Annotated in this window: 168 protein-coding genes and 3 tRNA genes (2 of these 171 cut by a window edge); 105 read left to right on the top strand and 66 right to left on the bottom strand. The window is 71.2% G+C overall.

Going from position 1 to position 230,686, the window contains the following annotated elements; all coding sequences use genetic code 11:
* The 12 genes from TBR22_RS20255 to TBR22_RS20200 form a co-directional block, all read left to right on the top strand.
* Positions 1-249 carry the 3' portion of a PAS domain-containing protein gene (locus TBR22_RS20255; RefSeq protein ID WP_239489647.1) on the top strand. The gene continues 1,035 nt to the left of window position 1, outside the view, so only the last 249 of its 1,284 coding nucleotides appear in the window; its start codon lies off the left edge, out of view; it ends in the stop codon at positions 247-249.
* Positions 207-884, top strand: coding sequence for a sensor histidine kinase (locus TBR22_RS20250; RefSeq protein ID WP_239489646.1), 678 nt, complete (start codon positions 207-209; stop codon positions 882-884). Before TBR22_RS20255 ends, TBR22_RS20250 begins: the two co-directional genes overlap by 43 nt.
* Positions 881-1,534 (top strand): response regulator transcription factor, encoded by a 654-nt coding sequence (locus TBR22_RS20245; RefSeq protein WP_239489645.1) that lies wholly within the window; start codon positions 881-883, stop codon positions 1,532-1,534. The genes TBR22_RS20250 and TBR22_RS20245 overlap by 4 nt, the downstream gene beginning before the upstream one ends.
* 173 nt (positions 1,535-1,707) lie before the next feature.
* Positions 1,708-4,038 carry a hybrid sensor histidine kinase/response regulator gene (locus TBR22_RS20240; protein ID WP_239489644.1) on the top strand — a complete coding sequence of 777 codons (2,331 nt, stop codon included), beginning with the start codon at positions 1,708-1,710 and terminating at the stop codon, positions 4,036-4,038.
* Entirely contained in the window at positions 4,035-5,783 is a 1,749-nt protein-coding gene (gene kaiC / locus TBR22_RS20235) for a circadian clock protein KaiC (protein WP_239489643.1), read from the top strand. The genes TBR22_RS20240 and kaiC overlap by 4 nt, the downstream gene beginning before the upstream one ends.
* A complete protein-coding gene (locus TBR22_RS20230; protein ID WP_239489642.1) occupies positions 5,780-6,151 on the top strand; it encodes a circadian clock KaiB family protein in 372 nt (123 codons plus the stop codon). The genes kaiC and TBR22_RS20230 overlap by 4 nt, the downstream gene beginning before the upstream one ends.
* Entirely contained in the window at positions 6,144-6,479 is a 336-nt protein-coding gene (locus tag TBR22_RS20225; RefSeq protein WP_239489641.1) for a circadian clock KaiB family protein, read from the top strand. Before TBR22_RS20230 ends, TBR22_RS20225 begins: the two co-directional genes overlap by 8 nt.
* Complete coding sequence (locus tag TBR22_RS20220) at positions 6,476-7,843, top strand: ATP-binding protein (RefSeq protein ID WP_239489640.1); 1,368 nt, start codon at positions 6,476-6,478, stop codon at positions 7,841-7,843. The genes TBR22_RS20225 and TBR22_RS20220 overlap by 4 nt, the downstream gene beginning before the upstream one ends.
* Positions 7,844-7,870: 27 nt before the next feature.
* Complete coding sequence (locus TBR22_RS20215; protein ID WP_239489639.1) at positions 7,871-11,038, top strand: hypothetical protein; 3,168 nt, start codon at positions 7,871-7,873, stop codon at positions 11,036-11,038.
* Positions 11,038-17,769: an Ig-like domain-containing protein gene (locus tag TBR22_RS20210; RefSeq protein ID WP_239489638.1), complete on the top strand. Its 6,732-nt coding sequence runs from the start codon at positions 11,038-11,040 to the stop codon at positions 17,767-17,769. The genes TBR22_RS20215 and TBR22_RS20210 overlap by 1 nt, the downstream gene beginning before the upstream one ends.
* Before the next feature lie 3 nt (positions 17,770-17,772).
* On the top strand, positions 17,773-18,189 hold the full coding sequence (locus TBR22_RS20205) for a hypothetical protein (RefSeq protein ID WP_239489637.1): 417 nt from the start codon (positions 17,773-17,775) through the stop codon (positions 18,187-18,189).
* Positions 18,190-18,220: 31 nt separating this feature from the next.
* Entirely contained in the window at positions 18,221-18,625 is a 405-nt protein-coding gene (locus TBR22_RS20200; protein ID WP_239489636.1) for a hypothetical protein, read from the top strand.
* 166 nt (positions 18,626-18,791) lie between these two features.
* Here TBR22_RS20200 and TBR22_RS20195 read toward each other — a convergent pair whose 3' ends face one another.
* Positions 18,792-21,857 carry a TonB-dependent receptor gene (locus TBR22_RS20195; RefSeq protein WP_239489635.1) on the bottom strand — a complete coding sequence of 1,022 codons (3,066 nt, stop codon included), beginning with the start codon at positions 21,855-21,857 and terminating at the stop codon, positions 18,792-18,794.
* 473 nt (positions 21,858-22,330) lie between these two features.
* Positions 22,331-24,619, bottom strand: coding sequence for a VWA domain-containing protein (locus TBR22_RS20190; protein WP_239489634.1), 2,289 nt, complete (start codon positions 24,617-24,619; stop codon positions 22,331-22,333).
* Positions 24,620-24,796: 177 nt separating this feature from the next.
* Here TBR22_RS20190 and TBR22_RS20185 point away from each other — a divergent pair, with 177 nt between their 5' ends.
* From TBR22_RS20185 to TBR22_RS20140, 10 genes are all read left to right on the top strand, one after another.
* On the top strand, positions 24,797-25,423 hold the full coding sequence (locus TBR22_RS20185; protein ID WP_239489633.1) for an RNA polymerase sigma factor: 627 nt from the start codon (positions 24,797-24,799) through the stop codon (positions 25,421-25,423).
* Positions 25,420-28,341 carry a CHAT domain-containing tetratricopeptide repeat protein gene (locus TBR22_RS20180; protein WP_239489632.1) on the top strand — a complete coding sequence of 974 codons (2,922 nt, stop codon included), beginning with the start codon at positions 25,420-25,422 and terminating at the stop codon, positions 28,339-28,341. Before TBR22_RS20185 ends, TBR22_RS20180 begins: the two co-directional genes overlap by 4 nt.
* 26 nt (positions 28,342-28,367) lie before the next feature.
* Positions 28,368-29,003: a zf-HC2 domain-containing protein gene (locus tag TBR22_RS20175; protein WP_239489631.1), complete on the top strand. Its 636-nt coding sequence runs from the start codon at positions 28,368-28,370 to the stop codon at positions 29,001-29,003.
* On the top strand, positions 29,000-31,876 hold the full coding sequence (locus TBR22_RS20170; protein ID WP_239489630.1) for a S8 family serine peptidase: 2,877 nt from the start codon (positions 29,000-29,002) through the stop codon (positions 31,874-31,876). The genes TBR22_RS20175 and TBR22_RS20170 overlap by 4 nt, the downstream gene beginning before the upstream one ends.
* Before the next feature lie 82 nt (positions 31,877-31,958).
* Positions 31,959-33,224, top strand: coding sequence for a glycosyltransferase family protein (locus TBR22_RS20165; protein WP_239489629.1), 1,266 nt, complete (start codon positions 31,959-31,961; stop codon positions 33,222-33,224).
* Complete coding sequence (locus TBR22_RS20160; RefSeq protein ID WP_239489628.1) at positions 33,211-34,455, top strand: glycosyltransferase family 4 protein; 1,245 nt, start codon at positions 33,211-33,213, stop codon at positions 34,453-34,455. Before TBR22_RS20165 ends, TBR22_RS20160 begins: the two co-directional genes overlap by 14 nt.
* Positions 34,452-35,744 carry a glycosyltransferase family 4 protein gene (locus tag TBR22_RS20155; protein WP_239489627.1) on the top strand — a complete coding sequence of 431 codons (1,293 nt, stop codon included), beginning with the start codon at positions 34,452-34,454 and terminating at the stop codon, positions 35,742-35,744. Before TBR22_RS20160 ends, TBR22_RS20155 begins: the two co-directional genes overlap by 4 nt.
* Positions 35,722-37,560, top strand: coding sequence for an ABC transporter ATP-binding protein (locus TBR22_RS20150; protein ID WP_239489626.1), 1,839 nt, complete (start codon positions 35,722-35,724; stop codon positions 37,558-37,560). The genes TBR22_RS20155 and TBR22_RS20150 overlap by 23 nt, the downstream gene beginning before the upstream one ends.
* Positions 37,544-39,853, top strand: coding sequence for an aminoglycoside phosphotransferase family protein (locus tag TBR22_RS20145; RefSeq protein ID WP_239489625.1), 2,310 nt, complete (start codon positions 37,544-37,546; stop codon positions 39,851-39,853). Before TBR22_RS20150 ends, TBR22_RS20145 begins: the two co-directional genes overlap by 17 nt.
* Positions 39,850-40,833 carry a hypothetical protein gene (locus TBR22_RS20140; protein WP_239489624.1) on the top strand — a complete coding sequence of 328 codons (984 nt, stop codon included), beginning with the start codon at positions 39,850-39,852 and terminating at the stop codon, positions 40,831-40,833. The genes TBR22_RS20145 and TBR22_RS20140 overlap by 4 nt, the downstream gene beginning before the upstream one ends.
* A 109-nt stretch (positions 40,834-40,942) precedes the next feature.
* Here the strand turns inward: TBR22_RS20140 and TBR22_RS20135 are convergent, their stop codons facing one another.
* Genes TBR22_RS20135 through TBR22_RS20125 form a run of 3 tightly spaced genes read right to left on the bottom strand, consistent with a single transcriptional unit; the run spans position 40,943 to position 44,714 of the window.
* Complete coding sequence (locus TBR22_RS20135; protein WP_239489623.1) at positions 40,943-42,694, bottom strand: ABC transporter substrate-binding protein; 1,752 nt, start codon at positions 42,692-42,694, stop codon at positions 40,943-40,945.
* A 2-nt stretch (positions 42,695-42,696) separates the two neighbouring features.
* The gene (locus tag TBR22_RS20130; RefSeq protein WP_239489622.1) at positions 42,697-43,713 is read right to left on the bottom strand and encodes an ABC transporter permease; all 1,017 of its coding nucleotides are present in this window, start codon (positions 43,711-43,713) and stop codon (positions 42,697-42,699) included.
* On the bottom strand, positions 43,713-44,714 hold the full coding sequence (locus tag TBR22_RS20125; RefSeq protein ID WP_239489621.1) for an ABC transporter permease: 1,002 nt from the start codon (positions 44,712-44,714) through the stop codon (positions 43,713-43,715). Before TBR22_RS20125 ends, TBR22_RS20130 begins: the two co-directional genes overlap by 1 nt.
* Positions 44,715-44,795: 81 nt before the next feature.
* On the opposite strand from TBR22_RS20125, the gene bla reads away from it, so the two are divergent.
* On the top strand, positions 44,796-45,662 hold the full coding sequence (gene bla / locus TBR22_RS20120; RefSeq protein ID WP_239489620.1) for a subclass B3 metallo-beta-lactamase: 867 nt from the start codon (positions 44,796-44,798) through the stop codon (positions 45,660-45,662).
* Positions 45,663-45,772: 110 nt separating this feature from the next.
* Here the strand turns inward: bla and TBR22_RS20115 are convergent, their stop codons facing one another.
* The 3 genes from TBR22_RS20115 to TBR22_RS20105 form a co-directional block, all read right to left on the bottom strand.
* Positions 45,773-47,251 (bottom strand): DegQ family serine endoprotease, encoded by a 1,479-nt coding sequence (locus tag TBR22_RS20115; RefSeq protein WP_239489619.1) that lies wholly within the window; start codon positions 47,249-47,251, stop codon positions 45,773-45,775.
* 169 nt (positions 47,252-47,420) lie between these two features.
* Positions 47,421-48,839 (bottom strand): HAMP domain-containing sensor histidine kinase, encoded by a 1,419-nt coding sequence (locus TBR22_RS20110; protein WP_239489618.1) that lies wholly within the window; start codon positions 48,837-48,839, stop codon positions 47,421-47,423.
* Entirely contained in the window at positions 48,820-49,494 is a 675-nt protein-coding gene (locus TBR22_RS20105; protein ID WP_239489617.1) for a response regulator transcription factor, read from the bottom strand. The genes TBR22_RS20110 and TBR22_RS20105 overlap by 20 nt, the downstream gene beginning before the upstream one ends.
* Before the next feature lie 215 nt (positions 49,495-49,709).
* On the opposite strand from TBR22_RS20105, the gene TBR22_RS20100 reads away from it, so the two are divergent.
* Together TBR22_RS20100 and TBR22_RS20095 are read left to right on the top strand one after the other, a co-directional pair.
* Complete coding sequence (locus tag TBR22_RS20100) at positions 49,710-51,155, top strand: serine hydrolase (protein ID WP_239489616.1); 1,446 nt, start codon at positions 49,710-49,712, stop codon at positions 51,153-51,155.
* A 27-nt stretch (positions 51,156-51,182) separates the two neighbouring features.
* Positions 51,183-52,610 (top strand): M20/M25/M40 family metallo-hydrolase, encoded by a 1,428-nt coding sequence (locus TBR22_RS20095; protein WP_239489615.1) that lies wholly within the window; start codon positions 51,183-51,185, stop codon positions 52,608-52,610.
* Positions 52,611-52,779: 169 nt separating this feature from the next.
* Here TBR22_RS20095 and TBR22_RS20090 read toward each other — a convergent pair whose 3' ends face one another.
* The gene (locus tag TBR22_RS20090) at positions 52,780-55,236 is read right to left on the bottom strand and encodes a glycoside hydrolase family 127 protein (RefSeq protein WP_239489614.1); all 2,457 of its coding nucleotides are present in this window, start codon (positions 55,234-55,236) and stop codon (positions 52,780-52,782) included.
* Between the two features lie 84 nt (positions 55,237-55,320).
* Between TBR22_RS20090 and TBR22_RS20085 the strand changes: the two genes are divergently transcribed.
* The 7 genes from TBR22_RS20085 (at position 55,321) to TBR22_RS20055 (ending at position 64,395) form a co-directional block, all read left to right on the top strand.
* Entirely contained in the window at positions 55,321-57,609 is a 2,289-nt protein-coding gene (locus TBR22_RS20085) for an alpha-amylase family protein (RefSeq protein WP_239489613.1), read from the top strand.
* Positions 57,606-57,902 carry a DUF167 domain-containing protein gene (locus TBR22_RS20080; protein ID WP_239489612.1) on the top strand — a complete coding sequence of 99 codons (297 nt, stop codon included), beginning with the start codon at positions 57,606-57,608 and terminating at the stop codon, positions 57,900-57,902. Before TBR22_RS20085 ends, TBR22_RS20080 begins: the two co-directional genes overlap by 4 nt.
* A 7-nt stretch (positions 57,903-57,909) precedes the next feature.
* Positions 57,910-59,400 carry an enolase C-terminal domain-like protein gene (locus TBR22_RS20075; protein ID WP_239489611.1) on the top strand — a complete coding sequence of 497 codons (1,491 nt, stop codon included), beginning with the start codon at positions 57,910-57,912 and terminating at the stop codon, positions 59,398-59,400.
* Between the two features lie 131 nt (positions 59,401-59,531).
* On the top strand, positions 59,532-61,553 hold the full coding sequence (locus TBR22_RS20070; protein WP_239489610.1) for a TonB-dependent siderophore receptor: 2,022 nt from the start codon (positions 59,532-59,534) through the stop codon (positions 61,551-61,553).
* A gap of 120 nt (positions 61,554-61,673) precedes the next feature.
* Positions 61,674-62,210 carry an RNA polymerase sigma factor gene (locus TBR22_RS20065; protein WP_239489609.1) on the top strand — a complete coding sequence of 179 codons (537 nt, stop codon included), beginning with the start codon at positions 61,674-61,676 and terminating at the stop codon, positions 62,208-62,210.
* Entirely contained in the window at positions 62,207-62,647 is a 441-nt protein-coding gene (locus tag TBR22_RS20060) for a hypothetical protein (protein ID WP_239489608.1), read from the top strand. The genes TBR22_RS20065 and TBR22_RS20060 overlap by 4 nt, the downstream gene beginning before the upstream one ends.
* Entirely contained in the window at positions 62,644-64,395 is a 1,752-nt protein-coding gene (locus TBR22_RS20055) for an RDD family protein (RefSeq protein ID WP_239489607.1), read from the top strand. Before TBR22_RS20060 ends, TBR22_RS20055 begins: the two co-directional genes overlap by 4 nt.
* Before the next feature lie 6 nt (positions 64,396-64,401).
* Here the strand turns inward: TBR22_RS20055 and TBR22_RS20050 are convergent, their stop codons facing one another.
* Positions 64,402-67,170, bottom strand: coding sequence for a CHASE domain-containing protein (locus TBR22_RS20050; RefSeq protein WP_239489606.1), 2,769 nt, complete (start codon positions 67,168-67,170; stop codon positions 64,402-64,404).
* A gap of 99 nt (positions 67,171-67,269) precedes the next feature.
* Between TBR22_RS20050 and TBR22_RS20045 the strand changes: the two genes are divergently transcribed.
* The 6 genes from TBR22_RS20045 to TBR22_RS20020 all read left to right on the top strand — a co-directional run bounded on the left by TBR22_RS20045 (position 67,270) and on the right by TBR22_RS20020 (position 75,343).
* Positions 67,270-67,791: a hypothetical protein gene (locus tag TBR22_RS20045; protein ID WP_239489605.1), complete on the top strand. Its 522-nt coding sequence runs from the start codon at positions 67,270-67,272 to the stop codon at positions 67,789-67,791.
* Entirely contained in the window at positions 67,788-68,543 is a 756-nt protein-coding gene (locus tag TBR22_RS20040) for an endonuclease/exonuclease/phosphatase family protein (RefSeq protein WP_239489604.1), read from the top strand. The genes TBR22_RS20045 and TBR22_RS20040 overlap by 4 nt, the downstream gene beginning before the upstream one ends.
* A 73-nt stretch (positions 68,544-68,616) precedes the next feature.
* Entirely contained in the window at positions 68,617-71,997 is a 3,381-nt protein-coding gene (locus tag TBR22_RS20035; RefSeq protein ID WP_239489603.1) for a M20/M25/M40 family metallo-hydrolase, read from the top strand.
* 82 nt (positions 71,998-72,079) lie between these two features.
* Positions 72,080-73,438 (top strand): sigma-54 dependent transcriptional regulator, encoded by a 1,359-nt coding sequence (locus TBR22_RS20030; protein ID WP_239489602.1) that lies wholly within the window; start codon positions 72,080-72,082, stop codon positions 73,436-73,438.
* 131 nt (positions 73,439-73,569) lie between these two features.
* Entirely contained in the window at positions 73,570-73,776 is a 207-nt protein-coding gene (locus TBR22_RS20025) for a hypothetical protein (RefSeq protein ID WP_239489601.1), read from the top strand.
* Positions 73,777-73,906: 130 nt separating this feature from the next.
* A complete protein-coding gene (locus TBR22_RS20020; protein ID WP_239489600.1) occupies positions 73,907-75,343 on the top strand; it encodes a nitrogen regulation protein NR(II) in 1,437 nt (478 codons plus the stop codon).
* Between the two features lie 96 nt (positions 75,344-75,439).
* Here the strand turns inward: TBR22_RS20020 and TBR22_RS20015 are convergent, their stop codons facing one another.
* Positions 75,440-76,057 (bottom strand): YceI family protein, encoded by a 618-nt coding sequence (locus tag TBR22_RS20015; RefSeq protein ID WP_239489599.1) that lies wholly within the window; start codon positions 76,055-76,057, stop codon positions 75,440-75,442.
* Positions 76,058-76,304: 247 nt separating this feature from the next.
* Between TBR22_RS20015 and TBR22_RS20010 the strand changes: the two genes are divergently transcribed.
* The 4 genes from TBR22_RS20010 (at position 76,305) to TBR22_RS19995 (ending at position 81,366) form a co-directional block, all read left to right on the top strand.
* Positions 76,305-76,934: a DUF4410 domain-containing protein gene (locus tag TBR22_RS20010; protein ID WP_239489598.1), complete on the top strand. Its 630-nt coding sequence runs from the start codon at positions 76,305-76,307 to the stop codon at positions 76,932-76,934.
* Positions 76,935-77,073: 139 nt separating this feature from the next.
* The gene (locus tag TBR22_RS20005; RefSeq protein WP_239489597.1) at positions 77,074-77,796 is read left to right on the top strand and encodes an ABC transporter ATP-binding protein; all 723 of its coding nucleotides are present in this window, start codon (positions 77,074-77,076) and stop codon (positions 77,794-77,796) included.
* A 6-nt stretch (positions 77,797-77,802) separates the two neighbouring features.
* A complete protein-coding gene (locus TBR22_RS20000; protein ID WP_239489596.1) occupies positions 77,803-80,169 on the top strand; it encodes an ABC transporter permease in 2,367 nt (788 codons plus the stop codon).
* A 9-nt stretch (positions 80,170-80,178) separates the two neighbouring features.
* Positions 80,179-81,366 (top strand): efflux RND transporter periplasmic adaptor subunit, encoded by a 1,188-nt coding sequence (locus tag TBR22_RS19995; protein WP_239489595.1) that lies wholly within the window; start codon positions 80,179-80,181, stop codon positions 81,364-81,366.
* A 93-nt stretch (positions 81,367-81,459) separates the two neighbouring features.
* Here TBR22_RS19995 and TBR22_RS19990 read toward each other — a convergent pair whose 3' ends face one another.
* Positions 81,460-81,972, bottom strand: coding sequence for a GNAT family N-acetyltransferase (locus TBR22_RS19990; protein ID WP_239489594.1), 513 nt, complete (start codon positions 81,970-81,972; stop codon positions 81,460-81,462).
* Positions 81,969-84,017: an alkaline phosphatase gene (locus TBR22_RS19985; RefSeq protein ID WP_239489593.1), complete on the bottom strand. Its 2,049-nt coding sequence runs from the start codon at positions 84,015-84,017 to the stop codon at positions 81,969-81,971. Before TBR22_RS19985 ends, TBR22_RS19990 begins: the two co-directional genes overlap by 4 nt.
* 145 nt (positions 84,018-84,162) lie before the next feature.
* On the opposite strand from TBR22_RS19985, the gene TBR22_RS19980 reads away from it, so the two are divergent.
* From TBR22_RS19980 to TBR22_RS19955, 6 genes are all read left to right on the top strand, one after another.
* Positions 84,163-85,299, top strand: a complete 1,137-nt coding sequence (locus tag TBR22_RS19980; RefSeq protein WP_239489592.1) for an alkaline phosphatase — start codon at positions 84,163-84,165, stop codon at positions 85,297-85,299.
* Between the two features lie 43 nt (positions 85,300-85,342).
* Positions 85,343-86,491, top strand: a complete 1,149-nt coding sequence (locus tag TBR22_RS19975) for a D-2-hydroxyacid dehydrogenase (protein WP_239493511.1) — start codon at positions 85,343-85,345, stop codon at positions 86,489-86,491.
* 156 nt (positions 86,492-86,647) lie between these two features.
* Positions 86,648-87,607 carry a sugar phosphate isomerase/epimerase gene (locus tag TBR22_RS19970; RefSeq protein ID WP_239489591.1) on the top strand — a complete coding sequence of 320 codons (960 nt, stop codon included), beginning with the start codon at positions 86,648-86,650 and terminating at the stop codon, positions 87,605-87,607.
* Positions 87,608-87,621: 14 nt separating this feature from the next.
* Positions 87,622-88,779, top strand: a complete 1,158-nt coding sequence (locus tag TBR22_RS19965) for a Gfo/Idh/MocA family protein (RefSeq protein ID WP_239489590.1) — start codon at positions 87,622-87,624, stop codon at positions 88,777-88,779.
* Positions 88,776-89,732, top strand: coding sequence for a sugar phosphate isomerase/epimerase (locus TBR22_RS19960; RefSeq protein WP_239489589.1), 957 nt, complete (start codon positions 88,776-88,778; stop codon positions 89,730-89,732). Before TBR22_RS19965 ends, TBR22_RS19960 begins: the two co-directional genes overlap by 4 nt.
* 352 nt (positions 89,733-90,084) lie before the next feature.
* Positions 90,085-90,645, top strand: coding sequence for a PEP-CTERM sorting domain-containing protein (locus TBR22_RS19955; protein ID WP_239489588.1), 561 nt, complete (start codon positions 90,085-90,087; stop codon positions 90,643-90,645).
* A gap of 53 nt (positions 90,646-90,698) precedes the next feature.
* Here TBR22_RS19955 and TBR22_RS19950 read toward each other — a convergent pair whose 3' ends face one another.
* The 5 genes from TBR22_RS19950 to TBR22_RS19930 form a co-directional block, all read right to left on the bottom strand.
* Positions 90,699-91,949, bottom strand: a complete 1,251-nt coding sequence (locus TBR22_RS19950) for a M14 family zinc carboxypeptidase (RefSeq protein WP_239489587.1) — start codon at positions 91,947-91,949, stop codon at positions 90,699-90,701.
* A gap of 106 nt (positions 91,950-92,055) precedes the next feature.
* On the bottom strand, positions 92,056-94,935 hold the full coding sequence (locus TBR22_RS19945; RefSeq protein WP_239489586.1) for a choice-of-anchor tandem repeat GloVer-containing protein: 2,880 nt from the start codon (positions 94,933-94,935) through the stop codon (positions 92,056-92,058).
* 250 nt (positions 94,936-95,185) lie between these two features.
* Positions 95,186-96,424 (bottom strand): selenium-binding family protein, encoded by a 1,239-nt coding sequence (locus TBR22_RS19940; RefSeq protein ID WP_239489585.1) that lies wholly within the window; start codon positions 96,422-96,424, stop codon positions 95,186-95,188.
* A 57-nt stretch (positions 96,425-96,481) separates the two neighbouring features.
* A complete protein-coding gene (locus tag TBR22_RS19935) occupies positions 96,482-97,504 on the bottom strand; it encodes a TrkA family potassium uptake protein (protein ID WP_239489584.1) in 1,023 nt (340 codons plus the stop codon).
* A 22-nt stretch (positions 97,505-97,526) separates the two neighbouring features.
* Positions 97,527-98,447, bottom strand: coding sequence for an ankyrin repeat domain-containing protein (locus TBR22_RS19930; RefSeq protein ID WP_239489583.1), 921 nt, complete (start codon positions 98,445-98,447; stop codon positions 97,527-97,529).
* A gap of 56 nt (positions 98,448-98,503) precedes the next feature.
* Between TBR22_RS19930 and TBR22_RS19925 the strand changes: the two genes are divergently transcribed.
* The gene (locus tag TBR22_RS19925) at positions 98,504-100,009 is read left to right on the top strand and encodes an arylsulfatase (RefSeq protein WP_239489582.1); all 1,506 of its coding nucleotides are present in this window, start codon (positions 98,504-98,506) and stop codon (positions 100,007-100,009) included.
* Positions 100,010-100,021: 12 nt separating this feature from the next.
* Here TBR22_RS19925 and TBR22_RS19920 read toward each other — a convergent pair whose 3' ends face one another.
* The 3 genes from TBR22_RS19920 to TBR22_RS19910 form a co-directional block, all read right to left on the bottom strand.
* Complete coding sequence (locus TBR22_RS19920; RefSeq protein WP_239489581.1) at positions 100,022-100,417, bottom strand: iron chaperone; 396 nt, start codon at positions 100,415-100,417, stop codon at positions 100,022-100,024.
* Between the two features lie 8 nt (positions 100,418-100,425).
* Positions 100,426-101,847 carry a cation:proton antiporter gene (locus TBR22_RS19915; protein ID WP_239489580.1) on the bottom strand — a complete coding sequence of 474 codons (1,422 nt, stop codon included), beginning with the start codon at positions 101,845-101,847 and terminating at the stop codon, positions 100,426-100,428.
* A gap of 108 nt (positions 101,848-101,955) precedes the next feature.
* Positions 101,956-102,606 carry an NAD(P)-dependent oxidoreductase gene (locus tag TBR22_RS19910; RefSeq protein ID WP_239489579.1) on the bottom strand — a complete coding sequence of 217 codons (651 nt, stop codon included), beginning with the start codon at positions 102,604-102,606 and terminating at the stop codon, positions 101,956-101,958.
* 174 nt (positions 102,607-102,780) lie between these two features.
* Here TBR22_RS19910 and TBR22_RS19905 point away from each other — a divergent pair, with 174 nt between their 5' ends.
* On the top strand, positions 102,781-103,740 hold the full coding sequence (locus tag TBR22_RS19905) for an AraC family transcriptional regulator (RefSeq protein WP_239489578.1): 960 nt from the start codon (positions 102,781-102,783) through the stop codon (positions 103,738-103,740).
* 446 nt (positions 103,741-104,186) lie between these two features.
* On the opposite strand, the gene TBR22_RS19900 is transcribed toward TBR22_RS19905, so the two are convergent.
* The 5 genes from TBR22_RS19900 to gap all read right to left on the bottom strand — a co-directional run bounded on the left by TBR22_RS19900 (position 104,187) and on the right by gap (position 108,084).
* Positions 104,187-104,273: transfer RNA gene (locus TBR22_RS19900), tRNA-Leu, on the bottom strand.
* A 103-nt stretch (positions 104,274-104,376) separates the two neighbouring features.
* Positions 104,377-104,841 carry a preprotein translocase subunit SecG gene (gene secG / locus TBR22_RS19895; RefSeq protein WP_239489577.1) on the bottom strand — a complete coding sequence of 155 codons (465 nt, stop codon included), beginning with the start codon at positions 104,839-104,841 and terminating at the stop codon, positions 104,377-104,379.
* A 69-nt stretch (positions 104,842-104,910) separates the two neighbouring features.
* Complete coding sequence (gene tpiA, locus TBR22_RS19890) at positions 104,911-105,666, bottom strand: triose-phosphate isomerase (protein WP_239489576.1); 756 nt, start codon at positions 105,664-105,666, stop codon at positions 104,911-104,913.
* 117 nt (positions 105,667-105,783) lie between these two features.
* Entirely contained in the window at positions 105,784-106,974 is a 1,191-nt protein-coding gene (pgk, locus tag TBR22_RS19885; protein ID WP_239489575.1) for a phosphoglycerate kinase, read from the bottom strand.
* 102 nt (positions 106,975-107,076) lie between these two features.
* Positions 107,077-108,084, bottom strand: a complete 1,008-nt coding sequence (gene gap, locus TBR22_RS19880) for a type I glyceraldehyde-3-phosphate dehydrogenase (RefSeq protein WP_239489574.1) — start codon at positions 108,082-108,084, stop codon at positions 107,077-107,079.
* Between the two features lie 193 nt (positions 108,085-108,277).
* Here gap and TBR22_RS19875 point away from each other — a divergent pair, with 193 nt between their 5' ends.
* From TBR22_RS19875 to TBR22_RS19855, 5 genes are all read left to right on the top strand, one after another.
* Entirely contained in the window at positions 108,278-109,585 is a 1,308-nt protein-coding gene (locus tag TBR22_RS19875) for a 3-deoxy-D-manno-octulosonic acid transferase (RefSeq protein WP_239489573.1), read from the top strand.
* Positions 109,582-110,616, top strand: coding sequence for a tetraacyldisaccharide 4'-kinase (gene lpxK / locus TBR22_RS19870; RefSeq protein ID WP_239489572.1), 1,035 nt, complete (start codon positions 109,582-109,584; stop codon positions 110,614-110,616). The genes TBR22_RS19875 and lpxK overlap by 4 nt, the downstream gene beginning before the upstream one ends.
* Positions 110,613-111,563, top strand: a complete 951-nt coding sequence (locus TBR22_RS19865) for a lysophospholipid acyltransferase family protein (RefSeq protein ID WP_239489571.1) — start codon at positions 110,613-110,615, stop codon at positions 111,561-111,563. Before lpxK ends, TBR22_RS19865 begins: the two co-directional genes overlap by 4 nt.
* Positions 111,560-112,585 (top strand): lipopolysaccharide heptosyltransferase II, encoded by a 1,026-nt coding sequence (gene waaF / locus TBR22_RS19860; RefSeq protein ID WP_239489570.1) that lies wholly within the window; start codon positions 111,560-111,562, stop codon positions 112,583-112,585. The genes TBR22_RS19865 and waaF overlap by 4 nt, the downstream gene beginning before the upstream one ends.
* Positions 112,586-112,739: 154 nt before the next feature.
* Positions 112,740-113,198, top strand: a complete 459-nt coding sequence (locus tag TBR22_RS19855; protein WP_239489569.1) for a transposase — start codon at positions 112,740-112,742, stop codon at positions 113,196-113,198.
* A 190-nt stretch (positions 113,199-113,388) separates the two neighbouring features.
* Here the strand turns inward: TBR22_RS19855 and TBR22_RS19850 are convergent, their stop codons facing one another.
* The gene (locus TBR22_RS19850) at positions 113,389-114,831 is read right to left on the bottom strand and encodes a sodium:solute symporter (RefSeq protein ID WP_239489568.1); all 1,443 of its coding nucleotides are present in this window, start codon (positions 114,829-114,831) and stop codon (positions 113,389-113,391) included.
* Between the two features lie 162 nt (positions 114,832-114,993).
* Here TBR22_RS19850 and TBR22_RS19845 point away from each other — a divergent pair, with 162 nt between their 5' ends.
* The 7 genes from TBR22_RS19845 to TBR22_RS19815 all read left to right on the top strand — a co-directional run bounded on the left by TBR22_RS19845 (position 114,994) and on the right by TBR22_RS19815 (position 123,247).
* Positions 114,994-115,572, top strand: a complete 579-nt coding sequence (locus TBR22_RS19845) for an HAD-IIIA family hydrolase (protein ID WP_239489567.1) — start codon at positions 114,994-114,996, stop codon at positions 115,570-115,572.
* Entirely contained in the window at positions 115,569-116,582 is a 1,014-nt protein-coding gene (locus TBR22_RS19840) for a bifunctional heptose 7-phosphate kinase/heptose 1-phosphate adenyltransferase (protein WP_239489566.1), read from the top strand. The genes TBR22_RS19845 and TBR22_RS19840 overlap by 4 nt, the downstream gene beginning before the upstream one ends.
* A complete protein-coding gene (locus TBR22_RS19835) occupies positions 116,579-117,037 on the top strand; it encodes an adenylyltransferase/cytidyltransferase family protein (protein WP_239489565.1) in 459 nt (152 codons plus the stop codon). Before TBR22_RS19840 ends, TBR22_RS19835 begins: the two co-directional genes overlap by 4 nt.
* On the top strand, positions 117,034-118,029 hold the full coding sequence (locus tag TBR22_RS19830; protein WP_239489564.1) for a glycosyltransferase family 9 protein: 996 nt from the start codon (positions 117,034-117,036) through the stop codon (positions 118,027-118,029). Before TBR22_RS19835 ends, TBR22_RS19830 begins: the two co-directional genes overlap by 4 nt.
* Positions 118,026-118,565: an isoprenylcysteine carboxylmethyltransferase family protein gene (locus TBR22_RS19825; RefSeq protein WP_239489563.1), complete on the top strand. Its 540-nt coding sequence runs from the start codon at positions 118,026-118,028 to the stop codon at positions 118,563-118,565. The genes TBR22_RS19830 and TBR22_RS19825 overlap by 4 nt, the downstream gene beginning before the upstream one ends.
* Before the next feature lie 278 nt (positions 118,566-118,843).
* The gene (locus TBR22_RS19820; RefSeq protein WP_239489562.1) at positions 118,844-122,611 is read left to right on the top strand and encodes a carboxypeptidase-like regulatory domain-containing protein; all 3,768 of its coding nucleotides are present in this window, start codon (positions 118,844-118,846) and stop codon (positions 122,609-122,611) included.
* A gap of 261 nt (positions 122,612-122,872) precedes the next feature.
* Positions 122,873-123,247 (top strand): hypothetical protein, encoded by a 375-nt coding sequence (locus TBR22_RS19815; protein ID WP_239489561.1) that lies wholly within the window; start codon positions 122,873-122,875, stop codon positions 123,245-123,247.
* Positions 123,248-123,508: 261 nt separating this feature from the next.
* Here the strand turns inward: TBR22_RS19815 and TBR22_RS19810 are convergent.
* The 3 genes from TBR22_RS19810 to TBR22_RS19800 all read right to left on the bottom strand — a co-directional run bounded on the left by TBR22_RS19810 (position 123,509) and on the right by TBR22_RS19800 (position 125,010).
* Positions 123,509-123,585, bottom strand: a tRNA-Asp gene (locus TBR22_RS19810).
* Between the two features lie 99 nt (positions 123,586-123,684).
* A tRNA-Val gene (locus TBR22_RS19805) sits at positions 123,685-123,760 on the bottom strand.
* A 98-nt stretch (positions 123,761-123,858) separates the two neighbouring features.
* Positions 123,859-125,010 (bottom strand): PepSY domain-containing protein, encoded by a 1,152-nt coding sequence (locus TBR22_RS19800; protein WP_239489560.1) that lies wholly within the window; start codon positions 125,008-125,010, stop codon positions 123,859-123,861.
* A 244-nt stretch (positions 125,011-125,254) separates the two neighbouring features.
* Between TBR22_RS19800 and TBR22_RS19795 the strand changes: the two genes are divergently transcribed.
* A complete protein-coding gene (locus TBR22_RS19795) occupies positions 125,255-126,718 on the top strand; it encodes a nitronate monooxygenase (protein ID WP_239489559.1) in 1,464 nt (487 codons plus the stop codon).
* Positions 126,719-126,721: 3 nt separating this feature from the next.
* Here the strand turns inward: TBR22_RS19795 and TBR22_RS19790 are convergent, their stop codons facing one another.
* On the bottom strand, positions 126,722-127,261 hold the full coding sequence (locus tag TBR22_RS19790) for a DUF1697 domain-containing protein (RefSeq protein ID WP_239489558.1): 540 nt from the start codon (positions 127,259-127,261) through the stop codon (positions 126,722-126,724).
* Positions 127,258-130,551 carry a PAS domain-containing protein gene (locus tag TBR22_RS19785; protein ID WP_239489557.1) on the bottom strand — a complete coding sequence of 1,098 codons (3,294 nt, stop codon included), beginning with the start codon at positions 130,549-130,551 and terminating at the stop codon, positions 127,258-127,260. Before TBR22_RS19785 ends, TBR22_RS19790 begins: the two co-directional genes overlap by 4 nt.
* 142 nt (positions 130,552-130,693) lie before the next feature.
* On the opposite strand from TBR22_RS19785, the gene TBR22_RS19780 reads away from it, so the two are divergent.
* The 4 genes from TBR22_RS19780 to TBR22_RS19765 are packed head-to-tail and all read left to right on the top strand — an operon-like array spanning position 130,694 to position 136,235.
* A complete protein-coding gene (locus TBR22_RS19780) occupies positions 130,694-131,170 on the top strand; it encodes a hypothetical protein (RefSeq protein ID WP_239489556.1) in 477 nt (158 codons plus the stop codon).
* A 1-nt stretch (position 131,171) separates the two neighbouring features.
* Entirely contained in the window at positions 131,172-131,696 is a 525-nt protein-coding gene (locus TBR22_RS19775) for an N-acetyltransferase (RefSeq protein WP_239489555.1), read from the top strand.
* 10 nt (positions 131,697-131,706) lie between these two features.
* A complete protein-coding gene (locus TBR22_RS19770) occupies positions 131,707-133,188 on the top strand; it encodes a neutral/alkaline non-lysosomal ceramidase N-terminal domain-containing protein (protein WP_239489554.1) in 1,482 nt (493 codons plus the stop codon).
* Between the two features lie 2 nt (positions 133,189-133,190).
* The gene (locus tag TBR22_RS19765; protein ID WP_239489553.1) at positions 133,191-136,235 is read left to right on the top strand and encodes a PVC-type heme-binding CxxCH protein; all 3,045 of its coding nucleotides are present in this window, start codon (positions 133,191-133,193) and stop codon (positions 136,233-136,235) included.
* Between the two features lie 115 nt (positions 136,236-136,350).
* Here TBR22_RS19765 and TBR22_RS19760 read toward each other — a convergent pair whose 3' ends face one another.
* A complete protein-coding gene (locus TBR22_RS19760) occupies positions 136,351-138,339 on the bottom strand; it encodes a glycoside hydrolase family 127 protein (protein ID WP_239489552.1) in 1,989 nt (662 codons plus the stop codon).
* Between the two features lie 356 nt (positions 138,340-138,695).
* Between TBR22_RS19760 and glgX the strand changes: the two genes are divergently transcribed.
* The 6 genes from glgX to smpB all read left to right on the top strand — a co-directional run bounded on the left by glgX (position 138,696) and on the right by smpB (position 146,846).
* Positions 138,696-140,792, top strand: a complete 2,097-nt coding sequence (gene glgX / locus TBR22_RS19755) for a glycogen debranching protein GlgX (protein WP_239489551.1) — start codon at positions 138,696-138,698, stop codon at positions 140,790-140,792.
* A 130-nt stretch (positions 140,793-140,922) separates the two neighbouring features.
* Complete coding sequence (locus tag TBR22_RS19750; protein ID WP_239489550.1) at positions 140,923-143,334, top strand: penicillin-binding protein 1A; 2,412 nt, start codon at positions 140,923-140,925, stop codon at positions 143,332-143,334.
* A 76-nt stretch (positions 143,335-143,410) separates the two neighbouring features.
* The gene (gene holB, locus TBR22_RS19745) at positions 143,411-144,424 is read left to right on the top strand and encodes a DNA polymerase III subunit delta' (RefSeq protein WP_239489549.1); all 1,014 of its coding nucleotides are present in this window, start codon (positions 143,411-143,413) and stop codon (positions 144,422-144,424) included.
* 3 nt (positions 144,425-144,427) lie between these two features.
* On the top strand, positions 144,428-145,213 hold the full coding sequence (locus TBR22_RS19740) for a regulatory iron-sulfur-containing complex subunit RicT (protein ID WP_305068746.1): 786 nt from the start codon (positions 144,428-144,430) through the stop codon (positions 145,211-145,213).
* Between the two features lie 10 nt (positions 145,214-145,223).
* Positions 145,224-146,195, top strand: a complete 972-nt coding sequence (gene pdxA / locus TBR22_RS19735; protein WP_239489548.1) for a 4-hydroxythreonine-4-phosphate dehydrogenase PdxA — start codon at positions 145,224-145,226, stop codon at positions 146,193-146,195.
* A gap of 138 nt (positions 146,196-146,333) precedes the next feature.
* Positions 146,334-146,846, top strand: a complete 513-nt coding sequence (gene smpB, locus TBR22_RS19730) for an SsrA-binding protein SmpB (protein WP_239489547.1) — start codon at positions 146,334-146,336, stop codon at positions 146,844-146,846.
* 125 nt (positions 146,847-146,971) lie between these two features.
* On the opposite strand, the gene TBR22_RS19725 is transcribed toward smpB, so the two are convergent.
* From TBR22_RS19725 to TBR22_RS19675, 11 genes are all read right to left on the bottom strand, one after another.
* Positions 146,972-148,081: a glycosyltransferase gene (locus tag TBR22_RS19725; protein WP_239489546.1), complete on the bottom strand. Its 1,110-nt coding sequence runs from the start codon at positions 148,079-148,081 to the stop codon at positions 146,972-146,974.
* The gene (locus tag TBR22_RS19720) at positions 148,078-148,797 is read right to left on the bottom strand and encodes a class I SAM-dependent methyltransferase (RefSeq protein ID WP_239489545.1); all 720 of its coding nucleotides are present in this window, start codon (positions 148,795-148,797) and stop codon (positions 148,078-148,080) included. The genes TBR22_RS19725 and TBR22_RS19720 overlap by 4 nt, the downstream gene beginning before the upstream one ends.
* Positions 148,798-150,225, bottom strand: coding sequence for a sugar transferase (locus TBR22_RS19715; protein WP_239489544.1), 1,428 nt, complete (start codon positions 150,223-150,225; stop codon positions 148,798-148,800). It abuts the gene before it with no gap.
* Between the two features lie 99 nt (positions 150,226-150,324).
* A complete protein-coding gene (locus tag TBR22_RS19710) occupies positions 150,325-151,335 on the bottom strand; it encodes a glycosyltransferase family 2 protein (RefSeq protein ID WP_239489543.1) in 1,011 nt (336 codons plus the stop codon).
* Positions 151,336-151,427: 92 nt separating this feature from the next.
* The gene (locus TBR22_RS19705; RefSeq protein ID WP_239489542.1) at positions 151,428-154,937 is read right to left on the bottom strand and encodes a hypothetical protein; all 3,510 of its coding nucleotides are present in this window, start codon (positions 154,935-154,937) and stop codon (positions 151,428-151,430) included.
* 146 nt (positions 154,938-155,083) lie between these two features.
* Positions 155,084-158,233 (bottom strand): YfhO family protein, encoded by a 3,150-nt coding sequence (locus TBR22_RS19700; RefSeq protein ID WP_239489541.1) that lies wholly within the window; start codon positions 158,231-158,233, stop codon positions 155,084-155,086.
* A complete protein-coding gene (locus TBR22_RS19695; protein ID WP_239489540.1) occupies positions 158,230-159,000 on the bottom strand; it encodes a bifunctional 2-polyprenyl-6-hydroxyphenol methylase/3-demethylubiquinol 3-O-methyltransferase UbiG in 771 nt (256 codons plus the stop codon). The genes TBR22_RS19700 and TBR22_RS19695 overlap by 4 nt, the downstream gene beginning before the upstream one ends.
* Complete coding sequence (locus tag TBR22_RS19690) at positions 158,997-159,938, bottom strand: glycosyltransferase family 2 protein (protein WP_239489539.1); 942 nt, start codon at positions 159,936-159,938, stop codon at positions 158,997-158,999. The genes TBR22_RS19695 and TBR22_RS19690 overlap by 4 nt, the downstream gene beginning before the upstream one ends.
* Entirely contained in the window at positions 159,935-163,507 is a 3,573-nt protein-coding gene (locus TBR22_RS19685) for a glycosyltransferase (RefSeq protein WP_239489538.1), read from the bottom strand. Before TBR22_RS19685 ends, TBR22_RS19690 begins: the two co-directional genes overlap by 4 nt.
* Positions 163,504-164,727, bottom strand: a complete 1,224-nt coding sequence (locus tag TBR22_RS19680; protein WP_239489537.1) for an ABC transporter ATP-binding protein — start codon at positions 164,725-164,727, stop codon at positions 163,504-163,506. The genes TBR22_RS19685 and TBR22_RS19680 overlap by 4 nt, the downstream gene beginning before the upstream one ends.
* Positions 164,728-164,780: 53 nt before the next feature.
* Positions 164,781-165,854, bottom strand: a complete 1,074-nt coding sequence (locus TBR22_RS19675; protein ID WP_239489536.1) for an exo-alpha-sialidase — start codon at positions 165,852-165,854, stop codon at positions 164,781-164,783.
* Between the two features lie 74 nt (positions 165,855-165,928).
* Between TBR22_RS19675 and TBR22_RS19670 the strand changes: the two genes are divergently transcribed.
* Complete coding sequence (locus TBR22_RS19670; RefSeq protein WP_239489535.1) at positions 165,929-166,747, top strand: IclR family transcriptional regulator; 819 nt, start codon at positions 165,929-165,931, stop codon at positions 166,745-166,747.
* Positions 166,748-166,833: 86 nt separating this feature from the next.
* Here the strand turns inward: TBR22_RS19670 and TBR22_RS19665 are convergent, their stop codons facing one another.
* Positions 166,834-167,517: an RraA family protein gene (locus TBR22_RS19665; protein ID WP_239489534.1), complete on the bottom strand. Its 684-nt coding sequence runs from the start codon at positions 167,515-167,517 to the stop codon at positions 166,834-166,836.
* 190 nt (positions 167,518-167,707) lie between these two features.
* Between TBR22_RS19665 and TBR22_RS19660 the strand changes: the two genes are divergently transcribed.
* The 5 genes from TBR22_RS19660 (at position 167,708) to TBR22_RS19640 (ending at position 173,933) form a co-directional block, all read left to right on the top strand.
* Positions 167,708-170,137: a hypothetical protein gene (locus TBR22_RS19660; RefSeq protein ID WP_239489533.1), complete on the top strand. Its 2,430-nt coding sequence runs from the start codon at positions 167,708-167,710 to the stop codon at positions 170,135-170,137.
* On the top strand, positions 170,134-170,946 hold the full coding sequence (locus TBR22_RS19655) for an HpcH/HpaI aldolase/citrate lyase family protein (protein WP_239489532.1): 813 nt from the start codon (positions 170,134-170,136) through the stop codon (positions 170,944-170,946). The genes TBR22_RS19660 and TBR22_RS19655 overlap by 4 nt, the downstream gene beginning before the upstream one ends.
* 70 nt (positions 170,947-171,016) lie before the next feature.
* Positions 171,017-172,000 carry a tripartite tricarboxylate transporter substrate binding protein gene (locus tag TBR22_RS19650; protein ID WP_239489531.1) on the top strand — a complete coding sequence of 328 codons (984 nt, stop codon included), beginning with the start codon at positions 171,017-171,019 and terminating at the stop codon, positions 171,998-172,000.
* A complete protein-coding gene (locus tag TBR22_RS19645) occupies positions 172,000-172,413 on the top strand; it encodes a tripartite tricarboxylate transporter TctB family protein (RefSeq protein ID WP_239489530.1) in 414 nt (137 codons plus the stop codon). The genes TBR22_RS19650 and TBR22_RS19645 overlap by 1 nt, the downstream gene beginning before the upstream one ends.
* 2 nt (positions 172,414-172,415) lie before the next feature.
* Positions 172,416-173,933 (top strand): tripartite tricarboxylate transporter permease, encoded by a 1,518-nt coding sequence (locus TBR22_RS19640; protein ID WP_239489529.1) that lies wholly within the window; start codon positions 172,416-172,418, stop codon positions 173,931-173,933.
* A 124-nt stretch (positions 173,934-174,057) separates the two neighbouring features.
* On the opposite strand, the gene TBR22_RS19635 is transcribed toward TBR22_RS19640, so the two are convergent.
* The 4 genes from TBR22_RS19635 to TBR22_RS19620 all read right to left on the bottom strand — a co-directional run bounded on the left by TBR22_RS19635 (position 174,058) and on the right by TBR22_RS19620 (position 180,403).
* The gene (locus TBR22_RS19635) at positions 174,058-174,780 is read right to left on the bottom strand and encodes a PEP-CTERM sorting domain-containing protein (RefSeq protein ID WP_239489528.1); all 723 of its coding nucleotides are present in this window, start codon (positions 174,778-174,780) and stop codon (positions 174,058-174,060) included.
* Positions 174,781-174,926: 146 nt separating this feature from the next.
* A complete protein-coding gene (locus TBR22_RS19630) occupies positions 174,927-176,066 on the bottom strand; it encodes a sialidase family protein (protein ID WP_239489527.1) in 1,140 nt (379 codons plus the stop codon).
* A gap of 152 nt (positions 176,067-176,218) precedes the next feature.
* Entirely contained in the window at positions 176,219-177,175 is a 957-nt protein-coding gene (locus TBR22_RS19625; RefSeq protein ID WP_239489526.1) for a dihydrodipicolinate synthase family protein, read from the bottom strand.
* Positions 177,176-177,184: 9 nt separating this feature from the next.
* Positions 177,185-180,403, bottom strand: a complete 3,219-nt coding sequence (locus tag TBR22_RS19620; RefSeq protein WP_239489525.1) for a TonB-dependent receptor — start codon at positions 180,401-180,403, stop codon at positions 177,185-177,187.
* Between the two features lie 306 nt (positions 180,404-180,709).
* Between TBR22_RS19620 and TBR22_RS19615 the strand changes: the two genes are divergently transcribed.
* The 4 genes from TBR22_RS19615 to TBR22_RS19600 all read left to right on the top strand — a co-directional run bounded on the left by TBR22_RS19615 (position 180,710) and on the right by TBR22_RS19600 (position 186,611).
* Entirely contained in the window at positions 180,710-181,975 is a 1,266-nt protein-coding gene (locus tag TBR22_RS19615) for an exo-alpha-sialidase (RefSeq protein WP_239489524.1), read from the top strand.
* Positions 181,976-182,074: 99 nt separating this feature from the next.
* A complete protein-coding gene (locus TBR22_RS19610; RefSeq protein WP_239489523.1) occupies positions 182,075-183,526 on the top strand; it encodes an L-fucose/L-arabinose isomerase family protein in 1,452 nt (483 codons plus the stop codon).
* A 91-nt stretch (positions 183,527-183,617) separates the two neighbouring features.
* Positions 183,618-185,267 (top strand): ribulokinase, encoded by a 1,650-nt coding sequence (locus tag TBR22_RS19605; RefSeq protein ID WP_239489522.1) that lies wholly within the window; start codon positions 183,618-183,620, stop codon positions 185,265-185,267.
* A 27-nt stretch (positions 185,268-185,294) separates the two neighbouring features.
* The gene (locus TBR22_RS19600; protein WP_239489521.1) at positions 185,295-186,611 is read left to right on the top strand and encodes a hypothetical protein; all 1,317 of its coding nucleotides are present in this window, start codon (positions 185,295-185,297) and stop codon (positions 186,609-186,611) included.
* Between the two features lie 157 nt (positions 186,612-186,768).
* Here TBR22_RS19600 and TBR22_RS19595 read toward each other — a convergent pair whose 3' ends face one another.
* A complete protein-coding gene (locus tag TBR22_RS19595) occupies positions 186,769-187,548 on the bottom strand; it encodes an ABC transporter permease (protein ID WP_239489520.1) in 780 nt (259 codons plus the stop codon).
* 17 nt (positions 187,549-187,565) lie between these two features.
* On the opposite strand from TBR22_RS19595, the gene TBR22_RS19590 reads away from it, so the two are divergent.
* The 15 genes from TBR22_RS19590 (at position 187,566) to TBR22_RS19520 (ending at position 204,524) form a co-directional block, all read left to right on the top strand.
* Complete coding sequence (locus TBR22_RS19590) at positions 187,566-188,696, top strand: DegT/DnrJ/EryC1/StrS aminotransferase family protein (protein WP_239489519.1); 1,131 nt, start codon at positions 187,566-187,568, stop codon at positions 188,694-188,696.
* 15 nt (positions 188,697-188,711) lie between these two features.
* Positions 188,712-189,989, top strand: a complete 1,278-nt coding sequence (locus TBR22_RS19585) for a dicarboxylate/amino acid:cation symporter (RefSeq protein ID WP_239489518.1) — start codon at positions 188,712-188,714, stop codon at positions 189,987-189,989.
* Positions 189,986-190,822: a dTDP-4-dehydrorhamnose reductase gene (gene rfbD / locus TBR22_RS19580; protein ID WP_239489517.1), complete on the top strand. Its 837-nt coding sequence runs from the start codon at positions 189,986-189,988 to the stop codon at positions 190,820-190,822. Before TBR22_RS19585 ends, rfbD begins: the two co-directional genes overlap by 4 nt.
* A 319-nt stretch (positions 190,823-191,141) precedes the next feature.
* Positions 191,142-192,131 carry a GDP-mannose 4,6-dehydratase gene (gmd, locus tag TBR22_RS19575; RefSeq protein ID WP_239489516.1) on the top strand — a complete coding sequence of 330 codons (990 nt, stop codon included), beginning with the start codon at positions 191,142-191,144 and terminating at the stop codon, positions 192,129-192,131.
* Between the two features lie 40 nt (positions 192,132-192,171).
* Positions 192,172-193,335: a glycosyltransferase gene (locus TBR22_RS19570; protein ID WP_239489515.1), complete on the top strand. Its 1,164-nt coding sequence runs from the start codon at positions 192,172-192,174 to the stop codon at positions 193,333-193,335.
* Positions 193,336-193,340: 5 nt separating this feature from the next.
* Positions 193,341-195,098, top strand: coding sequence for a hypothetical protein (locus TBR22_RS19565; protein ID WP_239489514.1), 1,758 nt, complete (start codon positions 193,341-193,343; stop codon positions 195,096-195,098).
* A 243-nt stretch (positions 195,099-195,341) separates the two neighbouring features.
* Entirely contained in the window at positions 195,342-196,103 is a 762-nt protein-coding gene (locus TBR22_RS19560; RefSeq protein WP_370651540.1) for a transketolase, read from the top strand.
* Positions 196,096-196,971 carry a transketolase family protein gene (locus TBR22_RS19555; RefSeq protein WP_239489512.1) on the top strand — a complete coding sequence of 292 codons (876 nt, stop codon included), beginning with the start codon at positions 196,096-196,098 and terminating at the stop codon, positions 196,969-196,971. Before TBR22_RS19560 ends, TBR22_RS19555 begins: the two co-directional genes overlap by 8 nt.
* Positions 196,968-198,338 (top strand): lipopolysaccharide biosynthesis protein, encoded by a 1,371-nt coding sequence (locus tag TBR22_RS19550; RefSeq protein WP_239489511.1) that lies wholly within the window; start codon positions 196,968-196,970, stop codon positions 198,336-198,338. Before TBR22_RS19555 ends, TBR22_RS19550 begins: the two co-directional genes overlap by 4 nt.
* Positions 198,331-199,404: a glycosyltransferase family 2 protein gene (locus TBR22_RS19545; RefSeq protein ID WP_239489510.1), complete on the top strand. Its 1,074-nt coding sequence runs from the start codon at positions 198,331-198,333 to the stop codon at positions 199,402-199,404. The genes TBR22_RS19550 and TBR22_RS19545 overlap by 8 nt, the downstream gene beginning before the upstream one ends.
* 33 nt (positions 199,405-199,437) lie before the next feature.
* A complete protein-coding gene (gene rfbF, locus TBR22_RS19540; RefSeq protein WP_239489509.1) occupies positions 199,438-200,205 on the top strand; it encodes a glucose-1-phosphate cytidylyltransferase in 768 nt (255 codons plus the stop codon).
* A complete protein-coding gene (rfbG, locus tag TBR22_RS19535; protein ID WP_239489508.1) occupies positions 200,193-201,275 on the top strand; it encodes a CDP-glucose 4,6-dehydratase in 1,083 nt (360 codons plus the stop codon). The genes rfbF and rfbG overlap by 13 nt, the downstream gene beginning before the upstream one ends.
* Positions 201,272-202,201, top strand: coding sequence for an NAD(P)-dependent oxidoreductase (locus TBR22_RS19530; RefSeq protein ID WP_239489507.1), 930 nt, complete (start codon positions 201,272-201,274; stop codon positions 202,199-202,201). The genes rfbG and TBR22_RS19530 overlap by 4 nt, the downstream gene beginning before the upstream one ends.
* Positions 202,198-203,376: a class I SAM-dependent methyltransferase gene (locus TBR22_RS19525; RefSeq protein ID WP_239489506.1), complete on the top strand. Its 1,179-nt coding sequence runs from the start codon at positions 202,198-202,200 to the stop codon at positions 203,374-203,376. Before TBR22_RS19530 ends, TBR22_RS19525 begins: the two co-directional genes overlap by 4 nt.
* 8 nt (positions 203,377-203,384) lie before the next feature.
* Positions 203,385-204,524: a class I SAM-dependent methyltransferase gene (locus tag TBR22_RS19520; RefSeq protein WP_239489505.1), complete on the top strand. Its 1,140-nt coding sequence runs from the start codon at positions 203,385-203,387 to the stop codon at positions 204,522-204,524.
* On the opposite strand, the gene TBR22_RS19515 is transcribed toward TBR22_RS19520, so the two are convergent.
* A complete protein-coding gene (locus tag TBR22_RS19515; RefSeq protein ID WP_239489504.1) occupies positions 204,521-205,669 on the bottom strand; it encodes a glycosyltransferase in 1,149 nt (382 codons plus the stop codon). The two genes, TBR22_RS19520 and TBR22_RS19515, sit on opposite strands and share 4 nt — an antisense overlap.
* A gap of 40 nt (positions 205,670-205,709) precedes the next feature.
* Between TBR22_RS19515 and TBR22_RS19510 the strand changes: the two genes are divergently transcribed.
* From TBR22_RS19510 to asnB, 3 genes are all read left to right on the top strand, one after another.
* On the top strand, positions 205,710-206,969 hold the full coding sequence (locus TBR22_RS19510) for a glycosyltransferase (RefSeq protein WP_239489503.1): 1,260 nt from the start codon (positions 205,710-205,712) through the stop codon (positions 206,967-206,969).
* A 26-nt stretch (positions 206,970-206,995) separates the two neighbouring features.
* On the top strand, positions 206,996-208,639 hold the full coding sequence (locus TBR22_RS19505; protein ID WP_239489502.1) for a hypothetical protein: 1,644 nt from the start codon (positions 206,996-206,998) through the stop codon (positions 208,637-208,639).
* Positions 208,640-208,704: 65 nt separating this feature from the next.
* A complete protein-coding gene (gene asnB, locus TBR22_RS19500; protein ID WP_239489501.1) occupies positions 208,705-210,615 on the top strand; it encodes an asparagine synthase (glutamine-hydrolyzing) in 1,911 nt (636 codons plus the stop codon).
* A 7-nt stretch (positions 210,616-210,622) separates the two neighbouring features.
* On the opposite strand, the gene TBR22_RS19495 is transcribed toward asnB, so the two are convergent.
* The 4 genes from TBR22_RS19495 to TBR22_RS19480 are packed head-to-tail and all read right to left on the bottom strand — an operon-like array spanning position 210,623 to position 215,745.
* On the bottom strand, positions 210,623-211,594 hold the full coding sequence (locus tag TBR22_RS19495) for a GDP-L-fucose synthase (RefSeq protein WP_239489500.1): 972 nt from the start codon (positions 211,592-211,594) through the stop codon (positions 210,623-210,625).
* Entirely contained in the window at positions 211,591-212,415 is an 825-nt protein-coding gene (locus TBR22_RS19490; protein WP_239489499.1) for a class I SAM-dependent methyltransferase, read from the bottom strand. Before TBR22_RS19490 ends, TBR22_RS19495 begins: the two co-directional genes overlap by 4 nt.
* Positions 212,416-212,422: 7 nt before the next feature.
* A complete protein-coding gene (locus tag TBR22_RS19485; RefSeq protein ID WP_239489498.1) occupies positions 212,423-213,925 on the bottom strand; it encodes a glycosyltransferase in 1,503 nt (500 codons plus the stop codon).
* A complete protein-coding gene (locus TBR22_RS19480) occupies positions 213,922-215,745 on the bottom strand; it encodes a hypothetical protein (protein WP_239489497.1) in 1,824 nt (607 codons plus the stop codon). The genes TBR22_RS19485 and TBR22_RS19480 overlap by 4 nt, the downstream gene beginning before the upstream one ends.
* A 228-nt stretch (positions 215,746-215,973) precedes the next feature.
* Here TBR22_RS19480 and TBR22_RS19475 point away from each other — a divergent pair, with 228 nt between their 5' ends.
* On the top strand, positions 215,974-217,434 hold the full coding sequence (locus tag TBR22_RS19475; RefSeq protein WP_239489496.1) for a nucleoside-diphosphate sugar epimerase/dehydratase: 1,461 nt from the start codon (positions 215,974-215,976) through the stop codon (positions 217,432-217,434).
* Here the strand turns inward: TBR22_RS19475 and TBR22_RS19470 are convergent.
* From TBR22_RS19470 to thiS, 10 genes are all read right to left on the bottom strand, one after another.
* A complete protein-coding gene (locus tag TBR22_RS19470) occupies positions 217,412-218,371 on the bottom strand; it encodes a GDP-mannose 4,6-dehydratase (protein ID WP_239489495.1) in 960 nt (319 codons plus the stop codon). The genes TBR22_RS19475 and TBR22_RS19470 overlap by 23 nt on opposite strands.
* A gap of 17 nt (positions 218,372-218,388) precedes the next feature.
* On the bottom strand, positions 218,389-219,156 hold the full coding sequence (locus TBR22_RS19465) for a glycosyltransferase family 2 protein (protein WP_239489494.1): 768 nt from the start codon (positions 219,154-219,156) through the stop codon (positions 218,389-218,391).
* Entirely contained in the window at positions 219,149-219,838 is a 690-nt protein-coding gene (locus tag TBR22_RS19460; protein WP_239489493.1) for a class I SAM-dependent methyltransferase, read from the bottom strand. The genes TBR22_RS19465 and TBR22_RS19460 overlap by 8 nt, the downstream gene beginning before the upstream one ends.
* Positions 219,817-220,893 carry an NAD-dependent epimerase/dehydratase family protein gene (locus TBR22_RS19455; protein ID WP_239489492.1) on the bottom strand — a complete coding sequence of 359 codons (1,077 nt, stop codon included), beginning with the start codon at positions 220,891-220,893 and terminating at the stop codon, positions 219,817-219,819. The genes TBR22_RS19460 and TBR22_RS19455 overlap by 22 nt, the downstream gene beginning before the upstream one ends.
* A gap of 31 nt (positions 220,894-220,924) precedes the next feature.
* Positions 220,925-221,998, bottom strand: coding sequence for an NAD-dependent epimerase/dehydratase family protein (locus tag TBR22_RS19450; RefSeq protein WP_239489491.1), 1,074 nt, complete (start codon positions 221,996-221,998; stop codon positions 220,925-220,927).
* Positions 221,995-222,873: a DUF3108 domain-containing protein gene (locus TBR22_RS19445; RefSeq protein WP_239489490.1), complete on the bottom strand. Its 879-nt coding sequence runs from the start codon at positions 222,871-222,873 to the stop codon at positions 221,995-221,997. Before TBR22_RS19445 ends, TBR22_RS19450 begins: the two co-directional genes overlap by 4 nt.
* 216 nt (positions 222,874-223,089) lie before the next feature.
* Positions 223,090-224,619, bottom strand: a complete 1,530-nt coding sequence (locus TBR22_RS19440; RefSeq protein WP_239489489.1) for a bifunctional 2-polyprenyl-6-hydroxyphenol methylase/3-demethylubiquinol 3-O-methyltransferase UbiG — start codon at positions 224,617-224,619, stop codon at positions 223,090-223,092.
* Between the two features lie 11 nt (positions 224,620-224,630).
* Positions 224,631-225,416, bottom strand: a complete 786-nt coding sequence (locus tag TBR22_RS19435; RefSeq protein ID WP_239489488.1) for a thiazole synthase — start codon at positions 225,414-225,416, stop codon at positions 224,631-224,633.
* Positions 225,391-226,857, bottom strand: a complete 1,467-nt coding sequence (locus TBR22_RS19430; RefSeq protein WP_239489487.1) for a hypothetical protein — start codon at positions 226,855-226,857, stop codon at positions 225,391-225,393. Before TBR22_RS19430 ends, TBR22_RS19435 begins: the two co-directional genes overlap by 26 nt.
* Position 226,858: 1 nt before the next feature.
* Positions 226,859-227,059, bottom strand: coding sequence for a sulfur carrier protein ThiS (gene thiS, locus TBR22_RS19425; protein ID WP_239489486.1), 201 nt, complete (start codon positions 227,057-227,059; stop codon positions 226,859-226,861).
* Positions 227,060-227,207: 148 nt separating this feature from the next.
* Here thiS and TBR22_RS19420 point away from each other — a divergent pair, with 148 nt between their 5' ends.
* Complete coding sequence (locus tag TBR22_RS19420) at positions 227,208-227,819, top strand: cupin domain-containing protein (protein WP_239489485.1); 612 nt, start codon at positions 227,208-227,210, stop codon at positions 227,817-227,819.
* A gap of 47 nt (positions 227,820-227,866) precedes the next feature.
* Here the strand turns inward: TBR22_RS19420 and TBR22_RS19415 are convergent, their stop codons facing one another.
* Complete coding sequence (locus TBR22_RS19415; RefSeq protein WP_239489484.1) at positions 227,867-229,444, bottom strand: glycosyltransferase; 1,578 nt, start codon at positions 229,442-229,444, stop codon at positions 227,867-227,869.
* Positions 229,445-229,935: 491 nt separating this feature from the next.
* Between TBR22_RS19415 and TBR22_RS19410 the strand changes: the two genes are divergently transcribed.
* Both TBR22_RS19410 and TBR22_RS19405 read left to right on the top strand, forming a co-directional pair.
* Positions 229,936-230,298 carry an NADH-quinone oxidoreductase subunit A gene (locus tag TBR22_RS19410; protein ID WP_239489483.1) on the top strand — a complete coding sequence of 121 codons (363 nt, stop codon included), beginning with the start codon at positions 229,936-229,938 and terminating at the stop codon, positions 230,296-230,298.
* Between the two features lie 44 nt (positions 230,299-230,342).
* A protein-coding gene (locus TBR22_RS19405) for an NADH-quinone oxidoreductase subunit B (protein ID WP_239489482.1) crosses the window boundary here: on the top strand, positions 230,343-230,686 show its 5' portion. It continues 133 nt past the right edge of the window; the window shows 344 of its 477 coding nt (coding positions 1-344); it begins with the start codon at positions 230,343-230,345; the stop codon falls past the right edge of the window.

The following is a 230,686-nucleotide window of genomic DNA, read 5'->3' as shown; positions in this document are numbered from 1 at the left end:
CGGGCCCGGATGGAGAGCCGACTCGACGAGGTGCGGTCGACGCCCCACGCCGTCGTCACGTGGTCGCACCGCCTGCGGCACAGGAGCGGGGAGTACCGCTGGGTCGAGGTCACCGCCACCAACCTGCTCGACGACCCGGCCGTCAACGGCATCGTCAGCAACTTCCGCGACGTCACCGAGCGCCGACAGGCGACGACGACCTGCGGGTGGCGCATGCCACGCTGCAGTCGCTCTCGCGCCGGCTGTTGACCGTGCAGGAGACCGAGCGCCGCAGCCTTGCGCGTGAACTGCACGACGAGATTGCCCAGGCCCTCACGGCCGCCAAGATCGCCCTGCAGGCACTCGAGCGATTCCCGGACCCTGCCGTGCTCGCCGACCGGCTGCGCGATGCCACCCGTGTTGTCGACGACGCGCTCGGCCAGGTGCGCGCCCTGCTGCTGCAGTTGCGTCCCCCGATGCTCGACGACCTCGGCCTCGAGCCGGCGCTGCGCTGGCTGGCCGACCAGTGCGGCCTCCGCTCCGGATTGCGTGTGGTATTCGAGTGCCGGACCCCGATCGATCGCCTTCCTCCCGCCATCGAGACGGCCTGCTTCCGGGTGGCTCAGGAGGCGCTCACCAACGTGATCAAGCATGCCGACGCCAGCACCGTCACGCTCGAACTCGAACGCGGCCCCGAGGCCCTGCAACTCCACGTCGCCGACGATGGCCGCGGCTTCGACGTCCAGGGGGCGCGCTCCGCGGCGCGGCGTGGCGCGAGCCTCGGGCTGCTCGGGATGGAGGAGCGGGCCATCCTCGCCGGCGGCATGATCGAGTGGGTCTCCTCGCCGCGGCGCGGTACCGCCGTCCACGTCATGTTCCCGATCGCCGCCGAGGGCCCCGCATGACGCCGCTTCGCGTTGTCGTGACCGACGACCATGCGCTGGTCCGCGCCGGCATCCGGGCCCTGCTCGATCGGATGCCCGAGGTGGAGGTCGTCGCCGAGGGTGGCACGGGCGAAGAGGCGCTCGCACTCGTGGAGGCACTGGAGCCGGACGTCCTGCTCATCGACGTGGCGCTGCCGGGTCTCAGCGGCCTGGAGGTCGCGGCGCGCGTGCGGGCAACCCACCCCCGCGTCAAGGTGATCGTGCTCTCGATCCACGACAACGAGGAGTACGTGATGCAGGCGCTGTCGGCTGGCGCCGTGGGATACCTCCTCAAGGATGCGGCGGCCTCGCAGCTGGACCTCGCGTTGGCTGCGGTCGCCCGCAACGAGACGTACCTGAGCCCCGCCATCTCTCGCCGCGTGATCGACGAGTACGTGTCGCGGGTGGGCGGCCGTGAGCCGTCGTCGGAGGGACTGACACCGCGGCAGCGCGAGGTCGTCCGCTTCATCGCCCAGGGCAAGAGCGTCAAGGAGATCGCCTTCCTGCTCGACCTCAGCGTCAAGACGGTCGAGACCCATCGCGCCCAGGCGATGGAGCGGCTCGGCATCCACGACGTCGCCGGTCTCGTGCGGTATGCCATGCGCACGGGGCTGATCCCTCCGATCCCTTAGCGCGCCTCAGGCATTGCGCCGATCGCCTCAGGAACCGCCCGATTGCGCCGCCCAAGCCCATCAGCGATGGTGGAGGCACGCCGGCGCCACGCCGTCGCGCCCGTTCGGCCCGGGGGGTTAACCCGGTCCCCGCTGCCTCGAGACCCCCTCTGGAAGCGACTGGACCGTCAATCATGGGGAGAGCACTTCGCGTCCTGATTCTCGAGGACGAACCGGCCGACGCGGAACTCATGGTCCACGCCCTGCGCCGCGGCGAGTTCCTGCCCGAGTGGTCGCGCGTCGACACCCCGGAGACGTTCCTCGACGCGCTGTCGCCCGACCTCGACGTCATCCTCGCCGACTACTCGTTGCCCCGGTTCGACGGGATGGCCGCGCTCGCGATGGTCAGGGCGCGCGGTCTCGTCGTGCCGTTCATCGTCGTCTCCGGATCGCTCGGGGATGAACGTGCCGTCGAGTGCGTCAAGGCCGGCGCCACCGACTACGTGCTCAAGGATCGCCTCGCGCGGCTCGGCCAGGTGGTGGCGCGCGCCCTCGACGATGCCGCCAGGGACGCAGCGCTGCGGGAGAGCCAACTGCGCCTCCGCCTCGCCACCTCGGTGGCCGGCATCGGCACGTGGGACTGGAACCTGCAGACCGACGAGGTGATCTACTCGCCGGAATGGCAATCACAGCTCGGCCTTCTCGACGAGCAGGTGGGTACGACGCCCGCGGAATGGGAATCGAGGCTTCACCCCGAAGACCGCGAGCGCATGCGCGCAGCCATTCGCCGTGCGTCGCTTGCCGAGGGCGCGTCGATCGACGAGGAGTACCGCCTGAAGCACAAGGACGGCACGTATCGCTGGATCCAGACGCGGGGCGCCTCGCTTCGTGAGGGCTCGGCGGGGCAGCCGCGCCTCCTGTGCTGCCACGTCGACGTCACGGCACGCAAGCAGGAGTTCCTCGAGCATCAGCGACTCGCGAGGACGATGCAGGTGCTGCTGGACTCGGTCGGCGAGGGCGTGATCGGCCTCGACCCGCACGGGCGCTGCACGTTCATCAACCAATCGGGCGCCCGTACGCTCGGGTGGTCCTTCGACGAGGCCATCGGCCAGGACGTCCACGCGCTCATGCACCATGCGCCGGCCGATGGCGCGTCACATGCCGCCGAGCAGTGCCCGATCATCGCGACGGCCGCGTCGGGGACCCCGTGCCGCTCCGACGACGACGTGATCTGGAAGCGAGACGGGACCGCCTTTCCCGCCCGCTACGCGTCCAACCCCATCGTCGACGGCGGGACGGCGCGCGGCGCCGTGGTGACCTTCGAGGACGACACGCAACGCCGCCTGATCGAGGCCAGAGTACGACAGAGCCAGAAGCTGGAGTCCATGGGGCGCCTGACCGGCGGCGTGGCGCACGACTTCAACAACCTGCTCACCGCGATCCTCGGCTACTGCGAACTGCTCATGGCCAAGTTCGCGCCCGACGACGCGCGGCGGTCCGACGTCGCCGAGATTCGACGTGCCGGCGAGATTGCGGCCGGTCTCACCCGACAGTTGCTGGCCTTCAGCCGCCGCCAGGTGCTCCGGCCCGAAGTGCTGGATCTCAATGCGATCGTCAGCGCCACCGAGCGGTTGCTGGGGCGCGTCATCGGCGAGAACGTCAGGCTGCACCTGCGCCTCGACCCGGAGGCTGGGGCCATCAAGGCCGATGCCCACCAGATCGAGCAGGTGCTGCTGAACCTGGCCGTCAACGCACGCGATGCCATGCCCCACGGGGGCGTGCTGACCCTGGAGACCGCCGTGGAGGCCTGGCCGACCGACGAGGCGAATCCTCCGGAAGCCCTGGGCGGGACGTGCGCCGTGTTGAAGGTCTCGGACACCGGCAGGGGCATGAGCGACGACGTGCTGTCGCACGCCTTCGAGCCCTTCTTCACCACCAAGGGCCCAGGGCACGGCACGGGGCTCGGCCTGGCCACGGTGCTCGGGATCGTCGAGCAGAGCGGCGGGCGCATCGAGGTCGAGAGCCACGTCGACCGCGGGACGTCGTTCACGATACGCCTGCCGCGCGTGGCCCCCGCTCTGCGCCGCGATGAACCGCCGGTGTCGACGACCGTGCCCTCCGGTCACGAGACCATCCTCGTGGTCGAGGACGATGAGGCCATCCGGCTGCTGGTCCGCACGGCGCTCGAGGGCGCCGGCTATCGGGTGCAGGCCGTCGCGTCAGCCGAGGCCGCGCTCCTGCTTGACGAAACCCGGGCCGACCTGCTCATCACCGACCTGCTGCTGCCGGGGCTGGACGGCCGTCAGCTCGGTGAGCGGCTGTCCCGGCGGTCTCCCGGCCTGCGAGTGCTGTACATGTCCGGCTACTCCGGGAGCACCCTGCTCGACGACCAGGGGTTGTCTCCGAGCGAGGCGTTCCTCGGCAAGCCGTTCACCCTGCGCCAACTCACCGAGACGGTGCGCCGGGTCCTCGATGGGCCGTCGGCCGCGCCCGCTGGACCCCATTCCTTCGGAGACATCGCATGAGTCCCGCTCCTCGCCGCGGACGTGTCCGCGCACTGCCCAAGACGCCGACCGGCATCGTCGGCCTCGACGAGATCACGGCAGGCGGCCTTCCCAGGGGGCGGCCGACGCTGGTCTGCGGCGGACCCGGGTGCGGCAAGACGCTGCTGGCGATGGAGTTCGTCGTGCGCGGCGCGATGCAGTTCGGCGAGCCGGGCGTGTTCGTCACGTTCGAGGAGAAGGCCGACGAACTGGAGGCCAACGTCCGGTCGCTCGGCTTCGACCTCGATCGACTGGTGGCGCAGAAGAAGCTGGTCGTGGACCACGTCTTCGTCGAGCGCAGCGAGATCGAGGAGACCGGCGTCTACGACCTCGAGGGGCTCTTCATCAGGATCGGGTATGCCATCGACAGGATCGGCGCCAAGCGAGTAGCGCTCGACACGATCGAGGTGCTGTTTGCCGGGCTGCTCGATCACACCGTCGTCCGGGCGGAGTTGCGTCGGCTGTTCCGCTGGCTGAAGGACCGCGGCGTGACGGCCGTGATCACCGCCGAGCGCGGCGGCACCATGATGACGCGCCACGGCATGGAGGAGTACGTCTCTGACTGCGTGCTCCTGCTCGATCATCGCGTGACCGACCAGGTCGCGACACGGCGGTTGCGCATCGTGAAGTACCGGGGCTCGACGCACGGCCCCAACGAGTACCCGTTCCTGATCGACGAAGGCGGCATCTCGCTGTGGGCGATCAGCTCCATGCGCCTCGAGCACGCCGCGCCGTCCTCCCGCATCTCGTCAGGGGTCGCCGCCCTGGACCAGATGCTGGGCAAGGGGTTCTATCGCGGCAGCACGGTGCTGATCTCGGGCACGGCGGGCACCGGCAAGACGAGCCTGGCGTCGGCATTCGCCGACGGGACGTGCCGCCGGGGCGAGCGCTGTCTGTATTTTGCGTTCGAGGAGTCTCCCGCGCAGGTCTGCCGCAACATGCGGTCGATCGGCATCGACCTCCAGCACTGGCTCGACGTCGGCCTCCTGCACTACGTGGCGGTCAGGCCGAGCTATTGGGGCCTCGAGATGCACGTGGTGCAGATGGTCAGGGCCATCACGGAGTTCAAGCCACATGCCGTCGTCATCGACCCGATCTCCAGTCTCGAATTCGGGACGCCGCTCGGCGACCTCAAGGCGGCGCTGCTGCGCATCGTCGACCTGCTCAAGACCCGCGGCATCACGGCGATCCTGACGAGCCTGACCAGCGGCGGCGGCGACCTCGAACAGACCGACGTCGGGCTGTCGTCGCTCGTCGACACGTGGATCGTGTTGCGCGACTACGAGACGCGCGGGGAGCGCAATCGGCTGGTCCACATCCTCAAGTCCAGGGGAAGCGCGCACTCCAATCAGCTCAGGGAGTTCACCCTCTCGGCTCGCGGCTTCCAGCTGGCCGACCCCTACGTCGGGCCAGAGGGCCTCCTCACCGGCACGGCGCGGCTTGCCCAGGCCAGTCGCGATGCCGACGAGCGGGTGAGCCGCACCGCGCGCCTCGAGCGCGAGCGCCTGGCCTCCGAGATCCGGAGGCGGGCGCTCGAAGGGCAGATCGCCGCGCTGCAGGCAGGACTGGCGTCGGAGCAACAGCAGTTCGACCTGCTGGTCGCGGGCGAGACCGAGCGCCACGAGCGCGAGGTGCACGCCGCCGAGGCCATCGCGCGCGGGCGCCACTCCGACACGCCAGTGCCCGCGTCTCGACGGGACAGCGCCCCTCGTGGAGCGAGGCGATGACACGGCCCCAGGCTCGTCGCCCGACCCGAGTCCAGACGGCAGGCGAGGCCGATCCGCCCTGGGTGCTGCGCCTGTACGTGGCTGGCGCCACGCCCAGGTCGGCGGCCGCCTTCAGGAACCTGACCCAGGTGTGCGAGGAGTACCTGAAGGGGCAGTACCGTATCGACGTGATCGATCTGCTGGCGCATCCCCAGCTGGCCCAGGGCGATCAGATCCTCGCGGTGCCGACGCTCGTCCGTAAGCTGCCGGCGCCCATCAGACGCATCATCGGCGACCTCTCCAACACCGAGCGCGTGCTGGTGGGGCTCGACCTGCGACCGGGCGCATCGCCCCCCGCCAGGACCGCGCGGCGGCCAGCCGATGTCTGAAATCATCAGGGAACTCGAGCGCCTGGTCGGCGGCGACTCCACGGCCACGTACGTCCTCCGCCTGTACGTCACCGGCAGCACGCCCCAGTCGAGTCGCGCCGTTGCCAACATCAAGGCCATCTGCGACGAGCACCTGCCCGGCCGCTACGAACTCGAGGTGATCGATCTCTACCAGCAGCCGGAACTGGCGCGGGAGGGCGACGTCGTGGTGGCGCCGACCCTGGTCCGGCAACTGCCGTCGCCCGTCGTCCGGCTGATCGGCGACCTGTCCAACACGCCGCGGGTCCTGCTGGCCCTCGGCCTCAAGTCCGACGGTGAGGGCCGATGACCTCCACCTCGCTCTCGTCCGCAGAAGTCGAAGTCCTGCAGGCGCGGCTGGCCGAAGCCGAGGAACTCCTCCTCGCGATCCGCAACGGCGACGTGGATGCCCTGCTCGTGCGTGGGCCTACCGGCGACCGCGTGTACAGCCTCACCGGCGCCACCGAGCCCTACCGCCTGCTGATCGAGAAGATGGGGCAGGGCGCCCTCACGCTGTCGCGCGACGGCCTGATCCTGTACTGCAACGGCAGCTTCGCCCGCCTCGTGCACGAGCGCCAGGAACGCGTCATCGGCGCTCACCTGCTCGACTTCGTCGACGAGCCCTGCCGCGCCGCCGTGGGGCGACTGATCGAGCACGGGCAGGACGAGCGTGCGAGCTCGGACGACGTCGCCCTGCGCGCCAGGGACGGCGGGCTGGTGATCGTACAGCTCGACGTCCATCCGCTTCCCGAGACTGCCGACGCGGTGCTGGGCGTGGTCGCCACCGACCTGACCGTGACGCGACGGCGGGAAGCGGAGCTGGTCGAGACGATGAGGCGACTCGACGTCCTGAATCGGCGCCTCTCGGAGGAAGTCGCCGAGCGTCGGCATGCGGAGGACGAGGTGCGGGCCCTGAACGCGAGCCTCGAGACGATGGTGGCCGAGCGCACGCGGCAACTCGAGGCGGCCAACCACGACCTGGAGTCCTTCGCCTACTCGGTGTCTCACGACCTGCGCGCGCCGCTCAGGCACCTGCACGGGTTCGTCGGGCTGCTGCGGGAGGCCTCGGCCGGCCAGTTGCCGCCCGAGAGTGCCCACTACCTGCAGGTCATCGCCGATGCCAGTGAGCAGATGGGGGGGCTCGTCGAGGCGCTGCTGCAGTTCTCACGCGCCAAACGCGCCCAGCTGAGCCTGCGTCCGGTGAACCTCACCGAGTTGGTCGACGAGTGTCGCGTCGCCCTGCAGCCGCTGACCGCCGGCCGCCGCGTGGTGTGGGACGTCGCGCCGATGCCGCCGGTGCTGGCCGATCCGGTCCTCATCAGGCAGGTGTTGATGAACCTGCTCGACAACGCCCTGAAGTACTCGCGCGAGCAGGAGGAGGCACGGATCGGCGTGGGCTGCGACGGACGCGAAGGCGACCAGCTCGTGTTCCACGTCAGTGACAACGGCGTCGGGTTCGATCCGGCGTACGCGCACAAGCTGTTCGGCGTGTTCCAGCGGCTCCATCGCGCCGAGGAGTTCGAGGGGACGGGGATCGGCCTGGCGATCGTCCACAACATCGTCAACCGCCACGGCGGGCGCGTCTGGGCCGACAGCGAGCCTTCCCGTGGGGCGACGTTCCGGTTCACGCTCAGGCCGGCCGCTTCGCCGGCCGTGCCGCAGGCCAGGGCGTGATGCCTTCCGCGCGTGTCCTGGTGGTCGATGACGACCCGCGTGACGTCGAGCTGCTGCTGTCGGCCATCCGCGAGCTGGGACCCGACCTCGATGTTCCTGGTCAAGCTGGCCTCACTGCCCGCACCGCTTCCTGGAGAGACCCCAGCGGGCAAGCAGGCGGCTACGGATCCCCTCGCGCAGTTCCTCCCGGCGCCGGGATGCAAGGACGTGATCACCCTGACCGAGATGCTGCTGGCGACCAAGCCTGATTACGGCAAGGTCGGCGGGGCGCTGACCTCGTTCCTGACGAGCGAGAAAGTGACGCGCTTCAACGCAGCCCGTGTGATGTCGACCTTCGACAATGACGCCTTCCAGGACACCTACAAGAAGGCGCGTGCCGAGGTGATGCAGCAGAGCCGCACGCTCGAGCAGGCCAAGAAGCTCCTGAACTTCACCTCCGGCCTCGTGGAGGCATCACTCTCGAAGTTCCAGGGGACGGCCGTCACCGCGATCTTCAAGCTGGAGGCCCAGCTGATCATCGACGCCCTCCGACCACGCGCCCCCTTCATCCGCAAGGTCGAGCAAGTGGTCGACAAGTCGACGAACCCGCCCGTGCCGAGCCGGCTCGTGACGGTGACCTTCGACCGCAGCCCGAACGATCACGGCAACGTCGAGAGCGTGTTGTGGAAGTACTACCTGATTCGCGGCGGCAGCGGCAACGAGAACCCGGTGGCGATGAAGGTCTTTCCGCCCGGTGTGCCCCTCGAGTTCAACGACGAAGTCCCCGGCGAGGGCACGTACTACTACCGCATTCGCGCGCTGCGTACCGTGGGCTCGGCGGTCATCCCGTCGCATCAGCAGAGCGGCATCGACGAGATCTACGCGTTCCTGTCGGGCATCGTGCCGTCGGCGGGCAGCAAGACACCCGCCGGAAGCCAGATGTTGAGCATCGATTTCGTCAAGACGCTGACCGATCCGCTGGCCGACATCTACAGGGGGGTACACGTGCAAGCGAGCGATGCCACGCCCCCCGCGCCCATCAACGTCGTCCTTCGCACGGTCACGCGACCGCCGGCCAACCTCGCCGTCGATGCCAACGCGCGGGTGGCGTACCTGAGCGTCCCGGCGCTCAACACGATCCTCCGCGTCGGTGCGGCCGGCGCCGAGACGTTCGCGGCCCACAATTTCGCGGCCCCTGGCGCCGCCGGTCTGGCGATCGACAGCCGCGGCTTCCTCTATACGGACAACTCCGCCTCCGATGCACGGTTCGGCGGCCGGCTGTTCAGTTTCGACAGAGAGACCGGTCAGCGGACGCACGTCGGCAACACGAACTACTACAGCTTCCTGTTGCAGAACGCCCACCCGGTGTCGGTGCAGAGCCTGCTCGTGGCGCCGTCACCGCGCGGCGAGGCCCTCTACATCGCCGACGCCACGTCGCAGCGCATCACGCTGCTCACGCTGCCCTGGCGCTGGGCGCCGGGCGTGACGGCGCCGCGCAACATCTCGCAGCCATACATCGCCAGCCCGCTGTTCAATTTCGGCGGGTCCACGACGATGGCCATGCGCGCCGACGACACACTGGCCATCACCCAGTACGACAACGTGCTGATGGTGGCGCCCGGTGGCCGGCGGGTCGACCCGATCTTCCGCGACGGCGAGTCGTCGTTCACCGATCTCACGGGCGTCACGTTCGACCGCTACCTGAACATGTACGTCACCGACGCCACGGCGGGCACGATCACCATGATCCCGCTGATGAACCAGTCACCGTACTTCGGGTTCTTCGGCATGGACGACGTGCAGAAGCGTCGGCTCACGGTGTTGCGCGGCGCCCGGCGCCCGTCCGACGTCAAGCTGCGGGTCGGTGGTGATGGCCTGGCCTTCTTCGACGGCGAGCGCGCGCTGGTGCAGGTCGCCTTCGGCATGTCGGGACGTCTGACGCGCGCGGATGGATCGGCCCTGGCCGGCGCCACGGTGCTGTTGCCCGAAGTGAACCGCGTCGCGGTGAGCGACGGCGACGGCGTCTTCGTGCTGAGCAACCTCCTGGACCGCGACCAGTCACCGATCTTCGATGTCGTCGTCCGCGCCGATGGCAAGACGCAGTCCTATGTGGCACCGCTCGACCCCTTCAAGCACAACCTGGTCGACTTCGTGTTCGACCCGCCGTCGGCGGTGCCACCGCCTCCACCGGGGGACAATCCCCCGCCGCCCCCGCCCCCGCCGGGCGATCGGACGCGCGTGACCGTGCAGCCTCCGGACATCACCACGCCGGAGACGGTGTCGACGCGAGTGGACGTCCAGCGCACGGGCGATCCGCCTGCGGACCCCGACGACGAGGACGACGCCTGTGCACGCGCGGTGTTCGTGCGCCCCGGGATGGGCGCCGGCCTGGCAACTGCCACGCCATTGGTGGCCGGCTGGTTCACCACGCCAGGCATCCCGGACCCCGTGCTCGTGGTCAACGGCGTGCCGCAGCCCATCGCGACGACCACCCAGGACTTCGCGCTGGCGCCGACGCTGCTGGTCGGGCAGAACACCCTGTACGTTGCGGTCCGTGGCGAGTGGCTCAAGAGCGAGGGGTGTGCCGCCCCGGACGTCGACGACGAGGCGTTGGTGAGCATCTCGACGACCCTCACCGTCTTCCACGACGTCGACCCGGCAGCCCTCGCGCAGTACCGCGCCGGTGCGAATTTCGACCTGTCGATTCGCGGCGTCATCCGCGACAACGGCAGGCCATTGGCGGGCATCGCGGTCGAGGTCCCCGGCACGAGCCACCTGTCGTGGACCGACGTCGACGGTGTGTTCCAGATCGACCTGTCCCGCACGGCGATGGCTGCCCGAGCGGCAGGCGTGGACGCGCTGTCGTCGGCGATGTACGCACGCGCCGGGGCCATCGTGGCCCTCATCGGCAACGACCAGCGCGCCGCCTCGATTGCCGCACTCGAAGCCCTGCTCGCCCAGGCCGCCGCGGTGAGTACGGCACCACCGGCGGCGGGGAGCGCCGCCGGGACCGTGGTCGATCTGGCGGTGCAGGTCGAGGCCGTCGCCAGTCGCCTCCTCCTCGCCCTGCAGAGTACGGAGGGCATTGCGGAGCAGGCCGACGTGGACGCCCTGGGCGCCCTGGGCCAGCAGCTGGCCGGAGCCACGAGCAATGGCGAGATCGTCGTCCGCGGCCGCGAGTACCCGACGCTGACGCTGAAGGTGAAGGTGCAGTGATGCCGCCAACCCTGAAGCGCCTCATTGTCGTCACTACCGCGTTGGCCGCGGCCACCGCGGCGCTGCCGCGCGACGGACACGCGCAGGCGCAGGCACCCACGACAGTCGTCGCGACTGGCGGCGCCCAGGCTGCATCGCAGCCGGTCGCGATCGGCCAGACGACCTTCACCCTCCGCGTGCCGCTGAAGCCCAACGCGGAGAACGTCATCTCCGTCACGGGCACCGACACGGAGGGGCGCACCGCGAAGGGCGACGACCTGCGCATCGCGCAGATCTCGCTCACCGAGATCGTGCGCGCCCGCGTGACGGCCCAGCGGCTGACCACCGAGGAGGTGCGTCAACTGGTGGCAGAGGGCACCATCAACCTCGCCGATCCGGCCAACTACAACGTGTCGCGATTCGTCGTCGCGCTCGTGGTCGGGGGGCGGCAGGTGCAGGTGCCCGTCCCGGTCGTGCGTCGCATCGAGGAGCCGATGGGCTTCGGTGAGTCCGTACAGATCGGCTGTGCTGCGCCCGGCAAGGGCATCAGCAGCACCGAGCGGGCCATCTTCATCCCCTGCGGCGACGGGGGCGGCAACTCCACGCCCCGGGACATCCCTCCCATCGAGGTCGTGCCTTTCGAGATCGTGCCTGCCCCAGGCATGCCAGGCACCCCCGGCGTCATCCTGATCGAAGGCCGTATCAAGACGCTCAAGGAGTTCTTCAGGATCAACCTGCTCCTGATGAACGTGAGCTCGATCTTCACGCTGCAGGACCTGACGGCGCGGCTCGAGGTGCCCGAGGGCGCGCTCACGGGCGTCGCCCCGGCTGGTGGCGCGATCGTGCTGCCGGACATCGGCCCCGAGAGCGACACGACGGGACAGTTCATCATCAGGGGCGATCTCAAGGGCATTCACAAGGTCACCGCGCACTTCGGGGGGGTGATCACCGGGGCCTTCCTGCCCGCGCCCGTGCCGTTCTCCGGCAGCGCCTCCACCGATCTCGAGGTCAAGGGGCCGCCGAAGCTCGACGTGAAGGTGACGCACCCCGATTACGTGACGGCCGGCGTGCCCTACGAGCTTCGAGTCGAGGTGACCAACACCGACCCGGAACTCGATGCGCTCTATACCTCGATGGAGATCGACGTCGGTGGCGGCGCAGACCTGATCGACGAGATCACGGGCGAGCCCAAACCCGGCGCCACGGTGCGGACCATCGGCGACATCCTGCGCGGCGGGTCGACGGTGCAGACCTACCGCGTCATGCCACGCCTGACAGGCCCGATCACGAGCTGCGTCGGCGCGGCCGATGCCAACATCCAGCTGTCGGTACTGTTCACCGGGCCCGGGCGGGATCCGCGATGCGCCATCGGGACGCTGCCGAGCGAACGGCTGACGACCGACGGGCGCCCGACGGTGACCGTGGTGCCCGCGCACAACACCGTCGGAGTGGCCGTGGATCCGCCGATCGTGGCGCTGTTCTCGCAGCGGATGATCGAGCCGACGATCACGTCCGGCTATCCGGAGGCGACCCTGGTGGTCCAGGACGCGGACGGGCGCATCGTGGCTGGCACGCTCGAGTTCACCGAGTTGTTCGAGGCCACGGCCGCGATCTTCCGGCCGGCCCAGCCGCTGGCGTTCGGTCAGACCTACACGGTCATCGTCAACCCCACGGCCTTCAATCTCGACGGGCTGTCGCTCGCTTCTGGCATGGTCGCGCGCTTCTCCACGGAGGGCGCCCCATACGTGCCAGACACCACCGAGCCGACCCTGAGCCTGACGCTCGAGGCGCCATTCGATGCGCAGTTGGTCGCCCGCGGCCAGAGCCCGGTCGTCGTGGTGGACTCCGCCGATGCCAACGGCGTCGTGCGCGTGGACCTTCTGCTCGACGGGGCGTTGGTGGACACGCGCCGGCCGAACTCGCCGGTGCGATTCCTGCTCGACACGGCTGGCCTCGAGCCAGGGACGTCGCACGTGCTGTCGGCCATGGCCCACGATGCCGCGGGCAACGTCGGCACGACCGCCCGCCCTCTCTCGATAGCGCCCGACGACGTGCCACCGACCGTGACGCTCAGCGCCGACGCCCAGGTGGCACCGGGCCGCTCCGTTGCGGCCGTCGCGTCAGCCAGCGACGACGGCCGGGTCGCGCGCGTCGACCTGTTCCTCGACAACGCGCCCGCTCCGATCGACAGCAAGTTGGTCGGCCCCTGGCACTTCTCGGTGCCCACGACGGGCCTGGCGGCGGGGGCGCATCGGCTGGTGAGTGTCGCGACCGACGGTGCCGGCAACGCGGCCTCGTCGCAGGCCACCTTCGTCCTCACGTCCGACACGACGGCCCCGCTCGTCACGGTGCTCAACCCGTTGACGCCCCGGGTGCGGCGGGGCAGCCCGCTCGCCGTCCTGGCTTCCGCAACCGACGACACCGGCGTCGCCTCGATCGCCTACCTGCTAGACGGCGCCGTGACGCCAATCGCCACGGGCACCGTCGGTTTCACGCTCGACACCGCGTTGCTCGCCGCAGGGCCGCACACCATCACGGTCGTCGCCAGCGATGCCTCCGGCAACAGCGCGTCGGCCGTGATTGCCCTCGACGTGTTCCTGCCCGACGCCGATCGCGACACGACCGCGCCGGCGCCGCTGGTCACATCGGCCCTGATCGTCACGACGCCGACAGGCGGGCTCGTGACCGTCACGGGGCTCGATGGCGCCGCGGAGCCTGGCGCGCGGGTCGTCGTGACCAACGTCACGACCCGCGTCGAGCGTTCGGCAGTGGCCTCGGCGTCGGGCGCGTTCGCGCTCCAGATGGAGGCTCGTGGCGATGAGCTGCTGCGTCTGCTCGTGATCGACGAGGCCGGCAACGTCAGTGCCCCCACGACGGTCCTCGTGCGGGCCGCGGCGACGTTGACGGCGATCAGCGTCGCGCCGGCCCACGTGGCGCTCTCGCGCAGCCGCACCTCCGAGGCGCTCCTGGTCACCGGGCAGTTCAGTGACGGCCGACGCGAGATCCTCACCTCGGGCCTCGTCTTCGCGTCGGACACGCCGGCGGTGGCGTCGGTGACCAGCGGCGGCCTGGTGATGCCTGGTCGGAACGGGTCGGCGATGGTCACCGTCTCTGTCGCGGATGCGGGCGGTGGGCAGAACGGCCCGGAGGACGACGAGCTCGGCGGGCTAAGCGTGGCGGCAGTCCGCGTGCCGGTCACGGTCGACTTCGCCAGCGTCACGTCGCTGGTGGCCTCGCCAAATCCGATCACGCTCGGTTCGCCTGGCCAGAGCCAGCGCATCAGCGTGCAGGGTCGATTCAGTGACGACACAATTGGGGCGTTCGGCGGTGTCGTGCGCTTCGCGACGAGCGATCCGGCCGTCGCCATCGTGGATGGCGCCGGGCTCGTGACGGGCACCGGGATTGGGACCGCCCGGGTCACGGTCTCCAGCGCCGGGCTGCCCACCGCGGAGGTGGTGGTCGTCGTCCGGGAGGTCGAGCAGACCGCACTGGTGCTCGAGCCGGCGACACTGGCGTTCACCGCGCTCGCCCAATCGCAGGCGCTGGCGGTGCGCGTTCGCTTCTCCAACGGCCAGGTCGGCTTCCCGCTGACCGCCGTGGCATTCCGCGTGCTGAACCCGCTCGTGGCGACCGTCACGGCGCAGGGCCTGGTCTCCGCCGCCGGTGAAGGGGCGACGTCCATCGTGGTCGAGAGCGGCGCTCTGGTCGCCAGCGTGCCCGTCACCGTGACGCTGCCAACGACCACACCTCCGCCGGAGATCACCCAGCTTGGCCGCCCGATTGCGGGTGAGACCGACACCGTCGTGATCGCGGGCCGCAACTTCAGCGGCGTGCCGCAGGGCAATGCGGTCTCGATTGGAGGCCTCCCGGCGGTCGTCGTGAGCGCGGCCGTCGATCGCCTGGTCGCCGTGGTGCCCCGCGGCGCCACGACGGGCCCGGTGCAGGTGACCGTCGGCGGTCAGCCGAGCAACACGGTCGACCTGGTGGTCTACCCGCGCCGCGCGCGCACCGTGCTCGAGAGCGCGCCCTTCGACGCACCCGCGCCAGGCACGACCCAGGTGGACCTGGGGAGTGTCGAGACCTACGTCCATGAAGGCGATCAGATGGTGATCGTCGCCGACCCGGACACGATCGGTGTGCAGGGGTGGTCGGGCCTGTTCGGCGCGACCTTCCAGGGCACGCTGGTGTTGGTCATCGATGGCGTGCGGCACGAGTTTGCCGCTTCACCCGCGCCCATCGACATCTCGAACCTCGTGGCGAGCGCCGGCCCGCCCCGAAGGGTGACCCTGCAGGCGCGGCTGGAGGATCGCGGCGCTGGCCTCGCCAGTCGTGGCGTGGCCGTGGTCAGCGGTCCGCCGGGCACGGGCGCGTACGTCGGCCAGCGGTTCCTGACCGGCGACTCGAACCCGGAAACCGTGACGCTGCGGTTCCGCGTGCAGGCGCCCGACGGTGCCCTCTTTGCCGCGACGGCCAAGCCGTGGTACCGCGCGTCGGATGGCGGCTACTCCAACGGGTCTGTCGGCGGTGCCATCCTCGGGGGCCTGCCGACCCCCAACGACGGCGACTTCCGCACGTTCGTCGCGTCTGGTGGGGAAGTGGCCGTGACCTACTCGGACCAGGGCGGCGTGCTCGCGATGGGTGAGCAGGCCACGGCCGTGGTCGCACTGCTGCCAGCCAACGCGTCGGGTCGCATCGGCACTCGGCCGGTGGTCGATGCCCCGGTGCGCATCGGCGGGCTCGATTCGGCCAGCGTCATCCCGGACCAGGTGACGGCGGTGGCCGACGGCGTGGCACGTCCGATGGATGTCCTCATCAACAGTGTGCGCGACGTCAACGGCCTGGCGGTGACCAGCGGCGCGCACGTCGCGATGGCGGTGCGGCCCTGGTATCGACGTGTCGACGGCGGCTACAGCAACAGGTCGGCCGGCGGCACCGTGTCCGGCGGTGTGCCGACGCCCAACGACGGCGACTTCCGCACGGCCCTGTTGGCCGGCGGCGAGGCACGACTCGCCTTCGCGTCGGCGCCTGTGGTGTTCGACGCGACCGATGTCGGTGATGCCGTCCTCGCGGTCCTCCCAGCCCAGGCGTCGGGTCACCGCGTCGGCACTCGGCCGTTTGCGGAGGGCCGGGTCGTGCTGTCGCCAGGCGGAGCGGGTGTCGGGTCGATCACGGCGTTGCCGTCCACGCTCGCTGCCGCCGGCCAGGACTCGAGGGCCGTGATCACCATCACGGGCATCTCGGACGCGACCGGACGTCTCGTGCCTGACGGCACCCGCGTCGCCGTGGCGACGCGGCCGTGGTATCGGCAGGGTGACGGTGGGTACTCGAACGAGTCGTTCGGCGGGACGATTCTCGGTGGCGACCCGGCGCCCAACGATGGCGATTTCCGGATGTTCACCGTGTCGGGTGGGCAGGTCACGTTCACGTACTCGAATGCCGGGCTCGTGCTGGGCGCCTTCGAGACGGCGACGACGGTGATCGCGATTCTACCGGGCAGCACGGGGGGGCGCGTCGGCACCCGTCCCTTCGCGGAGGTGAGGATTCCGCAGGGCGGCGTCACCTCGGCCGTCATCACGACAGATCCGTCGTCGGTGGTTGCCGACGGCGTGCGCCGGCCCGTGCGCGTGCGCGTCACCGGCATCCGCGACGCCCTCGGCAACTTCGTGCCCGACGGCACGCGCGTGGCGCTGACCGCCCGGCCCTGGTACCGCCGCTCGGACGGCGGCTACAGCAACGGCTCGAGCGGAGGCCTGCTGCTCGGCGGCCTCACGGCGCCAAACGATCTCGACTTCCAGGTGTACTCGACGATCGGCGCGGCCCTGGAAGCGACCTACTCGGCCGAGAGCGTGCCGCTGTTGGCCGCCACCGACGTGCGGACCGCAGTCATCGCGGCCACCGTCGCGTCGGCGACCAACGCCCGAGTCACCATCCGGCCGTTCGCGGAAGGGGCCGTGGCGGTGTCGAGCGTGACGACGGGCACGATCACGGCGAGCCCCGTGTCGCTGCTGGCCGATGGTCAGCCGCGCACGTCGCTCGTGACGATCGAGGGGCTGACCGATGCGCAAGGGCGGCCGGTGCCGGACGGCACACGCGTCGCGCTGGCCGCCCGGCCGTGGTATCGCCAGAGCGACGGCGGCTACAGCAACGGCTCTGCCGGCGGCAGCCTCGTCGGTGGCACACCCTCACCCAACGAGGCGTCCTTCTCGAGCTACGTCGTGAGCAGTGGCCGCGTCACCGCGACGTACTCGGCCGAAGGGCTGACCAATGCCGTGGGCGCCACCCGCCCGGCGGTGGTGTCGGTGCTACCGGCCACGGCCACCGGCGCGATCATCGGCTCGCGCCCGCTGCTGAGCACGGTCATCAGCCTCGTCGGGATGGACACGGCAACCGTGCTGGCACCGGGGACCGGCGGACCAGGAAGCACCGTGTCGGTGACCCTGTCCAACATCCGCGATGCGGCTGGCAACCTGGTGCCCGATGGCACCCGCGTCGCCGTCACTGCGGGCAACTGGTACACCCGGGCCGGGTCGTACGGCAACGGATCGGCTGGCGGCACGATCACGGGGGGCATCGCGACGCCCAACGACGGTTCCCTTCGTTCCTTCACCGTGAGCGGCGGCCAGGTGGCTTTCGATGTCGTCCTGCCAGGCGCGACCGGAAGGACGACCGTGGTCTCGGTGGTGCCGGCCGACGGCTCCGGCGCGCGCATCGGCGTGGCGCCATTCGTCACGACGAACATCCGGATCGAGTAGGCCATGACGCACAGCACACCGCTCCGCTCCTTCGCGCGCGCCTGCCTCCTGGGCCTGGCGGTCGGCCTCCTGGCCGTGGCACCCGGCACGGCCCAGGAGCGGCTCGTCCTGGCCTCGGCGCAGGTCGTCACGGCCATCGACGGGCCGCCAACGCTGCGGCTGGCGGCCAGCGGCCCGCTCGCCTTCACGCGCCTGCTCCCGGCAGAGGATGTCGGGGGCGCCCAGATTCTGGTACGACTGCACGGCGTCGCGCAGGTGGACCTCGCCACACGCGACGGCCTGGCGCCGTTCACGCTCTCGACCGCGGCCGGCGAGGGCTTCGTCGACCTGACCATCGTGCTGGGCATGACCGGCGTACGGCTCGATGTCCGGCCGGGGCGGCTGCCACACGAGATCGAGTTCGTCGTCGCGCAGCCCTGATCCACCCGGGCGTTCGGGGTACCCTGTCGGTGTGGAAGCGCATGACCCCGGGAGCGTGACCCGGCGCCTGGGTGACATTCGGGAGGCGCTGCTGCGCCTGCACCAGACCCTGCTCGATTGGCAGCGTCGCGGGCACGAGCGTCTGTACGGCCGCGTGTCGGCCAACGAGCTTCTCCAGGTGCTGCTGCACGACCCGGAGTTCGCGTGGCTGCGCCCGATCTCGGAGGCGATCGTCCGCCTCGACGAGATGATGGCCGACGAGGCACTCGCCGACGAGGATGCCGTCCTCGTGCAGGTGCGCGCCCTGGCGTCGCCAGACGCCGAGGGCACCCCCTATGCCCAGCGCTACCTGCAAGCCATCCAGGAGTCGCCCGACGCGGTGCTGGCGCATCGCGACCTGCTGGCCCTCCTGCGGCGCAGTCGCGACCCGCGCTGAGTCGGCTCCGGGCGGTCGTCGGCGGAGCTACCAGCCGAGCATGTTCAGTTCCCTGGCGACCGGGCAAGGGGGGGCGACCTGCGGACACCGCGGTCGATCACGCTGGCCACGCGCCGCGAGGCATGGGTCGGGCGGGGGCGCCCCGGTCGGAGCGCCCCCTGGCAGGTCAGAACAGGAACTTCACCGTGACGAAGCCCTGCGTGCCCGGGTCGAACAGGTCGGCCTTGCCGTACCGCGGGTCGTAGGCGTTGTTGCCGTCGGGCGAGGCCTGGATCAGCGCGTTGTAGTCGTAGCCCTTCGACAGGTCGACGTTGTGCAGATCGATCGCCGAGGACGCGCGGGCGGCGCCGGCGCCGCGGTTGAGGAAGTTGAACTCGTGGCGCGTCGCCTTCTGGTTGAAGACGTTGAGCACGTTGAGCTCGAGGCGCAGCCGTTTGTTGCCGCCCCCCATGCCGAACTCCTGCGACAGCAGCAGGTCGGTGCGTGAGAGGACGGGTGTCCGACCCATGTCGCCGCGGCCGTTGACGAACAACTGGGTCTGATTGGTCGAGACCACGTAGGTCGTCAGCGGGGTGCCGCTGCCAGCGTAGAAGAAGGCGCCGACCTGCGTCCCGAACGGCAGCAGGTAGCTGCCGTACAGCTTGACCACGTGCGGCCGGTCGGTCGGCAGCCGTCCGAGCACGTCGAGGTTACCGCGCGAGTCCCAGAAGATCTCGTCGATGTCCCAGGCGCGGTTGGCGTTGCCGCCGGGGCGCGCGATGCTGCCACCCTGCTGCTGCGCCGTCGCGGAGGTCACGTTGGTGGTGGGCGTGTTGACCTCTTCGCTGGCCGCCAGGCCCGAGTAGTTGCCGTACAGGCGGCTGTAGACGTAGCTGGCGCTCCAGAAGTAGTTGTTGGCAAACCGGCGGTTCACGGTCAGCTCGAGCGCGTCGTACTGTCGCTTGGGCACCGGCACGGGGTACCCGACCGGCGTGGCGCCCGACGGGAACTGCACGGTCGCGAGGCCGCGGCCCGGGTTGCCGATGACGTACGTCTCGTTGCCGCTGGCGTCGACGGCGCCGATGTCCTCGATCGTCTGCGACAGGTCGTTGTGGACGTAGTGCGCGCCCACCGAGATGTTGGCCCCGAACTGATACTCGGTGCCGATGCTCGTGCTGTCCTGGTACATCGGCTTGATGTCGGGATCGGTGGACTCGAAGTTCGGCACGCGGCGGTCGCGGAAGCTGCCGGGCACCACCCACAGGTCGGCGCCAGGCATGTTGGACAGGTTCAGGCTGCCGACGTCGGTCGTGTCGAGGCCGCGGTAGTACACCTGCCAGGTGTCGCCGCCGTAGCTGCCGCGCGACAGCTCGTACTTGGTCCAGTCGTAGTAGCGGCCCCAGCTGCCGTAGAGCTTGAAGCGACCATCGCCGCGCACGTCGTAGCTGGCGCCCAGTCGGGGCGCCAGCTTGTCGCCGAAGCCGAACTCCATGGCCGGCACGCCCTCACGGAACGACGGCACCGTCTCGTTCTCGGTGCGCAGCCCGAGGTTGAGCGTCAGCCGGTTGCCGACCGTCCACTGGTCCTGCACGTAGAACGAGTAGATGTCGGCGCCGGCCTGCCCCTGCACGCCACGGTTGTTCACCTCGTAGTAGCCGTAGATGCCGCGGCCGCGATTGCCCTGGAAGTTGAAGTCGCGGTCCCAGTAGATGTTCACGTACCCACCCGGGTACGCCTGGTTGGCGTCGTTGGTGGTCTTCTGCCAGCCGAAGCCGCCCTTGACCGAGTGCGCGCCGCCGGCGTTGAAGGCCACGTTGTAGTCGGCGTTGATGAACCCGCGCTTGGTCGTGTCGTTCTCCACGATCAGCGCGCGCGGCGTGTTCTGCGTGAGGATCGGCCCCTGGACGCTCGGCGGCACCCCCGCCAGGCCGACGCTCGACGTCTGGTACAGGTAGTTGGTCGTGTTCGGGATGCCCGTGTCCTCGTAGTTGTCGCGGAAGTAGCCGCCCCGCACCGAGAAGAACGACGTGCTGCTCAGCGCCACGTCGACGTTGCCCGTGGTGTTGAACTGCTGCGTCTTGAACCCGCGCGCCAGGTTGACCTCGTTGGCGGCCATCGACGACGTGATGACGTCACGCGCGGCGCCGTTGTAGGCCGGCAGCGTCCCTTCGGAGGTGGTCGGCGTGAACAGCGTCGAGCCCGACGCCGTCATCCGGCCGGCACGGAAGGTCACCTTCCCGAAGGCCTGCGTGTAGGTCTGCTTGCGCTGGATGCTGCCGTTCTCGGTGCCGTTGTTGAACAGGTACGTGTTGGTGCGATTGGCAAAGCGCGGCGAGTAGGACGCGAAGAAGAACAGACGGTCGCGCAGGATCGGCCCACCAAGCGACCCGCCGATCTCGTTGCGGTGGTCGGGCTGCTCGCTGTCCTGCACGTAGCTCACCGTCACGTCGTCGCTCGGGTCGAGCACGAGCCGCTTGACCGGGCCGGCGCCGAGGGGCGACCCCTCGTAGTAGTAGTGGCCCTCGCCGCGGAACGTGTTGCCGCCCGACTTGGTGACCGCGCTGATCACGCCGCCGAGCGCGCCGCCGTACTCCGCGCCGATGCCGGCCGTCTTGACCTGCACCTCCTGCAGGAACTCGAACACCGTGTTCTGGCGCGAGCGTCCGTCCACCAGGCTGTTGGTCACCACGCCGTCGACGGTGAACGAGTTCTCGGCGCCGCTGGCGCCGTTGACCTGGAAGCCGCCCTCGATCTCGCCGCTGTTGACCGACGGCGCCGTGAGCGCGATCGACTGGAAGCTCCGCCCCTTGGGCAGCCTGTCGATCTCCTCCTCGCGGACGTTGTGCGCCACCAGCGTGCTGCGGACGTCGATGTCCTGAGGCGCGCCCGAGACCTGCACGACCTCCGACAGATCGCCAACCTTGAGCTGGGCGTCGATCTTGATCGTCTTGCCGAGGGTGATGGCGACCTCGGCGAACTCCGCCTTGGCAAAGCCCGACAGCTCGACGACCAGGCCATAGCGGCCCGGCTCGAGGTCCGGCACCGTGTAGAGGCCCTCGCCGTTGGTGGTGGTGGCGCGCACGGCGCCGGTGCCCTTGTTGGTGATGGTGACGGTGGTGCCCGGGAGCACCGCGCCGCTGGTGTCGGTGATGACGCCGGTGAGGCCGCCGAACCGCTCCTGCGCGGCGACGGGCCGGGGAAGCAGCAGGAGCACCGCCGCCGCGACGGCCAGGAATCTGCCCGCGAAATGCATGTCGTCCCTTCCTGCGGCCGAGTGTCGGCCGCCAAAGCACCGCGGTCACACGCCGATGTGCCGGCGCGCGGGGGCCGCGGTCGACGCGTGCCCGAGCGCACGCGATGTCGACGGGAAGGAGCAAGCACGCTGCCCGATCAGGGGCGATCGGGACGACTCGTCACGCACTGGTGGCGGAGCGCCACTGGGCCGTGGTGAAGGGTGTGCGAGCGATGACGAGTGGGTTCAGGCAAGGCATCGGCGTGCCCTGCCGTGGGCGGAGTGGAGCGCGTACGGGTCCAACAAACCGGATGATGCGCGTCGTGGCGCACCAAATTGCTGGATCTCCCGAGGTGGCAATTTGAAATTCGAAATTGATGGGGCCGCGGCTTCGCCGCTGGCCCTCGGGATCTCTCGGGCGAGCAACGGCCGAAGGCCGAGCCGCCCAGAATTTCAAATTTCAAATTTCAAATTTCAAATTGCCAGCGTCAGCTTCAGGGCACGATCTTGAAGCCCGTGAACGTCCGCTGCTGCCCGTCCTGGTGCTCGACATCGACGCGGATCACGTAGTCGCCGGCCGAGAGCGGGGCGAGCGACACGTCGGCCGTCGCCCAGCCGATGCCGCTGTCGTCGGGAGCGACGAGCGCGGTGGTGACCGGGATGATGGCCATCACCTTGCCCGACTGATCGAGCAGCGCGCCGCTCGCCGCCGTCGCGCCGGGCGCCACGGGCACCTCGACGCGGACCTTCTCGTTGCGGCGGTACCGTGCGTCGGCGGTCGGTACGAACTTCTGTCGCGTTGCCGCGCTGGCGCGCGCCAGCCGAGGGGACGCCGTCGGCGCGTCGACCGCCGGCAGCGTGAGCCGTGCCGAGTCGGTGAGTGGCAACGAACTTCCCGCGGGCGTGAGGCGCAGGCGCACCAGCACGTCGCCGCCTGCCAGCGGCGCCGTCGTCGTCGGCAACTCGGCCGTCACGGTTCTGGCGCCAGCGGCCAGTGGCACTTCGGCCTGGCCGATCGTCGCGCCCGCGCTGGTGGTCATCGTGATCGCCAGCGTGCCGCCCTGGGCGACCGACCCATCCCGGATCGCCGACGGGTCGAGGTCGGCCGTGACCCACACGCGGCCCGTCCGCGTGGTCGCGCCGCCACCGGCGTGGAAGAAGTACGCGGCCCGACTGCGCCACGGCTGCCCGTCGCGGATGCCGGCCACCGCGCCCAGCGCGCCGGACAGCGCTGCACTCTCGGCCGTCGCCGCCGCATCGCCGGCGCCGCCCGCCGCCTCGGCCTTCGCGGCTGCCGTGGCGGTGGCCATGTCCTCGGCGCGCATCGCGCGGTAGCCCTTGCGCGCCCGCACCTGCACGCCCGGTCGCTTGACGCGCACCTTGATGGTCCGCCAGTTGCCGTCGAGCTTCTCGTTGTTGGAGTAGTAGCCGAGCAGGTAGTACGACGACAGGTCCTGCACGATGCGCTGCGCGCCGGCATCGAGGTTGTTGGTGTTGATGATGGCCAGGCCGTCGGTGTTGTCGGCCAGGAGGCGGAGGGAGTCGAGCCGGACGTTCAGGCTGGCGCGATCGCCCATCATCGTGCCCGGCCGCGTGCCCGTCTCCTTGTTGTACCACTCGCCCCGGTCGGCGACCATCCGCTCGTCCCGGTCGCCGAGGTTCTTGTCGAACGCCGCCAGGCCACGCGGATCGAACGGGTAGAAGGAGACGTTGTAGCGGTTGGCCTCCTGCGTCAGCGCAATGAAGCGCTGGCGATTGTTGAGCATGGCGTACTTCATCGCCGTGGTGGCGCACTCGATCGACGACATCGACCCGACAGGACCGTTCTGGACGCCGCGCAGGTTGTCGGTGATGCGCCCGTCGGGCCCGGTGCCGGTGCGACCCATCGACGGCGGCGTGGCGCAGTCCTCCCGGCGCAGCAGGTCCTGCTTCGGCTCGAACATCTGGTACCCGGTGGTCACGGTGATCAGCGCCTTGCGCTCCTCCCGCACGCCCCCGAGGTAGCGCACCAGGTTCTCGAGCGAGTCGAGCACCTCCTTCTCGCGGCGCCGGCGGATCAACTGCGCGGCGATGCCGTTGTTGGCGTTGCGGAGTGCGGCCTGCGATTGCGGAGACAGGTTGGCGCCCGAGCACCCCGGAGGCGGCATCCCTTCCGGATAGCACATCTCGAGCTGCTGCTCCTCGGGATGCAGCCGCACGAGGCTCTCCTTCATGCCCCACTGGGTCTGCTTCATGAGCATGTCGTCGATCGTCTCGGTGCGACGCGCGAACGTGATCTGCCGCGGGTCCATGTCGGGCGTCATCACCGCGAACAGGTCGTCGGGGCCGATCAGGCGCTCGAGCATGTTCACGAGCGGCTTGCGGGCCCGCACCGCGCCGGCGAAGTCGGTGTGCCACGTGTCCAGGAAGACGACGAACACGCGCCGCCGGGGATCGGCCGCCTGCTTCCGCCCATCGTCGGCGCTGACCGGATCGCGGCGCTCCTCGCGCGCAGTGGCGGTCGAGACGGCCACCCGCTCGAACTGCGTCACCTTCTGCGTCCTGTCGTCCTCGAGCAGCTCGAAGTCGTCGGCGGTGAGATCGGTGACCGGCTCGCCCTTGGCGTTGGTCGGGTAGACGTCCACGCGCACGAAGTTGGCCTCGACGCGGAACGTCGCCTGCCCGCCCTGCGATGGCGGCGGCTGCGCCGGCGGCGCGGCGGGCGCCTGCGCGTGCATCGGCGCCGACGACGGGGTGACGAGGGTCGCGGCGAGCGCGACGCCGAGCAGGATACGGGGGCGCATGGGCATGACTGTAACGCTTAAACGCGTGACGCTTGACGCCGAACGCCCAACGCCTGATGTCTCGGGCTACAGCCCCAAGCCCCCAGCCCCAGCCCTCGTTCATCTCGGTCTCATCCGCATGGCCCACCGTGGCGACATGCGTCGTCCGTGCAGCTCTGCCAGAATGGCGCTGGGGTCATGACCGAGTCCGGGACAGACGCAGCGGCGCCGGAGCGGCGGGGGCGCGTCAGCGGGCGCGCGGAAGACGGGTGGACGGACGCCCGTCTCGTCGAGGCGTGCCTGTCCGGGAACCAGGCGGCGTGGGCGGCGCTCGTGGAACGGTATGCCCGCCTGATCTACTCGGTGCCGCGGCGGTACCAGGCCACGCCCGAGGACGCCGAGGACATCTTCCAGACCGTGTGCCTCGAGTTGTACAACGCGCTGCCACGGCTGCGGAAGGTGGACAGCCTCCGCTCCTGGCTGATGACCGTCGCCTCGCATGCCTCGCTGGCGTGGAAGACCGCGCGCACCAGGCGCGGGCACGTCGTCGACGTGGACGATGCCGATCCGGTGCGGCTGTCGACGGTCGACCGAGACCTGCTCGAGGACGTCGAGCGCGATCAGCTGGTGCGCGACGCCGTCCGGAGCCTTCCCGAGCGGTGCCGCGAGCTGGTGGGCATCCTGTTCTTCGAGCAGCCCCCGCGCTCCTACAAGGAGGTGGCCGCCCACTTCGGGCTGGCCGTCGGATCGCTCGGGTTCATCCGTGGGCGCTGCCTCCAGAAGCTGCAGAAGGCCTTGCGCGAGGCCGGGATCGCCCGGGCGTGACCGGCGCCCGCCGTCCCGCGGGTCCCGCCGCCGTGTCCACCGTCGACGACCTGGTGGCGCGTGCCACGCGTGGCCTCTCCGACGCACGACTCGCCGCGCTCCTCGATCGGGTCCCCGGCCTGCGGTCCCGCGCTGCCGTCGAGCGGCTGGCCGACGCCTCGATCTCCATCGCCCGCACCGACCTCGAGGCGGCCGCCCGCCTGGCGGGCGCCGCGGCGGCAGTGGCCGATCGCCTCGACGACGATCCGCACGCGCGGGGTCGCGGCGCGCGTGCGCTCGGGCACGTCGCGGCGCTGCGCGGCGCCGCGCCCGAGGCGCTTGGACATTACGAGTCGGCGCTCGCGGCCTTCGAGGCGGCCGGCAGCCGGCTCGACGAGGCGATCACCAGGAGCGGGGCGTTGCAGACGCTCATCTACCTCGGTCGCTACGACGAGGCGCTCGCCTGGGCCGCACGGGCGCGCGAGGCCTTCGTCGCCGCGGGCGACACGCTGCGCCTGGCACGCCTCGACAGCAACGTCGGCAACGTCCTGCACCGGCAGGACCGGTTCGCCGAGGCGCTCGAGCACTATCGCCGGGCCCTCGCGGTGTTCCGTGCGGAGGGGGGCGGCCTCGACGCGGCGATTGCGCTGCGCAACATCGCCGTCTGCCAGATCACGCTGCAGCAACTCGACGAGGCCTACGCCACGTACCGCGAGGCACGGGCCTGGTGCGAGTCGCACGGGCTCGCCAGGCTGCTGGCCGAGGTCGACTACAACATCGCGTACCTGCACTACATGCGCGGCGAGTACGCCACCGCCATCGACCTCTATGCCCGCGCGCGTGCCCTCGCGCATGCGCAGCACGATCCCTATCACGCGGCGCTGTGCGACCTCGACGAGTCGGAACTCTCCCTGGAGCTGAACCTCGTCCCCGAGGGGGCGGCGATGGCCGCGGAGGCGGCGCGCCAGTTCGATGCGCTCGGCATGCGCTACGAGGCCGCCAAGGCGCGCACCACGCTGGCGCTCGCGGCCGGGCAGCGTGGGCGGCTCGGCGAGGCGCTCGCCCTCTTCGACGAGGCCCGCGCCACGTTCGTGGGCGAGGGCAACGCGGTGTGGCCGGCACAGATCGACCTGTTCAAGGCGGCCTTGCTGGAGTCGGCCGCGCCGGCCGAGGCCTGGGCGCTGTGCCGCGCGGCGCGCCAGCGTTTCGCGCCCACCCCGCTGACCGCGAGGACCGCGGCGTGCGACGTCCTGCTGGCGCGCCTGGCCCTGCGGGCCGGCGATCTCGCCGGTGCGGCCGCTGCCGTGAGGCGCGCGGCCGACGCGCTGCCGCGGGCCGAGTCGCCGGCGCTCGCCTACCGGGTGCACGTCACCCGGGGGCACGTGCTCGAGCAGCAGGGGGATCGCGACGGCGCATGCGCCGCCTACCGCGAGGCACACGGGACCATCGAGTCGTTGCGACGCCACCTCGATCACGACGACCTCAAGGTCGCGTTCCTCGAGAACAAGCGGGACGTGTTCGAGAGCCTGATCGCGCTGCTCGCCGCGGGGCCGGGGCCGGTCGACGTGGCGTCGATCTTCGATCTCGTCGAGCAGGCCAAGTCACGCGGTCTCGCCGAGCAGGTCGCCATGCTGGGCGCGGCCGCTTCCGCCGCCGAGGGCGCCACCGGACCCGCCGCCGAGATCCGTGCCGCGGCCTCGCACCTGCACGTCGTGACGCGGCAACTCCGGGACGAGGCCGGCCGTGCCGTTCCGGACCGCGCGCGTCTCGCCGGGCTCCGGGAGCGAGTCCGCGAGTGGCAGGGGCGGCTCGCGTGGCTCTCGTCGGCGCTGGACGCGACAGCGCTCGACGGCCCGGGGCCCACCGTGTCGCTGGCGCACCTGCAGGCCTCGCTCGCCGACACCGTGCTGGTCGAGTACTTCGAGGTGCGTGGCCGGCTGCATGCCCTGGTCGCCGACCGGCAGCGCGCCTCGCTGACGCCGCTGGTGGCCATGGCCGACGTCCACAGCCGCATGCGGCTGCTCCGCTTCCAGTTGGGGCATGCCGCCCGCGCCGCGTCGCGATCGGGGCCCTCGACACAGCCGCCCGCCCGCGCACTCGCCGACCACCTGGCCTGGTTCCACGCGGCCCTGGTCGCCCCGCTGCCCGGGATGGCCGGCGCCAGGCGTCTCCTCATCGTGCCGCACGGCGTCCTGCACGCGCTGCCCTTCCACGCCCTGGGCAGGCCCGGGGAGGCGATGGTGGAGCACGCCGTCATCTCGTATGCGCCGAGTGCCAGCGTGTTCGCACACGCGGCGGCGCGTCCTCCGTCGGTTGCCTCGCACAGCGTGATCGCCGGCGTACCCGACGACCTCGCGCCGGCCATCGAGGCAGAGGTCCGCGCGGTCGCCGAGGCGCTGCCCGAGGCGCGCGTCGCTGTCGGCGCCGCTGCCAGCCGCGCTTTCCTCGAGACGCACGCCCCGGGCGCACGCTTCGTCCACCTGGCGACCCACGGCCGTTTCCGGCACGACAACCCGCTCTTCTCGTCGATCCGCCTCGCCGACGGCGACCTGCGCGTGCTCGACCTGGCGGCCCTCCCGCTGGCGGCCGACCTCGTGAGCCTGAGCGGATGCAGCACGGGGCTGAGTGCCACGGTGGGGGGCGACGAGCTGCTCGGCCTGACCCGCGGGCTCCTGGCGGCGGGTGCCAGGTCGGTCCTGGTCTCGCTGTGGGACGTCCACGACGCGACTGCCTCGGCCATCATGGCCGGGGTCTACCGCCGCGTGGTGGCGGGCGAGGGCCCCGCGGAGGCGATGCGAGCCGCCATGCTCGAGGCGCGCGCGTCGGTGCCAGACCCGTTTTACTGGGCCCCGTTCGTCCTGCTCGGCCACCCGCTCCCGGGGCGCACCGCAGCGGGGCGGACTGCCCCTATATCAAGTCACGAGGCCACGCCCCTCTAGGATCCGAAGGGTCCGCCCGCATGCCCATGCCCAACCGTCCCGCCCAGCCCTGCGACATCGCCCTGATCGCCGATCACGCCCGCGGCCTCGGCTCGCCCGACGTCCGCGTCCGCGTCGAGGCGCACGTGGCTTCCTGCGAGGCCTGCCGCGCCGACCTGGCGGCGCTGGTGCGGTTGGCGGCGGTGACCAGGGCCGATGCGGTGGAGGTGCCCGGCCGCGCGGCGATGCAGCGAGCCTTCGACATCTTCGCAGCGACGTCGGCCGACTCGCGGCTGTCGCTGCCGCGTTGGCTCGGCGCCCTGGTCGGAAGCGCAGAGCCGGCGCTGGCCGGGTTGCGTGCCGATCCGGCCGTCGGCGATCGACAGGGCGAGTTCCGTGCCGGTCCCTACACCGTCAGGCTCCGCGTCGATGTCGATCCCCGCGACACCACCTGCGCGATCGTCGGGCAGGTGGACGGCGACGCGGGGCGCACCGTCGACGGGCTGCCGGTGCTGGTGACGGTCGGGGCCCGCGTGCTGCAGCAGGCCGCGACCAATGCGCACGGCGAGTTCGAGTGCGTGTGCGAAGCCCTGCCGCAGTTGCGCGTGCAGGTGGTCGTCGAGGGTGGCGCCCGGCGCGTCGAACTGCCGCTGAACCGCTTTCTCGAGGACGGCGCGGCATGATCGGCCGCATCACCGACGGCCTGCGCAGCTGGTGGGCGCCGGCGCTCGGGCTCGCCCTGCTCGTGGTGCTGGGCGGCCCGGCATCGCCGGCCCTCGCCAAGGACTCACGCGAGTTCCTCCTGCGCGCCGCGTCGCGCAGCGAGGCCGAGGCGATCGCCGGGCGCAACCGCCTGCGCATCGTGCGGGAGGTGCGGGCCGGCGAGCTGTACAAGGTAGAGAGCGAGGACGATCGCACCGAGACCGAGGTCGAGGGCGAGGTTGGCAGGGACGCCAGCGTCGGCGGGTTCGAGCGCAATCGCGGCCTCCAGATCGCCGAGATTCCGCCCGACGTCTCCCTGCAGCAGTCGACGGCCGCCATCCTCGAGGCGTTGCCGGCGCGCACCCTGGTGCCGTTCTTCGGGCAGCAGGTCTGGAACCGGTACGTCGAGCAGCCGGCGACCCGCGTCATCGATCTCGCGCGGGCGCAGGCGCTCGCCACGGGCACCGGCATCATCGTCGCGGTCATCGACACGGGCGTCGACCCGAATCACCCGGTGCTGAAGGACGTGCTCGTGGCCGGGTACGACTTCACGCGTGACGCGGCCGGCGTGCCGTCGGAGTTGGCCGACCTCGATCAGTCCACCGCCGCCATCCTCGAGCAGTCGACGGCGGCGATCCTCGAGCGCGACCAGGTCGTGTCGTTGAACCAGAGCACCGCGGCCATCCTCGAGGGCGACCGCGCGACCCGGCTCGCCGGGCGCACCTTCCCGCGGGCCTTCGGTCACGGCACGATGGTCGCCGGCCTGTTGCACCTGGTGGCGCCGGCGGCGCGGATCATGCCGCTCAAGGCCTTCACCGGCGACGGCACGTCGAGCGTCGGCGACCTCGTGCGCGCCGTCTACTACGCGACCGATCACGGGGCGCGCGTGATCAACATGAGCTTCAGCATGACCGAGGAGTCCACCGAGCTGAAGCGGGCCCTCGACTACGCGCGCAAGCACGGCGTGCTGACCGTGGCCTCGGCCGGCAACAACGGCCGCAAGCTGGTACTGTACCCGGCGGCGTGGTCCGACACGGTCGGCATCGGATCGACCGGCGACCTCGATCAGCGGAGCGTGTTCTCCAACTTCGGCAGCAGCGTCCGCGTCGCCGCTCCCGGCGAGGGCGTGGTGACGACGTTCCCGGGGGCGGTGTTCGCGGCCGCCTGGGGCACCTCGTTCAGCACGGGCCTGGCGGCCGGCGTCGGGGCGCTGGCCCTGCAGGACACCGGCGGCAGCGATCCCGAGTCGGCCGAGCAGCTGGCGCGCGACGCGCTGCGGCGCGCCATCCCGATCGGCCAGGACCTCGGCAGCGGGCGCCTCGACGCGCGTCAGGCCGTCGAGTTCGCGCGGCAGTTCCGCGGCAACCAGGACGACCCGCCACTCGCGCCGGCCGGCGACGACGATGCCGATGGCTTGCCGAACGCGTTCGAGGTCGCGTACGGGCTCGACCCGCGCTCGAAGGACGACGCGGCGGCAGACGACGATCGTGACGGCCGCACCAACCTGCAGGAATACGTCGCGGGCACGCACCCCCGCGGCACGCACAGCTCGTACCTGCCCGAGGGGGCGGTCAACGGCCTGTTCGACGTGCGGCTCGCGTTCTACAACCCCGACGACGCCACGGCGCAGGTGCAGGTGCGCTTCCAGCGCGGCAGCGGCGCCGAGGTCGTGCGCAACCTCGCGCTGCCCGGACACCGGCGCGCCACGATGAACGCCCGCGACGTGCCGGAACTGATCGATGCGGAGTTCTCCTCGGCGATCACCGCCGACCGGCGCGTGGTCGTCGATCGCACGATGACCTGGGATGCGTCGGTGTACGGCAGCCACGCCGAACACGCGATCACCGCGCCGCCCGGCACCACGTGGTACCTGGCCGAGGGCGCCACCACCGACGCGTTCGGCCTGTTCTACCTCCTGCAGAATCCTGGCGACACGGCGGCCGACGTCGAGATCGAGCTCCTCCGCCCGGCGCCGCTGCCGCCGATCGTCAAGCCGGTCGTGGTGCCGGCCCGCTCGCGGTACACCGAGTGGGTGAACCTCGTGCCGGGGCTCGAGCGCGCCGAGATGTCGGCGGTGATCCGCTCGCGCAACGGCGTGCCGATCCTGGTCGAGCGCGCGATGTACGCCAGCGCCGCCGGCCAGGCGTTCGCGGCGGGCCACGGCGGCGCGGCGGTCACCGCGCCGGCCCTCGACTGGTTCCTTGCCGAGGGGGCGACCGGCCCGTACTTCGACACCTTCGTGCTCGTCGGCAACCCCGCCGACAGCCCGGCGATCATCGACGTGACCTACCTGCTGCCCGACGGGAGCACCGTGCCGAAGCGGTACGAGGTCGCGGCCCGCAGCCGCCTCACCATCTGGGTGGATCAGGAACACCCGCGCCTCGCCGACACGGCGGTCTCGACCCGCGTCACCGTGGCCAACGGTGTGCCGGTGATCGTCGAGCGGGCAATGTGGTGGCCGCAGGGTCGCTGGCAGGAGTCACACGTCAGCGCCGGGGCGACGTCGACGGGCACGGCCTGGGCGCTGGCCGAGGGCGAGGAGGGCGGGGCGAGGAACACGCAGACGTACGTGTTGATCGCCAACCCGTCGCCGCAGGCGGGCCGGGCGCTCGTGTCGCTGTGGTTCGAGGACGGCACGTCGCTGGCGCGCGAGTTCCCGGTGGCCGCCAACAGCCGCCTCAACGTGGCGATCGCCGCCGAGTTCCCCGCCGCCATCGGGCGCCGCTTCGCCACCACGATCACCAGTCTCGGCAGCGCGCCGGCGCCACTCGTCGTCGAGCGCTCGATGTACAGCGACGGGCCTGGCGGCGCGTGGACCGCCGGCACCAACGCGCTCGCCACGAAGCTGCAGTAGCCGTCCTGGCCCGTCGGAATTTTCTTACGCAACCTATATCATCGCGCGTCCTCCCGCCCCTCATGGGGCAGGAGGACAACCGATGGCTCACCTGCGGGACGCGTTGCCGCGTCCAGGCCCCCGGCTCGCGCCGGCCACCCGCATCGTCCTGTACTCGCACGACACGATGGGGTTGGGCCACGTCCGGCGCAACCTGGCGATCGCGCGCGGCGTGGCCGAGGCCGACTTCGACGCGTCGACGCTGCTGATCTGCGGCGCCCGCGAGGCCGGCGCGCTCGCGATGCCGCCCGGCGTCGATTGCGTGACGCTCCCGGGACTGCGCAAGGAACTCGGCGGGCAGTACGACGCCCGCTCGCTCGACGTCACGCTTCGGGAGCTGATCGAGCTGCGCTCGCGCGCCATCGACAGCGTCATCGCCTCGTTCCGCCCCGACGTCCTCGTGGTCGACAACGTGCCGCGCGGCGCCTGCGGCGAGCTCGAGCGCACGCTCGTGCGGCTGCGGCGCGAGGGGCGCACCAGGTGCGTGCTCGGCCTGCGCGACGTGCTCGACGACGCCGCGGCGGTGCGCCAGGAGTGGCACACGCGCGGCAACCGCGCCGCGATCGCCGCCTGGTACGACGCCGTGTGGATCTACGGCGACCCGCGGCTGCTCGATCCGGTCGTCGAGTACGACCTCGGCCCGGAGGTGGCGGCCAAGGCCCGATACGTCGGCTACCTGGACAGGACGATGGCGCCGCGCCCGCGGCAGGAGGTCGCCGTCCCCGGCGCGCCGTTCGCGTTGTGCCTGGTCGGTGGCGGCCAGGACGGGTTCGAGGTCGCTGACGCGTTTGCCCGGGCCCGGATGGCCGACGGCCTGCAGCGCGTGCTGGTGACCGGCCCGTTCATGCCGGCCGACCTGCGTAGCACGCTGGAGGGACTCGCCGCCGCGGACCCGACCCTCACCGTCCATGCCTTCGTCGATGAGCCGACCGCGCTGATCGCCAGGGCCGAGGCCGTGGTGTGCATGGGCGGCTACAACACGGTCAACGAGGTCCTGTCGTACCGGTCGCGCGCCCTCGTCGTGCCACGCGTGGCGCCGCGGCTCGAGCAGCTCGTGCGGGCGACGCGCCTGCGCGACCTCGGCCTCGTGGACATGCTCCTGCCGGCGGAACTGACCCCGGCAGCCGTCGCCGGCTGGCTGTCGCGACGCCACCTCCCGCCGCGCCCCGCGCATCGGCTGGACCTCGACGGCCTGCGCCGGATTCCCCAGTTGCTGCTCGACCTCGTTGGTGGCTGCCCGTCCGCGCGGCTGCCGCTCGCCCCCGTCGCCCTGCCTGCTCCCCGGAGTGCCGTCAATGCGTCCTGCTGATTCGACCCGCGTCGGCTACGTCGTCAAGCGCTACCCACGCTACTCGGAGACCTTCATCGTCACCGAGATCCTCGCCCACGAGGCGGCCGGCCTCGACCTCGACATCATCTCCCTGCGTCCGCCCTGCGACACGCACTTCCAGGACGCCCTGGCGCAGGTGCGTGCACCGGTGCACTACCTGGACGGCGAGGGCGCCCGCGCCGCCGACCTCTGGGCGGCGTGGCAGCGTGCCGCCGAGGCCTGGCCGGGGCTGTGGGCTCGCGCCGCGGCAATGCGCGGCGCCGACGCGCGTGACGTGTTCCAGGCGCTGCAACTGGCCCGGCTGGTCCGCGACCGCGGCATCGGCCACCTGCACGCCCACTTCGCGACCCTGCCGGCGGCCGTGGCGCGACTGGTCGCCGCGCTGACCGGCATCACGTACTCCTTCACGGCGCACGCCAAGGACATCTTCCACGAGAGCGTGTGCCGGCAGGAACTGGCGGCGCGGCTGCGCGACGCGTCGGCGGTCGTCACGGTGAGCGAGTTCAACCTGGCCTACCTGCGCGACACGTTCGGTGCGGACGCCGCGCGCGTCGTCCGGATCTACAACGGGCTCGACCTGGCACGGTTCCCGGTCGGCACGGCGCGGACCGCCGGCCACATCGTGGCGGTCGGCCGGCTGGTCGAGAAGAAGGGCTTCGAGGTCCTCGTGGACGCCTGCGCCGAGCTCGGCGCCCGCGGCGTCGCGTACACGTGTGACCTGATCGGCACCGGCGAGCTCGAGGACGCCTTGCGGGCCCGCATCCGCGCCCGCGGCGTCGAGGCTCGCGTGCGGATGCTGGGCGCCCGGCCCCAGCGGGACGTGGCGGCGGCAATCGCCGCGGCGTCCGTGTTCGCCGCCCCTTGCCTGGTCGGGGAGGACGGCAACCGCGACGGCCTCCCGACGACGCTGCTCGAGGCGATGGCGTCGGGGACGCCGTGCGTGTCGACCGACGTCACCGGGATCCCGGAGGTGATTGCCAACGGCGACACGGGGTGGATGGTGCGGCAGGGGGATGCCGTCGATCTCGCCGATGTCCTGCAGCGCGTGCTGGCGCGGCCCGAGACCGCGCATGCGGTCGCCGCCCGCGCGCGTCGGCGGATCGAGCAGGACTTCGACGCCCATCGCAATGCCGCCCGCGTCAGGGCGTTGTTCGCCGAGTCGGCCGATCGTGGCCGGGCCGGTGCATCGTGGCAGGCGGTGGGGGCATGAGGCGCCTGGCCTATGTCTGCGCCGACGGCGGCGTGCCCGTCTTCGGCACCAAGGGGTGCTCGGTGCACGTGCAGGAGTTCATTCGCGCCTGCCTGCACGATGGCATCCACGTGACGCTCTTCGCGACGCGCCTCGGCGCCGACGCTCCCGCGGATCTGGGCGTCATCCCGGTGCACCGGCTCGTCGAGTCGCGATCGGGGGCGTCGCGGGCCGCCGTCGATCCCGTGCTGGCGAGGGAGCGATCGGCCATCGCGCGCAATCGGGGCCTGGCCGCACACCTGGCGGCCTGCGGCCCCTTCGACGCGGTGTACGAGCGGCATGCCCTCTGGAGTTGCGGCGCGATGGAGTTCGCGCGTGCGGTCGGCATTCCCGGCCTGCTCGAGGTGAACGCGCCGCTGCTGCGCGAGCAGCTGCAGCACAGGTCCCTGCGGCTGCACGACGTCGCGGCGCGCATGATGCGCCGGGCGTTCCACGCCGCCGACGTCGTGCTGCCCGTGTCGGACGTGCTCGGCGACTGGCTGGTCGGCGAGGGCGTGGCGCGCGAGCGCGTGCACGTCCAGCCCAACGCCGTCGATCCCACGCGCTTCGCGGGACGTCCTGCGCCCGCCCTTCCGGAGGCGCCGGGCCTGGTCACCATCGGCTTCCTCGGCACGCTCAAGCCCTGGCACGGGCTGGACGTGCTCGTGGACGCGTTCGCGGTCGCCCGGCGTCGCGGCGCCCTGTGCCGGCTGCTCATCGTCGGGGATGGGCCCGGGCGCCCCGCACTCGAGGCGCGACTGGCCGGACTCGGCCTGGCGCACCTGGTGACCTGGGCGGGTGCGGTCAGCCCGGCCGACGTGCCGGCCTGGCTCGCGTCGATGGACATCGGCGTGGTGCCGTACGCCAGCCGCGACGAGTGCTACTTCTCGCCGCTGAAGGCATTCGAGTACATGGCCGCCGGCCGCGCCGTCGTGGGTTCGTCGGTCGGTCAGTTGCCGTTGCTGCTGCGCGACGGGGCCGGCATCGTCGTGCCGCCCGGCGACGCCGAGGCACTGGCAGTGGCGCTCGAGACGCTGTGTTCCGCACCGGTGGCTCGTGCCCGGATGGGCGAGCTGGCGCGGGCCCGCGTGCTGGCCGAGCACACCTGGGCGGGCACGGTGGCCCGCGTGCGTGAACTGGCCCGCGCGTCTGCCGCCCGCCGGGCGCCACGCGCCACGACGGTGCCCACGGCGTCGTTCTCGACGGCCGATCACCGATTGCCGAGGGTTGACGCCGCGGAGGTGCGCGATGTCGCCGCGAACTCGCACTGATGCCGCCCGATCGCTGGCGCGCAGCCTGCAGCGCTTCGCGCCCCTGCTGCGGCAGCAGCGAGGGTTGCTGGCCACCTCGGCGCTGTCACTGGCGGCCGACGTCGCGCTGCGCCTGGTCGAGCCCTGGCCGCTGAAGTTCGTCGTCGATCACGTGCTCGACCCGCGGCGCCTCCGCCCGTCCGACCCGATGGCCTGGCTCGACCCGCGCCTGGTGGTGCCGGCCGCGGCACTCGCCGTGGTGGCCATCGCCGTGGCACGCGGCGCTGCGGCGTACGGGTCGGCGGTCGGCCTGTCGATCGCCGGCACGCGTGTCATCACCGACGTCCGGGCCGCGCTGTTCGCGCACCTGCAGCGGCTGTCGCTGACCTTCCACGCGACGGCCGGCAGCGGCGACCTGATCGTGAGGGTCATCGCCGACGTCAACCTGCTCAAGGACGTGATGGTGTCGGCGCTCTTCCCCCTGGCCGGCAACCTCGTCCTGCTCGTCGCGATGCTCCTGGTGATGAGTGCCATGCAGTGGCAGCTCGGCCTGGTGGCCGCGGCAGTCGTGCCGGCGCTCGCGCTCTCGACGGTCCGCCTCGGGCGCCGGATCCGGGAGGGCGCGCGTGCGCAGCGCAAGCGCGAGGGCTCGCTCGCGCGCCGGACCGCCGAGTCCATCGGCGGCATCCGCACCGTGCGTGCGCTGGGTCTCGAGGGCGCCTTCGGGGAGGCGTTCCGCGTTCAGAACACCCGTAGCCACGGCGACGGCGCGCGGGTGGCTCGGCTCGAGGCCCGCCTCGAACGCACGGTCGACGTGCTGGTGGCGATTGCCACGGCGGGCGTGCTGTGGATGGGCGCCGGACTGGTCGCGCAACAGGCGATGTCGGCCGGCGACCTGATCGTGTTCCTCGCGTACCTCAAGAACGCCTTCAAGCCGGTGCGCGACTTCGCCAAGTACGCCAGCCGCCTCGCCAAGGCCGCCGCGGCCGCCGAGCGCGTGGTGGACCTGCTCGACACGGCGCCCGACGTGGTGGACGCCCCCGGCGCGGTGGCGGCGCCGCCCCTGTCGGGACGCGTGCGCTTCGAGGACGTGCGCTTCGCGTACGTGCCGGGTCATCCGGTCCTCGACGGTGTCGATCTCGATGTCGCGCCAGGACAACTGGTCGCCATCGTCGGACCGTCGGGCGCGGGCAAGTCGACGATCGTCAGCCTGCTCGCGCGCTTCCACGACGTGACCGGCGGGCGCGTGCTGGTCGACGGTCTCGACGTCCGCGACCTCACCGTGGCCTCGCTGCGGCGGCAGATCACCTGCCTCGTGCAGGACACCGTGCTGTTTGCCACGTCGGTGCGCGAGAACATCGCCTACGGGGCGCCCGGTGTGTCGGACGCGGCGATCGCGGACGCGGCGCGTCGCGCTGGTGCCCACGGCTTCATCGAGCACCTGCCACAGGGCTACGCGACGATCGTCGGCGAGCGCGGTGCGACGCTGTCGGCCGGACAGCGGCAGCGCGTGGCGCTGGCCCGCGCCGCCGTCAGGCAGACGCCGTTCCTGGTGCTCGACGAACCCACCACGGGCCTCGACGAGGAACACGCGCGCCTGGTGCGTGGCGCGCTGCGGGAGGTGTCACGCGGGCGGACCACGCTGGTGGTCACCCATGACCTCGCCCTGGCGATGGACGCCGACATCGTACTGGTGGTGGACGGCGGGCGCGTGGTCGAGGTGGGCCCCCCGGCGGAACTCCGTACTGCCGGCGGGCGGTTCGCGGCGCTATCCGGGGCGCGCGGACGTCGCTCCAGGTCGCAGGACAGGGAGGCCGTCGATGCTGTCGCGCGCTGATCGGGATCTGGTCGCGCGGGATGCCACCCTGCCCGGGCTCGCGTTGCTCCTCGACGCGCCGGCCGTGCAGGACCTGCTGCACGAGGTCGCCAGCGGCCACGTGGAGGCGGTGACACCGCGCTACGTCCGCTACAAGCCGGGCACCAACGCCCTGGTCGCCTACGAGGTGCGGGTCGATGGCCGGGTGGAGGTGCTGCACGCCAAGGCCCTGGCGCATGTCTCCGGCGACCGGCACGCGGCCAAGCTGCACAAGCCGGGCAGTCGCGAGGTCGTGGCGCCCGCCTTCGGGTTCGCGCGCCTGGTGCTGCCGGAGCTCGGCATCGCACTCGCCGCGCATCCGAACGACCAGAAGGTGCGCGCGTTGCCGGCGGTGGCCGCCAGTGCGTCCCGGCGCTCGCTGCTGAAGCGCGTGGTGCCGTCGAGGCCCGACCTCTGGGACGCCTCCCTCGAGCCGCTGGCCTACAAGCCCGAGCGACGCTTCGTGGCCGCGCTGCGATCAGGGGACCGGCTCTCGGCGGTGCTTCGCCTGCATGCGCGGGGCGTGGCCCTGCCGGTACACCTGGCCGCCCCGGTCGGCCTGACGGTGCCGACACGGCTCGGGGCGCGGCCGTCGCAGGGCGCCTGCGTGACCTCCTGGGTCGACGGTGTGCCGCTCGACCGCCTGTGGGCCGACGGTCTCGAGGCCGGCCTGGCCGGTGAGGTCGGACGGACGATCGCCCGCTGGCACGGCTCGCACGACACGCAGCTGCCGGACCGCCGATTCCCCGATGACCGGGCCGCCATCGAGGCGGCCGCGGGCCTGGTGGGCGCGCTCGCTCCCGATCTCGGCCCGGCCGCTCGCGACCTCGCGGCGCGACTCGCCGTGTTGCTCCGGGTGCCCGTCCCGTCGGTGCCCCTGCACGGCGACCTTCACGCGGCCCAGGTCCTCGCCCGCCCTGCGGGCATCGCCTTCGTGGATCTCGACGAGGCATGTCGCGGCGCCGCCGGCGCCGACCTGGGCGCCTTCCTTGCGAGCCTCCTCGCCGCTGCCACGCTGTCGCCCGGCACCCTGCCGGGCGTCGACGCGCTGTGTGACGCCGTGGTGGACGGCTACGCCCGCGAGGCAGGGCAGGTGCCGGTGGCGCTCGACGCGTGGACCGCTGCGCACCTGTTGCGTCGCGCCCCGGAGCCGTTCCGCACCCGGCACCAGGACTGGCCCGGCGCGACCGCCTCCCTCCTGCGGCTGGCGCGGCACTGGGCCGACGCGGCGAGGTGGCGATCGCGCACGCCCGCCGTGCCGGTGCGTCGCATCGCCGACGAGCAACTGCCGTCGCTGGCGCCTGCCATGACGCCGCGCACGGTCGAACGCGCCATCGGCGCCAGCCTGGGCCAGGGGTGGCGCTACGTGCGCGTCTGCGACATCCGCGTGGTGCGGCACAAGGCGGGTCGCCGTTGCCTGCTCGAGTACGACCTGGCCGGCGTGCCCCCCCGCCCCGACCACGTCGTGACGGTGATCGGCAAGCTGCGCGCCCGCGGCGCCGACCTCGCCACGGCCTCGCTGATGACGCACCTCTGGCGTGACGGGTTCGGGCCCGGCAGCGACCACGGCGCGTCGGTGCCACAACCGATCGGCGTCCTGCCCGACCTGTCCCTGTGGCTGCAGGCGCGAGTGGAGGGCACGGCGGCGACGACGTGGGCCTTCGACGCCGAGGCGACGCCGCGGCTGCAGCGCGCGGCCGCCTCGGTGCGGCGCCTGCACACGAGCGGCGCCGCGGTGCCGCGTGTCCACGGCGTGGCCGACGAGATCGCCATCCTGGCGCCGCGCCTCGCGCGCCTCGCGCAGGCACGGCCGGACCTCGCGGCGCGACTCGAGGCCGTGCGCGCCAGGGTCGCCACCAGGCTGCTCGCACTGCCGCCGCGGACCGATGCGCTGCTGCACCGCGACCTGCACCCCGACCACCTGATCTGGAACGGCGATCGGATGTACCTGATCGACTTCGATCTTGCCGCCCGCGGCGATGCCGGGCTCGACGTCGGCAACCTCGCGGCGCACCTGCTCGAACTCGGCCTGCGCATCACCGGCGACCCGTCATCGCTGCGGTCGGCTGCGGAAGCCTTCGTCGCCGGCTACCTGCGAGAGGCGCCCGACGTGGCGGCGCCCGTGGTCGAGACGTGGACGACCGCGGCGTTGGCGCGCCTTGCGGCGCTCAGCGTCGAACTGCCCGGGCGCGGGCACACGACAGACACCCTCGTCGCCATGTGCGAAGGCCGCCTCGGCGAGGACGCACCTGGCCTGCTGGAGGTCCACCCGTGACGACGACTCGTGTCCACCTGCCGGCGGTCGCCGCCGCGTTCGCCCTCGCGTTGCTGCCCACGCTCGTCAGCGCCCAGCCCGTCGACCGCGGCCCCGCCGTTGCAGGCGCACCGGCACGCCCGGTGGGCCCCCGTCCGCCGGAGCGTCCGCCGACGGCGCGGTCGTGGTCCGGCCTGGTCCGCTTCGGCAACGCCTACGACAGCAACATCGATCAGAACGAGACCAACCATCAGGCGTTCGGCGTCATTCTCGGCACCGGCGTGCAGTACGTCGACGACCCGTCCGATCCGTCCGTCCAGTTCACGTACGAGACGGGCCTGCATCGCTATGGTGGGACCGACCGCTGGAACCGCGTGAGCCACTACGCACGCGGGCAGGTCACGCAGGATCTGCCATGGCGCTGGGCCAAGCTGGACGTGATCGGCGAGCTGTCGCTGAAGGGCACCACCGAGGAGCGGGAGCTCTCCAACCAGGCCAACGTGACGCCTCGGCTCAACCTGCGCCTGTCCAGGCGCAACCGCCTTCGGGTGCTCGCCGCGTGGCGGGAACGGCGCTACGACGATGCGGCACGCGATGCGTCGAACCGCTACGTCGGCACGGAGTTCTCCCACCGCGGCGGGCAGGGCCGCGAGTGGACCATCGAGGCCCGTGTCGAGCGCAACCACGCCGCCAGCAATCGCTACGACTGGGATCGCTTCACGTGGGGCGGCGAGTACGTGGTCCCCCTCGGGCGGCGGGGCCGCCTCGAACTGGAGCTGAAGTACCGGCGCGTGCTCTACACCTCGCGCACGGTCGAGATCAACGACGAGGATGTGCTGCGGCGCGATCACCGATGGACGCCGACGATCGTGTGGCGGCACGCGATCACCCCGATGACGGAACTGCGCCTCGGCTACACGCGCGACAGCCGCGACTCCAACGACGTCCGCCGTGACTTCGCCGCCGACCAGGCGCTCTTCGGGATCACGCGTCGCTTCTGACCCGGTGCACGCAGGGGCGTCGCTGACCTGGCTGCCTGACGGCCGGCCGCCACGACTGGACCGATCGCCGCGGAACTCGTGGGCGTCGGCCTCCAGGTCGACGCGATCCTCACGGGCGCGGCGTCTCCCAGAACAGCTCGTCGACGTTCCAGAGCACGTGCGGCTCGATGGCCGCGGGCCGCACGTTGGCCAGTCCGGCCCGCGTGGCGCCGAGGATCTGCGGACTCGCCAGTGGCACGAGGGGCAACTGCTCGGCCACGATGGCCTGCACGCGATCGAACGCGCGTTTGCGCGCCTGGCGATCGAGCGTGCCCACCTGCAGGCGCATCAGCCGGTCGATCTCGCGCTCCCACGGGGTCGCGGGCGAGGCCTGTGCCGGGTGCCAGAGATGGTTCGCCCCGCTCGACAGCCACACGTTCACCTCCGTGTTCGGATCGGCGTCCGACCCGCCGAGGCTGAGGATGGCCGTGTCGTAGTCGAACGATCGCGTCAGTCGGTCGATGAGCGCGCGGAACTCCAGCGGCGCCACCTGCACGCCGATGCCGATCGCCGCGAGGTCCTCCTGGATCAGCGAGGCGATGCGCACGCGCTGCGGGTTGGACGTGTTGGTGGCGATGGTGAACGTGACGGGCGTGCCGCTGCCGTCCACCAGGGCGCCTTTGGCGCCACGGCGGAAGCCGGCCTCGGCGAGCAGGCGCTGCGCCTCGGGCGCCGATCGCGCCGGCTGCGGGATGGCCGCGTTGACCCACGGGCCGTAGCCGGGCGGCGTCGGTCCCCACAGGGCCGTCGCGCGGCCTCGGTAGGCGAGCCGGACGATGGCCGGCCGGTCGATGGCCATCGACACGGCCCGGCGGAAGCGCACGTCGCGGAACCAGCGCTGGCGGGCGGCCACCGCCGGCAGCGTCGTCGCATCGACGTCGTTGAGGTTGAAGAAGAGGAAGGTGTGCTCGAGGCCGGCGCCGGCGTTCCACACGGCGTAGCCACGTCCCGCGCCACGTTCCAGCGCGGCGTACTGCTCCCCGGCCAGCCGCGCCACCACGTGGGTGTCGCCCGCGAGGAAGCGCGCCACCTGCGCGTCCTCGCCAGGCACGGCCAGCAGGATCAGGCGATCGAGGTAGGGCAACCGCGTGCCACGCGCATCGACCTTCCAGTAGTGCGGGTTGCGCTCGAGAACGACGCGCTCGCCGGGCAGCCGCGACACGGCGCGGAACGGTCCCAGGCCGACCACGTCCCCCGGCGGCGTGTCGAGGCCCCAGGCGGACGTGAAGCGGCCCTCCTTCCAGGCCTTCTCGAGCCGGTGCCTCGGGAGCATCGCGAACCCGTCGAAGAGGCGCTCGGCCGCAGCGTAGGGCTGCGCGAGGTCGAACTGCACCGTGGTGTCGTCGACCCTCGACACGGTGATCGGCCTGCCGCCGACGATCAGCAGGTCGCGCTGCGGCGCGCCGACGGCCGGATCGAGGTACACCCGGAACGAGAACAGCACATCGTCGACGCCGAAGGGCTCGCCATCCGAGAAGCGCACGCCCGTGCGCAGCGTGAGGGTGAACCGGCGGCCGTCGGGCGACATCCGCCAGCGGGTCGCCAGTTCGGGCTCGGTCTGCAGTGTGGCGCGGTTGATGCGAATCAGACTGCCGTGGAGGCGGCCGGCGATCTCCTTCGACGGCCCGTCGACGGCCAGCACCGGGTTGAACGTGCGGGGCTCGGCGCGCAGGGCGACCACCAGCGAGCCGCCGCTGCGGCCTGGCCTCGCCGCGCCTCGGGTGGCGGGCTGCGCGAGGAGCGCGAGCCCGCTGGCCAGGGCCAGCAGGGCCGTCGCGGCGAGTCGTCGCGGCAGCGAAGGCGGGGAGAGAAGTGCGGACACGCTTACTCGATCCGGCCGAGCCGGGCCTGCAGGCCGTCGGCGAGGGCGTAGTAGATGTAGCACACGGGCACCAGCGCCGCGGCCGGCGCGAGCAGCCACCAGGTCGCCGCGAGGTCGGTGGCGCGCGCGTCGGCGAGCATGGTGCCCCAGCTTGGCGTCGGCTCACCCGGACCCAGGCCCAGGAACGCCAGGGTGACCTCGGCGACGATGAAGCGCGGTGCGAGGAGGGCGGCCTGTGTCAGCACGACCCCGGCGGTCGCCGGCAGCACGTGCCGCAGCAGGACATGTCGGCGGGAGGCGCCAAGTCCGCGTGCGGCCATCACGTGCAGGTCGCCGCGGCTGCGCGCCACCACGGTGCGCACCAGCCGTGCCGGCCGCACCCAGCCGACGAGCGCGAGCGCGAGCACCGTGGCCCCCACCGACACGACGGGGCGCGCGTCGAGCGGCAGGACGGCGCGCAGCGCGAGCAGCAGGTAGATCCACGGCAGTGTCGCCAGCAGGTCGGCCACGCCCATCAGCAGCACGTCGAGCCAGCCTCCGGCCATGCCGGCCACCGCCCCGACCGCGGCGGCAATGGCGAGCGTGAGCGTCACGGCGAGCATCGCGGAGGTCAGCGACCAGGCAGCGCCGTGCACGAGGCGCGAGAGCACGTCGCGTCCGAGCGCGTCGGTGCCGAGCAGGTACAGCGGTCCGTCGCTCTCGATCCCGATCAGGTGCGTGCGCCACGAGCGGCCGAGCAGCGTGTAGGCCGGGCCGTCGACCATGAGCTGCACCGGCAGTGACACCGAGCGGTCCTCGACGTAGTGGCCCGGCGTGGCGCCGGCGATCGTCAGGGGATGCACGAACGGGCGCGCGTGCCACCGGCCCGCGTCATCACGGAAGTGAAGGCGGGTCGGGGGCGCCTCCGGGTGGTCGCGATGCTGTTCCTGGGGCGTGTGTGGCGCCAGCGGTCCGGCGAGCAGGGCAAGCGCGTGCACCAGGGCGAGTGCCCATGCCGCACGCCGCAGACGGGGCCTCATCACGCGTCCTCGCGCGAAAGGCGCGGATCGACAAGGGCGCCGAGCGCGTGCCCGGCGAGCACGCCTGCCGACAGCAGCAGCGACGACAGGGTGGTGACCGCGGCCACGACGGGACCGTCGTGCGCGAGCGTGGCCTCGAGCAGCAGGGTGCCCATACCGGGCCAGTCGAAGACGGCTTCCACGGCCAGCGACGCGCTCAGGATCGTCGCGGCCGAGAGCCCGAGCAGCGTGGCCAGCGGCGCGCTGGCCAGTGGCAGCGCATGTCGCCACAGCACGCGTCGTGCCGGGAGGCCGCGGGCCCGCGCGGCGACCAGCGACGGCGACGCCAGTGCCTCCTGCATCGCGCTCCGCACGTGGCGGGTCACGGTGGGCAGCAGGCCGAGTGCCAGCACCGTGACCGGCAGCACGAGGTGCGCGAGCGCGTCGGCGGGCCCGGCGTCGCCCTCGACGCTCCGCATGCCGGCGACGGGCAGCCACCCGGTGACCAGCGCCAGCGCCACGAGGCCGAGAGCCAGGAGCAGTTCCGGCGTCGCGAGCAGCACGACCGTCGCGCCGCCGATGATGCGATCGACGCGGCCGCGCCGCGAGGCGGCACTCCAGATGCCGAGGGGGACGCCGACGGCCCAGGCCAGCAGCGTCGCCGGCACGGTGAGCCGCAAGGTGTTGGCCATGCGCGGCTGCACGAGCGTCCACACCGGCGCCTGGTGACGGAACGACGTGCCGAGATCGCCCTGGAACGCGCCGCCGATCCAATGGAGGTAGCGCACGGGGAGCGGGTCGTCGATGCCCCACGTCGAGCGCAGTCGGGCGAGCGCGTCCGGGCTCAGGGAGGGGTCGAGACGGACGTCGGCGAGAGGGTCGCCCGGTGCGAGGTCACCGAGCAGCAGGGCGACGCCCGGGACGAGGGCGCAGAGCAGCAGGGCTCGTGCGGCGACTCCGAGCACCCACGGCCAGGACCGTTGCCGGCGGTCGCGGTGCGAGGGAGGAGGGGAGTCGGCCACGTCGGGGTGACGTTACCAAAAAGGCCGGGGTGGCTGCCTCCTGCCGCTCGTCCGCGACCCGCGCCTTCGTACAATGACCGGATGCCGAGTCGCTCGATTTCGCTGCTGTGGTGGTGCGTGCTCGTGTTCGCGTGTGTCGCGTCGGCGTTCGCCCAGGACGATCCCGACGGCTGGAAGCGCCCCACCGAGCCGGTCCGCATCGCAGGGCCGATTCATTACGTCGGCACCTTCGGACTGGCGTCCTACCTGCTTGCCACGCCCGAGGGGCACATCCTCATCGACGGCGGGCTGCCCGGGCACGAGGGACTCATCCTGCAGTCCATCGAGCGCCTGGGCTTCAAGCCGCGCGACGTCAAGGTGCTGCTCACCACACAGGCGCACTTCGATCATGTCGGCACCCTCGCGGCCCTGAAGCAGGCGACCGGCGCGCGCGTCGTCGTGATGCGCGGCGACGAGGGCATCCTCGCCAGCGGCGGCAGGACCGACTACCTGATGGGACGCGATGCGGCGTACCAGTTCCCGCCGGTTACCGCCGACGAGGTGATCGGCGATGGGCACGTGCTCAGGTTGGGGGATGTGTCCTTGACCGCCCGTCACACCCCCGGCCACACGCCGGGCACCACGACGTGGACGACGACCGTCAACGAGGCGGGACGATCGCTGCGCGTCGCGTTCGCCGGCAGCACGTTCGTGAACCCGGGCACGCGCCTGGTGAAGAACCCGTCGTACCCGGGCATCGAAGCGGACTACCGTCGCTCGTTCGCGCTGCTCGAGTCGCTGCCCGTGGACATCTTCCTGGGGGCGCACGCGCAGGGCTTCGGCTTCCACGAGCGTCGGGCGCGGTCGGCAACCGAGGGCGTCGCGGCATGGGTCGATGGCGATGCGCTGAAGCGCACCGCCATCGCGTCGAAGGCCGCGTTCGAGAAGCTGGTCGCGGCCGAGAGGTAGGGCGGGGTGTCCCACCCCGCCGTTCGCCTGTGGCGTTAGCACATGAAGCCGGGCCGGTTGCCCGGCCCGGCTTCACGACGGCCGAAGGCCGAATGACGAAGGCCGGCCCCCTACGACAGCCGCTCGATGGTGAGGAACACCGTCGCCTCGCCGCGGTGCACCAGGAGCAGCGCCGGCTTCTCGCCCTTGCCGAGGCGGCTGCGCAGGCCGTCGACGCTCGACACCGGTGCGCCGTCCACCTCCTCGATGACGTCGCCTTCTCGAAGCCCCGCCGCCGCGGCGCGGCCGTCGGGGTTCACCGACCGGACCAGCACGCCGCGGCCGGGCGGCAGGTCGAGCTCACGCGCCTGCTCCGGCGTGAGCGCCTGCACGCCCATCCCGTAACCGGTCGTGTCGGGTTCGGCGCCGGTGTCGGCGTCGGGTCGCGCCTCATCCGTCGTCGTGGTCTTCAACTCGCCGACGGTCACCGAGTACGAAGCCGGCTTGCCGTCGCGGATCACCTCGAGGGGCAGCGCCGTGCCCGGGCGGACCTGGGCGACGCGGTTGCGCAGCTCGTTGCCGTCCTTGACGTCCTCACCGTTCACCCGCGTGATCACGTCGCCGCGCCGCAGGCCCGCCTTCGCCGCCGGGCTGCCCGGCTGCACGCCGTTGACGAGGGCGCCGCGGACGGTGTCGAGGCCGAGGCTGCGCGCGATGTCGGAGGTGACCGGCTGGATGGTCACGCCGAGCATGCCGCGCCGCACCGTGCCCGTCTCGATCAACTGCGTCATGACGTTGCGCGCCATGTTGGCCGGGATCGAGAAGCCGATGCCGATGTTGCCGCCCGAGGGCGACAGGATCTGCGAGTTGATGCCCACCAGTTCGCCGTCGACGTTGACCAGCGGGCCGCCCGAGTTGCCCTGGTTGATCGGCGCGTCGGTCTGGATGAAGTCCTCGTAGCTGGTGCCACCGGTGGCACGGCCCTTGGCGCTGACGATGCCCATCGTGACGGTCTGGCCGACGCCGAGCGGGTTGCCCACGGCCAGCACGACGTCGCCGACGGCGACCGCATCGGAGTTGCCGAGCGGCAGCGTCCGCAGGTTGGTCGCGCCGGCGATCTTGAGCACCGCGAGGTCGCTCGCCGCGTCCGACCCGACGACGTCGGCCTTGAAGCTGCGGCCGTCGGTGAGTTCCACCGTCACCTGCTCGGCGCCGTCGATCACGTGGTGATTGGTGAGCACGTACCCGTCGGCGCGGACAATGACGCCGGAGCCGAGGCCGCCGGCCCTCGGCGCCGGCCGTTGCGGCATCGGCCCGCGCCCGCCGAAGAAGTCGCGGAGCCAGTCGTCGGGCATCGGCTGGCTGACCTGCCTGATGCGTCGCTCCGAGCGCACCGTCACGACCGCAGGCGTGACCGCCTCGACCACGTTGGCGTAGGAGTGGGTGGCGGGGCCGAGCGTGCGCGTGACGGCCTCGCGGGCCGCCGCCACCGGGGCAGGTGTGGTGCCCTTGGCGTCCGGGGCGGCCGTGTAACCGAGAAGGACGCCGGTGAGCAGCACGGCGCCAGCCGCCGCGCCCTTCCGGCCGAGGGTGCCGTAATCAGAAGTCATCGTCGTATGTCCTCCGTGCGCGAGCCGGGGGCCCGCGGATGTCGTCGACAGGGACGCATCCCGCGTCCCCCTGCACGGTTAGACGACGGCCGGATTACCCGACCCTGACACGCCGATTACATCGGTGAAAGGTGATCGCGACCGGGGCTGGGGGCCGGTCGCTGGACGTTCAGGATCTCGCCGCAGCCGACGACGTGAGGGGCAGGCGGATCTCGAAGCGGCTGCCGGCACCGACCGCGGACTCGACGCCGACGCTGCCGCCGTGTGCCTCGACGATGGCCTTGACGAGGCTGAGGCCGAGCCCGAGGCCACGCGTGCTGCGGCTGCGGTCGCCGCGGTACAGGCGCTCCCACACGCGCGGCAGTTCGTCGGCGGGGATGCCCGGGCCGTCGTCCTCGACCGTCAGCACCGCACGTCCGTCGGCCTCGGAGGCGCGGATGACGATGTGGCCATCCTCGGGGCTGTACTTGATGGCGTTGTCGAGCAGGTTGGCCAGCACCTGGCGCATGCGCGTGCGATCCACCGGCACCACGAGCGCCGGCTCGACGTGCGTCGCGATGGCGATGCGGCCATCCTCGGCCGCGTCCTCGTACATGTCCACCGTCTGCCGCACGAGCTCGGCCAGCGGCACCGGCTCACGCCTGAGCGCCATCGTCCCGGTCTCGGCCTCAGAGATGTCCATGAGCGAGTGCAGCATCGCGTTGACGCGATCGGCCTCCTCAACGCACTCGGCGAGGGCGATGCGCTGCCGCTCCGGGTCCCCGGACGCGAGCGCCTCCTCGGCGATGCCACGCAGCCGCGTGAGCGGCGTCCGCAGGTCGTGGGCGACGTTGTCGAGGGCGCCGCGCATGCCGCCGACGACGCGATCGATGCGGTCCAGCATCGCGTTGACGAGGCTGCCGAGCTCGCCGAGCGTGTCGCCGCCCTTCGACGGCGGGACGCGCGCATCCGTGCGGCCCGTCTCCACGATGCCGCGCACCGTGTCGCGCAACGCGCGCACCGGCTGCAGCCCGGAGCGGGTGATCAGCAGGCCGCCGGCCAGGGCCGTCACCAGCACCACGGCCACGTCCACCAGCAGCACCAGGCGGAACAGCCTGAGGAGCTCGCGCCGGCGATCGGTGCTCCGACCCACCTGCAGGAGCGTGCCGTCGGGCAGGCGCACCGACGCGACCTCGAGCTCGTCGCCGCCGTCGCCCGGGTCGAGCGTGGTCCAGGTCTGCTCGCCGCTGAAGCGGGGCGTGTCCAGCTGCGAGAGGTCGAATCGCCGCCACTGCTGCGGCATGCTGAAGAACGTCAGTTGCTGCCCGGGTCCGATCAGCCGGACCAACAGCGGGCCTGGCGTGGCCGCGACATTGCCCTCGCGCAGTTCGCGGGCCAGTTCCTCCACGCCGCCGACCATGTAGGCGCGCCCGTACTGCACGAGGGTGGTCTCGATGGTGTCGCGGTCGTAGCGGCGCAGCGACGCCGACAGCAGGACGTAGGTGAGCGCCACCAGCGTCAGCGCGCTGGCGACGAAGATGGCCGCGTACCAGAGCGCGAGGCGCAGGCCGAGGGCGTCGCGCAGCGCGTCAGGCCACCTTGAGGACATAGCCCACCCCGCGCACCGTGTGAATCAGCTTCGTGTCGAAGCCGCGGTCGACCTTCTCGCGGAGGCGGAACACGAGCACGTCGACCACGTTGGTCCCGGGATCGAACGAGTAGTCCCAGACGTGCGACAGGATCATCGTCTTGGAGACGACACGGCCGGCGTGGCGCATCAGGAACTCGAGCAGGGTGAACTCGCGCGGGCGGAGCTCGATGACGCGGCCGTCGCGCGTCGCCGTGCGGCTCACCAGGTCGAGGCGCAGGTCGCCGACCGCGAGCTGCGTGGTGACCGGCGCCTGCGTCGCGCGCCTGATCAGGGCGTGGACGCGCGCCAGCAGCTCGGGGAACGCGAACGGCTTGGTGAGGTAATCGTCGCCTCCGGCCGTCAGGCCGGTCACGCGGTCGTCCACCGAGTGCCTGGCCGACAGGATCAGCACCGGCGTCTGCACGCCGCGGGTCCGCATCTGCTGGATGAGGCCGAGGCCGTCGAGGTGCGGCAGCATCAGGTCGATGACCGCGACGTCGTGCGTCCCGGTCGTCGCCAGCCGCAGTCCCGTGTCGCCCTCGGCCGCCACGTCGACGACGAAGCCCGCCTCGCGCAGCCCATTGGCGACGAACTCGGCGATCCGCGGGTCGTCCTCCACCAGCAGCGCACGCATGGGATCAATCTACTGCAGGCTCAGGGCTCGAGGGGTAGGGCCTACGGCGCGTCGGCCAAGGCCGACGCCTACGGCTCACGGCTCACGGCCCACGGCCCACGGCCCACGGCCCAAGGACCAAGGCCCACGGCCCAAGGACGTAGCCGTCGCGCTTGCGCGACGGTCAGGCCGCAGACGCGTCTCCTGATAAGCTCAGCCATTCAAGGGAGACCCACATGCTTTACCGCGCCTTCGCGTTGATTCTGCTGCTGGCCGCACCAGCACTCGGCCAGCCGGCTGCCACACCAGCCACGTCCCTGGCCGACAACCCCGACGTGCAGGCCTCGGTGCGCCTGTTCAGTGCCTGGCTGGAAGGCCAGATGGCTTATCGGGGACTCCCGGGCGTCGCGGTGGGCGTCGTGCACGACCAGCAACTCGTGTGGTCGAAGGGCTACGGCTTCGCGAACGTCGAGAAGCAGGTGCCGATGACCATCGACACGCGCTTCCGCATCGCCTCGAACTCCAAGCTCTTTGCCGCCATCGCCATCCTGCAACTGCGCGAGGCCGGCAAGCTGCGGCTCGACGACCCGGTCGTGAAGCACCTGCCGTGGTTCGCCGTGGCGCCGGCCGGGCCAGACGACGGCCCGATCACCATCGAGCAGCTGCTGTCGCACAGCAGCGGCCTGCAGCGTGAGGCCCGCGATCACTGGTCCAGTCTCAGCTTTCCCACCGAGTCCGAGTTGCGGGCGCTCATGTCCGGCCGCAAGGCCACGTTCCCGCCGCAGACGCGGTGGAAGTATTCCAATCTCGCGTTCGCGATCGCCGGCATGGTCGTCGAGCAGATCACCGGCCAGCGGTGGGCCGACTACGTGCAGGCCAGGATTCTCGCGCCGCTCGGCATGACCTCCTCGAGCATCGACACGCCGGACCCCGGCCTGGCGACGCCCTACGCCAGCCGCACGGCCTCCGGCACACGGCGCATCCTGCCGTTCGTCGACGCACACGCGATGGCCGCGGCCGCCGGCATGACGTCGACCGTCTCGGATCTCTCGAGGTTCATCTCCGCCCAGTTCAGGCGCGGTCCGGCCGGCGGCGCCAACGTCCTTTCGGCCGGGTCCTGGCGGGAGGCGCTGCGGGTGCGGTCGGTGGAGGAGGACTGGGAGAGCGGATCGGGTCTGGGCTTCGACCACGTGCGCGTCAAGGGCCGCACCTACGTGGGGCACGGCGGTGGATATCCCGGCAACACGACGATGACCCGCGCGCAAATCGACGACAAGATCGGCGTGGTGGTGCTCACCAACACCAACGACTCGAATCCTGGCGCCATCGCCGACCAGCTGCTCGCCACCGTCGGGGCCGCCGTGGTGAAGGCGGCCCAGCCGAAGGCGACCGCGCAGTGGGACGACGCCTATGCCCGCTTTGCTGGTCTCTATCGCAGTCCCCTTTCCGACGACATCATCCAGGTGGTGCTCCTGAACAAGCAGCTGGTGCTCTTGCAGGCCCAGGCGCCTGCGGCCGAGTCCCGTGTGAGGCTCGAGCCGCTCGGCGACGGCCGTTTCAGGCTCATGGCGCCCGGGGGTGGCCAGTCGGTCGGCGAGATCGTGCGGTTCGAGGAAGTGGCGGGCCGGCCGACCCGGATGATCCTGGGCGACACGTGGTCGGAGCGCGTCGACCGGTACTGACGCGTTGGTCATGCTACTTTCGGCGGGATGTTTCGCACCCACACATCCCGCCCGATTGCCCTCGCCAGCCTGCTGGCCGCTGCCGTGGCCTGCAACGGCACGCCCGCGCCGGAGGTCACCCCGGACAAGGGGGCCGTCGCGGCCGCCCCGGCCGTCGACGCGGCGCTGCTCGAGCGGCGCATCGCCGCGCACATGCGGTTCCTTGCCAGCGACGCGCTGAACGGCCGTGGCAGCGGCACGCGCGACGAGTGGATTGCCGCCACCTACATCGGCGCGCAGCTCGCCGCACTCGGCCTCGAGCCGATGGGCGACGACGGCTGGTTCGTGCAGCAGGTGGAGGTGCAGCACTACAAGGCCGCCGCGCCACCGGTGCTCACGGCCGGCGACCGCACGTTCACGCGCGGTGAGGCGTTCACCGTGAACTCGGTGTCGGGGCCGCGGCTGGCCGGGCCGCTGCGTCACTTCGTGGCCGGCGCGCCGGTGCCGCCAGGGGCGGTGGTCATCCTGCCGGCCGACGCGCCGACCTCTGCGTTCGGCGCCCTCGGCGGGGCGGTGCTGGTCCTCCGCAAGGCGGCGGCGACGCCGACCGGGGCTCGTGCCCGCGGGCCATCCGATCGCATCGCCTCGCAACTGGTGGGCGTGCCGCCGGGGCCGCCGGCCAACCCGACGGTGCTGACGCTCGACGCGGCCACGCACGAGGCCATCACCGCAATGGCCGATGGCACGCCGGTGCGGCTCGAGAGCGAGCTGGTGCCACTGGAGCGCACGCGCACGTGGAACGTCGTGGGGCGCCTCGCGGGCAGCGATCCGTCGGCCGCCTCGCAGGCGGTCATCCTGTCGGCGCACCTCGATCACATCGGCGCGCGCGAGGCGAGGGCCGGCGAGGTCACCGATGCCATCTACAACGGCGCCGACGACGACGCCTCTGGCGTGACGGCGGTGCTGGAACTCGCGCGGCTGTTGACGTCGGGGCCACGCCCGCGCCGACCCATCGTGTTCGCGTTGTTCGGCAGCGAGGAAGCCGGCGGCTACGGCGCGGGCTACTTCGTGGACCGGCCCGTCGTGCCGCTCTCGGACATCGTCGCCGACCTGCAGATCGAGATGATCGGCAGGCCGGACGACAAGGTGGCGGCCGGCACGCTGTGGCTCACCGGCTACGAGCGGTCGACGCTCGGACCGAAGCTGGCCGAGCACGGCGCCCGGCTGGTCGCCGATCCGCATCCCGACCAGCGCTTCTTCGAGCGGTCCGACAACATCCGCTTCGCGCGACGCGGCGTGGTGGCCCACACCGTGTCGAGCTTCGGGCTGCACAAGGAGTACCACCAGCCCTCCGACGAGTTGCGGCACGTCAACGTGGCGCACATGCGCGACGCGGTCGCGTCCCTCGTGGAACCGGTGCGCTGGCTGGCGACCACGACCGAGAAACCTGACTGGATTGAGGGGAAGAAGCCATGACGTTTGACGTTCAGAACGCCGAACGCCGAACCACCATGGCTCAAGGCTTCAGGCTCAAGACTCAGAGGGCATTCGGAGCTGGCTGCTGCAGGGCGGAGGGTCAGAGCCCTCGCAGTCAGATGCCGTCTGAGCCCTGAGCCCTGAGCCCTGAGCCCAGAGCCGTCAGCGCTCAGTCCACGCTCCACTCCTGGAGGCCCGCCGAGAAGCCGGGCTGCATCACCACGACGAGGCGCAGCGCGGTCGTGCGAACGGGGCCGAAGGCGACGCGGTTCATCGCGTCCTTCGCCGTGCCGTAGGCGCCCGTCGCCTGGACGGGGATCCACTTGTCGCCCTGCCGGTACTCGATGTGCCATGACGCCGGGACCCGCACCTCGCCCCGGCCGGTGTCGTCGAACCAGTACACCGCCGCGTGGTCGACGGTGGCCGCCTCGGCCAGCGCGTACTCGACCCACGCCGTCTCGCCCTTGCGGGGCCACCAGTCGAAGTACGCCGTCGAGTCCCCTGACGAGGCGGGAAGTTCGCCGTCGTTGATCGGGCGCGGGCTCCGCCGGGCCGGCGACGTCGTCACCGTGCTGCGCACCGATACGGTGGGGAACGGGCGCGGCTTCGCGGCGGCGTCGCTGGTGGCGAGCCACACGGCCATCGGACCGGCGCCCCTGTTGGCCCACGTGGCATACGGAATCAGCGTGACCTCGCGCGGGCGTCGCGTCAGGCTGCCGTCGCGGGCGCGGGCCAGCGCCGTGCCCCGCGTCGTGACCACCGGGACGCCGCCGAGCAGGTCGGCGCGGAAGCGCGTCGCGAGCGGCGCGTCCGCCGCGATGACGACGTTGCGGACGTCGCCGTCGTTGTCCGGCCACTCGGCCGCCATGACGATGGGGCCGCGTTGCACGGCGACCCGGTCGCGGTCGGCTTCGACCGACGGATGGGCGCGCACCCGGCGCGCCGGCATCGGCAGGTCCAGCGTCACGACGTCGCCAGCGTTCCACGCGCGTCGGATCGTCGCGTAGCCGCGATCGACCTCGACCGGCACGGCCGCGCCGTTGACCGTCAGCGTCGGCGCCGGCGCGGGCCCGTCGTCGAAGCGATAGAGGTCGCTCGGCACGGGTTGCTCGCGGGCCCAGCCCGGGATGCGCAGCTTGAGCGCGAAGCTGCGCGAGGCTTCCGGCGTCACGGTCACCGAGACGCGTCCGTCCCACGGGTAGCGGGTCTGCTGGCGCAGGGTGACGCGGTGGCCGCCATCGGTGTCGATGCGGGCCGTGCCGGCCGCATACAGGTTGACGAAGATCGTGTCGCCCTGGTGCGCGTACAGGTAACCGGGGAGCGAAGCCAGGAACCGGGTGATGTTGCCCGGGCAGCAGGCGACACCGAACCAGGGGCTGCGCTGGTGCTGCCCGATGGACTCGAGCGGGTTCGGGTAGAAGTACGTGCGCCCGTCGAGGGCAACGCCCGACAGCAGCGCGTTGAACAGCGTGCGCTCGAGCACGTCGACGTACTTGCCGTCGCCGTGCAGCAGGAAGAGCCGGTGGTTCCAGAAATCCATGCCCACCGACGCGCACGTCTCGTTGTACGCACTCATGTTCGGCAGCTCGTACCGCGCGCCGAATGCCTCGCCCGCCCCGGTCGCGCCGATGCCGCCGGTGACGTACAGCTTGCTGCCGACCGTGTGCGTCCAGATGGCATCCAGCGCCCTGGCGTAAGCCACGTCGCCGGTGATCGCGGCGACATCGGCCATGCCCGCGTACATGTACATGGCGCGGACGGCGTGCCCGACCGGCTCGGTCTGCTCGACGGCGCGCAGGTGCGCCTGGTTGTACTCGAGTCCGCGAGGGTTGGTCTTCTCGCCGGCGTTGGGGCCGCGCGCGTCGAGCAGGAACTTCGCCAGCGCGAGGTAGCGTGCCTCTCCGGTCACGCGGTACAGGCGCACGAGCCCCATCTCGGTGACCTGGTGTCCGGGCCAGATCGACGCCTTGCCCGGGCCGAACGTGCGGTCGAGGAGATCGGCGGCGCGCACCGCGACGTCGAGCAGCGTGCGCTTGCCGGTGGCCTGATGATGCGCCGCGGCGGCCTCGAACAGGTGCCCGAGGTTGTACAACTCGTGGCTGTCGTCGCGCTCCAGTTCCCAGCGTGCGGTGCCGGCCCACGGATGCGGGGCGGCAGGATTGATGGTCCGCGTCGTGTACAGGTAGCCGTCGCGTTCCTGCGCTGCCGCGATGGTCGCGATCAACTCGTCGACGTAGGCGTCGAGCTTCGGGTCGGGCGTCACGCTCAAGGCGTAGGAGGCGCCCTCGATGACCTTGTAGAGGTCGCTGTCGTCGAACGGGTAGCCCGGCGGCTTCGTGTTCTCGAGCGGCTCGCCGCGCAGGACGCGCGCCGCCCGGCGGAAGTTCTCGACCCGCCCGGTGATCTCGCACTGCTGCAAGGCCGTCGGGATCGACGCCGTCCGGTTGCGCTCGATCCGCGGCGCCCAGAACTCGTCGTCGAGCGTCACCGCCGTGAAGGGCACCGGCTGCACCGGGTAGTCGCGCGGCGGCGGCGCCTGTGCGCCCACTCCGACCACGCCGCTTGCGACGACGGTGCCCGCGATGCAGGTCACGATGCCGGCGATGACTGCTGTTGCGCGTGACATGTGTGTCGTCCTCGATGGCCGGGTCCGGTGCCCGGTGCCCGGTGCCCGGCGTGTGCCCGGTGCCCGGAACCGTATCATTCCCCCATGCGCCGCGTGTTGCTCCTGTGCCTGGCCCTGGGCGTGATGACGCTCACCCTCCGGCCGTCGGCCCGGACGCCGGCGCCGCCCGCCCGAGTGCTGCCCATGGCGGTGTGGTACGGCGGCGGCAAGGCCCGCGCGCCGATGCTCGAACGCGACGCCCGCCAGAAGAAGGAGGCGTGGCGCGCCGACGTGCAGCAGATCAAGGCCCTGGGGTTCACCACGATCCGCGCCTGGATCGACTGGGCGAGCGGCGAGCCCGTCGAGCGGCAGTACCAGTTCGAGACGCTCGACGTGCTGCTCGAACTCGCCGAGGAGGAGGGGCTGACGCTCGTCCTGCAGGTCTACATGGACTCGGCGCCGGGCTGGATCGGCAGGCGCCACCCCGACAGCCTCTTCGTGTCGAGCAACGGCCAGGCGATCACGCCGGAGTCGTCGCCCGGCTACTGTCGCGACCATGATGGCGTGCGCGACGCCGACGTCGCCTTCTACGCCGCGCTGGCCAGTCGCGCCGCGCGCAGCAAGGCATTCCTCGGGTTCGACCTCTGGAGCGAGCCTCACGTCGTCAACTGGGCGACGCCGACGTGGATTGCCAATCCGGAGTTCTGCTTCTGCGTGCACACGAAGGCGCGCTTCCGGGCGTGGCTGCAGCGCAAGTACGGCAGCGTCGAGGCCCTCAATCGCGCCTGGTATCGGCACTTCACGAGCTTCGACGAGGTCGAACCGAGTCGCCTCAGCACGATTCTCTCGTTCACCGACTATCTCGACTGGAAGGCCTTCATCGTCGACAAGCTCGGCGAGGATCTGAAGGATCGCGCCGACGCCGTCCGCAAGGCTGCACCTGGCGTCGTCATCACGAGCCATGCGGCGGGCGTCGGGCTGTTCGCCTCGCCGCACCACTGGGAAGGACAGGCCGACGACTGGACGATGGCGCGGCAGGTGGACTACTACGGCACCTCGTTCTATCCGAAGCATTCGGCCCTGGTCGATCGGGATGTCCAGTGGCGGGGCGCATTGCTCGACTTCACCCGATCGTTCGGCTACGACCAGGGCCGGCAGGGCTTCTGGATCGGCGAGCTGCAGGGCGGCTTCGGGACGATCGGCGTCAACGTCAGCCCCACGGTGACCGCCGGCGACCTGCGAATCTGGACGTGGTCGGCGCTGGCGCGCGGCGCCAGGGGCATCAGCTACTACGCGTGGTACCCGATGAGCACGGGCTACGAGGCCGGCGGGTTCGGGCTGAACCAGCTCGATGGCACGATCACCGACCGCGCCAGGGCGGCTGGTGCCATCGCGAAGGTCGTGGCCGCCAATGCCGACCTGTTGCTCGAGGCGCGGCCCGTGCGCGCGGAGGTGGCGATCGTCTACAACCCGCTGGCCCACTTCGTCGGCGGGCGACAGCGTGCCGCGGCATACGGCGGGCCACAGGGCGAGGTCGTCGGCATCGAGCGTGACTCGCTGCTCGGCGCCTACCGGGCGCTCTTCGGCCGGAACGTGCCCATCGACTACGTGCACGCGAACCATGTGACCGCCGAGTCGCTCTCGGCGTACAAGCTCGTGATCTTCCCGTACCCCGTGATGGCGCCCGACTCGGTGGCGGCGCCGCTGCGCGCGTACGTGGAGCAGGGCGGGGCGCTCGTCGCGGAGGCGCGCCTGGCGTGGAGCAACGAGAAGGGCGTGGCCTCGGACCGCATCCCGGGCCTGGGCCTGTGGGAGGTGATGGGCGCGCGCGAAGTCGCGGTGCAGACCGCCACGGGAGGCAAGACGCAGCTCACCTGGTCGGGCCTGGCCTCCGACCTGCCCGGCCTGCAGGCGGGCGACGTGCTGCCCGGGCGCTGGTACGAGGAGACGCTGGAGCCGCTCTTCGGTCGCGCCCGCGTCGTCGCGACCTTGCCCGGTGGCGCCGCCGGCGCGGTGTTGTCGACCCACGGCCGAGGCAAGACATTGCTCCTCGGTTCGTACGTGAGCGCCGCGTACCAGAGCACGCCCACGGCTGCGGCCGAGCGCTTCCATGCGGGCCTGCTGGCGTGGGCCGGCGTGACGCCGCCCGTGGAGGTCACCGGCGGCCCCTTCGAGGTGCGCCTGCTCACGCGCGGCAGCGAGACCCTGGCCTTCGTGCTCAATCACGGCCGCGCGCCGGCCCGCGGCACGGTCGTCGTCGGCGTCCAGGGCAGGGCCACGCAGGTGAGCGACCTGGCCACGGGGACAGCCCTCGAGGCGCGCATCGACCGGGCGCGCGTGAGCGTCGAGCTCGAGGTGCCTGCCGAGGACGCGCGCGTGCTGCGCATCCGATGATCACCGACGTTCCCGGCGGCGTCGTGATCGCGGTGCGCGTGGTGCCCCGCGCCGGGCGATCCGGCCTCGCGGGCACACGCGAGGACGCCGTGCTCGTCCGCCTGGCGGCGGCACCGGTGGACGGGGCCGCCAACGCCGAGTTGATCGAGGTCCTGGCCGACGCGTTCGGCGTGCCGCGCCGGCAGGTCAGCCTGGTGGCGGGTGACCGGGCGAGGCAGAAGCGGGTGCGGATCGACGGCCTGACGCGCGCCCGCGCCGCGGCGGTGGTCGCCGCCTCCGGTTCGCGCGGATAATGCGCCCATGACGTCCTGGTCCCGTCGGCCGACCCGTCGCGCCGTCCTGCGCGCCGCCGGCGCCGCCCTGCCCTTCGCCTCGATGGGCGTGTCCGGGCCGGCCGGGCACGCGCCCGCCGTGCGCGCCGCGCGTCCCGCCGACATCCGCGTGACGGACGTGACGCACGCGTTCGAGGGACATACCTATCGCGCGCCCTACATGTTCGGCGGGCGGTCGGTCGATCGCGTGACCATCCTCAACGTGCAGGTCCGCGTGCGCACCGGCGACGGCAGGGAGGCCTACGGTTTCGGGTCGATGACGCTGGGCAATGCGTGGTCCTTCCCGAAGGTGTCGCAGGACGAGGGCCTCGGCGCGATGATGGCCCTCGCCGACGCCTTCCGCGCCACGACCGCCGCCTGCGACGAGCAGGGCCATCCCGTCGATCTCTGGCGCGTCCTCGAGCCGGCGTACCTGCGCGAGGCCGCGGCGCTCGGGCGGGCGCGTGGGATGGCGTCGCCGATCCCGAAGCTGTGCACCCTCGTGGTCGCGAGCGCCTTCGATGCGGCCATCCACGACGCCTACGGCAAGGCGTTCGGCCTGAGCAGCTACGCCACGTACTCGTCGCGCCACATGCGCCACGACCTGTCGCGCGATCTCGGGCCGTCGTTCAAGGGCCAGTACCTCGACCGCTTCGTCTCGCTCGCCCCGAGGCCGGTGACGCCGGTGTTCCACTCGGTGGGCGCGAGCGATGCCATCGAGCCGGCCGACCTGAAGGTGCGGCTCGACGATGGCCTGCCCAACACGCTGGCCGAGTGGATCGCGCGCGACGGGCTGACGCACTTCAAGATCAAGCTGAACGGCGGCAACGAGGCGCAGGACTTCGACCGCATCACGCGCATCGACCGCGTGGTGCGCGAGGAGATGGGGAAGCGTCGCGTCGATGATTGGCACTACCTGCTCGACTTCAACGAAGGGTGCCCCAACGTCGGCTACCTGCTCGCGCTGCTGCGCAAGGTGCGCGAGGCGACGCCCGACGGCTTCACGCGCATCAAGTACGTCGAGCAGCCCACCTCGCGCGACCTTGCCGGCGACCGCGCCAACGTGATGCACGAGGCCTCGAAGCTGCTCCCCGTCGTCGTCGATGAGGGGCTGGTCGACGTCGAGTCGCTGCACCTGGCGCGATCGATGGGCTACACGGGTGTCGCCCTCAAGGCGTGCAAGGGGCAGAGCCAGGCGCTGCTGATCGCCGCGGCGGCGCAGCAGGCGGGCATGTTCCTGTGCGTGCAGGACCTCACGTGCCCGGGCGCCTCGCTGATCCACTCGGCCGGCATCGCCGCGCGGGTGCCGGGCAACGCCGGCATCGAGGCCAACGCGCGGCAGTTCGTCCCCGCGGCCAGCGCGGCGTGGGACCCGAAGTTCCCCGGCCTCTTCACGATCCGGGGCGGCGTCATGCGCACGGGGCAGCTCACCGGCCCGGGGCTCGGGGCGGTGCCACCGGGCCCATACCTTCAGGGCTAGTGGCGACCGGATGTCCCAACAAGGGACAAAGTCGTTTAGGATAGGCGCCATGCGACCCGGCTCCCATGGCGGGGTCGCGTCGGTGCGGGTCGGTTCGCCACACTCCGGTGGGGCGGACCGGCCATAATCCGATGGTGCGCGCCTCGTGGCTCTTGCTGGTCCTCCTCGGCACCTGCCCCCTCTCCACGGCTGGCGCACAGCCACCGGCCCCCAGCCAACCGCCCGCGGCGCCCGCTCCAGCCCCCCGACCGCCTGAAGAGGCCGATGAAGGCGACATCCCGGAGGTCGAGGAGACGGTGGTGGTCTCCGCCACCCGGTCGGAGCGCCGCCTGCAGGACGAACCCCTGCGCGTCGAGGTCATCGATCAGGACGAGATCGAGGAGAAGGCGCTGATGACCCCCGGCTCGGTCGCGATGCTCCTCGGCGAGACGACCGGCCTGAGGGTCCAGGCGACCGCGCCGTCGCTCGGCGCGGCCAACGTGCGGATCCAGGGGCTGCGGGGCCGCTATGCGCAACTGCTCGCTGACGGGTTGCCGCTCTACGGCTCCGGAGGCGACTCGCTGGGCCTGCTGCAGGTGCCGCCCCTCGACCTCGGGCGCGTGGAAGTGATCAAGGGAGCTGCCTCGGCGTTGTACGGGCCGGCAGCCCTCGGCGGCGTGATCAACCTCGTGTCGCGCCAGGCCGCCTCGGCGAGCACCGAGGCGCTGCTCAACGTCACCACCCTCGGTGGCGCCGACGCCACGATGTGGCTCGCGAGGACCTCGTCGACGGGCTGGGCCTGGACGCTGCTCGGCGGCGCACATGGTCAATCGCGGCGCGACCGGGACGACGATGGGTGGACCGACGTGGCGGGCTACGCGCGTGGCGTGGTGCGTCCGCGGGTCACGTGGGACTCGGGCGCGGGGACGTCGCTCTTCCTGACGGGCGGCCTGATCGCCGAGGACCGGCAGGCGGGCACGATCGGGTCCGCCGTGGCGCCCGACGGGTCGCCCTTCGCCGAACGTCTGGACTCACGCCGCGCCGACGTGGGCGGCGCCTGGCGCCGCGTGCTCGGCGCCCGCGTGCTCAGCCTGCGGGGGTCGTGGGCGCGCAACGGGCAGGACCGGCGATTCGGGGAGGTGCGCGAGCGCGGGACACGCGAGACGGCTTTCGGCGAAGTCGCCCTCACCGGCATACGGGGCCGCCAGAGTTGGGTGGTCGGCGGCGCGCTGCAGCAGGACCGCTACGCGCCGCGTGACGTCAGGCGCGCGGCGTACCGGTTCACGGTACCGGCGGTCTTCGTGCAGGACCAGGTCGACATGGGCCCACGGGCGAGCCTGTCGGCCAGCGCGCGGCTAGACGCGCACAGCGAGTACGGGGCACTGTTCAGTCCGCGTGTGTCGCTGCTGCTGCGACCCTCGCCGGCCTGGACCACTCGCGTGTCGGCGGGCGGCGGCGCCTTCGCGCCGACGCCGTTCACCGAGGAGACCGACGAGACCGGCCTGTCGCGACTCGCGCCGCTGGCGGGCCTGCGCGCCGAGCGGGCCGCGTCCTTCAACGCCGACCTCACGTGGACGCACGGGCCGTTCGAGGTGACGGCGACCGGCTTCGCCTCGCGCGTGTCGCACGCCGTGCAACTGGCGACGCTGCCGCAACTGGCGGCACCATCGTCGACAGGCATCACCGTGGCGCTGGTCAATGCCGCGTCGCCGACGCGCACCTGGGGCACCGAGTTGCTCGCGCGGTATCGGCGTGGGGCTCTGGTCCTGATGGCGACGCACGCCTGGACCAGTTCGACCGAGCTCGACGTGGACGAGGGCACGCGCCGCGACGTCCCGCTCACGCCGCGCCACGCCCTCTCGTTCAACGCCATGCTGGAAGGCGCGCACTGGGGACGCGCCGGCCTCGAGGCCTACTACGTCGGCCAGCAACCCCTCGAGGACGACCCGTACCGCACCGTCAGTCGTCGCTACCTGCTCCTCGGCGCGCTGTTCGAGCGACGCTTCGGCGCCGTGCGCCTGTTCGTCAACGCCGAGAACCTCTTCGACGTGCGGCAGACCACCTACGCGCCCCTCATCCGACCGACCCGGCTCCCCGACGGTCGCTGGACGGTGGGCGCCTGGGCGCCGCTCGACGGCCGCGTCGTCAACGGCGGCCTCCGCGTCGGCTTCTGAGCTCCACGCCGTCGTCATCGCCCGATCGCGCGGCGAGACACCTGCCTGATCGGCACGTCCCAGCCCCCAGTGCGTGGTGCCCAGTGAAACTTTTCCCCCTCATCCGGGTATGTGATGTACATGGCCGCTCCGGGCGACCCGTCGGGCCCGCCAGGGGCAGCCAGTTTCGACGCCTTCGTGCGCGAGTACCAGGACATGGTCTACGCCGTTGCCCTTCGCCTGCTGGCCAACGAGGCCGATGCCGAGGATGTCGCCCAGGCGACCTTCGTGCGGGCGTACGAGCAGTTCGGACGCCTGGACCCGGTCACGGTTGCCGGCTGGTTGCGCACCGTCGCCACGCACCTGTCGCTGAATTACCTCGAACGGCATCGCTCGCGCTGGCGGCTCTTCAGCGAACTCGGGAAGGCCGGCGACCCGCCGTTCGACGCGCCGTCGGACGCCCCTGACCCGGCCGAGGCGCTCGATGCCGATCAACGGCGCGCGCGCCTCGAGGAGGCGCTGCTCGGCCTGCCGGCGCACCAGCGCGTGCCGCTGGTCCTGTTCCACTTCGAGCAGCGCAGCTACGACGACATCGCCCGCCTGCTCGGCGTGTCCCTCGGCAAGGTGAAGACCGACATGCACCGCGGTCGTCTCGCATTGAAGCGGTGGCTCGCATGACTCCCGATCACGACGCCCTCGAGCGCCTCGTCGATCGGGCGCTCGGCGAGCTGCCGAGCCCGCGGGCGCCGCACACCCTGCGGGCGCGCGTCAGCGCCGCCGTCGCGGCCCCGCCGTCGGGGCGGCCGTGGTTCACGTGGCCGTGGCCGATGCAGGTGGGTGCCGGCGCAGCGGCCTGCCTCGTCGCCTTGGTGCTCGCCTGGGCATGGCCGTCGCTGATCGGGCAGCTGTCGCCGTCGATTCCCGGGACCGGAGTGTTGCGGGCCACCGCGGAGGCCAATGGCGCGGTCGTGCAGGTGTTGCGCCTCACCTGGACCGCGGTGGTGGCGCCGCTCGCCTGGTACGTCCTGTTGACCATCGTGATGTTGGGCACCGCCTGCGCGGTGTGCCTGGCGGCCTTGAGCCGCGTCGCCCTCGGAGGGGCATCCCAGTCATGACCTCACTGCTGCGAATGGCCGGCATCGGCCTCGTGGGCCTGCTCGGCGTCGGCACGCCACTGGTACGGGGGCAGGTGGCTGCGACGCCTGCCGTCGACGCGCCCGCGACGCAGGCGCCTGCCACGACCGCACCTGCCCCGACCGAGTCCGCGCCGCGCCCGACCCGGGCCCCGCGCGCCCGCACCGCGCCGCCGCCGGCCGTGCCGGCCACGACGGTGTCCCCCGAGGGCGCCGTCATCACCGACACGACCACCGGGCTCGATCCGTGCGAGGGCCTGGGGTCCAACCCGGTCTTCCGGCTCGGCCAGGACGAGGCCATCGGGCCCGAGGACGTGTTCCACGAGTTCGTGGTGGTGATGGGCAACCTGGTGGTCCAGGGCCATGTGTGCGACGACGTGTCGGTCACGCTCGGCGACGTCAGGCTGGCGAGCACGGCCCGGATCGACGGGTCGCTCGTGGTGGTCGGGGGCGCGCTGACGGTGGAGCCCGGCGCGGTCGTGGGACGGGAACTCGTGCTCGTCGGTGGCACGCTCGATGCCCCGCAGGACTTCCACCCGGGCGACGGCAAGGTCGTGGTCGGGGTTCCGCTGATCGGCCAGCGGCTGCGCGGCGCGGTGCCCTATCTCACGCGCGGCCTGCTGCTCGGGCGCCTGATCGTGCCCGACCTCTGGTGGATCTGGGTCGTCGTCGGCGTGGTCTTCTTCGTGCAGCTGGTCCTCAACCTGCTCTTCCCGCAGGCGACGCTCGCGGCGACCGGCATGATCGCCGAGCGTCCCGTGAGCACGTTCCTCGCCGGTGTGCTCGTGCTCCTGCTGACCGGACCGATTGCGACGCTGCTCGCGGTCACCGTCATCGGGCTGGCGGCGCTGCCGGTGCTCTTTGCCGGGCTGGTGATCGCCTGGATTGTCGGGCGCATCGCCGTGGCGCGCTGGATCGGCACCCGCCTGTTCCCGCAGGACGATCCCGACAGCCGCCTCGAGGCGACGCGGTCGCTGGCGATCGGCGCCGTGGTGATCACCATCGCCTACATGATCCCGCTGCTCGGCCTGGTCGTGTTCGGCCTCACCGGCGTGCTCGGGCTCGGCGCGGCGATGCTGGCGTTCGTCCGGGCCTACCGCCGCGAGAACCCGGCGGCCCCGAAGGCGCCGCGCCCGGTGCCGCCCGTGGTGCCGCCGACGGCGCCTCCGGCGGTGCCGCCGACGCCGGCCGAGGCCTCGTTGCGCGCCGACGCACCGGCCGACGGCCTCGGCATGCCGCTGCACTCGTCAGCGCCGGCTGACACGTTCGGCATGCCGGCGCCGGCCTTCGCGGGTGGCCTGCCGCCCGTGACGGCGCCGGTCGACGCCTCCGCCGATGGGCGCGCGCTGCTGGCCTACCCCCGCGCCTCGTTCGCCGAGCGGGCGGCGGCCTTCGCGCTCGACGTGCTGCTGGTGGCGGTGACGCTGGCGATGTTCCACGTCGACTCCGACGTGTTCCTGCCCTGCCTGCTGGCCTATCACGTGGCGTTCTGGACGTGGAAGGCCACGACGGTCGGCGGCATCATCTGCCAGGTGCGCGTGGCGCGCGTCGACGGCGCGCCGCTGCGCCTGGTGGACGCGCTGGTACGCGGGCTGGTGGGGATCTTCTCGCTGGCGATCTTCGGACTCGGCGCCCTGTGGATCCTGCGCGACGAGTACCGCCAGGCGTGGCACGACAAGGTCGCCGGCACGGTCGTCGTGCGCGTCCCGCGGGACTTCCCGCTGCCGTGAGCCGTCCTACGCCGCCGCTGGTGTCTCGCTGAGCCAGCGGCGCAGCACCTGGGCCAGGGCCTCGAGCGCCACCGGCTTGGTGACGAACTCGTTCATGCCGGCTTCGAGGCACAGGGCCTGGTCGCTCGGCAGCGCGCTGGCCGTCATCGCGATGATCGGGACCGCCGCCCGCACGTCGCCCGCTTGTCCCTGTCGGATCCGGATGGTCGCCTGCAGGCCGTCGAGCTCCGGCATGTGCATGTCCATCAGCACGAGTTCGTAGGGGCGGGCCTTCAGCGCCTCGATGGCCGCCGCGCCGGTGCCGACCACGTCGGCGGTCAGCCCGAGGCGCGTGAGCATCGCCAGCGCCACCTTCTGGTTCACGAAGTTGTCTTCGGCCAGCAGGATGCGCGCGGGGCCCGCGGTGGCGGCGGGCGTCGCCGGGTGGTCACCCGATTCGCGCCCCTCGCGCCCCTCGCGGCCGTCGCGCCCCTCGGGCCCCTGGGCTGCCGCCTCGCCGGCGCGCGCGCGGACCACCGCCGTTACCAGCTCACGCGTCCGCAACGGGCGGGTCAGCCACTCGAACACCCCCGGCGTGCGCGCGCGACGCGCCTCGGCGTGCTCGGCCATCGACGTCACGAGCACCACGGGCAGCGCCAGTTCGGCGAAGGGTCGCGTCAACGCGATCACGTCGCCCTCTGGCGCCAGGTGCGCGTCGACCACGGCGACCTGGACCGGCGTGGTCCTCGCCATGGCGGCGGCGCAGGCCTCGGCCGTGCTCGCCGTGACCACCTGCGCTCCACGAGCCTGCAGGACCGCCGCGATGGCGTGGCGCGTGGTCGCGTTGCCTTCGGCCACCAGCACGCGCAGGCCGTCGAGCGACGTGTCGTCGCGGGCCGGCTGGGTCGCCTCCATGCCGAGGCGGGCCGTGAACCAGAACTCCGAGCCGACGCCCGGCGTGCTCCGGACCCCCACCGTGCCGCCCATCAGCTCGACCAACTGGCGCGAGATCGCCAGGCCGAGGCCCGTGCCCCCGAAGCGACGCGTCGTGGAGGCGTCCACCTGCGAGAAGACGTGGAACAGCCGGTCGATCTTGTCGGCCGGAATGCCGATGCCGGTGTCGCGCACGCTGAAGCGCAGCTGCACCGAGCCGTCGGCCGCCGTGTCGACGGTGGTGCGCAGGACCACCTCGCCCTCGGTCGTGAACTTGATGGCGTTGCCCATGAAGTTGGTCAGCACCTGCCGCAGGCGCCCCGGGTCGCCGGTCACCCGTCGCGGCACGTCGGGCGAGGTCACGTGGATGAGCGCGAGGCGCTTCTCCTCGGCCTTCACGCCCATCGCCGCGGCGAAGTCGTCGAGCAGATCCTCGAGGTCGAAGGCGATGTGCTCGAGCTCGAGCCGGCCGGCCTCGATCTTCGAGAAGTCGAGGATGTCGTTGAGCAGGACGAGCAGAGCCTCGCCGCTGCCGCGCACGACCTCGGCGAAGCGCCGCTGCTCGGGTTGCAGGTCCGAGTCGAGCAGCAGCCGCGTCATCCCGATGACGCCGTTCATCGGCGTCCGGATCTCGTGGCTCATGTTGGCGAGGAACTCGCTCTTGGCGCGACTGGCCTGCTCGGCGCGGTGCGCCATCTCGTTGGCCAGGGCGGTCTGCTTCTCGACGTCGCGCAGCGCGCCCTCGGCGACGGCGGTCTGGGCGCGCAGCTCCGCGGTCATGGCGTGGGCGAGCGACTGCGCCCGCACGCGGGCCATGCCGAGGAGCCAGATCGTGGCGCCGAGGAAGCCGCTGAGGATCAGGCCGCCGACGCCGACGATCCAGGGGCCGGAGTGGCCGATGGTGGCATCGAAGGCCGGCGTGGTGCTGGTCCGCACCATCAGGCGATGTCCACCGACGTCGACCGGCTCGACCGACGTGAACCAGCTCTGTGCGTAGTGAGCGTCGTCGATGTAGCCGGTCACGCCGGCAAGCCGCCGGTTGGCGTCGTACACCACCGACTCGGCCGACAGTGACTCGCCGTCGAACAGCTCGAAGTCGATGAGCCCGTCGGCGCTGTCGGCCACGCCGTGCATCAGCTCCTGGGCGACCAGCGGGGCATACACCAGGCCGACCAACTGCCGGCGGCGTTCCGCCACCGTCGTGGGCTGGCCGCGATAGACCGGCACCAGGAACAGGTAGCCGGGTCCCCGGGAGTCGTCCTGCACGAGCGTGATGCGCTGGGTCATGGCCGGCGCGCCGGTGTCGATCGCCCGTTCGGCCGCCTGCCGACGGAACAGCTCGCTGCCGATGTCGAACCCCCACGCTGCCCGATTCGCCTCGAACGGCTCGACGTGGATGATCACCAGCAGGTCGGCCGCGCGTCCCGAGGTCCGCACCGCGAAGCCCTCGCCGTTGTCGGCGCGTTGCGCCGCCACGAACGCTGGCAGGCGGCTCCGCTCCACGCGGGCGACGAAGCCGAAACCGCGGACGCCGGGGAACTCTGCCGCCATGTCGTGCGCGGCGACATAGCGCCGGAACCCGCCGCGGTCGATCTCGTGGTCGGCCATCGCGAAGGCCGCGACGGCGCCCTGCATCCCGTACAGTGGCTGCCGGAAGCGCTGCGCGACGTCGGTCCTGATCCGCTCGGCGAGCTGATCGAAGCGCGCCCGCGCGGTCGCGTCGATCGCGGCAGCGTTCCAGCGGGCCGCCATCAGGCTGACCACCAGTCCGCACATCCCTGCAACCACGGCGGTGGCCAGGACCCCGCTTCTCGACTGTCGCAGCCGCTGGATCATCAGCGACAGCGTGGCGACCGTGGGCATGGTGCGGACTCCCTCCTGTCGGGCTATCGGCAAGTGGGGGAGTGGCATGACTCCTGCGAGGCCGTGGCGGGCTGGCGCGGCCCTTGCTGAGGCCATGGCATGTCCTTCGATAGCCCCGATCCGGCAGAGAACCCCGAACTGGACCGTCCGCAGGGCGGGCTCACCGAAAGCGAGAAGCGCGAGACGTTCGTGAGGCTGGTGTTCGATGGCGACGAGCAGCGGTTCGAGGCCTTTCGACAGGCCATCCTCGCCGTGGTCCCGCCCCGCACCCGCGCGGTGGTCCGGGGCAGCGCCATCACGGGCATCCGCTGGAAGGACCAGGCGCCCTTCGACGCCGACGGGCCCGGCACCAGCGACGTCGACCTGACGCTGGTCGGGGCCGACGTCCTCGGGGCGTACAACCTGTCAGGTTTCTACGTCCCTGGCGTGCACACGCGGCCGATGGGGGAGGAAGATCCCGACATCGCGCCGGCCCTCAAGGACCTGCGCGAGGCGCTGACGGACCTGGCCGGTCATCCGGTGAACGTGCAGGCGTCGAGGGACTGGGTGCTGTACCTGCGTGGCGAACTCATCGGGCAGCCCTACCTCACGCTCATCGGAGACGACGAGGCGCCGGCGTGACGCCATTTCGGCTGGTGACATGGAACATCCGCGAGGGTGGCCGCGGGCGCGAGGACGCCATCGTCGCGACGCTCGCGGCGCTGAAGGCCGACGTCGTGCTCCTTCAGGAGGCCACCGACCCTGTCGTCGTCGAGCACCTCGCGCACCGCACCGGGATGGTGCAGTGGGGGACGTCGCACCGCCAGTCGCTCGGCTTCCTGGCCCGCGTGCCGGTGCGAGAAGTGGCGTGGCACCGCCCACGGGTGTCGCGCCACGCCTTCCTCGAGCTGGTGCCCGGCGGTGGGGGCCCGCACCTCTTCGGCGTGCACCTCAGTGCCGTCCACGCCGCGTGGACCGAGCGGCGACGCGTGCACGAGGTGCGCGCGCTGTTGCGGACGGTGGCGGCCCGCGCCAGCGGTTTCCACGTCCTGGCTGGCGATTTCAACACGCTCGCCCCGGGCGAGTGGCTCGACGTGCAGCGCCTGCCGCTGCGGCTGCGGCCCTTCATCTGGATGAGTGGCGGCCACATCCGCTGGCGGACCATCCAGCAGGTGCTCGACGCCGGCTACGCCGACGGGTACCGTGTGGCCAGGCCCGGGGAGACCGGGTTCACCTTCCCGACCTGGCAGCCCCACATCCGACTCGATTACGTGTTCCTGCCGTCCCCGGGCGTCGCGACGCTCACGGCGTGCGAGGTGGTGAGCAGCGACACGGCTGCCCGCGGCTCCGATCATTTCCCGCTCGTCGCCGAGTTCGCCGCCGAGGCGGGCTAGGAGAGGCCCTGCCGACCGCAGCCGGCCGCCTGCCGTCTGACCCACTCCCGACTGCCGTGTTTCGCATGCGAACATGCTGGGCATGCGATTGCCCGGCGTTTCGCACCTCACGTCCCGCGTCCTCCTGAGCCTCGCCGCCGTATGTGGGGCGGCCGCACCCGCCGCCGCCCAGGAGCGCGTCCACGAGAAGCTCGACGTCGCGCTCGACCCGGCGACCGGGCGGGTCGCCGTGCGCGCCGACGTCACGGCCGATGGCGGCCGGCGCGAGGTCGAGTTCCTGTTGCATGCCCGTCTGCGCATCTCGAAGGCCGAACCGGCGGCAGTCGAGGTGCCGCTCGGCGACGTCGCCTGGCTCGGCGACATCGAGGGCGGGGAGATGCAGAAGGCGCCGGCGATCAAGCGGTATCGCGTGCAATTGCCGATGCCGGGCGCGGCCTTCCACGTCGAGTACGAGGGCGTGTTCGACTTCGCGCTCTCGGATGCGCGCGAGGAGTACACGCGCGGCTTCCGCTCGACGCCGGGGCTGCTCTCGAAGGAGGGGGTCTACCTGCCGGGCGCCAGCGGCTGGTACCCGCTGGTCGGGAGGGCACTGGTCACGTTCGAGGCGGTGATCGCGCAGCCCGACGGCTGGCGCGTCGTGGCCGAGGGGGAAGGCACCTCGCGCGACGCCGACGGCCGCGCCCGCTGGGCGTCGAAGGCGCCGGTGGACCAGGTGCACCTGGTGGGCGGCCCGCTCCGGCTCACCACGCAGGCGGCCGGCGCCGTCGAGGCGCAGGTCTACCTGCACGAGGACGACAACGCGCTCGCGCAGAAGTACCTCGCGGCCACCGCGCAGTACCTCGAGATGTACCGCGGCCTCATCGGCCCGTACCCCTACGGCAAGTTCGCGCTGGTCGAGAACTTCTGGGAGACCGGCTACGGCATGCCGTCCTTCACGCTGCTGGGGCCGCAGATCATCAGGTTCCCGTTCATCCTGACCTCGTCGTATCCGCACGAGATCCTGCACAACTGGTGGGGCAACTCCGTGTTCGTCGACGAGACGGGCGGCAACTGGTGCGAGGGCCTCACCGCCTACATCGCCGACCACCTGATGCAGGAACAGCGGAGCGAGGACGCCACCTACCGCCGCTCGACGCTGCAGAAGTACCGCGACTACGTCTCGACGTCGCAGGACTTTCCGCTCACGCAGTTCCGCGGCCGCCACAGCGCCGCCACCGAGGCCATCGGCTACGGCCGCACGATGATGGGCTTCCACATGCTGCGGCGCCTGGTCGGCGACGAGCAGTTCCGCACCTTCCTCGCGCGCTTCTACCGCGACTTCCGCGGCAAGCGCGCGTCGTTCGACGATGTGCGGAAGACGATGGAGGCGGTGAGCGGGCGCGACCTGGCGCGGTTCTTCGGGGACTGGACCGCGCGCACCGGTGCGCCGACGCTCGCGCTCAGCGACGTGAAGGTGACCCGTCAGGGCATCTCGCACGTCGTCGAGGGGCGTGTCTCGCAGGTGCAGCCGGGCGAGCCGTTCGCGCTCGACGTGCCGCTCGTCATCCAGACCGACGGCAAGCCCGTCGAGACGACGCTGCCGGTCACGGGCAGGGACTTCGCGTTCCGCGTCGAGATGGGGGCGACGCCGCTCGCGCTGCACGTCGATCCCGCCTTTGATTTGTTCCGCCGTCTCGATGCGCGCGAGACGCCGCCCTCGCTCGGACAGATCTTCGGCGACGCCGCGCCGCTGGTCGTGATTGCCGCGAAGGACTCCGCGGCTCGCATCGCCGCCTACCGCGCCATGGTGGAGGGCTGGAAGGCCCCGGCCCACGCCCCGCGCATCGTGCTCGACACGGAGGTCAAGGCGCTGCCCGCCGATCGCTCGGTGTGGCTGCTGGGGCGCGACAACCGGTTCGCCAAGGCGCTGGTCGACGGCAAGTCGGTGCGCGTCGACGCCACCCGGTTCGTGATCGACGGCCAGACGATGGCCGGCCGGGATCACGCCGCCATCGTCGTGCGGCGCCACCCGGCGAGCCCGAACCACGCGCTCGGCTGGATCGTTGCCGATCGCGTCGACGCGATGCCCGGCCTGGGACGCAAGCTGCCCCACTATGGCAAGTACTCGTACCTCGGGTTCGAAGGGGCCGAGCCCACCAACGTGCTGAAGGGCCAGTGGCAGGCGTCGGACTCGCCGCTGTCGGTCGACCTCCGCGGCGCTGCCGCGAAGGCCGCGCCGGTTCCGCCGCTGTCGCTCGGGCGTGCCCCGCTCGCGGCGCTGCCGGCGGTGTTCTCGGAGACGGCGCTGAAGGGGCACGTCGACACGCTCGCGTCCGCGGCGTACACCGGGCGTGGCATCGGTACGCCTGGCCTCGACGAGGCCGCCGAGTACGTCGAGGCGCAGTTCAAGGCGGCGGGCCTGTCGCCCGGGATGTCCGACGGCAGCTACCGGCAGCCGTTCTCGGCGGCGCGATCGCCATCAGGTGCGCCTGCGACGCTGGTCAACATCATCGGCGTGCTCGCCGGCAGCGATCCGGCCATGAAGGACCAGTCCGTGGTCGTCACGGCGCACTACGACCACCTCGGCATGGGCTGGCCGGATCCGCGCGCCGGTGACGAGAACAGGCTGCATCCGGGCGCCGACGACAACGCGAGCGGGGTGGCGGTGCTGATCGAACTGGCCAAGGTGATGGCGGCGGCCGGGGCGCCGCGCCGGACGGTCGTGTTCGTGGCCGTGTCGGGAGAGGAGGCGGGCATGCTCGGATCGAAGCACTACGTCGAGCACCCTGTCCGCCCGCGTGAAGGCATCCGGGCCGCGCTGAACATCGACAGCGTCGGCCGGCTCGGCACGACGCCCCTCGGGGTCATCGGCAGCGGCACCGCGACGGAGTGGCCGCACGTGTTCCGCGGCATCGGTTTCGTCACGGGCATCCAGACGCAGATGGCACAGCAGGGCCTCGAGTCGTCGGACCAGGCGAGCTTCATCGCCAGGGGCATTCCGGCCGTGCAGTTGTTCACGCCGCCGCACGTCGACTACCACCGGCCTGGCGACACGGCCGACAAGGTCGACGTGCCCGGCCTGGTGCGCGTGGCGACGGTGGCGCGTGAGGCGGTGGCCTACCTGGCCGAGCGCCCGGAGCCGTTGACGATCACCATCACTCCGACTGCCGGGGCGCCGGCGACGGCCGCGGCGCCCGCGTCGGCGGGCCCCCGCCGGGCCGGCTTCGGCGTCGTCCCCGACTTCGCCTTCGCCGGTCCGGGCGTCAAGGCCTCGGGCCTGGTGCCCGGGTCTCCCGCCGAGCAGGCCGGGATGAAGGCCGGTGACGTGCTCGTGGAGATGGCCGGCAAGCCGCTGGCCTCGCTCTCGGCCTACTCCGACGTGCTCAAGACGCTGGCGCCCGGCCAGGCGGTGCCGATCGTGTTCGAGCACGAGGGGAAGAAGGTGAGCGCGACGGTGACGCTGGCCGCGCGCTGAACGGGCGCGCGGCAATGCCGCGATGCCGGAATGTCGCGAGGCCGGAAGGCCGGGTGACGAAGGCCGGTATACTTCGCCGTGCATGGCCACGATTCTCGTCGCGGACGATGAGCAACTGATCCGGTGGTCGCTCTCCGAGCGCCTGCAGGCCGACGGGCTGCGGGTCGTCGAAGCGGCGACGGGGCAGGAGGCGATCGACAAGGTGCACGAGGGGATCGACCTCGTGCTGCTCGACTACAAGCTTCCCGACATCGACGGGGTCACGGTCCTGCGCCAGATCAAGGAGTACGACCCCGACATCGTCGTCATCCTGCTGACCGCCTATGCCACCGTCGACACCGCCGTCGAGGCGATGAAGACGGGCGCGTACCACGTCGCCAACAAGCCGTTCAACGTCGATGCGGTGTCCGATCTCGTCGCCAAGGCGCTCGAGACGACGCAGCTGCGGCGCGAGGTGCGCAACCTGCGCGCCGAGAAGGCGCAGCCGTACTCGCCCGAGCGCATCGTCGGCGACTCGCCGAAGATGGTGGAGGTCAAGGCGCTGCTGAAGAAGGTCGCCACCAGCCCGGCGTCGACCGTGCTGCTCACCGGCGAGAGTGGCACGGGCAAGGACCTGGCGGCCAAGGTGCTGCACTTCAACAGCGACCGGTCGCACCGGCCCTTCGTGAACATCACGTGCTCGGCGATACCGGAGACGCTGCTCGAGAGCGAGCTGTTCGGGCACGAGCGCGGCGCCTTCACCGACGCGCGACAGCAGAAGCGCGGGCTGCTGGAGTCGGCCGACGGCGGCACGGTCTTCCTCGATGAAATCGGCGAGATGGTGCCGGCGCTGCAGGCCAAGCTGCTGCGCGTGCTCGAGGAGAAGGCCTTCAAGCGCGTCGGGGGCCAGCACGACGTGCGCGTCGACGTGCGCATCATCGCCGCCACCAACCGCAACCTCGAGGAGCAGGTGAAGGGCGGACACTTCCGGTCCGATCTCTATTACCGGCTCAACGTGCTGCCGATCGAGCTGCCCGCGCTGCGGTCGCACCTCGAGGACGTGCCGGCGCTGGTCACCTTCTACGTCGACCAGTTCAACCGCGAGTTCCGCAAGGCCGTGCGTGGCGCGTCGCCGGCGGCGCTCAAGGCGATGCAGCATTACGGCTGGCCGGGCAACATCCGCGAACTGCGCAACGCCGTCGAGCGCGCGATGCTGCTCTCGGACGGTCCCTGGCTCGAGCCGGTGGATTTCCCGGCGCTGTCGGGGGCCGTGCCGGTGGCCTCAGGCCTTGCGCTGCCGGCCGAAGGCGTGAACCTCGAGGAACTCGAGCGGAGCCTCGTGGTGCAGGCGCTCGAGCGGGCGGCCGGCAACCAGACGCGCGCCGCGGCCCTGCTCGGGCTCAACCGCGACCAGATCCGGTATCGCATCGAGAAGTTCTCGCTGGGCAAGACGACGGCCTGACCTCGCGGGGATTTCCCCACCTCGCTGCGAGAGAGTTCGGCGCCTCCCTCTCCGCGTCGGAGCGTTCCGCGCGCCCGGCGCCTGTTTTCAGCCGTCTGGCAGTCGGCACGTGTGTTGCTCAGGGTCCGGGCATGAGTGCCGGCAAGCGCCTCGACAGCCTCGCGATGCCCTGCCCGTCGTGCGGGCAGTCGCGGGTGCCGCCATTGGCCGGCAGCACCCTCACGATCGCCTGGTACGCGTGCGATTGCGGCCATTTCTGGTCGGCCCGCGTGCGCGACGGACGCCCGGTGTCCAGCCCGCCCGCCACCAACGCCCCGCTCCCCTCGTCGCCGCGCTGAGCGGCCTACGGCGCGATCGGAGACCGTCCTGCTCTGCCCGCGTGCTCTCTGAGCCCTGAGCCCTGAGCCGCGAGGCCCGAGGCCCGAGGCCGAACCCCGAGCCGCAAGCCCTGGGTTAGCATCGACCCGCGTGTCGAACACCTTCCGACGCCTCACCTCCTCGCGTGCGAGCACCCTGCCGCTGCTCGGCCTGCTGCTCGCGGCCCTCATCTTCAGCGTCGACTACGAGGCGCCGGTCGGCGCCGCGGTCGGCATGCTGTACGTCGGCGTGATCCTGCTGGGGTTGTGGACGCCCTGGCTGGCCTATCCGCTCGTGGCGGCCGCGGGCGCGTCCCTGCTGGTGCTGTTCGACCTGGCCGCCGGGTGGGGCGCCGACGTGCCTCCGGGCGTGGTGATCAACCACCCGCTGATGATCCTCGTGTTCGGTATCACGGCCATCGTGGTGCGCCGGTTCGTGATCCTCGAGCGGCAGGCCGAGGCGCACCTCGAGCAACTCGGCGACTTCAAGCGCGCGCTCGACGCCGCGGCGATCGTGGCGATCACCGACGTGCAGGGCCGGATCACCTACGTGAACGACAAGTTCACCGAGATCTCCGGCTACTCGCGCGAGGAACTGCTCGGGCAGGACCACCGCATCATCAACTCGGGCTATCACCCGCCCGAGTTCATCCGCAATCTCTGGCGGACGGTGGCGCGGGGCGCGGTGTGGAACGGCGAGATCCGCAACAGGTCCAAGGACGGGCACTACTACTGGGTCGACACGACCATCGTTCCCTTCATGAACGAGGCGGGCAAGCCGTACCAGTACATCGCCATCCGTGCCGACATCACGGCCCGCAAGCTCGCGGAGGACACCATCACGCACCAGGCCGCGCTGGCGCGCGTCGGGCAGATGGCGGCAGTCCTGGCGCACGAGGTGCGCAATCCCCTGGCCGGGATCCGCGGCGCGATGCAGGTGCTGATGCGTCGGCGCGCGGAGGACGATCCCGAGCGCGGCGTGATGCAGGAAATCCTCACCCGCACCGAGTCGCTCAACGACCTGCTGAACGACCTGCTGCTGTTCGCCCGGCCGCGCCCGCCGCGCCCGTCCACGCTCGAACTCGGGCCCGTGATCCGCGACGTGTTCGCGACCGTTGCGCAGGACCCGGCGGGCAGCGGGGTCGCGTTCGAGGCGGCGGGCGAGCCGTTGAGCGTGCACGCCGACCCCGACCTGACGCGGGCCACGCTGCTCAATTTGGTGCTGAACGCGGCGCAGGCGCTGCAGGGCGCGGGCCGGATCACGGTGACGACAGCGGCGCGCCCCGGCGGCATGGTGGAAGTGCAGGTGCGCGACACGGGCCCCGGCATCCCGGCCGAGATCCGCGAGCAGGTGTTCGAGCCGTTCTTCACGACCAAGGCCCGCGGCGGCGGGCTGGGGCTGCCGATCGCGCAGCGCACCGCGGAACTGCACGGCGGCGCACTCACGGTGGCGTGCCCGCCGGAGGGGGGCACGGTGTTCACGCTGCTGCTGCCGAGAGAAGAGCAGAAGAGCAGAAGGCAGGGCGGGAAGGACGAAGGCGGAACGTGAGGACGTCTACCCTTCTACCTTTTTCTACCTTCTGTTCCTTCTACCTTCCCGCTCTGCCTTCTACCCTTCTACCCTTCTACCCTTCTACCCTTGCCCCTACGTCGTCGGCTTCGCGAGCACGGTCTCGAACTTGATCGTGACCTTCGGGTCGGTCTTCAGCATGCCCATCATCGCGGTCGGCGGGGTGATCCCGAAGTCGGTCATGTCCAGATCGACGCTGCCCAGCACCAGCAGCTTGCCGTTGCGCAGGCTGGTCACCAGCGGCAGCATGACTTCCTTCTCGACGCCGGCCACCTTGAGCATGCCGAACGCCTTCGCGCCGCCGGGCTTCTTCTCCATGCGCGACAGCGTGAACACGATGTCGGGGTACTGATCGGCCTTCAGCGCCACGTGCATGTCGGCGGTGAAGTTGTCGCGGTCCGACTTCAGGGCGGCGATGGGCACCACCACCTCGAAGGACTCGACGGCCCCGGGCTGGATGACGCCGACCCAGAAGAAGTCGCCACCGGGGAGGTCCCGGGTGACCTTCACGTTGCGGGTCTGCGCCTCGTTGGTCGTGGCGCTCCAGTCGAGGACGGTGGACGTGCCGGAGATCGTCACCTTGGCGCTGGAGACGACAACGGGGGATTCCTGCGCGGACGCGAGGCCGGCGACCAGCAAGGCGGTCACGGTCAGCGTGGCGAGCAGCCTGGGACGAGTGATGGCGAAAGTCATGATGGGAACCTCGGCGGAATGAAAGAGCAAGCTCCGCTCCCCTGATGGCAACACGCGTGCCGTGGGCGCTTGCGCCGGAAGCCGCCGATTCCGCATGGAATGCATGCGTGCCCGACATAAGTGGGGAAGGGTTCCCGAGGGGTTGCGGAATTCTCCGCCATCCCCCGGGCGCCGCTGTCCGGCTGTGCGCCCCGTCACGCCGCCACGTTCTTGTCTCCAGGTACCGCCAATCAGGGAGGCGCTGTCCATGCCCACCAGGTCGCTCGCCGTCGCCACGCTGGCCCTCGCCGGCTCGCTGGTCTCCGCCCAGGCTCCCGTCCGTGTCGTCGAGGACGGGGTGCTCGACCGCATCGAGTTGTTCGTCGCCGCGCCGGAGGGCGCCGCGGGCGCGACGGTCGCCATCGCGCCGTTCGATACGTCGGCCACCGACCTCGGCACCGGCGGCAAGGACGGCAAGCAGGCCCGCCAGGAGGAGGCCCGGACGATGCAGTCGGAGGGCCCGCGCGTGCTGGCCGAACGCTTCGTGGCGGCGCTGAAGGCGAGCGGCGGCTTCAAGGACGTCGTGGCGCTGAAGGCCGGCGAGGCGCCGCCCGCCGGCGCGTTGGTGTTGAGTGGTCGCTTCCTGAAGCTCGATCCCGGGAGCCGGGCCAAGCGCTACTTCGCCGGCTTCGGCGCCGGCAAGTCCGCGGTGGAAGTCGCCGGCGAGGTGAAGGACGCGTCCGGCAAGACGCTGGCGACGTTCCAGCAGCGGCGCATCGGCTCGATGGGCATGGGCGGCGGCGACTCGCTGGGCAAGCTGATGAGCGACTCGCGCAGCATCGGCGAGGACCTCGCCAGGTTCATGAGCGCGTGGGCCACGGGGGGGAAGCTGAAATGACGTTTGACGTTTGACGTTTGACGTTTGACGCCGGACGCCGGACGCCGGACGCCGGACGCCGGACGCCGGACGCCGGACGCCGGACGCGGGAAGCGCGAACGTCGCGCCACGGTGCCCGTGCTGCACTATGCTGGGCCGTATGGCGGCGTCGCCGGAGCCCCCGGTGGTCTTCCGCGCTCGCGGGCTCACCAAGATCTACCGCATGGGCGAGGTCGAGGTGCGGGCGCTGGCCGGCGTCGACCTCGATCTGTACGAGTCCGAGTTGCTGGTGCTGCTCGGACCGTCGGGCAGCGGCAAGTCGACGCTGCTGAACATCCTCGGTGGCCTCGACGTGCCCTCGTCGGGCGAAGTCGTGTACCGCGATCACGTCCTGACCTCGGCCGACGACCGCGCGCTGACCGAGTATCGCCGCGATCACGTCGGCTTCGTCTTCCAGTTCTACAACCTGATCCCGAGCCTCACCGCGCGCGAGAACGTCGCGCTGGTCACCGACATCGCGCGCGACCCGATGGCCCCGGAGGACGCCCTCGGCCTCGTCGGGCTCGGCGCGCGGCTGGATCACTTCCCGTCGCAGCTGTCCGGAGGCGAGCAGCAGCGCGTCGCGATCGCCCGCGCCATCGCCAAGCGCCCCGAGGTGCTCCTCTGCGACGAGCCGACGGGTGCCCTCGACAGCGCCACCGGCGTGCTCGTGCTCGAGGCCATCGATCGGGTGAACCGGGAGTTGGGGACGACCACCGCCGTCATCACGCACAACGCCGGTGTCGCGGCGATGGCCGACCGCGTGGTGTCGCTGGCCGACGGCCGCGTCACGTCCGTCCGCGTCCAGGCGTCCCGGGTCGCGCCACGCGACCTCTCCTGGTGACCGCCGATGCTGCGCGCCCTCGACCGGAAGCTGTTGCGGGATCTCTGGCGCCTGCGGGGCCAGGCGATCGCCATCGGCGCGGTGATGGCGGTCGGCCTGGCGATGTTCGTGGCGTACCTCTCGACCTTCGCCTCGCTGCAGCTCACCCAGCAGGCCTACTACGAGCGTTATCGCTTCGCCGACGTCTTCGCGACGGTGCGCCGTGCGCCACTGAGCCTGCGCAGCCGCCTCGAGGGGATTGCCGGCGTGGCCCGCGTCGACCTGCGCGTCGTCGCCGACGTGACGCTCGACCTGCCGACGCTCGTGGAGCCGGCCACCGGACGCCTCGTCTCGATTCCCGTGCCGCATGTGCCGGTGCTCGACGACGTGTTCCTGCGGCGGGGCCGCTACCCGGAGCCCGGCAGGCCCGACGAGGTGCTCGTCTCGGAGGGCTTCGCACTGGCGCACCGCCTCGGTCCGGGCAGCATCGTGCCGGCGCTGATCAACGGCCGTCGACGGCCGCTGCAGGTGGTCGGCGTGGCGCTGTCTCCGGAGTACGTCTACACGGTCAGGCCCGGTGACGTGATCCCCGACGCATCGCGCTTCGGCATCATCTGGATGGCGCGCGAGGCCCTCGGCGCCGCCTTCGATATGGAAGGCGCGTTCAACGACGTGACGATGGCGCTCGCTCCCGGCGCCTCCGAGCCGGCGGTGCTGGCGGCCGTCGACGACATCCTGCGCCCGTGGGGCGGGCTCGGCGCCATCCCGAGCCGTCTCCAGATCTCGAACTGGTCGCTGAGCAACGAGCTCGATCAGCTGCGCGGCTTCGGACTGATCGTGCCGGCGATATTCCTCGCGGTGGCGGCCTTCCTGCTCAACGTGGTGCTGACGCGCATCGTCGCGGTGCAGCGCGAGCAGATCGCCGCGCTCAAGGCGCTGGGGTACTCGAGCGGCGCGCTCGGCTGGCACTACGTGACGTGGAGCCTCGTCGTCGGTGCCGGCGCCAGCGTGACGGGCCTGGTGGCGGGCGCGTGGATGGGCGGCGGCATCATCGGGATGTACAACGACTACTTCCGCTTCCCGATTCTGCTGTACCGGATGCCGCCAGCGGTGGCCGCGGCCGCCGTGGCCATCAGCCTCGTGGCCTCGGCGCTCGGCGCCCTCGGCGCGGTGAGGCGGGCAGTGCGGCTGCCGCCGGCCGAGGCGATGCGACCCGAGCCGCCGGCCCGCTACCGGGCCAGCCTGGTGGAACGCCTCGGCCTGGGGGCCTGGCTCGGACCCGCGGCGCGCATGGTGGTGCGCAACCTGGAGCGGCAACCGCTCCGCGCGGCCACCTCCATCATCGGCGTGGCCCTCTCGGCCGCCCTGCTGGTCGTCGGCCTGTTCTTCGTCGATGCGATGGCGGAGATGATCCGCGTGCAGTTCGACCTCGTGCAGCGGCAGGACGTCACCGTCGCGCTCGTCGAGCCGCGCGGCGCGCAGGCGCTGCACGACCTCGCGCGCCTGCCTGGCGTGGTCGCCCTCGAGCCGATGCGCGTCGTGGCGGCACGACTGCACGCGGCGCAGCGGTCACGGCAGGTGGCCATCACCGGGCTGCCTGCCGACCCGATGCTCCACCGGGTGGTCGACGTGTCGGGGCACGTGCGCCAGGTGCCGGTCGCCGGGCTGGTGCTGTCGCGAGCCCTCGCCGACGCGTTGCAGGTGCGTGCCGGCGATGGACTCGACGTGGAACTGCTCGAGGGGCGCCGCCGGCGCGCCGTCGTCCCCGTGGCCGGCGTGGTCGACGAGTATCTCGGCCTCTCGGCGTACATGTCACAGCAGGCGCTGGCCGCTCTCGCCGGCGAGGGGCCCGTCGTCTCCGGCGCGCACCTGCGGGTCGATCCGCAGCAGGCCGCGATCCTGCATCGCCGACTCAAGGTGCTGCCGGCCGTTGCCGGCGTGGCGCTCACCGAGGCGATGGTGGAGAGCTTCGACAAGACCCTGGGCGAGACGATGGGCGTGATGATCGCCTTCAACGTCCTCTTTGCCGGCATCATCGCGTTCGGGGTCGCCTACAACGCCGCGCGGGTGTCGTTGTCGGAGCGCAGCCGCGAGCTGGCGAGCTTGCGCGTGCTCGGCTTCACGCGCGGCGAGATCTCCGCCATCCTGCTCGGCGAGCTGGCGGTCGTGACGCTGCTGGCCGTGCCGATCGGCCTGCTGATCGGGTACGGACTGGCCTGGGTGGTGGTGACGGCGTTCCAGACCGAGATGTATCGCTTCCCGCTGGCGGTGGCCCCACGCACGTTCGCGATCGCGGCCGCCGTGGCAATCGCCGCCTCGGCGCTGTCGGGGCTCGTCGTGCGTCGGCAACTCGATCACCTCGACCTGGTGGGTGTGCTCAAGACCCGGGAGTAGAGTGTCGACATGGCCGTGCCCCGCGCCCGCCTCGTTCGTCGCCTGGTGTTGATCCTCGCCGCGACGCTGCTGGTGGCGCTGGCGGCGTGGAGCCTGCGCCCGCGCCCGCTGCCCGTGGAAAGCGCGATCGCGTCGACCGGCCCACTTGTCGTCACGGTCGACGAGGATGGCGAGACCCGCGTGCGCGACCGCTACGTGGTGTCGGCGCCGGTTGCGGGCCGCGTGCTGCGGATCGGCCTCGAGCCGGGTGAGCCCGTGCGGGCGGGCGCCGTCGTCGCGACGCTGCAGCCCGCGCCGGCCTCGCTGCTCGACGAGCGGACCCGCGCCGAGCTCGGCGCCCGACTGGGCGCGGCGCAGGCGGCCGTGCGGGCAGCGGGCGCCGAGGAGGCACGCATGCGCGTGCAGGTCGAGCAGGCCGATCGTGAACTGGCGCGGGTACGTCGGCTGCTCGCGGCAGGCGCCGTGTCGGGTGAGCGTGCCGAGGCCGTCGAGGTCGCCGCGGCCACGGCGCGACAGGCGATGGCGGTGGCGCGCGAGCGCGTGGTCGGCGCGGAGGCCGACCTGCGGCAGGTGCGGGCTGCCCTGGCGCCCGCCAACGCGGCCGCCGCCCGGGCCATCGAGGTGCGTGCCCCGGTCGATGGCCTGGTGCTGCGCCGGCTCCGCGAGAGCGAGTCCGTCGTGCCGCAGGGCGAGCCGCTGCTCGAGATCGGCAACGTCACGCAACTGGAGGTCGTGGCCGATTTCCTCTCGACCGATGCCGTGCACATCGCCGCCGGACAGCGGGCACTGATCGAGGGCTGGGGCGGGGCGACGCCGCTGCAGGGGCGCGTCCGGCGCGTCGAGCCCGGCGGCTTCACCAAGGTCTCCGCACTGGGCGTCGAGGAGCAGCGGGTCAACGTGGTGGTCTCACTCGACCCGCTGCCGGCCGGCGTGGTGCTCGGCGATCACTACCGGGTCGACGTGCGCGTGATCGTCTGGGAGGCGCCGCGAGTGGTCACCGTGCCGGTGGGATGCCTGGTGCGAGAGGGGGATGGCTGGATCGTGTTCGTGATTCGCGACGGTCGCGCGCGGCGCACGCCGGTCACCATCGGCCACCGCAACGGCGTGGCTGCCGAGGTCGTATCGGGCCTCGCCCCCGGCACGCGCGTCATCGCGTTCCCTGGCGCAGGCGTGGCCGACGACGTCCGGGTGGAGTGAGGGCCGGGCAGGGCGTCCTTCCTTCGAGATCGCTCCGCGCAGGCGGCGGCGTTGCCACAGCGTCGAGCCAACGGCGGGGTGGGACACCCCGCCCTATGTCTGTGTCTTCGTCCACTCCTCGCGCAGCATCCCCATCATCAGGATGTCGTCGGCCTGGCCGTCGATGAGGCGCGCGGCGCGGCGTCGCCCTTCCTCGACGAACCCCAGTCGCAGGTAGAGCCGATGCGCCCGGGTGTTGGACGCGAACACCTCGAGCTCGATGCGCTGGAATCGCTCGAACCCGAGCCGCAGCGCGGCCTGCAGCAGCGCCGGGCCGATCCCCTGGCCACGTGCATCCGCGGCCACGCCCATGCCGAGGCGGCCGTAGTGCGTCAGCCCCTCGAAGGGCCCGGGCAGGATGTCGGTCCAGCCGACCAGCCGCTCGCCGCTCACGGCGACGAGGGCGACGCCGCCACCGGCCTCGACGTGCGCGAGGTAGTCGCGCGTCTGTTGCAGCGTGAACGGCTGCGTGGCGCCGAGATAGCGCCGCTCCAGCGCCACGGCCCCGACCAGCGCCTGCAGTGCCGCCACGTCGTCGGCCGTCGTGGGACGGATGATCGCCGTCACGGCGCCCCCGGTGCGACCGGCGGTTCCTGCGGCCCGGGACCCCGGTGCCCGGCAGCCGGCGCCCGAGGCGTCGCGCTGCGCCTTCCGGTGCCCGGTGCCCGCGTGGCGGTGCCCGGCCCGGCCTGGTACGTCCCCGCGGCGGCGCGCAGGATCTTGAGCAGCACGTCGGTGTTCTCGTACACGCCCGTGAACTGCCACGCGCCCGGCCCGCTGGCCGACAGCGGCACGTCGGTGGCCGTGTGGCCGGCGAACGTGTGGCCGTTGGACGCCGTGTCGGCCGGGCAGCCCGCCGGATCGGGACACCTCGTCTCGCCGTTCTCGATGGTGCCGGCGACCAGGAACCCGGGCATCTCTCCCGCCTTGGCGCGCGCCGGGTTGGCCACCGACACCAGTCGCCCGTCGTCCTTCTTCTCGAGCACGGCGGCTTCGGTCTGCACGCGATCGGACGTCCAGTTCTCGTGATGGTCCGGCGCCGCGGCCCATCCGAGCAGCAGCTTGCGCGACGGGTTCGGGTCGACGGGGAAGCCGCGCTCGTCGACCACGTAATTGGGGCTGAAGTCGAGCACCTGCTCGGGCAGGAAGCGGAACACGGCCGCGTAGTCACGCACCGCCTTGCCCAGCCTGGCCGGGGCGTACCGCTCGTTGCCGACGCCGATGATCGCCATGCCGCCGCACTCGTGATCGGCCGTCACGATCACCAGCGTGTCGTTGTCGGGATTGGCGTCGCCGTTGGTCCTGGCCGCGAACTCCAGCGCCACGGCGACCGCGCGGTCGAACTCGATGGTGTCCCAGATCGAGCGCTCCTGATCGGCGGCGTGCGCGCGCTTGTCGATCGAGGCGCCCTCGACCATGAGGTAGAAGCCGGCGGGCGAGTGCGCCGACAGCGACTTCAGCGCCGCCCTGGTCATGTCCTCCAGCATCGGCGTGTCGCGATACGCGGCGTTCTTCTCGAGCGAGAGCTCGTCGCTGTAGCGCCCGGCGCCGACCTTGTCGAAGGCGACGACGAGGTGGGACTGGTGGAAGAGGCCCAGCATGGCCTTCGGCGCCGGCGTCGCCGGGTCGAGCACGGCCTTCACGTCGGCGCCGGTGCGCAGGGTGCGATAGCCAGCCGCGGCGAACTCGTCGACGAGGTTGCGGGCGTCGGGGCGTGAGCCGCCGCCCGCCTTCGGCGCGAAGTGTGCGGCGCCACCGCCGAGCAGCACCGACACGCCGTTGGTCCTGCGCTCGTCGAAGAACTGCGCGGCGATGCCCGGACCGGCAAAGCGGCTCGACGTGTGCGCCGCGTTGGCGGCAGGTGTCGAGTCGGTGAGGTCGGCCGTCGTCACGATGCCGACGTTGAAGCCCGGACCGCGGGTGCGACGCAGGATCTCGCCGAGGTACTCGATGCGCGGGTTGTCGAACTGGTCGGGCGTGTTGTCGGGGAACACGCCTTCCTGGTTGTTGGACGCCTTCTGGCCCGTCACGTAGCTCGACATCCCCGGCGACGAGTCGGTGATGACGTCGTTCAGCGATCCGGTCATCACCATGCCCGTCACGTCCAGCGTGTCCATGGCGAGCCTGCCGCCGGCCTTGCCGTTGCGCCAGCCGCGCGACACCAGGCGCGCCGCCGTGCGGTGCGCCGCCCCCATGCCGTCGCCGAGCAAGAGGATGACGTTGCGGGCCCGGGGCCGTCCTGCGCGCACTGGCCCTGCCCAGGCCTCGACGCGCACGTGGGACTCGGCGGTCGCGCCGTCGGCGGTCGTCGCGCGAATGACCAGCGGCCCGGCCGTGCTACGGCTGAACCGGCGGGCGAGGAAGTTGGTGGTGCCTGCGGCGGCCCCGTCCTGCGCCTTCGGATCGTTGCGCCCGGTCCACTCCGTGCCATCGACCCACACGCGCAGGCCCGCGGGCGCGACCGTGCCGTCGCCGGTCGCCTCGACCCGGATGTCGACCAACTGGCCCGCCGCAAGCGTGCTGCCGTCGGGCGGCATGATGCGGATGGACGTCGCGGCGTGCGCCGACGAGGCTGCGGCCAGGACGGACAGGAGCAGGAGCAGGCGTCGCATGGCCGCATCATAGCCGCGCGTCGGCGGGGACGCGCGGTTGCCCGCTCGGTCCCGCCGCTGTCGGGCCGTCACGGCCGAGCCGCCGGCCTCGCGGCGTCGCGCGCGCGAGAGGCGATCGTCACCGAGGCTTCGTATACTCGGCGCCATGAAGAAGGCGCTCATCCTCCTGATGCTCGTGGTGCCCGTGCTGGTGTCGGCACAAGGGCGCGCGCGCAACGTCGTCCTCGTGATCGCCGACGCCGGTGGCCTCGGGACCCTCACGGCCGCCAGCCTGCACGCGACGGGGACGTCGCGGGGGCTGTTCGTCCAGTCGCTGCCGCACGTCGGGCTCTCCGACACGTCCACGGCCTCGCAGATCGTCACCGACTCGGCGGCCGGCATGACCGCCATCGTGACCGGCCAGAAGACGCACAACGGCGTCATCTCGCAGGCGGCCGACACGGTGAAGGGCCAGGCCGACGGCACCGCGCTCAAGACCATCCTCGAGTACGCCGAGCAGCATGGGCTGTCCACGGGGCTGGTCACCAACGACTCGTTGTACGGGGCGACGCCCGCGGCGCTCTACGCGCACGCCAACGACCGCGCGCAGAGCGCCGTCATCTTCAGGCAGGCCTTCGCGCCCCGGTTCGGCGACGGGGTGGACGTGATGATCGGCCCCGGCCGTGCGGCGCTCACCAGGTCGCTCGCGGCCGCCGGCACCAGTCTCGAGGCGCTCTCCAGCGGCGCCGGCCGGCCGATTCACGGGTCGCTGGCCGAGGTGCCTGCCGACGCCCGTCGCGCCATCGTGCTGCTCGACTCGTCGGCCTTCGACATCCAGGAGGCCGCGCTCGCCGCGCAGAAGATCCTCGCGCGCAACAAGAAGGGGTACTTCCTCATGGTCGAGGGCGACACGCACACCGACAACGTGCGTCAGGGCCTCGACCGCATGGTGGCCCTCGACAAGGCCGTCGCGGCCCTCTCGAAAGTGATCGGGCGCGACACGCTGCTCGTCTTCACCGCCGACCATTCCTTCGACCTGGCGCTGCGCGCGGGCCGGCTCGGTGCGCCGCTGCTCGAGGGCCTCGAGGCCGAGCAGGCCAGGGCGGAAGAGGAGAAGCGGCGCAACATCCGCATCCCGACGATCCGGATGGACAACGGGCACACGGGCGAGCCGGTGATGGTCGCGGCCACCGGGCCCGGCGCCGAGCGCGTGCGCGGCTACATGCGCAACACCGACATCTTCGGGGTGATGCTGCAGGCCTTCGGATGGAGGGCCGACGACGCGCCGAGCGGTCGGCAGTAGACTGGCGGCTCCCGTCCGACCACCGGAGGTCCCCGTGTCCTTGATGCTGCCGTTCCGCCTGCTGCTCGGCCCGACCCTCGCCTGTGCCCTCGTCGTGCCGCTGCTGGCGCAGCCCGACGACGCACGCGTCGCCCGCCTGGTGGCCGAACTCGGGTTGCGGGAGGCGGCGCAGCCGCTCAGCGCGCAGCCGGGCTGGACCGCGCCGCGGCGCATCCTGGTGCGGGACCTCACCCCCGAACGACGCGCCTGGCTGCAGCCTGCCGCGCCGGGCGTGGAACTGGTGGGCGCCGGCTCGTTCTCCGAAGCGCGTGACGCGGCGCGCGAGGTCGACGCCGTGCTCGGCTTCTGCGAGGACGACGTGCTGGCTGGCGGGCCGCGCATCCGCTGGGTGCAGACCTACAACGCCGGCGTCGAGCGTTGCCTGGCCAGCCCGATCTTCCGTGAGCGCGGCATCCTGCTCACCAACATGCAGCGCATCGCCGGACCGGTGATGGCCGAGCACGTCATGGCGCTGGTCCTGGCCCATGCCCGCGGCCTGCCGGGCTACATCGTCGCGCAGCGCGAGGGGCGGTGGGCGCGCGGCGGCGCGCCGGGCACGCCCGGCCTGCCCTCGCTCCCCGGCGGCGACCAGCCCGCGCAGGCCCTCACGGGACGCACGATGCTGGTCGTCGGGTACGGCGGCATCGGCAGCGAGGTGGCCAGGCGGGCACACGCCTTCGGCATGACGGTGATTGCCATCCGGAACACGCCCGGGCCGTTGCCGGACGGGGTGTCGCGCATGGGACTGTCGGGCGACCTGCTGGCCTTCGCCCGTGACGCCGACGTCATCGTCGACACGCTGCCGCTGACGGCCGACACGCGCGGGATGATGGGCGCGGCGTTCTTCGCGGCGGTGAAGAAGGGGGCGTTCTTCGTCAACGTCGGGCGCGGCGGCACCGTCGACACCGAGGCGATGACCAAGGCGCTGCAGGAGGGGCGGCTCGGCGGCGCCGGCCTCGACGTGACTGCGCCGGAGCCACTCCCGGCGGGGCATCCCCTCTGGTCGATGCCCAACGTCATCCTGACGCCGCACGTGGCGGCCGACTCGGAGATCGACGAGGACATCCGCTGGCACCTGGTTCGCGAGAACCTGCGGCGGTACGTGTCGGGCGGACGGATGCTGTCGGTGGTCGATCCCGCGCGCGGCTACTGAGGTGGCAATTTGAAGTTCGAAATTTGAAATGCGCGAGGGCGCGGCTGCGCCGCAGCCCCGGCGAGATGTCCCGAGCGGCGAGGCCGAGAGGCCGGCCGCCGATCAATTTCCAATTTCAAATTTCAAATTGCCGACGCGTCGGATATCGTGCTGCCCATGCACAGGAGGGAGTTCCTCGGCGCGCTCGCCGCGTCGGGTCTGGCGTCGCGGCTCGAGGCGCGGTCGCGTGTCGGCGAGCAACCGGCGGCAGCTGCAGCCGTCTCCGCCGGCGCACCGACGCGCTTCCAGTACGCCTGCATGACGCTGCCGTACGCGGCCTTCCCGCTCGACCGCGCGCTCACCGGCATCAGGGCGGCCGGCTACGACCACGTGGCGTGGGGCGTCACGCACAAGGACACGGGCGGCCAGCAGCGCCCGGCGATGGACGTCGCGGCGCCGCCGTCGGAGGCCGCCGCGCTCGCGCGTCGCTGCCGCGACCTCGGGCTCACGCCGGTCATGATGTTCTCGACGGTGTTCCTCGAGGAACCCAACGCCACCGACGACCACCGCCGGCGCATCGCGCAGGCCGCGGCAGCGGGTATCCCCTATCTGCTCACCTTCGGTCGCACCCGTCCCGGCGAGTACGAGCGCGTCGTCGCCTGCCTGAAGGCGATCGGCCCCGATGCGCGCAAGGCGGGCGTGACGGTCCTCATCAAGCAGCATGGGGGCAACACCGCCACCGGCGCGATGTGCGCGCGGATCATCCGCGAGGTCGGTGACGAGGGCGTCCGGATGTGCTATGACGCCGGGAACGTGCTCGACTACGAGAGCCACGACCCGATTGCCGACATCGCCACCTGCGTCGGCGACGTGCGCGCCTTCGCCATCAAGGACCATCGCGACTGGCCGAAGGACGAGGACTGCGGGCCCGGCTTCGGCGAGATCGATCACTACCGCCTGTTGCAGCCCGTCATGCGCACCGGGCTGACCATGCCGCTGGTCTTCGAGAACATCTTCGAGCCCCTGGTGCCGCGCCCGTCGACGCCCGAGGGCATCGACGCCCTGGCGCGCCGCGCCAGGGAGTACGTGCAGAGTGTCATCGGCGGCCTGCAGGCGCAGGCGGCCCGTCCCGCGTGAAAGGCCGGACTTCCGTGAACCACGACCTCACCCGACGCCAACTGCTCGAGGCCGGCGCCTCGATTGCCACGTCTGCGGCGCTTGCGTCCCGTGTCGCCGCGCAACCCCAGATCGTCGTCCCGGCGGCCCCCGTGCCCAACGCCATTCCCACCGCCGTCATCGGCACCGGCGGACGCGGCACGCAGGACCTGCGTTCGGTGCTCGAACTCGGCAAGGTCGTCGCGCTCTGCGACACCAAGGCCGACCGGCTCTCGGCGGCCGCGACGCTCGCGGCCCGCGACACCCCGACGACCGTCAGCGACTGGCGGCGCGTCATCGACCGCAAGGACGTGGAGGCCGTGGTCATCGCGACGCCGCCGCACCTGCACGCGGAGATGGCGGTCGCGGCGCTGCAGTCGGGCAAGCACGTCTACTGCGAGAAGCCGGTGGCGATCACCCCCGCGTCGGTGCAGGCGGTGGTGAAGGCCGTCAAGGCGTCGGGCAAGGTGTTCGTGACGGGGCAGCAGCTCCGCTCGTACAAGCGCCTGCAGGCCGCCGTTGGCAAGATCCGCAGTGGCGCGATTGGCGACGTGCTGATGGTGAAGGCGCAGCGCCACTCCGAGTCCGACCTGAGCCACACCGGGTCGTCGGCCGACTGGTTCTTCGACGTCGAGAAGTCCGGCGGCTACCTGATCGAGATGTCGGTCCACAACCTCGATCTGTGCAACTGGGCGGTCGGCGCCACGCCGCTCAAGGCCGCCGGCTTCGGCGGCATCCTGCTGTACAAGGACGACCCGCCGGGCCGCTCCATCATGGACGGCTACACCCTCAGCTACGACTATCCCGGCGGCGTGAAGCTGTACTTCACGCAGATGGTCTTCCACCCGAAGGGCCTGCCGGGCGGCGGGCAGTTCGTGCACGTGTACGGCCAGAAGGGCGCCTGCGACCTGATGGGCGACACCAATGTGTACCCGCTCGACGGCAAGACGCCGCCGACGATGCTGGCCGACAAGGTGGACGAGCACCCGAGCGCGCACATGCAGGCCTTCTACGACTGCATTCGTGGCACGGGGAAGAACCCGGCCGACATCACCGTGGGCGCGACCGGCGCGCTCACCGCCATCATGGGCCACCAGGCCATCACCACCGGCAAGGTCGTCGAGTGGAAGAGCATCGCAGGAGATCTCTCGTGAACACGTCGTCGCGTCGTCAGTTCCTCGCGTCCACCGTTGCCGTGCCCGCTGCCGCGGCCCTCGGCGCCATCGCCGCACCCGTGCCGACACTGGCCCAGGCCAGGGGCAAGGCGCCGCTGTACAAGATCTCGCTGGCGGAGTGGTCCATCAACCAGCCGCTGCGCAAGCAGACGATGCAGCACCTCGATTTCGCGAAGATCGCCAGGTCGTGCGGGGTCGACGCCATCGAGTACGTCAACCAGTTCTTCATGGACAAGGCGACCGACGCGGCCTACCTCGCGGAGATGAACACCCGCGCGAAGGGCGAGGGCGTCACGCAGGTCCTGATCATGTGCGACCGCGAGGGCAACCTCGGCGATCCCGACGCGGCCAAGCGCCAACAGGCGGTCGAGAACCACTACAAGTGGGTCACGGCAGCCAAGACCCTCGGGTGCCACTCCATCCGTGTCAACGCCTACAGCAGCGGCACGCCCGAGGAGCAGCAGAAGCTGGTGGCTGACGGCCTGCACAAGCTCTGCGTGTTTGCCGACACCCACGGACTGAACGTGATCATCGAGAACCACGGCGGCCTGAGCAGCAATGCGAAGTGGCTGATGCAGACCATCAAGCTGGCCGACCACAAGCGCGCCGGCACGCTGCCCGACTTCGGCAACTTCTCGATCTCGCGGCCGACCCAGGCCAACCCGGATGCGAAGGTGGAGAGCTACGACTCGTACGTCGGCGTCCAGGAGATGATGCCGCTGGCCAAGGGCGTCAGCGTCAAGCCGACGGTGTGGGACTTCAAGGGCAACCAGAGCCCGCTCGACTACCCCCGGATGATGAAGATCGTCGTCGACGCCGGGTACCACGGCTACTGCGGCATCGAACACGGCGCGGCTGGCCGTGAACTGGACAGCATCCGGGAGGTGCGCCAGCAGCTCGAGGCGGCGCGGGATCAGCTGTCGAAGGGCTGATGGACTCGGGTCTCAGCTCCTGAGACCCGAGGCAGGGAACTCTCGGGCCGGCCCCCACGTCTTCTCGCGATGTGTCATTTCGTCGCACCCCCGCGGCTCCCCAGCCTTCGACTCGTACGCTTGTCGTATCTCACTGGCTGGGAAGTCGGGTTTGGCCATCGGTGGGGGGGGATTTGCCTCGCGCCCCCCACACGGTTCCGCCAGGCCGGTGCGCCGGGCCACGTTGAGAAGCGGGGCATCGAGGGACATGCCTGTGGTTCGTCGTACGATCGTTGCGGCAGCTTTCATGGTGACTTCGCTTGCCGCTGGTGCCGCCCACGCGGCGCCGGTTTACTGGACAGACTGGACGGGAATGACGCCGACAGGCGCCGAGGGGACGATGAACGTCGACGGCACGGCCGTCGGCGTCACCTTCACCGGGCCGCTCAACTTCCTCACGACGGGCCCCGGAACCAATTACTGGAATCCGTCGGCGCCGTACCTGAGCCCCACCGTCGACAATGCCCCACCAGCATCGGACATCGTCAGCCTCAACCGGGGCGGGACCAAGACGATCGCGTTCTCGCGGCCGGTCAAGAATCCACTCATCGCGCTCGTGAGCTGGAACGGCAACACGGTGGACTTCGGGGTTCCCATCGAGGTGCTCAGCTTCGGGGCCGGGTTCTACGGTAACGGCACGCCCATCCTGAATCCGGGCGGCACGGGCTTCTTCGGCAATGGCGAGGTACACGGCGTGATTCGCCTGCCGGGTACGTTCTCGCAGATCACGTTCACCGACTCGACCGAGGGCTGGCACGGCTTCACGGTCGGTGTGCAGGAACTGCCGAACAACGATGTCCCTGAGCCGGCCAGCCTGGCCCTCGCCAGCCTCGGGCTCGTGGCCGTGGCGCGCTTGCGCCGCCGTTCGAAGTAACAGTGCTGGACCCTGCGCGGCAGCGTCGTGCTGCCGCGCACCCGGAGTCCCCCTTACCGATCCCTGAAGTACACCTCGAACACGCCCGGCAACGAGGCGCCGTACTCCTGCCACAGGGCGGCCGAGGTCGGTGACTGCCGACCCTCGACGCGGTTGGCGTTGAGTTCGTGCACCAGGGCGTCGATGCCATAGCGCTCGAGCCACCCGTCGCCGAGGGTGCCCGAGTTGCGGAACGACCCCTCGGTGTGTCCCTCGGTGAACCACGTGCGCGCGCGCAGGAGCGCCTCCAGGCGCGCCATCCGCGCCAGGTAGGCGTCGAGCCCCGGCACCGGTGGTCGCGAGAGGTGCAGCAGGCCGCGCCCGTCGTTGTGCAATTCGATGGCGAGGTCCGGCGTGCGGCCACGCGCGATCATCGCCTCGAGCCAGTGCTCCAACGCCGCGTTCTCCGGCACCAGGGCCGGATCCGCGGGCCTGTCCCAGTTGCGGTTCAGGTCCTTGCCGTTCACGTTGAAGCGCGTGCCGCCGCGGGCCACGCCGTCCTTGTTGGCCATCGGCAGGACGTAGACCGCGTACTGCCCACGCCACCGCGCGGCGTCCGCGTCGTCGCGCAGCAACCGCTCGACGAGCCCGTGCATCACCCAACTGCTGCCTGCTTCCCACGGGTGCGCGCGGGCGCGCAGGAAGACGCGCCGCGGCGCGTCCTCGCGGCCGATGCGGATCACTTCGAGAGAGCGCCCCTGCACCGTGCTGCCGATGGTGGTGACCGCCGCGTGCGGACTCCGCCGTGCGCTGGCCAGGAGGCGATCGAGGTCCGAGAGGCGATACGGCTGCATGCGCGCCAGGTGCAGCGCGCCGCCGGGCGGCAGCGTCACCGTCACCCTCACACGGTTGCCCGGCAACGCGTCGGTGGGCACGGTCGTCCAGGCCTGGCCGTCGGGTGACAGCGCCACCGTCGTCAGCTCACCCGCGACCGAGCCCGGCTGCCCGTTCCATACGTTGTCGAGGTTGACGAACTCCAGCGTGATCCGAGCAGAGGGGCGCCCCACCAGTCGGAAGTGGATGTGCCCGGCGGCCCTGTTCGGCGAGTCGCGCTCGTGGTCGTACAGCAGGTGCACCCGGTACGCGTCGTCCTCGCCACGCTCGTACCACAGCGGCGAGGCGTTCTCGATGCCCGTGTCGATGAAGGCGAGATCGGGTGGCTTCCTTGATGGCGAGGTCGGCGCCTGGGCGTTCGCGACGCCACTGGCCACCAGAGCGAGAACGAGGACGACCGGACCGCCGACGGCAGAACGAAGGGTGGGCACGGCGCATCGTGTGCCGGCAAGGCCACCGCCCGCAACGGCGACCTGCACGGCCGGCCTGCCGCGCGGCGGCGTCGTGCTGCCGCGCGTCAGGACGCAAGGCAGCCTCCTACGGGTGACCGGCGCCGAGCCGGATGTGGCCAAGGTACTCCGCGTCGGTGAACCACAGGCCATCCGAGGCCGAGATGATGTCGTGGGGGGAGGAGCCCGGACCTGCCGGCGCCTCGGTGATGACTCCATCCGTCGTGAGACGGCCGATTTTCCTCGCCCACGTCTCGGTGAACCACAGCGCGCCATCCCCTCCGAGCGTGATATCCGCAGGTCCGCCGTCCCGCGTCGGCACGCGGTACGTCGAGATGACGCCGTCGGTCGTGAGGCGTCCAACCGTGTTTCCGGTCAGGCAGGTGAACCAGAGGGCCGGGTTCTTTCCAGCGGCGATCCGCAGGGGCGCGCAGGACGGGGGCATCGTGTGCTCCGTGATCTCACCGACCGTCGTGATGCGGCCGATCGTGTTGCGATTGACCGCCGTGAACCACAACGCCCCGTCCGGGCCCGTGACGATGTCGGTGGGGTCGTTGCTGGCGGCCGATGGCAACCGGTAGTGGCTCAGGTCGCCACTTGTCGTGATGCGGCCAATCCCGCCGGACTCGGTGAACCACAGGGCTCCGTCCGGTCCACTGGTGATCAGGTACGGGTTGGAATCGGCCGGCAGCCGGAACATGGTCAAGCCGCCTTCGGTCGTCATGCGTCCGATCCGGTTGCCGCGGATCTGCGTGAACCACAGCGCGTTGTCGGGGCCGGTCGTCAGCCCGTAGGTCCCGGCTCCGCCCGCGATGTTGCTGGACGGCAGGGGGAACTCCGTAATCGTGCCGTCGGTCGCGACGCGCCCGATGGCGTCGCGGCGGATGAGGGTCGTGCACCCTGGATCCTCGCACCTCGAGAGGGTGCACCACACGGCGCCGTCCGGTCCTTCGGCCAGCGACCAGACGTGGCCGTTGGCGGGTACCAGGTAGCTCTGGAGACCCAGCGACACGCTCACGCGCAGCTTGAAGAGGTTGTCTTCGCTTGCCTCGGTCACCTGCCCGTCGGCATCGGCAAGTGCGAGCAGGAAGTAGTCACCCGCGGGAAGCTGCAATGTGGCCGACGAGTGATGGTGCTCCAGGCTGTCGGGCGAACCGATGTCGAACTCCGCCAGCAGGACGGCGTCGCTCAGCGCACCCCGCTGCGATCGATAGAGACGCGTCACCGACGGGCCAGCCGTGCCACCGCCGGTGTTCGCGGTGTAGACGGAAATGGTGGTCGGGGTACTCGACGTCGGCGCGGTCGGCTCGAGTTCGATCCCGGTCCCACCCACCGCACCGAGTTTCTTGATCACCAGGTTGGGCCCGACGACGATCGTGCGTCGCTTCGTGTTGTCGAACTCCAGCGACTCCCGGACCAGGTGTTCGCCGTCAGCCCAGGCAAACAGGGTGTAGACCCCAGGCTGGGCGGGTAGCGCCGCAGTGGTCTCGCCCGTGCTCGTCGCTCCAGCCTGCAAGGATGGCAGGCTCCTGCTGGTGAGAGGCGTGGCGTCAGGCAGGCTGTCGTAGGCCGACCAGGCATACGTCGTGCTGGAGGGCGTCGAGGCTGTCGCGCCGATGTTGGCGACCGTGTCGCGCAGCGTGATCGTCGCGCCGGTCGCGGCCCTGGACGGGGCCTGGAAGGCCTTCACGCGCAGGTTCGGCAGCGGGCCATCGTCGAGCAGCGCGATTCTGAAGGCCTGGTCGCACGCTGCGTCCAGACTGGCGCACTCCAGCATCGTGCCGTAGAGGTCGCCATCGGCGGCCTGCAGCAGTGTGTAGGGATAGATGCCCAGGCGTCCGCCCTCGAAGGCATGAAGCGTCGTGCGGCTGCCCTGGAGGGTCAGCCGGAATACCGTGCCGCACCGATGACCCGGGAGACATTCGACACCGCCGACCTGCGTCACCCCGTAGAGGTGCCCGTCGCGACCCGCCGCCAGCGCCGAGGGCCAGTTACCGTCGTCTGCGCTGCCGCTGAAACTGAAGAGCGTGTCGATGTGGCCAACCATGTCGAGGCGGAAGACCGCCCCGCATCCCGAGTAGCCGAAGCGTTCGGCCTGCAGGGGAACGCACGGGATCGCACTGCGCATCACGCCGTAGAGCGCGGCATCGGCCTCCTGGTAGACGAGGTCGGAGGGCTCGGGAAACTCCCCGAGGACTTCGGGGAAGGTCACCAGCGTCGTGACGGTGCCGTCGATGGACCGGCGGAAGACGGTGCCGCAACCGAGACCGAGGCAGCCGGTGTTTCCTCCGAGGCGCGTGACCCCGTACAAGTCGCTGCCGACCCGCACCAGCGTGCCGCGCGGAGCCCAGCCGTCGACGGCTCGGAACTGGTGCACCGTCGAGAACGAACCGTCGAGACGCAGCCGATAGATCGTTCCGCACGGGCTGCGCCCGGCTGACCCGCACGCGCGTAGCCCTCCGCCGGTCGTGAGGCCATAGAGGTCGCCGCCATCCTGCGTGAGCCCGCTGCTCGGCGAGGCGTCGCAGTCGAAGGCGTGAACCCTGGTGACCGCTCCGGACGGGGTGAGCCGGAACACGGTGCCGCAGCCTGGTCTCGTCGGACTCCACCCAGGCCCGCCGCCGCGCGTCACGCCGTACAGGTTGCCGTCGTCGGCGACGAGCAGGGGCTGGCCCTCCAACGGCGATGCGCCTTCAGGCCCCGAGAAGTCGTGGAGCCGGGTGCGCCTGCCGTCGGTGGTGATGCTGAAGACGGTGCCAAGGCCCTTCTTGCCGCCTGAGACGGTCGTGCCGAACAGGGTGCCATCGGCGGCCCGGACCAACGGGTTGACGAGCCCCGCGCCGGAGGGCGCAGGAAGCGCCTCGACGGCGACGTCGGACTGGGCGACCGCGAAAGGCGCGGCTGACACCCCCGAGATCGTGGCCGCGACGAGCCAGGTGAGTCCGGTGTGGCGCCACTGGGTAGCCATACGCCTCCTCCCGCAGCGACAGTGCCTGCGTCAGGGAGGGGCGACTGCAAGGTGCGATCCCGGGAAGACCGTCAGCGGTGCGCCCCGCTCGTCGGCGTCCTGGCGGACGGCCCGGATTTCTTCGCAGCACCTCTGGGAAAGTGCCCACCGGACCGACGTGGCGACATCACGACGCTCGTCGTGCGGCGCCTGCCGGTCCGGCCTGCTTCCACGCTTGGGGCGGCCGACGCGGACGTGCTTGCCGGCGTCGTCAGTTGCTCGCCACGGGGCGGCTGAACACCGCGCCGTGCGGGATGCCCTTCGCGTTGCCGCCGTGCGGCCACGTCTTGTCGTCCATGCGGAAGCCAGGCGTCGTCGCCCCCTCCTCGCGGAAGCGCTCGTCCCAGGCCAGCGCGCCGGTCGCGGGATCGAACCGGGCGATGACGACGCGGTGCTGCATGCCCTCGTAGCCGGTCACGACCACACGCCGCTGGTCGGGCGAGAGGGAGATCCAGTGCGGGACATCGTCGGGGCCGAGCGTGACGCGGCTCACTTCCCGAGGCCTGGCCGGATCGCTGATGTCGAGACTCACCACCGCACTCCAGGCCGGCACGGTCACCAGGTAGTACTTGCCGGCGATGACCGGAATCGCGCAGTTGGTGCCCTTCTTCTTCGGGAACGATGCCACCAGTCGAGCCGACGGCGCATCGCCCTCGAGACCCTGCATCAGGTACAGCCCGCAGTTGAAGGTCGACACGAGCACCGTGCGCCCGTCGCCGAGCAGGCGCGGCTCCGCGGTGAGCAGGCCCTCGTCACCCGCAGCGCCGTCGGGCAGCGGGAACGTGGAGAGCAGCTTCAGGTCCGACAGGCGCCACACCTGGAGGTTGCGCGACGCCTTGAAGTCCTTGTCCATGTCTGTCGTGGTCGTGACCACGCGGTCGAGGGACGCGACGATGGCGCCGCTGTACACCCGCAACTCGGGATCGACGCCGGGCCCGTCGGCGGAACTGGAGCGCACCGGGACGCCGGCCGGCGTGAGTTCCACGAGGCCGCCGGGCGTCATGCCGCCGGCCCCGTGCCGCATCTGGAAGGTGGCCAGCACGTTGCCGTTCGGCAGGCGGAGGAAGGAGTGCGGGTGCGAGTAGCCGTCGAGGTCGCCGAACTGGTGGGTGATCCGCGGATGCGTCGCGTCTGCGAGGTCGAAGACGAAGGTCTGGCCGGTGCCGAAGCCGTTGGCGAACAACTGCTTGTCGGCGGGCATCTCGTGCTCGGTGTGGTGCGGCACGTTCTCGCGTCCCGGCACCGGCAGCGTGGTCACGAGACGCCCGTAGCGGTCGCCGCGCTCGGTGACGTCGAGCACCGCCAGGAAGTCGGGTTGCGCCTTGTCCGCCGCGGCCGTCCACAGGTACAGGTACGTGGAGGCTGACGGGGCCGCGGGATCAGGCGTGCGTGACGTGCAACCAACGAGGGCGACGAGCAGAGCGACGACGGCACCGCAGCAGGAGCGCACGGGCCAAGCATAGTGCCTGATGAGCTCTGCGCCGATCGTGCAGCCGCGCCGCTGCCGTCAGGGCGTGGTCCCCGCCACCACCCCGGCGTGGCCGGCCAGTTCGGTGAGCCGGTTCGCCGGTCCGAGCAGCACCAGGTGGTCGCCGGCGTCCATGCGGGCTTCCGGCGGCGGATTGAACTCCATCTGGCCGCTGGCGCGCTTGATCCCGACGACGATCACGCCGAACTTCTGGCGCAGGTTGGCGCCGACGATCGTCTGCCCGGTGAGCGGCCCGTCGGCTCGAATCTCGATCTGTTCCATGGAGAGTTCCAGGAACTCGGAGCTGGTGGCCAGCTGCACGAAGTCGACCACGGCAGGGCGGAGGGCGAGCTGCGCCATGTGCTGGCCGCCGATCTGGTACGGCGAGATCACCCGGTCGGCGCCGGCCCGCTTGATCTTGCGGGTCGCATCGTCGCTCTCCGCGCGGCCGATGATGTAGAGCCCCGGCTGCATCAGGCGTGCGGTGAGGATGGTGTAGACGTTCTCGGCGTCGCTCGACAGGGCGGCGATCAGCCCGCGGGCCCTCGACACGCCGGCCTTCGCGAGCACGTCCTCGGAACTCGCGTCGCCCTCGACGGCGAGGTGGCCGGCGTCGGCGAGCGCCCGCAGGCGCTCCGGATCGCGCTCGACGACCACGTAGGGCACGCGCTGTCGGCGGAACTCGTCGACCAGGATGCCGCCGATGCGGCCGTACCCGCAGACGATGAAGTGGCGGTCCAGTCGATCGAGCATGGCGGAGATCCGTCGGCGCTGCCAGGGGCTGTGCAGCGTGCTCTCGATCACGCTGGCCCCGATCAGCGTGAAGGAGTACAGGACGGTGCCGACCCCGCCGACCAGCACCAGCATCGTGAACGCCTCGCCGGCCCGCGACAGCGGGTGGACCTCCCTGTAGCCGACGGTCGTCAGCGAGATGACCGTCATGTACAGGGCGTCCCAGGCCGACCAGCCCTCGATCAGCATGTAGCCCGACGTGCCGGTCAGCACGAGGGTGAGCAGCAGGACAACGGCCTGCACCGACGTCCGCGACCAGGCGCCGTTCACGGCACCAGTGTATCCGCGCCGGTCAGCGCAAACGTGCGAGCACGCCGGCAACCGCCGCCTTGTCCACGAAGTCGAGGCGCTGGTCGGCCTCGAGCCTGGCACGAAGATCCCGGCCCTGCAGGTCGCGGTAGGCGCGCCAGTCGACGCCGTGGTCGAGCAGCACGGTCACCGCGGGCCAGTTCTGCGCGTTGACCGCGTCGAACAGCGCCGTGCGTCCGTCCCTGGCGCGAGCGTTCACGTCGGCGCCGCGGTCGAGGAGCAGCGGCAGGATGTCGGGATGGATCCTGCGGCCAGTGGCGCCCCACCAGACGGGCGCGCCGAACGGCCCGAGGGCGTCGGGATCGGCGCCCGCATCGAGCAGCACGCGCACCGCCTCGGGGCCGACGCGGATGGCTTCCACCAGCGGCGGTTCGGTGCCCCCGTCGTCGGCGCTGGCGCCCGCGGCCAACAGCGCGCGCACCACGTCCGGCGAGCCGGGGTGCTTCTGGAGGTGTCGCAGCGCGACGACCACGACCGACGTGCCCTCGATGGAGCGCTCCCGCAGGTTGGCGTCCCTGGCCAGTGTGGCCACCGTCGTCGCGTCGCCGCGCGCGATCGCCTTTTCGAGTGCCTGCATGCCATCGCTCCGGAACTTCGTCGGCGCGCCCGATCCGTCGCGGAACTGACCGATGCGATAGCCCGCGACGACCGGCGCGAGGGCGACGACCAGGAGCGGCGCGGCGGCCACGCCGAACGCGAGCAGTCGCAGGGGCCAGACCGGCGCGAAGTGGAACAGCGCCACGGCCGCCATGATCAGCAACCCGGGGACGACCAGGATGGCGCCGGCCACGGCGATCGGACCGGTGTGCGATGGCGGGCCCGCGGCGAGCCCGAGCAGGAAGACGAGTCCGAGCGCGGCGAGGTCGGCGAGAATCACGAGCCAGAACGCGAGGGTCAGCAGCATGGGACCTGGACGATGGTATGCGCACGGGTGGCGCGACGGTACGGTAGCGTAGTGGCGTGATACCGACCCGCCTCGCCGCCCTGCTCGTCGTCGTCGTGGCCCTTGCGCTGTCGGGACTGCACGCGCAGGCGCCGCGCCTCAACGTCGTGTTCATCCTGGCCGACGACCTGGGCTTCGGGGAGGTCGGTGTCTACGGGCAGGCGAGGATCCCCACGCCCAACATCGACAGGCTCGCGGCGCAGGGGATGCGCTTCACCCGGCACTATTCCGGGGCGCCGGTGTGTGCGCCGGCCCGCGCGGTGCTCATGACCGGCCTCCACATGGGCCACGCCGAGATCCGGGGGAACATCCAGGCGAAGACGCGCTTGCCGCAGTTCACCGAGGGGCAGTACCCGCTGAGCGCGGGCGCCGTCACCATCGCGCAGGCCTTTCGCGCGGCCGGGTATGCGACGGGCGCCATGGGCAAGTGGGGCCTGGGACCGGTCGGCAGCACCGGCGACCCCAACCGCAAGGGCTTCGACCTGTTCTTCGGCTACAACGACCAGGCCGTCGCGCACAGTTACTATCCGCCGCATCTCTGGCGCAACACGGAGAAGGTCGTCATCAACGCGCGACCGGTGCCCGGGCATGCCACGCAGCCGGATGGGCCCGTGTCGATGGACCCATGGATCGGCGAGACGTACGCGCCGTCGCTGATGATTGCCGAGGCCGAGCAGTTCATCGCGGCGCAGGCCGGGCGCCCGTTCTTCCTGTACCTGCCGTTCATCCAGCCGCACGTCGCCATGCATCCCCCGAAGGCGCAGGTGCAGCGCTTCCCGGCCGAGTGGGACACCGTGCCGTATCGGGGTGGCAACAGCTACCTGCCGCACCCGCGGCCGCGCGCCGCATACGCCGCGCTGATCGCCGAACTCGACGACCACGTCGGCCGCGTGCTCGCGGCACTCGACCGCGCCGGCCTTGCCGATCGGACGCTCGTCGTCTTCACCAGCGACAACGGCACCACGCACCCGGGCCAGAAGGATCCCGCCTTCCACATCGGCGGCGTCGACGCGGCGTTCTTCGACAGCACGCGCGGCCTGCGCGGCTACAAGGGCAGCGTCTACGAGGGCGGCATCCGCGTGCCGATGATTGCGCGTCTGCCCGGCCGCATCCCCGCCGGCACGGTCAGTGACGTCGTCGGCTACTTCCCCGACTGGTTCCCGACCCTGGCCGCAGCCGCCGGCCTGCGGGCGCCGACTGGCCTCGACGGCGAGAGCCTCTGGCCGATCCTCACCGGGGGCGCCACCTCCGTGCCGACCCGCCGGCCGATGGTGTGGGTGTACCCGGAGTACGGCGGGCAGGTCGCCGTGCGCATCGGCGACATCAAGGTGGTGCGTCAGCGACTGCTGACCGATACGCCCGGAGCCTGGGAGGTGTACGACCTGGCTGCCGACCCTGGCGAGTCGCGCGACCTCGCGGCGACCCGGCCGGAACTCGTCAGGCAGGCGCAGGACGTGCTGCGTCGCGAGTCGACGCCCAACGACGTCTTCCCGCTGCCCATTCCCGGCGTGACCACGCGCTGAGGCGACTGGCGGCTACTTCTTCTTCGCGGCGAGGCGACGCACACCCCTCGCGGCGTCCTCGGCGGCGCGCAGGCGCCCGATGCGCGTCAGGAGCGCCACGGGCACCTTGCCGGCGAGGGGGAAGCGGATGGTGCCCTTGCCGTTGTACTCGTACGGCTCGAGCGCGTCGCCGAGCGCCTCGACCAGGTCGCGGGTCGCCGGATAGACCGAGTAGTGCGCGGTGAAGGCCGCGCAGTACACGACCACGCGTCCGCCCGCGCGCAGCGCCGGGATCCCGTACGAGATGACCGGCTCGGCGCCAGGTACACCCTTTCGTAGTGCCGCGAACACGCGCCCCAGGACGGCGCGCGAGTCGTCGGGCAGTGCCGCCAGGTATGCCTCGACGGAATCGAAGGAGGGGCGCGGCATCGGAGACCTCACGCGTGGCCGGCGGATGCGGGGCGGGCCACCGGGATGACGCCCGCGGCTGCGGACGGGTACAGGCGCGCCAGCAGCGGCGTGGTCATCACCGTCGTCACCAGCGCCATCACCACCAGCATCGAGAACAGGGCCGGCGAGATGATGCCCAGATCGAGCCCCAGGTTCAGCACGACCAGTTCCATCAGCCCCCGTGTGTTCATCAGCACGCCCAACGCGAGCGAATCGCGCGTGTTGAGTCCCGTCACGCGGGCGGCGACGGCAGACCCCACCAGCTTGCCGACGATGGCGAGCACCAGGATCAGGGCGCAGTAGAACCACATCTGCGCGCCGACCACCAGTCCGATCTGCGTGCGCAGGCCCGTGTAGGCGAAGAACACGGGCAGCAGCAGCGTCGTCGCCACGAGCTCGAAGCGGGCGGTGACGGCGTCGACGAACGCCTCCGTCTTGGGCAGCATCACGCCGACGAAGAAGGCCCCGAACAGCAGGTGCAGGCCCAGCCACTCGGTGGTCACCGAGGCCAGCATCACGACGGTGAGCAGCAGCGCCACCGAATCCTCGCTGAGGCGCCGCCGCTTCTCGAAGCTGGCGAGGAACACCCCGAGTCCGGCCCGACGCAGCAGCGCGACGACGGCGATGAAGGCGGCCAGGCCGCCGACCATCACGGGCACCGGCAGCGCGTGCTGCGACGCGCGCACGAGCGCGACGATGCCGGCCAGCAGGCACCACGCCGTGACGTCGTCGACGGCGGCGCAGGCGATGGCCACCGTGCCGATCCGCGAGTCGGTGAGCCGGCGCTCGCGGAGGATTCGGGCGAGCACGGGGAAGGCGGTCACGCTCATCGCCGTGCCCATGAACAGCGCGAACTCGTGGAAGCGGACGTCGGCGGACGAGAGTCGCGGGTAGAGGTAGAGCGCCAGCGACACGCCGAGCAGCATGGGCAGTGTGATGCTCGCGTGGCTGGCCAGCACGGCCGTGTGGCCGAGGTGTCGGAGGCGACGGAGGTCGAACTCGAGGCCGACCAGGAACATGAACAGCAGTAGCCCGAGCTGGCTGAGCGTGTTCAGGTGAGCGTGGTTGGCGGCAGGGAACAGCGTGGCCGACAGGGCCGGCGCCGCCCAGCCGAGCAGTGACGGCCCGAGCGCGATGCCCATCGCCATCTCGCCCACCACCTGGGGCTGGCCGATGGCACGGGCCGCCAGTCCCGCGACGCGCGCGCACGCCACCAGCACCGCGACCGACAGCAGCAGCCACGGGAGGCTGAACGCGCCGACCGGAGCCGCCGCCCTCACCGTGTCGTGCGCCGCCCCTGGCGGCGCCACGAGCGCGGACCCGAGTTGTAGCGCCAGCAGGACCCCCGCGATGGGCAGGCCCACGAGCAACGCATATTCGACGAGGACGCGGGAGGCACGATGCAGCATGGCCGGCAGGCCAGCATAGCGCGGGCGCCGGGCCTCCGCATCCACGGCGCCGGCCGGACCGACTTCGTCCCGAAGGTCAGGAGGTCGGTTCGGCCTGCCGTGATCTCGTCACGAGAGCGCGACGATGCGGTGGTCGAAGGCGTCACCCTCGACGGCATCGGCGAGGAACTTCGCGACGCTGTGTCGGCTGATGGCCATCCCGCGGACCTCGCCATCGACGGAGGCGAAGGGCTCAGGCGCCGGCTGAACGTCGGTGAGCGCCACCGGCTGGGCCACGACCCATCGCAGCCCGCTCGAGACGGTTTCGGCCTGCTGGATCTCCGTATCGGCGATCTGCGGCCGGAGAAGCAGCGCGAAGATCAGCCGCCACTTGAGCGGGAGGTGCGCCCGCGTCGGCCCGACGCCGAACGACGTCAGGACGACGAGCTTCTGGACGCCATGCCGTCGCATCATCGCGATGACGTGCCTGGTGCCCTGCGAGCGCACGTGCAGGGGCGTGTCGGCGCTGCCCCGCAGGCGCACGCGAAGGGCAGGCTCCCGGATCCCCAGCGTCACCACGACGGCGTCCTGACCGCGCACGCACTGCTCGACGTCTGTCGCGCGCATCGCGTCGCCCTGCACGACCCTGACGCCTTCGGGAAAGGGCGGGCTCGACGCGGGTCGCCTCACCATCGCCGTGACGTTGTGCCCGCGATTCAGGAGGGCCGCGATCACGGCCCGTCCCGACCCCCCCGTCGCTCCGACGACCAGAACGTTCATCGTGTGCTCCTTGCCAGGGGCCGACCTTGTCGGCCAGGTTGATGCGTCCATCTTCCGGCGACAGAACTGGCGTTTCCATTCCCACTCGTGTCGATTTCATGCTCGATCGTCCTGCTCATTGAACGTGACGCATCACTCGTGCAATTGTGGCGCATGGTGGCAGGCACGCCGCGCATGCTCCCCGCTTCGGCCGACCCGCTGGGAGAGGCTCTCCACTTCCTGCGGATGAGCGGCACGCTCTACTGCCGATCGGAGTTCACGGCGCCCTGGGGACTCGACCTTCCGCCGCTGTCGGACACGCTCATGTTTCACGTGGTCACCGCGGGCGAGTGCTGGCTGGTGGTGGGGGAGGAGGCGCCCCGGCGCCTGCGCGAGGGGAGCTTCGCGCTGGTCCCGCATGGGCGAGGACATCGCCTCGTCAGCGAGCCCGGCGCGACGGCGGTGGGCCTCTTCGACGTGCCGGCCGAACGGATCAGCGAGCGATACGAGGTGCTGCGGCAGGGCGGCGGCGGGGACCCCGCCACACTCATCTGCGGGGCCGTCCGTTTCGATCACCCGGCCGCCGCGGACCTGGTCCGCCTGCTGCCGTCCGTGGTCACGATCGATGCCTGGCGCAGCGATGAACGTGACTGGGTCCAGACCACGCTGCGTTTCCTCGCCAGTGAAGCGCGCGAACTCCGGCCGGGCGGCGAGACGGTCATCACGCGACTGGCGGACATCCTCGTCATCCAGGCGGTACGGAGTTGGCTCGCGCAGCACGCCGACCAGCACCGGGGATGGCTGGGGGCGCTCCGCGACCCGCGGATCGGCCGCGTCATCCGGTGCGTCCATCGCGAGCCGGGCCGCGCCTGGACCGTCGAGTCGATGGCGGCCGAGGCGCAGATGTCACGATCGGCGTTCGCCGCCCGATTCACGGCGCTGGTCGGAGAACCGGCGATGCGCTTCGTGCTGCGCTGGCGCATGCACATGGCCGCGGCGGCGCTGCGCGATGCTCGCACCACGGTCACGTCGGTGGCCAGTGACCTGGGGTATCAGAGCGATGCGGCCTTCGCGCGCGCCTTCAAGCGGGTGCTCGGCCACGGCCCCGGCCAGGAGCGGCGGCGAGGCCACTCCTCGTCCGGCGCTTCCGCGTGACGTGCTCAGGCAGGCCCGCGCCGTCGGCGCGAACGGCGTCCGGACGTCGGAGCCTGCCCGCGCTGCTGCCGACCGGGCGTGCGGGACGTTGTCGGAGTGCGAGCCGACCGGAGCCGAGACGCAAGGGCGCCGATGGCGGCGCTGCACGCCGGCTGACTCAGTGGCTTCGATGCGCCAGAACGAACGCTGTGCTGGGAGCGCCCCTGGACTCGCAGGCTCGCGCAGGGCATTCGACTCGTCGACCGGCTCGGAAGGGGGGCTCGAGCCCGACGGCCGAGCCGCGCGGCGGCGTGGGCCCAAGGCCTGCGGCCGGCCTGCCGCGCCAGAACGAACGTCGTGAGTGATGGTGCGGAAGGGGGGACTCGAGCCCGGCGGCCGAGCCGCGCAGCGGCGTGGGCCCAGGGCCTGCGGCCGGCCTGCCGCGCCAGAACGAACGTCGTGAGTGATGGTGCGGAAGGGGGGACTCGAACCCCCACGAGATTGCTCCCGCCAGCCCCTCAAGCTGGTGCGTCTGCCAATTCCGCCACTTCCGCAAGTGGTAGGTGTCGGTGGGCGTGAACCCGCCCGACAGAACCACGGACTATAGCAGGTCCGTGGCTGCGAGGGAAGCGCGCAGGCGCGAAGCCTGCCGCGCCGCTACTGCTTCTTCGGCTCGGGTGCCGGAGCCTTGGCCGGGGCTGCCGGCGCGACGGTCGCAGGCGCCGCGCTGCCCGCAGGCTGCGACGTCGCCGCGCCCGTGCTCGGGGTCGTGGCGGCAGGCGTCGGAGCGGCCGCGGCGGCCGGGTTGGCCGGAGCCGCAGGCGCCTTGGTCGCTGGTGTCACTGGCGCCGGCTTGGCGCCCGGCACGCCGCTCATCACCGAGCTCGGACCACGCGTGCCGACGATCGCCAGACCGAGCGCGCCGACCATGAACAGCCCGCCGAGGATCGCCGACGCCTTGGTGAGCACCGTGGCGCCCTGCCGGGCACCGAAAGCGGCCTGTCCGCCGCCACCGCCGAACGCGGAGGCGATGTCACCGCCCTTGCCCTGCTGCAGCAGGACGGCCAGCAGCAACAGCAGGCAGACGACCACGTAGAGGGTGACGATCAACCAGTACAGCATAACGATTCAGTGTAAATCGGGAACCGGGAATCGGGAAGCGGGAATCGGCGGCGCGGTCCTGATCGTCCCTCAGACCGCAGCCGAGGCGATGGCGAAGAACCCCTGCGGGTCGAGGCTGGCGCCGCCGACGAGCGCGCCGTCGACGTCGGGCTGCTGCAGGATGGCGCGGGCGTTGTCCGGCTTGACGCTGCCACCGTAGAGGATCTGGCACTTGTCGGCCGCCTCGGCACCCAGCCAGGCGCGAAGCCGTCCGCGGATGTGGGCGTGGGCCTCCTGTGCCTGTTCAGGGGTGGCGTTGCGGCCGGTGCCGATCGCCCAGACCGGCTCGTAGGCAATCACCATCAGCGCGAACTGCTCGGCCGACAGGCCGTCGATGCAGGCCTTGAGCTGCGTGTCGAGCACCTCGAAGGTCCGTCCTGCCTCGCGCTCCTCGAGCGTCTCGCCGATGCAGGCGATGGGGGCCAGACCGGCGGCGTACGCCGCATGGATCTTGCGCGTCACGTCGGCATCGGTGTCGCCGAAGACGCGGCGCCGCTCCGAGTGCCCGAGGATGACGAGCTCGGCGCCCGCTTCCTTCAGCATGGGCGCGCTGACGGCGCCCGTGTACGCGCCTTCCTTCTCCCAGAAGCAATCCTGGCCCGCGGTCGCGATCCCCGAGTTGCGCAGCGCATCGGCGACGCCGTGCACCGCGGTGAACGGCGGCGCAATCACGAGTTCCACCGTCGTGAGGTCCTTGGCCAGCGCCCGGAACTCCTTGGCGTAGGCGATGGCGTCGGCGACGCCCTTGAACATCTTCCAGTTACCGGCGACCAGTGGAGAACGCATCCTTGATCCTTTACAGAAAAGGAAAGAAGAGCAGAAGGACAGAAGGGCAGAAGGCAGAGCGGGAAGGAAAAAGGACGGAAGGACAGAAGCCTTCTTACCTTCTAATCTTCGGCTCTTCTACTCTTTCTCCGGCAGCACCGCGACCCCGGGGAGGGTCCTGCCTCCGAGAAATTCGAGGCTCGCGCCGCCGCCGGTCGAGATGTGGCTGATCCGGTCGGCGACGCCGGCCTTGTGCACCGCCGAGATCGAGTCGCCGCCGCCGATGATCGTGATGCCGTCGACGCTGGCCACCGCCTGCGCGACCGTGTTGGTGCCGTTGGCAAAGGCCGGGATCTCGAACACGCCCATCGGGCCGTTCCACACCACCGTCTTCGCGCCCTTGATCAGCTCCGCGTAGCGCGCCGCGGTCTTCGGGCCGATGTCCAGGCCCATCCGCGCGCCGATTGCGGCGTCGCCGACCGCAAGCGTCTCGGACGGCACGTCGGCCGACAGCGCCTCGGCCACGACGTGATCCTCCGGCAGCGCGAGCGTGAGGCCGCGCGCATCGGCCTGCGCCTTCAGGTCGCGCGCCGTGTCCACCAGGTCGGCCTCGACCAGCGACTTGCCGACCTCGAGCCCCTGCGCCTTGAGGAACGTGTAGGCCATCGCGCCGCCGATCACCAGCGCATCGACCTTCGGCAGCAGGTTCTGGATCACCTCGAGCTTGTCGCTCACCTTCGCACCGCCGAGCACCGCCACGAACGGCCGCTCGGGGTTGGTGAGGGCCTTGCCCATGTAGGCCACTTCGTTGGCCATCAGCAGGCCGGCGGCGGCGTCCTTCACGTGCGCGACCATGCCCTCGGTCGAGGCGTGCGCGCGGTGCGCCGAGCCGAACGCGTCGTTGACGTACACGTCGCAGAGCGCCGCCAACTGCGCCGCGAAGCCGGCGTCGTTGGCTTCCTCCTCCGCGTGGTAGCGCAGGTTCTCGAGCAGCACCACGCCCGGGGCGCCGGCCTTCGCGATGGCGTCGGCCGCCGGGGCGCCCACGCAGTCACTCGCGAACACGACCGGCTGTCCGAGCAGCGCGGACAGGCGGTCGGCCACCGGCTGCAGCGTGAACTCCGGGTTCGGCTTGCCCTTGGGCCGGCCGAGGTGCGAGGCGAGGATCACCGTCGCGCCCTGCTCGAGCGCGTAGCGGATCGTCGGCAGCGACGACTGGATGCGCGTGTCGTCGGTGATCTGCCCGTTCTTGATGGGCACGTTGAAGTCGACGCGGATGAACACGCGACGACCCTTCAGGTTCAGGTCGGTGATGGAACGCTTGGCCATGGAGACTCGCTGAAATGAAACGAAGGCCGGCGGCGCGAGCCGACGGCCTTCCGAAGTGCCCTGCGACCGTCGAAGGCCGACGGCCGAATGACGAAGGCCGACTTACAGGCCCTTGGTGGCCATGTAGTTGACCAGGTCGACGCAGCGGCTGCTGTAGCCCCACTCGTTGTCGTACCAGCTCAGCACCTTCACGAAGTCGCCGTCCATGACCTTCGTGTACGCCGAGTCGACGATCGAGCTGTTCGAGTTCTTGCGGAAGTCGATCGACACGAGCGGCGCGTCCTCCACCGCAAGGATGCCCTTGAGCGGACCGGCCGCGGCGGCCTTGAACGCCGCGTTGACCTCGTCTGCCGTCGTCTTCTTGCCGACGATCACCGCGAGGTCGACCACCGAGACGTTCGGCGTCGGCACGCGCATCGCAAAGCCGTCGAGCTTGCCCTTCAGCTGCGGCAGCACCTCGCCCACGGCCTTGGCCGCGCCCGTCGTCGTCGGGATCATCGACAAGGCCGCCGCGCGCGCCCGGCGCAGGTCCTTGTGCGGCAGGTCGAGCAGCTGCTGGTCGTTCGTGTAGCTGTGGATCGTCGTCATCCAGCCCTTGACGATCCCGAAGTTCTCCTCGAGCACCTTGGCGAACGGCGCGAGGCAGTTGGTCGTGCACGAAGCGTTGGACACCACCACGTGCTTGGCCGGGTCGTACTGCTCGTGGTTCACGCCCATGACGAACGTGCCGTCAGGACCGGTGGCCGGGGCCGTGATGATGACGCGCTTGGCGCCCGCCGCGACGTGCTTGGCCGCGTCGTCACGCTTGGTGAAGATGCCCGTGCCCTCGAACACCACGTCCACGCCGAGGTCGCCCCAGGGCAGTTGCGCCGGATCACGCTGCGCCAGCACCTGGAACTTGTCGCCGTTGACGCTGATCCAGCCGTCGCCCGACTCGACCGTCGCCTCGAGATTGCCGAGGATCGAGTCGTACTTGAGCAGGTGCGCCAGCGTCTTGGTGTCGGTCAGGTCGTTCACCGCAACGAAGTCGAGCTTTCCGGTGCCGAGCGCCGCCCGCATGATGTTGCGCCCGATGCGCCCGAACCCGTTGATGCCAACCTTGATGCCCATGGAATTCCCTCCCACGCGGTCGCAGACCTGCGGATGATGACGGTCCGTATGAATGACGTGCCGTCCACGACCCGGACCCCCGTGACCGGGGGACAGGGGGCGGCACGACCGCTCATGGTATCGCGAATGGTTCGCTATACTCCACGGAGCCGCCTCGGCCCGTGCGGAACGGCGGCGGGCCGGTCTGCCCGTCATGTACTTCCTCTACAGCCTGCTCGTCGCCTCCGGCCTCGTGGTGTCGGCCCCCTGGCTCGCCTGGCAGGCGCTGCGCCACGGCAAGTACCGGCACAAGTGGCAGGAGCGACTCGGGCGATTGCCCGAGAGCCTCGCTGCGACCGGCAGCCCCACGCTCTGGCTCCACGCGGTGTCGGTGGGGGAGGTCCTGAGCGCCGCGCCCCTGGTTGCCGCCCTTCGTCGCGACCACCCGGAATGGCGCGTCGTCGTGTCCACGACCACCCGGACGGGGCGCGCGACCGCAGAGGCCCGGCTGTCGGGCGTGGCCGGCGTCTTCTACTTCCCGCTGGACTTCGCCTGGGTGGTCCGACGCGTGCTGCGGCACCTCCGCCCCGACCTCCTCGTCATCGTCGAGACCGAGATCTGGCCCAACCTGGCGCGTCTGTCCCGCGCCTCGGGCATCGGGGTCTTGCTCGTCAACGCGCGGATCTCGGACCGCAGCTACCCACGCTACCGGCTGGTCCGGGGCCTGCTGGGGCGGGTGCTGGCGCAGTTCGACCGGCTGTGCGCCCAGTCCGAGGACACGGCCGCCCGGTTGCGCGCGCTCGGCGCACCGGCCGACCGGCTCGTCGTGACCGGCAGCCTCAAGTTCGACGTCCCTGCCGACGCGCCCGCCGGTGTGGCCGCCGTGGCGGGTCGACTCGAAGGCCGGCCGGTCCTGCTGGCCGCGAGCACGCTGAAAGGCGAGGACGAGGTCCTGCTCGAGACGTTCGCCTGCCTGCGTGAGGGCACGCCGGGGGCGCTGCTGGTGCTGGCGCCCCGGCATCCCGAGCGCTTCGAGGCGGTGGCGACCCTGGCGGCGCGCACCGGGCTGCGGGTGGCGCGCAGGACTGCGCTGGCCACCGATCCCGATGCCCCCTTCGACGTCCTCGTGCTCGACACCATCGGCGAGCTGGCTGCGCTGTGTGCGCAGGCGACGGTGGTGTTCGTGGGCGGCAGCCTCGTGCCGGCCGGTGGCCACAACATCCTCGAGCCGGCGCGCTACGCCCGGCCGATCGTCGTCGGACCCTCGATGTCGAACTTCGCCGAGATCGCACGGGTGTTCCTCGAGGCCGGCGCCCTCGTGCAGGTGCCCGACGCGGCGACGGCCCAGCGCGAGCTGCTGGCTCTCTTTGCCGACCCGACCCGCCGGCAGGCGCTCGGCGCCGCGGCGCAGGGCGTGCTGGACCGGCACCGCGGGGCGGTGGGCCGGACGATGCGCGAGATCAGCGCCGTGATGGCGACGCGGGCCGTGGCGGCGGGGGCGATGGCGGGGGTGGGGCGATGAGTGACGCGCCCTGGTCCTCCCGCGCGTTGCGCGCGGCGGCGCGTGTGTACGGTCACGGCGCGGGCCTGCGCCGCGAACTGCGCCGCAAGACGCCCCGGCGCCTCGAGCGGCCGGTCGTGAGCGTCGGCAACCTCGCCGTCGGGGGCCGTAACAAGACGCCCGTCGTCGCGGCCGTCGCGCGCATGCTGCACGGCTGGGGCGAGCGGCCCGCCGTGCTGAGTCGCGGCTACGGGCGCGAGACGCCGACCCGCGACGTCGTGGTCGTGCGCGACGCGGAACACATGCGGGCGACGCTGGCCGAGAGCGGCGACGAGCCTTTCATGCTGGCGCGGGAACTGCCCGGCTGTTGCGTGCTCGTGCATCCCCGGCGGGCCCGGGCAGGCGCGTACGCCGAGGAGGCGCTCGGCTGCACCGTCCACGTCCTCGACGACGGGTTCCAGCACGTCGAGCTGGCTCGCGACGTCAACCTCGTGCTGCTCACCGTCGACGACGTGCTGCACGGCGAGGTGTTGCCGGCCGGGCGATTGCGCGAGCCGCTGCACGTGCTCGAGCACGCCGATGCGCTGCTGGCCGTCGACGGCAGCGCCTCGCGGCTGCGGATGGCGCTGGGGCGTACCCCCGACGTCCCGATCTTCGAGGCCCGCCGCCACCTCGGCCCCGCCCGCCCGCTGTCGGGCACGACCGATTTCTCGCGCCTGCACGAGGCGCCCGTGCTGCTCGTGACGGCGGTGGCCGAGCCGTCGCGCGTCGCCGACGACCTGCGGCGCGTGGGGTGGAACCTGGCCGACGTCCTGAGCTTCCGCGATCACCACCGCTACCGCGGCGAGGACGCCGCGCTGCTGGCCCGGCGGGCGCGCGAGGTCGGGGCACACGCGGTCATCACCACCGCCAAGGACGCGGTCAAGCTCGAACGCTACCTGCCGATCGAGGTGCCCGTCGCCGTGGTGCCCCTCGAGGTCGTGATCGAGCCGGTCGACGAGTTCGCGGCGTGGCTGCGTTCGCGGCTGTCGCTGGATCCGGAGGGCGCGTGAGCGAGCCTCGGCCGCGCCGACGGCACCGATTCGAGCACGCGGTGCTGTCGGTGGTCACGGCCATCGTGCGCCGACTGCCGCAGTCGTTCGCCACCCGGCTGGGGCACGCGATCGGCGCGATCGGCTACCGCCTCGACGGCCGTCATCGCCGCATCACCCTCGACAACCTGGCGGCGACGTTTCCCGAACGGTCGGTCGCCGAGCGCACCCGTATCGCGAGGCAGGTGTTCGCGCACTTCGGCCGCAAGCTCGTCGAGTTGCTGTGGTTCACCGGGTTGCCGCCCGAGCGGCAGCTCGCGCTGGTGGAGTTCGTCGGCGAGGAACACATCCGGGCGGCACAGCGAGCGGGCAAGGGCGCGCTGATCGTCACGGGGCACTTCGGCTTCTGGGAACTCCACGCCCTCGCCCACGGGCTCAAGCTCGGGCCGATGGCCGTGGTGGCGCGAGCCCTCGACAACCCCCTGCTCGATCGCACCCTCATCGACCTGCGCAGCAGCACGGGCAACATCGTCATCGACCGCAAGGGCGGACTGCGGCGGATCATGCGCGCGCTCAACGCCAACCAGGCCGTGGCGGTGCTGATCGATCAGCACATCCTCACGGCCGACGCCGTCAAGGTCGACTTCCTGGGGCGGCCTGCCGCGACGACGTCGGCGGTGGCGGTGCTCGCGCTGCGCACCGGTGCAGCGGTGATCCCCGCGTTCTCGCTGCCGCTCAACGACGGGCGCTACCGGTTGATCTACGAGAAGCCGATCGAGCTGCCGGACGGCGAGTCGCCCGAGGCCGTGCGCGACCTCACGCAGCGCTGCACCAAGGTGCTCGAGAAGTACGTCCGCGCCCACCCCGAGCGCTGGCTGTGGATGCACCGTCGGTGGCGTGACGACGTGCGGACCACCGAGTCGCCGTCGCTGGCGGTCGACGACGCGGCCGGGGACGCCGAGGCGTGAGCGACGCGCGTCGCGTCCTGGTGCGCGGGCCCAACTGGCTCGGCGACCTCGTGATGGCGGCGCCGGCAATCCGCGCCATCGGCGACGCGTGGCCCGGCGCGGCGGTGGACGTCGCGGTGCCGGCGGGCCTGGCGCCGATCGTCGGCGTGCTCGAGCCGCGCGCCGGTGTGCTGCCACTGGCCGGGCGGACCGGCGTGGGCGCCGTGTGGCGGCATGCGGCGCAGGTCGCGGCCGGCGGGTACGACCACGCGATCCTGCTCACCAACTCGTTCGCGTCGGCGCTCGCGATGCGGCAGGCCGGCGTGCCGGAGCGCTGGGGCTACCGTCGCGACGGGCGTGGCTGGTTGCTCACGCGGGCCATCCGCCCTCGCGACGCACGGCGCTCGACGACGCATCACGCCGACTACTACGCGGCGCTCGTCGAGGCGCTCGGCTTCCCGCGCCCGTCGCTCGATCTGCAGGCCGCGTTGCCGACCGCGGCGCGCGACGAGGCCGTGTCGTTGCTGCGCGAGGCGGGCTGGGATGGCGATGCGCCCCTCCTCGCGTGCGCGCCAGGGGCGGCCTACGGCGCCGCCAAGCAATGGCCGCCGCGACTGGTGGCGCGCGTGGCTGACGCATGGCGGGCCGACGGGGGAGTCGTGGTGCTCGTCGGTGCGGCTGCGGATCGGCCGGCCGCCGAGGCCGTGAAGGGCGGGCTCGTTTCCCCGGCGCCTGGCGCCACCGGCCTCATCGACCTGACGGCCCGCACGAGCCTGCTGGCGCTGGCGGGGGTGCTCGGCGTCGCCTCGCGCGTGCTCGCCAACGACTCCGGGGCGATGCACGTGGCGGCGGCACTCGGCACGCCGACCGTGTCGGTGTTCGGCCCGACCCGCGAGTGGGCGACGTCGCCGCTGGGCCCGCACCGCATCCTGACGCACGAGGTCTGGTGCCGCCCGTGCATGCTGCGCGAGTGTCCGCTCGACCACCGCTGCATGACCGGCGTCTCCCCGGATCGCGTCATCGCCGCCCTCAAGGAGCTGTGACGTGTAGCTGCCGACCTTCAGGTCGGCAGGCGGCTCGCCCGAACTCTGCCAACGTGGGTTGCCTGTCAGCAACCACGGTTGTCGTGTCGAGCCGCAGCGACGCCCGTGCGGAGGCGAAGTCTCGTAGGCACAGGCTGTGCAGCACGCCTGCAGCATGACGATGCGACTGCGCACGTGGGACTACCGAAGCCCCGGCTTTTACTTCGTCACCGCGTGCACCGCGGCGCGCCGCCCGCTGTTCGGCGAGGTGGCGCTCGGTCGTATGCATATGACTCCGGTCGGCGCCATCGCCCGCGACGCCCTCTCTCGACTTGATGGTCGCGACGGAAGGATCGAGTGCGCCGTGGTCATGCCCGACCACGTACACCTGCTCCTGGCCATCACCAAGGCGCGGGGCCGTTCCCTCTCATTGTTCGTCCGTGACTACAAGGCCCTGGTGACGCACGGCTGCCGCGCCGCGGGCCTGGTCGGCGTGGACGTCGCGGTGTGGCAACGCGGCTTCCACGATCGTGTGATCAGGAACGACCAGGAACTCGACGCGCTGCGCCGCTACATCGAGACCAATCCGCTTCGATGGAGCCTGGCTCGCGCCTCGGGTGGCGCGTCGACCTGAAGGTCGACGCCTACACGCTGCGGTATAGCTGCTTCGCACGGGGGGCGACAGGGTGCGTCGACCTGAAGGTCGACGCCTACGAACGGGAGGTCGATGCCTGCGACCATCGCCCAAGGGCGATCGCTACACTTCAACAGGGCGACGGCTACGCGTGACGATGTTGCTGCCGACCCTCAGGTCGGCAGACGCGTCACGCCGTGGCGGTGCGGGTGCGATTGGGGAACGGGACGCTCAGGGCCAGCGCGGCGAGCGCGGTGACGCTCGAGCCGATGAACGCGTACCACGTCCAGGCGACGGGCGTCGCCATGAACACGTACACGAGCACGGCCAGCCCGACCCCCATGCCGGCGAGCATCGCGGCAGCGCTCACGCGGGTCGTGGCAAAGCCGACCAGGAACGCGCCGAGCACGGGCCCTGCCGTCAGCGACAGGATCGACAACCCGGCATCGAGCACCGACCGGTCCATCCACTGGCACGCGAGGGCCACGCCGAGCTGCACGATGCCCCAGAGCAACGTGGCGCGGTAGGACACCCGCATGATCGTCTGCTCGTCGGCCGTCTCGTTGACGTACCGCAGGTAGAAGTCGTTCACGGTGGTTGCCGCCATCGCGTTGATCGACGGCGACAGCGCCGCCGCGACGATGGCCGCGACGATGAAGCCCGACACGCCGCTCGGCAGCGTGTTGATCACGAAACGCGGCAGGATCTCGTCGGGGCGGCCGAGCACCGGCAGCGGCACCTGCTGGTAGTAGGTGAAGAGCATCACGCCGATCACCAGGAACAGCCCGAACTGCAGCATCACCAGCACGCCACTCAGGATGAGCCCGCGGCCGGCGTCGCGCGCCGACGGCGCCGCCAGCAGGCGCTGGACGAGGAACTGGTCGGTGCCGTGCGTGGCCAGCGTGAGGGCGACGCCGCCCACCAGCCCCGCCCAGAACGTGTAGATCTTCGTGAAGTCGAGCCCGAACTCGAAGACGTGGAACTTGCCTGCCGCGCGCCCCGCCGCCACCACCGCGCCCCAGCCTCCCTCGATCCCGTTCAGCAGCGCGAAGAAGATGATCAACGCGCCGGCCAGGTACACGAACATCTGCACGACGTCGGTCCAGATCACCGCCGCCGACCCGCCGTACATCGTGTAGACGATCATCGCCGTCCCGAGCAGCACGACCGTCCAGGGCACCGGGACGCCCGTCACCACCGCGATCACCAGCGCCGTCGTGAACAGCCGGATGCCGTCGGCAAGCGACCGCGTGATCAGGAAGATCGCCGCGCCTGCCGACCGGACCCCCGGCCCGAAGCGCCACTCGAGCAACTGGTACGACGTCATCAGGTCGCCGCGGAAGTAGGCCGGCAGGAACAGCGCGCTGACGATCACCCGACCGATCACGTAGCCGATCGGCAACTGCAGGAACGCCATGTTGCCGGTGTAGGCTGCGGCCGGCACCCCGATGAAGGTGATGGTGCTGGTCTCGGTGGCGACGATGGTGAAGCAGATCGCCCACCAGGGCACCGAGTGGCCGGTGAGGAAGTAGTCCTTGCTCGACCGCTGGAACCGGGCGAAGTACGTGCCGAAGGCCGTCAGGGCCAGCACGTAGCCGGCGATCACGGCGTAATCGAGCCAGTTGAGGACCATGGGCGGGTCAGGGTAGCACTATGTCGAGGCCGCAGTCGGCAGTAGGCAGTAGGCAGTAGGCAGTCGGCAGTCGGCAGTGAATGCCGGCGCCCGGTGCCTGGTGCCCGGTGCCCGGAGCCCGGTGCCCGGAGCCCGGTGCCCGGTCGGGTAACATGCTCTCCGATGTCGTCCCTCGACCCCGCGGTGTTCCTGGACCGCGACGGCACCCTCATCGAGGAGGCCGGATACCTCGATAGCCTCGACCGCCTCGCGCTCTTCCCCTCGACGGTGGACGCCCTGCGAGTACTCGCCCGCGCCGGGTTCCGGCTCGTCGTCGTCACCAACCAGAGCGGTATCGCGCTCGGGCTGTTCGACGAGGACTTCGTCAAGCGGACCCACGAGGCCCTGCACGCCCGCCTGGATGCCGGCGGGGCCCGCATCGACGGCTGGTACTACTGTCCCCATCACCCGGCCGGCCAGGTGCCGGCGCTGACCACGGCCTGCGACTGCCGCAAGCCCGGACCGGCCTTGCCACGTCAGGCCGCGAGCGACCTCGGCCTCGATCTCTCGCGATCGTGGATGGTGGGCGACCGGTGGGGCGACGTGCAGCTCGCCGCGTCGGCCGGCATGGCCGGGGGGCTGCTGGTGCGGACCGGCTACGGGCGCAGCGCCGAGGCCCGTCCTGCCGCGGGCGCGTCGGCCGCGCACGTCGCTGACGACCTCATGGACGCCGCCGGCTGGATCCTGAGGCAGCCGCGATGACCGCGCCCGACCGCCTTCTGGCCGCGCTCGACGCGTTCGGCGGCCGCCGGACCGTGGTCATCGGCGACATCGCCGCCGACGAGTTCCTCTACGGGCGCGTGGCGCGCGTCTCGCGGGAGGCCCCCGTCCTCATCCTCGAGTACGACACCACCGAGATCGTCCCTGGCGGGGCCGGCAACGCCGCCGCCAACGTCGCGGCGCTCGGCGCCCGCGCCAGCCTGTTCGGCGCCGTCGGGCGCGACGCGCAGGGGGCGAGGCTCATCGAGGCCCTGTCGGCGCGCGGCGTCGACGCGCGCGGCGTGGTGCGCCTCGCGGGTCTCGTGACCACCACCAAGACACGGGTGCTGGCCGGCGGCATCCACTCGGCCAAGCAGCAGGTGGTGCGCATCGACCGCAAGGGCGACGTCGCGACGCCGCGGGTGGTCCACGAGGCGTGGGGCCGACGGCTCGACGCGGCGCTGCGCACCTGCGACGCGGTGCTCGTCTCCGATTACGGCGGCGGCGTCGTCACGCCGGCGCTGGTGCGCCACGTGCGGCAGGCGCTGCGGGCGCGCAAGGGCCGCCGCGTTCCCGTGCTCGTCGACTCGCGTTACGACCTCGGGCGCTACCAGGGACTCACCGCCTCGACCCCCAACGAGTCGGAGGTCGAGGCCCTCCTCGGCATCCGTATCGACGATGACCGCAAGGTGCTCGAGAAGGCGGGGCGCACCCTGCTGGAGCGATCGCGGATGGAAGCCGTGCTGATCACGCGCGGGAGCCGGGGCATGGCCCTGTTCGAGCCCGACCGGCCGACGGTCCACATCCCCATCCACGGCACCGACGAAATCGCCGACGTGACCGGCGCCGGCGACACGGTGATTGCCACGGTCACGCAAGCGCTGGCCGGCGGCGCGTCGATGGAGGACGCCGCCCGGCTGGCCAACGTGGCCGGCGGGCTGGTGGTGATGAAGCGCGGCACGGCCACGGCATCTGTCGACGAGCTGCGCCACGCCATCGAGGCCACCCGATGATCCTCTCGCGCGAGGCCCTGCTGGCGCGCGCGGCCGACCACCGGACCCGTGGCGAGACCATCGCGCTGGCCAACGGCGTGTTCGACCTCCTGCACGTCGGGCACCTGCGGTACCTGCAGGGGGCCGCCGCCGAGGCCGACGTCCTGGTGGTCGCGGTCAACGACGACGCCTGCGTCCGGGAGTTGAAGGGCGCCGATCGGCCGATCGTGCCCGAGGCGGCACGGGCCGAACTGGTGGAGGCGCTGCGCGGGGTGGACTACGTGGTCCTGTTCGGCGACCGCACGGTCGGCCCGCTGCTCGAGGCGCTGCGTCCGGACGTGCACTGCAAGGGGACCGACTACACGGTCGACACGGTGCCCGAGCGGGCCATCGTCGCGGCGTACGGTGGACGCACCGCCATCTGCGGTGACCCGAAGGACCACTCCACCCGCGACATCGTCGCGCGCCTGCAGTGACGTCCTTCCTCATCGTGCGGCTCGGGGCCCTCGGCGACATCGTGCACGCGATGCCGGTGGTGACGGCGCTGCGAGCCGCGTATCCCGCCGCCCGCATCGGCTGGCTGGTGCACCCGCGGTTCGTGCCGCTGGTCCAGACGGTGCAGGGACTCGACCGCATCCATCCGCTCGATCGCCGTACCGGCACCCGCGTCATCGCCGAAGTCCGCCGCGAGCGCTACGACGTGTGCCTGGACCTGCAGGGCCTGCTCAAGTCGGCGGCGGTGGCCCGGCTCAGCGGGGCGGGCCGCGTGCTCGGCTTCTCGCGTCGATGGCTCCGGGAGCCGGCGGCGAGCCTGGCCTACACGGACGTCGGCGGCGACGGGTCGGGGCACGTGGTGGCCAAGAACCTCTCGCTGCTCGCGCTGCTCGGCCTCGCGCCCGGGCCACCGCGCTTCGCGCTGGCGATCCCGGCGACGCCGGTCGTGCCGTGCACGCGCGAGATCCTCCGCTTGCGCGCCGACGATCCGTTTGCCGTGATCAATCCGGGTGCCGCCTGGCCCAACAAGCGGTGGCCTGCCGAGCGCTTCGGCGCCCTCGCGCGCGTGCTGCGCGAGCGGCACGGCCTGCGCAGCGCGGTGTTGTGGGGCCCTGACGAGGCGACGCTGGCCGCGGCGGTCGTGCGCGCCAGCGACGGCGCGGCGGCGATGGCGCCCCAGACGACGATGGTGGAGATGCTGGCGGTGGCGCGCGCGGCGCGCGTGCTGATCTCGGGTGACACGGGGCCCCTGCACCTGGCTGCGGCGGCCGGCACGCCCGTCGTCGGCGTGTTCGGTCCGACCCCGCCGGCGCGCAACGGGCCGTGGGATCCCCGCGACCTGGTGGTCTCGGCACACGACGCGTGCCAGTGCGCGTTCAAGCGGCGATGCACGGCCACGAGGTGGTGCCTCGAGACGGTCTCGGTCGAGCAGGTGGCCGCGGCGGTCGCGGCACGGCTGGAGGCGGCGGCATGAGCGCGGTCCACGCGGGTCCGGCGCCCCCCTCGCCACGGGCCGGGTTCGCGCGGTGGCGGGTGCCGATCGGGTTCGTCGCGGTGTGGCTCGTGCTGTGGCTGGCCAGGCCGACGCCATCGAGCCTGGCGATCGGGCTGCCGATTGCGCTGCTCGGGCAGGGCCTGCGGCTCTGGGCCGCGGGGCACCTCGAGAAGAGTCGCGAGGTGACCTCGTCGGGGCCCTACCGGTTCACGCGGCATCCGCTCTATCTGGGGTCGACGCTGATGGGCGTGGGGCTGGCGGTGGCGTCGGCGCACTGGGCCGTGGCGGTCCTGGTGGGGCTGTACCTGGCCACCACGCTGTGGGTCGCAATCCGGACGGAGGAGGCCTACCTGCGCGCCACGTTCGGCGCCACCTACGATCGCTACACGGCGGGAGCCCTGCCGACAGCGTCGCGCCGGTTCAGCCTCGAACGCGCGGTGCGCAACAAGGAGTACCGGGCGCCGATCGGGCTGCTGGTGGTGAGCCTGTTCCTGGTGTGGCGCGCCCTGTCCTGACGCGCGGACGGCCGTGTGTCATAAAGCCGTTCGTCACAAAAACGTGACTGCTTTGGGCCACAAAGAGCAAGAAGCCCTGTGTCTTTCCTTGACTCGAGGGGCGAGGCGGTCGCATTCTCACCAAATCCGGTCGAGGTGCGTCTTCCATCGGAAGAGGCACCCGTCGAGGCGGACGCGGCTCCCGCCGCGTGACCGATCGGCTTTCCTTCCTCGTGTCCGCGCCTCCCACATGGCGCGCCGCGCGAGGGTTTGCAGTCCTTGCTCGCAGGAGGTGGATAGTGAGGGGTTCTCTCTCCAGGCTCGTCCTGAGCCTGCTGACGGCCGTGGCCCTGTTGGTGTCGCCATCGGTCGCAGCGGCCCAGACGGGTACGTCGTCGTTGTCGGGGACGGTCGTCGATGACCAGAAGAGTGCGGTCCCCGGCGCAACCGTCACGTTGACCAGCGCGGCCACGGGGTTCACGCGCGAAGCCGTGTCCGGGGCCAACGGGAGCTACCAGTTCGTGGCGGTGCCGCCCGGCACGTACTCGCTCAAGGCGGAACTCAGCGGCTTCAAGACGAGCATCGTCGACAAGATCGTGCTGAACACGGACACGGCGCAGCGCCTCGACGTGACGCTCGAAGTCGGCGGCGTGTCCGAGAGCGTCCAGGTGCTGGCCGAAGCGCCGGCCATCAACACCACGGATGCCAGCCTCGGCAACGTCATCAAGGAAGCCCAGATCATGGGCCTGCCGCTCGAGGCCCGCAACCCGGTCGGCCTCCTGTCGCTGCAGGCGGGCGTGGTCTACATCCCGCGCAACAACCCCGAGACCACCGTCGACCCGCGCTACGGCTCGGTGAGTGGCGCCCGCGCCGACCAGAGCAACGTGACGCTCGACGGCGTCGACGTCAACGACGGCCAGAACCAGAGCGCCTTCACCTCGGTCCTGCGCGTGACGCTCGACTCGGTGCAGGAGTTCCGCGTGACCACCAGTTCGTACGGTGCCGATGGCGGCCGGTCGTCCGGTCCGCAGGTGTCGCTGGTGACCAAGAGCGGTACCAACAACGTCCGTGGCGCCGGCTACTTCGTGAACCGCGACACGCGCTTCTCGTCCAACGAGTACTTCAACAAACTGTCGCAGCTCAAGGCCGGCAGGGAGAGCGAAGCGCCGCTGCTGAACAAGAACATCTACGGCGGCTCGGTGGGCGGCCCGATCCTCAAGGATCGGCTGTTCTACTTCGGCAACTTCGAGGCGTTGCGCGAGAAGCGCGAGAGCGTCGTCGAGCGCGCCGTGCCGTCGGCGGCGATGCGTGACGGCGTGCTGACCTACCGCTGCGCGGTCGCCTCGGCCTGCCCCGGCGGGCCGGTGCAGGGCTTCTCGGCCACCCACAACATCCCGGCCGGCTACTACGGCATGAACCCGGCGGAGTTCCGCCGGGTCGACCCGATCGGCGTCGGCGCGAGCACGCTGGCCTCCGAGTACTGGAAGCAGTACCCGCTGCCGAACTTCGACGGCCGCGACGCCTACAACATCATGGGCTACCGCTTCACGTCGCCCATCGACAACGAGTTCAACACGATCATCGCCCGCGGTGACTACCGGATCAGCGGGTCGCAGTCCTTCTTCACGCGCTTCAACAAGCAGGACGACGCGATCGTCGGCGTGCAGCAGTTCCCGGGCCTGGCGCCCAACACGACGCGCGAGGTGAAGAACTGGGGCTTCGGCAGCGGCCACGACTGGGTGCTCGGCGGCAACATGGTCAACACGCTGCGCGTCGGCTACACCAAGATCGACGACGTGACGCTCGGCCTGCAGCGGGAGAGCGCCACGGTGTTCCGCTTCATGGACAACTACGAAGCGCTCACGTCGACCAACGGCCGCGAGCTCGGCACCTGGAACGTCACCAACGACTTCTCGTGGGTGAAGGGCAACCACACGCTCAAGGTCGGCACGAACCTGCGCTTCCTCCGCAACGACACGTTCACCAACGCGAGCTCGTTCTTCGGTGGCACGGCCAATGGCTCGTGGGTGACCGGCGTCGGCCGCCGGTACATGCCGGGCGGCGCCTGCCCGGCCCCGGCCGACTGCTCGGGCCTGCCGGCCGTCGCCTCGACCGCGCAGGCAACGTACGCCGACTCGTTCATCAACATGCTCGGCGCGATCACCCAGACCACGGCGCGCTACAACTACACGATCGACGGCCAGGTCATCAAGGAGGGCGTGCCCCTGCCGCGGCTCTACGTCGCCAACGAGTACGAGTTCTACGTGCAGGATCAGTGGCGCGTCAGCGACAACTTCACCCTGACGGGCGGCCTCCGGTACAGCCTGTTCCCGCCGGTCTACGAGGGCCGCGGCCAGCAGGTGGTCCCCAACGTGAACATGGGCGACTGGATCGCGCGGCGCCAGACGAACATGCAGGCGGGCGTGCCGTCGAGCCAGGACGCGCTCATCTCGTTCATCCCGGGCGGGCCGGTCAACGACGGCCCCGACTGGTACCAGTACGACAAGAACAACTGGGCGCCCCGCGCCAGCTTCGCCTGGACGCTCAACCCGAAGACGTCGATCCGCGGCGGCTACTTCCTGGTCTACGACCGCATCGGCTCGGGCCTGGCGACGCAGTTCAACAACACGGGCTCGTTCGGCCTGGCCACCGTCCTGAGCAGCCCGGTCAACACCAACAACGAGACCAACCCGGCGATCCGGTTCCGCGGCATCAACGTGATCCCGGCGACGTACCCGGCCGCCCCCCCGGCCTCGTTCCCGGCGACGCCGCCGACCCGCTCGGGCACGATCACGCAGGCCATCGACCAGAACCTGCGCACGCCGTACTCGCATGCCTACAACCTGACGTTCAGCCGTGACCTCGGCCGCAACTACTCGGTCGACGTCGCGTACGTCGGGCGCCAGGGCCGCAACCTCCTGATCCGCCGCGACGCGGCCATGCCCTCGAACCTGGTCGACCCGAAGTCCGGGATGGACTACTTCACGGCGGCCAACCTGTTGATCACCCGCGCCAACGCCGGCGGCGTCGGCAGCGTCGCGCCGATTCCGTACTGGGAGAACCTGTTCCCGGGGGCGGCGACGGCCACCCAGTCGGCCACGCAGGCGATGGCCGCGGCGTTCCTGGCCAACGGGCCCGACTGGATCACCGCACTGTGGGAGGCCGATCAGTTCTGCTCCCCGGCGTGCCCGAGCACCGGACGGTTCTCGTACTTCAACCAGCAGTACGACTCGCTCGCCGTCCAGAGCTCGCTCGCGCGCTCGGGTTACAACTCGATGCAGGTCGCGCTGCGCCGCCGCTTCAGCGACGGCTACCAGTTCGACTTCAACTACACCTACGCGGTGGCCAAGGACCACGGCTCGTCGGTCGAGCGCGGCTCGTCGTTCGGCAACTTCAGCGCCGGCGGCTACTCGGGCTTCCTCGTCAACTCGTGGGATCCCGACCAGCAGTACTCGTACGCCGACTTCGACGTGCGTCACCAGATCAACGTCAACGGCCTGTACGAGCTGCCGTTCGGCCAGGGCAAGAAGTGGGGCACCAACGCCAACGGCTTCGTGAACGCCCTGATCGGTGACTGGTCGATCTCGGGCATCTACCGCTGGACGAGCGGTTTCCCGTTCAACGTCTACAACTGCCGCTCGTGCTGGGCCACCAACTGGAACATCCAGGGCAACGCGGTCCTCGTGAATCCGGACCGCCTGCCCCCGATGGAGACGACGCCGAACGCGGTCGGCGGCCAGCCCAGCCCGTGGGCGAACGCCACCGAGGCGCTCACCTACTTCCAGCGCGCCACGCCGGGCCAGTCGGGCGTCCGCAACCTGTTCCGCGGTGATGGCTACTTCGGCATCGACGCCAGCCTCGGCAAGGCGTTCCGCATGCCGTTCGGCCACCGCCTGCTGTTCCGGTGGGACGTGTTCAACCTGACCAACAGTGTGCGCTTCGACACCGCGAGCCTGGACATGTTCCCGGACATCGCCGCCTCGTTCGGCCGCTACAACGGCACGCTCGCCGGCTGCGACGGCGCGGCCAACCGCTGCATGCAGCTGAATCTCCGCTACGAATTCTAGGTAGCCGAGAGGCGGGACCTTTCGAGCCGGGCGCTTGCACATGCAGGCGTCCGGCTCGAACTGTTTGGGGGGAAGGGAAGAAGGGTAGAAGAGCAGAAGAGTAGAAGGCAGAGCGGGAAGGCGGAAGACAGGAAGGCAGGAAGGCGGGAGGGCAGGAAGGCGGGAAGGGGGAAGGCCGGAAGGGCGGCGGAGGCGGATCTCGCTGGCGCGCTGTCCGCAAGAGCGGCTACCAGCGTTCATCACGAACACCTGGAGACCCCCATGACCTTCGCTGCCGTGTGCCTCTGTGCCGTGCTCGTCACCCTGCCGTTCGGGCTCGCGTTCCTTCTGGCGCCCGAACAGGTCTCGTCGCCGTACGGCATCATGGGATTCAATGCCGGAACCCTGATGGTGGCGCGGTTGTTCGGCGCGTCACTGCTCCTGGTGGCCGCGGCGGCCTTCGCCGTCCGCACCACCGCCGATGGTGCCCTGCAGCGGCGCTTCAGTGGCACGTTCGCCGCAGCCAGCGTGGCGGCCGTGTTCGTGGCAGCCCATGCCACCCTGACCGGCGCCGTCAACGCGCTCGGCTGGTCCACGACTCTCATCTACGTCCTCTTTACCCTCGCGTGGACCCGAATCGCAGTCGGGGCAAGGTAAGAAGAGTAGAAGGGTAGAAGAGCAGAAGGCAGGGCGGAAAGGGAGAAGGGCGGGAAGGGAGAAGGGCGGAAGGACGGAATGGCGAAGCGGTGATGCACGCATCCGCGTGCGTGGCCGAAGGCCCGCGCCGAGAATTTCGACGTTCACATTTCCAATTGCGGGGGATGGGCGGGGTTCGCGCTGGGCTCGCGCCCGAGGCGAGCAGCCGCGGAGCCGAGCCGCCTGAGGCCGTCGACCGCGACAAGAACCGCTTGCGGGAATTGGCGGGGTCGACGGGGCTCGAACCCGCGGCCTCCGGCGTGACAGGCCGGCGCTCTAACCGACTGAGCTACGACCCCGCAATATGCTGTGTTCCAGTCGCTGGACTGCGCTGACTGCTGCGCCCGTGGTGCCTGGCTTGCCAGCCGAAGCGCTCACGTGCCCCCCAGCTCGAAGGCTGGTGGGCGGTACAGGACTCGAACCTGTGACAGCCGGTGTGTAAGACCGGTGCTCTACCAACTGAGCTAACCGCCCTTCCCAGCCAGCCGTGTCGACGCCGAAGGTCGGCGCCCGTTGCCACGCCGACGACTCGCGACAACCCAGCGAGTATACACGGCCCTCCCGGCGACTCGTCAAGCCTGTGTGCGTCGCGACGCCTGTCGTCGCCTCGGCACGATCACCCGGTTCCACCACATCAGCGTGCCCGTCACCGCCAGCAGCGTCGGCGCGAGGCCGAGCACCGCCCACACCAACTGCACCACGGGGCCGCCGAAGTGCCCGGTGTGCAGCGGCCCGATCCACTCGACCATCGCATCACCTCGTGTCACGGCGCCGCTCCCGCGACGGACCTCCAGCACGTGCCCCCCGTACTGGTCGATGAACGTCGTCGTCGCCTCGCGCGCCGGCGCTTCGGGCTCGGCCGAGGCCACAAGGACGTACGGGGCCCGCGCGCCTCCGGGCAGGTCGACGCGCACGTACGGCCGGCCGGGTTCGGCGGCACGCACGCGCGCCACGAGAACGTCGAGGTCGAGCGCCGGACCCGGGGACGCCGGCGGCGTGCTGCGTGGCGCCGTGCGACGCGTGAGTGGCGACGCGCGACCGACCAGGTCCCGGTAGACCTGTGGCCACGTGAAGTAGGCGCCGGTGATCGACAGGACGATGACGGGCACCAGGAGCCAGGCGCCGAGCGCGTTGTGCAGGTCGAACACCACCCGCTTCCACCCCGCGCCCCACTCCACGCGCAGCGCCCGCCGCACGCGTCCCCGCCCGGGCCACCAGATGACGATGCCGGTCAGTGAGAGCAGCACGAGCAGCAGGCCGCCGATGCCGTTGGCGACGCGGCCGGGGCGGGCCGAGAAGAAGTTGGAGTGGAGGCGATCGAGCCAGCCGATGAACGCGCCCCGACCCATCACCGGCGGAGACACCGCCCCGGTCGTCGGGTGGACGAACACGACCCGGTACTCCCTGGCGTCGAGCAGGCCGACGACGTGCGCGTGCCAGGGCTCCGCAGGGACCTGCACGTTGAGCAAGGTCCGGCCCGGCAGGGCCTGCCTCACCAGCGCCACCGCCTGCGCCGTGGTCACCACCGGCCGGCCCTCGACGCTCTCCTTCGGCACGCCGCGCCACTCGACGTGCGCCCGCGCGCCGAGCATCGGGGCATACACCAGGATCGACCCGCTGACGCTGATCGCGATCGCGTAGAGGGCGACGGCCAGGCCCGTCCAGAGGTGCACCTGGAAGAGGGCCCGCCGCAGCAGGCCGCGGCGAGAGGCGGGCACGTCCATGGCGCGCGACTCTATCAGGCCTGGTGCCCGTGGCCCTGGCATCGTGTGTTTCAGGCGTCTGGGTGCTGGGGGCTGGGAGCACACCGCCTCCCGGTGCCGTTGAGCATCGCCGCATCGCGGCATTGGGTGATTTCCCCCACCGGCCGCGGCGACTCACCCGCACCCGGCCGGAGGGCGCGCGCGTGGTTGCGGAAATCCGGCGGTTGCGCAGCGGCCCCTGGTTTGCACTCCGAAGGCCGCCGTGATGGGTGACGTGTCTCCGGAGGCGAAGGTTGCGGCCCGCGAAGGGCTGCCGGTGGTGATTCAGGGCGGGATGGGCGTAGCGATCTCCGACTGGCACCTGGCCCGTGCGGTGTCGACGGCTGGCGCGCTGGGCGTGGTGTCGGGCACGGCGCTGGACCAGGTGCTGGTGCGCCGCCTGCAGGACGGCGACCAGGGGGGGCACGTCAGGATGGCCTTCGATGCCTTCCCGGTGCCGGAACTGGCCGAGCGCGTGTGGGCCCGCTTCCACATCCCGGGCGGCAAGGGCGAGCGACAGCCGTACGCCACCTTGCCCATGCAGGCCCGCGAGAACAGCCGGGAGCTCGAGGAACTCTGCGTGCTGGCCAACTTCGTCGAGGTCTGGCTGGCGCGACAGGGCCACGACAACCCTGTGGGCATCAACTACCTCGAGAAGATCCAGATCCCGCACCTGCCCTCGATCTACGGCGCGCTCCTCGCCGGCGTCGAGTACATCCTCATGGGCGCCGGCATCCCGCTGAAGATTCCCGGCGCCATCGACGCGCTCGCCCGGCACGAGCCGGCGACCTACCCGTTGGCGGTCACCGGCGCGGCACCCGGCGACGACACGCTCGTGCGCTTCGACCCGGCGTCGATCGTGGGCGAGGCCCGTCCGCCCCTCCATCGGCCGCGCTTCCTTGCCATCGTCGGCTCCTCGACCCTGGCGCTCACGCTGCTGCGCAAGGCCAACGGCAGGGTCGACGGATTCATCATCGAGGGCCCCACGGCGGGTGGCCACAACGCGCCGCCGCGCGGCAAGCTGCAGCTCAACGACGAGGGTGAGCCGATCTACGGCGAGCGTGATCGCGTCGACCTGGCGGCCTTCCGCGAGTTCGGCGTGCCGTTCTGGCTCGCCGGCGGCTACGGATCGCCCGAGGGCCTGCGCGCCGCGCTGGCCGAGGGCGCTGCCGGCGTGCAGGTGGGCACCGCCTTCGCGTTGTGCGAGGACTCGGGCATGCGTCCCGATTACCGCGCCGCGTTGCTCGCCCACGTGCGCGAGGCAGGGACGCGCGTGAAGACGGACCCCTTCGCCTCGCCGACCGGGTTCCCCTTCAAGGTGGCGCAGCTGCCCGACACCGTCTCCGTCGACGAGGTCTACGCGGCGCGGCCACGCATCTGCGACCTCGGGTACCTCCGCGAGGCGTACCGCGCCGACGACGGCACGGTCGGCTACCGCTGTGCGGCCGAACCCGTGTCCCTGTACGTCGCCAAGGGCGGCGATGCCAGCGACACCGTCGGGCGCAAGTGCATCTGCAATGCGCTCATGGCGACGGCGGGCTTCCCGCAGGTACGCGCCGGCAAGCACGTCGAGGCGGGGATCGTGACCTCAGGGGACGCCCTCACCGAGGTCGCGCGGTTCCTCCAGCCGGGTGCCGACGGCTACGGCGCGGCCGACGTCGTGCGCGCGCTGCTCGGCACGCCGGGATAGGCGTCAGCCGCACCCGGCGAGGGCCGCCAGCTTCTGCACGGTGGCCCAGTTGCGCGTCGTGACCTGATCCTTCAGCAGGCGTCCCATCGCCTCCAGGGCGCCGCTCTCGAGGATGCCGCCGGGGCACCACGCGTAAGCGGCCTTCGACCCGACTGCCAGCGTCGCGCCCTCCCAGGCGCGCGCGGCGAGCGGACGCACCGCCTCCAGCCTCGACGCGTCCTGGACGAACGCCACCAGCAGCCTGGCCGGGTCGTCGACCAGCGACGCGAGGGCGTTCTCCGCGACCACGGTCGCCAGCGTGTCGGACGACAGGACCACGACCGTGGCGTGGAACCCCGCCGTCTCCTCGACGGCGCGCTCGAGCCGCGCGGCAATCCGCTCGGGAGCGCCGGCCTCGCCGCGGAACACCACGTTGCCGCTGTTGAGGAGGGTGCGCGCGTCGGTGTAGCCCGCACCCTCGACGAGGCGCTTCAGGTCGGCCATCGGCAGTCGCTTCGCCTTGCCGACGTTGATGCCCCTGAGCAGCCCGACCCAGGTCGTCACGCGAGCAGCGCCTCCAGCACGGAGATGTCGACCGGCTTGACGAGGTGGTGGTGGAAGCCTGCGGCCCTGGACCGCCGACGGTCCGACTCCTGGCCGTATCCGGTGACGGCAATCAGCCGGATGTCGGCCAGCCCGGGCAGTTCCCGCAGCCGGCTCGCCAGTTCGTAACCGTCCATCACCGGCAGGCCGAGGTCGAGGAAGGCAGCCTGCGGCACGAAGTCCTGGCACGCGCGAAGCGCCTCGACGCCGTCGTGGGCGATGCGCGTCTCGTGGCCGCGCGCGCTGAGCACGTGGGCGAGCATGTCGGCCGCGTCGACGTTGTCGTCGACGATGAGCACGCGTGACGCGGCGGCCCGCGAGGGCGGCCACTCCGCGCCGCTGGCCCGCAGCGGCTGTTGGCGGGCGGCGAGGACCGGGGCGCGTGGCACCCAGAGGCTGAACGCGCTGCCGCGGCCTGGACCATCGCTCTCGGCGCTGACGCGCCCGCCGTGACGCTCCACGAGGTTGCGCACGATGGTCAGGCCGAGGCCGAGCCCGCCCTCGGCGCGATCGCTGGCCTGGCGTCCCTGCACGAACAGGTCGAACACCGCCGGCAGGACGTCGGGAGCGATGCCGATGCCGGTGTCGCGGACAGTGACCCGCACCTGGTCGCCGTCGCGCGAGGCCGCCACGGTGATGGCGCCACCGGGCGGCGTGTACTTGGCGGCATTGGTCAGCAGGTTGGCCACCACCTGGCTGAGTCGTGCGGGATCGACGATCATCGGCAGCCCGACCCGCGGCACGTCCACCGTCAGCGTGTGCGTGCGCTGCTCGAGCAGCGGGCTCGCCATCTCGATGGCTCGGGCGACGATCTCCGCGGTCTCGACCGGCGCCAGCTTCAGTTCCACCTTGCCCCGCGCGATCCGCGACACGTCGAGCAGGTCGTCGACCAGCCGGGTGAGGTGCTTGACCTGTCGCTCGATCACCACCCGTTCGCGCTCCGACCCCGCGTCGCCGCGCAGCCGCATCAACTGGAGCGCGGTGAGGATCGGCGCCAGGGGATTGCGCAGTTCGTGGCCGAGCATGGCCATGAACTCGTCCTTGGCCGTGCTGGCGGCCTCGGCGGCCTCGGACAACTGGGCGAGGCGACGGTTCTGCTCCTCGGCCTCGAGTCGCGCGAGGCGCTCGCGCGCCAGCAGGGCGGCGCGATCGGCCTGCACGCGCGCCCGTTCCATCGACTCCCAGCAGCGGCTCGTCGCCTGCCGCACCAGTTCGACCTCGTGCGTTCGCCAGGGCCGCGCCGCCGCCGCGTGGACGCCGAGCAGGGCCTCCACCCGGCCGCCCTTCATGATCGGCACGGCCACCACGGCGCCGATGCCGAGGGTGGCGTAGGCTTGCCGTTCGTCCTCGCCGAGCCGTGGGTCGGTCTCGCTGTCCTCCACCACGAAGGGATTGCCGGCGTCGATCGTGTCGGCGAAGGACTGCCCGAAGTCCACCAACGCGTACTGGCCGACGATGCTCGGAAGGCCGTCCACGAAGTTGTCCGACACGGTGAAGGTGCGGCCGTCCTCGTCGAGGGCCGCGTACGCGCAGCGCTGCACGCCGAGATGCTCGCCGAGCATCCGGGCCGCGGTGCGGGCGATCTCCTCGGGCGACTCCAGGCTGCGCATCGCGTCCTCGAGCCGCACCAGCAGCCGGTCGTGACTGATGTCCTGCACGATGCCCATCATGCCGAGTGGCGCGCCGGCGGCATCGAAACGGGGACGGCCCCACACCGCCAGCCATCGTTCCCGGGCGCCGTGCATCACGCGGTACTCGATCGCGTAATCTCCGCCCGACTCGAATGCCGCGCTGACCGCCCGTTGGGCTCGCTCACGGTCGTCGGGGTGCAGCAGGGCGCGCAGCGCTGCCCAGGTCGTCGACACATCCGGGCGAATGCCGAAGATCTCGGCAAAGCGCGGCGAGACGCTGACCGCGTCGGTCCTGACGTCCCAGCTCCAGTCGCCGAGCCGGGCGGCCGCCATGGCCAGGCCGAGGCGCTCGGCGTCGGCATGGGCGGTGGCACGGGCGGCAGCCAGCGCCGCCTCGGCGGTCTTGCGCTCGGTGATGTCGATGCCGAGGCCGTAGAGCCAGCGTGGCGTGCCGTCGGGGCCGTACTCGGCGCGGCCCCGCCCGTCCATCCAGCGCCAGGCGCCGCTGGCGTGCTGGAAGCGGAACTCCACGACGTAGTCCGTGTGCGTCCGGAGCGCCGAGGTCACCGCGTGCTCGACCGCGGCGCGATCGTCGGGATGCACGAAGGCGAAGAACCCGGCCTCCGTCCCGTCGAAGCCGCCCGGCGGCAACCCGAAAATCTCCTCCAGCTCGCGGCTCCACCAGACGACATTGGTCTCGAGGTTGCGCGACCAGGCGCCCATGCGACCACCACGCATCGCCAGCGCCAGCACGTCGCGGCTCTCGCGCAGGGCCACTTCGGTTCTCGCGCTCGTGACCGCCAGCCACGTCTGCTCGGCGATGCGCTCGAGCAGCGCCACCTCGTCGTCGGTCCACGTGCGGGGCACCGGGTGGTGCACCGAGAGCAGCGCGACGAGCCGGCCGTCCTTGACCAGCGGCACCACCACCAGCGCCCTGGCCCCGAGCGCGGCGAACGCCGCCCGGCTCGCCTCGTCGGGCACCCGGGCGTCGTCGGCCGTGTCGCCGATGACGAAGGTGCGGCCCGCGCGCAACTCGGTGGCCAGCGTCGGGCCGAAGTCCTCCAGGCGGTAGCGGCCGGCGACGCTCGGCACGCCGTCCACGTAGTCACGGGCGACCACGGCCGTCGCCTGCACCTCGTCGATCTCGCCGAACATGCACCGCGCCACGCCGAGGTGCAGGCCGAGACCCCGGACGCAGGTCCACATGACGGCGTCGGGATCGCGCAGGTGGCGCGTCTGCTCCAGAAGCGACACCAGGAGCGCCTGCGTCGCCGCCCGGCGGCGCACCGCCTCGGTGGCCTCGCGGCGCTCGGTCACGTCCACGAACAGGAGGGTGAGTCCGTCGGGCGACGGATAGAGGCGGTTCTCGAACCATCGACCGGCCCCGGGTACCCAGGCGTCGTAGGTCACCGCTTGGCCGGTCTCGAGCGCCCTGCGGACGTGCGGCATCACCTGCGCCAGCACCTCGTCGGGGAGCACGTCCTCGGGGCGGCGCCCGATCACCTGCGCGCGCGACAGCCCGACCAGGCGCTCGGCCGCGTCGTTCATGAACACGTACCGCAGATCCCGGTCCAGGGCGACGAGCCCCTCATCCACCGCGGCAAGAAGGCGATCGAGCATTACACGGCCGTGAGAAATCTTACGGCAGCCGGTGTGGTCCCGAATCTCATCAGGAACCGGTCACCTGCGATGGACATGCGGCGCGCACCGTCGGTCACCTCCCGGCTGTGCTGCCCTGCGCGCCTGACGTACCATCGAGGCGATGGCAGCCCTGTATCCGTTCCTTCTCTTCCTGCACGGCCTGACGCGCTGGTTCGTCGTCCTCGGCGGTGCGTGGCTCGTGCTCTCGGCCCTCGGGTCCCTCGGACGTGGAGGCTCGGCCGACGTCGCGCCGGTACGCACGCCGTGGAAGGCGTACATGGGCAGCATCCACCTCCAGTTGCTGCTCGGCCTCGTGCTGCTGTTCGTGAGCCCACTGGCGCAGGCGGCGATGGGCGACATGGGCACGGCCATGAAGGTGCGCCCGATGCGGTTCTTCGTCGTCGAGCACACGACGATGATGCTGGTGGCGCTGGTGATCGCACAGTGGGGCAGCGTCAAGGCGCGCAACGCCTCCTCGTCGGCCGCTGCCGCCCGCACCAGCCTGATCTTCGGCGGGCTCTCCCTGCTGCTGATTCTCGCCGCCATTCCGTGGCCGTTCATGGGCGAGATCGCGCGCCCCTGGCTGCGCTCCTGGTGAGATGAACTGGGCCATCCGACAGGGCACCCCCGCTGACGCCGACGCGCTCGCCATCTTCGGTCGCCGCGTGTTCATCGAGACCTACGGGCACGGCGTCGGCTCGCCGGCGATGGAGGCGTACCTGACGGAGCACTACACGCCCGGGGCCACCCGGCGCGTCCTTGCCGATCCGGCGGTCACCACGCTGGTGGCCACCGGCGAGCCGGACGGCGCGTGGGCCGCGTATGCGCAACTGCGCCGCGTCCCCGTGCCCGACTGCGTCACCGACCCGACGGCCCTGCAGATCTGGCGCTTCTACGTCGATCGGCCCTGGCATGGCCGCGGGCTCGCGCGCGTCCTCATGACGGCCTGCCTCGAGGCCATCCGGGCGCAGGGGGCACGCACCGCGTGGCTGATGGTCTGGGAGCACAACGCACGCGCCCTGGCCTTCTATCGCAAGGAGGGCTTCGAGGTCGTCGGGCAGGACGTGTTCCGGCTGGCCGACGAGGAGCACATCGATCCCGTGCTCGTGCGCGCCTTGCAGTAGACTCCGCGCGATGCGGACACGTGCCTTCTCGTTCCTGCTGTGCGTCCTCGTGCTGTCGGCCACGACCGGCGGGGCCGCGGCCGGCGAGCAGTCACCCGAGCCCCGATTGCGGGCCGGCGCCGCCACCAGCAACGTCACGCCCGCGCTCGGTGGCGACATCGTCGGCGGCTGGGCGCCGATCCCCGCCACGTACGTTCACGACGAACTGCACGCGCGGTGCCTGGTGCTCGACGACGGGCAGGGACGACTGGCGATCGTGGTGGTGGACAGCCTGGGCGTGCCGCGGCACGTCGTCGAGCACGCCAAGGCCCTGGCCGTCCGCCACACGGGCATTCCCGCCGAGCGCATCCTCGTCAGCGCCACGCACACCCACTCCGCGACGTCGGCGCTCGGGTCGCGCTGGTCGCCGGCCGAGTACGAGCAGGCACCCGCGCTCGACCCGTACCAGCAGTTCCTGGCGACGCGGATCGCCGACGGCATCAGGCGCGCGGTCGCCAACCTGCGCCCCGCGCAAGTGGCGTGGGGCCGCGGGGCAGTGCCCGACGAGGTGTTCAACCGCCGCTGGCATATGAAACCGGGCCCACACCTGCGCAACCCGTTCGGCGGCACCGATCGCGTGCAGATGAACCCGGCCGTCGGCAGCCCCGACCTGGTGGAGCCTGCCGGTCCAACCGACCCCGAGGTGGCGTTCCTCGCGGTGCGCGGCACCGACGGCCGCCCCATCGCGGTGCTGGCCAACTACTCGCTGCACTACGTCGGCGGCGTGCCGCAGGGGCACGTGTCGGCCGACTACTTCGGCGTCTTCGCCCGGACGCTGGCGCGTCTGCTCGGCGAGGACCGCGCCGACTCGACGTTCGTGGCGATGCTCTCCAACGGCACCAGCGGCGACATCAACAACGTCGACGTGCGGGGTGGACAGCCGAAACTCCCGCCCTACGAGCGGATGGAACGCGTGGCGACCAAGGTGGCCGCGGAGGTCTACAAGGGCCTGCAACTGCTGCCGTGGCGTGACCAGGTGACGCTGGCCTCGGCGCAGCGCGTCGTCACGCTGCGCCGCCGCCCCGTGACGCCCGACCTGCAGGCATGGGCCCGCGCCGCGCTTGCCCGTCCGGCGGACGCGCCTGCCCACCCCCGCGAGCGCATCTACGCCGAGCGCATCCAGGGCAGCGGCGGCGCGCCGCCCACCCTCGACGTGGTGCTGCAGGCGCATCGGATCGGCGACCTGGCGATCGCCACGTTCCCGTTCGAGGTGTTTGCCGAGATCGGCCTCGAGATCAAGGCACGCACGCCGTTCCCGCAGACGTTCACCACGTCGCTGGCCAACGGCTCGGAGGGCTACCTGCCCACCGAGCGCCAGCACGCGCTCGGCGGCTACGAGACGTGGCTCGGCACCAATCGCGTGCAACTCGACGCAGCGCGCCTGATGACCAACACCCTGCTGGGCATGCTTGCCGACCTGAAGGCGCAGGCCACTTCCGCGGGGGCGCGGTGATCGTGCCGGCTCCTCACGACGGTCGCGGGCGGCCCGGCGCGCCATCACGTTCGCGTTCTGGCCTGGCGCGGTGGGTCGTCGGCGCGGTCCTGCTGGCCGCCGGAGTGGCCCTGGGCTCGTGGCCGATGCGGGCGCAGTCGCCACCACGCGCGGCGGCCGACGACCGTCGCCCGTTGTCCACGGACGCGGCCCTCGCCTCGTTCGTGCTCGAGCCCGGGTACCGGATCGATCTCGTCGCCGCCGAGCCGCTCGTGCAGAGCCCGGTGGCGATCGCCTTCGACGAGCGAGGTCGCCTGTACGTGGTCGAGAACCGCGGCTATCCCGATCCGCTCGAGGGACAGCCCGCCGCACCAGCGCAGGGCGTCGTGGCGTTGCTGACCGACACCGACGGCGACGGCCGCTACGACGCCCGTGCCGAGTTCGCCACCGGCCTGACCTATCCCAACGGCATCATGCCGTGGGACGGCGGCGTCTTCGTGACGGTCGCACCCGACCTGCTGTACCTGAAGGACACCGACGACGATGGCGTCGCCGACGTGCGGCGCGTCGTCCTCACGGGGTTCAACGCGACTCGCACCGCGCAGATCCGCTTCAGCCATCCGACGCTCGGGCCCGACGGCTGGATCTACTTCACCAGCGGCCTCAACGGTGGGCGGGTCACCAATCCCGCGCATCCCGAGCGCCCGCCCGTCGTCTTCACGACCAGCGACTCCCGCTACCACCCGCAGACCGGCGCATTCGAACTCGTCGGCGGACAGGGCCAGTACGGGCTCACCTTCGACGACGAGGGGCATCGCTTCATCTGCGCCAATCGCCATCCCGTGTGGCAGGTCGTGATCGAGCCGTGGCACCTGCAGCGCAATCGTCACCTCGCGTTCTCCGAGACCGTCCAGGAGGTGTCGACGGTGGGCGCGGAGGCTGCCGTGTGGCCGCTCACGCGTGACCTGACGACGGCATCGTTCCACCCGTCGCTCATCGCCACGCCGCACGCCGGCACGTTCACGTCGGCCAGTGGGGTGCACGTGCACCGGGGCGACGCGCTGCCCCAGGGACATGCCGGCAGCCTGTTCGTCGCCGAGTCGGCGCAGAACCTCGTGCAGCGGCAGGTGCGGACGGATGCGGGCGCGACGTTCCGGTCACGCCCCGCGCGTGAGGGCGTGGAGTTCCTCGCCTCGCGCGACAGCTGGTTCCGCCCGGTGCACCTCTCGGCCGGACCCGACGGCGCGCTCTACGTCGTCGACATGTACCGCAAGGACATCGACCACCCGGCCTACGTGCCGGAGGAGAGTCGGCGGCTCTTCGACTTCACGGCCGGGCGCGAGCGTGGGCGCATCTACCGGATCGCGGCGACGGGTTCGGCACCGCGCGCCATGGCGCCGGTCCTCGCGGGCGCGTCGGCGGCGGCGCTCGTCGCACGGCTCGCCGACCCCAACGGCTGGGTGCGCGATACCGCCCAGCGGCTGCTCGTCGAGCGACAGGCAGGCGAGGCTGCGCCGGCGTTGCGGGCGCTGGCTCGCGACGGCGCGCTGCTCGGCCGCCTCCACGCCCTCTGGACGCTCGACGCCCTCGGCGCCCTCGACGAGGACACGCTGGTCGTGGCCCTCGGGGATGCGGCGGCCGGGGTCCGCGAGAATGCCGCGCGGCTCGCCGAGCCGCGGGTGGCGAGGCCCGCCGTGCTCGACGCCCTCATTCGCCTGGCCGACGACCCGGCGCCGCGCGTGCGATTGCGCGTCGCGCTGGCGCTCGGCGGCGCCGCGGATGCGCGTGCGGTCGGCGCCCTGGCCGCGATTGCCCGGCGCGACGGCGCGGACCGCTGGACTCGTGCGGCCGTGATCAGCGGCATCGGTGACCGCGCGGTGCCGTTCCTCGAGGCCTGGTCGGCCGCGGCGGCGCCGCCGCCGAGCGCGGCGTCTCGCGCCGCGGTGATGCAGGATCTCGGGCGGCTGTTCGGCGCAGCGGCGTCGCGTGACGAGGCACTCGCGTTCGTCCACCGGGTGTCGGACCCCGCGAGCGAGCTGTCGTGGCAACCGGCGGCCCTGGCGGGACTGGCGCAGGGGCTGCGGGCGCGTGGCCTTGCCTTCGGCGCAGCCGGGTCTTCCGTGCTGCTCGACCTGGTCGCGGGCGATGCCCCGATGGCCGTCGAGGCGCGCGCCCGGCTCACGACGCAGTTCGATCGCGCCGCCGAACTCGCCCTGCTCGACGCCGCGCCGGTCGATCAACGCGTCCCCGCCGTCGACCTGCTCGGGCATGCCGGGCCGGAGCGCGGTGCGACGCTGCTGGCGCTGCTCGCGCCGGCGCAGCCCTCCGGCGTGCAGGCAGCGGCCGTCCGCGCCATCGCACAGGTGGGACGCCCGGAACTCACGGCCGGACTGATGGACCGGGCCCGCTGGCTGGCGTACTCACCCCGGCTGCGCGACGCGGTGCTCACCACCCTGATGGCCGACGACCGCTTCGTGGGGGTGCTGCTCGACGGGGTCGCCGCCGGGGTGGTCAGTGGGGCGGCCGTCGGGCCGGCGCGGGCGCGACGACTGGAAGCGCACCGTGACCCGGCGATCGCGACGCGGGCCCGCGCGCTGCTGGGCAACGCCGCGGCCGGGGCGGGCATGCCCGCGTACCAGCGGGTGCGGCCGGCGGTGCTGGCGCAGGCGGGCCAGGCGGGCAGGGGCCGCACGGTCTTCGAGGCCCAGTGCGCCGCTTGTCACACGTTCAAGGGCGCCGGTGGTCGCGTCGGGCCGGACCTGAGCGGCATCCGCAACCAGCCCGCCGACGCGTTGCTGTTGCACATCGTGGTGCCCGACTACGAGATCACGCCGGGGTTCGAGTCCTACACCGTGCAGATGAAGGACGGGCTGACGCTGGTCGGGCGCGTCGAGTCGGAGACCGGGGCGAGCCTGACGCTGCGCGACGGCGCCGGCGAGCCGCACGCCGTGCTGCGCGCCGACATCGCGTCGATTGCGGCCTCGCCTTCGTCCTTGATGCCGGCGACGTTCAGTGAGGCCCTGCCGCCGCGCGCGCTCGCCGACCTGATCGCGTACCTGAAACAGTGACCCAGCGTCGGCCAAGGCCGACGCCTACGCTCGCCGGTAGTCGCGGCCAGCGTCGGCCAGGGCCGACGCCTACGCGGACGGTTTCGTAGCCGTCGCCCTTGGGCGACGGTCAGCCTCACTTGCGCGTGACCCACACCGCCATCGCCTGCGGCTCGCGGTTGGCCCAGGCGTAGTACGGGATGAACGTGAGCGCCGCGGGTGTTCGCGCGATCGGCAGGGCCGCCGACGAGGGCCGGTAGAGCGGGATGCCCTCGTCGGGCAGCACCGCGCCGTCGTGCGTCAGCACCGTGACGCCGCCGAGCAGGTCGGGTCGCTCGTGAACGCCCCAGGCGCCGCGTCCGGTGATCACCAGTTGCGCCAGCGGGCTCGGCGTCGCCTGGTCCTGCTGCTCGAGCGCGTAGACCAGCGGCCCCCGCTGCACGGCGACGCGCCCCGTGTTCTCACGCACCTGCGGGTGCGCGGCGATTTCCTGCACCGACATGTCGAGTGACACGTGCACGCGATCGCCTGCCGCCCACTCGCGGGTGATGGTCACGTACTGCCCGGCGTCGACGCGCGCCACGATGGGCGCGCCGTTCACGGTGACGGCCGAGGTCGACGACCACCCGGGGATGCGGACGCGCAGCGCGAAACGCGTGCGCCTGGCGGGCGTCACGGTGATCTCGATGTCCCCGGCCCACGGATACCGCGTCCGTTGGCGCACCTCGAGCGGGGTGCCGTCCTCGAGGCGCCACCGTAGTGTCGACGGGTGGAAGAAGTGCACGGAGAGGCCGTCGGCGGTCGTGGAGTACAGGTAGCCCGGCAAGGCTGCGAGCGTGCGCTGCAGGTTCGGTGGGCAGCAGGTGGTGTCGTACCAGGGGTTGCGGATCGGCTCGCCACGCGACTCGAGCGGGTTGCGGTAGCAGTAGAGCGTGCCGTCGAGCGACATGCCGGAGTTGACGCCGTTGTACAGCGCGCGCTCCATCACGTCGGCGTACTTGCCCTCGCCCGTGATGAGCAGCATCCGCCAGTTGAGGAGCATGTTGCCGATCGCCGCGCAGCTCTCGCCGTAGGCCTGCGCATTGGGCAACTCGAACGGGTCGCCGAACGTCTCGCCCTGCGCGCGCGATCCGACGCCACCCGTCACGTACATCTTCGTGCCGGTCAGGTCGTCCCAGAGGCGCTGCAGCGTCGCGAGGTAGGCCGCGTCGCCGGTCTCCATGTAGTAGTCGGCGGCCCCCACCGATGCGTACATCGCGCGCACCGCGTGCCCCTCGTAGTGCGTGCGTGTGGTGAACGGCACCCCGCTGAACGTGTAGGCGACGTCGCGTGGCCGCAGCTTCAGGCGAACCGCCTCGTTGCCGCCGAGCAGGTAGCCGGCAAAGTCGAGGTACTTGCGCTCGCCGGTCGTCCGGTACAGCTCGATCATCGCGAGCTCGAGTTCCGGGTGTCCGGTGAACAGCGGGTCCTTGTCGGGACCGAAGCGCGCGACGAAGTAGTCGGCCATCTTCCTGCCGATGTCCAGCAGCCGCGTGTCGCCGTCGGCGCGGTACCGGGCGATGCCGGCCTGCAGCAGGTGCCCGAGGCAGTACTCCTCGTGGCTGGTGACCTGCTCGGTGAAGCGCCGCGCGGCCCGCTCTCCCGTCCAGTAGGTGTTGACGTACCCGGAGGCCTCCTGCGCCCGCGCGATGTCGTCCGAGATGCGGCCGAGCGTCTCGCGCCACCGGGCGTCGTCGCGCGACTGCAGCGCGATGGCCGTCGCCTCCATCCACTTGTAGATGTCCGAGTCGGTGAAGAGCGGTCCCCGGCGTGGGGCATCGGACGTGCCGCCGAGGCGCCGGAAGTTGTCGAGGATGCCCTTCTGCTCGAAGAGCCCGAGCAGCGTCGGGATGCTGCGCTCGACGTTGGCGCGCATGCGCGACGACCAGAAGCCCTCCTCCATGGTGACGGCGCGCACCGGCACGTCGTGCAGGCGGGCGTGCGGCGAGCGGCGCGTGTGCACGAGGCCCTGCTCGCGCCAGGGTGTCGCCGGCGCCTCCACGCCAGCGCGCGGCTGCGCACGGACGAGGAGGCCGGTGACCACGCAGGTGGTGGCGAGGAGCAGGGCGACGGTGCCGCGGCGCATGATGGCCAGAGCATAGCTCGACGGTTTGCCCCGACGCGCGCCCGGTGCGGCGTGCCCGACCGTCATGCAGGCCGGCACGCCGCGCCGGCCTGCGTCCAACCCTGCCGTTCGCTCGTGCCGCCTGCGGCTGACCGTCGCCCAAGGGCGACGGCGACGGTCTCTTCAGGGCGCCGATCGTGGCGGGCTCCAACAGGTGCAGGCGTCGCCCTTGGCCGACGCTCTGCTGGCCGCGGACGGTCGACACCCGGGCAGCCGGTCGTGGCGGCGGGTGTCCGGGGCGGTCGTCGCGTCGCGTCCAGGCTCATCTGTAAGCAACCGCTAGCACCTGTGCCGCAGCCGCTGATAGGCTGGCGCTGATGGACATCTGGCCCGGGCGGGCGTATCCACTCGGGGCCACGTACGACGGCGCCGGCACCAACTTCTCGCTGTTCTCCGAACCGGCGTCGCGCGTCGAGTTGTGCCTGTTCGACGAGCACGACCACGAGACCCGGCTCGTGCTGCCCGAGGTCACCGCGTACTGCTGGCACGGCTACGTGCCCGGCGTCGGCCCCGGCACGCGCTACGGGTACCGCGTCGATGGTCCTTTCGATCCGGGACGCGGCCACTGGTGTCATGCCAGCAAGCTGTTGCTCGACCCCTATGCGCGCGCCATCGAGGGCCACGTGCGCTGGGACGAGGCGGTCTTCCCGTATCGGTTCGGCGATCCCGAGGGCTCGGTCAACGACGCCGACTCGGCTCCCTTCATGCCCCGCGCGGTGGTCGTCGACACGGCGTTCGACTGGGGCCAGGACCGCTTCCCGCGCACGCCGCTCCACAAGACGGTGATCTACGAGGCGCACGTCAGGGGCCTGACGATGCGGCACCCCGCCGTGCCGCCCGAGCTGCGCGGCACGTACCTCGGCCTGGCCCACCCGGCCATCGTCGAGTACCTGCTGGCGCTCGGGGTGACCGCGATCGAGCTGCAGCCGGTGCACCAGTTCGTGCACGACTCGCTGCTGCAGGAGAAGGGCCTGCGCAACTACTGGGGCTACAACTCCATCGGGTTCCTCGCGCCGCACAACGAGTACGCGACGAGCGGGCGCGGCGCGCAGGTGACCGAATTCAAGCACATGGTCAAGAGCCTGCACGCGGCAGGCATCGAGGTCATCCTCGACGTGGTCTACAACCACACCGCGGAAGGCAACCATCTCGGCCCCGTGCTGTCGCTCAAGGGCATCGATAACGCCGCCTACTACCGCCTGGTGGCCGACCACCCGCGGTACTACATGGACTACACCGGCACCGGCAACAGCCTCAACATGCGGCACCCGCACGTGCTGCAGCTGCTGATGGACTCGCTGCGGTACTGGATCACGGACATGCACGTGGACGGCTTCCGTTTCGACCTCGCGGCGACGCTGGCGCGCGGGCTGCACGACGTCGATCGGCTGTCGGCCTTCTTCGACCTGATCCAGCAGGATCCGATCGTCTGTCAGGCCAAGCTCATCGCCGAGCCGTGGGACGTCGGCCAGGGCGGCTACCAGGTGGGCAACTTTCCGCCGCTGTGGTGCGAATGGAACGGCAAGTACCGCGACTGCGTGCGCGACTACTGGCGCAGCCAGGACCAGACGCTCGGCGAGTTCGCCTACCGGTTCACCGGCAGCAGTGACCTGTACGAGGGCACCGGCCGCCGGCCCTACGCCAGCATCAACTTCGTGACCGCGCACGACGGGTTCACGCTGCGCGACCTCGTGTCGTACAACGACAAGCACAACGAGGCCAACGGCGAGGACAACCGCGACGGCGAGAGCCACAACCGATCATGGAACTGCGGGGTCGAGGGCCCCTCGGATGATCCCGCGGTCAACGCCCTGCGGTCACGCCAACAGCGCAACTTCCTCGCCACGCTGCTGCTGTCGCAGGGGATTCCGATGCTGCTCTCCGGCGACGAGGCCGGCCGGACGCAGCACGGCAACAACAACGTCTACTGCCAGGACAACGAGACCAGCTGGCTCGACTGGGCGGCCCTCGACGAGTCGCTGCTGGCCTTCACCCGCCAGCTCATCGCCTTCCGGCACGCCCATCCCGTCTTTCGGCGTCGCAAGTGGTTCCAGGGCATGGAACTGCACGGGCTGGCCGACATCGAGTGGTTCCGGCCGAACGGTCGCGTGATGGACGCCGACGACTGGGCGACCGGCCACAACAAGTCGTTCTCCGTCTTCCTCAACGGCGACGCGATTCCCAGCCTCGGCCCGCGCGGCGAACGGGTGCGCGATCAGAGCTTCGTGGTGATGTTCAACGCCCACTACGAGGCGCTGCGGTTCACGCCGCCGCCCGAGCCGTTCGGGCGCCACTGGAGCACCGTGATCGACACGGCCCACGGGCACGTCGGGCCGACGACACGGCTGTTCCGTGCCACGAGCCGCATCAAGCTCGAAGGGCGTTCGCTGCTGGTGCTCCAGAGGCGGGAGTAGGCACCAGGGTAGGGCGGGGTGTCCCACCCCGCCGTCATCGACAGCGGCACGGTCGACCTTCGACTCGCGCATCGCGGCATTCGGCACATGCCCCGAGGCCCTGTCGTTTCGGGTACGCTGGAAGCCGATGATGGCGATCGCGACTCGATTCCTGGCCTGGCTCGATGGGCAGCACCCCGGTCGGGCCGGTCGCTGGCTGCAGGGCCGCCCGCGGACGCTCGCGTGGATGCTGGCCGGGCTGTCGCTGGCTGCCTGGGTGGCCTTCGCGGGCGTGCTCGCCTTCGCCTGGGACATCCGCCGTTCGCTGCCGGACCGCCGCGCCCTGTCGTCGGTGGGCGACATGGCGCAGGCGACCACGCTCTACGACCAGGCCGACGAGCCCGTCTTCACGATCTTCAAGGAACAGCGCATCGAGGTGCCGCTCGACAAGATCGGCAAGACGATGCGCGAGGCGGTCGTGTCGGTGGAGGACCAGCGCTTCTACCAGCACAACGGCGTCGACTTCGTGCGCATCGGCGCGGCGGTGGTCGCCAATGCGCGCGCCGGATCGCGCGCCCAGGGCGGCAGCACCATCACGCAGCAGCTCGCCCGGATGTCCTTCCTGAACCGGAAGAAGACCTACACGCGCAAGATCAAGGAGGCGTTCGCGGCCCTCCTCATCGAGCGCACGTATTCCAAGGACGAGATCCTCGCGCTCTACCTGAACAAGGCCTACTTCGGCGACGGGTATCACGGCGTCGAGGCGGCTTCGCTCGGCTTCCTCGGCAAGCACGCCGACCAGCTCGACGTGCCGGAAGCGGCCCTGATCGCCGGCCTGATCCAGTCGCCATCGGCGTACGCGCCGACGATCAACATGGAGAAGGCGATCGCGCGACGCAACATCGTGCTGCTGATGATGCTCGACAACGGCGTCATCGATCGCGCCGCCTACGACAAGGCGAAGCGGGCGCGGGTGCGCCTCGAGAACCGCCTGCGTCGCGACGAGCCGTACGGCCTCTACTTCAAGGAGCAGGTCAGGCGCGAGCTCGTCGATCGGTTCGGCTGGCAGCGGGTGTCGGAAGGCGGGCTCAAGGTCTACACGACCATCGACCGCGCCCTCCAGCAGCAGGCCGAGGCCATCGTCGAGCGTCGCCTGTCGGAGGTGGAGAAGCGGCGGGGGTATCCGCACACGCCGCGCGCGAAGATCACCGTGGACGAGGACGTGGCACCGCCGTACCTGCAGGGCGCCGTGGTGGTGATGGATGCCCGGACCGGCGCCGTGCGCGCGCAGGTGGGCGGGCGGAACTTCCGCGAGAGCCGCTTCAACCGCGCGGTGCAGGCGCGCCGCCAGTCCGGATCGGCCTTCAAGCCGATCGTCTATGCCGCGGCGATCGAGCAGGGGCAGTCACCCGGCTCGCTGGTGACCAACCTCAACGACCCGATCAACACGCCGCAGGGCGATTACGTCCCCGAGGACGAGCACTCGGGCGCCAACAGCATGACGCTGCGCACGGCGCTCCGCACGTCGAGCAACCGCGCTGCCGTCCAGTTGCTGCGCACGGTGGGGATTCCGCAGGCGGTCAAGACCGCGCAGGCGCTGTCGCTCGGGCAGATGCCAGCGGTGCCGTCGATGGCGCTCGGCGCCGGCGAGGTGACGCTGCAGTCGCTGACCGCCGCCTACGCGACCTTCGCGGCCGAGGGCGTGATGCACGAGCCCTACCTGATCAGGCGCGTCGAGGATCAGGACGGCAACGTGCTGTATGCCACCGAGGCGAAGGAACGGCGCGTGTTCAAGCCCGAGACGGCGTTCCTGGTCACCAGCATGCTTGCCGACGTCATCAACTCGGGCACCGGCTGGCGGGCCCGCGCCGAGGGCTTCCGCCTGCCGGCGGCGGGCAAGACCGGCACGACCAACGACTACCACGACGTCTGGTTCGTGGGCTTCACGCCGACCACGGTCACCGGCGTGTGGATGGGATTCGATCAGCCGCGCGAGATCATCGCCAACGGCTACGCCGGCGAGCTGGCCGTGCCCCTCTGGGCGAGCGTGATGGCCGTGGCCACCGATGGCGACGCGCCCGAGTCGTTCAAGCGTCCCCCCGGGATCGTCGGCGCGACGATCTGCCGCATCAGCGGCAAGCGGGCGGTCGAGGGCTGCTCGCAGGTGCCGGTGGAAGGCGAGGACGGCGCCGTCGAGATCCGCTCGATGGCCTACACCGAGTACTTCCGCAAGGGCACCGAGCCACAGGGCGAGTGCGAGGAACACCAGGGAGCGAGCTTCCTCGACAAGCTGGCCGGCTTCTTCGGCAAGGACAACGACGTCAAGCCCGTCTCGGCGGAACAGGCCGGCCTGCCCCCCGCCAGCATTCCGCGCGACATCCCGACGCCGGCCGAACGCGAGGAAGCGGCCGAGGCGCCCGGGCGAGCGGCCGAGGCCAGGGCCGACGCCCGCGAGGAGGCCCCCAAGGCCGCCGAAGCGCCCAGGGAAGAGAAGAAGCGGGGCTTCTGGGGCCGCCTGTTCGGACGTCGCGACAAGGACGAACCGAAGAAGAAGAACGAGTAGAAGTCGGGAGTCGGGAGTCGGGAGTCGGGAGTCGGGAGTCGGGAATCGGGGAGCGGGCGACGGCTACAATTGGACCATGCGGCTCTCGGACATCCTCGGCCACGCGCAACCGCGCGCGCTGCTCCTGCGCGCCGTGGCGTCGCGGAGCGTGCCCCAGAGCCTGCTGTTCGATGGCCCCGAAGGCATCGGCAAGCGGACCACTGCCCTGGCGCTGGCCGCGGCCATCAACTGCCAGCAGCCCGGCATCGACGGCGACGCCTGCGGCACCTGTTCGTCCTGCAAGCGCATCGCCCGCGCGCAGCATCCCGACATCGTCTCGCTGGTGCCCAACGAGAAGGGGACCATCACGGTGGAGATGGCTCGCGACGTCATCGGGCAGGCCACTTACCGGCCGTTCGAGGCCCGGCGGCGCGTGGTGGTGATCGACGAGGCGGACGCGTTGCTCCCCCCGGCGCAGAACGCCTTGCTGAAGACGCTCGAGGAGCCGCCGCCCTCGTCGATGTTCGTGCTGGTCTCGGCGCGCCCCGATTCACTGCTCGAAACGGTGCGGTCGCGCTGCCCGCGCGTCCGCTTCGGTCGCCTCGGTGCCGCCGACCTGGCCGAGGTGCTGGTGCGTCACTGTGGCGTGGCGCGCGCCGAGTCTGCGGGGCTGGCTGCGATGGGGGACGGCAGCGTGGCGCGGGCGCTGGCGCAGGAGACCGGGGAACTGGTGGAGGCGCGGGCGGCCGCCCTGTCGTTGCTGCAGGGCGTCGCCGGCCGGCCCCCGGCGGCGTCCCGGCTGAGGCTCGCGCAGCAGCTGGCCGAGGTACCGAAGAAGAAGGGCGCCGGGACGGACCGCGAGGTGCTCGCGCGTCGGCTGGAGGCGTTGTCGCTGCTGGTCCGCGACCTCGGCGCGATGTCGGCCCCCGGCGACGCAGGCGCGACCGTGCTCGCCAACCCGGACCTCCAGGGTGACCTGGCCGGCCTCGCCCGGCATTTCGACACGGGCCGCGTGCTGGCCGCGTTCGACACCGTCGAGCAGGCGCGCCGATCGCTCGAGCGCTACCAGGCGGCCAAGGTGGTCGCCGACTGGCTCGCCTGCGAGATGTAAGCGATGAGCGACACGACTACCACGCCCGTGCCGCCGACGGCCAGTGTCCGGTTCGTGCCGGCAGGGCGGCGGCGCTCGTTCCTGCTGCCCGACCTCCCGCTCGACGGTCCGCTCGTCCCCGGCGATCGCGTCGTCGTGCAGGATGGCGAGCACATGGCGATCGGATCGGTGGTGGGCGAGTCGGCGAGCCTGGCCGAGCGGCGCGGCCGCGACGTCGCGGCCGAGGGGCGCGCCCGGGTCGTGCGGCGATCGACGCGCGAGGACGTCGGCCGACGCCTGCAGCAGCAGCACAAGGAACAGGAGGCGTTCGCCTTCTGCCAGATGAAGGTGCGCGAGCGGGGGCTCGACATGAAGCTCACGCGCGTCGAGCACGCCTTCGACGGGTCCAGGCTGCTGTTCTACTACACGGCCGAGCACCGCGTGGACTTCCGGGAACTCGTGCGCGATCTGGCCGCCGCCTTCCACATGCGGATCGAGATGCGCCAGATCGGCGTGCGCGACGAGGCCCGCATGCTCGGCGGGTACGGGCCGTGCGGGCGCCCGCTCTGCTGCACGACGTGGCTGACCACCTTCGAGCCGGTCTCCATCAAGATGGCCAAGCAGCAGGGCCTCAGCCTGAATCCCTCCAAGCTCGCCGGCGTGTGCGGGCGGCTCAAGTGCTGCCTGCGCTACGAACTGCCCAACGCGAAGGGCGACAAGCACGCCGGCTGCGCCCAGGAGGGCTCGTGCGGCGGCAACTGCGCCGGCGATGGCGCCTGCGGCAGCGACGGCTGCGCGTGCGGGAAGTGAGGATCGAGGCGTGACGTCCCCGACACGGAGCGCGCGCGGAGCCGGGCCGAAGCCGCGGGTCGCCATCACCGTCGGCGACCCGGCCGGCATCGGCCCCGAGATCGCCCTCGCGGCGGCCGCCTCGCGCGAGGTCCGCGCGGTGTGCGAGCCCGTGCTGTACGGCCCCCACACTGCCGATGCGCTGGCCACCTTCGCGCCGGGCCGCATCAGCGCCGAGGCCGGGCAGGCCTCCTACGACGCGATCGTCGCGGCGGTGCGCGATGCGCAGGCCGGGGCGGTCGACGCCATCACCACCGGTCCCGTGCACAAGGAAGCGTTCGCCGCCTGCGGCCTGCCGTGGAAGGGCCACACCGACCTGCTCGGGCACCTGACCGGCAGCCGGCGCGTCGCCATGATGTTCCACTCCGAGCCGCTGCGCGTGGTGCTCGCCACCGTGCACGTGGCGATCGCGGAGGTGCCCCGGTTGCTCACCCGGGCGCTCGTGGAGGACATCGTCGAGCTCACCGCCCGGAGCCTGCCGGCCTTCGGTTACGCCACTCCCCGGATCGGGCTAGCGGGCCTGAACCCGCACGCCGGCGAGCACGGGCTGATGGGGCACGAGGACGACGAGGTGCTCGCGCCGGCGGTGGCCGCCTGCCGGGCCCGCGGCATCGACGTGCAGGGGCCATTTCCAGGCGACACCGTGTTCCTGCGCGCGACGCGCGGCGCCTTCGACGTGGTGGTGGCCTGCTACCATGACCAGGGGCTCATCCCCGTGAAGCTGCTGGCGTTCGGCCAGTCGGTCAACGTCACCCTCGGGCTGCCCATCATCAGGACGTCGGTCGACCACGGCACGGCGTTCGACATCGCCAGGCAAGGCACGGCCGACGCGTCGAGCATGGTGAGCGCGGTGACGCTCGCCGCGAAGCTCGCTGGCGGTGGCTCAGGGTTCAGGGCTCATGGCTCAGGGCTCGAGGCTCAGGGCTCGGAAGGCCCAAGGTAGAAGGCCCACGGCCCACGGCCCAAGGCCCACGGCCCAAGGCCCACGGCCCAAGGCCCAAGGCCCAAGGCCCAAGGCCCAAGGCCCAAGGCCCAAGGCCCACGGCCCAGGGCCGAAGGCCGACGGCGAAGACCCCACCCCATGTCCACCCACCAGACCTCCCAGCCGAAGACATCGCCAAAGCCGGCCGAGAAGACGCCGCGCTTGTTGGCCGACAACCGCAAGGCGGGCTTCGACTACGAGTATCTCGAGCAGTGGGAGGCCGGCGTGGTGCTGCTCGGCACCGAGGTCAAGGCGATCCGCGAGGGGCGCGTCAACCTGCGCGACAGCTACGCGCGCGTCGAGGGCCGCGAGGTGTGGGTGTACAACATCCACATCAGCCCCTACAGCCACCGCGGGTACGCCGAGCACGAGGCCCTGCGCCGCCGCAAGCTGCTGCTCAACAAGGCCGAGATCCGCAAGCTGATCGGCAAGACCACCGAGAAGGGGCTGACGCTCGTCCCGACGCGGATGTACCTCAAGAACGGCCGCGTCAAGATCAACCTGGCGCTCGCGCGCGGCAAGAAGGCCCACGACAAGCGCGAGACGATCAAGAAGCGCGAGACCGACCGCGAGACGCGCGCGGCCGTGAAGGAACGTGTGGTACGCCGCTAGCTGGCAATTTGAAATTTGACATTTGAAATTGACGGGCGAGGGCCTTCGGCCACTCGCCTCGGGATGCTGCGCGCGAGCGAAGGCCGTGAGGCCGAGCCGCCGAGAATTTCAGATGATGTCAAATTTCAAATTGCCAGCGCTGCCAGGAGCACGGCCTCGTAGGCCGGCAGCACCTGCTCCCAGGTGAACGCCTCGGCGTGCCGCGCGTAGCTGGCTGCTCGCATCGCGTCAAGCGCGGCAGCATCGTCGAGCACTGCCGCCAACTGCGCCGCGCAGCTGCCCTGATTGCCGAAGTACCGCGCGCCGGGGCCGGCTACCCACCGGTTGAAGAGGTTGTCGTGCGCGAGCACTGGCGACCCGGCGCCGAGCGCCTCGACCAGCGACGGGTTGGTGCCGCCAACGGTGTGGCCGTGCACGTAGAGGCGCGCGTGGTGCCGCAGGGCCTGCACCACGGCCTCGTCGTAGATCGCTCCCGGGAACATCACGTCGCGGCCGGCGGCGGCACGCACGGCCGCGTGGTAGGGGTGCGTCGAGTCGTACGCGCCGAGCACCACGAGGGGATACGCGCGTGCGGCGGCCGACCAGGCCCGCACGATCTCGAGCAGCGAGTTCTCGGGCTCGGGACGGGCGATCACCAGCCCGTAGCCGCGCGACGAGAGTCCCCACGTGTCGAGCGGCGCGACCGGCGCGTGGTCCACCCGCGCCGCCCCGTACGGCACCATCGTCACGCGACGCGCCCAGCCCCGGGCCGCGAGGATCGACTCGATGCCCGGATGATCCGCGATGAGGTGGGTCGCCGAGTACCCGGCAATCCAGCTGTTGCCCCAGAACCAGCCCCGCACCGGCAGGGACCATTTTCCGCGGCGCCACTCGACGCCGTCCATGTTGACCACGTGGGTGCGCCCGCGCAGCCGGTACCACGGGAACAGCACCGCCGTGTTGAAGCCGAGCGTCAGCAGCAGGTCGTCGTGACGGGCGGCATGCCGCGCGCACCACGCGTCGAACCAGAGGCTGCCGCGCGCGCCGTCCCACGGCGCCGGGACGTGCTCGAGTTGCACGCCCCGCCACGCGTCCTGACGGCGTGGCGTGCCCGGTGCTTCCTGGCAGTACACCGTGACCTCCCAGCCGCGCTCGACCAGCCAGGGCGCGAGGTGCTGCGCGCACGCCTCGAAGCCGCCATGGCGGTTCGGGATGCCACGCGACCCCAGGATGCGCAGGCGGCGGGGACGGGTCATGCCGCGTTGTCCGATCCCGGCCGCGACGCCACCACGATCATGTCCGACAGCGTCGTGTCGTAGCGCCCGAGCGTTGCCGCGCGAGTCCCGATGCTCGCCGCCGTGAGCAGCACGTCGGCCGCGCGGTGGCGGCGACGCAGGTGCGTCGGCACCGGCCCCTCGTACAGGTGCAGCGCCTCGACACGCAGTCCGTGTGCCGCGACGAGTCGCCGCAGCCCGCCGGCGCGCAGCACGAACCGGAAGGCCGTCGGGAACTGGTCGAACGCGTCGGTCCCGGCCGTGCGATCGCCGAGCACGCGGCGATAGACCCACACGTGGAACCACCAGGGCGTGAAGCGCGTGACCAGACCCTTGAGCGAGAGGATGTTCGGCAACGCCAGCACCACCAGGCCGCCGGGCCGCACCAGACGCGCGATCTCGCCGATCGCGGCCTCTGGATCGGGCAGGTGCTCGAGCACGTCCCAGCACACCACGAGGTCGGCAACGGCGCTCGCGATCGGGAGGGCCGCGACGTCGCCCTGCGCCAGCAGCCGCGTGTCGGTGTTGCGCTGGAGCTGGGATCGGAGCAGGTCGACGCCGACCACGCGGGCACCGGGCGGGTAGGCCAGGTGCGAGCGCGCACCGCAGCCGGCTTCGACGACCCGGGCACCGGTCCGCGCCGCCAGGGCGCTGGTGACCAGCGCCTGTGCGTGGGCCAGCGGGTCGGCGGGATTCACCTACTTGGCGCCGCGGCCGAGGAGGACGGCGGGGATGGTCTTGAAGGCAATCTTGACGTCGAGCCACAGCGACCAGTTGTCGATGTACTCGAGATCGAGCCGCATCCACTCCTCGAACGTGAGCTCGTTGCGACCGCTGATCTGCCAGAGGCAGGTGAGGCCCGGCTTCATGCTCAGGCGGCGGCGCTGCCACGGCTCGTACTGGTTGACTTCCTCGACGACCGAGGGGCGCGGCCCCACGAAGCTCATGTCGCCGCGCAGGATGTTCCAGAGCTGCGGCAGCTCGTCGAGGCTCGTGCGGCGCAGGAACCCGCCGAAGGGGAACACCCGCGGGTCGTTGGTCATCTTGAAGGCCGGCCCGTCCATCTCGTTGAAGGGCTCGAGCAGCGGCTTGAGCCGCTCGGCGTCGATCCGCATCGTGCGGAACTTCAGGAAGGTGAAGCGTCGGCCGTGCAGGCCGCAGCGCACCTGGCGGAACAGCACCGGACCGGGCGAGGCCAGCTTGACGCCGATCGCGATGAGCAGCAGCAACGGGCTCAGGAGCACGAGCAGGGCGGCCGCGAGCACCACGTCGGCGACGCGACGGACGGCCAGGCGCACCTCCGCGCCAGGCGCGTGCGAGAACGTCACGAGCGGGAACTCGTCGCCCAGTTGGTCGAAGCTCAGGCGCGACGACGAGCGCGGCAGGAAGTCCATGGCCACGCGCACCATCGTGCCCTGCTCCTCGAGCCGCGCGATGATCGGCGACAGCGCCTGCAGGTCGGCCAGTTCGCCCGTGGCTGGCGCGAACAGCACCTCGCCCGCGTGCTGGTCCTGCGCCAGGCGCGGGAGGTCGGCGTAGGTGCCGAGGACCGGAAACGTGGTGACATCGGCGGCCGCCCAGCGCCCGTCGGTCACCAGGCCGGCGATCTCGAGCCCCCAGTCCCGGTGCGCGTTGACGAGGTTGGCCGCGCTTTCGGCCTCCCGCCGCCCGCCGGCGACGATGATGCGCCGGTGAATCCCGCCGCCGAGGAGCAGCGCCCGCACGAAGCGCCGCAAGCCGACGACGAAGGCGAAGTCCAGTAGCAGGAACAGCAGGATGACGGGCCGGCTGATGACGTGCGCCTGGCGGGCGCCGAAGATGAACGCCATCACCAGCAGGCCGCCGACCGCGACCGCGCCGAGGATGGTCGAGACCTCGGAGTTGAGCGTGCGTCCCTGGCGGCCGTACAGGCCGAGGGCGTAGAAGACCAGCGGCCAGGTGAGCAGGATGCAGCCGAGGACGGGCAGGTACCACGCGAAGGGTGGCAGGCTCCCCGACAGGAACGGCATGCTGTCGCCGGGCACGACCCCGCGCAGCGTGTAGGCCACGGCAAGCGCCAGCACCGTCGCCAGCGTGTCACTCACGACATAGGCGCCGTTGATGAGGCGCGCGCGCTCGGCAATCATGCCGTGTCGCCCTCCTGCCGCCTGGTTGTGTGCGTCTGTGCCACGTCCGCGCCTATTGTCGGACAGGGCCGCAGGCCGCCGCAATACACGGCGCGCGCCCTATCCGGGGGTGTCGGTGACTTTGGTGACGCCGCTCTGTCCAGGGCGTCCCTTCTCGAACCAACGCGCAAGCTCCGCCGAACGGACACGTCGCCTGCCAAGAACGTGCCGACGCCTGACGAGCATCGTCGGCAGCAGTCGAACCACGTCCAACAGGCCCGGCAGCGACGTCCACTCCCTCAGCAGGACGTACCCGACCACCTGGGCATCCCGCCACAGCCCCGGCAGGGCGAACCGCCACGCCAGGCCGGCCGACTGATTTTTCAGCCGCAAGAGGAAGCGATTCCGTACCGAGTATCGGTTGATGGCCGCCGGGAGCATAGACCGCCGCCCGGGCGTGACTCGTCGCCGATGCCAGGCCACCGCTGCCGGCACGTACAGGCTGCCCCAGCCGCGCCACTGTGCACGCCACGCGAGGTCTGCATCCTCTCGATACGCAAAAAATGCCTCGTCGAAGTACTCGCCTCGCCAGGCGACGTCCTCGAGCATCTCCCGCCGATACATGGCGACCGCGCCGCTCGGCCCGAAGATGGGCTCCGGCCCGCCGAGGTAGTGGCCCGCTGCCGGTTCGTCGGCTCCACGGTCGAGGTGGCGCTGGTCCGGAGTCATCACGATCCCCGTCGAGTCGAGAACCGCGTCATCGTCCAGGCGCAGCAACCGACCGGTGGCAGAGCCGACGGTCGGGTTGGACTCCAGGGTTGCCACGAGTTCGGCGACGTACCCGGGCGAGAGCACGGCGTCGGGGTTGAGGCAGAGGTAATAGGCGGCCGTGGACCGCCTGATGAGGGCGTTGTGTCCCCCGGAGAAGCCGAGGTTGGCCTCCGAGAAGGTGTGTTCGTCCGGCGAGGTCAGCGGCTCGATCAGGGCGCGCGACGCGGGCGTCGAGGCGTTGTCCCACACGTGCAGCGTCAGTGCGCCGTCGTAGGCCTGTGCCCGCACCGACGCCACGCAGCGCGCGAGGAGCGCGTCCGGGTGATAGGTGACGACGCCGACCGAGACAGGGGGACGCACGGTCTACAGCGTACCGCCTGTGCGCCCTGGGGGCAGGGCTCAAGACTCAGGGCTCACGGCTCAGAGAGCTCTCTGAGTCCTGAGCCCTGGGCCTACTTGATCCGGATCCCCGTCTCGTTGGTGCCGGCGCCGAACACCTCGCCGCCGCCGTCCCAGTACAAGGCCCGCTCGATGACGATCGGCGTGCCGTTGGTGCTCTCGACGTTGATGCCGAACATCTCGCCGTCCTGCAATTGCGCGAAGGCGTCCTGGCACGCGCCGGGTTGCCCGGCGTAGCAGGTGAACCGCGAGTTGGCGGGCACCGTGAACGTGCTCGACGTGATGGCCGCCTTCCCGTTCTCGCGCAGCAACCGGAGTCGTACGGTCGCCGGCGACGCCGAGGGGTTGGCGATGAGGACGAACGTCTTGTAGGCGAGAGGGCCGCCGTTCTGTCCCTCGGCCATGGCCCAGTTCGTGCCCGTGGTGGTGACCCCGGCGCTGTTGTGGGCGTCGGTCCAGTTCAGGTACGACCCGAACCAGTACATCGCGCGCTCGACGACGATGGACTGGGGCGCCGACACCTCGGCCGACACGTCGATCTGCGTACCGATGGCGTCGCGCCCGGACACCTGGCTCAACTCGCCGTCCACGAACAGCGTCAGCCGGCTGTTGGCCTTCACGCCGTACGTCCGTGAGTACGCCCCCTCGGGTGTGAGGTACCGCACCGTCGCCACCGTGTCGGTCGTGCCGGGGTTGGCGATCAGCAGGTATGTGTCGAAATTCGGCCCCGTCGCGCCCTCGGCGACGAACCACCGCGTGGCCGGTGCGGTGACGGCCGCCGACGCGTGTCCTCCCTCGAACGTGCGGCCACCTCGGTTGAAGTACATCGCGCGCTCGACGGTGATCGGCTGGTCGGCGGTGATGCGGGTCGAGAAGGCCTTGCCGGCCAGCACGCGCTGGCACCCGGCGCCGCTGGTGCCCGGGGCGCAGATCTCGTTGGCCCAGAGCGTGAGGCGCGCCGGCGCCGACGCGAAGTCCGACGGGATCGACACCACGGTGCCGTCCTCGAGCAGGAAGTCGACCGTCACCTTGGGCGCCACCGTGCCGGTGGCCGTCAGCAGGATGAAGGTCTGGAAGAACGCGTTGGCCGCGCCCTCGGCGAGGAACCAGGTCTTCGATGGCGCGTTGAGCGCCTTGCCGGTGTGGCCGCCCCAGCCGTCGCCGAAGCTCATGGTGCGCTCGACGACCACGCCGCCGCGCAGCGACTCGACGACCACCGACACGGGCCGGCCCTGCCCGCCGTAGGTGGCGGTCGCGAAGGCGTTCAGGTTCATGGTGTGGCGGGCGTAGGCCGCCAGCGGAATCTCCTCGACGATGGGCTGCGGCGCCGAGGTTTCGCCCAGGTCGGAGCGTTGCCCGAACAGCACGGTCACGCGGGCAATCGCGGAGCGGTTCTCGGGGTTGGCGATGGCCACGCGCTCCTGGAAGAAGCCCGTCGAGCCCTCGGCCAGTTCGGCCCGGTTGGCGATCTGCGGGCTGGTGCCGGCGTCGAACTCCGCCTGGTTGGTCACGCCATCGCCGTCGGTGTCGGCCGACATGTTGGAGAGGCCGTAGAACGTCTGCCACTGACCGAGCGTCATCGGCGTTTCGTAGGCGCGTGTCACCTGCAGCGGGCCGGTGGCGTACTTGCCGAAGCTGTAGCCGGCGGTGTCGGTCATCTCGACGTACACGTAGTAGGTACCCGGCGCCACGCCGCCCGCCGTGGACGCCAGGTCCCACGTGTACGCGCCGCTCGCCGCCGCCAGGTTGCTCGCAAGCAGGGTCTTCGACGATGGATTGGTGTCGCTGTCGAGGTAGATCGCCACCGAGCCGTTGGCCGTGGCCGGGTTGGCGCCGTAGCGCGCGTCGCCGGCCGACCACTGCACCACGAACCGGCCCGCGGCGTCGGGTTCGTCATCGGCGGCCAGCTTCACGTTCGACAGCGTGAAGGGGGTGTCGAGGGTGCCCTCGTTGATGTCGAGACGGAAGTTGGTCAGGTCCGAGGCGAGGGCGCCCCACGCGCTGCCACCCGGCAGGGTCGCGAACGTCTCGCTGTCGCAGGCGGGGTTGGCCGTGGTGTACGCCGTCAGGTCGAGCGTGTACGTGCGCGGGCCGCCGTCCTGCACGACGATCGGGCACGACACCGCGAAGGCGCCGCCACGGTTGGCCGCCGTGCGCCAGACGAGGCGCATGATGCCGCCGACGCCCTTGCGCCCGCTGGCACTGATATCCTCGAGGAAGGGGGCGGGAGCAAGGGGGTCGAAGGTCGGCTGCACGGGCACGTCGTAGTCGATCGTGAACGTCAGCCGGTGATAGCGCTGCGCCTGCGTCGGCGTCAGCGCGAACCTGGCTCCCAGGTCATCGTCGAACAGGCGCACCTGCGAGTCGCTCTGGGTGCCCGCCGACACGAACGCCGTGCCGGTGAGGCCCTGCGGGGTGAACTGGCCGCCGCGGACGTCGTGCAGCGCCGACGCCGGGTTGCTGAAGCGGAACACGTCCTCGCGGTTGGCGAGATCCCAGGGGTCGCCGATGAGCGTGGTGGCCATGTCCTGGCCCCCCGTCGCATCGGGGTTCAGCACCGTGAAGAAGGGGTTGGCGTCGACGACCAGGGTGACCTGCCGGCTCCCGGACGGCCCGGTGGCCGTGATCGTCCACGTGCCCGGCGTGAGGTGGCCGTAGTCCCAGTCGATCGCGCTGTTGTCGAGGAAGGCCCCGGTCGCCGCACGAGCGTGCGGTCGCTGCGACGTGGGCAGCACCGGCAGGTCCACGGGGAACACCTGCAACGTGTCGGTGCCGTTGGTGGCCGTCACGATCACGTTGCCGCCCATGCCCTGCCACTCGAGGCGCACGGTGCGTGGCGCCGTGAGGCGCACCCAGTCGTACTCGACCGTGCCGCCGCTGGGCGCCGTTCCGGGCGAGAGGTTCAGTCCCATCACCTGGCCGCTCCAGGGCGTGCCGTTGTCGAACCAGAACGGGACGAGGTTCTTCGGGTCGTCGAGCCTGATGCTGAAGACCTGCCACTCGTTGGCCGCGCCCTGCACGGCGACGGGCATCTGGTTGGCCCACAACGCCGTGTCGTTGTTGTGTCCCTGCTCGAGAATCAGCATCGCGGCCGCCGCAGACGCGCCCCTGCGGCCCTTCTCCCACGACACGCCGAGGACTTCGTTCGTGCTCCCCGCCCATGAGCGCTTCACGCGGAACGACAGCACCCGGTACCGCGTCGCGTCGATCGGTGTCCTGAGCCCCGTGTCCTGCGCCGCGTTCATCGCACCGGGCACGCCGCCGAAGAGCATCTGCAGCGATGGCTTGGACTCACGCGCGACGCCCCTGAACACGCCGCCGCTGACGGTCGGGTAGGGCTGCCACGCGGTGTACTCGTAGGATGCCTGTGTCGCGCCCAGCGAGTACGTGTAGACGTAGTCGCTCGCCTTGTCGAAGTCCCAGGGATCGCCCTTGGCCTCGGCCGCGTAATCGGGGGCCGCAGCAACCGTCACCGAGGCCGAGCCGTTGACACGAAGGGTCTGCGCCGATGCCGAGGTCGCGGCGACCAGGCCGAGCAGCACGACCAACGACGAGAATCGCACCTGGAAATACATTTCTGTTGGCGCCACTCGGGCGCAAGGTGTCTGGCTGCCGGCCGGGGCCCGACGTGACGGGACGCGCGCCTGCTCGGATGGGAGGGTCCGGTGGACACCAGCACCGGACCACGGCAGGCGGAGAGGGACCGACCCTAAGGTCGTGCCCGCCTGCTGCTGGCCACTACCGCAAGGGCGATGCCAGACAGGGCCAGGAGGGAAAGGCCGAGCGCGGGACGTACGGAGGGTTGGCGGAACTGCAGGACCACGGTCCGCGCCCCTGGCGGAATTCCGACACCGATGAGCACGCCATCGGCCACCTGCCAGGGGACAGCCCTTCCATCGACGGTGACATCCCAGCCGGCGTGCGCCCGGTCGCCAATCACGAGCAGTCCGCCGTCGGGGGCGTCGACGCCGATGGTCCGCGTGTCATCGTCGAGGCTGACCGAGGTCACGCGGGCGGTTGCGCTCGGCTCGTGCGACGGCGGACCGTCGACCCAGGCGTGACGAGCGGGCTCGAACGGCCCGGCGTGCATGGCGGCGGCGTGGCTCGACGCCGGCGCCACGGTGTCACCGAGCACGAACCAGGCCCGCGGCCGCGCGTACGGATTGCGGTAGACGTTGAGGTCTCCGGCGCGGACCAGTGGCGCCTCGCCGAACCGGTCCGGCGCGGTCGAGAACGTGCGGAACCACAGCGTCCGGAGGTCCGCCCGGTCGTCGATCGTCAAGGTCGTGCCCAGCGCCGACGGCGTTGCTGTGGCCATGATCGTGGCGCTGTCGTCGGGGCCGCTGCCCTCGCCGCGGATCGTCACGGTGATGCTGCTGTTGCGCGAGGCCTGCACCGGCGTCCACGTGAGGCGCCACCACTCGGTGTTGGGCAGCGCCGCCTGTTCGATCACACCCGCCGCGAGCCTGCCCCCGGTGGCGTGCGTGACCGTGTAATGCCATCGGCCCTTGTTCCTTCGCCCGTGGGTTGCGGTCAGCAGGTCGATGCCCCGAAGCCCATCGTGCCGGACGGGGACGGTGAGGGTCACCACGGTGCCGTCGCCAACCGGACCGATGGGCACGTAGCCGCCGGCCCGCGGCGTGAGGTCGAGGGGCGGCGCGACGATGTAGCGTGCGCCGAGCACACCGAGCATGCGGAGGTCGAGCGTCTCGCGCCGCAGGCCGACGAAGTCCCACGCGGCCGGTCGGGGAGCCACCGACTCACCGGGCGGATGCTGCGCCAGCTGCATGTAGCGCTGATAGGCGGGGTCGCCGTGGTAGTCGAATCCCGTGACGACATCGATGCCGTACATCGACCACACGTGGCCCTCGATGAGGTCGCCGGCGGTGTCCACGGGCGCGACGCGGCTGCTCGCCGCTTCCTCGCGCAGCCAGGCGAGGGTCGGCGTCTCGGGGTAGTAGCGGTCGCGCGGCACCGTCGGGTTGAAGCCGCGATGCGCCTGCACCAGGTCGGCGCCCGCCAGCGCCACCAGCCAGAGGCCGCACGCCATGCGCACGCGGGCATCGCGCACCCACGCGCCGACGTACACCGGCAGCAGCGTGGCGCCCGCAATCAGCGCGAGCCGCAGCAGTTGGGCACGCTCGAATCCCTGCAGGTTGCGCGCACGAAGGTCGGGCAGCAACGCCAGCAGCGCGGCGGCCGTGACCGCCGCGAGCGCGCCGGCGACCAGCGTCGGGCCGGCGAGCTGGCGGAGCCGTCGACGACCATCCGCTTCGGTGAGCCACGCCTGCAGGCCAAGCCCGGCCAGCACGGCGAGCGCGCAGGCGGCCAGCGCGTACCAGCGGAACGGATTGGATTGCGCCTGTCCCGGCAACACCAGCAGCCACCGCCCGGGGAACCCGCCGTAGGCGCGCGTGAGGGCCACGACCAGCAGTCCGACGAACGTCCACCGCACGATCGACAGGGGGCGCGGCAACCGCGCGACCAGCGCCAGCCCCGCGACAATGGCGACCACGATGCCGAAGTACGCGACGTGCTCCGGGTAGTTGGCCGACGGGTCCGGGTGCCACCAGTTGCCGCGGACCGGCGAGCCCCAGAAGTCGGGCAGCGCGAGCGTGGCGAGATTCGGCCAGGGTGCACCTTCCGCCGAGACGACCCGCGCGCCGGCCGGGGAGGTGCGCAGGGCCGCGACCATCGGCCACCAGGCCACTGCGCCGACCGCGAGGCCGAGCACGCCACCGCCCACCAGGGCGCCGAAGCGCCGGAGTGGCCATCGACCCTCTCCTCCGCGTAGCCGTCGACCCTCGCCTCGGGGTAGCCGTCGACCCTCGCCTTCGTGTAGCCGTCGACCTTGGTCGACGGTCTCCTCGTCGTTCACCCGCGCCGCCCACAGCTCGACGAGCCCGTAGACGCCGGCGCCGAACAGGCACACGAGCGTGGTGGCCATGTAGCCGCCCAGGCACAGCGCGCCGGTGGCGAGCGCGAGTCCGGCCACGTCGCGGATGCCGCCGCCCCGCGCGCACCGACGCACCTGCCGCAGCACCAGCGGCAGCCACGCGGCCACGGTCGGCATCGGCGCGCTGAGCCACGTGAGGAAGTGGCCGTTGAGCCCGTATGCCACGCCAGCCAGCGCCGCCGCGATCGCCCCGGCGCCGAGATCACGCAGGAACAGCCACATCGCCAGCGCCGCGACGAGCAAGCGCAGCGGACCGTACCAGTTGACGGCGTCCTCGGCCGGCAGCAGGTAGAAGGGCAGGCTGAAGGGCGAGAAGGCGCGCCCGACGTCGAGCCCCTGGAAGAAGGCCGGCACGCCGGCCAGTCGCGAGTCGTCGAAGTCGGGCCACTCGCCGCCACGCAGCCGCGCGAAGTGCGTGGCCATCAGCGGCTGGTGATAGAAGGCCTCGTCGGAACGCGTCGGGTTGGCAGCGGGCGTGCGCGGCGCGTCGTGCGCCCACGGGTAGAACTGGAACACGAGGTCGGCCGGCGAGAACACCTCGCCATGCCGCCACTCGCGCTCGAACAACGCCAGCAGGCACGCCAGCATCACCACCAGCAGTGGCAGCAACGCCTTGCGCGTCGCCGTCCACGTGCCGCCACGGGCAACCTGTGGCCCATGGGCCGCAGCTGCCCCGGTGCCCGGACTCCGCTGCCCGGAGCCCACCTCCGGCGCTGCCCCGGTGCCCGTCGCCCGGTGCCCGCTGCGCGACTCCTGCGGTTCCCCGGTGCCCGGTGCCCGGTGCCCGGTGCCTGCCTCCTGCGGTTCCCCGGTGCCCGGTGCCCGCTGCCCGGTGCCTGCCTCCTGCGGTTCCCCGGTGCCCGTCGCCCGGTGCCCGGTGCCCGGCTCCTCCCGACGCGTCATCGCCTTGCCACCAGCGCGAACTGCGACGCCGCGCGACGCAAGCCCGGGATCGCGAGCCAGGCGCGATCGACGGCGAACACCGCGCGCCACAGCAGGCGCGAGTCGCTGCGCACCAGCCAGGGCAGCGGACCGCCGATCACGTCGATGTAGTCGAGCCGCGGGTCGCGGAAGCCGGCCGCCAGCGCCTCCTCGCGCAGGGCCAGCGGATCGAGCGAGGCCTCCTGCTCGGCGTGTACCGTGCTCCGCCGCCTGAACCAGCCCTCCAGCACCCGACGGAGCAGGCCCCGCGCGTTGGGATCGCGCACGTACAACGAGCCGCCGGCGCGCGTCCAGTCGTGGCACTGCGCCAGCAGGCGACGCCGCTGTTCGGGCAGGAAGTGGTGGAACACGCCCATCGCGTACACGACGTCGAAGGATGCGCGGTCGAAGGCCTGCGTGTCGATGGGGCCCGTGATCACCGTGACGTTGTCGAGGCCAGCCGCGGCCAGTCGCTGGCGCGCCGTCGCCGTGGCCGTCTCCGAGAGTTCCACGGCGGTGATGTGCGCCACCAGCGGCGCGAGTGCGAGCTCGTAGTCGCCGAGCCCGGCGCCGATCGAGAGCAGGCGCATGTCACGCCGCAGCGGGACCTGGCGGCGGAATGCCGCGACGTTCCACGCCACGAGTTGCCGGAAGCCCTCCCGCTCGAAGAAGCGCTCCTCGAGGGCGCGCGTGTACCAGGCGTTCTCGTGCGCGCGCTCCTGCTCGATGATCGGATCGGGCGCCGTCATGCGGGTTCTCCAGGCGCGGTCCACCAGCCGACGTGCCACTCGACGATCGCGGTGACCCCGAAGGCGACCACCAAGGGCCAGAGCCGCACCGGCGTCGTGGACGTCAGCACGCCGAGGCCGCCGAGGCCCACCAGCACCAGCCCCATGAACAGCGCGGCGTGCGCCGCGGGCCACAGCCACAGCAGCTGCAGCAGCACGGCCGTCGTCGTCACGATCGGCACGTAGTCGACCGCGCGCGCCCGTCCGTGCAGGCGGACCAGGCGCCTCTCCGCGCCGCCGTATCGACGCATCATGCGACGGAACCACGCGAACGTGCCGGGCCGATGGTGGTGCACCACGGCCCACGGCACGTAGTACAGCGTCGCGCCGCTGCGCGTCAGGCGCAGGTCGAGGTCGACGTCCTCGCCGGGCCACAGGCCCGGCCTGAAGCCGCCTACCTGACGCAGCGCCTCGGTGCGGTAGGCGCTGCAGCAACTGGCGTTGTGCCGCACCTGCCGCGGGCGGTCGTCGCCGCGCGTGTAGTCGCTCAGGATCGACGCGGCGCGGAAGAACGCCTCGAAGCCGTCGCGCAGCCACGCCTGCGCGGCAGGGAACACGTTCACCTGCCGGCCGCCGATCCCCGTCGCCCCGGAAGACTCGAGGCCCTCGGCCAGCGCGCGCGCCCACCGTGGCTCGGCCACGCAGTCGCCGTCGGTGAACGCGACCACTTCGCCACGCGCCAGTTCGATCCCCAGGTTGCGGGCCGCTGACGCGCCGACCGCGGGCGTGCGCACGACCCGGGCGCCCCCGGCCTCGGCGATCGCCGCCGTGTCGTCGGTGGACCCGTCGTCGACGACGATCACCTCGACGTCGGGGTAGTCCTGGGCGCGCAGCGCGTCGAGGCACGCGCCGAGCGTGGCCGCGCTGTCGCGCGCGGCGACGATCACGCTGACCTTCACGCGCGACGGGCCTTCCTGCGGGCGCGGCTGATCGCGACCGCATTGCGCATCGACATGCCGGCCCGCACCGGGCCCCAGCGCTTGAGCGCCTCGACGTCGGCTTCCTTGACGCCGAGGCTGAGCGCGGTGCGCTTCAGCCAGCGCGACGCCTTGAAGCTCTCGTTCAGGTGGGCGCGGAACGCCACGACTTCCTGCTCCCGGTCGGCGGCGAACTGCGGTTCGGCGCACCAGCGCCGCAGCGGCTCGACCACGTGATCCCACGTGAGCGTGTCGGCCACCTGCGCGAGGGCGCGACGCGCCTCGTCGCGGGCGGCCGGCGCGTCGAGCATCTCCGCGATGGCGCCGGCCAGCGCCTCGGCGTCGCCGGGTGGCACGGCCCGCCCGAGTCCGCGCGCCCGCACGAGGTCGCCGAAGTGGTCGCCCTCGCTGCAGACGATCGGCAGGCGCGCCCACAGGTAGTCGAGCATGCGCGTGCGGAACGCGTAGCGCGTCTCGAGGTGCCAGTGGTGCGTGCTCACGCCGAGGTCGGCCTCGGTGAGGTAGAGCGCGCGCTCCTCGTAGGGCACCCAGTCGTTGAAGATCACGTGCGTGCCGGCGACGCCGAGCGACTCGGCGAGGCGACGCGAACGCTCGACCACCGCCATCGGCTTGACCTGCGGGTTCGGGTGCTTGACGCCCATGAAGAACAGCTTCACGTCGTCGCGGGTCCGGGCGAGCGTGGCGACCGCGGCGATGAGCGTCTCAGGGTCCTGCCAGTCGAGCAGGGAGCCGCCCCACAGCAGGACGCGGTCGGTCTCGCGGATGGCCGGATGCACGCCCTTCATGACGGCGCCGGACGCTCCCCGGGCCAGCCGGGCGTCGCGGGCCCGCGCCGCAGCCTCGTGGACGTCCTCGGACGGCAGGCCGAACGGCACGACGTCGATGAGCGTGCGCAGGTCGGCGTCGCGGGCGACGGTGCGCGGGTTGACGCGGCCGGCGGTGTGCAGCGCGCCGATCCAGAAGTCACGCTGCCGCTCGCTGGCGCAGAGGAAGAAGTCGGCCTGCTGCAGTTGCGCATTCTGCACCGAGAGGATGGCCGCAGCCTCCTGCTCGTGTGCAGGCGGCACGGCGCCTCCTGCAGCGCGCTGCTGTTCGAGGTGCTCGATCGTGAAGGGGCAGTACAGGTCGGCGACGATGGGGCAGACGAGCGCCGACAGGAACGGGTAGGAGTTCAGCGCGAAGCCCTGCACCACGACGGCGTCGGCAGTCTCGGCCTGGGCCTTCAGGACAGCCGGGCGAGCCGGATCGAACGGGACGAGTGCCACCCGGTCGTCGCGGATCTCCATCGGCCCGGGCGCGCACACCGTGACGCGCGCGTCCCGGCTGAGGGCGCGCGCCATCTCCAGCACGCGGATCGCCGGGCCGGACATGTTGGTGCGCAGGGCCTCGTGCGTGATCAACAGCACGTGCGGTCGGATGCCGAGCCTGGCCCGCAACCCGAGGGCCTCGACCAGCGCCTTCTGCGCCAGCCGGTACGTCCGGCGTCCGTCGAGCTCGTCGAAGGGGCGCCCGAGGTACGGGAGCACCTCGCTGTCGGGCACGCGTCGTCGCTGCTGCTGCGCGTCGTGAAGCGCGAGCAGCCGCGGCATGTCGTCGAGCGTCGCGCCGATCGCCGCCAGTTCAGGCACCGGGATTTGCGCCAGCACGCGAGCCGGCGAGGGAGCAGCGGAGTCGGGCGTCGGTTCGTACGCGCTGGCGGGCACCGGGTGTCGACGCGAGGGCTCGAGCCAGGGGCGCAGGCGGGCGTGCAGCGGCGTGCGCAGCCACACGAGATCCTGGGCCACCCGCAGGCCGGCGAGCAGGAGCAGCGCTGGCAGCACGTGCGGCAGCGTGCGGTCGTCGTAGTTCCGGAGGGCGATCCACAGGGCGTTGCGCGCCAGCACGAAGCGCTTGTGGGCGTGCGGTTGCGTGCGGACCGTGGCGCCGTGCCGGTGGAAGGCCACCGCGTCGGGCACCGTGCGGATCGCGTGGCCCGCCATGCGGAGCCGCCAGCCGAGGTCCACGTCGTCGTAGTACGCGAACAGGGCAGGGTCGAAGCCGCCGGCATCGTCGTAGGCCTGCCGCGTCACGGCGAAGGCGCCGCCGTTGGGGAAGAACGACTCGGCCAGCGCCATGCCGGGCGTGTACGGCTGACCGTACTGCTCCTGGTAGCCGCGCGCCTCGAAGCTGGCGGTGCCGCGCACGAAATCGATGTGCCCGCCGTCCCAGGCCATCACGCGCGCGCCGGCACAGGCGGCGTCCCTCCCGAGCCCGCCGACCAGCCGCGCGAGGAACGACGGCTCGAAGCGCATGTCGTTGTTGACGAACACCAGCACGTCGCCCGTCGCGACCCCGACGCCGGCCTCGTTGCCGCCCGTGAAGCCGCGGTTCTCCGGCAACGGCACGAGGCGCACGCCGGGAAACCGCGCGGTCATGAACGCGACGCTGTCGTCGCTCGAGCCGTTGTCCACGCAGATCAGCTCGAGCCGATCGGACGGGTACTCGCTCGCCTGAAGGGACGCAAAGCACGCCTCGAGGTGCTCGCGGCCGTTCCAGTTGACGACGATCACCGACACCCGCGGCTGCGTGGCATCGCCATCGGGGCGCGTCGCGTCGACCGCGAGAGATGCCGCGGTCGCCATGGGCTGCGGCTCGACCCGCTCGAGGCCGGCTGCCAGCCGCTCCCGCGCCAGTTCCGGCAGTTCGAGCGTGAAGGCCTGGAGCGCCGCCAGGGGAACGGCTGCTGCTGCCTCGTCGGCGGGCCAGATGCGGTCGGGAGGGGGACCGCCGAGGCGCGTGCGCAGCTTGCTGGCCAGCGACGCGCGTCCCCAGTCGCCGCCGAATGCGATGTGCCGCGCGTCGAGGCCGGTGGCACGCCAGGCGGAGGCCAGCAGCCCCAGCACCGGCAAGAGCAGGGTCTCCCCGAGCGCGTCGGCCGACGCGTGAGCGAACGCCAGGCGCAGCCCGTTGCGCCAGCGCAGGAAGGCGTCCAGGTCGGGCGTCAGCGGGTACGACTCGGCAGCCACTGGCACCGGCCCCGCGAGCCAGGCAGTGCGTCCGCCGCGGCGCGCCAGTCGCGCAGCGAGGTCCTCGACGACGCCGTGGCACCAGAGGGAAGGGTCCACGCCACCGGCGCCGACCACCGCGTCCCGGTCGATCGCCCACGCCGGCGCGGCGACGAAGACGGGCGGGGCGGCCTCGCGCGCAGCGAGCCAGCGATCCTGCCAGCGGCGGCCGTCGCCGGCCGTGTGCGGCGCATCGTGCGCGACGGCGAGCGCGTGCTCGCCGAGCGCCTGCACCAGCGCGCGCAGCGTGGCGTCGGAGGGTTGCGCGTGCACGTCGAGCACGAGCACCTGCGCCGCCACCGCGCGGCCGAGCGCGGCGTGGATGAGGGCCGCCGCGCCCCGTGGTGACGCGTGGTCCTCGCGCGCGACGATGACCTCGACCGGGTGACCGAAGGCGCGGGCGAGGCGGTCGCGCCACGCCGCCTCGGCGTCCCCCTCAGGCCAGCGCGCGCCATGGACGATGGCGGCCAGGCGGCGCTCGGTCACGGGCCGACGGGCTCCCGGGCCGGGGCCGGCACGAGTCGCCAGGTCCCCCCGAGGGTGACCTTGCCGAAGCGCTCGAGCGTGCCGCCCTCGGTGACCGTGAAGGTCGCGACGCGCTCACGGTGATCGAGCGGCTCGACCAGGTGGTAGTCGTAGGCCGACACGGACACGACGTATCGCCCCGGCAACAGCGGCAGGTGGTCGATGCTGTAGCGCACCTCGCCGTCTCCCTCGACCTCCGGAATCACCAATCCGCCGGTCCGCGTGTTCGGGCCGGTCAGGTGGGTGCCGTCCTCGTGGTACACGGCGAGGCCGAACACGGGGCGCGGCACCCGCCTCGCCGCCCGGTACGAGAAGGCGATCGTCAGGGCCTCGCCCGTCTGCAGGCTGGTCACGGGCTGGTCAGCGGCGTCGAGCAGGCGCACCTGCGGAATCTCGACCTCGCGCGAGCCCCAGCGGTATTCGCCGGCCACCTCGCCGCTGGCGGCCGCGATCTGGTGGTAGCGGGAGATCACGTCGGCGGCCGGGCCCATCGCCAACAGCTCGCCACGCTGGAGCAGGCAGGCGCGCGTGCACAGCCGCTCCACCAGGAGCAGGTCGTGCGACACGATGATCACCGTGACGCCCTGGGCCTGGAACTGCTGGATCTTGCGCAGGCACTTGCGCTGGAACGACTCGTCGCCGACCGCGAGCGCCTCGTCGACGAGCACGATCTCCGGGTCGAGGTGCGCGGCCACCGAGAACCCGAGGCGCATGTACATGCCCGACGAGTAGTTGCGGACGGGCGTGTCGATGAAGCGGCCGAGCTCGGCGAACGCGACGATCTCGTCGAACTTCGCGCGGATGACGCTCGAGGCCACGCCATGGAGCGAGGCGTTCAGGAAGATGTTCTCGCGCCCCGACAGGTCGGGACTGAAGCCGGCGCCGAGCTCGAGCAGCGACGTGATGCGGCCGCTGGTCTCCACGCGACCCTCGTCGGGCTCGAGGATGCCCGCGATGATCTGGAGCAGCGTGCTCTTGCCGCAGCCGTTGTGGCCGATCAGGCCCAGCGTCTCGCCGCGATCCACCGAGAAGCCGACGTCGCGGAGCGCCCAGAAGGTCTCGCGCGCCTCGCGCCGACCGCCGACCAGCCCCACGAGCCGCTCCTTGAGGCCGCTCCCGCCCTGGTGGTAGAGCGTGAAGCGCTTGGACACGCCGTGCAGCGCGACGGCAGGAGCAGACACCCCGGAAGTATAGCGGCGCCACGGCGCCGCCAGTCCTGACCAGCGCCCAGCCCCTACTTCCCCCGGATCCACGCCTCCGTGACGATGGCGTGGTTGATGACCTTGCGTTCGTCCGACGTGTAGACCACATGGATGCGGCCGTCGCGGGCCTGGAAGGCAATCGGGTAGGCGAAGCTGTTCTCGCCGGTGGCCAGCGCACGCTTGACGGGCCAGGTGCGGTCCTGGTCGTCCGACAGCGCGAGCATCAGCGGCGATCGCTTCCACATGTGGTCGTTGTAGACCAGCAGCAGCGCCCCCGACGACAGCTTCAGGAAGTCCACGGCGGAGTTCGGGTTCGGGAAGGCCGAGTCGCGGCCCTCCGACCACGTGCGGCCGCCGTCGGTCGACTCGCCCCGCACGAGCCAGCCATCGGTGGTCGGGCCGTAGCCGCCACCGCGGCGCGAGTACGCGATGAGGTGCCCTGGCGCGACCTCGACGACCGCCGGCTGGATGTTCCCGCGTGGCGAGCGGATCTCGCCGAGCGACTCCCAGGCCGGCGCCTTCGCCTTCGGATCGAAGCGGAGGAAACGCGACGTGCTCTTCGGGCCCACCTGCTCGGTGTCCTGGCCGTCCTCGAAGTAGACCGGGAGCAGGTACGACCCGTCGGCGAGCACGATCGGCCGGTTGCGCACCATCATCCCCGGCTCGAGGGCCACCGGGAAGGCATCCGACCACGTTGCGGCGAGGTCGCGCGACACCTTGGCCTGGATGCGCGAGGTGCCCCAGGTGTCGCCGTAGCGCACCACGTAGAACAGCCACACGAGGCCGTCGGGGGCCTGCCAGATCACGCCGTTGCCGACCGACCTGAAGGGGTCGTGGGCCACGGGCACCGGCGTGCTCCACGTGCTGGTGCCGGCCTTCAGGCGGGCGCCGAACACCGTGGTGTCACGCGCATACTCGCCTTGCCCGCCGTAGTACACCAGGTACAGGTCGCCGTTGGCCAACTCGGTCAGGCACGCGGGGTGCTTGTAGGGCCCGGTGGCGGTCTCGGGGCCGAACACCCGCGTGGTCACGGGGGCGGGCGCCTGGGCGGCGGCCGGTAGCAGGGGCATGGCGAGCAACAGGGCGGCAAGGACCAGGGATCGCATCAGGAGTCTCGACAAGGGGCTGAGGGTTTCGGCTCGAGGCGCTGGGACGTGGGCGCTACAATGACGGGACCCGGATGCCGAGCCGCAGTTCCCGTCCCACCGTCGCGACCCGCAAGGCGACGACCCGCGTCCGCGACGACAAGTACTACTCCAAGGTGATCGGCCGCGCGCTCGAGATCCTGGCGGTGCTGCGCAAGTCCGAGGCGCCGCTCGGGCTGGCCGACATCGCCGCGCGGGTGGGCCTGGCCAAGAGCTCGGTGTTCCGCCTGCTGCACACCCTCGAGGTCTCGGGCTACGTCGATCGGTCCGCCGAGGGCGCGTACGCGCTGTCGGCCGACCTGCGCGTGTGGGGCGACGGAATGCGCGTGAGCGATCTCGTGGATGCCGCCATGCCGCACATGCGGACCCTGAGCCGCGAGTTCGGCGAGACCATCACGCTGGCGATGCACTTCGACAACCGGATCGAGGTGGTCGCCACGCTGGACAGCCCGCAGCTGATTCGCATGGCCAATACGGTGGGGCGCATCCTCCCCCCTCACGCCAGTTCGCTCGGCAAGGCCATCACCGCCCACCTCCCCGACGACGTGGTGGAGCGGCTGCGGCGCAGCTACGGGACGCATCGCTTCACCGCGCACACCATCATCGACGAGGTCGTGCTCAAGCAGGAATACGAACGGGTGCGCAAGGAGGGCTTCTCGGTCGACGCCGAGGAGAGCGTGCTCGAGGGGTGCTGCTTCGGCGCCCCGGTTGCCGGGCCCGACGGCGTCGTCGTGGGCGCGATCAGCCTGTCGCTGCCGAAGATGCGCCTGCGCGACAAGGCCATGCAGAAGCAGATCATCGCTGCCGTCCGCGACGCCGCGACCGCGACGGGCAAGTCGATGAGACACGGCTGATCGTCTCGGCGCGGGGTCCAGGACTGATGCCGTCCTGGACTCCCGATTCCCGACTCCCGACTCCCGACTCCCGACTCCCGGCACCGCTAGTGCGTCAGCTTCCACTGGCGCAACTTCTCGACCGAGAACCCGGGCGCCTTGATCAACTCGAGCAGGGCGCCTTCCTCGACGCGTACCGCCTGGCAGGCGTCGGCCACCTCCGCCGCGATCGACAGCGGGATGTCCACCAGGCCGTTGACGTCGCCGTGCAACAGCGCTCCCGGCGCGATCGGCAGGCCGTGGATCTCGACCGGCACGTTGACGTCGAGGATGACCGGCTGCCCGTGCGACACGACGAATCCCGGGCAGAAGTACTGGAAGCCGCCCAGCGACTCCACCTCCTTCACGTCGCGGAGCCCACCGTCGGAGACGCAGCCCACCGCCCCGAGCGCCTTGGCGGTGGTGGCCATGATCTCGCCTATGTGGCACCCCTTGCGCGGGTCGGGCCCGACGTCCTTGATGACCAGCACCGCCGGCTTGGGCGCCGCCTCGAGCGCTGCCCACAGGCCGAGCAGGCCCGCTCCGTCGGCCCGGCCCTCGGTGGTGCTGTCGGCCGTACACGTCACCGCGTATCCGAGCATCGTGCCGTAGTGCGGGAACGCGCACCGCAGGTCGCGGTCGGCATAGCCATCCACCCGCCGACGCACCTTGAAGCGCTCGATGGCGTTGGCGACCGTGGGGCTGTCGATGGCCGCCAGGGCAGCCAACTCCTCGGGCGTGAGTAGGGACATGGGCGTAGAGCAGGCCACAGGCGACAGGCTGCGGGCAACCCGAGTCGCAGCGCAGCGCGTCGACTCCCGATTCCCGACTCCCGACTCCCGACTCCCGTGCCTTGCGAGTGGCATTTATAAAACACCTGGTGTAGAAAATGGAACGACTTTCAAAATGACACCGCGCTGTTCCCGCCCGGAGGCCTCGCTCATGTCCGCGTCCGTCCGCTCGACCCTGGCCCTCCTCGGCTGGCTGGCTGTGTTGTCGACACCCGTTGTTGCCGCGCAGCCCGACGTCGCGCCGGCCATCGTGCCGGTTGCCCGACCGCTCGACCTCACCAGCGCCACCATCGTCGTCGCGCCCGACGCGACGCCGCGCGAGCGCACGGCTGCCACCGTGCTGCTCGAGGAGGTCCAGAAGCGGTCACTGGTGCGCTGGACGATCGCCGAGCGCGCCGGCGCCGGGCCCGCCATCCACGTTGGTCGCCTCGCGTCCCTGAGGCGTGGACCGCTCGCCAGTCGCCTTGGCGGACCAGCCCCGGGCGTCGACGGCTACCGCATCAGCACCGCGCCCGGCAGCCTCGTCGTCGCCGGCACCGACGATCGCGGCGTGCTGTTCGGCGTCGGGCGTCTCCTGCGCACGCTCGAGATGCATCGCGATCGCGTCGTGCTGCCTGCCGCCCTCGACGTCAGCGAGACGCCGGTCGTCTCCCTCCGCGGCCATCAGCTCGGCTACCGGCCGAAGACCAACTCCTACGACGCGTGGGACGAGCGGCAGTGGGACCAGTACATCCGCGATCTCGCCATCTTCGGGACCAGCGCGATCGAGCTGATCCCGCCGCGCTCCGACGACGCAGCCGACAGTCCGCACTTCCCGCGTCCGCAGATGGAGATGATGGTGGAGATGTCGCGGCTGGCCGACAAGTACGGCCTCGACGTGTGGGTGTGGTACCCGGCCCTCGACGAGTCGTACACGACCGAGGCCGACATCACGCGAGCGCTCGCCGAATGGGAGGGCGTGCTGAAGCAACTGCCGCGGCTCGATGCGATCTTCGTCCCCGGCGGCGACCCCGGCCACACCGAGCCGTCGGTGATGTTCCAGCTGCTCGAGCGGCAGACGGCCAACATCAGGAAGTTCCACCCGAAGATGACGATGTGGATGTCGCCGCAGGGCTTCACCGCCCAGTGGATGGAGACCTTCTACGGGCTGATGGCCAGGCAACCCGCCTGGCTGACGGGCATCGTCATCGGCCCGCAGAATCGCGACACGCTCGCCACGGTTCGCAAGCGCATCCCGCCTCAGTACAAGCTTCGTCGGTACCCCGACATCACGCACACCATCCGTGCCGAGTACCCCGTGCCGCTGTGGGACGTGGCGTACGCGCGCACGCTCGACCGCGAGCCGATCAACCCGCGTCCGCTCGATCAGGCGGCGGCGTTCCAGCGCTGGCTGTCGGTGTCGCCCGACTTCATCACGTACTCGGAAGGCTGCAACGACGACGTCAACAAGATCGTGTGGAGCGGCCTCGGGTGGAACCCGAAGGCCGACGTGCGCGACATCGTGCGGCAGTACGCCCGTTATTTCGTTGGGCCGACGTACGCCGAGCCCCTGTCGGAGGCGATCCTCGGGCTCGAGGAGAACTGGCGCGGGCCGCTCGCGGCCAACATCGGCGTCGAGCGCACGCTCGCGCAGTTCCAGGCGATGGAGCGCGCCGCGGCGCCGCGCGACCTGCTCAACTGGCGCTTCCAGCAGGGCCTGTATCGGGCCTACTACGATGCGTACGTGCGCCGACGGCTGATCCACGAGCAGGCGGCGCAGGCGCAGGCCACGAGCGTGCTCGCCAACGTTGCCGGGCTGGGGTCGATGGCGGCCATGGCGGAAGCCGAGCGCGTGCTGTCGCAGTCGGCGGCGCAGCCGGTGGCCGCCGACCTCCGCACTCGCGTGTTCCAACTCGCCGAGGCGCTTTACCAGAGCGTGCGGATGCAGTTGTCGGTGCCACTGTACCGGGCGATCGCCGTCGGCCGCGGCGCCAACCTCGATCTGGTGGACGCCCCCCTCAACGACCGCGTCTGGTTCTCCGAGCAGTTCGCCGCGATCAGGGCGTTGCCGAACGAGCGCCAGCGCGCCGAGGCCGTCGAGCGGTTGGCGCGCTGGACCGATCCCGGGCCGGGCGGCTTCTACGACGACCTCGGCGCCCCCGGGATACAGCCCCACCTGGTGGCGCCACCCGACTTCCGTCAGGACCCCGGCCCCTACCTGTCGGGCCTCACGGGCTTCGGATCGCTGCCCAACTGGCGGTTGTCGTGGATGAGCCATGCCGAGGCGTTCTACGATGGCGCCCTGCAGATGCGGTACGCCGGCCTCGACCCCACCGCCACCTACAAGCTGCGAGTGGTCTACGCTGGCGACGTCTACAGCCAGAACGTGCGCATCCGCCTGGTCGCCGACGACACGCACGAGGTGCACGCGGCGATGGCCAAGCCTTCGCCGGTGGCGCCGGTGGAGTTCACGATCCCCAGGGCCGCGACGGCCGACGGTGCCGTCACGCTCACCTGGCGGATTAACGAGGGCATCGGCGGCGCGGGGCGCGGCAACCAGGTGGCCGAGGTGTGGCTCATGAAGGACGCGGCAGCGAAGTGACGACGACGGCGGAGACGGCGACCCCCTGGGTGAACCCGGTGAAGGCGCGCCTGGCGCGGGGCGAGTACGTGGTGGGCATGCCCGTCACGGCGACGAGCCTCGACATGGCGCTCGTGGCGGCGCGCTCCGGGTTCGACTTCCTGTGGGTCGAGATGGAGCACAGCCCGATCACGCTGGAGACGCTGCGCGGGATCGTCCTCGCGACACGCGGCCTGCCGGCAGTGCCGATCGCGCGCGTGCCGGCCGGCGAGACGTGGATGGCCAAGCGGGTGCTCGACCAGGGCGTACACGGCGTGGTGTTTCCGTTCATGAGCACGCCGGCGGCGGCCGAACAGGCGTCGCGGGCGTGCCGATATCCGCCACGGGGCGTACGCGGTTCGGGGTCGGGGCTCGCGGAGGGCACGTGGCCCGCGGTGCCGTCCTACTTCGACTCGGCCGACGACCAGGTGCTGGTGGTGGCGGTGATCGAACAGGCGGAGGGCGTCGAGCGTTGCGAGGAGATCGCGGCGGTCGAAGGCATCGACGTGCTCTTCGTCGGCACCAGCGACCTCTCGTTCTCGATGGGGCTGCGCGGCAACATGATGCATCCCGACGTGCTGAAGGCCGCCGAGCGGGTGCGCGACGCCGCGCATCGGCACGGCAAGTACTGCGGTCGCCCCGTCGCCTCGCCCGAGTCGGTGCAGCGGTTCGCGGCCGAAGGCTTCCGGCTGTTCCACGCCGCCTCCGACCTCACGTTGTTTGCCGAAGGCGCGAAGGCGTGGCTCGACCCGCTCGGTCGCGCGAAGGGCGGGCCGCGTGCGGCGTACTGAGCACCAACCGGGAATCGGGAATCGGGAATCGGGAGTCGGCGACCAGGTCGAGGGCGTCGACGACCAGGTCGTGGGCGTCGACGTTCACGTCGACGCGCAGCGCCGGCGCTTCCTGCAAGCGGGACTGGCGATGCTCGCGGGTTCAGCGGCAGCGTGCGCCCGGCAGGAAGGACCGTGGCCGTCGCGTGAGGTGCGTGTCATCGTCCACGCCGCACCCGGCGGCATGTCCGACACCGTCGCGCGGTTCACGTCGCGGGGGCTCAACGAACGCCTGCACGTGCCGGTGCTCTGCGAGAACCGCGTCGGCGCGATGGGCGCGGTTGCGTTCTCCGCCGTGAAGTACGCGGCGCCCGACGGCTACCTCGTGGGCTACGCGCCGGTCGAGCTCGCCGTCGTCCCGCACCTCAAGTACGTGGACCTGTCGACGCACGATTTCGACCTGCTCGCCCGCCACCACCGGGCGCCGGCGGCGCTCGCGGTACCAGCCGCATCGCCCTACCGCACCCTGCGCGACTTCATCGCCGCCGTGCGGGGCGGCGCGCGCGTCGCGATGGGGGCGGCCGGACCACTCAGTGTGTGGCACCTGGGGACGCTGGCCCTGGCGCGCCAGCTCGGCCGATCCTTCGTCTTCGCGCCGTTCCCCGGGTCGGGGCCGGCGACGACGGCGCTGCTCGGCGGCCACGTCGATGCGGTCATGGCCGGCGTGCCGGAAGTGCAGGCGCTGGTGCGCGGTGGTGCCGTGCGGTTGCTCGGCATCATGGCCGACACACCCTCGCCCGTGTTCCCTGAAGCGGTCACGTTCCGCAGCGAAGGACTCGACCTGATCTTCGAGGCGTGGGGCGGCTTCATGATGCCGAAGGGTGTCGCGCCTGCCACGCTGGCGCGGCTCGAGCAGGACATCCTGGCGGCCTTCACGCAGCCCGCCTTCGTGAAGTACTGCCAGACCGCCGGCCTCGACGTGCAGCCGCTCGACTCCAGGGCGTTCCGCGCGTTCGTCGACGCGGAGGCCACGCGATACGCGCGCCTGGTGCGCGAGTTCGGGTTCGTGCGCTGATGCGAGGGCCGCGGTTGGTCGCCCAGGTGCTCGCGGTGCTTGCCGCCGCGATCGCCCTGACGACGATGCACTGGCCCGGAGGCTCGCAGGGCGTGCCCGGCCCGGCCCTGGTGCCGCGCGTGCTGGCGCTCGCCTTGCTCGTCGTTTCCCTGCTCATCTTCCGCAGCCCCGGGACCTCGGCGCCGGCCTGGGTGCGTCATCACCGCGAGGTGCCCCTGACCATGGCCCTGCTGGCCGTGTATGCGCTGTTGTGGCGCGTCGTCCCGAACGGGCACGGCGTGCTGACCGGCGTCGTACTGCTCGCGTTCCTGCGGATCACCGGCCTGTCGTGGCGCGGCGCAGGCGTCACCGCCGTGCTGATGGCCACGGTGCTCCAACTCCTCTTCGAGCGCGGGCTGGGAGTCCGCTTCTAGCGATGCCCGGCGATCCCATGCTCCTGCTCGCGCCCCTGCTGTCGCCCGACGCGTGGCTGTACGTGCTCGTCGGCGTGGCGCTCGGCGTCCTCTTCGGCAGCCTGCCCGGCTTCACGGCGACGATGGGCCTGGCCGTGCTCACACCCTTCACGTTCTGGGTCAAGCCCGATCAGGCGATGGCGATGCTGCTCGGCCTGCTGGTGTCGGCGATCTTCAGCGGTGGCGTCCCCGCGATCCTGTTGAACACGCCCGGCACCCCCGCGTCGATCGCCATGACATGGGACGGCTATCCATTGGCCCGTCAGGGCCGTGCCGGGCTGGCGCTCGGCCTCAACGCCATCGGCGCCTTCCTCGGCATCTTCCTCAGCCTCGTGGTGCTGCTGATCGCGGCGCTGCCGCTGTCGCGCCTCGCCCTGCGGTTCGGCCCGGCGGAGTACTTCGCCGTTGCCGTCTTCGGGCTCAGCACGATCGTGGGCGTATCCGGCGGATCGATGCTGAAGGGCGTTGCGACGGGCATCATCGGCCTGCTGCTCGCCGTCATCGGCCTCGACTCGATCACCGGCTACCCGCGCTTTACCTTCGGACAGCCGGAACTGCTCGATGGCGTCTCGTTCATCCCGGTGATGGTCGGGCTGTTCGGAATCGCCGAGGTCTTCACGCAGATGGTGAGCCCGGCGCGCCAGCAGCTCGACGGCTCGACGCAGACGACCAACATGCTGCCGACGCGCGAGGAGGCACGGCCGCTGTGGATGCACGGCCTGCGTGGCTCGCTGATGGGCATCTGGATCGGCATCATGCCGGCCGCTGGCGCCGACGTCGGCGCCATCCTCGCCTGGGACCAGAGCCGCCGATTCTCGAAGACGCCGGAGAAGTTCGGCAAGGGCTCGCTCGAAGGCCTGATTGCCGCGACGACCGGCGCCAACGCCGGCATCGGCGGGTCGCTGGTGACGACATTGGCCCTGGGCATCCCGGGTGACTCGGCGGCCGCGGTGCTGATCGGCGCGCTGCTGATGCACGGCCTCCAGCCGGGGCCGCTCCTGTTCCGCAACCGTCCCGATCTCGTTGCGACGATCGTCGCGCTCGTCTTCATGGCGTCGCTGGTGACGCTCGTGTGGGGTCTGCTCGGCGCGCGCGTGCTGGCGAAGATCCTGAAGATCCGCGACCAGTACCTATGGGCCACGGTCCTCGCCGTCGCCCTGGGCGGGAGCTACGCGCTGAACCAGTCGACCGGCGACGTGTGGACGGCGCTGCTGGGCGGCGTGTTCGGGTTCCTGCTGCGCCAGCAGGGGTTCCCGATGGGGCCGTTGGTGCTCGCGCTGATCCTGGGACCGATGGCCGAGTCGAACCTGCGGCGCGCGCTCGCCCTGTCGGAAGGATCGGTCGCCACGTTCTTCACGCGGCCGATCTCGCTGCTGTTCCTGGCGCTCGCCGCGCTGACGCTGCTGTGGCCGCTGTTCTCGAAGAAGGGTGGCGACAGTCGGCTGCCGGACTCGTCGGTGCCCGACAGCGACACGCTGTGAACCGAGGCGGCGCCCATCCAGCATCCCGGGAACGGAGCGCGGAGCGCGCGTCCACAGACGTGCGCCCCGCCTTCCTGCTGGAACCGTGAGCGCGTGCGCTCACGCACCTCTTGCTGCGTTGCGCCTACCGGCGACGCCGGCGGGTCACCGCGCCGAGCAGAGCCGTGCCCATCAGGGCCAGCGTTGTCGGTTCCGGCACGGTGCCACCACCGTTCCGGTCGCGGCCTTCGAGCGTGACATCGAGCCAGAAGCCGTCCCAGTTGCTGTTCTGCGAGGTGCCCCGGATCTCGATGACGTTCTGGCCCTGGACGAAGAAGCCGCTGCCGGCCGCCAGGTTCAGCGCCTGGTCGTTGTTCCACCCCGCGCCACCGTCATTGGTGCCCGGCAGCAGGTTGCCGTTGATGAAGACGCCACGACGGTTGTCGGCGACGCGCCAGAAACCCGTCAGCGCGACCGTCGACAGGTCGAAGGCGCTCAGGTCGAACGACCGGCGGGCGATGGCCGTTGGTCCCACTCCCCATCCCGTGGCGGCACTCCCTGTGCTGATCGACGGATCGGAGATCCATCGTGCAGTCGAGCTGACGGTCTCCATGCCGCAGCAGATGATCGGGTGCCCCGGCGCTGCGACCTCGGCGGCCACAAAGGCGCCACCCTGGACCGAGATGGTCCACAACGGGTCCGCCACCCCGGATCCGAGCACGGCGCCGCCGGCATCCACGCCGGTCCGGATCGTCAGGCTGGCGGCCGAGACCGCCGTCGTCGTACCCAACCACAACAGTCCCGTGGCCAGGCCTACTACACACGCTCGCCCCATCGCGAGCGAGCATCCGCGCAAGATCCTGCTCATCCACACCTCCCTGTTGGCCACTCACGTCGAAGCCGAGGACCGTGAGTCATTGCCTAACGAACGTTGGCTTTTGATCGGTCGAACGCGGGGGGCGGAAGGTTGCAGAAGCGATGACTTTACTCGCTCGCACAGGCGACGGAATGGGCTCAGGGGCGCCACAGAGTCGCGGCGATATAGCGCTCCGGGCCCGAGGGATCGTTGAAGTAGTACGTCGTGACCAGGCGTCCGTCGCGGCGCACGACGGTGCGCGGGTAGCCGAGATCCCAGTCGGCGGCGCCTGAGCGTAGCGGGTGCGGAGCCGACCACGTGCCGCCCTCGTCCCGGCTGATCACGACGCGCATGCCGAACGGCTCGGCGCGGAAGCCGTACACGCAGCAGAGGCGACCGTCGGCGAGGCGCACCAGGCTCGCCGGGTTGCCACGCCCGGTGTCGGCCGCGACGATGCCCGCCAGGGTCCACGTCTCGCCTCCGTCGTCGCTCCGGTAGCCTTCGAGGTGATGCTGCTGGTCGTCGCGCCGACGGATCACCGTGAAGAGGCGGCGCCCGCCGAGCGTGACGGTCGCCGGCATGATGCGGAAGCCACTGGTTTCCGGTCCGATCCAGCCCAGGCGCTCCCATGTCTGGCCGCCGTCGCGGGTGCGCAGCATCACCGGCCGGCCTTCCTTGCCGTCGCTCTTGAACGCCGTCATCCCGACGAGCAGCGTGTGGCGATCGACGACGAGGTAGTCGGTCCGCGGGTCGAAGCCGGGCGTGTCCAGGGAGGGCACGCCGTAGGGCCCGGCCCACTGCCGGCCGCGATCCCGGCTGACAAAGAGCCATGCGCCAGCCGTGCCGTGCGCCGCGCGGAACGTGAGCGCGAGGCCGGGCGCCGAGAAGTCGATTGGGGCTGCGACCCTCGAGGGCGTCGGCAGCACGAGCGGCTCACCGGTGACCGCCCGTCGTTCCGGCCGTGGCGGCGGTTGCAGCGCCTGCGGCGCCTCGAACGCCCAGGAGCGCCCGCCATCGAGCGACCGGGCGAGCACGTGCTGTTCGCCCGCGGCACGATCGATCGGATGACGATTCGGGTCGCCGGTCTTCAGGACGCCGGCGGTGAAGCCCACCAGCAACTCGTCGTCCCAGGCCCACATGCCGTGGTTGGCGGGCCAGCCACCGTAGCGGCCGGGCTCACGCCACACCACCACGTGCTCGGCGTCGCTGGCCGACGAGGGCTGCGCGAGGGCGCGCGGCGCAAGCGCCGACAACGACAACGACACCGAGGCCCGCGAGAGAAACGATCGGCGATCCATGGAGAACTCTCAGGTAGGGCGGCGTGTCCCCACGCCGCCGTTGGTTGGCTGACGGCGCGGTGGGACTCGCGCCCTACCTGTGGGATTCGGTGGGGCGCCGGCGAAGCCGCGCTCCGAGAATTTCGAATGTCACATTTCACATTGCTACGTGTTCAGCGTGTGCCCACCAGCGCGTGTCCGAGTGCGGCCGCCACGCGCTCCATCCAGTCCGGCGCCCATGCGAGGTACGTCGCGCGCTGCGCGACCCTGGTCGGGGAGGCCGGCAGCGGGAACGGCCCCACGGGAATGCCGCGCGCCTCGAGGCCCATGCGGATGCCCCACGGGGTGGGGAAGACCCCCTGCTGCGCGAACAGCTCGCGCAACAGCGGGAGCAATCGGTGCAGCGCCGCATGGTCGTGTGCCTGCGCCGCCCGCAGCACGGCCAGCATCAGCTCGGGAAAGGCGCCGGACGTGCCGGAGATGCACCCGTCCCAGCCGGCGGCGATTGCCTCGATCAGGACCGCGTCGTCGCCGACCATCAGCCGCCATGGCTGGTCGCCGCGAGCCTCGGCGATCGGGCCGAGGCGGTCGGCCTGGCCGCTGCTGTCCTTGATGCCGATGACGTGAGGCGCGCCGGAGAGCAGGCGGAGGATCGTGTCGGTGGCCAGTGGGGTGGTGAAGGCCGGCAGGTCGTAGAGCAGCACCGGGCCACCGATGGCGGCGGCGGTGTCGAGGCAGAAGGCCTCGAGGTCGTCCTGCGCGTAGCGGAAGAACAGCGGCATCGACAGCAGCACCGCGCGGGCCCCGGCGTCGAGCGCCGCGTGCCCGAGCGGCACCACGTCGGTGGGAGCCGCGGCGCCGATGCCCACCAGCAGGCCGCGATCGCCGATGCGGCGCGCCGTGTGCGCAATCAGGCGCATGCGCTCCTCGCGCGAGGCGTGCGGGTATTCGGCGGTCGCGCCACCGAGGCAGACACCCGCGACCCCGGCGGCCAGCAGCAGGTCCAGCACGCGGTCGAAGGCGAGCATGTCGATCGTGCCGTCGTCGGTCCGGGGCGTGACCGCGGCGGCGTAGAGGCCGGTGAGGGGCGGAGGCCCGGAGGCCTCCATCCCGCTGTGACGTTCCTGCACGCGAGCGTCCTAGAACCAGGCCCGCAGCGCCAGCTGCAGGATGCGCGGATCCTGCGCCGACGTGATGCGGCCGAAGTTGCCCGACGACCGGTTGCCGTCGGGGATGTTGAAGTTGGCGCGGTTCAGGGCGTTGAAGGCCTCGAACCGGAACTGCGTCTTCACCCGGGCGGTGATGTTGAAGGTCTTCATCAGGCCGAGGTCGAGCGTCTGGTAGTCGGGGCCGCGCAGCGAGTTGCGGCCGGCGTTGCCGAACGTGCCGAGGGCGTTGACCGTGAAGGCCGACGTGTTGAACCACTGCGCGATGCGCTCGGAGGTCGGGCGATCGCTCGACAGGTCTGGATCGCCCACGACGTCGGCGAACTGGCCGCCGGTGCCCGAGCGGGCGTTGTCGACGCCGCTGGTCACGGTGAACGGCTGGCCGCTCATGATCGTGAAGATGCCCGTGACGTTCCAGTCGGCGAGCACGGCGTTCACCAGGCCGTTGTCGTACCGCCCGGGGATCTGCCAGAGCACCGACGTGACCCAGCGGTGCCGGCGGTCGGCGTTGGCCGGCCCCCAGTCGTAGGACAGGTCGAACGGGTTCACGGAGGTCGTGCCGTTCTGCTTGTTGGCCGACGTGTTGTCCATGCTCTTGCTGAGCGTGTAGTTGGACAGCACCGAGAGGCCGTTGCTGAGTCGCTTGTCGAGCGTGACCTGCAGCGAGTGATAGGTGGACCTGCCGAGCGGCTCGATGCTGGTGATGTTGCCGAAGTTCGGGAACAGCGGTCGGCGCTGGTTGGTGGTCGCCGTGGTCGCGCCCGGCGCATAGATGGCCGGGTTGCGCTCCACGCCGATCGTCAGCTGGTCGCCGCGCGAGCCCGCGTACGCCACGCGCAGCATCGTCGCCTTGAGGATCTCGCGCTCACCGGTGACGTGCCAGGAGTGCAGACTGCCCGGGCGCATGTTCTCGGCGTAACTGAAGGCGTTGAACGGCAGCACGACGGGCGCGTCGGGCGGGACGTTGAAGATGTCGACCGGGAAGGGGTTGGTGCTGCCGGCCCAGGTGTTGCGCAGGCTGTTGGTGGCGTTGCCGTCGACGCGCGCCACGGTGCCGAAGGGGCCCTGTGTCGCGGCGCTGTTGGTGGTGATCGTGTTCGGCTTGTCGTAGAACAGGCCGTAGCCGGCGCGCAGGCTCGTCTTGCCGTCGCCGGTCACGTCCCAGGCAAAGCCGGCGCGGGGCGCGAAGAGACCCCAGCTGGCGTCGTAACCGCCGTCGGGGAAGCCCGCATCGCCGGGGTACAGCATGCCGACGGGCGCGTTGGTGTAGACCTGCGACTCCTGCCCGGGCCGGTAGCCGGCCAGCCGGCCGTTGACGTCGGTGTACGGGACGTTGGGATCCCAGCGCAGGCCGAGGGTCAGCGTCAGGCGCGGGTTGAGGCGCCACGTGTCCTCGGCAAATGCCGCGACGTAGTGGAAGCGCGTGTTCTTGTACTCGCCCACGCCCTGCTCGAACGACTGGAACTTGCCGAGCAGGAAGTCGGCCAGCGCGTCGCCGGTGAACGGCGCCGCGTTGTTGAACGTGTAGCGGCCGTTGGCGCGGAAGTTGTTGATGATGTCGCCCTTGCCGTAGCTGTAGTCGATGCCCCCGGTGACCTCGTGGCGACCCTTGCTCCAGCGCAGCGTGTTCACGACCTGGTATTCGTCGCGGTTGAACTGGTTGGTGTCGCCCGTGTTGATGCCGAACCAGCCGCCGACGTTGAAGAACCACTGCGGGTTGGCGTCGTTGTACACGCCCGGGATGCCGATGTCGGCGTACGAGGGCGACTGCACCTGGAAGTTGTCGTTGTAGGTGCGGTTGTAGGTGACCACCAGGTTGTTGACGAGCGTGGGCGAGATCACCCACGTGTCGTTGACCGAGATGATCTGGTTGTCCCACGTGCGGCCGAACGAGCTGGTCAGCACGTTGCTCGGCTCGAGGTACTCGGGCACCGACGCCTTCGACAGCCAGTAGCGCCCGTACAGGCGGTGGTTGCTGCTGAACGCGTGATCCATCCGCAGCAGGTACTGGTGATCGTCGGAGTTGGCCGGCCGCGAGTAGCGCAGCGTGTTGACCGGATCGCCGGCCCGCGGGTTGGGCAGCGGCAGCGACTCGGCGAGGATCCTCGCCGACGTCGGGTCGATGCGGTCCGAGGGGATGACGTTGCCGGGGAACGGCAGCCCGGTCAGCGGGTCACGCAGCGTGCGCGAGTACCCGGTGAAGTCGCCGCGGCGCTGCGCCGCCGTCGGCACCAGCGCCGTCAGGTCGGCCGGCCGCTGCTCCTGCAGGGTGCCCTGGTACGAGAAGAAGAAGAACGACCGGTTCTTGAGGATGGGACCGCCGAAGGTGCCGCCGAACTGCTTGCGCTTCAGGCCGTCGTCGATGCCCGGCGTGAAGAAGTTGTTGGCGTTCATCGCCGAGTCGCGCAGGTAGCCGAAGCCGAGCCCGCGGAACTGGTTGGTGCCCGAGCGGGTCACCGCGTTGACGATCGCCCCCGCGTTGCGGCCGTACTGGGCGCTGAAGGAGTTGGTCTGCACCGAGAACTCCTGCAGCGCGTCGGGGTTGGGCATCGGGTTGGAGGCGTTGCTGTAGTGGTCGTTGTTCGACCCGCCGTCCATGATGTAGTTGGTCGAGTTGGCGCGGGCGCCGTTGGACGTGATGCCGCTCGCCCCGGGGTAGGTGGCGCCCGACGTCACGTCGGCGCGCGGATCCGGGATCACGCCAGCGACCAGGCTCATGAGCTGCGTCGGGTTGCGGCCGTTCAGCGGCAACTCCTCGATGCGCTTCTGGTCGACCACCGTCTTGAGCGTGCTCGACACGGTGTCGACCGTGCTGCTGATGCCGCTCACCGTCACCGACTCCGACAGGCTGCCGACCTTCAGCGAGACGTCGAGGCGCACCTCCTCGTTGACGCGGATGACCACGTCGGGCACCTGCACGGTCTGGAAGCCGGCCAGTTCCACCTGCACCGCGTAGCCGCCCACCGGCAGGCCCCGGAGCAGGTACTGTCCCGCCTCGTCACTGACGGCGGTCAGCGACGTGCCGGTGGCCGTGGCCGTCGCCTTCACCGTCGCCCCGGGCACCACCGCGCCATCGCTGTCACGGATCACGCCCGTGAGTCCACCCGTCGTGGTTTGCGCGTGCAACCCGCCGACGCCGGCCAGGGCAGCCAGCACACCGGCCAGCACCACTCGCGTCCAAGTCCTGATCATGGGGAGATTCCTCGTTCGAGAGCGCCCCACACGCCCACCGGACGACGGGAGGGAACGTGCGGCGGAGGGCGGGCCCACCCACCCCTTGTTGCGTGTCGAGGCGCGGCAACATCAGACTCCCGGCCGCCGGACGTGTCAACCAAAATTTGGGACACGCGTTTCATTTTTGAAACGGACGCCCGCTGATTGAAAATGCCTCGCCGGATCGGCTAGCGTGGCGCGGAACCGAGACCGGGCCGGGAATCGGGAGTCGGGAGTGGGGAGTCGCCGATCGGAAGTCGGGGATCCCGGATCGAGGACGGGTCGATGCAACGTGGCGTGACGCGGGGAAGGCTGCTGGCGGTCGCCGCTGGCGTGGTGCTGGCGCTGGTGACCGTTGGGGCGCAGGCGCCCTCACCGGGCAGGCTGCGCTCCGAGCTCATCTTTCCACTCGAACACTGGCACAACCATTCCTCGAGCATCGTGCAGCACCCCGACGGGCACCTGCTGGTGACCTGGTTCCACGGCTCGGGGGAGCGCACCGCCGACGACGTCGAACTGCAGTTCGCCTGGCAGCGCGCCGGCACGACCACGTGGACGGCGCCGGCCCGCCTGGCCGACACGCCGGGGTATCCGGACACCAATCCGACGCTCTTCGTCGACCGGTCCGAGAAGCTGTGGCTGCTCTGGCCGACCATCCTGGCCAACGAGTGGCACACCGCGCTGATGAAGGTGAAGACGGCGACGCGCTGGCCCGTCGGCAAGGTGCCGGCGTGGGACTCCAGCGAGGTGATGCACCTCACGCCCGGTGATCGGTTCGCGGAGGTGGTGCGTCGCGACATGGATCGCCTGGCGGCGGCCATGCCGGCCGACCAGGCGCCGCCGCAGTTGCGCGCCTACGTGGACAAGATCAAGGCCGACGCCGGCGACAAGCTCACGCGCCGCCTCGGCTGGATGACCCGCGTGCATCCCTTGCAGCTCGCCGACGGCCGCATCATCGTGCCGCTCTATTCCGACGGCTTCGACTGTGCGCTGATGGCCCTGACCGACGATGGCGGGGCGACGTGGAAGGTGAGCGACCCCCTGGTGGGTGGCGCCAACATCCAGCCCGCGCTGGCCCGCCGCACCGACGGCACCATCGTCGCCTACATGCGCGACAACGGGCCACCGCCCAAGCGCATCCACGTCAGCGAGTCGCGCGACCGCGGCGAGACCTGGTCGCAGGTGCGCGACATGGACCTGCCCAACCCGGGCACGAGCGTCGACGTGACCGTGCTGGCCAACGGCCATTGGGTGCTCGTGTACAACGACCTCGAACGCGGGCGGCACAGCCTGGCCGTGTCGCTGTCCACCGACGAAGGCCACACGTGGAGCGCGACCCGCCACCTGGAGCGCGACCCGAACGACCTGCCGGAGTCCGATCGCGGCCAGTACCACTACCCCTCGATCCTGCAGGCACGTGACGGGGCCATCCACGTGACCTACAGTTACTTCGCGCCGAAGGCCGAGACCCGCACCGACGACCGGGGCCGGGCCGTCCGCAAGGCCATCAAGCACGCGGTGTTCGACGAGGCCTGGGTTACGGCGCGCTGAACAGGCAGTAGCCGTCGACCTTCAGGTCGACGGTCCGATCAGCGCGTCGAGCTGAAGCTCGACGCCTACGAGTGGAAGAACGACCGCGCCAGAGAACCCATGCTCGACCACCTGAACCCCCGTCCCCTCCGCATCGGCCTCCTCGACTTCGGCGATGGCCGCGACTTCCTCAGCCAGCCGCTCGCGCCGGTGCAGCGGCAGTTCCGCGACGCGCTCGCCGCGCGCCTGCGCGCCGACGGCCACGAGGTGGTGCTCGGCGACGACGTGATCTGGCGCAACGACATCGCGGTGCGCAACGGCAAGGCGATGGCGGCGGCCGACGTCGACGCGGTCGTCTTCAACTTCTCCGTGTGGGCCTGGCCGCAGTACGCGAGGGTGGCGGGGCAGTTCTGCCCGCAGCCGATCGCGATGTTCTCCAACGTCAACCCGCAGTATCCCGGGCTGGTCGGCATGCTCGCCAACGCGGGCTCCCTCGACCAGGCTGGCATCCGCTTCACCAAGACGTTCGGCGACCTCGCCGACCCGCAGGTGTACGGCGCGCTCGTGACGCGGCTCAAGGCCGTGGCGGCCGCCCGTCGGCTCAAGGGCCTGACCTATGCCCTGATCGGCGGGCGTTCGCTCGGCATCGACACCACCGTGATCGACCCGGCGCAGTGGATGGCGCAGTTCGGCATCGACGTCGACCACGTCGACCAGATGGAACTGGTGCGTCGCGCCGAGAAGGAGATCGCGACGGGCACGCGCGTGACGACGGCGCTGGCGTACCTGAAGCAGCACGTCGGGAAGATCCACTGGACCGCGGCCGATGCGACCTTCCGCCTCACCGAGGACCTGCTGAAGAAGCAGCTCGGCATGTACTACGGCGCCATCGACCTCATCGAGGAGTTCGGCTACGACTTCTGCGGCATCAAGGGCCAGCGCGAACTCACCGAGCACTACGCCACCGCCGACGTCGCCGAGGCGTTCCTCAACGACCCGTATCATCCCGACGGCACGCCCAAGCCGTCCATCGTGTGCTCGACGGAGGCCGACTCCGACGCCGCGCTCACGATGCAGATCTTCAAGCACCTCGCCGGGACGCCGGTGCTGTTTGCCGACGTGCGTCACTACCACGCCGATCTCGGGCTGTGGGACCTGTGCAACAGCGGCGAGCACGCGACGTACTTCGCGGGCCGCAGCCTCGATCCGGCCGTCAACCTCGCCCAGACCGAGTTCCGGCCGCAGGGCTTCTACTTCCCGGCAGGCGGCGCCGCGGTGTACCACGTGGCCGCGCCCGGACCGGTGACCCTCGCGCGCCTGACGCGCCGCGCCGGTCGCTACCGGATGGTGGCCTTCCGCGCCGAGTTCGTCGACCTCGGTAAGCGCAAGCACGAGGTCGCCGCCATCAGCCAGGACAACTGGCCGCACGCCTTCGCGAGGTTCGCCTGCACGCCCGACGAGTTCATCCAGGCCTTCAACTGCAACCACATCCACGGCGTGTACGGCGATTGCCTCGCCGAACTGCAGGGCGTGTGCGACGTGCTCGGCGTCGAGTACGAGGTGCTGGGCTGACCAGGCGACCGCCGACCTGAACTCGCCGTGCGCCGCAGGCGCATGTCGGCGAGTCTGCAAGATCGACGGCTACGACGGAGACGGAGTGGACATGACGGCGGTCATCGGCATCGACTTCGGCACCGAATCGGCGCGCGCCCTCGTGGTCGACACGCGCGACGGTCGCGTGCTCGGCAGCGGCGTCGGGGTGTACCGGCACGCGGTCATCGACGAGCAACTGCCCTCCACGGGCGCCGCACTCGGCGCGGAGTGGGCGCTGCAGCATCCCGGCGACTGGGTGACCTCGCTCGAGACGTGCGTCCGGGAGGCGCTGGCCAGCGCTCGACTCGCCCCGGCCGATGTCGTCGGCATCGGCATCGACTTCACCGCCTGCACCGTCCTGCCGGTCCGTGCCGACGGCACGCCGCTGATGCAGGACCCCGGGTTCGCGGCCGAGCCGCACGCCTGGCCCAAGCTGTGGAAGCACCACGCGTCGCAGCCCCAGGCGACACGCGTCACCGACGTGGCCGCCGCGCGCGGCGAGCGCTGGCTGCCACGGTACGGCGGCAGGATCTCGTCCGAGTGGATGCTGCCCAAGGCCCTGCAGGTGCTCGAGGAAGCGCCGGCCGTGTTCGAGGCGGCGGACCTCATCGTCGAGGGTGGCGACTGGGTCGTGTGGCAGTTGACCGGCACCTTCGCCCGCAACGCGTGCGCCGCGGGTTACAAGGGCCTCTGGCACAAGCGCGACGGATACCCGTCGGACGCCTACCTGCGCGCCCTGCACCCGGGGCTCGAGGGCTTCTACGCCTCGAAGGGCGGCGGGCAGGGCGTCGTCGCCCCCGGCGTATGCGTCGGCACGCTCACTCCGGGCTGGGCCGAGCGCCTCGGGTTGTCGCCGTCGACGGCGGTGGGCGCGGCGCTCATCGACGCGCACGCCGGCGTGCTCGGCAGCGGGGCGACCACGCCGGGCGCCCTGATGCTGATCCTCGGCACGTCCACCTGTCACCTCGTGCTGGCCGAACAGGAGCAACTGGTGCCGGGCGTGGCCGGTGTGGTGGAGGACGGCATCGTCGCCGGCCTCTTCGCCTACGAGGCCGGTCAGGCGGCGGTGGGTGACAGCTTCGCGTGGTTCGTGGACGCGATGGCGCCGGCCGACGTGCAGGAGGAGGCGGCGCGGCGCCAGGTGTCGGCCCACGAGGTGCTCACCGCGCGCGCGGCGAACCTGCGTCCAGGCGAGAGTGGCCTGGTGGCGCTCGATTGGTGGAACGGCAACCGCAGCACGCTCGTCGATGCGGAACTGAGCGGACTGCTGGTGGGGGCGACGCTGGCGACTCGCCCCGAGCACGTGTATCGGGCGCTCGTGGAGAGCACGGCGTTCGGCACACGGGTGATCACCGACGCCCTGCGTGCGGGCGGCGTGCCGGTGACGCGCATCGTCGCCGGCGGTGGCCTGACGCGCAACCGGATGCTGATGCAGATCTACGCCGATGTCCTCGGCCTCGAGATCGAGGTGGCGGGGGCGTCACAGGCTTCGGCGCTCGGGGCGGCGATGCTCGGGGCGGTGGCCGCGGGCGTCGAGGCTGGCGGCCACGCATCGGTGGAGGCCGCTGCGGCCGCGATGGCGCCGGCGCCGACGGAGCGGTACCACTGCGATCCCGAGGCGCACCTTCGCTACAGCGCGCTCTACGCCATCTATGGCGAGCTCTACGACCTGTTCGGCCGCCAGCGTGACCTGATGCACCGCCTGCGCGCCCTGCGGTAGGGTCGCTCTGCGCTACGCTATGGCCGCGTGCGCGTGACTCCTCGGGCCCGGACAGCCTTCCTGCTGTTGTACGGCGCGCTCCTGGCGTGGCAGGTCGACCGGTGGTGCTTCACTCCTCACGGTCTCGCCTCGACGTGGAGCGCTCGCGGTGATGGTCGACGCGTGTCGGCCGCGTCACCGCAGGGCGTGTCGCAGTCGTTCGCGATGGGCGCCGACGGCCTCGACGGCGTCTGGCTGCGGCCCCTCGTCTCGACGGGCGTCCCGCGTGGCGAGCTTCTCGTCGACCTCCTGGACACCACCGATGGCTCTCCGAGGCGTGTCGAGCGGGTGGTCGTGCCGGCCGCAGCGGCGGTGCGCGACACGTCGCTGCGCGTCGCGTTCAGGCCGATCCGCGCCTCGCGCGGGCGGAACTTCCGGATCGACCTCCGTCACGTGAATCTCGGCGATGGGCCGGGTCTCGATTTCGCCGCGTCGCGAGGCGATGTCCTGCCCGCCGGTCGGCTTGTCGCCGGCGGGGTCGAGCAGTGGGGCGATCTGGTCTTCGAGACCGTGAGTCGTCGTGCCACGCTGCCGTACTGGCTCCACGAGGTGCTCCGGCCGTGGCCGGTCTGGGCGCGCTCGTGGCCGTTCATCGTGGCCGTCCTGCTCGCCTTCAACCTCGTCCTCGCCTGGGCGTGCGCGATCGCGACCGGAGTGCTGGGTGAGGCAGGCGACGACCTCGAGGTCGTCGCGGGGCGACAGGCGCCTGCCCCCGGCGCGGTCGGCCGCCTGGCGCTGGGGCTCGCGTGCGCCATCGCCGCAGGGGGAGTGATCGCTGCGGCCTGGCCGACGGGCCGCTATCGGTCGCTCGATCTCATCGAGGCGTTGCCGGATGCGCACGTGACCAATGGATGGGGCACGCTGCACGGCAGCATTGCTCCCGGGCCGGTGCTGTTCTCGCCGCGCATCCATCGCGGCATCGTCGCGATGCCGCCTGCGACGATCACGTGGACCGTGGACGTGCCACGCGATGCGGTGCTGCGCCTCGGCGCCGCGATGCGCCAGGACATGTGGGAGAAGCAGAGCGACGGCATCCAGATGCGGGTGATCATCGAGCACGCTGGCGAGCGCACGGTCGGTGCCGACCTCACGTTGTTCCCGCTCGGCGTGGCCGAGCACCGCCGGCTGTTCCCGCTCGAGGTGCCGCTCCACCGGTGGGCCGGGCAACAGGTGCGGATCACGCTCGAATCGACGCCCGAACGCTTCGGCAACGCCGTCAACGACGTGCCCGTGTGGACCGAGCCGCGCATCGAGTGGCCACGGGATCCCGCCGCCGGCGTCGCGCGCGTCGTCGCCACCCCGTAGCTGCCGGCCTTGGCCGGCCGTCGCCGTCGGCTGTGCCCGACGCCGAGCGAAGCATCACTGACCGTCGCCCAAGGGCGACGGCTACCGACTACCGACTGCCGACTACCGACTGCCGACTACCGACTGCCGACTGCCGACTGCCGACTGCCGATCAGTCCTACACGTACTCGGCGAACCGCTTCTGGGCGCGGCCGAAGACCGTCCACCCGAGGGCCAGCGACGAGACCGCCAGCGCCGCCAGGAGCGTGAAGGTGGCCAGCGACGGCACGACGTGCTGGGTCACGATCTGCTGGTAGGCCGTCACGAAGTGCATCATCGGGTTCAACTGCAGCCAGCGCCGGAGCGTCGCCGGGGCCAGGCTTGCCGCGTACACGATGGGCGTGAGCCAGAACCACACCTGGAGCGCCACGTCGAGCAGGTGCCGCGCGTCGCGGACGAAGACGTAGGCGGTGGCCAGCAGCAGGCCCAGGCCGGCGGTGAAGGCCGTCTGCAGCAGCACCACCGGCAGCAGCGCCGCCCACGACAGCGACAGCCCGGCGCCCATCACCAGCGCGGTCGGCACGAGCACCGTGTACATCAGCGCGAACTGCACGAGCGCCGACGCCACGGCTGCCAGCGGCAGCACGGCCCGCGGGAAGGCCACCTTGCGCACCAGCGTGCCGTTGTCGGCAATCGATCCGGTGGCGGCGCTCAGGGCGCTGGTGAAGAACATCCAGGGCAGCAGGCCGCTGAGCAGGAAGAGCGGAAACCGCTCGATCGGCACGCGCACCACGTACCGGAAGGCGAGCGTGTACACGGCCACCATGACGAGCGGGTGCAGGAGCGACCACGCCACCCCGAGGATGGACCCCTTGTACTTGACGGTGAGATCGCGCTGCACGAGGCCGCGGAGCAGGCCGCGATAGGCCACCAGCGCGCGGAGATCGTTGGCCGGCACGGCGGGCCGAGTGTAGCATGCAGCCAGTGATGCAGGTGCCGCTGCTCGACCTCGCCGCCCAGTACGCCCCGATCCGCGACGCCGTCGTCGAGGCCGTCACGCGGGTCGTGGACACGCAGAAGTTCATCCTGGGCCCGGAGGTCGAGCGGTTCGAAGCGCAAGCGGCAGCTTACCTCGGCGCCCGCCACGCGATCGGCGTGAGCTCGGGCACCGACGCGCTGCTGGTCGCCATGATGGCCCTCGACCTCGGCCCCGGCGACGAGGTGATCGTCCCGACGTACTCGTTCTTCGCGACCGCGGGCTGCGTGTCGCGCACCGGCGCGACGCCGGTCCTGGTCGACATCGACCCGGTGACCTACAACCTCGACGTCGACGCCGTGCGGCGCGCGATCACGCCGCGCACCAGGGCGATCGTGCCCGTCCACCTCTACGGGCAGGCCGCCGAGATGACGCCCCTGCTGGCGCTGGCGCGCGAGCAGGGCCTGTCGGTGATCGAGGATGCGGCGCAGGCGATTGGCGCCACCTACGAGGGACGGGCCCTCGGCACGCTCGGCGACTTCGGCTGCTTCTCGTTCTACCCGAGCAAGAACCTCGGCGCGGCCGGCGACGCCGGCCTGGTCACCGTCAACGACGATGACCTGGCGGCGCGGGTGCGCCTGCTCCGCGTGCACGGCGCGCAGCGGACGTACCACCACGAGAAGGTCGGTGGCAACTTCCGCATGGCGGCCCTGCAGGCCGCGGTGCTCGGCGTCAAGCTGCCGCACCTCGAGGCCTGGACCGAGGCGCGGCGCCGCAACGCCGACCGGTATCGCGCCCTGTTCGCGTCGCTGGCTCCGGGCGCGCCGGTCAGCCTCCCGGTCGAGCAGCCCGGGCGCCGCCACATCTACAACCAGTTCGTCATCCGCGCCGAGCGGCGCGACGCCCTGCGCGACCACCTGCGGGCCAACGGGGTGGGCTGTGAGATCTACTACCCGGTGCCGTTCCACCTGCAGCCCTGCTTTGCGTATCTCGGCGTGCCCGCCGGAGCCCTGCCCGTGTCCGAGCAGGCTGCGGCCGAGACACTCGCCCTGCCCATCTACAGCGAATTGACCGAGGCCCAGCAGGCGTACGTGGTGGAGACCATCGCGACGTTCTACGCGCGGGCCTGAAGGGGATCACCGTCCATGGCCAGGATCGACGTCGAGGCGCCCGGCGCCCCCGAGGCTGCCGCTCCGCGCGGCGCGTGGTGGGCGGGCACCACGCCCCAGATCTTCGTCGGCCTCGCCCTCGGCATCCTGCTCGGGGCGCTGTGGCCGGAGACCGCGGTGGCCATCAAGCCGGTGGCCGACGCCTTCCTGCGCATGATCAAGATGATCATCGCGCCGCTGCTGTTCAGCACCCTGGTGGTCGGCATCGCCGGCACCGGCGACATGAAGGCCATGGGCCGCATCGGCCTCAAGGCGCTCGTCTACTTCGAGATCGCGACGACGATCGCGCTGTTCCTCGGCCTCGGCCTGGTGAACTGGTTCCAGCCGGGCGCCGGCGTGGCGCTGAGCGGCACCGGCACCGAGGCCGTCGCCGCGATGGCGCAGAAGCAGCAGACCCTCACCGAGATCTTTCTGCACCTGTTCCCGACGTCCATCTTCGACGCGATGGCCCGTGGCGACATCCTGCAGGTGGTCGTCTTCGCGTCGTTCTTCGGGGTGGCGCTCGCCGGCGTGGGCGAGAAGGGGCGCCCCGTCCTCGAGTTCCTCGAGTCGGTGGCGCAGGTGATGTTCCGGTTCACCCACTACGTGATGAAGTTCGCGCCGCTGGGCGTGATGGCGGCCATGGCCGCCACCGTCGGCGGCCGCGGCCTGGCCATCCTGCTCACGCTCGGCAAGCTCGTGGGCGTGATGTACCTGGGGCTCTTCATCTTCCTCTTCCTCGTGATCGGCGGCGTCGCGATGCTGATCCGCGTGCCGTTCTTCACGTTCCTCCGGGCCATCCGCGAGCCCTTCCTCATCGCCTTCACCACGGCAAGTTCCGAGGCCGCGCTGCCCAAGGCGCTCGAGGTGATGGCGCGCTTCGGCGTGCCGCGCAACATCGTCGGCTTCGTGCTGCCGACCGGCTACAGCTTCAACCTCGACGGGACGACGCTGTACCTGTCGATCGCGAGCGTGTTCGTGGCGCAGTTGGCCGGGCTGCAGATGTCGTGGGGGCAGCAACTGGTGATGATGCTGACGCTGATGCTCACCAGCAAGGGCGTGGCGGGCGTGCCGCGTGGCGCGCTCGTCGTGCTGACGGCGGCGCTCGGTACCTTCGGCCTGCCGCTCGAAGGCGCGGCCATCCTGCTCGGCATCGATCAGGTGCTCGACATGGGGCGGACGGCGGTCAACGTGACGGGCAACTGCCTGGCCACCGCCGTGGTGGCGCGCTGGGAAGGCGTGCTCGACGACCGGCAGATCGAGGCCTTCCGATGAAGCTGTTGATCCTGGGCGCGGCGGGGCAGCTCGGCTCGACCTTCGCCGCCGTTCGGAATCACGACGTGGTGGGCCTCACGCGCGTCGATCTCGACGTCACCGATCACCGTGCCGTCGTGGCCGCCGCCGCGCGCGAGACGCCCGACGTGATCGTCAACTGCACCGCCTACAACAACGTCGACGGTGCCGAGGACGACGCCATGACGGCCCTGGCGGTGAACGCGATGGCGGTGCGGTCGATGGCCGCGGCCGCGACGCGCGTCGGCGCCACGCTGGTGCACTACAGCACCGACTTCGTCTTCGACGGCGAGGCCACCCGGCCGTACACCGAGGACGACCGCACCCGGCCCGTGAGCACGTACGGCTGCTCGAAGCTGCTCGGGGAGTGGTTCGCGCAGGATGCGCCGCGCTGGTACGTCCTCCGCGTGGAGAGCCTGTTCGGCGGGCGGCAGGCACGCAGTTCCGTGGACAAGATCGCCGCGGCGCTGAAGGAGGGGCGACGCGCGCCGGTGTTCGTCGACCGCGTGGTCACGCCCAGCTACGTCGAGGACGTGCGTGACGCGACGCTCGCGCTGCTGGCGCGCGACACGCCATCGGGCGTCTTCCACTGCGTCAACAGCGGCCAGGGCACGTGGGCCGACGTGGGGCGCCACATCGCGGACCTGCTCGGGGCCGACCCGGGCCTGCTCGTGCCGACCTCGGTCAAGGACGTGACGCTGCGGGCCCAGCGGCCGGTGTACTGCGCCCTGTCGAACGACAGACTCGCTGCGGCCATCGGTCGGCCGTTGCCCGGGTGGCAGGACGCGATCCGCCGGTACGTCGCAACCCTGTGACGACGACACAGGTAGGGCGGCCAGCCCACCGAGGTAGGGCGGGGTGTCCTGCCACACAGGTAGGGCGGGGTGTCCCACGCCGCCGTTGGTCAGGGCAGATCTTGACGAACCGCGCGGTCAGCGTGCCCTGAGCAAAGTCGAAGGGCGACCGCGCCCTGCCTGACCCGCCTCCCGGCCGGCCGACGCCTGCCGGCGCGTCGGCGAAGGGGCGCCGGGGCGCTTGCGGTACACTACGTCGGATCGGCGGCCAGCAATCGAGGCTGCACGCCGGGCTGTGTCCGAAAACGCCGCCCGGCGACCGCCGCATTCCCGAGACCGCATGGCAAAGACCGCACTCATCACCGGCATCACTGGGCAGGACGGCTCGTACCTGGCCGAGTTCCTGCTCGGCAAGGGCTACCGCGTCGTCGGCACGGTGCGCCGATCGTCGGCCCCGAACCTGTGGCGCATCGAGCACCTGCTCGACCGGATCGAGCTCCGGCCGGCCGACCTGCTCGACCAGCTGTCCATCGTCCGGTTGGTCGAGGACGTCAAGCCCGACGAGCTGTACAACCTCGGGGCGATGTCGTTCGTGCCGGCCTCGTGGGACACCCCGCTGCTGACCGGCGAGTTCAACAGCCAGGGGGTGACCCGCGTGCTGGAAGCCATCCGGCAGGTCAAGCCGGACACGCGGTTCTACCAGGCCAGTTCCAGCGAGATGTTCGGCAAGGTCCGCGCCGTGCCGCAGAGCGAGGACACGCCCTTCCATCCGCGCTCGCCCTACGGCGTCTCGAAGGTGTTCGGGCACTACATCACCGTGAACTACCGCGAGAGCTACGGGATGTTCGCGTGCTCGGGGATCCTGTTCAACCACGAGTCGCCGCGCCGCGGGCTCGAGTTCGTGACCCGCAAGGTGACCGACGGCGTCGCGCGCATCAAGCTGGGCCTGGCTGACACGCTGCCGCTCGGCAACCTCGACGCGCGCCGCGACTGGGGTTTCGCAGGCGACTACGTCAAGGCGATGTGGCTGATGCTGCAGCAGTCCACGCCCGACGACTACGTGGTGGCGACGGGCGAGACGCACCCGGTCAAGGAACTGGTCGAGATCGCCTTCAGCCACGTCGGCCTCGACTGGGAGAAGTACGTCCGGGTCGACCCGCGCTTCCTGCGCCCGGCGGAGGTCGACCTGCTGATCGGCGATCCCGCCAAGGCGCATGCGCAGCTCGGCTGGAAGCGCGAGGTCGACTTCAGGGGGCTCGTCACCATGATGGTCGACGCCGATGTGGCGCGCCTCGAGAAGGGCGCCGTGCCAGCTCAGCCGCTGGCCTGATCCACGAAGCGTCGGGCCCTCCCGCCCGGCTCCGACGTCGGTGACACGCATCCTTCGGATCATCGCCCGGCTGAACGTGGGGGGGCCGGCCATCCACGCCACGCTGCTGACCGACCGCCTCGACCCGTCACGCTACCGCACCACGCTGGTCACCGGGACCGAGGCGGCTTCCGAAGGGAACTATCTGGCGCTGCACGGCAGGTCGTCGGCGCGGCTGGTGCAGGTGCCCGACCTCGGTCGCGAACTCAGCGGCGCCAGGGACGTGGGCAGCCTCAGGGCCCTGGTGTCGCTCATCCGTCGTGAGCGGCCGCACATCGTCCACACGCATGCCGCCAAGGCCGGCGCCCTCGGGCGGGTCGCCGCGGCCCTCTGCCGGGTGCCGGTCGTCGTGCACACCTACCATGGCCATGTCCTGCGCGGCTATTTCTCGCCCCGCAAGGAACAGGTCTTCCGCGGCATCGAGCGCGGCCTCGCGCGGGTCACCGACGAACTGGTGGCGGTGACGCCGCGCGTCCGGCAGGAACTGCTCGACATGGGCATCGGTCGACCGGAGTCATTCAGCGTCGTGCCCCTGGGCTTCGATCTCGATCAGTTCGAGGACGCGTCGACGCACCGCGGCGAGTTGCGCCGCGAACTCGGTCTGGCTCCGGACGTGCCGCTTGCCGGCATCGTCGCGCGGCTGGTGCCCATCAAGGCGCACGAGGTGTTCGTGGCCGCGGCGCGGCTCCTGCACGCCGAGCGGCCCGACATGCATTTCGTCGTCGTCGGCGACGGCGAGCGCCGTCAGGAACTCGAGCGCCTGGTGACCGAGGCGGGCCTGCAGGCGGTCACGCACTTGCTCGGCTGGCGTGCCGACCTCGCACGCATCTACGCCGACCTCGACGTCGTGACGCTCACCTCGCGCAACGAGGGATCGCCGGTGGCGCTGATTGAGGCGATGGCGTGCGGCCGGCCGGTCGTCTCCACTCGGGTCGGCGGCGTGCCCGACGTCGTGGAGCACGGAGTCACGGGCTGGCTGGTCGACATGGACGACGCGGCGGCGCTGGCGCGGACGGTGCTGGACGTGCTCGCGGAGCCGTCTCGGGCGGCGCTTGTGGCGCGCGCCGGTCGCGAACACGTGAAGGCGACCTACGGCGCCGGGCGGTTGGTGGCCGACATCGATGCGCTCTACACGCGGCTCCTGGCGCGGAAGGGCGTGGCGTGATGGGCATGGCGGCCTGGCCCGGACTGCTGGCCTTCCTCCTGGTCGTGGTGTTCACGCCGCTGGTCAAGCGCATCGCGGCGCAGACCGGGATGGTGGCCGTACCGAAGGCCGACCGCTGGCACCGGACGCACATCCCGCTCATGGGGGGCGTCGGCATCGTCGTCGCCTCCGTCGTGGCGGTGCTGGTGGGGCACCCGACCAGCATGCCCGTGTGGGTGCTGTTGTCGTGCGCCACGGGGCTGGCCGTGGTCGGGTTCGTCGACGACGTGCGGGTGCTCAAGCCGCAGACCAAGCTGTTCCTGCAGATCTTCGCTGCCGGCGTCATGACCGTGGTCGGCCTGCAGTTCCAGTTCACCGGCATCGTCGCGCTCGACATGCTGATCACGCTGGTCTGGCTGGTCGGCATCACCAACGCGCTCAACCTGCTGGACAACATGGACGGCCTGGCGGCCGGCATCGCGGCCATCGTCGCGGCTTTCCGCCTGTCGTTCTTCCTGGCCGACGGGTCGGCTGAAGGCGTGTTGCTGTCGTCGGTGCTGCTTGGCGCCTGCCTCGGCTTCCTGGTGTTCAACTTCAACCCGGCGTCGATCTTCATGGGCGACACGGGCAGCCTGTTCCTCGGCTTCATGGTGGCCGGGCTCAGCCTGGTCGGCGGGTGGCCGTACGCGCGCGGTACGACGCTGGTGCTGGTGCTGCCGGTGCTCGTGGTGCTGGTGCCCATCTTCGACACGACGTTCGTGACCGTCGCGCGCATCCTGGCCGGCCGGCCCGTGTCGCAGGGCGGACGCGACCACACGTCGCATCGCCTGGTGGCGCTCGGCATGAGCGAGAAGCAGGCGGTGCTCACGCTCTACGGGCTGGCGATCGCCGGCGGCGGCATCGCGTGGTTCTCGTATCGGCAGGGGCTGTCCTATGGCGCCGTGCTCGCCATCCTGCTCGTCCTCGGCACCGCGCTGCTGGGCATCTTCCTGGGGCGGCTGAAGGTGTACCCGGAGGGCGAGGCGCCGTCGGGTGTGGCGCTGTTGCTGGCCGACTTCACGTATCGGCGCCAGGTGGTCACGGTGGCGGTCGACACGGTGCTCGTGGTGGTCGCCTACTACACCGCCTACCTGCTGCGGTTCGAGGCGGGGTTCCCGTCCGAGCAGGCGGTCTTCGCGCAATCGCTGCCGTTCGTGCTGCTGGCGCAGGTGGTGGCGTTCCTCGTGATGGGGACGCACCGCGGAATCTGGCGGTATACCGGTCTGTGGGACCTGATCCGGCTGGCCCAGGCGTGCGCGGCCGGCACCGTGCTGTCGGTGCTGGGCGTGCTGTTCCTGTACCGGTTCGAGGGCTTCTCGCGCGCCGTGTTCGTGATCCACGGCGTGCTGCTGTTCGTGCTCGTGGCGGCCACGCGCATCTCGTTCCGGGCGCTCGACTCGTCGCTGCGGCGCGACCCGCCCGACGCCGAGCCGGTGCTGGTCTACGGCGCCGGGAAGGGCGGCTTGCTGGTCATGCGCGAGGTGCGGGAGAACCTGGATCTCGGCTGGCGCGTGGTCGGCTTCCTGGACGACGACGTCACCAAGCACGCCACGCGGGTCGACGGCGTGCGGGTGATCGGCGGCCTCGACCAGCTGGCCTCGGCGATCGGCGCGACCGGCGCGACGCGCGTGGTGCTGGCGACGCCCAAGTTGTCCCCGGAACGCCTCGGTGCCCTGGCGACGGTGTGCGAGGGCCTGGAGGTCAGCCTCGTGCAGGCGCACCTGCGCTTCGAGCGGCTGTCGTGAGCGGCGCCAACGTGGGAGTGCTTGCGCGTGCTGCCGTCTCGATGGGGCCTGGCCGCGTACGTCCCGACGGTCAGGGGGCAGCTTGGGGCCGTGCCGCGGCATCGGCGAGAATGGCGCGATGACGTCCCGGCGATCCGTGTCCCCGGTAGAGACCGTGTCCTTCGTCTTCCACCCCCACGTGAGCACCCCAGCGTGACCGACACCAGGGAACTCGCGCGCCGCGTCCGCCTGGACGTGCTGCAGATGGTCCACCGCGCCAACGCTTCGCACGTCGGAAGCTGCTTCTCATCGGTGGACGTCCTGGCGGTCCTGTACGGTCGCGTGCTCAACGTCCGCCCCGACCAGCCGGACTGGGCCGATCGCGACCGGTTCATCCTCAGCAAGGGGCACGCGGCGGCCGCTGTTTATGCGGTCCTCGCCGAGACCGGGTTCCTGCCGATGGAGGACCTCGAGCGGTACGGCCAGAACGGCTCGTCGATGATGACGCACGTGAGTCACCGCATCCGCGGCGTCGAGTTCTCGACCGGCTCGCTGGGCCACGGCCTGCCCTTCGGCGTGGGGAAAGCCCTGGCCGCAAGGCGCCTCGGCGCCGACTGGCGGACGTTCGTGCTGCTCAGTGACGGCGAGATGGATGCGGGCAGCAATTGGGAGGCGTTGATGTTCGCGGCGCACCATGGCCTCGACAACCTCGTCGCGGTCATCGACTACAACAAGCTGCAGAGCCTCACCACGATCGCCGAGACCCTCGCGCTCGAGCCGTTCGCCGACAAGCTGCAGGCGTTCGGGTGGGACGTGCGAGAGCTCGACGGGCACGACCACGACACCCTGTACGACGCCCTGTCGAGCACCCCGTGGACCCCTGGCCGTCCCGCAGTTGTGCTCGCGCACACCGTCAAGGGCAAGGGCGTGAGCTTCATGGAAAACCGGGTGGAATGGCACTACCGGAGCCCGAACGCCGAGCTCCTGGCTCGGGCGATGGCGGAGGTCCGCGGCGACGATGCGTAATGCCTTCATCGACGAACTGGTGACGGCCGCCGCCGCCGACCCGCGCGTTGCGCTCGTGGTCGGCGACCTCGGGTTCTCGGTCGTCGAGCCCTTCGCGACGAGGTTCCCCGATCGATTCATCAACGCCGGCGTGGCCGAGCAGGACCTGATGGGGCTGGCCGCCGGACTCGCATCCGAGGGCTTCCATCCGTTCGTCTACTCCATCGCGAACTTCCCCCTGTTCCGTTGTGCGGAGCAGATCCGGAACGACGTCGACTACCACGAACTGCCCGTGACTGTGGTCGCCGTCGGCGGGGGATTGTCCTACGGCGCGCTCGGGTACTCGCATCATGCGGTGCAGGACTACGGCCTGATCCGGCTCATGCCGAACATGCTGATCGCCGCGCCGGGCGACCCCGCCGAGGTGCGGGCCTGCATGCGCTACCTGATGGCGCACCCGCAGCCGTCGTACCTGCGCCTCGGCAAGGCAGGCGAGCCGCTGGTCCACGAGGCCATCCCCGACATCGCGCCGGGCAGGTGGGTGCCGGTGCGCGAGGGCACCGGGACGGCGACGCTGCTCACCACCGGCGCCACCCTGGCACTCGGGCGGGCATGGCTGGAGCGTCCGGAATTCGCCGGGTTCTCCCTCCACACGCTGCCCCTGTGGGGGCTGCGTCACAAGGGCTCGCAACCGGCACAGGTCTCGCGCTGGACGCACGTGCTGACCATCGAGGATCACCTCGCCGACGCTGGGTTCGGCAGTTGGCTGGCGGAGGCCTGCTCGGGGCAGGTATCCGGCACCCGGCTCGAGGTACGGGCGTTGTCGCACGAGATCTTCGGAAAGGTCGGCGACCAGCACACGCTGAACGCCCTGGGCGGCCTGCGATGACCCGTGGCCGGCTCGTGTCGCTCGCCGCGCGGATCGGGATCGATCGCGCCGTGTTCGTGACGCTCGTGAGCCGGGTGTGGGGCGTGGGCGCCGGGTTGGTCACGATCGTCGCCGTGACGCGCGCCCTGTCGGCCGAACTGCAAGGCTTCTATTACACGTTCTACAGCCTGGTGGCGCTGCAGGTCTTTGCCGAACTCGGCCTCAACCACGCCATCGTGCAGTTCGGCAGCCACGAGATGGCGCGGCTGGCGTGGACGCCGCAGGGCACGGTGCGCGGAGACGAGTCCGCCTACCGCCGGCTGCAATCCCTGCTGACCTTCGCGCTGCTCTGGTATGGCGCGGCAGCCGTGCTGATGCTGGCGGTCCTGCCCGTGCTCGGTCTGCGGTTCTTCGCCCGGGCCGCCGCGGCGGGAGCCGCTGGTGGCGCGATCGACGTGCCGTGGATTGTCCTGGTGGTGTGCTCGGCTCTCGCGCTGCTGACCAATGCCGGGATCTCGCTGCTCGAGGCGTGCGGGCGGGTGGCCGACATGGCCCTCGTCCGTCTCTCGCAGTCGGTGGCCTCGTCGCTGGCGCTGTGGGCGGTGCTCGGCGCCGGCGGGGGACTCTACGCCGTGGCGGCGAGCAGCGCGATGATGCTGCTGGCAGCGGCGGCCTGGCTGGGCGGACGCTACAGGCCGTTCTTCGTGGACCTGCTGAGACACCGCGCCCCCGGGCGCGGCCTCGCCTGGCGCGAGGACATCTGGCCCTTCCAGTGGCGCATCGCGGTCAGCGTGATGAGTGGCTTCCTGGTGACGCAGTTGTTCAACCCGCTGCTGCTGGCCAGTCACGGGCCGGTGGTCGCCGGCCAGATGGGCATGAGCCTGCAGATGATCGCCGCCATGAACGGCGCGGCGTTGGCCTGGATCTCGACGCGCGCGCCCATCTTCGGCCAACTGATCGCCCGCGGCCAGCGTCGCGACCTGGACGTGCTCTTCGCGCGCGCGCTCATCCAGTCCACGCTGGTCCTGCTCGGCGGCGTGGTCGTCGTGCTCGCCGGGCTGGCGCTGATTCCAGGCGGCGCGACACGCGTGCTGCCGCTGCCGCAGTTTGCCCTGCTGTCTGTCGCCTGCGTGGCCAACCACCTTGTCGTGTCGGAGGCCATCTACCTCCGGGCGCACAAGGAGGAGCCGTTCATGGCCGTCTCGGTGGCCAACGGACTGGCGACGGCCGCCCTGACGATGCTGCTCGTGCCGCCCCTCGGGTCCATGGGCGCGGTGCTCGCCTACACGACAGCCAGTCTCGTGGTCGGGCTCGGGGCGGGCACGGCCGTCTTCGTGCGTAAGCGTCGGCAGTGGGACGTGGCGGTGCAGGCGGTGAGCCGTGCGTGAGGACGTGGCGGCGGAGTCGCCCCTGCTGTCCATCTGCATTCCGACGTACAACCGGGCCGAATGCCTCGACCGCCTGCTCGGCTGCCTGTCGGGGGCCGTCGAGCGGCACGGCACGCGCGTGCAGGTGTGCGTCTCGGACAACCACTCTCCCGACGGCACGGCTGCCGTCATCAGGTCGTGGCAGCAGCGGTTCCCCCTCGACGCAATCACGCAGGCGTCGAACATCGGCGCCACGCGCAACGTGTCGCAGGTGGTGGGACTCGCGCGAGGTCGCTGGGTGCTGGTCATGGGCGACGATGACCTCGTGTCGCCCCAGGGGCTCGAGGCCCTCCTGGGGGAACTGGCGGTTGCCCCAGAGGGGACCTGGGTGCTCGCCGGCGTGGCCGACGACTCCGGACATGAACTGTTCCTCGGAGGTGTCCGTCCGGGCTCCTACGACACGGCACAAGCCCGCTCGTTGCTCCGCCACCTGGGGCTCCAGCGCTGCGGATTCATCGGCATGCACGTGTTCCCCGCCTCGCTCCGGCCCACGCTCACGGGGCTGTCGCCCGAAGCCTCGCAGCCCTGGCCACACGTGGCGCTGTTGCTGCGTCACGTGGCGACGGGCGGCATCCGCGTCTGCGCCACACCGCTCGTGCATCAGGCCGGCGCAGGGAAGGTGCTGTTCTGGCGTCAGGACGACTGGATGCGCCTGATCCTCCGCCTGGTGGACCTGGCCGGCGCGGCCCGTGCCGCCGAAGGCCCGGCTGGCGGCTTCTACGACGCGATGATCCTGGGGCAGCTCTACGCCGCCGACGCGCTGAAGGGTATGGTGTACTGGCGGTTCCTGGAGCCTGCGGACTTCAGGACGAGCGCCGTCCGAGCATACGCGGCGCGGTACCGACTGCTCGGGTGGCGCGCGCCCCTGGTGCTGGGCCATGCGCTGGTCCTGGCCGCGGTGTGGTGCACGCCCGTGCGCGTGCTGGCCTGGATCGACAAGCTGCGCGGGCGCGGTGACACGCTGGGTCGCTACGAGGCCGAACGCGAACGGAGTCGCGGCTTCGATGGCGTGCAGCGCGGGCTGTGAGGGGCGCGACCCCGTTTCGAGGGAGGCAGTGACGTGAAGGCGGTGATCCTTGCAGGTGGACTGGGGACACGCATCTCGGAAGAGACGCACCTGAAGCCGAAGCCGATGGTCGAGGTCGGCGGCAAGCCCTTGCTCTGGCACATCATGCGGACCTACTCGGCGCACGGCATCCGCGAGTTCGTGATCTGCTGCGGTTACAAGGGGTACGTCATCAAGGAGTACTTCGCCAACTACTTCCTCCACATGTCGGACGTGACCTTCGACATGCAGCACAACCGGATGGAGGTGCACAATCGCAAGGCCGAGCCCTGGCGGGTGACGCTGGTGGACACGGGCGAGGACACGATGACCGGCGGCCGCCTCAAGCGGGTCGCCGCATTCGTCCGCGACGATGACGCACTGTGCCTGACCTATGGAGACGGCGTCTCCGACGTCGACATCACCGCGCTGGTGGCCTTCCATCGTTCGCATGGCAAGCTGGCCACCGTCACGGCGGTCCAACCCCCGGGTCGCTACGGCGCACTGTCGCTCGACGACCTGGCGGTACGCGGATTCACGGAGAAGCCCCAGGGCGAGGCTGGCTGGATCAACGGCGGCTACTTCGTGCTCTCGCCGAAGTGCATCGACCTGATCGCCGACGACACGATGCCGTGGGAAAGCTACCCGTTGAGGCAGCTCGCCGCAGACGGAGAGCTGATGGCGTACAAGCACCACGGGTTCTGGTTGCCCATGGACACGCTTCGGGACAAGAACTACCTCGAGGAGCTCTGGGCGAGCGGAAAGGCGCCATGGCGAGTGTGACCGACGCCTCGTTCTGGCGTGGCCGCCGCGTGTTCCTCACCGGCCACACCGGCTTCAAGGGCAGCTGGCTGTCGCTGTGGCTGCAGGACCTCGGCGCCGAGGTGCACGGCTACGCCCTGGAGCCGCCGACCACGCCGAGCATCTTCGTCGAGGCGCGGGTCGCCGAGGGCATGGCCTCGAGCACCATCGGCGATATCCGCGACGCGGCGCGACTCGGTGCGGCGATGGCGGCCGCGCGTCCGGAGGTGGTGTTCCACCTGGCGGCGCAGTCGCTGGTGCGGCCTTCCTACGCCGACCCCGTCGAGACCTATGGCGTGAACGTGCTCGGGACGGTGCACCTGCTCGAGGCCGTGCGCGCGACGGCAGGGGTGCGCGCCGTCGTCAACGTCACCTCCGACAAGTGCTACGAGAACCGCGAGTGGGAGTGGGGCTATCGCGAGCACGAGCCGATGGGCGGCTTCGACCCCTACTCGAGCAGCAAGGGCTGCGCGGAACTGGTCACCTCCACGTACCGGCGCTCCTTCCTCGGTCCGGCCGGCGTGCGGCTGGCCAGTGCGCGTGCCGGCAACGTCATCGGCGGCGGTGACTGGGCGGTGGACCGGCTGGTGCCCGACATGATGCGCGCCGTCGCCGCAGGGGTGCCCGTCCGCATCCGCAACCCGCAGGCGATCCGCCCGTGGCAGCACGTGCTCGAGCCCCTGAGCGGCTACCTACGGCTGGCAGAGGTGCTCGCGTCGGACGAGGGCGAGGCGGCAGCCGACGGCTGGAACTTCGGGCCCGACGACGCCGACGCGCGCACCGTGGCCTGGATCGTCGCCCGCCTCGTGGCCGCATGGGGCGAGGGCGCCGCGTGGGAGCACGACGCGACGCCGCAGCCGCACGAGGCGACATACCTCAAGCTCGATTGCTCGAAGGCGCGCGCCCGCCTCGGCTGGCGTCCCCGCTGGTCGCTCGCCGAGACCATCGGCCACGTGGTGGAGTGGCACAAGGCGCACCGCGACGGGAAGGACATGCGACTGTTCACGCAGGCGCAGATCGCGCGCTACGGCGCCGCGGACCCGGCTGCATGAGGCGCGTCCTGCTCACGGGCGCGTCCGGATTCGTCGGCGCCGCCGTGCTGCGCCGGATGGTGGCGCAGGAGCGCGAGGTGGCCGTGCTGCTGCGCGCGTCGAGCGACACGCGCCGCATCGACGACCTCCTGCCGCACGTCGCCGTGGTGCGCGGCGACCTGGCGCATCTCGACGCCGTGACCGACGCGATCGCCGCGTTCGGGCCCGACGTCGTGGCGCACCTGGCCTGGCAGGGCGTGAAGGGCAGCGACCGCAACGATCCCGGGCAACTGGAGAACGTGATGGCCGCCATCACGCTGCAGCGCGTGGCCACGGCGGTGGGCTGCACGCGCATGGTCGGCCTCGGATCGCAAGCCGAGTACGGCCCGCAGGCCGGCCGCATCGCGGAGGACGCGCCGACGCGCCCGACCACGATGTACGGCGCCGCCAAGCTGGCGACGGCCATCCTGCTCGAGCGGGCCTGCGCCACCGCTGGCCAGTCCTTCGCGTGGATGCGCCTGTTCTCGTCGTACGGGCCCGGTGACGATCCGAGCTGGATGATCCCGTACCTCATCGAACGCCTGCTGGCCGGCGAGCGTCCGTCGCTCACGGCCGCCGAGCAGGTGTGGGACTACATTCACGTCGAGGACGCGGCCGCGGCGGTGGTGGCCATGGTCGATGCCGACGCGACGGGCGTGTTCAACCTCGGATCAGGGACCGCGTGGCCCTTGCGTGACATCATCACCACGGTCCGCGACGCCATCGATCCGTCGCTGCCGCTCGGGTTCGGGGAGGTGCCGTATCGGCCCGACCAGGTGATGCACCTCGAGGCCGACGTCACGCGACTGCGCGCCGCCACCGGGTGGGCTCCCGCCATTGCTCTGCGCGAGGGACTGCAAGCGGTCGTCGACCACCACCGCGCGCGGCGCGCTCGACCAACCTCATGACCACGACGCCTCGGCCTTCCAGCGAGCCCGGCCAGGCCGCATGCCGCCTCTGCGGCGACGGCACGGCCAGGCCTGCCTTCACCATGCGCAACATGCCGCGGTGGAACCAGCGCCTGCTGCGAGAGCAGGAGCTGGCCAGCGACCACGGCCGCGACGTCACGCTCCTCGCGTGCGAGCAGTGCGGCTTCGTGATGCTCGCCGACGGCCCGGACGCGGGCTATTACGACGATGAGTACGTGAACGCGCCGGGGAGTTCCCCGCAGATGCGAGCGGCGCAGCAGGCGCAGGCCGGTGCCTTCGTCGAGCGCTTCGGGCTCGCCGGCCGGCGCGTGCTCGAAGTGGGGTGTGGCGACGGCTCCTATCTCGAGTGCCTGCGACAGGCCGGCGCCGAGGCCAGCGGCATCGAGCCCTCGGCGGCCCAGCGCGCCATCGCCCTGGGGCGCGGTCTCGACGTTGCGGACGGGTACCTGTCGGATGGCCGCATGCTCGCCGGCGCGCCTTTCGACGCCTTCGTCACCCGCCAGGTCTTCGAGCACGTGATCGACCTGCGCGGCTTCCTGCGCGGCATTCGCGCCAACCTCGCGGGCGGCGCGGTCGGCCTCGTCGAGGTCCCGAATTTCGAGGCACTGCTGGCACAAGGACGGTACTTCGACTTCTTCCCCGAGCACGTGAACTACTTCACGCCGCGAACGTTGCGCGCGGCGCTCGAGCTGCAGGGCTTCGACGTCATCGAGACGGCGCCAGCGATCGAGGGCGAGGCGCTCGCGGCCTTCGTGCGCCTTGACGCACCGGCCGACTTCGGTCCGTCGGGCCGCCTGCTCGGCACGCTGGCGCGCGAGATGGAGGCGTTCGTCGCCGAGAGTCGCGCGCGAGGCGGCCAGGTCGCGGTGTGGGGCGCCGGTGGCAAGGGGCTGAGCATCCTGGCCGGCGTCGACCTGTCGGGCGTGGACTACCTGCTCGACGGTGATCCGCACAAGGCCGGCCGGTACACACCGGTGTCGCACCTGCGCGTGTCGCATCCCGACGTGCTCAGGCAGGCAGACGTGCGGGCCGTGCTGATCACGGCGCCCGCCTACCAGCGCGAGATCCGCGCCACGCTCGAGGAGACCTACGGGTTCCGCGGGCGCATCGCCCTGCTCGACGGCGGCGTCCGCGTCGTGCAGGAGGCCGAGTGACCACCGACATGCCAGACCACGATTGCCGCCTCTGCGGCGCCCGTCCCCTCGTGCCCGCGCTCGTGATCGAGCGCGCGCCGCGCAACGTGCAGCGGCTGTTGCGAGCCGCCGAGCGTGCGGCCGACCGGCCGATCACGCTCACCGTGTACCAGTGCGGACGCTGCGGCTTCGTGCAGATTCCCCCGGTGCTCGAGGACACGTACTACGACGACTACATGATGGTCGCCACGCACTCGCCGCAGATGCAGGCCTTCCAGGCCGCGCAGGCGTCCGACTTCGTGACGCGCTTCGGCCTGGCCGGCAAGGCGGTCGTGGAGGTCGGCTGCGGCGACGGCAACTACCTCGACCACCTGGCGCGGGCCGGTGCCCGCGTGCGCGGCATCGAGCCCTCCCGTGTGACGCGCGAGCTGGCCAGGGCGCGAGGCCATGCGGTGGAGGAGGGTTACGTCACCGCCGATCGCGTGCTCGAGGGCGGACCCTTCGACGCCTTCGTGACGAGGCAGGTGATGGAGCACGTCCCCGACATCCACGGCGTGCTGGCGGGCATCCGCCGGAACCTTCGGCCGGGTGCCGTGGGGCTGATCGAGGTGCCCAGCCTCGAGAAGGCGCTGGCCGACGCGCGCTTCTACGACTTCTTCTCGGACCACGTGAACTACTTCTCGTTCGCGACGCTGCGGCTTGCCGCGGAGATGCACGGCTTCGAGGTGCTCGAGGTGCGGCAGGACATGCATGACGAGTACGACACCGCGATCGTCCGCCATGTGGCGGCCGCGGACCTGTCGGGCGTGCAGCGCGCCGTGAACGACCTCGCGGGCCAGTTGCGGGCCTTCATCACCGCGCAGCGCGCCGCCGGACGCGCCGTGGCAATCTGGGGCGCGGGTGGCAAGGGCCTGAGCGTCCTCGCCTCGTCGGGCATCAGCGACGTCGACCTGCTGGTCGACAGTGACCCCAACAAGCACGGCTTCTACACGCCCGTCTCGCACCTCCTCGTCGAGCCGCCGTCGGTGCTCGCCTCGCGCGGCATCGGCGCCGTCGTCGTGACGGCGATGGCTTACCGGGCCGAGGTCCTGCGCACGCTCCGGGAGGATCTCGGGTTCCGCGGTGTCGTGGCGTTGCTCGGCGAGCAGTTGGAGGTGGTCGAGGGTTAGCGCTGCTCGACGGCGTCGCGGTACGTCTCGGCGTACCGCGCCGCGGCGCTCGCGATCGAGTAGTGCGCCACGACGCGTGCCCGGGCCCGGGCGCCGAGGGCCTGACGGGCGTCCGCCGGCAGTGCCGTGATGCCGGCGAGCGTCGAGGCGAGCGCACCGGGTTGGGCTGGCGGCACCACCAGCGTCGGCTCGGCCACCAGCGCCGCCGAGTCGCCCACGTCGGTCACCACCACCGGCAGGCCGGTGGCCATGGCCTCGGCCACCGCATTGGGAAAGCCCTCCCCATGCGACGGCGCGCATCCGACGTCGCAGGCGTTCCACACGGCCGGCATGTCGTCGCGCGGCCCCAGCAGGTGCACGCGCGGCACGCAGGCGGGCGCCCGGCGGGCCAGTGCGGCGTAGGCCGGCGCGTCCCACCCGACGCCGGCGCCTGCGACGAGCACGTGGACGTCCGGAGCGGCAGGCAACCAGTCGGCCAGCGCGTCGGCGAGCACGTCATGGCCCTTCATCGGGTCGTATCGGGCGCCGACGCCGACGACCACGGCAGCCTCCGGGATGCCGAGCGCCGACCGCACCACGGCGCGTCTGCGCCCGTCGGGCGCGTACTCGTCCGTGTCGATCCCGTTGGGCAGCACGCGCCAGGCGCGCGGACGGTAGCCGAGGGCCGCGTGGGCGGAGACGCCGGCCTCCGAGTTGGCAATGATCAGCGCCGGGCGGCGGGAGAGGCGAGCGCACAGCGAGCGCGTGGCGCCGGAGAGCCACCCGTACTGCCGCATGTCCATCACCGACGCCCGCAGGTTCCACACCAGCGTCGGCGAGGTCCCGCCCACGGTCGCCAGCGTCCCGAGCAGGTCGGCGTGGTACAGCCACGTCTCGAGCAGGTCGGCGCGCCACTCCCGCAGAATCCGTCGCAGGGCCAGGGGCGCGGCCGCGCTCACCCGCCCACGCCGCAGCCCGAGGCACCGCACGTCGTACCCGTCACGCGCCAGGGCAGTGCCGAGCGGACCGGCGTCGGTCATCGAGATCACCAGGTGTGAGACGACGGCCGGATCCATCGCGCGCACGAGCCGGGACAGCATCTTCTCGGCGCCGCCGACGTCGAGGTCGGTGATCAGGTGCGCCACGCGCAACGGAGGAGGCGGCAAGGCAGGGGCCACCTTACTACGAGTGCTATCATCCGCGCTCGTGACGACAGACGCCGCCGCGCCCTCGGCCGCGCGTGCCGCCCTGCCCCTGCGTGTCTGCTTCGTGGTGCGGTCCCTCGACACCGGGGGCGCCGAGCGACAGCTTGTCGAACTGGTACGGGGAATGCCGCCGGCCGAGTTCGACTGGACGGTGCTCACCTTCTACGGAGGTGGCGCCCTCGAGCGCGAACTCGACGGACTCCCGAATGCGCGCGTGCGCTGCCTCGGCAAGAGCGGCCGCTGGGACACCGCCGGCTTCCTGGTGCGGCTGGTCCGCGAGGTCCGCCGTGCCCGCCCCGACGTGGTGCACGGCTCTCAGGGCGTGGCCAACGAGGCGGCGCTGCTGGCGGGCCGACTGCTCCGTCGGCCGGTCATCTGGCGCCTCGGCGCGTCGGACATGGATTTCACCCTGTACGACTGGAGCCTGGCGGCGATCTTCAGGATGGGGGCGCGCCTTTCGCCCTTCCCCGATGCCATCGTCGTCAACTCCTGCGCCGGGTTTGCCTTTCATGTCGCGCAGGGCTGGTCGGATCGGCGCATGACGGTCGTACCCAACGGGTTCGATACCGAGCGCTTCACCCGGACCCTCGACGGGCGACGACGGCTCCGGGCGGAGTGGGGCATCCCCGAGGACGCCGTGCTCGTCGGCCTGGTGGCGCGCCTGGACCCCATCAAGGACCATGAAACCTTCCTCGTGGCTGCCACGGAGCTGGCCGATCGTTGCCCGACCATGCGCTTCGTGTGCATCGGCGACGGCGTCCCGGCGTTTCGCAACGGCCTGCAGCAGCGGGCAGAGGAACTCGGGCTCGGCGATCGGCTGATCTGGGCTGGCGAGTGTGCGCGGATGGTCGACGCGTACAGCAGCCTGGATATCGCGTGCCTGACGTCGATCAGCGAGGGCCTGCCCAACGTGATCGGCGAAGCCATGAGTTGCGAGGTGTCTTGCGTGGTGACCGATGTCGGCGACTGCGCGAGGGTCGTGGGGGACACCGGCATCGTGGTCCCGAGGCAATCGCCCTCGGCGTTCGCCGACGCGATCCTCGGGCTGGCCGCAGCGCCGGCCTCGGAGCGGCTGGCGCTGGGCCGCCGCGCACGGGCGCGAATCGTCGAGCGATTCAGTCGGAACACGTACGTCGCCGCCATGTCCGACCTGCTTCGGGGGGCCGCCACGGCCCGCCGACGGCCCAACGAATTTGCTGCCACCCGGGAGCGACTCCTGGCGGCCGCATGTCATCGCAGCACGCCTCGGGCTCCCGTCTGAGGCGTGCTACCCTCGGTGGGTTTCTCGTGGACGCTGCTCACACCATCGACAGCCACGCCTCGCCCCTGGCCAGCCGTTCGTTTGCATGGACCTGTGCCGGCCTGCTCGCCATCGCTGGCCTGCTCCCGCTGCTGCTCGGCTGGTCGAACGGGGCACATCTGTGGATGCTCGGCTGCGGCCTGCTCGTCGGCGCCGCGCTCACGGCGGCGCAGCCCTTGTCGTGGCGCGGCGAGTTCCGAGGCCTCTTCCTGCTCGCCCTGACCGTCCGCGCTGTCCTGCACCTTGCCGTCTACGGTTGGGCGCGGTCGGCCGACGGCCCGTACCTGAGCCCTGACGCCACGCTCTACTTCGGCCAGAGCCTCCAGCTCTCGTTGGCCGGCATGCGCCTGCCGTTGCCGCCCTACGTGTACTTCGGGACGTTCGACTGCGCCCACTACTACCTCTTCGGCGCAGCGCGCTGGCTGGCGGGCGCCGACCTCTTCAGCTTGCAGATGGTCAACATCATCCTGTCGTCGTTGGTGGGGCCGTTGACATATGCCATCGCGCGTCGCCTCGCGGTGCCCTACGCCCTCGCGGTCGGCGTCATCGTGGCGTTGTACCCGTCACTGATCGCGTTATCGATCAACGACCTCATGAAGGACGCCAGCGTCATCGGTTTCTTCATGGTCGGCGCCTGGGCGACGGTCGAGCTCTGGCGCGCCGACAGTGGGACCATGCGCCGGGTGGTGCTGGTGGCTACTGCGGTCGTCGTGTTGTCGTACGTGCGGATGTCGCGTTTCTACGTGCCGGCGTTCTTCGAGGCGGGGTTGCTGGTCGCGATCGGGGTCGCCTTGGCAAGGCAGGTCGTGGGTGTACCGGCGTCGCCTCTCAATCGATCCGCCGTCCTGGGCCTGACGGCCGCCATCCTGCTCGTCGAACTGATTCCCATGGGGCTGGGGTGGCCGTCGTCGCCGGTGATGGTGTGGCGGGCCTTCAACCAATCACTCGACACAGCGGAAATGCGACTGTCTGCCGTAGGGATGGTCGACCGGATGCAGGCCGGCGGGAACGTGGGGCCGAAGCACTCCGGCGACTTGTCGGCCAGCGGCAACCTGAGCATGCGCGCCAGCGACGTGGTTGCGCAGGTGGCGAGGGGGGCGGCGTCCGGCGAGCGCCTTGCCCCGTTCGTCCAGCCCGCGCCGCCTCCGGTGACCGCGGCGCCGCAGGGGCCGCCGCCGACGATGCGGCAGCGGTTCGTCCGCATCGCGGCCAATGGCGTGCGCAAGCTCTTCGGCCCGTTTCCGTGGGTGATGCCGACCTCCTGGGACGCGCGCACCATCCTGGTGGGCGACTACCTGATGTTCCCGGGCATGATCATCTGGTACCTGCTCCTGCCGCTGGCGCTGGCGGGGCTGCTGCTGGTGCCCTGGACGGCCCTCCGGCAGGGACAGTTCGCCTATCCGTTGCTCGCCCTCACGGCGTTCGTGGGTATCCTGTTCCTGCAGTACCTCGTGCTGAACCTCTCGTACCGGCAGCGCGAGTTCATGTTCCCGTTCCTGGCCCTCGGCGCGGCCTTCGTCGTCAGCCGTCGTCCCGCATCGAAGTGGCCAGTGCTGGGATACGCCGCCTATCTCGGCTGCATCGTGCTGCTCGCCGGCGTCCACCTGGCGTTGCGGTCGCGCGTGCTCTGACGCGCCGGGCACGCTGGACACCTGAGACGGCGTGCCGATGACGGCACCATCGAAGAGGACACCACGTGTGCGGCATCGCAGGACGCATCAACTTCCGCAGCGGCGCGCCGGTCGACCCCACGCACGTCACGGCGATGTGCGACTTCCTCCGCCATCGCGGACCCGACGGTGAGGGCGTCTGGTCCGACGGCCCCGTGGCCTTCGGTCATCGACGCCTGTCGATCATCGACCTGTCGAGTGCCGGCGCGCAGCCGATGTGCACGGCCGATCGCCGCCTCTGGCTGACGTTCAACGGCGAGATCTACAACTTCCAGGACGTGCGCCGCACGCTCGAGGGCAAGGGCTACACGTTCCGCTCGCACTCGGACTCGGAAGTCATCCTCGCGGCCTACGACGCCTACGGCGACGACTGCGTGCAGCATTTCGTCGGCATGTTCGCGTTCGCGATCTGGGACACCCGCCGGCGCCGGGCGCTGCTCGCGCGTGACCGCGTGGGCAAGAAGCCGCTCTTCTACCGGTTCGACGCCGACGGCATGGCCTTCGCGTCGGAAGTGCGTGCGTTCTTCGGGGAGCCGGGGTTCCGCGCCGAGCCGGACCCGCAGGCGATCGCCGACTACCTCGGGCTGCAGTACGTGCCGACTCCGGGGAGCGCCTTCAAGGGCGTCCACAAGCTGCCTCCCGGCCACGTGATGACCATCGAGGATGGTGCCTCCCGCATCACCTCGTACTGGTCGCTGCAGTACCAGCCGAAGCTGTCGCTCACGGAAGACGAGGCGGTCGAGGCGGTCGAGGAGGCGCTCGACCGCGCCGTGCGCGACCGACTCGTGAGCGACGTGCCGCTCGGCGCCTTCCTGAGCGGCGGTATCGACTCGGGCACCGTCGTCGCGTTGATGGCCCGCCACTCGTCGGGGCCCGTCAGGACGTTCTCGATCGGCTTCACCGAGGAGCGCTACAACGAACTGCCCGCGGCACGCCTGGTGGCGGAGCGATACGGCACCAGCCACGAGGAATTCGTCGTCGAGCCGGACGCGATTGCGCTGATGCCGAAGCTGGTGTGGCACTACGGCGAGCCCTACGCGGACTCGTCGGCGCTGCCGTCGTTCATCCTCGCGGAGATGACGCGGCGCCACGTGACGGTGGCCCTCAACGGCGATGGCGGCGACGAGAGCTTCGCGGGCTACACGCGGTACGTGGCCAGTCTGGCGGCTGCCAGGATCGACGGCGTGCTGCCTGCCTGGCTGCGACGGCTCCCGGCGCTGGCGAGCGGTCCGCTGGCGCACGCCTTCCCGACGCCGCTCCTGCGCAGCGCCCACCGCTTCCTCGATCGGCTCGGCGACACCACCGAACAGCGCTATGCCGCGTGGATGCTGCACTTCGACCTGAAGCGCAAGCGGGCGATCTGTCGGGAGTCGTTCCTCGAGGCAGTGACGCCCGACGTGGTGCCCGCGATGGAAGCCGTGCTGGCCCGGTCGACGGGGCCGGACCTCGTGGACCGGTTGCTGGACCTCGACGTGCGGACCTACCTGCTGGACGACCTGCTGGTGAAGGTCGACATCGCGACCATGGCGCACTCGCTCGAGGCGCGGTCGCCGTTGCTGGACCACCGCCTCATGGAACTGGCGGCGCGCCTGCCCTCGACGTTCAAGATCAAGGACGGTCGCGTGAAGAAGCACCTCCTGCGCCGCGTGGCGGGGAAGTTGCTGCCAGCAGAGATCCTCGAGCGTCCGAAGATGGGCTTCGGCGTGCCGCTCGACCGCTGGTTCCAGGATCGGCTGCAGGGCCACGCGCGCGAGATCCTGCTCGACGAGCGCACCCTGAGCCGGGGGTACTTCAAGCCGCAAGAGGTCCGGCGCATCCTCGACGAGCATGCGTCGGGCCGGGTGTTCTGGCACTACCAGATCTGGAACCTGCTGATGCTCGAAGGGTGGTTCCGGACCTTCATCGACGCGCGCCCGTCACTCGCGCCGCCCGGCTGATCGCGCGTCAGGCTTCGGAAGCCGCAGGGACGACGGTGGCCATGCGCGCCTCGGACTGGTGGCGCAGGAACCAGTCGTAGGTCTGCGCGATGCCTTCCCGCAACTCGTAGCGGTGACGCCACCCGAGGCCGTGCAGGCGGGAGACGTCGAGGAGCTTGCGCGGCGTGCCGTCGGGGCGCGACGTGTCGAAGGTAATCGTCGCCTCCGGATACACCACCTCGCCGACCATCGTGGCCAGCTCACGGATGGTGAGGTCGACGCCGGTGCCGACGTTGATGTGCGTGTCGCCCTCGTACCGCTCCATCAGGAACACACAGGCGTCGGCGAGGTCGTCGACGTGCAGGAACTCGCGTCGCGGCGTGCCCGAGCCCCAGACGACCACCGAGCGGTCGCCTTGCGCCTTGGCATCGTGGAACTTCCGCATCAGCGCCGGGAGGACGTGAGAGCTGGTCAGGTCGAAGTTGTCGCCGGGACCGTACAGGTTGGTCGGCATCGCCGAGATGAAGTTGCTGCCGTACTGCGTTCGATAGGCCTGGCACAGCTTGATGCCGGCGATCTTGGCGATCGCGTACGGCTCGTTGGTCGGCTCGAGCTGGCCGCTCAACAACTCGCCTTCCTCGATCGGCTGGTGAGCCAGGCGAGGGTAGATGCACGAGCTGCCGAGGTAGAGCAGCTTGCGGACCCCGTACAGGTGGGCCGCGTGCACCACCGTCGCGTGGATCATCAGGTTGTCGTAGATGAACTCCGCGGGCCGCGTCGAGTTGGCCAGGATGCCGCCCACCGTGCCGGCCACCAGGTACACGTACTCGGGCCGGTTGGCGCGGAACCAGTAGTTGACCGCGGCCTGGTCGCGGAGGTCGAGCTGCTCACGCGTCGCCGTGATCGGGTTGGCGTGACCCAGTTCGCCCAGCCGGCGCACGATCGCCGAGCCGACGAGGCCACGGTGGCCGGCAACGAAAATCCTCGCGTCCTTGTTCACCGCGTGTCTCCCTTGTCCGGGCCGCTCGACGCGCCGACGGCCTGCGTGCCCTCGTCGGTCCGGCGAAGGACGATGAAGGCGAACATCGCGAGCCGGCCCGAAAGCGGTTGCAGCGCGCGTTCGACGGCGGCCCACGGGCGGTACGTCCAGCCGGGCATCATCGCCCGCATCGAGACACCGCCCGATAGAAGATACCTGAACGGCATGATCGGGCGCAGCACCTCGATGCGCCACGCCGGGAACTCGCGCTCGAACCGGGCACGGTCGCGCGCGAAGAGGATCCATGGCAGGGCGCCGTTGGCGCCCGACAGCGGCCCGGTCGACGGAAAGGCCCAGGAGGTGGCCTGCGGCTCGAACGGCTCGTGGTGCAGGTGCCGGTACACCAGGCTCGACCAGTCGGTGTGCCACGGCTCCACCATGGCGATCACGCCGCCCGGGCGGGTGCACCTCGCGGCCTCGTGCAGGAACTGCTCCACGTCGGGCACGTGGTGGAGCACGTCGGTCATCACCACACCGCGCAGCGTGCCGTCGGCGAAGGGCAGGTGCGTGGCGTCGAGCACGGCCTTGAGCCCAGGGCACTGGAAGATCTCGGTCGGGATCAGGCCCTCGATGTACTCGTCGAGGAATCCGGCGCCGGCGCCGAGTTCGAGCACCGGCGCCCGCCCTGCCGGGACGGCCGCAGCGAGCAACCGATACCAGTCGTCGTAGAGCCGACGCAGGAAGGGCTTGGTCGCGATGATCTCGCGACGGATGGCGGTGGTCCGCGGGTCGTCGATGGCGATGCCGCGGGTGAGGGGATGCTCGAGCAGCGCCTTCAGCACGCGTGCCTCACACGAACTTGATGCGTCTCGCGGCGAAGATCACCATGCGCAGCAGCAGCCAGCCATGGCTCCAGCGCTGGATGTTGGTCGACCCGTAGGTCCGCTCGCGGTACCTGATCGGCACGTCCACGATCTTCAGGCCCTGCTTGGCCGCGCCGAAGAGCAGGTCGAAGTCGCCGAACGGATCGAACTCGCCGAAGTAGGCGCGGTTGGCGGCAATGCGCTCGTATTCGCGCCGCCACAGCACCTTGGTGCCGCACAGCGTGTCCTTGAGGGACTGTCCGAGCAGCCACGAGAAGGCCGCGCTGAAGAACTTGTTGCCCAGCAGGTTCAGGAAGCGCATCGCCTGCTTCTCCTGCGGGTACACCAGACGCACGCCGTTGGCGAAGTCCGCCTTGCCCGACGCCACGGCCTCGTAGAAGCGCGGCAGGTCCTCGGGCGGCATCGTCAGGTCGGCGTCGAGGATCATCAGGATGTCGCCGCGTGCCTCGGCGAATCCCAGGCGGACGGCGTCGCCCTTGCCCTTGCCCGTCTGGCGGAAGGCGCGGCTCGGCACGTCGGGATGCGCCGCCATCTCGCGCTCGATCGCGGCCCAGGTGTCGTCGGATGAGTGGCCCTCGACGAAGATCAACTCCGTGCCGCCTCCCATCCGCGGCGTGCGCTCGAAGGCCGCCCGGATGTTGCCCGCCTCGTTCCTGGCCGGCACGATGACCGACACGGTGGGACGATCGCGGCCTGCCGCGGCGGGGGACCCGGCATCCAGTGCGCCGGCGCGCGGCCGTGCGACCACGAAGTGCGCCAGCGCCAGGTGCCGGAAGGGCCACAGCTTGGCCAGGAACCTGTTGCACAGGCGCGCGAGGCCGGGCACGCGCAGCGGGCACAGCACTTCCTCCCACGATCGCACGACCTCGAGGTCGGCCAGGTACAGCAGGTTGGCCATGTCGGGCGTCGTCAGCCAGTTCTGGTAGAGCAGGGGCCGCGTCAGGCCGAGGCGGCCCGCCGCGCGCAGCGGGAGTTCCCACAGGTGGCTGTAGAAGTTCATCACCACCCGCGTGCGCGGATGGGAGAGGCGACGCACGTGGTCGAGTACGGACTGGACGTCCCACAGGTCGTTGACCAGGTCCGACAGGATGATCACGTCGAACGGCTCGGTCAGGTGCTGCAGCGCATGCGCGTCGGCGACCTCGAAGGTGAGGGCCGGGTGCGCCTGCCGGGCGCGCTCGATCATCTCGCGCGACATGTCGATGCCGACGCCGTGCGCCGGCTTGACCGCGGCCAGCAGATGACCGGCGCCGCACCCGAGTTCCAGCACCCGCTGGCCCTCCGGGACCTGCAGCCGATACACCTCCGCCAGCCGCGCGTGATAGTACGCGCCCCAGTTCGGGGCGCGGTCGCCCATGCGGGCCACGCCGTCCCAGTGGGCGGTTCGTTCGGTGCGGTAGCGCTCGGCCGCCGACGGTGTGACGCCGGTCGATGCCTCGGTCATGTCGATCGTCTCTGCTGGATTCATGCCGGCGTGTGTGCGGCGGGCCGCGTCCACCTGCGAAGGGCCTGACCCGCGAGGACCAACGCGTACGTCGCCGCGAACAGCACCAGCGGGTACGCCGTGTAACTGTGCCGGTACAGCTCCACGAGGCGTCGATCGTACAGAAAGGCCACCGGGAATTCGATGATGAGGAACGCGATGGGAATCCAGCGGTAGCGCGCCACGACGGCGCAGGCGATCATGCCGATCCCCGCCAGCACGACGAACACCTGATCGATCAACGGCACGCGGCACACCCCGTTGCCCACCTCCAGTTTCACCGGGCAGGCGCGCATCATGACGAACAGCTTGCCGTAGCCCCGGGTGGTGCCGACCAGCAGTTCCGCGGGCGTGTGCATGCCGAACATGTACTCGCCGTAGCTCAGCGGAGGACCGACGTAGCCACTGGCCTGCAGCTGCTCGGCCGTCGGAAAGCCCGGCTGGCCCACGAACTCCCAGTTGGCGTTCCACCGCGCGTAACGCGCCGTGTCCCAGAAGGGGTCACCCCGGAGGCGATACATGCTGTGGCGATGGGGCGCCATCAGCAGGATCACGCCGAGCGCGGCCACCCCGGCGGCGGCCGCCCACCGGACGAGAGACAGCGGGCGCACGCGCAAGAACGCAAGCGCGTTGAGCGCCACGACCACTGGCAGGTACGTCGCGCGCGTCAGCGTCATCGCCGCGCCCAGCGCCGTGAGGACGACGACCATCGGGCGCAGGCTCGACCACTCCCGCACGAAAGCCGCCCAGAAGTACCCCATGCAGAGGAGCAGTTCGAACTCCAGCCGCAGGCCGCGTGGCGCCTCGGTGACCAGCACCGTGCTCAGGGCGACGACCACCCCGATCCCCTGCCCGGCGACCCTGCCGAACAGGCTCCGTCCGAGTCGCATGATGGCCCAGAGGCTCGCGGTGCTCAGCACCGCTCCCTGCATGCGGAACCCGACCTCGGAGAGGACGAAGGCCCGTCCCCACAGCCATGTGAAGAAGATGAACCCGGGTTCCCGCTCACCGAACCGAGCCGAGTAGAAGCCCGTGTCCGAGAACGGCACCATCAGGTGGGCGAACCGCAGATAACCTTCCGCGTCGGGCTCGAGCGGCACCAGCGCCAACAGCGTCACGGCGCGGTACCGCAGCGTGCCGCCGACCGCGATGATCAGCGCCGTCGTCGCGGCGAGGCGCCAGTCGCGCGAGAGCAGGACGGCCGCCAGGCCGAAGCAGAGCAGCATGGCGAAGACGTGGAGCACCCTCGCGTCCATGGACGCGACGCCGCCCTCACCATCCATCACCGTCAGCTTGTCGAGCGCGAGCACGAGGTTCGGCGACGGGTTCTCGACCTCGAACCGCACGAACACCGGGGATGGCCGCCGCCCACGGATGCCGAGATCGACCGGGGCCGACGTCAGCGTCGTGTCCTGCAGGACCGGCCGATACGTGAGGCCACCGTCCTCGGACACGAGCACGCGGTTGTGCCCGCCGGGCGGCAGATACCACCACAGCACGACGAAGGGATTGGCCCGGGGCGCGCTGAATCGGTACACGAGGTGCCCCGTCGCCGACGGCGCGAGGCACCATCCGTCACCGCAGCGCGACAGGCCCTGCACGTCGGTCACGCCGGCCGAAGGGGCGTCGCCCTGGTTGAAGTCTTCGGTCAGGACTGGCGCTGCCGGCTCCCGCGCGAACAGGATGCGGTTCAGATCGCCGCGGAACACCCAGGCCCCGATCATCACCACCGCGAGCGCGGCCAGGATCCGCCACGGGGCGAGGCGTGTCGGTGGTGATGGTGTCGTGAAGGCTGGCGAGGGCATCGACGCATGCCGCGCGGCGCGGCTGTTCTCGGCCGGAACGCCCGATAGCATAGCAGTTCGTCGCGACCGCGCTGGCGCGCCGCGCACGCCGCTCCGCATGCCGACCGGTGCAGGTGGGGTTACCATCGGGGCCCGGATGATCACGACCGTTCCGAGCCCTCGCGCCGCCACCGTCCGGACGCATCACCGCACCCGGCCAGGCGGCGTCCTGACAGCCGAAGGGCAGCGATGACCTCCGGCGAATCACCGCGCCGCATCCTGCTCGTCGGCGCCGGCCATACCGCCCGCCTGCTGGCCGAGGGCCTCGCGGCCGAGGCCCACGGCCTGCGGCTGGTGGCCGTCCTCGACGACGACCCCGCGCGCCTCGGCACGCGCCTGGGTACCGCCCTGGTCGAGGGAGCGGTCAGCGCACTGGCCGAGGTCGCACGCCGACACGAGGCCACCGAGGTCGTCATCGCCATCCCCAGCCTCACCGGCGGGCGGCTTCGCGAGATCGTCGCCGCGGCGCGTGGCGCCGGGCTTCCGGCCAGCACCATGCCCGGCATCGTCGAGCTGCTCGGGCGCTCGATCACGCCCCGGCAGTTGCGGCCGGTGGAACTCGGCGACCTGTTGCGCCGCACCGAGGTCCGCTGCGACGACCCGCCGCCGGCCTACCTCCACGGCCAGTGCGTCCTCATCACCGGGGGCGGTGGCTCCATCGGTCGTGAACTGGCCCGGCAGGTGTGCCGGGCAGCACCGGCGCGCGTCATCCTGCTCGGGCACGGGGAGAACAGCATCCACGCCGCGCACGCCGACCTGACGGCCGACGCCGACGCACCGCCGATCGTGCCGGTGATCGCCGACATCACCGATCGTCGCAGCCTGGCGCGCGTCTTCGCCACCCACGCGCCCGGCGTGGTCTTCCACGCGGCGGCCCACAAGCACGTGCCGCTGATGGAGCAGTTCCCCGCCGAGGCCGTGAGGAACAACGTGCTCGGCACGCGCAACGTCGTCGCCTGCGCCGAGGCTGCCGGCGTCCCGCGGCTGCTCTTCGTGTCCACCGACAAGGCCGTCGCCCCGGCCAGCGTGATGGGCGCCACCAAGCGCGTGTGCGAGTGGATCGTGCGCGCCGCGGCAGCGCGCACCGGGCACCGCTACGTATCGGTGCGCTTCGGCAACGTCCTCGGCAGCCGCGGCAGCGTCGTGCCGGTCCTCGAGAAGCAGATCCTCCGAGGCGGGCCCGTCACGCTGACCGACCCGGCGATGTCGCGCTTCTTCATGACCATCCCCGAGGCCGTCTACCTCGTCCTGCAGGCGGGCGGCATCGACGATGACGGGCAGCTGTACGTACTGGACATGGGCGCGCCAGTGCGCCTGGTGGACCTGGCCGCGGACCTGATCCAGCTGGCCGGCGGCGGCGACGTGCCGATCGTGTTCACGGGACTGCGGCCGGGCGAGAAGCTGGCCGAGGCGCTGTGGGAAGCCGGGTGCGAGGTGGTCCCGACGGGCAGGGGCGACGTGTTGCGCGTCACCGAGCCGGCGCGAGCGCCAGCCGGCCGGGCCCTCGACCGCGTGGTCCTCCGCCTCATCGCCGCGGCCCGGCGCGGTGATGCCGACGCGATCCACGCGCGGCTGGCCGAGGCGATCCCGACGTTCGTGTCGAGCCGCCTCGTCCCGCCGCCCGATCCTACGCGCGCATGTAGTCGATGACCTCGCGCAGGATCTGGTCGAGGCCCACCCTGGGCTCGTAGCCGACGAGGTTGCGAATCTTGGTGAGGTCGGGCACGCGGCGCGGCATGTCCTCGAAGCCCGATTCGTAGGCCTGGTCGTACGGGATGCGGACGATCTCCGACGCGCTGCCGGTCATCGCCTTCACCTTCTCGGCCAGCGCGTTGATGGTGATCTCCTCGCCGTTGCCGATGTTGAACACCTGCCCGATGGCCTTCGGTTCGGCCACCAGCGCCAGCAGGGCCCGCACGACATCGCCGACGTAGGTGAAGCTGCGCGACTGGGTGCCGTCGCCGTGCACGGTGATGGGCGTGCCCGCCAGCGCCTGCTTCACGAAGTTGGGGATGACCATGCCGTACTGGCCGGACTGACGGGGGCCCACCGTGTTGAAGAAGCGCACGATGATCACCGGCAGCTTGCGTTCCTTGTGGTAGGCCAGGCCCAGGAACTCGTCGATCGCCTTGCTGCAGGCGTACGCCCAGCGGTGCTTGTGCGTCGGCCCCATCACCAGGTCCTGATCCTCGTTGAACGGCACGTCGGTGCTCTTGCCGTACACCTCCGACGTCGAGGCGATCACCACCAGCTTCTTCTTCTTGTTGGCCTGCCGCAGCACGACCTCGGTGCCGTGCACGTTGTTCTCGATCGTGGCGACCGGCTCCTCGACGATCTTCTTGACGCCCACCGCCGCGGCCAGGTGGAAGATCACGTCGGCCTCGTCGACCAGCTCGGCCAGCAGCCGCTCGTTGTCCACCGTGTCGACCGTGTACGAGAACGCGGGGTTCGGCTTCAGGTGCGCGATGTTGCCGATCGAGCCGGTGGACAGATCGTCGATCACGTGGACCCGATGGCCGGCAGCCAGCAGGGCATCCGACAGGTGGGATCCGATGAAGCCGGCACCGCCGGTGATCAGCACATGCATGGTCGTAGACAATCCTCTCAGCGGTCCGGGGCCGCATGCTGGGGCTTCCGGTAGTCCCCTCGCGACAACACCTTCTCCAGCCACACGTACAGGACGATGAAGAGGTACCGGCTCCCCATCTCCTTGATCTTCAGCTTCGACACGCCGCTCGTCCGGTTGTACCAGTTGATCGGCACCACCGCGTACGTGTAGCCGCGCACGATCGCCTTCAGGGGCAGCTCCACCGTGAGGTTGAAGTGCTTGCTCAGGTACGGCCGGCAGCCCTCGATGGCCTCGCGCCGGTAGCACTTGAACGCGTTGGTCACGTCGTTCAGGCGCAGGCCGAACAGCAGGCGGATGAACCCGTTGGCGACCCTGTTCAGCAGGAGCTTGTGCCGGGGGTAGTCCACCACGCGGGCCCCCCGCACGAACCGCGACCCGAACACGCAATCGTACCCGGAGGCGAGCGTCCGGTAATAGGTCACCAGGTCGGCCGGGTCGTCGGAGGCGTCGGCCATGACGATCGCCACGGCGTCGCCGGCAAACGCCTCGAGGCCGGCGATGACGGCATGCCCGAAGCCGCCCGGCCTGGGATTGTCGACGCGCCGCAGTTCCGGCAGCTCGCCGGCCAGGGCCGCCAGCACCGCAGCGGTGCCGTCGGTGCTGTGGTCGTCCACCACGAGCAGCTCGAACGGGATCGCCTCGGCCCGCAGGCGGGCGGCAAACGTCCTCAGCGTCCCGGTGATGCCCTCGGCCTCGTTATGGGCAGGAATCACCACCGAGAGGGTCAACGGCGCGTCAGGCACGGGGCGTGGCGATCAGGAAGCTCTGCTGTCCGAAGATGCGCCACGCGGGACGCAGCTTGAGGTACAGCTTCAGCAGGGCGATGGAGTTCGGCAGCCGCCCCTGTGTGGTGAACGGCAGGAACCGCCGGAGCACGTACGGCACCCGGAAGCCCGTCATCTCGAGCGCCTCGGTGAGGCTCCGGTCGCAGAGCGGCGTGATGTGATCGAAGAACTGCCAGTAGTCTTCCTTGCAGTACCGGATGTTGGGCTGCAGGACGAGGAACCGGCCGCCGGGCTTGAGGATCCGTCGCACCTCGCGCAGGGTCGAGAGGATGTCCTCACGCGTCAGGTGCTCGAGGAAATTGCTGGCAAACACCACGTCGGCGCTCGCGTCGCCCAGCGGCGCGATGTGCGAGGTGGAGGACGTGATCACGGCGACGTCGGGGCCGGCGTGCCCGCGCGTGTCCGGATTGAGGTCGACGGCCACCTTCCGGCCGGCGCGAATGTGGTTGATGAACTCGCAGTAGCCGGCGCCGATCTCGACGACCGTGGCATCCGCAGGCACGTACTGCTGGAAGAAGTCGCGACAGAGGACGTCCCACATCTGCCGACGGAACGCCAGCGTGTCGCCGAACCGGCGCTCGTACACGGCCTGGACGTCGACACCACCCGCTGCCCCGCTCACGGTTGAAGTGCCGTCCATCGGTCGACGTTCCGGTCGTGGATGTCGCGCAGCAGGCTCCGGACGTCGTGCTGCTGGACCCAGGTCGGGTAGTGGCGCCTGAACTTGCCGATGTCGCTCACGTACCAGATGTGGTCGCCGATGCGGTTCTTCTCCTCGTAGGACCAGGACAGCTCGCGGCCCGCGATTTCCTCGCACAGCGTGATCGCCTCGAGCATCGAGCAGTGCGAGAACCGCGAGCCGCCGATGTTGTAGACCTCGCCGGCGCGCGGCGCGTCGACGAAGGCGTGCAGCGCGCTGACCAGGTCGGCGCTGTGGATGTTGTCGCGCACCTGCTTGCCCTTGTAGCCGAACACGCGGTACGGGGTGCCGGTCACGGTGCACTTCATCAGGTACGCCAGGAAGCCGTGCAGCATCGTGCCCGAGTGGTGCGGCCCGGTGAGGCAGCCGCCGCGGAACACGCCCGTCCGCATCCCGAAGTAGCGCCCGTACTCCTGCACGAGCACGTCGGCGGCGACCTTGGATGCGCCGAACAGCGAGTGCGTCGACTGGTCGATGCTCATCGACTCGTCGATCCCGTCCGCGAAGGGATGCGACGGGTCGATCTCCCAGCGCGTCTCCTGCTCGACCAGCGGCAGGCGGTTCGGCGTGTCGCCGTACACCTTGTTGGTCGAGGTGAACACGAAGACGGCGTCCGGGCAGTGCTCGCGGCACGCCTCGAGGAGGTTGAGCGTGCCGATGGCGTTGACCCCGAAATCGGTGAACGGCTCGCGGGCGGCCCAGTCGTGCGACGGCTGCGCCGCCGTGTGGATCACGGCCGCGATGGCCGTGCCGTACTGCGCCACGACGGCATTGATGGCCGCCGCATCGCGGATGTCGACGTCGTGATGGCGATACTGCCGGCCGTGGCGCCGCTCGAGCTCGTCGCGCTGCCAGGCCGTGGACGCCTCGTCGCCGAAGAAGCGACGGCGCATGTCGTTGTCGATGCCGGCGACGTCGTACCCACGGGCCACGAACGAGTCGACGGCTTCCGAGCCAATCAGGCCGGCCGAGCCGGTGATGAGGGCGACAGCCATCAGCGCAGTGTACCTTCCGGGTCCCGTCGGGTCATATGCCTGCCGCCTGCAGGGCAGGGCCGTGCTCGACCATCCACGCGTGCAGGTCCCGCAACACGTCGGCCGGCGTCCGCCGAGGCGCCCAACCGGTGGCCGCCGTCACCCGCGCGTTGTCGGTCAGGTACAGCTTGATGTCGGCCACGCGCATCGCCGGATTCGGCGTGATGTCGAGGCGCCTGCCCGTGATGGCCTCGCACAGGGCCGTGGTCTCCCGCAACGACAGGCTGCACGCCCGGCCGCCGCCGACGTTGAACAGCTGGCCGTCGAGGCGCTCGAACTGCTCGACCTCGGCGACCACCAGGTCGGCCAGGTCCTCGACGTGCAGCAGGTCGCGCACCTGCTTGCCCTGGCCGTTCCACCCGTTGTAGGTCAGGGCGCCCCCGTGCAGGTGCCGCGCCATCCACAGCGAGAACACGCCCTGGTCGACCTTGCCCATCTGCCAGGGGCCCGCGATCACGCCGCAGCGGTTCACGATGGTCGGCACGCCGAAGGCCTCGTGGTACTCCGCGATGAGCAACTCGGAGGCGAGCTTGGTGGCGCCGTAGATCGACCGCGTGCCGGCCAGCGGGAAGTCCTCGGCGACGCCGCGCGTCGACAACCCGGGGCCGTGCGGCGCGTCGGCGATCTCGAACCGCGTGTCGCCTTCGACCGTCGCAATCGCGTTGAGCGCGGCGATGGGATAGACGCGGCTCGTCGACAGGAACAGCACGGCGGCGCCAGCCTTGCGGGCCAGTTCGAGGCAATGGACCGTGCCGGTCAGGTTGGTGTCGACCACGTAGCTGGGGTCGCCGTCGTAGCCGGCGAGCACCGAGGGCTCGGCCGAACACTCGAGGAGGAGGTCGAGATCCTTGCCGAGCGGGCCGAGGTCGGCCGGCTGGCGGATGTCGCCGTGGACGAACGTCACGCCGGCCTGGCGCAGCCGGGCCAGGTTGAGCTCGCTGCCACGCCTCCGCAGGTTGTCCAGCGCGATGACCGTGGCGCCCGGCCAGGCCTGCCGCGCGCGGAGGGCCAGCGCCGATCCGACGAAGCCGGCACCCCCGGTCACCAGGACGCGGGCTGGCGTCAACGCGCCTCCTTGAGCGTCAGCACGAAGGAGCCCACCGGCAACTGTGCCTGGATCCGCAGCGGCAACCGTCGCGCATCGTCGGAGATCCACACGGCGAGGCCGCGGCCGACCACCTGCCCCTTCTGGTCGCGGATCGACGGCACGATCTTCCAGCCGCCCACCTGGCCGAGGCCCGTCTTGATCGACTCCTTGGCGCCCACCGTCAGCGTCACGCGATAGAGGTACCCGCTGTCGGAAACGCCGAACGACGTGCTGGCGCCAGGTGCGAGGTTCATCGTGCGCATCGCCATCAGCGCCGAGAGGCCGTCGTGCGTCGGGCCGGGCAGGGTCTGGTCGACCTGCATCGTGGTCGAGGTGCGCATCTGGAACACCGCGCTGCGCCTGGCCTGCTCGAAGCGCGTCTCCTTCATGCGCTGGCGGCCGTTCTCGTTGCTGAACACCGACCCGCGCTGCGGGAACAGCGTGTAGGCATCCATCAGCGAATCGGCCTTGTAGTAGACCGAATACAGCTTGGAGAGCAGGGCGGTGGGCCGACCCTCGGCAAAGACGTACCAGGCCGTGGAGCCGTACGAGGCGCGCTTGTCGCGCACCACCATGGTGGCCGCGCCGGCGGTCAGGTAATCGGACCACGACACGTCGTAGGTCAGGGTCTCGCCGGCCTTGAAGGGCACCACCTTCTCGGGGCCGGTCGGCCTGGCTGGCGTGGACGGGGCGCCCGTGGCAGGCGCGCCGGGCCGCGGCGGCGCCGGGGCGCCCGGCTTGGGCGGTGGGCCCACCGGGCCGCCGAGGCGCGAGGGCAGGCGCTGGGCGCCCGTCGCGAGCGCGAGCGGGCCGACGAGGGTGAGAAGAACCAGCAGGAGGTGGCGCGTCGTCATGCGTGCATCAAGGCGGCCGGCCGAGGGCGGGCCAACAGGCAAGTATAGCCGTCGGTTCCGTACCTGCCGCCCGCTCGTGTGCCGGGCTCGTCCGGGTGTCTGCGCGTCGGCCCTGCCGGACGCTTGCACCTTGCCGCCGGTGCCGGCCGCCCGGTTGCCCCGTTGCCCGGTTGCCCGCTGCCCGGTTGCCCGGTTGCCCGGTGCCCGGAGTGCGGCCTACGGCTTGCGCGCAATCACCGCGTAGTCGAGGTGGGTGAACAGCAGGCTGTTGAGCGTGTCGACGTTGGCGTTCAGCGCGTAGTGCATGGCGTCGCTCCCCGGCACGTGCTGCAGCTTGTGCGCCTCGGGGTACGGCGAGCGGAACTGCACGTCGACGTGCGGGAACCCGCTGGCGCGCACGAAGTACGCGAGCGTCTCTGGGTGCAGCGGCCGGACGTGCGTGATGTCGCGCACGTAGCTCTGGAAGAAGGCGAACCAGCACGCGACATTGACGGTCTCGAGCGCCAGCACGCCGCCCGGGCGCAGCACGTCGTGCGCGCGCTGCAGCAGCGCCACCAGATAGTCGGGCTGCAGGTGCTCCACGACCTGCGCCGCGAAGATGCCGCCGAGGCTGTCGTCGGGCAGGCCGCGCAGGTGGCCGAGCGCGTCGCCTTCGAGCGCGTCGAGGCCGCGTTGACGGCACTCCTCGACCATCTCGTGGTTGATGTCCAGCCCGCGGCTGCGGATTCCCTGCTGACGGAGCAGTTCGAGGAACTCGCCGCGCCCGCACCCGATGTCCAGCACGTCCTGCTGGCCCGCGAACACCGGCAGGTAGTCCTTCAGCCGCTCCCTGATGACCGTCGTCGACCCGCGGAACTGGTCCTCGAAGCCGACGTACTTGAACGACTCGATCCCGCCGCGCGCGAAGGAGTTGTCGCTGGCCGCCGACGGCCCCGCCGACTCGACGTCCAGAGGGCCCGTCGCCGCGACGGGTTCCGGTGCCCGGTGCCCGGAACGCGGTTCCCGTTCGACGAGGCGTTCCACTTCGCGCTTGAGCGTCTGGGTCGCGCGGGTGACCACGCCGAGCGATTGCGCCAGTTGGGTGTGCGCGGCGTCGAGTGCGGCCACTCGCGCCTCGAAGCGCCGCTCGTGCACGGCCAGCCGCTCGAGGCGCTTGTTCAACTCGTCGCCCACCCCGCTGATCGCGCCGCCAGGGCCGACGGTCCGGTGGTGCAGCGTGTCGACGGCCTCGCCGACGTCCTCGAGCCGCCGCATGGCCAACCCGTCGAACTCGTAGTCCTTGGTGTCGACGTACGGCGTGAGCTGCTGCAGGTAGACGATGAGCGCGGAGTGGAAGGTGGCGAGCCGCTCCAGTTCGATGCGCAGCGTCTCGATCAGCGCGGCCTGGCTCTCGCGCACCGACCGCTCCGCCGCGACGTTCCGATTGACGTGATCGACCAGCGCCGCGTTGAACGCCTCCTGCCGCGCGAGGTAGGGGGCCACCACGGCGAGCACCGGCTTGAGCAGCAGGCCCTTCAGGCCGCCGACGACGGGAGCCGCCGAAAGCACCGCGTAGCGCTCGTTGAGCGTGGTGACCTGTGCCTCGTCGGCCGGTGCGGCCGGGTGCGGCATCTCCGGCACTGCGGGCAGCGCCGCGTCGAGCGCCGACAGCGCCGCGTTGTACGCAGCGTCGGCCTCCTCCCGCGCCGCCTTCAGGCGGGCGAGGTGGGCCTTGTCGATCGAGCGGGTGAAGCGGACGTCGGACATCGGCGCGCCAATTATGCGCGCGCCGAGGCGTGGATCGTGCCGGTGAGCGGGCTGCTGGCCGAGGCGTAGCGCTTCTTCGGGATGCGTCCGGCCAGGAAGGCCAGGCGGCCGGCCTCGACGGCGTGCCGCATCGCCCGGGCCATCAGCACCGGCTGGTCGGCTTGCGCGATCGCCGTGTTCAGCAGCACCGCGTCGGCGCCCAGTTCCATGGCGATGGCCGCATCGGAGGCCGTCCCCACGCCGGCATCGACGATGACGGGCACCCTGGCGAACTCCTTGATGATCGAGATGTTGTTCGGGTTCTGGATCCCCAGGCCCGAGCCGATCGGCGCGCCGAGCGGCATCACCGCGGCGGCGCCGGCGTCCTCCAGCTTCCGGCACACGATCGGATCGTCGGTCGTGTAGGGCAGCACGACGAACCCCTCCTTCACCAGCACCTTGGTGGCCTCGATCAGGGCCTCGTTGTCGGGGAACAGCGTCCGCTCGTCGCCGATCACCTCGAGCTTCACCCAGTGCGAGAGGCCCGCCTCGCGCCCGAGTCGTGCGGTGCGGATGGCGTCGTTGGCCGTGTAGCACGCCGCCGTGTTGGGCAGGATGAACAGGTTCGGCGTGATGAAGTCCATCAGCGAGGTGCCGCTCCGGTCGTTCAGGTCGACGCGACGCACGGCCACCGTGACGACCTCCGCACCCGAGGCCGCGTGGCACTCCCGCATCACCTCGTGCGACGGGTACTTGCCGGTCCCTACCAACAGGCGGGAGGTGAAGGTGCGATCAGCAATGGTCAGTGTGTCGGTCATGGTGATCAACGGTGGCGAAGGCCAGCGCCAGGCTCGCGGCGGCCGCCAGCCCCAGCAGCAGGGGAACAATGAAGACGAAGGAGGCGGGCACGTCCGCGGCAGCGTGCCGCACCAGGCCGAGCACGAGGCGGTCGTCGATGACGTCGCCCCCGGTCCCGCGGAGGTACAGCGCCGACGGGTCCAGCCGCGTCGGATAGGAAGTCCAGTAGTAACGGATCGTCTCGAGCAGCCCGAGGCCCGCCGCCGTCACGCTGGCGAGTGCCGCGAGCGGCAGCAGGGCGGCGCGGGCGCGCACCCGGTTGATCCCGCACGCCAGGACGACCGCCGCCGGCGCCAGCAGGGGGAACAACCACCGGCCCTGATGGATGTCCTGGGTGCCGAGCAGCACCTGCCGCACCGAAGGCTGCACCAGGCAGAGCACGGCGCAGGCCGCCCATGTGCCGACGACGGCCGCGTGCGGCAACGGCGAGTCGTGCGCGAGGCGCCTGACGGCGCCGGCCAGGCCGGCGGCCAGCAAGGCCACGCCGATCACTTCCGCGGCAGGTGGCGCCACGAGGGTGCTGGCGCCGAAGTTGCCCAGTCCGACCCACGACGAGGTGACCAGGGTGCCGACCTGTCCGAGCGCGTCCCGGCCTACCGCCACGACCTGCAGCCACGCCGGCGCCTCGAGCGGGGCACGGCCCTCCCCCCCGACGTACGGAGTACGGAACCAGAGCAGCGCGGCAGACGCCGTCGCGACGACCGAGGCCACCAGGAACGCCACGTAGCCCAGTGCAGAGCGTCCCCGCGCGCTGCTGACCAGCGGCACCAGCACTGCCAGCACGGGCAGCACCACCAGGAAGGTCGCCGTGTCCTTCCAGGCCAGGGCGAGGACCACGAACAGCAGCAACAAGGGCGGATCCCACCAGCGCCACTGCTGGAGGAGCATGCGCGACCCGGCCGTGAACGCCAGGGCGCTCCACGCGTTGGCCCAGGCGTCGGGAGTGACCCCGCCCGCGTGCGCGGCCGCCACCGGGTGCGCCGCCACCAGGAGCCCCGCCAACAGCGCGTCCGTGTGTCTCCCCGTGAGCGCGTGCCCCATCACCCACGCGCACGCGGCCACCACGGCCAGCGAACCGGCCTGCAGCAGGCGCAGCGCGAGCTGCGACGCCCGACCCGCAGTCGCGGAGCAGTAGGTCGACAGTTGCCACGCCGTGGCGCGTCGGAACCCGGGCTTGGTGGTGACGGGGATGAAGGGAAATCTCGCGTCCGGCGGCGCGATGCAGGACCGGAGCGTCGGCGGCGCCGTCTCCCAGGCGGTCGCCTGGACGGTGCTCATGTAGACGATCTCGTCGGACACCTGATACAGCGGGCGGACCAGCGCCTGTGCCCCGGCGTGCGCAAGGGCGAGCAGCACGACCACCGCCGCTCCGAGCGCCGGGCGGTCGACGAGGGCCCGCACTCTAGCCCCCACCCACGAAATTGACGACTTCGACCGCGTCGCCCTCCCGAATCACGGTCTCGGCGTAGGCGGCTTTCCTGACGACGAGTTCGTTGAGTTCGACGGCGACGCGTCGCGGGTCGATGTCGAGCCGCGAGAGCAGCGCGTCGACGGTGAGCGGTTCGGGGAGTTCGTGGCGTTCGCCGTTGAGCTGGATGGTCACGGGCGGATGGAGGAGCACCGGGCCAGGACGCGCGCCGGGCACACCTGCGAGGATAGCAACATCGCCCGGCTCCGTGTCGCGTGTTCGCCGCGATCATGGTGATTGACCGGCGGGGCCATCCCTCGTAGCCTCGGTCATCCTGCCCGGCATGCCCCACCCCGACGAGGCCTTCCTGCACCTGGAGAACCGCCACACAGGCGAGCGGCTGGCGTTGCGCCGATTGCGCCGCGGTGACCATGAGTGGCTCGAACTGCGGGGCACGCTGCCACCGCGCAGCGAGGGGCCGCCGCTGCACGTGCATCACGCCGAGGACGAGGAGGGGCGCGTGCTCGCCGGCACGCTGTCGGTCCTGCTGGATGGACGCACCTTCACTGTCCCGGCCGGCGGGCAGGCCCGATTGCCGCGCGGCGCCGCCCACCGGTGGTGGAATGCGGGCGATCAACTCCTGCGCTTCGAGGGCGTGGTCACGCCGATCGTCGACCTCGACCGCTACCTGCAGGCGATGTTCGAGGTACTCAACGCCAGCCCGGCCGGAAGGCCGTCGCCCTTCTATCTCGCGCATGCCGCGCTGCGGCACGCCAGGACGCAGCAGGTGCTGGTGATGGCGCCGTGCCTGCAGCCGGTGCTCTTCCGCGTCATCGTCGCGGTGGGGACCGTCCTCGGGCGGTACCGGGGGAGCGACTGGCCCGGCTGCCCGGCCCGGTGCACCGGGGCGCCGACCGTCGAGATCACCGGGACTGACGCCTCGTCCTCCCCGTGACCCGAGTCGTCGGAGTCCGGGACGCGGGCGCTGGCCCGTCTTGCGCGTCAGGGGCCTGAGCTGGTCGAGCCGCTTTCAAGGATGTCGACATCGACGTCGAACGGCGCGACGAGCGCACGGGCCCAGCGGCTCGTGTCGGGATGCAGGTGAGCCGGGGCATCGGCCGGCCACCGGTCGGGCACCGGCTGCGCGGCGGCCCAGGTCAGCGCTGCCTCGTAGTCGCGGTGCATGCGTGGCAGCGTGTGGCGCGCCTCCCACCAGCCGCGGGCGTTGTGGCCCAGCGACGCGCGGAGGTCGGCGTCGATCACCAGGCGCCGAAGGGCCCGGACGAGCATGTCCTGCTCGTCCTGCAGGTCCACCGAGACGGCGACGGCCCGGGTCGGCGACGGCGGCTGGAACACTGCCGCGGCGTCGGTCCGGTCGTGCTTGAGCGTCCAGTGCCGCGGGTCGAGCGTCGGCACGTCGGCGGTCGACAGCTGGTCGGGCACGATGGTCGGCTTGCCGGCCGCCAGGCAGCGGAGCCACGACGCGGAGGTCTCGCGCGCCGTGGGCCAGCGCAGGCAGAGGCACACGTCGGCTCCGCGCAACTCGGCCGCCAGTCGGTCGTCGTCCACGTAGCCGGTCACCTCGAGCAGGTCGCGCGTGCCGGTCCGGGCCACGTCCTGCCAGAGCGCATAGTGCTCGCCGATCTCGCCCACCAGCCGCAGCCGCACCGCCGGCAGGTCCGCCCTCAACACCTGCAGGGCGCGCAGGATCGGCAGGATGCGCTTTTCGGGCGTGATCACGCCGAAGGCAGCCACGACCACATCACTATCGGCCTTCGGTAGGCTCTCTGAGCCCTGAGTCCTGAGCCCTGAGCCTGCCTCGGCCTTCGTCATGCGGCCGTCGGCCTTCGGCAGGCTCTCTGAGCCCTGAGCCCCGAGCCCTGAGCCATTCAGCGTGCTCTCTGAGCCCTGAGCCCTGGGCCCTGAGCCCGCGTCCCTGGGTTCCGAGCCTGCCCACGGGTCCGGCACCCCCATCGACACCGCCCGGATGGGCGTACCGGGGAACTCTTCGGCCAGCGCCTGCCGCAACGGTTCCCCATGCACGACGACCGCCCGCGCGCCACACATCACCGTCCGGAGCATCGGCCACAGGTAGTAGGGCGACCCCTCCAGGCCGGCGACCACGAAGTCGGCGACCCGTGGGTCGACGCCGGGATGGTTGAAGCGGAACTCGGCGCGGTAGTCGTCGTCTCGCCGGTCACTCAAGAGGGCGTGGGCACGCGCGTGGTGGAGCGCGGCGTCGTGCAGCACGACCAGCCCGGGCCACCGGAGCAGGTAGGGCCACTGGTAGCGATGGCAGGCGGCATTGCCCATCTGGTAGACGATGAGGTCGTACGGCTGGCGCTCCTGGGCGACGGGGAAGTCGTAGGCGCGGAGGAGGGGCAACCCGAGCGGCCCTTCCAGCGGGACGGTCAGTGGGCCCCGGCCGGCGTGCAGGTGCCCGCCGGCGGCTTGCCAGACCCGATCCTCGACGTACAGGTCGATGGCGTGGTGGCCGGCGAGTCCCTGCAGGACATCGAGGCTGTAGGCCGCGATCCCCGAGTGCACCGGGGGCAGGGGCGAGAACCAGGCGAGGCGCACGACAGCACAGTACTGTACTCGGGCGGCTCGAGGGTGGAGGCTCGAGGCTCCCGGCGCACGTCAGGCCCAAGGCCCAAGGCCCAAGGCCCAAGGCCCAAGGCTCGAGGCTCAGGGCTCTGAGAGCATCGAGAGAGCGGCGCGTTGGGCTCGGCGGGCATGGCGACGGACTCTGGGCCCGGCCCCCATTGCCGCGATGCCAGCGCTCCGGGCCTCCTGGTGCCCGCTGCCCGGTGCCCGCCGCCCGGTACCCGGTGCCCGCTGGCCGGTGCCCGGAGTCTGCGTGCGGTTCCCGACTCCCGACTCCCGACTCCCGACTCCCGGAATGCATTGCAGATGAGTGCGTAAGCGGGCTAGCATCTACGGGATCGAGCCCCGCCTGCGGCAGGCGCCGGCGGGACCGACAGCGGGGGCGCGCGTGATGGGCACGCACGGCCACGCTTGCGCGACTTTTCACAAGCGCCACCTCCGCCGCGGCGCGGCGACCTACACGCATGGACGGCTGGGTTCCGATTCTGCTGCTGATGGCCTTCGGCTTCTCCTTCGCCGCGGGCAACGTCTTCCTGTCGCAGTACCTCGGGCCGCGCAACCCGACGGCCGAGAAGCTGGCGCCCTACGAGTGCGGCATGCCGCCGGTGGGTGACGCTCGCGAGCGCATGTCGGTGCGGTTCTACCTCGTGGCGATGATCTTCCTGCTGTTCGACATCGAGGTGGCGTTCCTCTATCCCTGGGCCGTGGCCCTGCGCGAACTGCAGTGGACCGGGTTCGTGCAGATCCTCGTCTTCTTCCTGATCCTGATCACCGGCTATGTCTACGTGTGGCGCAAGGGCGCCCTCGACTGGAACACGCGGGACTGACCGTCCCGCCCCGGTGTCGAAAGAGCTGACGGACTGCTGCAGTCATGGCTGATATCGAAATTCCCGTTCTCACGACCACGGTCGACAAGCTGGTGGGCTGGGCCCGCCGCTCGGCCATCTGGCCGGTGGCGTTCGGCCTGGCCTGCTGCGCCATCGAGATGATGGCCATGGCCGCCAATCGCTACGACGTGGCGCGCTTCGGCGCCGAGGTGTTCCGCGGCTCGCCGCGACAGGCCGACCTGATGATCGTCGCCGGCCGGCTGTCGCGGAAGATGGCCCCGGCGCTCCGGCGCGTCTACGACCAGATGCCCGAGCCCAAGTGGGTCATCTCCATGGGGGCCTGCGCGTCGGTCGGCGGGGTGTTCGACAACTACGCCATCGTGCAGGG

Source organism: Luteitalea sp. TBR-22, assembly GCF_016865485.1.
In the GTDB taxonomy this organism is placed as follows: Bacteria; Acidobacteriota; Vicinamibacteria; order Vicinamibacterales; family Vicinamibacteraceae; genus Luteitalea.
The sequence above is the reverse complement of the archived record's forward strand: the minus strand, read 5'-3'. Positions and strand labels throughout refer to the sequence as shown.

What these genes read in the sequence shown, in the direction of transcription:
- TBR22_RS19445 (WP_239489490.1), bottom strand. Translation starts at nt 222,873, where the DNA reads ATGACGACGCGCCACCTCCTGCTGGTTCTTCTCACCCTCGTCGGCCCG.
- TBR22_RS20210 (WP_239489638.1), top strand. Translation starts at nt 11,038, where the DNA reads ATGCCGCCAACCCTGAAGCGCCTCATTGTCGTCACTACCGCGTTGGCC.
- TBR22_RS19640 (WP_239489529.1), top strand. Translation starts at nt 172,416, where the DNA reads ATGCCCGGCGATCCCATGCTCCTGCTCGCGCCCCTGCTGTCGCCCGAC.
- TBR22_RS19670 (WP_239489535.1), top strand. Translation starts at nt 165,929, where the DNA reads ATGCCGAGCCGCAGTTCCCGTCCCACCGTCGCGACCCGCAAGGCGACG.
- TBR22_RS19985 (WP_239489593.1), bottom strand. Translation starts at nt 84,017, where the DNA reads ATGCGACGCCTGCTCCTGCTCCTGTCCGTCCTGGCCGCAGCCTCGTCG.
- rfbD (WP_239489517.1), top strand. Translation starts at nt 189,986, where the DNA reads ATGAAGCTGTTGATCCTGGGCGCGGCGGGGCAGCTCGGCTCGACCTTC.
- gmd (WP_239489516.1), top strand. Translation starts at nt 191,142, where the DNA reads ATGGCAAAGACCGCACTCATCACCGGCATCACTGGGCAGGACGGCTCG.
- holB (WP_239489549.1), top strand. Translation starts at nt 143,411, where the DNA reads ATGCGGCTCTCGGACATCCTCGGCCACGCGCAACCGCGCGCGCTGCTC.
- lpxK (WP_239489572.1), top strand. Translation starts at nt 109,582, where the DNA reads ATGAGTGACGCGCCCTGGTCCTCCCGCGCGTTGCGCGCGGCGGCGCGT.
- TBR22_RS19915 (WP_239489580.1), bottom strand. Translation starts at nt 101,847, where the DNA reads ATGCTGCATCGTGCCTCCCGCGTCCTCGTCGAATATGCGTTGCTCGTG.
- TBR22_RS20055 (WP_239489607.1), top strand. Translation starts at nt 62,644, where the DNA reads ATGACCTCACTGCTGCGAATGGCCGGCATCGGCCTCGTGGGCCTGCTC.
- TBR22_RS19610 (WP_239489523.1), top strand. Translation starts at nt 182,075, where the DNA reads ATGCTCGACCACCTGAACCCCCGTCCCCTCCGCATCGGCCTCCTCGAC.
- TBR22_RS20145 (WP_239489625.1), top strand. Translation starts at nt 37,544, where the DNA reads ATGCTGTCGCGCGCTGATCGGGATCTGGTCGCGCGGGATGCCACCCTG.
- TBR22_RS20245 (WP_239489645.1), top strand. Translation starts at nt 881, where the DNA reads ATGACGCCGCTTCGCGTTGTCGTGACCGACGACCATGCGCTGGTCCGC.
- TBR22_RS19770 (WP_239489554.1), top strand. Translation starts at nt 131,707, where the DNA reads ATGCGGACACGTGCCTTCTCGTTCCTGCTGTGCGTCCTCGTGCTGTCG.
- glgX (WP_239489551.1), top strand. Translation starts at nt 138,696, where the DNA reads ATGGACATCTGGCCCGGGCGGGCGTATCCACTCGGGGCCACGTACGAC.
- TBR22_RS20010 (WP_239489598.1), top strand. Translation starts at nt 76,305, where the DNA reads ATGCCCACCAGGTCGCTCGCCGTCGCCACGCTGGCCCTCGCCGGCTCG.
- TBR22_RS19780 (WP_239489556.1), top strand. Translation starts at nt 130,694, where the DNA reads ATGGCAGCCCTGTATCCGTTCCTTCTCTTCCTGCACGGCCTGACGCGC.
- TBR22_RS19530 (WP_239489507.1), top strand. Translation starts at nt 201,272, where the DNA reads ATGAGGCGCGTCCTGCTCACGGGCGCGTCCGGATTCGTCGGCGCCGCC.
- TBR22_RS20190 (WP_239489634.1), bottom strand. Translation starts at nt 24,619, where the DNA reads ATGCGCCCCCGTATCCTGCTCGGCGTCGCGCTCGCCGCGACCCTCGTC.
- TBR22_RS19440 (WP_239489489.1), bottom strand. Translation starts at nt 224,619, where the DNA reads ATGTCCGACGTCCGCTTCACCCGCTCGATCGACAAGGCCCACCTCGCC.
- TBR22_RS20240 (WP_239489644.1), top strand. Translation starts at nt 1,708, where the DNA reads ATGGGGAGAGCACTTCGCGTCCTGATTCTCGAGGACGAACCGGCCGAC.
- TBR22_RS20070 (WP_239489610.1), top strand. Translation starts at nt 59,532, where the DNA reads ATGGTGCGCGCCTCGTGGCTCTTGCTGGTCCTCCTCGGCACCTGCCCC.
- TBR22_RS19665 (WP_239489534.1), bottom strand. Translation starts at nt 167,517, where the DNA reads ATGTCCCTACTCACGCCCGAGGAGTTGGCTGCCCTGGCGGCCATCGAC.
- TBR22_RS20005 (WP_239489597.1), top strand. Translation starts at nt 77,074, where the DNA reads ATGGCGGCGTCGCCGGAGCCCCCGGTGGTCTTCCGCGCTCGCGGGCTC.
- TBR22_RS19695 (WP_239489540.1), bottom strand. Translation starts at nt 159,000, where the DNA reads ATGACGGCGCCCGATCCGATCATCGAGCAGGAGCGCGCGCACGAGAAC.
- TBR22_RS19620 (WP_239489525.1), bottom strand. Translation starts at nt 180,403, where the DNA reads ATGATCAGGACTTGGACGCGAGTGGTGCTGGCCGGTGTGCTGGCTGCC.
- TBR22_RS20150 (WP_239489626.1), top strand. Translation starts at nt 35,722, where the DNA reads ATGTCGCCGCGAACTCGCACTGATGCCGCCCGATCGCTGGCGCGCAGC.
- TBR22_RS19945 (WP_239489586.1), bottom strand. Translation starts at nt 94,935, where the DNA reads ATGGCTACCCAGTGGCGCCACACCGGACTCACCTGGCTCGTCGCGGCC.
- TBR22_RS19975 (WP_239493511.1), top strand. Translation starts at nt 85,343, where the DNA reads ATGCTGCCGTTCCGCCTGCTGCTCGGCCCGACCCTCGCCTGTGCCCTC.
- TBR22_RS19525 (WP_239489506.1), top strand. Translation starts at nt 202,198, where the DNA reads ATGACCACGACGCCTCGGCCTTCCAGCGAGCCCGGCCAGGCCGCATGC.
- TBR22_RS20080 (WP_239489612.1), top strand. Translation starts at nt 57,606, where the DNA reads ATGATCACCGACGTTCCCGGCGGCGTCGTGATCGCGGTGCGCGTGGTG.
- TBR22_RS19475 (WP_239489496.1), top strand. Translation starts at nt 215,974, where the DNA reads ATGACCTCCGGCGAATCACCGCGCCGCATCCTGCTCGTCGGCGCCGGC.
- TBR22_RS19520 (WP_239489505.1), top strand. Translation starts at nt 203,385, where the DNA reads ATGCCAGACCACGATTGCCGCCTCTGCGGCGCCCGTCCCCTCGTGCCC.
- smpB (WP_239489547.1), top strand. Translation starts at nt 146,334, where the DNA reads ATGTCCACCCACCAGACCTCCCAGCCGAAGACATCGCCAAAGCCGGCC.
- TBR22_RS19980 (WP_239489592.1), top strand. Translation starts at nt 84,163, where the DNA reads ATGAAGAAGGCGCTCATCCTCCTGATGCTCGTGGTGCCCGTGCTGGTG.
- TBR22_RS19800 (WP_239489560.1), bottom strand. Translation starts at nt 125,010, where the DNA reads ATGGACGTGCCCGCCTCTCGCCGCGGCCTGCTGCGGCGGGCCCTCTTC.
- TBR22_RS20110 (WP_239489618.1), bottom strand. Translation starts at nt 48,839, where the DNA reads ATGTCCTCAAGGTGGCCTGACGCGCTGCGCGACGCCCTCGGCCTGCGC.
- TBR22_RS20085 (WP_239489613.1), top strand. Translation starts at nt 55,321, where the DNA reads ATGCGCCGCGTGTTGCTCCTGTGCCTGGCCCTGGGCGTGATGACGCTC.
- TBR22_RS19420 (WP_239489485.1), top strand. Translation starts at nt 227,208, where the DNA reads ATGCCCCACCCCGACGAGGCCTTCCTGCACCTGGAGAACCGCCACACA.
- TBR22_RS19840 (WP_239489566.1), top strand. Translation starts at nt 115,569, where the DNA reads ATGACCGCGCCCGACCGCCTTCTGGCCGCGCTCGACGCGTTCGGCGGC.
- TBR22_RS19590 (WP_239489519.1), top strand. Translation starts at nt 187,566, where the DNA reads ATGCAGCCAGTGATGCAGGTGCCGCTGCTCGACCTCGCCGCCCAGTAC.
- TBR22_RS19750 (WP_239489550.1), top strand. Translation starts at nt 140,923, where the DNA reads ATGGCGATCGCGACTCGATTCCTGGCCTGGCTCGATGGGCAGCACCCC.
- TBR22_RS19955 (WP_239489588.1), top strand. Translation starts at nt 90,085, where the DNA reads ATGACGCCGACAGGCGCCGAGGGGACGATGAACGTCGACGGCACGGCC.
- TBR22_RS19760 (WP_239489552.1), bottom strand. Translation starts at nt 138,339, where the DNA reads ATGCGCCGCGGCACCGTCGCCCTGCTCCTCGCCACCACCTGCGTGGTC.
- TBR22_RS20075 (WP_239489611.1), top strand. Translation starts at nt 57,910, where the DNA reads ATGACGTCCTGGTCCCGTCGGCCGACCCGTCGCGCCGTCCTGCGCGCC.
- TBR22_RS19550 (WP_239489511.1), top strand. Translation starts at nt 196,968, where the DNA reads ATGACCCGTGGCCGGCTCGTGTCGCTCGCCGCGCGGATCGGGATCGAT.
- TBR22_RS20195 (WP_239489635.1), bottom strand. Translation starts at nt 21,857, where the DNA reads ATGCATTTCGCGGGCAGATTCCTGGCCGTCGCGGCGGCGGTGCTCCTG.
- TBR22_RS20035 (WP_239489603.1), top strand. Translation starts at nt 68,617, where the DNA reads ATGCTGGGCATGCGATTGCCCGGCGTTTCGCACCTCACGTCCCGCGTC.
- TBR22_RS20000 (WP_239489596.1), top strand. Translation starts at nt 77,803, where the DNA reads ATGCTGCGCGCCCTCGACCGGAAGCTGTTGCGGGATCTCTGGCGCCTG.
- TBR22_RS20225 (WP_239489641.1), top strand. Translation starts at nt 6,144, where the DNA reads ATGTCTGAAATCATCAGGGAACTCGAGCGCCTGGTCGGCGGCGACTCC.
- TBR22_RS19905 (WP_239489578.1), top strand. Translation starts at nt 102,781, where the DNA reads ATGCTCCCCGCTTCGGCCGACCCGCTGGGAGAGGCTCTCCACTTCCTG.
- TBR22_RS19850 (WP_239489568.1), bottom strand. Translation starts at nt 114,831, where the DNA reads ATGGTCCTCAACTGGCTCGATTACGCCGTGATCGCCGGCTACGTGCTG.
- TBR22_RS20095 (WP_239489615.1), top strand. Translation starts at nt 51,183, where the DNA reads ATGTTTCGCACCCACACATCCCGCCCGATTGCCCTCGCCAGCCTGCTG.
- TBR22_RS20100 (WP_239489616.1), top strand. Translation starts at nt 49,710, where the DNA reads ATGCTTTACCGCGCCTTCGCGTTGATTCTGCTGCTGGCCGCACCAGCA.
- TBR22_RS19700 (WP_239489541.1), bottom strand. Translation starts at nt 158,233, where the DNA reads ATGACGCGTCGGGAGGAGCCGGGCACCGGGCACCGGGCGACGGGCACC.
- TBR22_RS19675 (WP_239489536.1), bottom strand. Translation starts at nt 165,854, where the DNA reads ATGCGATCCCTGGTCCTTGCCGCCCTGTTGCTCGCCATGCCCCTGCTA.
- TBR22_RS19970 (WP_239489591.1), top strand. Translation starts at nt 86,648, where the DNA reads ATGCACAGGAGGGAGTTCCTCGGCGCGCTCGCCGCGTCGGGTCTGGCG.
- TBR22_RS20105 (WP_239489617.1), bottom strand. Translation starts at nt 49,494, where the DNA reads ATGCGTGCGCTGCTGGTGGAGGACGACCCGCGGATCGCCGAGTTCGTC.
- TBR22_RS19555 (WP_239489512.1), top strand. Translation starts at nt 196,096, where the DNA reads ATGCGTAATGCCTTCATCGACGAACTGGTGACGGCCGCCGCCGCCGAC.
- gap (WP_239489574.1), bottom strand. Translation starts at nt 108,084, where the DNA reads ATGGGCATCAAGGTTGGCATCAACGGGTTCGGGCGCATCGGGCGCAAC.
- bla (WP_239489620.1), top strand. Translation starts at nt 44,796, where the DNA reads ATGCCGAGTCGCTCGATTTCGCTGCTGTGGTGGTGCGTGCTCGTGTTC.
- TBR22_RS19470 (WP_239489495.1), bottom strand. Translation starts at nt 218,371, where the DNA reads ATGCATGTGCTGATCACCGGCGGTGCCGGCTTCATCGGATCCCACCTG.
- secG (WP_239489577.1), bottom strand. Translation starts at nt 104,841, where the DNA reads ATGCTGTACTGGTTGATCGTCACCCTCTACGTGGTCGTCTGCCTGCTG.
- kaiC (WP_239489643.1), top strand. Translation starts at nt 4,035, where the DNA reads ATGAGTCCCGCTCCTCGCCGCGGACGTGTCCGCGCACTGCCCAAGACG.
- TBR22_RS19485 (WP_239489498.1), bottom strand. Translation starts at nt 213,925, where the DNA reads ATGAATCCAGCAGAGACGATCGACATGACCGAGGCATCGACCGGCGTC.
- TBR22_RS19835 (WP_239489565.1), top strand. Translation starts at nt 116,579, where the DNA reads ATGATCCTCTCGCGCGAGGCCCTGCTGGCGCGCGCGGCCGACCACCGG.
- TBR22_RS19920 (WP_239489581.1), bottom strand. Translation starts at nt 100,417, where the DNA reads ATGCCGCGCCCCTCCTTCGATTCCGTCGAGGCATACCTGGCGGCACTG.
- TBR22_RS19930 (WP_239489583.1), bottom strand. Translation starts at nt 98,447, where the DNA reads ATGCTGCTGACCCTCGCGTTCTGGCTCGTGATTCTCGCCGACCTCGCC.
- TBR22_RS19645 (WP_239489530.1), top strand. Translation starts at nt 172,000, where the DNA reads ATGCGAGGGCCGCGGTTGGTCGCCCAGGTGCTCGCGGTGCTTGCCGCC.
- TBR22_RS20155 (WP_239489627.1), top strand. Translation starts at nt 34,452, where the DNA reads ATGAGGCGCCTGGCCTATGTCTGCGCCGACGGCGGCGTGCCCGTCTTC.
- TBR22_RS20025 (WP_239489601.1), top strand. Translation starts at nt 73,570, where the DNA reads ATGAGTGCCGGCAAGCGCCTCGACAGCCTCGCGATGCCCTGCCCGTCG.
- TBR22_RS20045 (WP_239489605.1), top strand. Translation starts at nt 67,270, where the DNA reads ATGTCCTTCGATAGCCCCGATCCGGCAGAGAACCCCGAACTGGACCGT.
- TBR22_RS19605 (WP_239489522.1), top strand. Translation starts at nt 183,618, where the DNA reads ATGACGGCGGTCATCGGCATCGACTTCGGCACCGAATCGGCGCGCGCC.
- TBR22_RS20165 (WP_239489629.1), top strand. Translation starts at nt 31,959, where the DNA reads ATGGCTCACCTGCGGGACGCGTTGCCGCGTCCAGGCCCCCGGCTCGCG.
- TBR22_RS19460 (WP_239489493.1), bottom strand. Translation starts at nt 219,838, where the DNA reads ATGGACGGCACTTCAACCGTGAGCGGGGCAGCGGGTGGTGTCGACGTC.
- TBR22_RS20215 (WP_239489639.1), top strand. Translation starts at nt 7,871, where the DNA reads ATGACGACCCGCGTGACGTCGAGCTGCTGCTGTCGGCCATCCGCGAGC.
- TBR22_RS20060 (WP_239489608.1), top strand. Translation starts at nt 62,207, where the DNA reads ATGACTCCCGATCACGACGCCCTCGAGCGCCTCGTCGATCGGGCGCTC.
- rfbG (WP_239489508.1), top strand. Translation starts at nt 200,193, where the DNA reads ATGGCGAGTGTGACCGACGCCTCGTTCTGGCGTGGCCGCCGCGTGTTC.
- TBR22_RS19565 (WP_239489514.1), top strand. Translation starts at nt 193,341, where the DNA reads ATGGCGGCCTGGCCCGGACTGCTGGCCTTCCTCCTGGTCGTGGTGTTC.
- TBR22_RS19845 (WP_239489567.1), top strand. Translation starts at nt 114,994, where the DNA reads ATGTCGTCCCTCGACCCCGCGGTGTTCCTGGACCGCGACGGCACCCTC.
- TBR22_RS19435 (WP_239489488.1), bottom strand. Translation starts at nt 225,416, where the DNA reads ATGACCGACACACTGACCATTGCTGATCGCACCTTCACCTCCCGCCTG.
- TBR22_RS20220 (WP_239489640.1), top strand. Translation starts at nt 6,476, where the DNA reads ATGACCTCCACCTCGCTCTCGTCCGCAGAAGTCGAAGTCCTGCAGGCG.
- TBR22_RS20090 (WP_239489614.1), bottom strand. Translation starts at nt 55,236, where the DNA reads ATGTCACGCGCAACAGCAGTCATCGCCGGCATCGTGACCTGCATCGCG.
- TBR22_RS20015 (WP_239489599.1), bottom strand. Translation starts at nt 76,057, where the DNA reads ATGACTTTCGCCATCACTCGTCCCAGGCTGCTCGCCACGCTGACCGTG.
- TBR22_RS19740 (WP_305068746.1), top strand. Translation starts at nt 144,428, where the DNA reads ATGAGCGACACGACTACCACGCCCGTGCCGCCGACGGCCAGTGTCCGG.
- TBR22_RS19410 (WP_239489483.1), top strand. Translation starts at nt 229,936, where the DNA reads ATGGACGGCTGGGTTCCGATTCTGCTGCTGATGGCCTTCGGCTTCTCC.
- TBR22_RS20065 (WP_239489609.1), top strand. Translation starts at nt 61,674, where the DNA reads ATGGCCGCTCCGGGCGACCCGTCGGGCCCGCCAGGGGCAGCCAGTTTC.
- TBR22_RS19910 (WP_239489579.1), bottom strand. Translation starts at nt 102,606, where the DNA reads ATGAACGTTCTGGTCGTCGGAGCGACGGGGGGGTCGGGACGGGCCGTG.
- TBR22_RS20050 (WP_239489606.1), bottom strand. Translation starts at nt 67,170, where the DNA reads ATGCCCACGGTCGCCACGCTGTCGCTGATGATCCAGCGGCTGCGACAG.
- TBR22_RS19560 (WP_370651540.1), top strand. Translation starts at nt 195,342, where the DNA reads ATGGTCCACCGCGCCAACGCTTCGCACGTCGGAAGCTGCTTCTCATCG.
- TBR22_RS19875 (WP_239489573.1), top strand. Translation starts at nt 108,278, where the DNA reads ATGTACTTCCTCTACAGCCTGCTCGTCGCCTCCGGCCTCGTGGTGTCG.
- pgk (WP_239489575.1), bottom strand. Translation starts at nt 106,974, where the DNA reads ATGGCCAAGCGTTCCATCACCGACCTGAACCTGAAGGGTCGTCGCGTG.
- TBR22_RS20185 (WP_239489633.1), top strand. Translation starts at nt 24,797, where the DNA reads ATGACCGAGTCCGGGACAGACGCAGCGGCGCCGGAGCGGCGGGGGCGC.
- TBR22_RS19480 (WP_239489497.1), bottom strand. Translation starts at nt 215,745, where the DNA reads ATGCCCTCGCCAGCCTTCACGACACCATCACCACCGACACGCCTCGCC.
- TBR22_RS20175 (WP_239489631.1), top strand. Translation starts at nt 28,368, where the DNA reads ATGCCCAACCGTCCCGCCCAGCCCTGCGACATCGCCCTGATCGCCGAT.
- TBR22_RS19775 (WP_239489555.1), top strand. Translation starts at nt 131,172, where the DNA reads ATGAACTGGGCCATCCGACAGGGCACCCCCGCTGACGCCGACGCGCTC.
- TBR22_RS19615 (WP_239489524.1), top strand. Translation starts at nt 180,710, where the DNA reads ATGCAACGTGGCGTGACGCGGGGAAGGCTGCTGGCGGTCGCCGCTGGC.
- TBR22_RS19785 (WP_239489557.1), bottom strand. Translation starts at nt 130,551, where the DNA reads ATGCTCGATCGCCTTCTTGCCGCGGTGGATGAGGGGCTCGTCGCCCTG.
- TBR22_RS20230 (WP_239489642.1), top strand. Translation starts at nt 5,780, where the DNA reads ATGACACGGCCCCAGGCTCGTCGCCCGACCCGAGTCCAGACGGCAGGC.
- TBR22_RS19660 (WP_239489533.1), top strand. Translation starts at nt 167,708, where the DNA reads ATGTCCGCGTCCGTCCGCTCGACCCTGGCCCTCCTCGGCTGGCTGGCT.
- TBR22_RS19825 (WP_239489563.1), top strand. Translation starts at nt 118,026, where the DNA reads ATGAGCGCGGTCCACGCGGGTCCGGCGCCCCCCTCGCCACGGGCCGGG.
- TBR22_RS19635 (WP_239489528.1), bottom strand. Translation starts at nt 174,780, where the DNA reads ATGAGCAGGATCTTGCGCGGATGCTCGCTCGCGATGGGGCGAGCGTGT.
- TBR22_RS19585 (WP_239489518.1), top strand. Translation starts at nt 188,712, where the DNA reads ATGGCCAGGATCGACGTCGAGGCGCCCGGCGCCCCCGAGGCTGCCGCT.
- TBR22_RS19995 (WP_239489595.1), top strand. Translation starts at nt 80,179, where the DNA reads ATGGCCGTGCCCCGCGCCCGCCTCGTTCGTCGCCTGGTGTTGATCCTC.
- TBR22_RS19855 (WP_239489569.1), top strand. Translation starts at nt 112,740, where the DNA reads ATGACGATGCGACTGCGCACGTGGGACTACCGAAGCCCCGGCTTTTAC.
- TBR22_RS20170 (WP_239489630.1), top strand. Translation starts at nt 29,000, where the DNA reads ATGATCGGCCGCATCACCGACGGCCTGCGCAGCTGGTGGGCGCCGGCG.
- TBR22_RS19715 (WP_239489544.1), bottom strand. Translation starts at nt 150,225, where the DNA reads ATGATTGCCGAGCGCGCGCGCCTCATCAACGGCGCCTATGTCGTGAGT.
- TBR22_RS20115 (WP_239489619.1), bottom strand. Translation starts at nt 47,251, where the DNA reads ATGACTTCTGATTACGGCACCCTCGGCCGGAAGGGCGCGGCGGCTGGC.
- tpiA (WP_239489576.1), bottom strand. Translation starts at nt 105,666, where the DNA reads ATGCGTTCTCCACTGGTCGCCGGTAACTGGAAGATGTTCAAGGGCGTC.
- TBR22_RS20030 (WP_239489602.1), top strand. Translation starts at nt 72,080, where the DNA reads ATGGCCACGATTCTCGTCGCGGACGATGAGCAACTGATCCGGTGGTCG.
- TBR22_RS19455 (WP_239489492.1), bottom strand. Translation starts at nt 220,893, where the DNA reads ATGGCTGTCGCCCTCATCACCGGCTCGGCCGGCCTGATTGGCTCGGAA.
- TBR22_RS20130 (WP_239489622.1), bottom strand. Translation starts at nt 43,713, where the DNA reads ATGAGGCCCCGTCTGCGGCGTGCGGCATGGGCACTCGCCCTGGTGCAC.
- TBR22_RS20160 (WP_239489628.1), top strand. Translation starts at nt 33,211, where the DNA reads ATGCGTCCTGCTGATTCGACCCGCGTCGGCTACGTCGTCAAGCGCTAC.
- TBR22_RS19630 (WP_239489527.1), bottom strand. Translation starts at nt 176,066, where the DNA reads ATGGATCGCCGATCGTTTCTCTCGCGGGCCTCGGTGTCGTTGTCGTTG.
- TBR22_RS19725 (WP_239489546.1), bottom strand. Translation starts at nt 148,081, where the DNA reads ATGACCCGTCCCCGCCGCCTGCGCATCCTGGGGTCGCGTGGCATCCCG.
- TBR22_RS20205 (WP_239489637.1), top strand. Translation starts at nt 17,773, where the DNA reads ATGACGCACAGCACACCGCTCCGCTCCTTCGCGCGCGCCTGCCTCCTG.
- TBR22_RS19815 (WP_239489561.1), top strand. Translation starts at nt 122,873, where the DNA reads ATGACCTTCGCTGCCGTGTGCCTCTGTGCCGTGCTCGTCACCCTGCCG.
- TBR22_RS19795 (WP_239489559.1), top strand. Translation starts at nt 125,255, where the DNA reads ATGGGTGACGTGTCTCCGGAGGCGAAGGTTGCGGCCCGCGAAGGGCTG.